The sequence below is a fragment of the Pseudomonas sp. PDM02 genome (assembly GCF_014852285.1).
Lineage (GTDB): Bacteria > Pseudomonadota > Gammaproteobacteria > Pseudomonadales > Pseudomonadaceae > Aquipseudomonas > Aquipseudomonas migulae.
The window spans coordinates 1-170,048 of record NZ_JACVBL010000015.1 but is presented as its reverse complement, the minus strand read 5'-3'; the positions used below and the strand labels follow the sequence as shown (position 1 = coordinate 170,048).

Below are 170,048 nucleotides of genomic sequence, written 5' to 3'. Positions count from 1 at the left end.
CCTCGCTCCGGTCCTGCTCCGTGGGCCCGCCGCCATCGGCCATCCATGGCCGGGGGCGGCTAACCCGGCATCCATGCCGGGTTGCCCACTGCGCAGAACCTGCGCTCGGCCTCTCGAGGGGGCGCTCGGATCAAAAGCGGAAGGCGAGCTAACGCTCGGCCTGATGAGTGGTGAGAAGCAAAAGCAAACGCGATTCCCTGTAGGAGCGAGGCTTGCCCGCGAAAAGCGTCCGGACGGCGCGTTCATTCAGACAGCCCGCGTCATTGTTGACACCTACAGCCCGGGGAACCCATGGGCTATTCTGCTGCCAACCGAAGTATCGATCGAATGACATCAAGGAGCTTTGCATGCGGACTCTCGAACTGGCCGGCATCCAGGTACCCGTCATCGGCCAGGGCACTTGGCGCATGGGTGAAGATTCTGCTCGACACCGCGAGGAAGTCGCCGCGTTGCGCCTGGGCATCGAGTTGGGCATGACCTTGATCGACACCGCGGAAATGTACGGCGAAGGGGGCGCCGAGGAAGTGGTCGGCGAAGCCATTGCCGGCCTGCGCGACAAGGTGTTTCTGGTCAGCAAGGTGTATCCGCACAACGCCAGCCGCAAGGGCATCCCCGAGGCCTGCGAACGCAGCCTGCGGCGGTTGAACACCGATTACATCGATTTATACCTGCTGCACTGGCGCGGCCAGTACCCCCTTGAAGAGACCGTTGAGGCATTCGAACGCCTGCGCGAGGCCGGCAAGATCGGCCGTTGGGGCGTGTCCAATTTCGACGTGGATGACCTGCAAGAACTGGCCTCCCCGGCCTGCGTCACCAATCAAGTGCTCTACAACCTTGAGGAGCGTGGAATAGAATTTGATTTACTGCCGTGGAGCCAACAGCATCGTCAGCCATTGATGGCGTACTGTCCCATCGGCCAGGGCGGGAGTTTGCTGGCTCACCCGACACTCAAGCAGGTGGCCGCCCGTCATGCGGCGACACCGGCCCAGGTAGCCTTGGCATGGATTCTGCGGCAGGATGGAGTCATTGCCATCCCCAAGGCGGTCCGACCTGAGCATGTGCAACTGAATGCGCATGCCGCTCAATTGAAGCTTGTAGCCGGGGATCTGGAGGCGCTGGACCACGCGTTTCACGCGCCACAACGCAAACAGCGACTGGCCATGGTCTGAGCCATCGCGGTTCTGTCAGAGGGCTTCTCATGAGAAGCACCGATCAGCTCGACGTCTTTGATCTGCAACGCTTTCTACGGGCGCAGGACCCGGTATTCGAACGGGTGAAAAACGAGCTCGTTGCGGGCCGCAAGCGCAGTCACTGGATGTGGTTCATCTTTCCGCAATTCATCGGCCTGGGCGGCAGCGAAATGTCGCAACGATATGCCATTCACTCGGGAGAGGAGGCTTCGGCGTACCTCAAGCATGCGCAGCTGGGCCCACGGCTGCGCACCTGCACGCAGTTGGTGCTGGATATTCCGGAACGCTCCATCATCGAAATTTTCGGCCATCCGGACAATCTGAAGTTCCGCTCGTCGATGACCCTGTTCGCGCAGTTCGCCCCGGATGACAGCCTGTTCCAGCAAGCGCTGATGCGGCACTTCCATGGGATTCCGGATGACTGGACGTTATCGCTGCTGGACTCAAAACAGGCCCAACTGCCCCCCAACCAGGGTTGAGAAATCGTCATCCACGAACGGCAGAATCGCATCAGCCACCGGTTGCAGTTGCCGGGTGACGTAATGGTCGTAGTCGATCGGCGCGCTGCGGATCTCCAGCGGCTCGGGCCCGGCGACGGTGATCACGTAGCTGATCCAGCCGCCGTTCTGGTATTGCCGCGGACGGCCCTGTTGATCGTTGTAGTCGTCGGCGATCCGCGCCGCGCGAACATGCGGCGGCACGTTGCGCTCATAGTCATCCAGGGTCCGGCGCAAGCGCTTGCGGTAGATCAGGCGATCATCGAACTCGCCCGCCAGGGTCTTGCGCACATACTCGCGGACATAATCCTGATAGGGCTGGCGATGGAAGATCCGCGTGTACAGCTCTTGCTGGAATTGCCGGGCCAGCAGCGACCAGTCGGTGCGCACGGTTTCCAGCCCCTTGTAGACCATCTCGTCAGTGCCGTCGTCACGCGTGACCAGCCCGGCATAACGCTTCTTGCTGCCCTCCTCGGCACCGCGAATGGTCGGCATCAGAAAGCGCTTGTAGTGAGTTTCGAACTGTAACTCCAATGCGCTCTGCAGCCCGTACTCCTCTTGCACATGCACGCGCCACCATTGATTGACGTGATCCACCAGCGCGTGGCCGATCTGCGCCGCTTCCTGCTGACCGTGGGCGCGGCGCAGCCAGACAAACGTCGAGTCGGTATCGCCATAGATCACTGTGTGCCCCTGGGCTTCGATCAACTGGCGGGTACGCAGCATGATTTCGTGCCCGCGCAACGTGATCGACGAGGCCAGACGCGTATCGAAGAAACGGCAACCGCTGGAACCGAGCACGCCGTAGAAGGCGTTCATGATGATCTTCAGCGCCTGGGACAACGGCGCGTTGTGTTCGCGCTTGGCGGTTTCGCGGCCCTCGGCGACCCGCGCGACAATGGCCGGCAGGCAGTGCCGGGTTCTGGAAAAACGCGCCCCGCGAAAACCGGGCACGGACTCGCTGTCCTCGGGATGCTTGAGCCCTTCGATCAGGCCCACCGGGTCGATGAGGAAGGTGCGGATGATCGATGGATAGAGGCTTTTGTAGTCGAGCACCAGCACCGATTCGTACAGGCCCGGCTGCGAGTCCATGACAAATCCGCCGGGGCTGGCCTGTGCAGGTTTGCTGCCGAGGTTGGGCGCAACGAAACCCTGGCGGTGCATCAGCGGCATGTACAGGTGCGTGAAGGCCGCCACCGAACCACCGCTGCGATCCGCCGGCAAACCGGTCACGCTGGCCCGCTCAAGCAGGAAAGTGAGCAATTGGGTCTTGGCGAAAATCCGCGTGACCAGTTCGCAGTCCTTGAGGTTGTAAGTGGCGAGGGCCGGTTTGTCCTCGGCGAACATGCGGTTGATTTCGTCCATGCGCTGGTACGGCGTGCTGATCGACTTGCCTTCGCCGAGCAGGGTTTGCGCGACGTTTTCCAGGCTGAACGATGGAAAACTCCAGGTCGCCGAACGCAGGGATTCGATGCCGTCGATGATCAATCGCCCGGCGGCCGAGGCGAAGTAATGGTTGCGGCTGCCGTGCTCGCGCCACTGCATTTCCTCACCGCCGCGCCCCAGTTTCAGCGGCACCGCCAGGCGTCGGGCGTGTTCGTGAAGCACGCGCAAATCGAACTGCACGACGTTCCAGCCAATGATTGCGTCAGGGTCGTGCCGGGCGAACCATTCGTTGAGCTTTTTCAGCAGCAGGGTTCGCGACTCACAGTATTCGAGCTGGAAGTCGACGTTGCTGTCGTCGCCGTTGGGCGGGCCGAGCATGTACACCTGACGCTCGCCGCAGCCTTCCAGCGCGATGGAATACAGATCGCCCTGAGCGGTGGTTTCAATGTCCAGGGACACCAGCCTGAGCGTCGGTCGATAGTCGGGATCGGGTTTCATCTGCGCGTCGAGCAGCAGGCCTTCGGCATCGGGTGTGCCACCGAAGATCACCGGCGCGGTGATGAAGCGCTCCATCATGTAGCGTTCCGGGGGGCGTACGTCGGCCTCGAACATCTCGACGCCAGCCTTGCGCAGCGCGGTTTCCAGGCGCATCAGCTGACCGTGTTGCTGGCAATATAGGCCGAGCACCGGGCGATGCTCGAAATCCAGCAGGGCCAGGGGTTTGAGCTCGACGTTTTTTTCGCCGTGCAGCACCTGCTCAGCCTGCTCGCGCTGCTCGGCGGGGATGAACGCCACCGACGGTTGATGCGGCAGGCGAATACGCTGGGGACCGGTGTCGGTCGCCAGCCAGAACTCGACTTCCGTACCGGCCGGGGTATCGCGCCAATGCCGGGTCAGGACGAAGCCCCGCTGTAAATCCACCACTGCAACCTCACATCCGATTCAGGTGGTGATTCTACGCGGCATTGCGGGGGATAACAGCGAACGCCTGGATTGGAATGAACCCTTGTAGGAGCTGGCTTGCCGGCGATAGCGCCCGTTCAAACGATAAATACGTCGCCTGACCCACCGCTATCGCCGGCAAGCCGGCTCCTACAAGGTCGGTGGTGTGTTCGAAAATGTGAGGTTTATCGAAGAAAAACGGCTGAATGACGTTTTTTGCGCGTTATCTGCCGTTTTCTGCCTTGCCCTCGGCGCTCGGGTCTACGATTCTTCAAGAACAACGACAACACCCGAGAAGCCACCATGAAAACCGTCGCCCAACTGCTCAAGTTGAAAGATCAGAAAAATCAGGAAGTGCACCAGATCAAACCCGATCACATGGTGCTCGAAGCACTGATGAAGATGGCCGAGAAGAACGTCGGTGCCTTGCTGGTGGTAGAGAATGACGAAGTGCTGGGCATCATCAGTGAACGTGATTACGCACGCAAACTGGTGCTGCATGGCCGCTCTTCCGTGGGCACGCCGGTCCGCGACATCATGGTGTCGCCCGTCATCACCGTAGACACCCATCAAACCGTCGATACGTGCCTGGGCATCATGTCTGACAGGCGCCTGCGTCACCTGCCGGTGGTGGAGAACGGCAAGTTGATCGGCTTGCTGTCGATCGGCGACCTGGTCAAGGAAGCGATTGCGGAGCAGGCAGAACTGATCCGCCAGCTGGAGCAGTACATTCGCGGCGAGTAATGCGAGCCCTGTAGGAGCGAGGCTTGCCCGCGAAAGCGCCGACTCAGTCAATGAACGTGTCGCCTGACCCAACGCCTTCGCGGGCAAGCCTCGCTCCTACAGGGGATTGCGGTGTTCAGGACGGCCAATGCCGCGCAAAGACCGGTGCCAATGTCGGGTGCCGGTCGATTCGCTCAAGCCAGGCGGAAAAACCGGGCCGGGCACTGCGCAAATGCTCCCGGGTGCCCGCCCACCGCGAGATCACCGCCGCCAATACATCCAGCGCACCGGGCGTCTCATCGCCCAGGTACAACTCGCCCGAGAACTGATCGGCAAACACCTCCCAACTCCAGTGCAACCGTTCGCGTGCGCCGGCCATGAGGTTGTCACGCGAGGGTTTGTCCGCCACGAGCAACCAGCGCTCGGGGTAATCGATGATACCGATTGCCGCATAACAATTGGTGACGATGTACACCAGCCCCCGGATCGCCTGATCGCGCTCGGCGGCGTCTTTCGGCAGCAGTTTCGATTTGGGAAACGTCAACCCGAGATGAATCAAGATCGCCGCACTTTCGGTGAGAACGCTGCCGTCAGGCAGTTGCAGGGTCGGAATCTGCTTCAGCGGGTTGATCTTCTCCAACGCGTGGGCCGCCTCGGTGGATAACTCGACGTCGATGAAGCGGTAAGGAATCTCGCACAGCTCCAACGCAGCTTCGATGGCGGCGGCGCCGGAGTTCTGGTGTCCGTATAGCTGATACATATCGCGCTCCTGGCGAGACGAACAGGTAGTCGGTAGACGAGCGGGCAAAGGTCACGTTCCCTGCCATCTGGCGGATCGATGCAGGTAAGATGCGCGACCCCGGGGCACTCTTCCAATACCCCCGCAGCACACTTCAAGGAAAGAACATGCGCCAACAGGATGGCCAACGCGCCGCACTTTTTCGTACCGTCGGTTTCATTCTGGCCTGCCTGGCGCTAAGTGCCTGCTCGCCAAGCGACCACTCGTCATCGGCCAGTCTAGCCGGTGAACAAGGGCGTGGCGGGGCCATGCTCGCCTATGAACACGAATTGCAGCTGTTGCTGCCCCAGGCGGAAATCGCCCCGCGCTTGCAGGCCACACGTGAGGCGTGCGAAACCGCACGCTTCGGCGCCTGCAACGTCTTGCGCATCGAGCAAGGCGCCGGCCGCGCCGACATCACCCTGCGCATTGCCCCTGCCGGCGTCGAGCCGTTGGTGGCGATGGCCGCCGAGGGTGGCGAACTGGGTCAGCGGATCACCAGTGCCGAAGACCTCGCCGATGCCGTGGACGACACCCGCCGACGCCAGGAACGACTCAAGGCTCAGCAGCAACGCCTGGATGAACTGGCGACCCGCAAAGACATCAGCGTCACCGATCTGATCACCCTGAGCAAAGAGCAGGCCGGGATCGAAAACGATCTGCAAGCCCTGGCGCAGATTGCCGCCGGGCACCAGCGGCGTCTGGACACCAATCGGGTCACGTTGTCGTTCCTGCCGACCGGCGCCAGCAGTCGCTCGTCACACTTGAGCCAGGCGTTCAGCAACTTGCTCGACAACCTGGCCGAAGGCGCCGCCGATGCACTGGAAAAAACCAGTTACGCCCTGCCCTTCCTGATCCTCGCGTTCCCGCTGTTCATGCTGTGGGTCTGGTTGTGGCGCAAGTTTATTCGGCGTCGGACCTGAGCCGGGCGTCAACCGCGCTCCGCCTGCCGACAACTGAACCATCACGCCTACGCACGGGGAGTTACCTGCTCCATCACTGCCGTCGATGTTCACCATCACGTCAATGAAGTTCTCATAAAAATTGTGCGGCGTACCATCAGCTCCATACCAAACAACTACACCCCGGAGCACACCACCATGAAACGCCAACTCTTCCTCAGCATCGCTTTCTCGGTTTTTGCAGTTAACGCTTTTGCCGCTTCGTCCGCTCACCCTGTTGTCGCTGAAGGCGGCTCGGATCGGTTGATTGAAAGCCGTGTGGCTGAGGGTGGTTCGGATCGTTTGATCGAAAATCGTGTGGCCGAAGGTGGTTCCGACCGTCTGATCGAGAACCGCGTCGCTGAAGGTGGTTCCGACCGTCTGATCGAAAACCGTGTCGCCGAAGGTGGTTCCGACCGTCTGATCGAGAACCGCGTCGCCGAAGGTGGTTCCGACCGTCTGATCGAAAACCGCGTCGCTGAAGGTGGTTCCGACCGTCTGATCGAAAACCGCGTCGCCGAAGGTGGTTCCGACCGCCTGATCGAAAACCGCGTTGCCGAAGGTGGTTCCGACCGTCTGATCGAAAGCCGCGCTGTATGAATGAATGGCTTTGCAGCAACACTCGACAAAAAACCCGGCCTTACCCGCCGGGTTTTTTTATGCTTTTTTTTAGACCGGTCACTTCCCCGCCAGCGCCATGCAACGCTGATAACGCTCGTCGACCCGCTTGGCAAACCAAGCCGTGGTGAGCTTTCGGGTGATTTTCGGGCTCTGCAACGCAATCCCCGGCAATACCGCTCGCGGCAATGAACGGCCTTCGGCCTTCTCGACCAATTCGAAAACCCGCTGATACAACGTGCTGTCCTCGAACTCGAGGCTTTTGCCCTTCTCCAGTTGATCCCGAATCGTCGGATTGCGCATGCCCAGTTGCTTGCCGAGGGTGCGCACGGCCAGTTCCGTGGTGCCGGGCATGATCGAGTCGTAGCGCACCAGATCACCGTCCAGCGCAAGAGGAATCCCCGAAGCACGGCTGACCGCGTTCTGAAATGCGGCGTTTCGACTGGCGTACCAACCGGCGTTGAAATCGGCGAAGCGGTACAGCGGCTGCTTGTAGCTCACCGGATAACCGAGCAAGTGGGCGATGCCGAAATACATACCGCCGCGACGGCTGAACACTTCATGCCGAATCGAGCCGTCCACCGGGTACGGATAACCCCGCGCCTGCTGCTCGGCGAAGTCGATGCTGACCTGCATCGGTCCGCCGGTGTGCACCGGATTGAAACCACCGAACAGCGTGCGGCCCATGGGCACCCTGCCGATGAAATCATCGAAGATCGCGCTCAATTCCTTTTCACTGCGCGCAGCATTCAATCGGTCGCTGTAGCTTTTGCCGGTGCTGGAACGTATTTGCAGCGCACCGCTCACCAGCAGGCCGGGGATGTGGGCTTTGGCGGCACGGCGGTCGATTTCCTCTCGAGCGATCTTGCCCAGGCCCGGCACCGGCGGGTCCGATTGAAAGGTCGACTCCTGCTCGGTGACTGCCAGTACGGAACACAGATTTTGCGTAGAGGGATAAATGTTCTGCGCAGCAAACGCCGCGTAGATGTCCGTGGCCCAGCCTTGGCGATCAACGGTTTTCGCCGGCAGCAGGCGCACGATCTCGGCCTTGACCTCTTTGGGTGTGCGGGCCGGGGCTTCCTGGGTGCGCTGAGTCCCGCAACCGGCCAGCACCAACAGCGCCGCGACGCTCGTGATCAATCGATTGGCTTGCATGGCGCTCCATCAGATCCGTTGAACCGGGTTAACCATACGATCAATCGCATGGCGCAAGCTATGACTGTGCCGGCGACACACTGTTCCCGGCACAGACACACTGAACTGTGGGAGCCGGCTTGCTGGCGATGGGAGCACCGAGGTGCATCAAGATGAGCGCGTTATCGTTCATCGCCAGCAAGCCGGCGCCTACAGGGTCTTTTCCGTTGGGCGGGCTGTCTGACGGCCCTCTTCGGCTGGACCATACTTGAGCCAAGACGCCAGGGGAGAACAGGCGCATGAACCGTAGCGACGTATTGATCATCGGCGCCGGCCCCACCGGTCTGGTGCTCGCGCTGTGGCTGAGCAAACTGGGGATCCGCGTGCGGATTATCGACAAGACCTCGGCCCCCGGCACCACTTCACGGGCGTTGGCCGTGCAAGCGCGCACACTGGAACTGTATCGCCAGCTCGACCTCAACGAGGCCGTGATACACAAAGGGCATCGCGTGGCGGCGGCCAACTTCTGGGTCAAGGGCGAACCCGTGGCGCGCTTGCCGTTGGGCCGGATTGGCGAGGGGCTGACGCCGTACGCGTTCCTGGAAATTTTTCCCCAGGACGAACATGAACAATTGCTGATTGAACGCCTGGAAACCTTTGGCATCCGGGTCGAGCGCAACACCGAGCTGGAGAGCTTCGAAGAAACCGGCGATGGCATCACCGCACGGCTGCGCCTGCCCGATGGTCAAGAGGAAACCTGTCAGGCCTGTTACCTCGCCGGTTGCGACGGTGCCCGCTCGCGGGTGCGCAAAACCCTCGACACCGGATTTCCCGGCGGCACCTACCAGCAGATTTTCTACGTGGCCGACGTGCAGGCCAGCGGGCCGGCGCTCAATGGCGAGCTGCACCTGGACCTCGATGAAGCGGATTTTCTCGCGGTGTTTCCCCTCGCCGGCGAAGGTCGCGCGCGGTTGATCGGCACCGTTCGCGACGAGCGTGCCGAGCATGTGGAAACCCTGCGATTCGAAGACGTCAGCACCCGCGCCATCGAACACTTGAAAGTGCAGATCGAGCAGGTGAACTGGTTCTCTACCTACCGTGTGCATCATCGGGTAGCCGATCACTTTCGCAGCGGTCGCGCGTTTCTATTGGGCGACGCGGCCCATGTCCACAGCCCGGCGGGCGGCCAGGGCATGAACACCGGCATCGGCGATGCCATCAACCTCGCCTGGAAACTCGCGGCCGTGTTGAGCGGCGGTGCTGCCCCGCATCTGCTCGACACATATGAAACCGAGCGCATCGCCTTTGCCCGCAAACTGGTCGCCACCACCGACCGGGTGTTCAGTTTTGTCACCGCCGAAGGACGCATGGCGGATTTGCTGCGTACTCGTCTGGCGCCGTTCCTGTTGCCGAAAATGGCTTCGTTCGAGGCCTCCCGGGAATTCCTGTTTCGTACGGTGTCGCAGATCACCCTCAATTATCGTGGAATGCCATTGAGCACCGGCGTCGCCGGGCATGTTCACGGTGGCGACCGCTTGCCGTGGGCGCATGACGGTGAAGGAGATAACTTCGGGCCGCTGAAGTGCCCGAACTGGCAGGTGCATGTGTACGGCGACACCAGCGACGAAATGATTGCCTGGTGCAATGAACATCACTTGCCGTTGCATGTGTTTGACTGGCGGCCGGCGTTTGAAACATCAGGCCTTGGGCGCAACGGGTTTTATTTGTTGCGGCCGGATACCTACGTGGCGGTGGCCGAGTCGTGCTCGGATCCGAAGGTGATCGAACGGTACTTCCGGGATCGCGGGATACGGCCGTATTTCGGCCCTCACTGATTCAACACAGTCCAAATGTGGGAGCGGGCTTGCTCGCGAAGGCGTCGTGACATTCAACATCTATGTTGACTGACACGGCCTCTTCGCGAGCAAGCCCGCTCCCACATTTGGGTTTGTGGTGGGTTTAGATCCCGGCCAGGGCCAGGTCCATCGCGAAGTAGGTGAAGATCAAATCCGCCCCCGCCCGTTTGATCGCGCCGAGACTCTCGCGCACCACGCGGTCCTCATCGATGGCCCCGGCCTGTGCGCCGAACTTGATCATCGCGTACTCGCCGCTCACCTGGTACGCCGACAGCGGCAGGCGCGAAACCTCGCGAATGTCGCGGATGATGTCCAGGTACGCGCCGGCCGGCTTGACCATCAGCGCGTCGGCGCCTTCCTGCTCGTCCATCAACGACTCACGCACCGCTTCGCGGCGGTTCATCGGGTTCATTTGATAGCTTTTGCGGTCGCCCTTGAGTGCGCTGCCGCCGGCTTCGCGGAACGGGCCGTAGAGCGCCGAGGCGAATTTGGTCGAATAGGCCATGATCGCGGTCTGGGTGAAACCGGCGTCATCCAGCGCCCGGCGAATCGCCTGGACCTGCCCGTCCATGGCCGCCGACGGCGCGATCACATCGGCACCGGCACGGGCTGCCGCGACGGCTTGTTTGCCGAGGTTGATCAGGGTCTGGTCGTTGTCGACTTCGTGGTTGTGCAACACGCCGCAGTGACCGTGGTCGGTGTATTCGCAGAAGCAGGTGTCGGACATCACGATCATCTCCGGCACCGCGTCCTTGGCGATGCGCGCCATGCGCGAGACCAGGCCATTGTCGCTCCAGGTGTCGCTGCCGCTGCTGTCCAGATGATGGGACACGCCGAAGGTCATCACCGACTTGATCCCCGCACGGGCATAACGCTCGATCTCGCCGGCCAGTTTCGATTCCGGAATCCGCATCACACCGGGCATGCTTTTGATCGGCACGAAGTCGTCGATTTCTTCCTCGACGAAAATCGGCAGCACCAGATCGTTCAAGCTGAACTCGGTTTCCTGGAACAGGCTGCGCAGGCTCGCATTGCGGCGCAGACGGCGTGGACGTGCTTCGGGGAACTGACTGGACATGGGGTTTCCTGAAAAATCGGGGGACGAGACGAAAGTCGTAAGGGGGCGAAAGCTTATGCCCAGTTCGCCGCCGGGCACAAACCTCAGCGGAGTAAAAACCGTTACCGCTGCAGCAATAATCACCGCATCCACCATAAAACCCCGTGGGAGCGGGCTTGCTCGCGAAGGCGTCGTGTCAGTCGACATGGATGTTGAATGTCACGACGCCTTCGCGAGCAAGCCCGCTCCCACAGGTTTTACAGCGTCATGGTTCCGGAAATACAGGTCACCACGGAACCACCAATCCAGATCTCATCGCCCACCTGATCGACCTGAATGCGCCCGGCCCGCCCCATGGTCAGGCCCTGACTCACCACATAAGACGCCGGCGCCAGCCCTTCGCTGAGCAGCCATTGGGCGATGCCGGCATTCAGGCTGCCGGTGGCGGGATCTTCCGGCATGCCGTCGCCGGAAATGAACGCCCGCACTTCGAACTGTGCGTCATCGCCGTCACGCTCGGGATGCCACGGCGCAATCACGCCGACCGCGAGGCCGAGCATCTGCGAATGGTCCGGTTGCAGGTCCAGCACCTGCTGGCGATCCTCGACCATCACCGCCAGCCAGCCCGCGCCGTTATCGACCCACTGCGCCCGCACGATGGCGCCCGGTTCCAGTCGGAGCCCGCGTCGCACGCGCTCCAGCAGCTCCGCCTGCACCGGCCCGGTCTTGAGCAGTGGCGGTGCGAGAAAGGCCAGTTCCGCGCCTTGCCGGCGCACCCGCACCAGGCCCACGCCGCATTCCTGAATGATCTCCTCGCCCTTGGGCACCCCACCGGCTTCGAGCCAGGCATGGCAGGTGCCCAGGGTCGGGTGACCGGCGAACGGCAATTCGTTCAGGGTGGTGAAAATCCGCACCCGGTAATCGGCCCGAGGGTCCTGCGGGGCGAGGATGAACGTGGTTTCACTGAGATTGGTCCAGGTGGCGAACGCCGCCATGCGCTCATCGCTGAGCTCATCGGCGCCGAACACCACGGCCAACGGATTGCCCTTGAGCGCAACGCGGCTGAAGACATCTACTTGCTTGAAATCGAATGCGTGCATGGCCTGCCTTGGTCTTGGTGGATTCGAAAGGTCTTACTTGGGAATTTCCAGTCCGCGCATCACCGCCGGCCGCGCCAGGAAGCGCTCCAGCACCCGCGTCACGTTCGGGAAATCCTTGATGCCCACCAGATCGCCCGCCTCATAGAAACCGATCAGGTTGCGCACCCACGGGAATGTCGCGATGTCGGCGATGGTGTAGCGCTCGCCCATGATCCAGTCGCGCCCCTGCAAACGTCCATCAAGCACTTTTAACAAACGTTTACTTTCCTCGACATAACGATCCCGAGGGCGTTTGTCTTCGTAGTCCTTTCCGGCGAATTTGTTGAAAAAACCGAGCTGGCCAAACATCGGCCCGATACCACCCATCTGAAACATCAACCACTGGATCGTCTCGTAACGCGCAGCCGATTCCTGGGCCAGCAACTGCCCGCTCTTGTCGGCGAGGTAAATCAGAATCGCCCCGGACTCGAACAACGGCAGCGGCAGGTCGTCCGGCCCGTGGGGGTCGAGGATCGCCGGGATCTTGTTGTTGGGGTTCAGCGACAGAAACTCGGGCGACAGCTGGTCGTTGGTGTCGAAGCCCACGCGATGCGGCTCGTAGGGCAGGCCGATCTCTTCGAGCATGATCGAGACCTTGACGCCGTTGGGGGTCGGCAACGAGTAGAGCTGAATCCACTCAGGGTATTGGGCCGGCCATTTTTGGGTGATAGGGAAAGCAGACAGATCGGTCATCGCATGGATCCACGAAGAGATTGAGAGGCACGATCATAGTGTGAGTGGCCGCAGGCTGCGACGTACGGCGTATCGATATTGATGATTACCAAGATCAATGGATTGCAGTCTTCTCCTGCGACCGCCCCGTGTACTGTGTCCATAAATCCGCAACATCCTGTCGATAACCTCTGCTCCAACCCGTTCATGGTTATCGGTACATTGCTGCGCATGCCGCCGGAATCGAACCAAACGGGCCTCAGTGGACTCTGAGTGTTGCCCTTTCGGAAACGGACCGGATCATCGACATGGAAAACACCCGACGCTGGGAGCGCGTGGTGTAAAGGTTTGTCAGCCTTAACCGAATGCGCTGAAGAAACCCTTATTCCATGATGAACCTTATGAAATTGGTCCAACGCTTCAAACATCGCGCTTATATTGTGCTGCCCTCCCTGTTGGCAATCAGTGCGCTGTTCCTGTCGCTGGAAGTCCGTGAAAGCCGCGCCCAGCCGGCTGACGGCACCCAGACGCTGGTCTTCCTGCGCCACGCGGAAAAACCCGCCGGCGGCCTCGGCCAGCTCAATTGCCAGGGCCTGAACCGCGCCATCGACCTGGCCACCCTGCTCCCGGAAAAATTCGGCAAGGCCAACTACGTGTTTGCAGCCAACCCGACGCGCAATGTCGAGGAAGGCGAGCTGGATAATTCCTACAGCTACATTCGCCCCCTGATGACCATCAGCCCCAGCGCCATCAAGCTCGGCTTGCCGGTGAACATCAACTTCTCGGCCAATGACACCAGTGACCTGGCCGACGAACTGCTGCACGACAAGTACCACAACTCGGTGATCTACACCGCGTGGTCCCACGGCTATCTGCCCGAGCTGATCAACAAGGTCGCCGGCGAAGCGGTCGGCAAGAAACAGAACATCACCGATGACTGGGAGTCCAGCGACTACGACTCGCTGTATGTACTCACCCTGACCTGGCACAACGGCAAGGCCAGCCTGCAGAGCCACAGCTACAAGCAAGGCCTGGATAACGGCCGGGAAACCTGCCCGACATAAGGGCTGGTCGCGCTGTTCGACCCGCGCAGACCTGTAGGAGCCGGCTTGCTGCGGGCGGCGTTCCGACGATGCAGACACCTCGGTCTTCCCGTTGCACCGAGTTGCCTGAATCGCCAGCAAGCCGGCTCCTACAGGTTTGGGTTATGGCAGCAGGATGACTTTGTCGCCACTGCCCTGATTCACTTCGGCATAACGTTCCAGCCCTTCGGCCAGTGGCGATTCGTACAACCCTTGCGGCAACGGCAACAGGTCCTGGTCGAAGAACTGGCCGAACTGATCGAGCATCGCCGCGCACGCCTGCACGCCGTATAGCAACGAGTTGATCCCCACCACCGAGCCGCCCTTGCGATACAGCGCCAGAGCCGGCAATTGCACCTGGCCATCCACCGGCGCGGCGATGATCGCGATGCGACCGAACGCGGCCAGCGCGGGGACGGAAGCCGGCAGCCAGAACCCGGTGGTGTCAAAAATCACGTCGGCACCGCCGGTGTAGACCGCATTCACCTGCGCGCCCAAATCCTCGGGTTTATCCAGCTGCAACGTCTGATACCCCTGGGCCTGCAAGTCCTTGACCTGCTCCGGCCGACGCGCCGCCGCCAGCACCTGGGCGCCACGCACCTTGGCCAGCGCCAGCGCAGCACTGCCGACCGCCCCGCCACCGATCACCAATAACCGCGTTTGTGCGTTCACCAGGCTGCGCTCCAGCGCATCCCACGCCGTGGTGTAGGGCACGCCGAGGCTGGCGGCCTGGGCAAAACTCAGGTGCGTCGGTTTGCGCGCCACGCCGTTGGCCGGCAACTTGACGAATTGCGCATGGGAGCCGTCGGCGAAAAAGCCCAGCTCACGGCCGGTGCCCCACACTTCCTGACCGATCAGCGCCTGCGGGCCTTCGACGACTACACCCGCAAAATCACGCCCGGGAATGCGCGGCAACGTGGTGTAGGGAAAACGCCCCAGCACATTCTTCACATCACTGGGATTGAGGCCGGCGGCCTTGATTTGCACCAGCACTTCATCGGCGCCGGGCACGGGGGTCGGAACCTCGACATAGCGCAGGGCCGAAAGGTCGCCGGTTTTGTCGAACTGCAATGCTTTCATGGGAGTGTCCATCCAACAGGGGAAAGGGAATTCAGGAGATCCAGCCAGTGACCAGTTGCCGCCCCATGGGCCACAACTTTTCACCGGCGAGCATGCCCAGCAGGCCCACCAGCGCGATGGCCGGTGGTGCGGGGGAACGAAAATCCAGCGCGCCGTAAAGCAAACCGACGCCCAGACCGATGACCAGCGAGATGAGGTAGCTCATGGCAGACTCCGTGGGCAATTGAGGGATGCCCAAAGTCTAAAGGCCGGCATCCGCGAGCATCGGCCAAGTGCTTCTGAATTCCGGCCAAACCACTCGCAACAACCTGTAGGAGCCAGCTTGCTGGCGATAGCTGACGCGAGGGCGATGCAAAATTTGAGGATGCTATCGCCAGCAAGCTGGCTCCTACAGGCTCATGCAGAACTGCGAGGGAGCGACACCCAGTTCCCGACGGAACATGTCACTGAAGCTGCTCGGCGAGTAGCCCAGCTCCCGGGCGATCGCACTGACCGGCGCCCCCTGGATCAGCTCCGCGACCGCAGTCGCCAGTTGCACTTGTCGCCGCCACTCGGCGAAGCCCATGCCCAGACCGTCCTTGAACAGCCGCGCCAGGGTGCGCACGCTGGCCCCGGCGTTTTGCGCGTGTTGTTCGAAGGAAACGTCCAGCGATGGCGCGGCCATGACGGCCTGACACAGGTTCATCAGGCGCCGGTCGGAATCATCCGGCAACGGGATTTTCAACAGCGAACGCCTGGCTCGCCGCAGTTCCAGCAGTGCCAGCCCGACCAGCGCCTCGTAATACTCCGGCGCGCCGTCGTCGCCCTGCTCCACCAGCCCGACGATGAGTTCACGCAGCAACCCGCCCACTTCGATGACCTGGACCGTGTCGTCCAGCGTCGCCGCCAATGCCGGACGCAGGTAGATGTTGCGCATCTGCAGGTCCGAGACCACGCGAATGCCGTGAGGCACACCTGGCGGCAACCACACCGCCCGTTGCGGCGGCACCACCAGCGCCTCATGCGGCGTTTCGACCCACATCACGCCGCTCATCGCATACAACAACTGGCCCCAGACATGCTCGTGGGGCTCGATGAACAGCCCGCGCGGATAGGTGCGCGCCAGCGGTTGCACGGGCACATCGGTGTCACTCAGGTCGGGGGGCGCGGCAAGGGCCATGGTCAGCATTCATCGGGGGTTTTCAGAAAATCCATGGTAACCAGCCGCAGGCCTCATCGCCACTGGCCGCAGCCGTCTGACAATCCGAATGAATTTTCCGTACCGCCGACGATCCTTCTATTACCACAGGGAGGAATACGGGCTTTATGAATAACGCAAAACTTTTCGTCATTGAATACACCCTTCATGGCGTCCCAAAATCTTTCATCATTCGCCTGGACAAAATGGACAATGCGCAGGCTTGGCATTGGGCGAGTTGCGACGCCGGCGTGGGCCGGATCCCGCGCTTTGGAAGGGAGAAAGTGCAAAAGACCAGCAAGCCGATGGCGGAAAAATTCGGCGTGGAAAATGTCACTTGGCGACCAGCAAGCTGACGACGCTTTTCTGTAGGAGCAAGCTTGCTCGCGATGAACGATAACGCGGTCAGCCTGAAGAACCTCGGCGCCCGCATCGCCAGCAAGCTTGCTCCTACACAGTCAGTGTTGGGCGCACTTGCAGTCTTTGTGCACGCATTCTTCACCGTGTTCATGGTGTTTGGCGCAGGCTTCGCAACAGTAGTGCTTGCCGTGACGTGCGATCGGATGCTGGCCCAGTTTGCAGTTGCATTTCTTGCAGTCGCATTTGCTTTCGCTATCGATCATGAGTCTGACTCCTGAGGTGGTGGTCGTCGGGGCTACAACCCGTCTCACCAGTGTAGAAGTTGCCACAGACGACGCAGCCCAAACCTGTAGGAGCGAGGCTTGCCCGCGAAGAACGATAACGCGATGTAACTGTTTAGATCGCGGCATCTGCTTCGCGGGCAAGCCTCGCTCCTACAGGAAAGCGAAAGCGGTCAGGCCTGGCGGGTATTGCTGCGATACATGAACACCAGCGCCAACCCGAGCAACACCATCGCCAGTATCCGGCTGCCGGACAGCTCGATCTGCGGGTTGCCCAGCCAGCCGAAGTTATCGATCAGCATCCCCATGCCCAGCTGCCCGACGATCACCGCGACCGTCGCCACCGCCGTCCCCACCCGTGGCACCGCCCCCACCATCACCATCATGTACACCACGCCGAACAGCGCGCCGCTGAGCTGCCACTTCGGCACGTCCAGCAGGCTCATGGCCTGGGCCGGCTCGAAAAACAGGATCAGCAACCCGGTGCTCACCGCCCCCACCACGAACGTCAACAAACTGCTGCGCAGCACGCCGACCGTTTCGCCCAGACGCCCATTGATGGCGGCCTGAACACTCAACACCGCACCGGCAGCCACGACCACCGCCAACAAAATAATCAGATTCATCATTAACCCCGCGCAATCAGAACAAGTGCCGCCACAATCAGCAGCAAGGCCAGCCAACGTTCACCGTTGACCTTTTTACGAGTGGCGCCGAACCAGCCGAAGTGGTCGATCAGCACGCTTTTACCGACCTGCCCGGACAGGATCGCGATCATCGTCATCGCAATGCCGATGTACGGCGTGGCCAGGGTCAGCACCACCACGTAGATCGGCCCGAGAAAACCGCCGATCAACTGCCAGCGCGGCAAGTCGCTGAAGGCCGGTCCCTTTTGCGGGCCGCTGAGCAACAGCAGGAAAAACAGGATCGCCGAGCCGACGCCGAAGATGCTCAACGTCGCCCACAAGTGACCGACCTGAACCCCCAGCGGCCCGAGCAGACCGGCCTCCACGGACAGGCCCATACCGGCCAGGATCACCAAAGGCAGCAGCAAAAGCCGCAACCCGGGTTGTGTTGCCGGTGTGACAGCGATATCGATTGAAGAAGATTGCATAACAGAGACCTACCCATTTTCAAATGAACTACACGGTCGCCTGTAGGAGCGAAGCTCGCTCGCGAAGGCGGCGTGTCAGTCGTCATCTTCGGCGACTGACACGCCGCCTTCGCGAGCAAGCTTCGCTCCTACAAGGTCCGCGTGCAGGAAGTGAGCGCATTATCGGCTGGCACTGCTGTGCGATAAATGGGAGCATCCTGACAACACTTTTGCGCAACTCGCACAGCAGGATTCTTCATGCACGGCCTCAACGAATTGGGTTTCAAGGCACTTCGGCTGTTTGTCGCGGTACTCGACCACGGCAGCTTCTCTGAAGTCGCCCGCCGCGAAGGCCTGGCGCCGTCGTCGATTTCCCGGCAGATCCAGTTGATGGAACAGGCGCTGAGCCAGCAATTGCTTTACCGCCACACCCGCGCGGTCACGCCGACGGAAGCCGGACGCTTGCTCGGCGACCATGCGCGATTGGTGCTGGTGCAGTTGGAGGAAGCCGAACAGGCGTTGCAGGAACAACAAAGCGAGCCGAGCGGACTGGTGCGGATCAACGCGCCGGTGGTGTTTGGCCAGCGGCACCTGACGCCCTGGCTGGGGCAACTGTGCGAGCGCTACCCGAAATTGCAGCTGGATATCCAGCAGACCGACAGCTACGTCGCACCGTTACAGGAAGGTGCCGACCTGCTGTTTCGCATCGGCCCGCTGCACGATTCGAGCATGCAGGCGCGGATTCTGGCGCCGCAACGCTTTCAGGTGGCGGCGAGCCCGGCGTACTTGAAACGCCATGGCACACCGTTGCATCCCGAAGACCTCGCGGCGCATCAATGCCTGGCCTACAAAGGTGTGGCCGGCCAGCAACGCTGGTTTTTCCGCCAGGGTCAGCAGGACTGGAGGCCCTACTCGGTGAAGGGGCCGATCACCGGCAACCACGCCGACACACTCACACAGGCCGCCGAACAAGGCCTGGGCCTGGTGATGTTTCCGTCGTGGCTGATTGGTGAAGCGGTGCGCAACGGCACGCTGGTGCCGGTGCTGGGGGAGTATCAGGTGTCCAACAGCCTTGAGCCGCAACAGATCGCCGTGCTCTGGCCCGGGAGCCGGCGGTTGTCGGTGAAGGTAAGGACGGTGATTGATTTCTATGTCGAATGCTTCGGGACCGTGCCGTATTGGGACAGGCCTTAGGGACGATGCGAAATGTTTACTGTAGGAGCCAGGCTTGCCGGCGAAGGCGTCCTCAAGTACGCCTTCGCCGGCAAGCCTGGCTCCTACAGTAGGTTCGGGGTGTCAGATGCGGAACTGGCCGACCAGAGTGCCGAGGCGCTGGCCAAGATCAGCCAGGCTGCGGGATGTCTGGGCGCCGAGTTGGGTTTCGCCGGCCACGTTGTCCACGGCCACCGCGATCTGATGCACGCTGCGGTTGATCTCTTCGGCCACGGCGGTCTGCTCCTCGGCGGCGCTGGCGATCTGCGCGTTCATCGAGTTGATGGTGCCGATCAGTTGAGCCATGGTGTCCAGCGAAGCACCCGCTTCGTTGGCCTGCATGGACGTACCGTCGCCGGCCTCGCTGGAGCGGCGCATCGCTTCCACCGCCGACTGAGTGCCGGCCTGCAAGCGGTCGATCATGCCCTGGATTTCCTGGGTGCTGATTTGCGTGCGGCTGGCCAGCGCACGGACTTCGTCGGCCACCACCGCAAAACCGCGACCGGCCTCACCGGCACGGGCCGCTTCAATGGCGGCGTTGAGCGCCAACAGGTTGGTCTGCTCGGCAATCGAACGGATCACCCCGAGCACGCTGACAATCGATGACACATCCTTCTGCAGGCTGTCGAGGGACACGCCGCTGCTGCGAATATCGTCGACCAACGCATGGATCTTGACGATGCTGCCGGCCACCACACGCTTGGCCGTCTGACCTTCTTCGTCGGTCTGCTGCGCCGCCACTGCGGCGTTTTGTGCACTTTTCGCCACTTCTTGCGCGGCGGCCGACATTTCGTTGATCGCCGTGGCCACCTGATCGGTCTCGTGACGTTGACGCTCCATCGCCTGATCCGAACGCTGGGCCTGATCGGAGACCTGATTCACCAGCCCGGTCAATTGCGAGGTCATTTCGGTGATCTGGCGCACCAGGCCGTGGATCTTGTCGACAAAACGGTTGAACGAGCCGGCGAGTTGGCCGAGTTCATCCTGGCTGGTGATGGTCAGGCGCCGGGTCAGGTCGCCCTCGCCCGCCGCGATGTCGTCGAGGTTGGCTTTCATCAGGTTCAGCGGACGCAGAATGGTGTTGGCCAGCAGCATGCCGGCGGCGGCAATCAGCAGCAGCACGACGGCGGCGATGCCGATGATGCTCAGCAACACGCCTTCCATCCGGTCTTGAACCTTGGCTTCGACCACGGCCACTTGCGCCTCGATACCGTCGAGGTTGACCGAGGTGCCGACCGCCATGTCCCACTTCGGCAGGTATTCGGTGTAGCCGAGTTTTGGTACCAGCACCTGAGTGTTGCCAGGCAATGGCGAGCTGTATTGCAGGTAGTGAGTGCCGTCTTTGGCGACTTTCACCAGATCGCGGTTGACGTAGACGCCGTTCGGGTCGCGGTTGTCCTTGAAGCTCTGGCCCACGCCTTCGGGGCTGTTGGCCTTGAACAGGCGCACGGTGTTGGAGTCGTAGCCGAAGAAGTAGCCTTCCTTGCCGTAGCTGATGCTCGACAGCAATTTGATCACTTGGGCCCGCGCCGCGTCATCGCCGGGGGCGGCGGCCTCGTAGAGCGGTTTGATCGCGGTCATGGCCACGGCGACGTAACTTTGCAGGGTAGCCTTGGCGTCGCTGAGCAGGCGCTGGCGCGTCTCCTCGACTTCCTTGCGGGCCTGTTCCTGCAGAACGAACAACGTGGTCAGGCTGATGACCAGCGCAAAGAGCAACACCGGGAGGACGGCAAGGGACAGGACTTTAGCCTTCAGGCTCATGCGCATGACGGTTCACTCTTTTGGTTTTATTGGCGTGGTTAAAGGCTTTAACGGCACGCCAACGCAAAACTGTAGGAGTCCGGCTTGCCGGCGATGGCGTATTTGAAATTGCCATCGCCAGCAAGCCGGCTCCTACAGATTGCGCGATCAACGCTGACCCTACCGACACCTCTGACCTGTAGGAGCCGGCTTGCTGGCGATGGCGTTTTCACAGGCACCATCACCGGGCAGGTTGGAATCAGAGAACCATCGCGGCCACCCAGCCGAACGCCAGCAGCGGCAGGTTGTAATGCAGGAAGGTCGGGACCACGGTGTCCCAGATGTGGTGGTGCTGACCGTCGATGTTCAGGCCGGAGGTCGGGCCGAGCGTCGAGTCGGAAGCAGGCGAACCAGCGTCGCCCAGCGCGCCGGCGGTGCCGACGATGCAGACGATGGCAATCGGGCTGAACCCCAGTTGCACGCACAGCGGCACGAAAATCGCCGCCAGAATCGGCACGGTGGAAAACGACGAACCGATGCCCATGGTCACCAGCAGACCGACCAGCAACATCAGCAGCGCACCGATGCCTTTACTGTGGCCGATCCACGACGCCGACGCTTCAACCAGCGTCTGCACCTGACCGGTGGCCTTCATCACTTCGGCAAACCCCGAGGCGGCGATCATGATGAAACCGATCATCGCCATCATCTTCATGCCTTCGGTGAACAGGTCATCGGTGTCGCGCCATTTCACAATGCCCGACACCGAGAAGATCAAAAAGCCTGCCAGTGCACCGATAATCATCGAGTCCAGCAGCAACTGAATAATGAACGCCGCCGCAATCGCCACACCCGCAACCATCAGGCTCAGCGGGTTGTACTGCACCGCGACCTGCTCGACCTGTTCGATCTTTTCCAGGTCGTAGACGCGCTTCTTGCGGTAGCTGATAAAGGCTGCCGCAAGCCCCACCACCATGCCCAGCGCCGGAATGCCCATGGCATGGGTGACGTTGATGCCGCTGATATCGACGCCGCTGCGGGCCACGTTGGCCAGCAGGATTTCATTGAGGAAGATGTTGCCGAAGCCCACTGGCAGGAACATGTACGGGGTGATCAGACCGAAGGTCATGACGCAGGCGATCAACCGCCGATCCAGTTGCAGCTTGGTCAGCACATACAGCAGCGGCGGCACCAGCAACGGAATAAAAGCGATATGTATCGGCAGAATATTCTGTGAAGCGATGGCCACCACCCACAGCAGGCCGATCAGCAGCCACTTCACAGAACCGCCACCGTTGGCGTGCTGGCGGTCAACCATGGCCAGGGCTTTGTCGGCCAGCGCATGGGCCAGGCCGGACTTGGCAATCGCCACCGCGAAGGCGCCGAGCAAGGCGTAAGACAAGGCCACTGTCGCCCCGCCGCCGAGGCCGCTGTTGAAGGCTTTCAAGGTGGCGTCGATGCCCAGGCCACCGGTCAAACCACCCACCAGCGCGCCGATAATCAGCGCGATCACCACGTGCACGCGGGACAGGCTGAGAATCAGCATGATGCCGACCGCGGCAATTACAGCATTAATCATCGTTACCTCAAGGCAAGCGAAATGAGCCCGGCCGGCAGTCTGCGAAGAGCCGCCAGCGGGATAAGGAATGGGTTTTATTAGAGGGCGCGCACTGTGCCGGACCATCACCGCCTTGTCAAAGCCAGCGACCCGAACGCACGAGCGACGCCGCCCCTGTCGGAACCACACCGCGACCTTTCCGAAACGACATCGCCCCCTGTAGGAGCCGGCTTGCTGGCGATGGCGTCCGTCCAGTCAATAACGGATTGGCTGACCCACCGCTATCGCCAGCAAGCCGGCTCCTACAAGGGTTGTGCGGGTGATTCGATTTCCGTCGGACGGCATAAAGAAAGCAGATTTTCAGCCGTTACAGTGCAAAGTCTCAGATATTTATCGAATAAGGACGTCTCCATGTCGCTCAGACAACTTTCCATTCAATGGAAAATCACCCTGCTGGCCGGGCTTTGCCTCGCCGGTATCGTGACCTTGCTGGTAGGTCTTTCGCTGTATCGCATGGAGCACAGTTCCGAGCTGGTGAAAGCCTCGAGCATGGAGATGCTCACTGAAGCCGCCCAGGCCCGGATCGAGTCCCAGGGCGAAAACCAGGCGCTGAACATTCGCCAGCAGTTCATGGATGCCTATCAATATGGCCACGGCTTCTCGCGTCAGGTGTTGTTCCTGCGCGATCAGGCCGAAAAGCGCTTTCTCGATGCCTTCGACCTGCGTGAAGACCTGACCCGCCAGGTCAAGTCTGCGTTGCAAGCCAACCCGGAATTGCTCGGCCTGTCGCTGGTGTTCGAAGCCAATGCGCTGGACGGCAAGGACGAACTATTCGCCGGCCAGGCTGAGCTGGGCAGCAACGACAAGGGCCGTTTCGCGCTGTACTGGTCGCAACCGACCCCCGGCAAGGTGACGTCGATGGCGCTGCCCGAAAGCGACATGGCCGACACCAGCACCGGCCCCAGCGGTGAACCCGCCAACGCCTGGTTCACCTGCCCGCGCACCTCGCTCAAGCCCTGCGTGATCGAACCCTACTTCTATGTGATCGACGGCCAGAACGTGCTGATGACCAGCATCGTGTTCCCGCTGATGGTCAATGGCAAAGTCATCGCCTCGCTGTCGGTGGACATCAACCTCAACAGCCTGCAAGCCGTCAGCCAAGGCGCGAGCAAGAAGCTTTATGACGGCCAGACCAACGTCAGCATCATCAGCCCGGCCGGTTTGCTCGCCGGCTACAGCCCGGACGCCAGCAAACTCGCCCAGCGCCTGGACGCTGTGGATAAAACCAACGGCGCCGAGCTGATCCGCCTGCTCGCCGCCAGCAGCAAAACCGCCAGCCTGCACAGCAACCAGCAGTTGAAAGTGCTGTCGCCGTTCCAGCCGATCCCCGATGGCAAATCGTGGGGCGTGTTGCTCGATGTGCCGGAAAAAGTCCTGGTCGGCCCCGCCGAAACCCTGAAAAAACAACTCGATGAAAGCAATACCGCCGGCACACTGGTCGAACTCGGCCTCGGCGTGCTGGCCGCGTTGATCGGCCTGTTGCTGGTGTGGCTGATGGCGCGCAGCGTGACCAAACCGATCCTCGGCGTGGCGCACATGCTCGAAGACATCGCCAGCGGCGAAGGCGACCTGACCCGGCGCCTGGCCTACGACAAAAAGGATGAACTGGGCCAGTTGGCCGGCTGGTTCAACCGCTTCCTCGACAAGTTGCAACCGATCATCGCCGAGGTGAAACGCTCGGTTCAGGACGCACGCAGCACGGCGGACCAGTCTTCTGCCATCGCCACGCAGACTAGTGCCGGCATGGAACAGCAATACCGTCAGGTCGATCAGGTGGCGACCGCTTCCCACGAAATGAGCGCCACCGCCCAGGACGTTGCCCGCAGCGCGGCACAAGCGGCACAAGCAGCGCGCGATGCCGATCACGCCACCCGCCGTGGCTTGACCGTGATCGACCAGACCACCACCAGCATCGACAACCTCGCCGCCGACATGAGTGCAGCGATGGTGCAGGTCGAAGGCTTGGCGGCCAACAGCGAGAAAATCGGCTCGGTACTGGAAGTGATCCGCGCCATCGCCGAGCAGACCAACCTGCTGGCCCTCAACGCCGCCATCGAAGCGGCCCGTGCCGGTGAGGCCGGACGCGGTTTTGCGGTGGTGGCCGACGAAGTGCGCAACCTGGCGCGGCGTACGCAGGAGTCGGTTGAAGAAACCCGTCTGGTGATCGAGCAGTTGCAGAACGGCACGCAGGATGTGGTGGGGTCGATGAACAACAGCCATCGCCAGGCTCAGGGCAGTGTCGAGCAGGTCAGCCAGGCCGTCACGGCGTTGCGCCAGATCGGCGACGCAGTGACGGTGATCAGCGACATGAACCTGCAGATTGCCTCAGCGGCGGAAGAGCAAAGCGCGGTGGCGGAAGAGATCAACAACAACGTGGCGACGATCCGGGACGTGACCGAATCGCTGTCGGGGCAGGCGAATGAGTCGGCGCGGGTGAGCCAGTCGCTCAACAGCCTGGCGAATCAGCAGCAGAGCCTGATGGATCAATTCCGCGTCTGACTGACAACACACCTCCTGTAGGAGCCGGCTTGCTGGCGATGGCGGCGATACATTCAACACATGTGTTGCCTGACAGAACGCCATCGCCAGCAAGCCGGCTCCTACAGGTTATCGGGGTTTTCAATGTCAGCGTTTGGGCAGTTCGATGACAACCTTCAACCCGCCCCACTCGCTCTCCTCCAGCTGCAACACCCCGCCCCACGTATCGACGATGTCGCGCACAATCCCCAGCCCCAACCCATGCCCTTGCGCCTGTTCATCCAGCCGCGTGCCCCGGCTGAACACCTGAGCGCGCTGGTCCTCGGGAATCCCCGGCCCATCATCTTCCACGCTTAGCTCGAACCCTGCGACCGTCTCGACCACGCTCAACCGCACCTCGGCATCCGCCCACTTGCAGGCGTTGTCCAGCAGGTTGCCCAGCAGTTCCAGCAAGTCTTCGCGATCCCAAGGCAGCTGCAACCCGGCCGGCGCGCGATAGCTCAGTTCAAGGTGTTCGCCGTGGATCATGTTCAACGTGGCTAGCAATCCCGGCAGTTCCGCATCGCAATCAAACAACGCCCCCGGCAGCGCATCGCCGGACAACCGTGCGCGGTTAAGCTCGCGATTGAGTCGTTGCTGAACCTGTGCCAATTGGTCTTTGAGGATCTTGCGCAGCTCGGGATGGGCGTCGAGTTTCTCGCTGGACGCCAGGCTCAACAACACCGCCAGCGGGGTTTTCAAGGCATGTCCAAGGTTGCCCAGCGCATTGCGCGAACGCTTGAGGCTGTCTTCGGTGTGAGCGAGCAAATGGTTGATCTGCGCCACCAGCGGCTCAAGTTCCACCGGCACCTGATCATCCAGTTGCGAACGCTGGCCCTGCTGCAACTGGGCAATCTGCTCACGGGCCTTTTCCAGTGGACGCAAGGCGCGGCGCACGGTGATCCGTTGCAACAGCAAAATCAGCAGCAACCCCGCCAGACCCAGGCCCAGCCCCACTTGCTGCATGCGCTTGAAACTCTCGCGCACCGGCGTGTAATCCTGAGCGACGCTGATGGAGATCGATTGTCCCAAACGGCGATAGTCCGAACGCAAGACCAGCAATTGCTGGCCTTCCGGCCCCAGTTGCAGGTTGCTGTGCAGGCCGGGATGTTCGAGGCGCGGCAATTCCTGATCCCACAACGAACGGGAGCGCCAATGGCTGTCAGCAAAATCGATGCGGAAGTAATGCCCGGAAAACGGCCGTTGATAGGCCGGTGACAGATGGCGTTCATCCAGCTGCAAGCCCTGCGGCCCGCGCACCAGCGCCACCAGCAAACTTTCGCTGTCGTTGCGCAGCCCCGCTTCGAGGTAGCGCTGCAAGCCCACTTCGAACAACCACAGGCTGGTTTGCGCCAGCACCAGACCGACGATCACCATCACGCTGATCAGCCCCAGACTCAAGCGGCGCTGGATCGACCTCACTGCGCTTGCCCGCCGAACAGGTAACCCTGGCCGCGACGGGTTTCGATCACGCTGCGCCCGAGCTTGCGCCGCAGGTGGTTGACGTGAACTTCCAGCACGTTGGAATCGCGCTCGGTCTCACCGTCGTAGAGGTGTTCGGCTAGGTGGCTTTTGGAAAGAATCTGCTCGGGGTGCAGCATGAAATAGCGCAGCAGGCGAAACTCCGCGGCGGTGAGCTGGATGTCGGCACCGTCGCGGGTCACGCATTGCCGGCCTTCATCCAGGTGCAATCCAGCCGACTGCAACGTCGGTTGATTGACCTGGCCGTGGGAACGGCGCAACAACGCCTGAATGCGCAAATGCAGCTCTTCAGGGTGAAAAGGTTTGCTCAGGTAATCGTCGGCGCCGGCCTTGAGGCCTTCGATCCGTTCGGCCCAGGAACCGCGCGCGGTGAGGATCAACACCGGCGTGGCCAGCCCACCGGCGCGCCATTGCGCCAACACGTCGAGCCCCGGCAAACCGGGCAGACCGAGGTCGAGGATGATCAGGTCATACGGTTCGCTGCTGCCCTGATACACCGCATCTCGACCGTCGGCCAGCCAGTCCACGGCGTAGCCCTGGCGGTTGAGGCCGGCCATCAGTTCGTCGGCCAGGGGCACATGGTCTTCCACCAGCAGCAATCGCATCGGTCAATCTTCCTTGTCTTTCAGTAACTCGCCAGTGGCGGCGTCGAGGTCCAGTTCACGGACCACGCCTTCGGTGGTCAGCAGCTCGACTTCATAAATGTAGACGTCGTGTTTCTCTTCGAGCTCGGCTTCCAGCAGTTTTGAGCCTGGATAACGCTCCAGCGCCTGCTTCACCACTTGTTCGAGCGGCAGGATCACGCCCTGCTGGCGCAGGCGCAGGGCTTCGTCCTGATCAAGGTCGCGGGCCATGACGATCGAGCAAAACGCCAGAAGCACCAGCGCCATGCGTGACAATGAACACACCTTCATTACGTATCCTGATGATCCTTGAGAAGTTGCCCGCTGACCGCGTCTAATTCCAGGTCCCACTCAAGGCCTTGCGGGTCGCGCAGCTCCACCTGATAGATGTACTTGCCGTACTCTTCTTCCAGCTCGGTTTCGGTGACCGTCGAGCCTGGGTGTTTGGCCAGTGCCGTGGCGTTGAGCTTCTCGAAAGACACAATGGTACCAGCGTCGCGCAGCCGCAGGGCTTCGTCGGGGCCCAGGTCGCGAGCGTGGGCAATGCTGACGGTCATGGCGACGATGGAGGCGGTGTACAGGGCAGTCAGGGTTTTCATGGGTGTCTCCGTATTTTTTATGTGCTGCGTACGGAAGGCACCTTAGCGATTCGAACTTAATTGAAACTGAATTGCCATCATCAAGAATGGCATCACGCTATCGTCGGCATACGCCAAACCTGTAGGAGCACGGCTTGCCGGCGAAGGCGCCCTTGACATCGCCTTCGCCGGCAAGCCGTGCTCCTACAGATTCCTGGTGCAACATCGAATGCGAGGTATTGCCGCCCCCTGCAGCCACACTGTTTATAATCCGCCCGCTTGCCAGACATCGAGACCGGTATGACCGCCATCCACATCAAGTTCCCTTCCCTGACCCTCAAGGCCGGCCCGCGTGCCTTGGCGCGCATCCGTGAGCACGGCTTGAACGCCGCCGATGTCGGTACGTTGCCGGGTGCTGCCGGCGGGCCGAAGGCGTTGGGGATTCAAGGTCTGGACCTGGCGCTGTTTGGCGAATGGCTGCCCGCCGCGCCGCGTGAACGCTCGCTGATCGGCGCCTCGGTCGGCTCCTGGCGCTTCGCCAGTGCCTGCCTGCCGGACGCCGCCGAAGGCATTCGCCGCCTCGGTCACCTGTACACCGAGCAGAACTTCGCCAAAGGCGTGACCATGGCGCAGATCAGCCAGAGCTCGCAACGCATGCTCAATGACCTGCTCGACGGTCGCGATGCAGCGATTCTGAGCAACGCGAATTACCGGCTGAACATCATGGTGGTCAAAAGTCATGGCCTGCTTGCAGACGATCATCGCGGTCGTCTCGGGCTGGGCCTGTCGTCGGTGATCGCCGACAATCTGCGCGGTCGCGCGCGGCTGTCGCGGCATTTCGAGCGGCTGATCATCCACGACCCGCGCTTGGCACCGCCGGTCAACGCGCTGAACGATTTCCCCTCGCGCTTCGTCGCGCTGAATACCGGCAACCTGCGTCAGGCCCTGCTCGCCTCGGGCTCGATCCCGATGGTCATGGAAGGCGTGCGCGACCTGCCGGGCGCTGGCACCGGGACGTTCCGCGACGGCGGCCTGCTCGACTATCACCTCGACCTGCCCTACAGCGGCAACGACATCGTGCTGTACCCACATTTCACCGACCGGGTGATTCCCGGCTGGTTCGACAAAACCCTGCCGTGGCGCCGTGCCTGCCCAACGCGCTTGCAGGATGTCCTGTTGCTGGCGCCGTCCAAGGAATACCTGGCCCGCCTGCCCTACGGCAAACTGCCGGACCGTAACGACTTCAAGCGTTTCATGGGCGATGCGCCGAGCCGGCAGAAATACTGGCGTGCAACCATGGAAGAAAGTCGCAGACTGGGCGATGAGTTTCTCGAACTGGCCGCCAACGGTCGCCTTGGCGAACGCTTGCTGACCCTTTAGTCAGGACAAACTGTTAAACTCGCCGCCTGCCCACATCGCTGCGGCGATCGCCACCTGACAGAGCTGAAACCACTGTGGAAATCTTCAAAGAATTTACCTTCGAATCCGCCCACCGCCTGCCCCACGTCCCGGAAGGCCACAAGTGCGGCCGCCTGCACGGTCACTCGTTCAAAGTGGCGATTCATTTGAGTGGCGATCTGGACCCGCATACCGGCTGGATTCGCGACTTTTCCGAGATCAAGGCGATCTTCAAGCCGTTGTATGAGCGCCTGGATCACAACTACTTGAATGACATTCCGGGGTTGGAGAATCCGACCAGTGAAGTGTTGGCGAAGTGGATCTGGGTTGAGTTGAAGCCGTTGTTGCCGGAGCTTAGTGCGATTCGGATTCATGAGACTTGTACGAGTGGGTGTATTTATCGCGGGGAGTGAGCAAAAGTTAAAAAACCACTTAAACAAGTGGTTTTTTATCGCATTACCAACACAAATATAATTTTCCGCCATCTATTTACCCGCATGTGTTTTAACATGTTTATTCAGATGATCTTTCCGCAAAAATAGTTTACCGCACACATTGCACTGATTATTCTTTACTTGCGAATGCACAAACTTATGTTTAACAAGATTACTAGCATCCGAAAACTTCCTATCGCAACTAGGCCAATCACATATGTACGGCTGTTCCTTAGTATGCCCTCGCATGTGCCTGATCAAAGAGTAAGAGCGTTTAAACTGTACACCGCATCCATCAACTTCGCATTTAATTGGCTTATCGCCACTATGGGTATGAATGTGACGTGAAGCTTGTGACTTACTCACTATTTTTCCACAAATTGAGCAGGTTACACGCTTGCTTGACTCTGCAAATCGCACTAAATCATCAGAAAAATTATGTGAACTTTCGAACACCACTGAGGAAGCGTTCGATGATGAGCTGGCAGCCATCGACGGATCTCCCGTTGCCATTGGAGCCAACTCTATTTCATCAATACCTACAGATTCGTTTTGACTCACTAATCTCTCGTCAAAGGGCTGTAAACCTTCAAACACGACAGAGTTCATGGACGACTGAGAGTCGTTGGAATCGTTTTCAATCTGGACTGACGACACTTCAGCATCAGGCCGCAGTGTGTCAACAATATGAATCCATGCCGCTCGCCCCGCATCCAGCGCCAAGTCTTCGGGGTCACGTAACTCACCTCCCCGCGCAATAAAATCCTCGGTGCTTTCCTTCATTCGCCCATCCACATCCACATGCCCCACCGGCGAATTCCCCACAAAACAATACAGATTCAACCCATCCACGGCCCCCGCCGGGTCCGGGTTGATCCATCGGCACAGCCACGGCGCAAAGTAACGATAACCGTAGTAATACAACCCGGTCGCATCCCGTTCCTTGCCCGAATAGCGAATGGTTTTGTACGCACCGCTCTGATCGCTATGGTTTTCATAGGCCGTGCCGCCAAACGGGTAAAACTCTTCGCGGCTTTGCACCCTGGCCTGTTCATCCAATTCCAGCGTCCCGGACCTGAGATGGTCGGTCAGGTGGTAACGCAACGAATGGTCGGGCGTATCGGCGCCGTGCAGCCACTTCACTCGATTGCGTCCGGCCTCCAGGTCGAGCACTTCATGCTGCTTGCCGCCCGGACGATGATGGATCTCCAGCCCCGGCAGGTAGCGCACTTCGGCGATCACGGTGCGGGCAGCGGCCAGTGCGGTGCGGACTTTGCGCAGGCGTTTGCCACCGCCGCCATAGAGGTAGCGCTCGGTGTCGTCGTCTTCGTCTTCGTCTTCGCGCACCACCGGTGACACGCAGGACAACTGGTTACGCGCATCCCAGCTCATGGTTTGGCCAGGCTGCAAATATTGCAGGTTGCCGTTGGCGTCGAAATGGCGGGCGAAATCCGGCGAAGTGTCGTCCTTGAGCAGGCTGCGGTTGCTGTTTGGATCAATGGCCCAGCGCCGGGTGAACGGCTGGACCCCGAGGTGGCGCAGTTCGGTCAGGTTGCCACCCGCGTCGTAGTCGTATTCTTCGCAGTAGTTGACCACCGCGTTGGGGTTGGCCGAGGCGCGGTACGCCGTGCCGGGATAACTGGATGAGCGCTCGGCTTCCCATCCGCTGGCGTGGGTTAACTGACCCAACGTGTCGTAGCCGTAGGTGCATTGGCCGTCGATGCGCTGGTTGTTGTGGTAACGGACCGGCAATGCGTGATTGTCGATCTGGAGGATGTTGCCCATCGGGTCGACGCTGTATCGAAGATCTTGCAGTGGAGCGGCGTTCGGCAACCCGGCGCACAAGCGCAGCAGACGCCCGTCATCAAGCGCGTACTGCGCCTCGGTGACCACGCCGTTGCCGGCGGTTTCCCGTTCGACTTTTCCGCCGGGATTATAGCGGATGTCGTGCACCAGACACTGCCCGGGCGCAGCGCTGTTCGCCGGTTGCAACCAGCCGTCCTTGAGCTGCCCGGCCACGGTGTAGCTGAAGTGGCGGCGATGGGCTTTGGCGTCGGTGAGGCTGAGCAAATCGCCCAACGGGTTATAGGCCCAATGGCTTGCTAGCCCGGGATCAGCTTCCAGCAAGCGATCACGTGCGGCGCAGTCCAGCGGCCAGTCCGGCGGATCGAGGGTGGCCAGAAAGTGGCTGATTTCACTTAACGCCAGGCCCCGCAGATCGTACGCCGGCATGTGCCGCGTGCCGGCTAAATCGTCGTGACGAATCACTCGGCAGCATTGATTGGCAGCATCAAAACCGCCCCCGGCACTGCCGTATTCAAAACGCTCCACAACCCGTTCCAGCTCTCTTACGGCAACAGGCCGCAGCGACGAATCGTACTGCGTATCCTGCCGGCCCCCCCGACTGTCCCATCCACTCAAGACCTCATCCGCTTGCCCGACCAACAACACCCGCCAACCGGCATCGACACTGTCAGTCGCCAACACCTTGCCGGTCAGGGAGAAACAATGACTCAATGCAGACGCGGACAACCGCGCATCCCGTTGCTCTATCCCCCTTCCCGCTGCATCGAACACCTGCCGCGTCACCCGCACTTGCGGCGTTTGCCCACTCTGCCCACGCCAGTACGCCACACCACGCACAGCCAGGCCGCGCGGGTCGATGACCGCCAGTGCGGGCGTTCCATGATGCAGGCTGAGGTTGTCCATGGGCTGTGGATATCATCCGCCATCAACAGCCGTCTACTGTCACAAATCACAGGTATTCATCCCGCTGATCCGACAGATCAAAAAAACTGCCGGGACGAGCGGTTTTTTTATGCCTATGCTTTTTCGCTCGCACCCGCCAAGAGGACGTCCCCATGACTGACTGGCCGCTGGCTCAAACCTATCGCTTCAACGGGCATTCCGTCCGTTACGCCGTGCGTGGCGACGGCCCGCCGTTGGTGTTCGTGCATGGCACGCCGTTCTCTTCGTATGTGTGGCACCGGATTGCGCCGCACTTCATCACGTCGCACCGGGTGCATTATTTCGACCTGCTGGGTTACGGGCTGTCCGAGAAGGTCGAGGGCGATGTGTCGCTGGGGGTGCAGAACGAGTTGTTGACCCAACTGCTGGAGCATTGGGGGCTGGATTGCCCGGATGTGGTGGCCCACGATTTCGGCGGCGCGACGGTGCTGCGCGCGCATCTGCTGAACGGCAAGGACTACCGCAGCCTGACGCTGATCGACCCGGTGGCGTTGACGCCGTGGGGCTCGCCGTTCGTGCAGCAGGTGCGTCAGCATGAAGCGGCGTTCAGCGGTGTGCCCGATTACATTCAGCGGGCGATTGTGTCGGCCTATGTTCGCGGGGCGATCAAGCGCGACATACCCGACGATGAACTCGCGCCCTACGTGCAACCGTGGCTGGGCGATCCGGGGCAAGCGGCGTTTTACCGGCAGATCGCGCAGATGGATCAGCGCTATACCCGTGAGGTCGAGGGGTTGTACCCGACGATTCGTTGCCCGGTGCAGATTCTGTGGGGCGAGGATGATCAGTGGATCCCCATCGAGCGTGGCCGCGCACTGCAGCAGATGATTGCGGGGGCGCAGTTTCACCCAATCCCCAATGCCGGGCATCTGGTTCAGGAAGATGCGCCTGAAGCCATCGTTGCCGCACTGCTGCGTTTTCTCCCAGCACATAGATCCCCTTGAAAACACACGGACTCTTGTAGGAGCCGGCTTGCTGCGGGCGGCGTTCCGACGATAGCGGTGTGTCATTCGGCACATATGTTGCGTGTCATACCGCGATCGTCGGAACGCCGCCCGCAGCAAGCCGGCTCCTACAAAAAGCGGTGTTTCTTCAGTTGGTCCCGATCAATGGCGGGCATTTTTCTTTCGCTGGCGTGGTCAAAGTTCGCATCTGACCGATGCTCGATTTCCGTTGCCGCGCTAATGTCTATAACTGACGCGCCAACGCACTACTACAAGATCTCCAAAAGGATTCGCCTGATGCACATCATCAACGCCCGCCTGCGCAACCAAGAAGGCCTGCATGAGTTGCACCTGGAAAACGGCCTGATCAGCAATATTGCCCGTCAGACCGAAGCGCCGACCCTGGGCCCCGATGATCTGGACGCCGGCGGCAACCTGGTGGTGCCGCCCTTCGTCGAACCGCACATCCACCTCGACGCCACGCTCACCGCTGGCGAACCGCGCTGGAACATGAGCGGCACGCTGTTCGAAGGCATCGAATGCTGGGGCGAGCGCAAGGTGACGATCACCGAGGAAGACACCAGGACACGCGCCAGGAAAACCATCCAGGCCCTCGCCGCCCACGGCATCCAGCATGTGCGCACCCATGTCGATGTCACCGACCCGCAGCTGACGGCCCTGAGGGCGATGCTCGAAGTGCGCGAGGAAAGCCGGCACCTGATCGACATGCAAATCGTCGCCTTCCCCCAGGAAGGCATCGAGTCGTACCGCAACGGTCGTGAGCTGATGGAAGAAGCGATCCGCATGGGCGCGGACGTGGTTGGCGGGATTCCGCATTTCGAATACACCCGCGATCAGGGCGTGAGCTCAGTGAAGTTCCTGATGGACCTGGCCGAGCGCACCGGCTGCCTGGTGGACGTGCATTGCGATGAAACCGATGACCCACACTCGCGGTTTCTCGAAGTGCTCGCCGAAGAAGCCCGCAGCCGCGACATGGGCTCGCGGGTCACGGCCAGCCACACCACGGCCATGGGCTCTTACGACAACGCGTACTGCGCCAAACTGTTTCGCCTGCTCGGGCATTCAGGGATCAGTTTTGTCTCCTGCCCCACCGAAAGCATTCACCTGCAAGGGCGCTACGACAACTTTCCGAAACGTCGTGGCGTCACTCGGGTGAATGAGTTGCTCGAAGCGGGGATGAACGTGTGCTTCGGCCAGGACTCGATCGTCGACCCGTGGTATCCGCTGGGTAACGGCAACATTTTGCGGGTGCTCGAAGCGGGTCTGCACATCTGTCACATGCTCGGGTATCGCAACCTGCAAAGCGCGCTGGACCTGGTCACCGACAACAGTGCCAGGGCGATGAACCTGGGGGATCGGTATGGACTGGAGCGCGGGCGGCCGGCGAATTTGCTGATTCTTTCGGCGGACAGTGATTACGAGGTGATCCGCAGTCAGGGCTTGCCGCTGTATTCGGTTCGTGATGGGAAGGTGTTGATGAAGCGGGAGATGCCGGTGGTGGAGTTTTTTGGTGATCAGGGCTGAATTGCGCTGCCAGGACTGACGCCTTCGCGGGCAAGCCTCGCTCCTACAAGATCAACGCCGACCTTGTAGGAGCGAGCGATGCGGCGATCCGACTTGCCCGCGAAGGCAATCTCAAATTCAACCCATCAACCGCGCCGTACCAAACAGGCTGACCCGACTCAATTCCCCGTCTGTTTCCTCCAACAAAATCGGCGCCGTCCCACCGGGCATCACCACCTTCACCTCACCCGCCACCACCCAACCCACCCGCCACGCCGCACACGCTACCGCACTCGCACTGGTACCGGACGACGCCGTCGGCCCTTCCCCACGTTCAAACACCCGAGCAGCAATTCGCCCCGCTGACTCGCGCATCGCCCATTGCAAATTAACCCCCGCCGGGCACGGTCGCCCTGCCCCGGTCGGCATCGCGTAGGCAATGCGCGTCAACCCTTCGGACAATCGCGCTTCGCGCATCTGCTCATTGGCCGGCAATGCCTCGGCATCGTCCACAAGCGTTACGCAATGCGGATTGCCGACCCGCACGAATTGGCTGCAGGACCAGGCGGGATCCAGCGCCGACAACGATTGAACGTGGCTGAGCCCACGGCCGCTGAATGCCACATCGGTCACCCCTTGAGCACTGACCGCCTCGGGCCCGAACGCCGGTTTGCCCAGATCCAGCCAGAAACCCTGCACACCCTCGACCTGCGCACTGTTCACCAATGTTTCACCAGGCGAAGGCGTGTCGGCCTTGTCGTGATGAACCCTGAGCACACACGGCGCGTTTTCCGGAAACAGCCCTTGGTCGCTGAGCGCCTGGGAGAAAATCGTCAGCCCGTTGCCACTGCGCTCGGCCAGGGTGCCGTCGGTGTTGACGATCAACAGATCGAACGGCGGCGACGCTTGAAACGGGCCGACCAGCAGACCGTCGCAGCGATGGTCCTTGCTGCCGGGCGGTTGCGTGCCCGGCGCCCAGGCACAGAACGCCTCGATGGCCGACACTGCCCAGGTCGTGCGGGTTTGCGCCGCCAGACTGGCCTGTTCAGGTAAATCGATCCCTTCGCGGCGCACTGCATCCGGCGCCACTACCGCGTAGATATTGCCTCTAGCATCGTAGAACGGCGTCATGGCGCCTCCCGTGTAAACATCACAGGCGTGCAACATATCGCGAAACCGCGACGGGCTGTGCAAGGATGTCACCCTGCCTGACCGCGAAACCGTCCGGACGCTGATCGAACCTCATGGGTGAGTCACTGTCCCTTGGGGACGCGACGTTTTTTGCCAAGGATCGATATGACCAACCTCAACACGCCCACCACTTTCGTGCCCGGACGCCTGGAACAGATGTCCACGCGCATTGCCTTTTTCATCGCCGGTTTCGGGATTGCCGCGTGGGCGCCGCTGGTGCCTTACGCCAAGGCCCGGGCCGGGCTGGATGAAGGCACCCTCGGCTTGCTGCTGTTGTGCCTGGGGGTGGGCTCGATTCTGGCGATGCCGATGGCAGGGCTGCTGGCCACGCGTTTCGGCTGCCGGCGCGTGCTGACGGGCGGTACGTTGTTGATCTGTGTGGCGCTGCCGCTGTTGGCGACGGTGTCCTCGATCCCGGCGCTGATTGCGGCCTTGTTCATGTTCGGCGCGGGCCTCGGCACGGTGGATTCGACGGTGAACCTGCAAGCGGTGATCGTCGAGCGCGCCAGCGGCAAAACCATGATGTCGGGTTTCCACGGGCTGTTCAGCCTCGGCGGGATTGTCGGGGCAGCGGGCGTCAGTGCCCTGCTCGGCTTCGGGGTTTCTCCGTTGGGGGCGATGCTGGTGGTGATCGTGCTGCTGCTGATCGCACTGTGCAAAGCCGCGCCGCACCTGCTGCCGTATGGCAGCGAAAGTTCCGGGCCGGCCTTTGCCATTCCCCACGGCATCGTGCTGTTTATCGGCGGGATGTGTTTCATCGTGTTCCTTGCCGAGGGCGCGGCACTGGACTGGAGCGCGGTGTTCCTGGCGCAGGAACGCGGGATCGACACGGCCTATGCGGGATTGGGTTATGCGGCGTTTGCGCTGACCATGACGGCCGGGCGCTTGACCGGTGACAAGATCGTCCGGCGCCTAGGCGCGACACGGGTGATCGTGTTCGGTGGGCTGACGGCCGCTACCGGCCTGTTTCTGGCGACGTTTGCACCGAGCTGGGAGATGGCGCTGGTGGGTTATGCACTGCTGGGCGCGGGCTGCTCGAATATCGTGCCGGTGCTGTACACCGCCGTGGGCAAGCAGACGGTCATGCCTGAAAGCATTGCCGTGCCGGCGATTACGACGCTGGGTTACGCGGGGATTCTGGCGGGGCCGGCGGTGATCGGATTCATCGCCCACGGCAGCAGTTTGAGTTTTGCCTTTGGGCTGATGGCGGTGTTGCTGGTGGCGGTTGCCATTGGCGGGAAGGTGTTGAAGGCCTGAAAAGCATCGCGAGCAGGCTCGCTCCCACAGGTGATCATCAGCGAGCACAAATTTTGTGTACGACAAAGATCTAATGTGGGAGCGAGACCGGCTTGCCGGCGATGAGGTCACCCGGGTCTATCAGAACCCGACGCTGGCCTGCACAAAGAACGTGCGCGGTGCGCCGACGTACATGCCCGAGTTGTTGTCGCTGGAGCGGGTGAAGTACTGCTTGTCGAAGATGTTTTTCACCCCGGCGCCGACTTTCAGGTTGGACAGCTGCGCGCCGAAGTCATAACCGCCCCGCACGTTCCAGGTGACGTAACCCGGAATGTCGCCGTACTGACCGTCCGCTGTGCCTTCGGTGATGTAGTTGTTGGTGAAGCTGCCGTTGGAGTTCACGGCAACGCCCGGCGAACGTTGTTTGGACTGGGCAAACGCATCGACGTTGTAGGTCCAGCGGTCGATGTCATAACGCAAGCCGGCAGTCGCGACCTGGCGCGAATAGAACGGCAGGTCACGGCCCTTGAAGCCTGGAATCTCCCCTTCATACACGGCACGTGTGTAGGTGAAACCAGCGTTGGCGCTCAGGCCGTCGAGCCGTGGGTCCAGTGCCGCCATGTCGTAATGCACCGATGCTTCAACGCCCTGGTGCGTGGTTGCGCCGAGGTTGGTCCAGCCCGCATCGTTGCTGATGTACTGCAACTCTTTATCGAAGTCGATGTAGAACAGCGTCACTTCGCCGCCCCACACATCATCGTTGTAGCGCGTGCCGAGCTCGTAGGTCTTGGCTTTTTCCGGCTCCAGACCGTTGGCGGTGCTGTCACCCGTGCCGCCCTGGCCGAGCTGGAAATACTGCAGGCTGCCGAACGAAGTCTCGTAGTTGGCGAACAGTTTCCAGGCATCGGAAATGTGATACATCACGCTCAAGGCCGGCAGCGGCTCGTTGCTTTCGATGCTGCGATTCTTCTCCGTCACACGCTTGCCATCGGCATCGCGTCCGGGACGCTCATGCCAGTCGGTGCTGATGTGCTCGAAACGGATACCGGGTGTAATCGTCCAGTTGCCGACGTCGATCTTGTCGTCGAGGTAAACGGAGTTGGCTTCCGTGCCGCCGGTGCGGTCCTGGTACACATGGCCGTCCGAGGCCTTGGTCACGACGGGCTCGTTGCTCTTGTTCAGCTCCAGGCGGGTCGCCTGTTCGTGCATGCCTTCCTTGAGGTAGCGATAACCGACGCTGACTTCCTGGGTGGTCGGGCCCACGTCGAACACATGGGACACCCGCGGTTCGATGCCGAAGGTGTAATAGGTCCGCGGGAACGAGCCGATAGTCTTCTGGTCGCGGGCGGCGATGTTGCTGCCACGGAAGCTGTCGGAGTAGTACGTCAGCACTTCTGCCTGGGTACGGTCATCGATCTGCCGCGCCCACTTGAACGAGACGTCCTTGCGGCGCCCGCTGAAGTTGTCGTTGTTGCGGTCGGACTGAAACGGATTGGCGTCGTACTGCGCCTGAGTCAGGCCGCCGGGCATGTCGGCGCTGGCGTCGTAGTAATGCAGGTTGAGGCTGAAGTCGTCGACATCGGTCGGCGCCCAGTGGGTCTTGAGCAACACGTCGTCGATGTCGTTGCCATTGTTGCGCTCACGGTAACCGTTGCCGTTCACGCCCGAGTACAACAGCGCCACGCCCATGCCGTTGTCCGCCGTACCGCCGGCAAACGCCGTGTCGATGTGCTTCCAGCCACCGTGCTTGGAAGTTTCCAGGGTGGTGCCGATTTCGGCGGAAGCTTTTTCCGGGATTGCGCGGGTCACGAAGTTGATCACACCGCCAACGTTTTGCGGCCCGTAGCGCACGGAACCGGCACCGCGCACCACGTCGATGCTGTCGAGGTTACCCGAGGAAATCGGAGCCATGGACAGCTGCGGCTGGCCATACGGCGCGAATGCGGCCGGTACGCCGTCGATCAGCACGGTGGAGCGTGGCGACAGACGCGAAGTCAGGCCGCGCACGCCGACGTTCAGGGAGATATCGCTGCCGCCAGTGCCGTTGGCTTCTTGCACTTGCACACCGGGCACACGCTTCAACACGTCGCCGACGTTCATCGCGCCTTGCTCGACCATGGCTTCTCGGCGAATCACCGTGCGGGCACCGGGGTGGTTCTGCACCACGGCGGCATCGGCGTCACCGAGCCAGTCACCAACGACCTTGATGTCAGTCACGCCCAGTTCCAGTGGGCCATTGGCGGCGGAAGTCGGCGATGGAGCCGGCGTCAGGGTCACCGAACCTTCGTCGATCTGATACTCGAGACCGCTGCCCTGCAGCAATTGGCGCAAGGCCTGCTCCGGCGAAAGGTTGCCATCCACCGCCGGGGCCTGTTTGCCGGCGACCAGTTCAGGACTGAAAAAAACCTGCAACGAGGTTTGCTGGCCGAGCTCGCTCAGCGCCTGACCCAAGGGTTGCGCCGGGATGTGAATGGCATCGGCGGCAAAGGCCTGGGGCAGCGCAGCGTTGACCGCCAGCGCAAGGGCCAGCGGCAACCAAAGGGAGTTGTTGTTTTTAGCGGTGGTTTTTTTCACGTCGAACGTAGTCCTGTGGATCGCAAGAGTGTGCGCCTGTTAATGCAAACCAGTTGCAGTTGGACAGGAAGACGATCAACTCGAAAAAAACCTGAATTTATTTTGAAATTATTTCCTGACTGCCGTCATCGAGGGTGCGCACAGCCACCGGCAAGATGGTCGGCAAGGCCTTGAGCAGCGCGTCGGTGTTGTCGGATTTGAACACGCTGGTCAGGCGCAGATTGCCCACTGTGTCGTTGCCGACGGTGAGTGGCTTGTCCCGATAACGCGACACTTCCTCGGCCACTTCGGCCAGGCTGGCGTTGTTGAACACCAGTTTGCCGTTGCGCCAGGCCGTCAATTCCGCAGGGTTGACCGCATAGGCCGAGGCCACTTTGCCCTGGGCATCAATGCGCGTTCCCAGGCCAGCGGTAAGGTTGACGAACTCATTGTCTGCCGCGCCGTGCCCCTGAACCCTGACCGTGCCCTGCTCCACCACGACCCGGGTGTCACGAGCGCCGCGACGCACATCGAAGCGCGTGCCGGTGACCGTGACCTTGCCGCTGCCCGCCTCGACCACAAATGGCCGGTCGCTGTCGTGGGCGACGCTGAACATTGCCTCGCCTTGCGTCAACTCGATGCCGCGCTGACCTTTTTCAAAGCGCACCTGAAGACGGCTGCGGCTGTTCAGGTCGATCACCGAACCGTCCGGCAGCGCCACCTGGCGACGCTCGCCCAACGCTGTCGAATACTCGGCGGTGTATGGCGCCGGTTGATTCAAACCGCTGAACAGGCCCAGTCCCAGCGCCACGGCCACCACACTGGCCGCCACCGCATAACGCACCAGCGGCCGACGTTTGCTGCGCGCCGGCGGGGTTTCGCACAAGGCTTGCAGTCGCGCACGCGGCACCAGGTCGGCGGCTGTCCACAGGCCCTGAAGCAACTGAAATTCGTCGCGGTGCTGAGGGTGCTCGTTCAGCCAGTACTCGAAACGCTGGCGCTCTTCGACGTCAATGGCCGGCTCCTGCAAACGCACAAACCACTGCGCCGCCTCATCGCGAACCGTCGTTTGCCCGCACGCGCAATCACGAGTATCCATCATGGAAGTTCCTGTTTGGCTGGGGAAGAGAGTGCACGGCCGATCATGGTTGCAAACCGTCGAGGCGGTCGCGCAGATGCCGCAGGGTGCGGATCATATACTTTTCCACCATGTTCTTGGACAGTCCCAGGCGTTCGGCGATTTCAGCCTGGGTCAGCCCTTCGATCTTCTGCCAAACAAAAACCTTGCGACAGTTGACCGGCAACTCGGTAAGCGCCCGCTCAATGGAATCAGCCAACTGGATCGCATGCATGAAATGCTCCGGGTCGCCGGACGACGACACACTGTGATCAACCGCCTCCGACTCCATGGCGCCCCGCCGATCCTCACGCCGATAACCATCCACCGCGATGTTGCGCGCAGTCTGGTGCAAATACGCCCGGGGTTGCTGCACCGCCGCCGAATCGGACTCAAGCACCCGCACGAAGGTGTCGTGGGCCAGATCCTCGGCCTGCTGACGATTTCTCAGGCGACGGGTCCAGGTGCCAACCAACTCTTCGTAATGCTCGAAAAAGCCGTGTCTGCGGGGCAACTTGGGGGTCATTGCGGTGTGCTGTGATGACGGGGCGTGAATAGTAATGCTTCCTATTAACCGGAAGCAATGGATTCCAGACAGCCGACTCGCCACCACTCGTCAACGAGAAAAGTTGATTTAGGCACACAGCCAAAGGATTCTGGCAGGCATCCAAAAGAAGCCAGCCACGAGCTGTAGCAAAGTGCAGTCATGCCAGTCACCGGCGTTCGTCCAGGAATTCAGACATGTTCACCTCCTTTGCCTCACTGAAAAGAAAACCCCTCGCCCGCCTCGCGCTGGCCATCAGCCTTGGCACGCTTGGCCTGCCTTACTGGGCGGGCACCGCTCAGGCCCATGGCGGGCACGCCGAGATGGTGCCGCTGCAAGCGGGCCTTGAGGAGTTTGGGGCCACGGTGAAATGGGACGACTACGCCGACCTGTTCGTGATTGCCAAGGACGGCGTTTATCTCAAGGTCAAACCGGGCAGCAAGGTCGCCATGCTCAACGGCAAACGGATGGAGCTGAATGTGCCGGTGGTGTTCAAGGGCAAGACTGCCTTCATGTCCAAGGACTTCATCAATCAGGTGTTCCAGTCCGGCCTGGACAAGACCTTTGTCGTCGAGACGCGCCCTAACCCGCTCAACCCGCTGAGCGCGGATGAGATCAAGACCGCTGTAGAGATCATCAAGCAATCGGAGCACTACAAACCCGGTTTCCGCTTCACGGAAGTATCGGTCAACGAGCCGCCGAAGGATCAGGTGTGGAATTTCGTCTACAGCGGGCAAAACGTCGCCCAACCGCGCCAGGCCAACATCGTGGTGCTCGACGGCAAGCATGTGGTTGAAGGCCTGGTCGATCTCGACAGCAAGACACTCAAATCGTGGAAGCCGATTGAAGGCGCCCACGGCATGGTCCTGCTGGATGACTTCGCGACGGTGCAATCGGCGATTGAAGCGAGCCCCGAGTATGCGCAGGCGCTGACCAAACGCGGTATCAGCGATGTGAAGAAGGTGGTGGCCACACCGTTGACGGTCGGTTACTTCGACGGCAAGGACGGGCTGGCGCAGGACAAGCGTCTGCTGAAAATCGTCAGCTATCTGAATACCGGTGACGGCAACTACTGGGCGCACCCGATCGAGGGGCTGGTGGCGATTGTCGATCTGGAGCAGAAGAAACTGATCAAGATCGAAGACGACGCGGTCATTCCGGTGCCGATGAAATCGACGCCGTACGACGGACGCGGGCGTAAGGGCACGTCGGTCAAGCCGCTGGAAATCATCGAGCCCGAAGGCAAAAACTACACCATCTCCGGCAACAGCATTCACTGGCAGAACTGGGACTTCCACGTTCGCCTCGACTCGCGGGTCGGCCCGATCCTGTCCACCGTCACCTATGACGACAAGGGCAAGAAACGCAAAATCATGTACGAAGGCTCGCTGGGTGGCATGATCGTGCCTTATGGCGATCCGGATGGCGGCTGGTACTTCAAGGCTTATCTCGACTCGGGCGATTACGGCATGGGCACGCTGACCTCGCCGATTGCGCGCGGTAAAGATGCTCCGGAAAACGCCGTGCTGCTGGACGCCACCATTGCCGACTACACCGGCGCCCCGACCTCGATTCCCCGCGCCATGGCGGTGTTCGAGCGCTACGCCGGCCCGGAATACAAACACCAGGAAATGGGCCAGCCCAACCTCAGCACCGAGCGTCGTGAACTGGTGGTGCGCTGGATCAGCACCGTCGGCAACTACGACTACATTTTTGACTGGGTCTTCCAGCAAAACGGCACTATTGGCATCGACGCCGGCGCCACCGGCATCGAAGCGGTCAAGGGCGTGAAATCGAAAACCATGCACGAAGCCACGGCCAAGGAAGACACGCGCTATGGCACGCTGCTGGACCACAACATCGTCGGCACCACGCACCAGCACATCTACAACTTCCGCCTGGACATGGACGTGGACGGTGAGAACAACTCGCTGGTGGAAGTGAACCCGGTGGTTGCCCCGAACGACCGTGGCGGGCCGCGCACCAGCACGATGCAGACCGAAACCAAAGTCGTCGGCACCGAGCAGCAAGCCGCGCAGAAATTCGACCCCTCGACTGTTCGCCTGCTGACCAATACCAGCAAGGAAAACAAAGTCGGCAACCCGGTTTCCTATCAGTTGATTCCGTACGCCGGCGGCACGCACCCGGTGGCCAAGGGTGCCAATTTCGGCAAGGACGAATGGCTCTATCACCGCCTGAGTTTCATGGACAAACAGCTGTGGGTGACGCGCTACAACCCGGAAGAAAAGTACCCGGAAGGCAAGTACCCGAACCGCTCGGACAAGGATGCGGGGCTTGGGCAGTTCACCCACGACAACCAGTCCATCGAAAACAGCGATGACGTGGTCTGGCTGACCACCGGCACCACGCACATCGCCCGTGCGGAGGAATGGCCGATCATGCCGACCGAGTGGGTGCATGTGCTGTTGAAGCCGTGGAATTTCTTCGATGAAACGCCGACGCTGAACCTCAACGTGCCGCAGTAATACGGCACACCCCCTGTAGGAGCCGGCTTGCTGCGGGCGGCGTTCCGACGATAGCGGAGTGTCAGCCGACATAAATGTTTCTGACACACCGCCATCGCCAGCAAGCCGGCTCCTACAGGGGTTAGGCGTTTATTCAGTTGGATCTCAGGCGTGTTTTTTGCGGTACTCGCCAGGCGAAATGCCGAAGCGCGATTTGAACGCGGTGGAGAAGTAGCTCGAATCGGAAAAGCCCCATGAATACCCCAGCACCGACAACTTCTGCTCGGTACGCGTTTGGCGCAGGGACTCCGCGCACAAATCCAGTCGCCGATTCTTGATGTACCGCGCCACCACCAATCCCTTCTTGGCAAACATCCGGTACAAACCACGCGTCGACATTCCCACCTCGCGCGCCAGCCATTCGGGGCAGAGGTCTTCCGAGCGGATGTGCTCATCGATGAAGCCCAGGGTCTTGCGGAAAAGGCGCTCATGCACGTCCGCGCATGCTTCGCTGTGGCTGATGGCCGGGCGCAGCAGGCTGACAATCGCCTCCAGCGTCGCTTCGCTTTCTGCCCGGCTCAGACATTGCTGGTGCGTGGCGTCCAGAATCAAGCGGTGCGAGAGCATCGCGATGGGGGATGTCGCGGCGATCCGGTGACCGCACTGGACCTGATTGAAGCGCAGGGTTTGCTCGACCAGTTGCGACGGCAGAATCAATGACAACTGCCGGGAGTTTTCACTGTAGGTAAAGTCGCTGGGGCGCGAGGCGTCGATCAGCGTGATATCCCCGGCCGACAGCAACACCTTGCTGTCGCCCTGAGCCATGCCGGCGCTGCCATCGAGCTGAAACACCGCAAAGTATTTACCGTCCTCGCCCGCCGCCACTTCGTGAGGCGTGCGGTACAGCCGTGCCTGGCGGGCATCGACAAAACTGAGCTTCAGCGCGCCGTCCTGGTGCTCGCGGATCTGTCCGGCAAACTCATCGCCCAGAGGTTGCGCATTGAAGGCGCCACAGATCTGGTTGATCTGATGAATCCACTGATCGAAGCCATCACGGCGCTGTGCAATTGAAGAAATCATGTCGGGCCTCACGCAGGCTTGTTTTTATTATCTACGCCAATCCTCGGGTTCTCCTGAACAGTGCCGCTCCTACGCAAACAGACGGGTTATTTAAGCCCGCCAAAGCGCCGATAAAAGCTTTCGCCCACGTCCGGCAACGGACCATCGGCGGTTTCCAGTGCAGTGTTCAACCACTCTTCGGCCTTGGCGTAGATCAGCCGGTAAATGTTTCGGCACAACTGGCGGGCGGCGCGTCCTTCCCAATCGCCGGGCAACAACTCGTCCGGCAATTGCGGGTCACGCAGCAGCAGTTTGCGGTACTCGTGAATAAGCAGGACCCGTGCCAGGAAGCAGTCCGAAGGTTGCAGGTTTTCCTGCTCGCGAAGCGCTTGCCAGAGCGGTCGGAACAGTTGGATGAACTCGCTGTAATGGGCCGCCAGTTCCTCGATGTTCCAGCTCTCGCGCACCTGCAAACGCAGGGCCTTGGAGGCAAGCACGTCTTGTGCGGTGGTTTCGAAGACGATGGTGTCTTCCTGGGCACCCAGGTCGAGCAAGGTCGCGTTGACGTCGGCCCGATCACTGCGCGGGCAGGCCAGCACGGCGGGCGAGATCGCACCAAAACCTTGCCACTCCAGTTCTTCGCGCACTTGTTTGCGCTTGTCCTGGGTCAGTTGCGTAAGCATCACCAGGCACCACGAACCGTCCCAGGCCGGAACGGTGGAGCTGTAGACCCGCTTGAAAGCTTTGTCGAAACGCCGACGGCCGGCGCCGGTCAGGCTGTAGTAGCTGCGACGCCCGACTTTTTCGGCGGTCAGCCAGCCTTCCTTGGTCAGGCGAAAAATCGAGGTGCGGATCAGCCGTTCGTTGATGCCGATGGGCTCGAGCAACTGAATCAGGCTGCCCAGCCACACCGTGCCGCCGTGGGGTTCGATGGCATCCCCGTACAGCGTGATGATCAAGGAACTGGCGCGGATCGGCGTCTGCTCCTGGAAGCGGGTAATCAGATGGTTCAAGGGTGTCAGGGACGACATGGGCGTACCGAGCTGAAAAAAGAAAAGGAATATACCGAATGTCCGCCGGTTAAGCGCATTCCCCTGTAGGAGCCGGCTTGCTGGCGATGGCGGTGTGTCAGAAACATTAATGTCGGCTGACACTCCGTCATCGCCAGCAAGCCGGCTCCTACAGGGGATTGCGTGTTCATGAAGAACTGCCCTTGGGCCGCAGGCCGCTGTCGCTGATACGCGGGCGGTCGGGCTCCGGTTCGGTCAGCGGCTCGCAGACTTGCATCTGCTCCAGGCAACGCTTGGCCAGTTGCTGATACTCGCGAGTGCCCGCCTGCTTCCACGACACCTCTTCATCGCTGAGGCTGCGCTTGACGCTGGCCGGCGCGCCCATGATCAGCGACTGCTCGGGGCCTTCGAAACCGGCCTTGACGAAGGCCGCCGCCGAGACGAATGAGCGTGCACCGATGCGCGCATTGTCCATCACCACCGCATTCATCCCCACCAACGCGTCGGCGCCAATCCGGCAGCCGTGCAACACCGCGCCATGGCCGATGTGACCGTTGCGCTCAACCACGGTGTCGCTGTCCGGGAAACCGTGCATCACGCAGGTGTCCTGCAGATTGGCGCCCTCCTCCAGCACGATCCGGCCGAAGTCACCGCGCAGACTCGCCAGCGGACCGACGTAGCAATGGGGACCGATGATCACGTCGCCGATCAGCACGGCGGACGGGTGAACGTAAGCGCTGGGGTCAACCACCGGAGTCAGGCCATCGAGGCTGTAGCAGGTCATGGGGCGTTTCCTTATAGAGCATTCACAAAGCGATGCCGATGCAGACTCATTTTGTATCACATCACTTTTACATTAACAAAGCACAAAAACCGTATCACTTACAAAGCCACTGGCTTGCCGCGTCTATTTAGAGGACAAAACCCCGGCTAAAACCAATAAAACAGGCGCATCCAGCGTTTGAGCAAAGCCATTCGAACCAAAGCCATAAAACCACAAACCCGACGATAGGACACATTAAATCTATTTTTGTATTGCATTTACGTATCACGATATAGGTATACTCCGGCAAAACCGGCCTACGCGCCGATCCAATAATGAGCCGGCATTGCAGCCGAGCGTGCACCGTGAGGGCATCCGCCATGCCTCTAACCCTTGCTGTCGAATTCCACGAACCGGGCGTCCGCCTGATTACCTTGCAGCGTCCGCAAGCGTTGAATGCCCTGACCACCCAATTGCTGGGTGAGCTGGCGGACGAACTGACGGCCGCGCAAGCCGATGCCGAGACCCGCGTCGTGGTCCTGACCGGTAGCCGCAAAGCCTTCGCGGCCGGCGCCGACATCAAGGAAATGGCCGAACGCAATCTGGTCGGCATCCTCGACGACCCGCGCCAGGCGTCGTGGCAAACCATCACCCGCTTCAACAAACCGCTGATCGCCGCCGTCAACGGCTTCGCCCTCGGCGGTGGCTGCGAACTGGCGATGCACGCCGACATCATCATCGCCGGCGAGGACGCACGTTTCGGCCAGCCGGAAATCAACCTCGGGATCATGCCCGGCGCCGGCGGCACTCAACGTTTGCTGCGCGCCGTCGGCAAATCCATGGCCATGCAGATGGTCCTGACCGGCGAGCCGATCGACGCCCGCCAGGCCCAGCGCGCCGGGCTGGTCAGCGAAGTTACCCAACCGGAATTCACCGTCGAGCGTGCGCTGCAGATCGCCCGCAGCGTTGCCACGAAAGCACCGCTGGCGGTGCGCCTGGCCAAGGAAGCGCTGCTCAAGGCGATGGACACCGACCTCGCCAGCGGCCTGCGTTTCGAGCGCCACGCCTTCACCGTGCTGGCCGGCACCCGCGACCGTGACGAAGGCATCGCGGCCTTTCAGCAAAAGCGCACGCCGAACTTCACTGGCCAGTAATCCGGCCATCGATAACGAATTCGAACGACCTCCCAGAGAACGCCAAGACCATGAACTTCGAACACATCCTGTTTTCCATCGAGGCCGGCGTTGCCCTGCTGAGCCTCAATCGCCCAGACCAACTCAACAGCTTCAACACGCAGATGCACGGCGAAGTGAAGGAAGCGCTCAAGCAGGTTCGGCAGAACCCGGACGTGCGCGTACTGCTGCTGACCGGTGAAGGTCGCGGTTTCTGCGCCGGGCAAGACCTCAGCGACCGCAATGTCGCGCCGGGCAGCGCCGTGCCGGATCTGGGCGAGTCCATCGAGAAGTTCTACAACCCGCTGATCCGCCAGTTGCGCGACCTGCCGCTGCCGGTGATCTGCGCGGTCAACGGCGTGGCGGCCGGCGCCGGCGCCAACATTCCACTGGCTTGCGACCTGGTATTGGCAGCGCGTTCGGCGAGCTTTATCCAGGCCTTCTGCAAGATCGGTTTGATCCCGGATTCCGGCGGCACCTGGACCTTGCCGCGCCTGGTTGGCATGGCCCGCGCCAAGGCACTGGCCTTGCTCGGCAATCGCCTGAGCGCCGAGCAAGCCGAGCAATGGGGGCTGATCTACCGCGTGGTGGACGATAGCGAATTGCGCAATGAAGCCCTGACCCTCGCCCGCCATCTGGCCACGCAACCGACGTATGGCCTGGCACTGATCAAGCGCAGCCTCAACGCCAGCCTGAGCAACACCTTCGACGAACAGCTGGAGCTGGAAAAAGACCTGCAACGCCTGGCTGGGCGCAGCGAGGATTACCGTGAAGGCGTCAGCGCCTTCATGGAAAAACGCAGCCCAAGCTTCAAGGGGCGCTGAGTCATGACCGCACTGAACACTAACGCGCGCATCGCGGTGATCGGCGCCGGCGCCATGGGCGCTGGCATTGCCCAGGTCGCGGCGCAGGCCGGTCATCCGGTGTTGCTGCTGGACAATCGCCCCGGCGCTGCGGCCCAGGCCATTGAAGGCATTGATCGACAACTGGGCAAACGGGTCGAGAACGGCAAACTGTCCGCCGAGTCGCGCAGCGCAACGATTGCGCGCCTGCACGCCGTGGAAGCCATCGAAGCGCTGGCCGAGTGCGAGCTGATCATAGAAGCCATCGTCGAAAACCTTGAGGTCAAACGCGCGCTCTTCCGCCAGCTGGAAGGCATCTGTGGTGAGCACTGCATTCTGGCGAGCAACACCTCGTCGCTGTCGATCACCAGCATCGCCGCGCAGCTGAACCATCCGCAACGCTTGCTCGGCTTGCACTTCTTCAACCCGGCGCCGGTCATGGCGCTGGTGGAAATCGTTTCCGGGCTGGCCAGCGATCCGGCGTTGGCCGAGTGCCTGTACGACACCGCCAAAGCCTGGGGCAAAAAACCCGTACACACCCGCTCTATGCCGGGCTTTATCGTCAACCGCGTCGCCCGCCCGTTCTACGCCGAAAGCCTGCGCCTGCTGCAGGAAGGCGCGGCGGATTGCCCGACGCTGGATGCGCTGATGCGCGAGGCCGGTGGTTTTGCGATGGGCGCCTTCGAACTGACCGACCTGATCGGCCATGACGTCAACTATGCCGTGACCTGTTCGGTGTTTGATGCCTATTACGGTGACACACGTTTTCTGCCTTCGCTGATTCAGAAGGAATTGGTCGACGCCGGGCGCCTGGGTCGCAAAAGCGGCCATGGTTTCTACCGTTATGCCGAAGGCTCCGAGCGGCCGCAGCCGACCTCTATCAGCAGCGATCAACCAGTTGAAACCTGCGTCGTGGAAGGTGATCTCGGCATCGCCAACGCGCTGATTGCGCGTCTGCGCGAACATCAGATCAACGTCATTCAGCGCGATGGCCAGGGCCTGTTGAAAGTCGGCGATGCCGTGCTGGCGCTTAGCGACGGGCGCATGGCCTGTCAGCGGGCGAAAGAAGACGGGCTGCGCAATCTGATCCTGCTGGACCTGGCCTTCGACTACGGCAAAGCCAGCCGCATCGCCATCAGTTGCTCGGCAGACATCACCCCTTCGGCATTCGAACACGGCGTCGCACTGCTGCAACGCGCTGGATTCACCGTCAGCCAACTCAGCGACAGCCCGGCGCTCGCGGTGTTGCGCACGGTGGCGATGCTCGCCAACGAAGCCGCCGATGCCGTGCTGCAAGGCGTGGCCTCGGCCGCCGACATCGATCTGGCGATGCGCGCCGGGGTCAATTACCCGCAAGGCCCGTTGGCCTGGGCCGATGCCATTGGCCTCGCGCACATCCTCAACGTGCTGGAAAACCTGCAAACGAGCTACGGCGAACAACGCTATCGACCGTCGCTGCTGTTGCGCCGCCGCGTCGCTGAAGGGAGGACGTTCCATGACTAATCACGAAGCAATGAACCTGGCCAGCAACTGCGCGCAAACGATGTTCAAGCGCGACGCCGCGAGCCAGGCCATGGGCATGCGCCTGCTCTCGGCGGCACCGGGCTGCGCCCGCGTCGGCATGAGCGTGCGCGCCGACATGATTCAGGGCCACGGCACCTGCCACGGCGGCTACCTGTTCGCCCTCGCCGACTCGGCGTTTGCCTTTGCCTGCAACAGCTACAACGAAGCCACCGTGGCCATCGGTTGCAGCATCGACTACATCGCCCCGGCACGCCTGGGCGACACCTTGACCGCCGATTGCACCGAGCAGAGCCGCTCCGGTCGCACCGGCAACTACGACGTGCGGATTGAAAACCAACTGGGCCAGCTGATCGCGCTGTTCCATGGCAAATCCTACAAAGTGCGCGGCGCTGTGCTCGCGCAGGAGACCCCGAATGAATGACGCCTTGATCATCGACGCCGTGCGGACCCCGATCGGCCGCTACGCTGGTGCCTTGAGCAGCGTACGCGCCGACGACCTCGGTGCAGTGCCGTTGCGCGAACTGCTGCGCCGCCACCCGCAGGTCAACTGGAATGCCGTGGATGATGTGATCTATGGTTGCGCCAACCAGGCCGGCGAAGACAACCGCAACGTCGCGCGCATGTCGGCGCTGTTGGCCGGGTTGCCGGTCAGCGTGCCGGGCACCACGCTCAACCGTTTGTGCGGTTCCGGGCTGGATGCCATCGGCACCGCAGCGCGGGCGATTCGTTGCGGCGAAGCCGGGCTGATGCTGGTCGGCGGCGTCGAATCGATGTCCCGCGCGCCGTTGGTCATGGGCAAGGCTGAACAGGCCTTCTCCCGGGATGCGCAGGTCTATGACACCACCATCGGCTGGCGCTTCGTCAATCCGCTGATGAAAAAAACCTACGGCATCGACTCGATGCCGGAAACCGCCGAGAACGTCGCCGAGCAGTTCAACATCTCCCGCGCCGACCAGGACGCTTTCGCCCTGCGCAGCCAGCAACGTGCCGGCGCGGCCCAGGCCAGTGGGCGTCTGGCCAAGGAAATCGTCGCGGTCGAAATCCCGCAGCGCAAAGGCCCGGCCAAAGTCGTCGAGCATGACGAACACCCACGCGGCGACACCACGCTTGAGCAGTTGCAGAAACTCGGCACGCCGTTTCGCGAAGGTGGCAGCGTCACCGCCGGCAATGCCTCCGGGGTCAATGACGGCGCTTGCGCGCTGTTGCTGGCCAGCCCGGCGGTCGCCAAACGCCACGGCCTGAAGGCTCGCGGCCGGGTTGTGGCCATGGCCACTGCCGGCGTCGAGCCGCGCATCATGGGCATCGGCCCGGTGCCAGCGACGCGCAAAGTGCTGGAACTGGCCAACCTGAGCCTCGCCGACATGGACGTGATCGAACTCAATGAAGCCTTCGCCGCGCAAGGCCTGGCGGTGTTGCGAGAACTGGGTTTGAGCGACACCGACCCGCGGGTCAACCCGAATGGCGGCGCCATCGCCCTCGGCCACCCATTGGGCATGAGCGGTGCGCGGCTGGTGACCACCGCCCTGCACGAACTGGAAGAACGTCAGGGCCGCTACGCGTTGTGCACCATGTGCATCGGCGTCGGCCAGGGCATTGCGCTGATCATTGAGCGCTTGTCCGACTAAAGAATCGCGATTCCCGGGGAGCCTAGAGGTATCCTTGGGGCATGCACTCAAAGCCCGGCTGCGGCCGGGCTGAAACACAAAAATAATTCGAGTGAAGTTATGAACATGCCAATTGCCAAAGCCGTGCTTGATCCCGTGCTGGACCCGCTGGAAACCGCCAGCATTGACGAACTCCGTCAGCACCAGCTGGAACGCCTGCGCTGGAGCCTCAACCACGCCTACAAAAACGTGCCGCTGTACCGTCAGCGTTTCGATGCACTGGGCGTGCACCCGGATGACATCAAGTCCCTGGAAGACCTGGCGAAGTTTCCGTTCACCACCAAATCCGACCTGCGCGACAACTACCCCTATGGCATGTTTGCCGTGCCGATGCAGGACGTGGTGCGCCTGCACGCATCCAGCGGCACCACTGGCAAACCGACCGTCGTCGGTTACACGCAGAACGACATCGACACCTGGGCCAACGTGGTCGCGCGCTCGATCCGCGCAGCCGGTGGCCGACGTGGCGACAAAGTGCACATTTCCTATGGCTACGGCCTGTTCACCGGCGGCCTCGGCGCGCACTACGGTGCCGAACGCCTGGGTTGCACGGTGATTCCGATGTCCGGCGGCCAGACTGAAAAGCAAGTGCAACTGATCAAGGATTTCCAGCCGGACATCATCATGGTCACGCCGTCGTACATGCTCAACATAGCCGATGAAATCGAGCGTCAGGGCATCGACCCGCACAAACTGGCCCTGCGCCTGGGCATCTTCGGTGCCGAGCCGTGGACCGGCGAACTGCGCAGCGCCATCGAGAACCGTTTGGGCATCACCGCACTGGACATCTACGGCCTCTCGGAAATCATGGGGCCGGGCGTCGCCATGGAATGCGCCGAAACCAAGGACGGCCCGACGATCTGGGAAGACCACTTCTACCCGGAAATCATCGACCCGGTTACCGGTGAAGTGCTGCCGGACGGGCAGATGGGCGAACTGGTGTTCACGTCCCTGAGCAAGGAAGCCTTGCCGATGATCCGCTACCGCACCCGCGACCTGACGCGCCTGCTACCGGGCACTGCGCGGCCGATGCGGCGGATCGACAAGATCACCGGGCGTAGCGATGACATGTTGATCATTCGCGGGGTTAACGTGTTTCCGACGCAGATCGAGGAGCAGGTGCTGAAAATCAAACAGCTTTCAGAGTGTTATGAGATTCATCTGTATCGCAACGGGAACCTGGACAGCGTGGATGTGCATGTCGAGTTGAAGGCTGAGCACCAGCACTTGAGCGATGAGCAGCAGAGGGCTGTTTGTGGCGAGTTGAGCAAGCACATCAAGACGTATATCGGGATCAGTTCGCGGATTGTTTTGCAGCCTCTGCATTCGATCAAGCGCTCTGAGGGCAAGGCTTGTCACGTGATGGACAAGCGCCCGAAAGCATGACTGCTGCACCCTTTAAGCCCCGCTTTTGCGGGGCTTTTTTTTGGGTGTACGCGCACGAATCCTGTGGGAGCGAGCCTGCTCGCGAAGGCTTTATAGGCAACCCGATTTTCGTGGATGTCCCGCGATCTATTGTAGGAGCCGGCTTGCTGCGGGCGGCGTTCCGACGATGGCGGCCTGACAGCCGACCATTTTCTTTCGGGTGTACATATCCATTCCTGCGGTAACGGCCGCTAATGGTTTCGCCCTTACGGCGAGTCACTTGGAAGAGCCCCAAGTAACCAAGGGCTCTTGCCCCTTTCGTTCGGTGCCTCGCCATGGCTCGGCATGCCCTCGATCCGGTCCTGCTCCGTGGGCCCGCCGCCATCGGCCATCCATGGCCGGGGGCGGCTAACCCGGCATCCATGCCGGGTTGCCCACTGCGCAGAACCTCCACTCGGCCTCTCGAGGGGGCGCTCAGATCAAGAGCTGAAGGCGAGCTAACGCTCGGCCTGATGAGTGGTGAGAAGCAAAAGCGTACGCGATTCCCTGTAGGAGCCGGCTTGCCGGCGAAAAGCGTTTGGACGGCGCGTTCATTCAGACAGCACGCGTAATCGTTGACGCCCATCGCTGCGATGCGGCGACCCGACAAGCCAGCTCCTACAGGGTCATGTGAACCACAACGAACGAGTCAGAGATTACGCGAGAGCGCTCTTGTGACGACGCGTCTGGCAGTGGCGCGCCTGTCCAGCATGTAGATGTGGTTATCCAGCTCAGGCACCAGTCGTGCTTTGCGCTTGTCGTCGAACTTTCCCACTGTCATTAAATAGATCATCGGCAGCACGATCCCTCCCCACCACTGGCCGGACAGCAAAAAGATGAAGGGCCACGGGATCAACAGAACCGCCAAAATCCACCCGTTGGCGCGCATAGTCGGGATCAATTCCTGGTAGAGAAAATCACTCGATTCCAAGTCGAAACTGAGGGAAAGATTGTGATTGCGCAGAAGCACGGGGTACATGTCTTCCTTGTGTGAACTTCCGGCGTAGATCACGTAAACCTCATGACCTTTGCGTAAATGGAAATCTTCAAAAGCATATTCCAGACGGAGCTCATCGCCTCCCTTCGTTCTGATCCATACCACACGACGGCTCGGCGTATTGCTGATCACCACCCCATGCTCGATGTGAAAATGAATCCTGACCTTACCGAAGGTGAAATCCTGCATGCCCACTCCTTGAAATTCCGTCACCGACGACGAGTCGCCCAGTCGGTAAGCGGCGGATGCTACTAAGGCGCCATCAGGCTGTCCAGAAACCGGACTTGCCCCGTACGTCGAAAGCGATACAAAAAAAACATACGACACGATATTTTGTGTTTGATATTAAATTCTGTATCGCTTATAAAGCTCTCCATGCCCTCGATCAGATTCAAGGCGGGAGACCCCCAATGTACGCACAGCTCGTAGAAACCGGCGTTAAGCGCATCAAGGACCTGTCGGAAATGTCCGAACAGGAACGCGCCTTCCAGGAAAAAATCGATTCAGAAATCAAGATTGAAGCGAAAAACTGGATGCCTGATGCCTATCGCCAGACCCTGATCCGGCAGATCTCGCAGCACGCCCACTCGGAAATCGTCGGTATGCTGCCCGAAGGCAACTGGGTCACCCGCGCGCCATCGCTCAAACGCAAACTGCAATTGATGGCCAAGATTCAGGACGAAGCCGGCCACGGCCTGTACCTGTACAGCGCCATGGAAACCCTCGGCGCCGACCGCGACGAAGAAATCGCCAAGCTGCACAGCGGCAAGGCCAAGTACTCGAGCATCTTCAACTACCCGACCCTGAACTGGGCCGACATGGGCGCAGTGGGCTGGCTGGTGGACGGCGCCGCGATCGTCAATCAGGTGGTGTTGCAGCGCACGTCATACGGCCCCTACTCCCGGGCCATGGTGCGCATCTGCAAGGAAGAAAGTTTCCACCAGCGCCAAGGCTACGAAATCCTTCTGACCATGATGCGCCACGGCAATCAGGCGCAAAAAGACATGGTCCAGGACGCGATCAACCGCCTGTGGTGGCCGTCGCTGATGATGTTCGGCCCGAGCGACGAACACTCGCCGAACAGCGCCCAGTCCATGGCCTGGAAAATCAAGCGCCAGAGCAACGACGAACTGCGCCAGCGCTTCATCGACCAGACCATCCCGCAACTCGAATTGCTCGGTTGCACCTGCCCCGATCCGGACCTGAAGTGGAACGCCGAACGCGGCCATTACGACTTCGGTGAAATCCAGTGGAGCGAGTTCTACGAAGTGCTCAAGGGCAACGGCCCGTGCAACCAGGAACGCGTCGCCACCCGCCGCAAAGCCATTGAAGACGGCGCCTGGGTCCGCGAAGCCGCAGTTGCCCACGCCCGCAAAAAACAAAACAAGAACGCCGCCTGATTCGGCCACCTGATCTGGAGACACCGCCATGTCCGAATGGACCCTTTTTGAAGTCTTCGTGCGCAGCAAGCACGGCCTCAACCACAAGCACGTCGGCAGCGTGCATGCCGCCGACACCACCATGGCCATCGAGAACGCGCGTGAGTTGTACACCCGTCGCAGCGAAGGCGTGAGCCTGTGGGTCGTGCCGTCGGCGCTGATCACCGCCTCGTCGCCGGATGAAAAAGACCCGCTGTTCGACCCGTCGGACGACAAGGTTTATCGCCATGCCAGCTTCTACGAGCTGCCGGCCGAAGTCGGGCACATGTGAGGTCGACCATGAACAACCAGACTGATCTGATCGAATACCTGCTGCGCCTCGGCGACAGCGCCCTGATCCAGGGCCAGCGCCTGTGCCAATGGTGCGGCAAGGCACCGGCGCTGGAAGAAGAACTGGCGCTGATGAACGTCGGCCTCGACCTCGTCGGCCAGGCGCGCAACTGGCTGGAATACGCCGCTGAACTGCTGGGCGACGATCGCGATGCCGATCACCTGGCGTTCCGTCGCGATGAGCGCGCCTATCGCAACCTGCTGCTGGTGGAACAACCCAACGGCGATTACGCGGTGACCATCCTCAAGCAGTTCCTGTATGACGCCTGGCACCTGGAAGTGCTTAAAGGTCTGAGCCAGTCCAGCGATGAGCGCATCGCCGGGATCGCTGCCAAAGCCGTAAAGGAAGTCACCTATCACCTGCGCCGCTCCGGCGAGTGGGTCGAGCGTCTGGGCGACGGCACCGAGGAAAGCCACAAGCGCATGCTCGCAGCGATCCCTGAGGTCTGGCGCTTTACCGTGGAACTGATCGCCGCCGATGACAGCGAACAGCGTCTGTGCGAAGCCGGCATCACCCCGGACATCGCCACCGTCGCCGCCGCGTGGCAAGCCAGGGTCAACGAGATTTTCGCCAGCGCCACCCTGCCCGTGCCTGCCGCGCCAAGCTATTTCTACCTGAATGCGCGCAAGGGGCTGCACACCGAACACCTCGGCATCCTGTTGGCGGAGATGCAATTCCTGCCACGAGCGTACCCCGATGCAACCTGGTGAGCTGATCGCCAGCGACCTCGGCGGCCGGCCGGCCCAACCGACCGACCTGGCCGCCGCGTGGGCGACCCTGGCGCAGGTCATGGACCCGGAAGTGCCGGTGGTCAGCGTGGTCGACCTCGGCATCGTGCGCGATCTCGACTGGCAAGCCGGCCACTTGCACGTGGTGGTCACGCCGACCTACTCCGGCTGCCCCGCCACCGAGGTGATTGAAAGCGACATCCGCGATGCGCTGGAGCTTGCCGGCTTCAGGGCACCGCAACTGGAACGCAAATTGACCCCGGCGTGGACCACCGACTGGATCACCGACATCGGCCGCGAACGCCTGCGCGCTTATGGCATCGCACCGCCCGACGGCAGCACCAGCAAACGCAGCCTGCTCGGCGAAAGCCCGGTGATCGTCTGCCCACAATGCGGCAGCGCGCACACCGAAGTGCTCAGCGAGTTCGGTTCCACCGCGTGCAAGGCGTTGTACCGCTGCGTCGATTGCCGCGAGCCGTTCGACTATTTCAAGTGCATCTGAGCGGCGATCGGCCGTCCCAGCTGGAGAACAATAATGAGCAAATTTCACAGCCTGACCATCAAGGACGTGCGCGCCGAAACCCGTGACGCGGTGTCCATCGCCTTCGATATTCCGCAGCACCTGCAAGACAGTTTTCACTTCACCCAGGGCCAGCACCTGGTGATGCGCACGCAGATGGATGGCGAAGAAGTGCGTCGTTCGTATTCGATCTGCACCGGTGTCAATGACGGCGAACTGCGCGTCGCGATCAAGCGTGTGGCCGGCGGGCGTTTCTCCGCATTCGCCAATGAGCAGCTCAAGGCCGGGCACAGCCTGGAAGTGATGCCGCCGGCCGGGCACTTCTGCGTCGAGCTCGACCCACAACGCCACGGTAATTACCTGGCCGTGGCGGCGGGCAGCGGCATCACGCCGATCCTGTCGATCATCAAGACCACCCTGCAAACCGAACCGCACAGCCGCGTCACGCTGCTGTATGGCAACCGTTCAAGTTCCGGCGCGCTGTTCCGTGAACAGCTCGAAGATTTGAAAAACCGCTACTTGCAGCGTCTGAACCTGATCTTCGTGTTCAGTCGCGAGCAGCAGGATGTCGACCTGTACAACGGCCGGATCAACGCCGAGAAATGCGAGCAACTGTTCTCCCGCTGGCTCGATGTCAAAGCCCTCGATGCGGCATTCATCTGTGGCCCGCAGGAGATGACCGAAACCGTGCGCGACAGCCTCAAGACCAAGGGCATGGCACCGGAGCGCATCCATTTCGAACTGTTCGCCGCCGCTGGCAGCCAGCAAAAACGCGAGGCTCGCGAGGCTGCTCGGCAAATTGATGCGGCGGTCAGCCAGATCACCGTCATCAGCGACGGCCGCGCGCTGGCCTTCGACCTGCCGCGCAACAGCCAGAGCATCCTCGATGCCGGCAACGCCCAGGGCGCCGAACTGCCTTACTCGTGCAAGGCCGGCGTGTGCTCGACGTGCAAATGCAAGGTCATCGAAGGCGAAGTGGAGATGGACAGCAACCACGCCCTGGAGGACTACGAAGTGGCCGCCGGTTACGTGCTGTCGTGCCAGGCGTATCCGGTCAGCGACAAAGTCATCCTGGATTTCGACCAGCTCTGATTATCCGGCAAACACGGAACCTGTAGGAGCGAGGCTTGCCCGCGAAGACTGACCATCAGACGACATCAATGTTGAATCTGCCGGCCTCTTCGCGGGCAAGCCTCGCTCCTACAGGGACCGGGGCGCCCCCGAGAACCTGCTTCACCCCACAACAAAAACAACAACAGAGAGCGTGCCATGACACCCACTGACGTAGAACTCATCCGCCAGCACCCCGATTTCATCCAGCTGGTTCGTCGCAAACAAAACCTGTACTGGTCGCTGTCGCTGATCATGCTGGTGATCTATTTCGGCTTCGTGTTGCTGGTGGCGTTCTCCCCCGCCACCCTCGGTCAGTCCTTGAGCGGCGGCGTGACCTCGGTGGGCATGCTGGTCGGTGTGGTGATTGTGGTATTGGCCTTCGCGCTGACCGGTTTCTACGTCTATCGCGCCAACAACGTGATTGATCCGCTCAACGAAAAGCTGAAACAGGAGTGCGCCCGATGAGCCGTCTCCTGGCGTTGTTCCTGTTGCCGCTGGCAGCGGTCACCGACTTCGCGGTCGCCGCCGACGGCGCGTCCCGCCCACTGAACTGGAACGCCATCGGCATGTTCCTGGTGTTCGTGCTGTTCACCCTCGGCGTCACGCGTTGGGCCGCATTGCGTACCCGCTCCGCCAGCGACTTCTACACCGCAGGCGGTGGCATGACTGGCTTCCAGAACGGCCTGGCGATTGCCGGCGACATGATCTCGGCGGCGTCTTTCCTCGGCATCTCGGCGATGATGTTTCTCAATGGCTACGACGGCTTGCTCTACGCCCTGGGCGTGTTGGCGGGCTGGCCGATCATCCTGTTCCTGATCGCTGAGCGCCTGCGCAACCTCGGCAAATATACGTTCGCCGACGTGGTCTCTTATCGCCTGGAACAAACCCCGGTGCGCCTGACCTCGGCGTTCGGCACCCTGACTGTTGCGTTGATGTACCTGGTGGCGCAGATGGTCGGTGCCGGCAAGTTGATCGAGTTGCTGTTCGGCATCGACTACCTCTACGCGGTGATGCTGGTCGGTGTGTTGATGGTGTTCTACGTGACCTTCGGCGGCATGCTCGCCACCACGTGGGTGCAGATCATCAAAGCGGTGATGCTGCTGTTCGGCACCACGTTCATGGCGTTCATGGTGCTCAAGCATTTCGGTTTCAGCACCGAAGCGATGTTCGCCGGCGCCACTGCCGTGCACGCCAAGGGCAGCGCGATCATGGCGCCCGGTGGTTTGCTGTCGAACCCGATCGATGCGATCTCGCTGGGCTTGGGCATGATGTTCGGCACCGCCGGTCTGCCGCATATCCTGATGCGTTTCTTCACCGTCAGCGATGCCAAGGAAGCGCGTAAAAGCGTGTTCTACGCCACCGGTTTCATCGGCTACTTCTACTTGCTGCTGATCATCGTCGGCTTCGGCGCCATCGTCATGGTCGGCACCGATCCTGCGTTCCGCGATGCCAGCGGCGCGATCATCGGCGGCGGCAACATGATCGCCGTGCACCTGGCACAAGCCGTGGGCGGCAACCTCTTCCTCGGCTTCATCTCGGCAGTCGCGTTCGCCACCATTCTGGCGGTGGTCGCAGGCCTGGCGTTGTCCGGCGCCTCGGCGGTGTCCCACGACTTGTATGCCTGCGTGATGCGCAAGGGACAGGCCACCGAGCAGCAGGAAATCCGCGTGTCGCGCATTGCCACGCTGTGCATCGGCGTGCTGGCGATCATCCTCGGCCTGCTGTTCGAATCGCAGAACATTGCGTTCCTTTCCGGCCTGGTGCTGGCCATCGCCGCGTCGGTGAATTTCCCGGTGCTGTTCCTTTCGATGTACTGGAAAGGCCTGACCACTCGCGGCGCGGTCACCGGCAGCCTGACGGGGCTGGTCTCGGCGATTGTCCTGCTGGTGCTGAGCCCGGCGGTGTGGGTCAACGTGTTGCATCACGACAAGGCGCTGTTCCCGTACTCCAACCCGGCGCTGTTTTCCATGAGCCTCGCGTTTTTCAGTGCCTGGCTGTTTTCGGTCACCGACACCTCGCCGCGAGCGGCCCTTGAGCGCGGCCGCTACCTGGCGCAGTTCATCCGTTCGATGACCGGCATCGGTGCCTCCGGCGCCAGCAAGCACTAATCACGACCGACTGATGGCAGGGAATAAAAACAATGAAGCCCGCACGTTCTGCACCTTACGAATCACTGTTTTCGCTGGCCGCCGCATTGAGCCTGCCCATGGTCGCCCCCAGCGCCATGGCCGACTTCATCGACGACAGCAAGGCCCGCATTGAAATGCGCAACCACTACATCAATCGCGATTTCCGCCAGGACAACGCAGCGCAATCCAAAGCTGAAGAATGGGCGCAGGGTTTCACCGCGCGCATCGAGTCCGGGTTCACCGACGGCACTTTAGGCTTCGGTCTCGATGCGTTGGGGGAGCTGGGATTGAAACTCGACTCCAGCCCGGATCGCCGTGGCACCGGGCTGCTGCCCTTCGGTCCGAAAAGCCATGAGCCGGCGGACGAGTTCAGCGAGCTGGGGCTGACCGGCAAGCTGCGGGTATCGAAAAGCGTGTTGAAGCTCGGCACCCTGCAACCCCTGCTGCCGGTGGCGACCTACAACGACACCCGCCTGCTCGGTTCGACCTTCGAAGGCGGCTTGCTGACCAGCCAGGAAATCAGTGGCCTGACGCTGAATACCGGGCGCCTGACCAAGGCCAACCTGCGGGATTCCTCCAGCAACGATGACATCGGTTACGCCGCCGCCAGCAGTGATCACTTCGACTTTGCCGGCGGCAGCTACGCGTTCAGTCCGCAACTGAACCTGAGTTATTACTACGGCAAGCTCGATCAGATTTATCGCCAGCAATTTGTCGGGTTGGTGCATACCCAGCCGCTGGGCAACGGTTTCAATCTGCGCAGCGACTTGCGCTATTTCGACAGCCGGGGCGACGGTGCCGAACGCGCCGGGCGCATCGACAACCGCAACTTCAACAGCATGTTCACCGTGTCCCACGGTGCCCACAAGGTCAGCGCCACGTACCAGCAGTTGTCCGGCGACAGTGCCTTTCCGTTCCTCAACGGCGGCGATCCGTACGTGGTCAACCTGGTGACCTTCAACACCTACACCCGGGCCGACGAGGACTCCTGGCAGTTGCGTTACGACTACGACTTCGCGGCGCAAGGCATTCCCGGCCTGACCTTCATGACCCGCTACACCGACGGTCGCCACGTCAAGGCCGGCACCGTCGACAACGGCCGTGAGCGCGAGCGCGACACCGACATCAGTTACGTCATCCAGAGCGGCGTGTTCAAGGACGTCAGCCTGCGCTGGCGCAACGTGACTTTCCGCTCCGGCAATGGCCTGAACACCGCCCTCGATGAAAACCGGCTGATCGTCGGTTACACCGTGGCGCTTTGGTAATCCCTGAAGGGCGCGGTTACCACCGCGCCAACACCTTTCACAACCTGGAGGAATCGTGATGTCTCACGCCCCTACCCTGCAAAGTTTCATCGCCGGTCGCTGGATCGGCCAACACGGTGCCCAGGTGCTGCGCAGCGCCATCGACGGCCACGAGATCGCACGCACCCACGAGGAACGTCCGGACTTCGCCGAAGCCGTCGAGCACGGTCGTCGCCAAGGCATCAGCGGCTTGATGGCGCTGGACTTCCAGCAACGGGCGCAACGTCTCAAGGCACTGGCCTTGTACCTGAGCGAACGCAAGGAGCAGCTCTACGCGATCTCCCACCACAGCGGCGCCACCCGCGCCGACAGCTGGATCGATATCGAAGGCGGCAACAGCACGCTGTTCACCTACGCCAGCCTCGGCTCGCGGGAACTGCCGTCGGGCAACATCGTCCACGAAGGCCCGGCGATGCAGCTGAGCAAGCTCGGCACCTTCGCCGGCACGCACATTCTGGTGCCGCGCGGTGGTCTTGCAGTGCACATCAATGCGTTCAACTTCCCGATCTGGGGCATGCTGGAAAAATTCGCGCCGAGCTTTCTCGCCGGCATGCCGTGCATCGTCAAACCGGCCAGCGCCACCAGCTACCTGACCGAAGCCGTGGTGCGGCTGATAGACGAATCCGGCTTGCTGCCGGCGGGCAGCCTGCAACTGATCATCGGCAGCACCGGTGACTTGCTCGACCGTCTGCAAGGCCAGGACGTGGTGACGTTCACCGGTTCGGCCGACACCGCAGCCAAGCTGCGGGTCAATCCGAACCTGATCCGCAACTCGGTGCCGTTCAACGCCGAAGCCGACTCGCTGAACTGCGCGATCCTCGCCCCGGACGTGACCCCGGACGACGAAGAGTTCGAGCTGTTCATCAAGGAAGTCGCACGGGAAATGACCACCAAGGCAGGGCAGAAATGCACCGCCATCCGCCGGGCGATTGTGCCGGCCAAACACATCGATGCCGTCGCGACCCGTTTGCGCGATCGCCTGAAGAAAGTCGTGGTCGGCGACCCGTCGGTGGAAGGCGTGCGCATGGGTGCACTGGCCTCTCACGATCAGCAAAAGGACGTCGCCGAGCGTCTGGAAAGCCTGCTGCAAAGCAGCGACCTGCTGTTTGGCGCTCGCGACGGTTTTGAACCGCGTGGCGAAAACGTCGGCCAGGGTGCGTTCTTCGCGCCGACCCTGTTGCAGGCCCGCGACCCGCACGCTGAAGGCGGCGCGCACGACATCGAAGCGTTCGGCCCGGTCAGCACGCTGATGGCCTACGACGACCTCGACGAAGCACTGGCCCTGGCCGCACGCGGCAAAGGCAGCCTGGTGGCGAGTCTGATCACCAAGGATCCACAGATCGCGGCCAAAGCCATTCCTGTCGCGGCAGCCTGGCACGGTCGCTTGCTGGTGCTGGACCGCGAATCCGCCGCCGAATCCACCGGCCACGGCTCGCCCCTGTCACAACTCAAGCATGGCGGGCCGGGTCGTGCCGGTGGCGGTGAAGAGCTCGGTGGTCTGCGCGCGGTAAAACACTACCTGCAACGCGCCGCCGTGCAAGGCTCGCCGACCATGCTCGCCGCCGTCACCGGTGAATACGTGCGCGGCGCCAAGGTCATCGAGACTGAAGTACATCCGTTCCGCCGGTTCTTCCAGGACCTGCAGATCGGCGAGTCGCTGCTGACCCACCGTCGCACTGTGACCGAGGCCGATCTGGTGAACTTCGGTTGCCTGTCCGGCGATCACTTCTACATGCACTTCGACGAGATCGCCGCCAAGGAATCGCAATTCGGCAAACGCATCGCCCACGGTTACTTCGTGCTGTCGGCAGCGGCCGGTCTGTTCGTCTCCCCGGCGCCAGGCCCGGTGCTGGCCAACTACGGCCTGGATACGTTGCGCTTCATTAACCCGGTAGGCATCGGCGACACCATCCAGGCGCGCCTGACCTGCAAACGTAAAATCGATCAGGGCAAAAAGAGCCCGCAGGGCATTCCGCAGGGCGTGGTGGCATGGGACGTGGAAGTCACCAACCAGCTGGGTGAACTGGTCGCCAGTTACGACATCCTCACGCTGGTCGTCAAACGCGAGGATTAACGCAGTCCTGTAGGCGCTGGCTTGCCGGCGATGACGGCCTCAAGATCGATGCAAATCCAAGGGCCTCATCGCCAGCAAGCCGGCTCCTACAAGGGTTTTGCGTGAACGCCAGTTTCAACGTTCACACCGATCCACTGTAGGAGCTGGCTTGCCGGCGATGGCGGCCGCATGATCGATGCAAATCCAAGGGCCTCATCGCCAGCAAGCCGGCTCCTACAAGGGTTTTGCGTGAACGCCAGTTTCAACGTTCACACCGATCCACTGTTGGAGCTGGCTTGCCGGCGATGACGGCCGCATGATCGATGCAAATCCAAGGGCCCCATCGCCAGCAAGCCGGCTCCTACAAGGGCTTTGTGTAAACGCCAGTCTCAATGCTCACACCGATCCACTGTAGGAGCCGGCTTGCTGGCGATGACGGCCGCATGATCGATGCACATCCCAAGGCCCCATCGCTGGCAAGGCGTTTGAGTGAGTTCCTGTCAGGTTGCACACCGGTCAATGACCGAACGTTTGCTTGTGTGTGCCAACAGCATCGCCAACCCACCGCACACCATCAGGGTTTCGCCCAACGCTTGTGCCCAGGCCACCAGCATCAGCCCGCCGCCGATCAACAGGTAATACAACAATCCGAACAGCGCGCCGGCCGTGCCCAGCCGGTCCCCATAACCGGCGAGTGCCGAGCCTAGAATGTTCGGGATGGCCATCCCGAACCCCAGCACCACCAGCAGCATCGGCAATACAAACCCAAGGCTTTCTTCCAACAGCCATACGCCACTGGCCCCCACCCACACCAGCGCCGCCGCCAGTTGAATCAGCTGCGGGCCACTCACGCCTCGACGCAACAACCGCTGGTTGAGCCAGGCACCGAGACCTGAACCCAGTGCGAGGATCACCCCGCTGTAACCGAACCACTGCGCGCTCAAGCCCAGTCGCTGGAACACGAAAGGACCGAGGCTGTAGTAGCTGAACAAGGCAATGTTGAACAGCGCGACCAGCAACGTCGAACGCCAGATATCGCGGTCGCCCAGCATTCGCCACAGCGTCTCGAACAAGGCCGGTGTCGTCACTTGCTGCGGCCGTGTTTCGGGCAAGACGCGCAGGCACCACAGCCAGAGCGCCGCAGACAACAGCAACAGACACGCCACGACACCTCGATACCCGAAACCTTCCACCAGGCTCGCCCCGGTGAACAAGCCAATCGCCGGACTGGCCGCCAGCGCAATGCCCATCAGCGAAAACACGTGCGCCAGTTCCGCGCCCTTGAAGCGGTCGCGCAGCACGGTTTGCGTCACCACCGAACCCACCGCCGCACCGAACGCCGCCAGCGCCTGCGCCATCAACAACGCATCGAACGTGCGAACGTTCAGCGCCAGCAACGATGCGCCGGCGTACAACCCCAGGCCAGCGAGCATCGACGGTCGACGTCCGATGCGGTCGCACATCCGGCCCCACGCCACCACACCAAACGCAAAGGCCAGGAAATACACGGAAAGCATGTGCGCCGCCGCCTGCGGCCCGACCGCGAAGGCCTGGCCGATGTCCGCCAATGCCGGGCTGTAAAGGGTTTGGGCGATCTGCGGGAACATCAGCAAAGCGATGGTCAACGCCAACAATTTTTTGTAACTCATCACGACTTCACTCCCCAGGAAAACTGGCGAGCAGCTTATGAAACCGTGACTGACGTATTATCAAAACCCTGACAACTAATCGATGAAATCGGACAAACCATGGCCTGGCTCGATGCACACGCGCAATTCGACCCCGACAGCTATCCCGCCGCCGTGATCGGTATCGCCGCCACCCTTGGCGATCACGACTCCGGTTTACATCAACATCAACGGGGGCAGTTGCTGTTCACCCGCCAGGGCTGCACACACATTACCCTCGCGCAGCAGCTGTGCCTGCTGCCGCCCTCCCGCGCAGCGTGGATTCCCTGCGGGGTGGCGCACCGCGCGGTGATGCAACAGAGCGTCGATTACCGCTCGATTTACCTGACACCTTCGCTGTGCGCCGAGCTGCCGCAACACGTCTGCGTGATTGAAGTCAGCCCGTTGCTGCGGGCCGTGCTGGAGTCGATTGCCCAAGCGGAATTCGACACCGATTGGCAGCACGGCAAATTCGTTCATTTACTGGGCCTGTGCCTCAGCGAAATCCGTGACGCCGCACAGCAGCCGATGCTGCTGCCATTGCCCTGGGACAAACGCCTGGCGCCGCTGCTTGCAACGCTCGATCAGCTACCGCCCGAACTTCAGGTCCTGCAAGCGCAGATCGGCGCCAGTGGCCGAACCATCGGGCGAATCTTCCAGCGCGAAACCGGCATGAGCTATCAGCAATGGCGCCAACAGTGGCGGTTGATGCGGGCCATCGAACTGCTCACTACCGGCAGAAACATCGGTTACAGCGCCTTCGCACTGGGTTTTGCCAGTGACAGTGCGTTTATTGCCTTCTTCAGGGACATGACCGGCATCACCCCTGGCCACTGGCGAAAATAAGCACCTGACGATCGGCAGCAGAAATTAATTGCGACCAAATATTACATACGTCATATTACGCACGTAATTAAACGCCGATTCCCACAGGTAATCCTCCATGACCAGCATGCCCAGCCTTGAACCCGACGTTGCCGTTGCGGTGAGCACACCCAAGCCTCCCCTGCTCAAGCGCCTGATCCTGCTGACGCTGGCCATTGCCGTTCTGGTATTTGCAGGCCTTTACGCTACCCATTGGTGGACCGCCGGGCGTTTCATCGAAGAAACCGACGACGCCTACATTGGCGGCGACGTGACGGTGATCGGGCCGAAGGTCGCGGGTTACATCGAAGAAGTGCTGGTCAGCGACAACCAGAAAGTGAAGGCCGGCGATGTGTTGATCCGCCTCGATTCCCGTGACTACCGCGCCAACCTGGCCAAGGCCGAAGGCGCGGTCGCCGCGCAAGAAGCCTTGCTGGCCAACCTCGACGCCACTGAACAACTGCAACACGCGGTGATCGGTCAGGCCCGTGCGGGGATCGATGCCACCGGCGCTGAAACCGCCCGGTCACGGGACGACAATGCACGCTACAAACGCCTGGTCGGCAGCAACGCTGTCTCCGTGGAAAGTGCGCAACGGGCCGACGCCACCTTCAAGACCGCCCAGGCGCTGAGCGCACGAGCCCAGGCTGAACTGCTGGCGGCGCAACGCCAATTGAACGTGATCGACACTCAGAAACAGCAAGCACGTGCCGCGCTGATGCAGGCCAAGGCCGAACGAGACCTGGCGCAATTGAACGTCGGCTACACCGAATTGCGCGCACCGATGGATGGCGTGATCGGCAATCGCCGGGCGCGGGTCGGTGCGTATGCACAGGCCGGTTCGCAGCAGTTGTCAGTGGTGCCGGCCAGCGGGCTGTGGGTCGATGCCAACTTCAAGGAAGATCAACTGGCGCACATGACACCGGGCCAACCGGTGATCATTCACGCCGACGTGCTCTCGGGGCAGGTATTCCACGGTCACCTCGACAGCCTCGCGCCAGCCAGCGGTTCGCAGTTCAGCGTGTTGCCACCGGAAAACGCCACCGGCAACTTCACCAAAATCGTGCAGCGAGTGCCGGTGCGGATCGTGCTCGATCCTGCCGACGGCGTGCTCGGGCATCTGCGTCCCGGCCTGTCGGTGACCGCTGAAGTCGACACACGCAAGGAGCCTGAAACGCCTGCCGTGGCCAGCGCGCCATGAACCGCGCCCTCGCCGCCCCCGCGCAGCCGTTCAACGCCGCGAACATGGCGACGGCGACCAAGGTGTTCGCCTTCGCCACCATGTGCATCGGCATGTTCATTGCCCTGCTGGATATCCAGATCGTCTCGGCTTCATTGCGCGATATCGGCGGCGGGTTGTCGGCGGGCACTGACGAAACGGCGTGGGTGCAGACCAGCTACCTGATCGCCGAAATCATCGTGATTCCGCTGTCCGGCTGGCTCTCCCGCGTGTTCTCGACCCGCTGGCTGTTCTGCGCATCCGCGGTGGGTTTCACCCTGGCCAGCCTGCTCTGCGGCGCGGCCTGGAACATTCAGAGCATGATCGCCTTCCGCGCCCTGCAAGGGTTTCTTGGCGGCTCGATGATCCCGCTGGTGTTCACCACGGCGTTCTTTTTCTTCACCGGCAAACAACGGGTGATCGCCGCCGCGACCATCGGCGCAGTGGCGTCTTTGGCACCGACACTGGGGCCGGTGATTGGTGGCTGGATCACCGATGTTTCCTCCTGGCACTGGCTGTTCTACATCAACCTGGTGCCGGGGATTTTCGTCGCGGTGGCGGTGCCGATGCTGGTGAAGATCGATCAGCCGGAACTGTCGCTGCTCAAGGGCGCCGACTATTTGAGCATGGTGTTTTTGGCGCTGTTTCTCGGCTGCCTGGAATACACCCTCGAAGAAGGCCCGCGCTGGAACTGGTTCAGCGACCGCACGATTCTGATCACCGCCTGGATCAGCGGCCTGGCGGGCCTGGCGTTCATCGGCCGGACCTTGCACGTGGCCAACCCGATCGTCGATTTGCGCGCCCTCAAAGACCGCAACTTCGCCCTCGGCTGCTTCTTCTCGTTTGTCACCGGGATCGGCCTGTTTGCCACGATTTACCTGACGCCGCTGTTTCTCGGCCGGGTGCGGGGTTATGGCGCGCTGGACATTGGTCTGGCGGTTTTCTCCACCGGGGTGTTCCAGATCATGGCGATTCCGCTGTACGCCTTTCTGGCCAACCGCATCGATCTGCGCTGGGTCATGATGACCGGCCTTGGGTTGTTCGCTTTGTCGATGTGGGATTTCAGCCCGATCACCCATGACTGGGGAGGCAAGGAGTTGATGCTGCCGCAAGCGCTGCGCGGAATTGCCCAGCAATTGGCGGTGCCACCGGCGGTCACCTTGACCCTCGGCGGTCTGGCGCCGGCGCGACTCAAACACGCTTCCGGGCTATTCAACCTGATGCGAAACCTCGGCGGAGCCATTGGCATCGCGGCCTGTGCGACGATCCTCAATGACCGCACCAACCTGCACTTCACACGATTGGCGGAAAACCTCAACAGCACCAACGAAGCCCTGAATCAATGGCTGTCCCAGGTCGGCAACAACTTCGCCACACTCGGCCAAAGCGGTGACGTGGGCGTCACCGCCAGCCTGCACCAGTTATGGCTGCTGACCTACCGCGAAGCGCAGACGCAAACCTACGGCGATGCGTTTCTGATGATCATGGTCTGCTTCATCATCGCCACGGCGATGGTGCCCTTGATGCGCAAGGTGCAACCACCGGCCGCGCCGTCAGCGGACGCTCACTGATCAGGCCTGAGGCGTTTTACGGAAGCCTACGGCCAGACGATTCCAGCTGTTGATGGTGGAAATCGCCACGGTCAGGTCGACCATTTCCTTGGGGCTGAACTGCGCAGCGACCACTTCGTAATCTTCGTCCGGAGCGTGGGTCAGGCTCAGTTGGGTCAGGGACTCGGTCCAGAGCAACGCAGCACGTTCGCGCTCGGTGAAGAACGGCGCCTCGCGCCAGGCGGTCACGGCAAACAGGCGACGCGGGGTTTCGCCGCCCTTGATTGCATCGGCGGTGTGCATGTCGATGCAGAAGGCGCAGCCGTTGATTTGCGATGCACGCAGCTTGACCAGTTCGATCAGGGTCTTTTCCAGCGGCAGCTTCGAAACGGCGGTTTCCAGGGCGATCATGGCTTTGAGGGCATCAGGGGACGCGGTGTAGAAATCGATACGAGGTTTCATGGCAGGCTCCAGGAGCAAGTGGGGGTGGAGCTAAGTTAGTCCCGCAGGCCGGCTGCTGGAATATCCAATTTCTCAAAAGTCGAGTAGACCGCCGCCGCCCTTGTAGGAGCCGGCTTGCTGGCGATGCGGGCAACTCGGAGCAAATTGATGAGCGAGGTGATGCTATCGCCAGCAAGCCGGCTCCTACAGGGGGGGCGAAAAATAGTCTGTCGGGCTGATTGCCAGCACTCGGTCCTCGCCACTAGAATGCGATCAATTCTTAATTGCATCAGGCCAGGACGCCGGAAAAGAGTATCAGTCCCCCATGTCGTCAGCCGACCAGCCTTTGAACCAGCAAATCCATACCCTCTACAGCGAACACCACGGTTGGCTGCAGGGATGGCTGCAGCGAAAACTCGGCAATCGCTGCGACGCGGCGGACCTGGCCCACGATACGTTCCTGCGTTTGCTGACCCGGCAAGTCGTCAAGCCCTGGGGCAGCGAGCCCCGGGCACTGCTGACGCACATCGCCAAGGGCCTGGTGATTGATCGCTGGCGTCGACAGGACATCGAGCGCGCTTATCTGGAGACCATTGTCCACCTGCCGGCCGCCGAGGTGCCGTCACCGGAAACCCGCCTGCTGATTCTCGAAACCCTGATGCGCATCGAAGCGCTGCTGCGCGAATTGCCGGCCATCACTCGCGAAACCTTTCTGCTGTCACAGATCGAAGGGCTGACCTACAACCAGATCGCCGCACGCCTGAATGTGTCGCTGATCACCGTCAAACGGCACATGCGCACCGCGTTCATTACCTGCCTGAGTGTCGCCTGATGAATTCGTCGATGATCAACCCGCACATTCTCGGCGAAGCCGCCGACTGGCTGGTGCAGTTGCATTCAGGCAGCGCGACGCCGTCCGACCATCACGCCATTGCCCAATGGCGCAATCGCAGTGCCGAGCATGCGCTGGCCTGGCAACGGGCCGAAGCGCTGCTCGGAGAATTTCGCAGCGTGCCGGCCAACCTGGCCATCCAGACCCTGCAGCGAGCGGCACGCAAGGATGGTTTGAGCCGCCGTCAGACCCTCACGCGTATTGGCTTGCTGCTGATGGCCGGCCCCTTGGGCATCGCCTCGCAACACGTGTCCTGGCAACAATGGACCGCCGATCAGCGCACGGCAGTGGGCGAACAGAAAAACCTGCAACTGCCCGATGGCAGTCAGGTGCTGCTCAACACCGAAAGTGCGGTGGACATTGCCTTTACCCCGCGCGAACGCCGAGTGGTGCTGCTGGATGGCGAAGTGTTGATCAGCACCGCCAAGGACCCCGGCGCCCGGCCCTTTATCGTCGAAACCCCGCAAGGCATCGCACGTGCGCTGGGTACACGGTTTTGCGTGCGCATCACTGGCTCGCGAAGCCAGGTGTCGGTGCTCGAAGGGCTGGTGGAAGTCACGCCGCAGTTGCTCCAGCAGAGCACGACCCTCAAGGCCGGTGAGCGTCAGAGCTTCAAGCTCAATCGCCTCGACCCGCTCGAACCTTTCGACACCAGCGCCCTGGCCTGGGACAAGGGCATGTTGCTGGCGAGCAATATGCGCCTGGACGAATTGCTCGGCGAATTGAGCCGCTATCGCCCCGGCGTGTTGCGTTGTCATGCGGATGTCGCGGGGTTGCGGGTGTCGGGGGCATTTTCCCTGCGTGACACCGATGCCAGCCTGCGTCTGCTCAGCGATACGCTGCCGCTGAAAATCAGCAGCCTGACCCGCTACTGGCTGTCGGTCGAGCCCCGGGCCTGAGTGCGCTGAAAAACTATTTCACAGTCCCCTGATACCTTTCCGCGTTTCGTTCGGTGTGTGGATAGACCTCTTCAATTCCACGCGCTCGACAGGAACGCCGAATGACTTCAACACCGCTGCACCGCCCCGCCGATTTCCCGCTCAAGGCCCTGAGCCTGAGCATTGCCCTGGCCTTTACCGCGTTGCTGCCGATCAACAGCCATGCCGCTGATACCGTCAGCGAAAGTGCCAGCCGCAACGTCGATATAGGGCCGGGCTTGCTCAGCCATACCCTGGCGCAATTCGCCGTGGCGGTCGGCGTGCCGTTGTCGTTCGATCCGGCGCAACTGGGCAATCGCCAGAGTCCGGGATTGCAAGGCAACTACAGCGTGCAATCAGGCTTCGCGCAATTGCTTGAGGGCAGCGGTTTCGAGTTGATCAGCACGGGCGGAAACGGTTACACCGTGGCGCCGCGAGTCTCTGCCAACGGTGCACTGGAGTTGGGCGCCACCAGCGTCAGCGCCCTGCGCGACGACAACGCGGACACCTACGGTGGCGGTCAGGTCGCCAAGGTTGCGCAGATCGGCATGCTCGGCAACCAGGCCTTGAAAGACCTGCCCTTCAGCGTCACCAGCTACACCGCCAAAACCATCGCCGACCAGCAAGCGCAGACTGTGGGCGATGTGTTGCTCAACGATGCTTCGGTGCGGCAGTCCGCCGGCTTTGGCAACTTCTCCCAGGTGTTCGTGATCCGCGGTTTGCCGCTGCTGTCCGATGACATTTCCTATAACGGTCTTTACGGCATCCTGCCCCGGCAGATCATCGCCACCGAAGCGCTGGAACGGGTCGAGTTGTTCAAGGGACCGAATGCTTTTGTGAATGGTGTTACGCCCAGCGGCAGCGGGATTGGCGGTGGCGTCAACCTGCAACCCAAGCGCGCCGGCGATGTGCCGACCCGCAGCGTCACCCTCGATTACAGTGACGATGGCCGAGTGGGCGGGCATCTGGACCTGGGCCAGCGCTTTGGTGAAGACAACCGATTCGGCGCGCGGGTCAATCTACTGCAACGCGAAGGCGCCACCGCCGTCGATGACGAAGACCGTCGCTCGTCGCTGATCAGCGTCGGTCTGGACTTCCGGGGTGATCGCCTGCGGGTGTCGACGGACCTGGGCTATCAGAAACAGGTGATCAATCAGGGCCGCTCGGTGATCTATGTCGATTCGACCTTGAGCAAAGCGCCCAAGGTACCGGATGCCAACGCCGGTTACGCACAGAGCTGGAGCTACTCGCAACTGGAAGACACCTTCGGCATGGCCCGCGCCGAGTATGACCTCAGTGACAACTGGACCGCCTATGTGTCCGGCGGCGCCAAACACACGCGGGAGAACGGCGTGTATTCGTCGCTGACCGTCACCGACCTCAACGGTAATGCCCGGGGCGGCATGCTCTACTCGCCTCACGACGAGGACAACAAAAGCCTGATGACCGGCCTCAACGGCCACTTGAACACCGGGCCGATCAGTCACCAATTGAACCTGGGCCTCGCGGGTATCTGGGGCCAGCAACGCTCGGCGTTCGAAACCATAGGAACCGCCACGCGCTACAGCACCAATCTCTACGACGTCACGGACAAACCGCGCCCAAGCCCCACATCGTTTGCCAGCGACATTCACGACCCGCGCATCGTCGGCAAGAACACCCTGCGCAGCGCAGCGGTGTCCGACACCCTTGGCTTCATCGATGATCGCGTCTTGCTCACCCTCGGCGTACGGCGCCAGACGCTGAACGTCGACGGCTGGAACACCACCACCGGCGCACGCACCTCAAGCTACGAAGAGTCGATCAGCACGCCGGTCTATGGCCTGGTGATCAAGCCATGGGAACACGTTTCGTTCTACGCCAACCGCATCGAAGGCCTGGCCAAGGGGCCCACGCCACCGACCAGCGCGATCAACCGCGACGAGACCTTCGCCCCGGTGCGCAGCAAGCAAATCGAAGCCGGCGTACGCCTGGACATGGACACGTATGGCGCGAGCCTGGGCGTGTACCGCATCGAACAACCGTCGAGCTACACCCAGGACGGGATCTTCCGGGTCGATGGCGAGCAGCAAAACAAAGGCGTGGAGTTGAACGTCTATGGCGAGCCGCTTGATGGCCTGCGCCTGCTGAGCGGCGCGACGCTGATGAAGACCGAAATCGAAGGCAGCACCAACGGGGTCAACGATGGCAACCGCGCCGTCGGCGTACCGCGTTTTCAACTCAACGTCGGGGCGGATTGGGACGTGCCGGGAATTGAAGGCGCAGCGCTCAGTGCGCGGATGTTGCGCACCGGCGGGCAATACCTGAACGCCGCCAACACCCAGAGCATTCCGGCGTGGAACCGCTTTGATGTGGGGTCGCGGTATGCCTTCAAGATGGATGAGAAGTACATCACCTTGCGCGCCAATCTGGAGAACGTGGCGAACAAGGCCTATTGGGCCTCGGCGAATGGCGGGTACCTGACGCAGGGGACGCCGCGGACGCTGAAGGTTTCGGCGACGCTGGATTTCTGATTTTTTGTGGTGAGGCCAATATTGCCTTCGCGGGCAAGCCTCGCTCCTACAGGTACAACTCATCCCCCTGTAGGAGCGAGGCTTGCCCGCGAACCGCGCAGCGGCCATCCAACACCAACCGCTAAGCCCGACTGCGCAACCACTGCAAAAACCCCTTCTTCTCCACCACTTTCGGCGTTTCCTGGGTCAACGTCTGTGCCTTGTGCAAACGAAAATCCAGCAACGCCTTCATCGCTTCGCCGATGTCATGCCGCGCATCCAGGCACGGTTTGAGGTAGTCCTTTTCGATCCGGTACAGGCTGCAAGCGGTCTTGGCGCTGAAGTCCGCCGGCAGCGCCGTGTCCGACAGGATCCCGCCCTCGCCGATCACCTCGCCCGGCCCCATGCGCCCGGACTCGAACTTGCCCCCGGCGCGGCTCAACGCCACCGAGACCACGCCGGATTCGATGATAAACAGATGATCGCTGACCTCCCCCGCCGGCAGGATCATTTCCCCGGCGCGGAAGTTTTGCAGGGTCATGTGCTGGCTGAAGGTTTCTTTCTCTTCCTGACGCAAAGTCGAGAAGATCGCCGAGCTTTCCAGCAACGCCCGTGGCCGCGACAGGTTCACCGGTGCATTCGATTCGACGCTGGACAACAGGCTCACGCCGGATGCCTGCAAGTGGCGGAACGCCAGATCGAACAGCAGATTGCGCACCATGCGTTTCTGGTCCATCGAAACCACAAAGCCGCTGATTTCGTACTCCACGCCGGTGGCGCTCGAACCTTTGAGCGCGACACACGGCGCCGGCTTGGCCAGCAGGTATCGGCACCCCTCCATCGCCCGCTCCAGCGCATCGATCACCGTTTGCGGACGTGCGTGCGGGCTCAACTGCAAGCTGATCGACACGCCGAAAATGTCGCTCGGCCGGCTGAAGTTGATGATCTTGGCCTTGGCCGCCAGCGAGTTGGGGATCACCGCCATGCTGCCCTGGGACGTTTGCAGGCGCGTGGCGCGCCAATCGATGTCGGTGACCCGACCTTCGGTGCCGTCGATGGAGATCCAGTCATCCAGTTGATAGGGTTTGGTGGTGTTGAGGACGATCCCCGAGAACACGTCGCTGAGGGTGCTTTGCAACGCCAGGCCGACGATGATCGCCAACGCGCCGGACGTCGCCAGCACGCCTTTGACCGGCAGGTCGAGCACGTACGCCAGGGCCGCGATGATCGCGATCAGGAAAATCACCGCGCCCAGCAAATCCTGGAGCAATCGACCGGTGTGCCCGACCCGTTGCATCATCCCTGCGCCGATCAACACCGTCAGGGTGCGCGCGCCGAACAGCCACCAGCCAATCTGCAAGCCGGTCGCCGCCAGGTGCAACGGCACGTTGTCCGCCCAGGGCGCGGGCTCCAGAGGGTTCAGGCCTTCGTTGAACAACAGGATGCTGAACAACGTGAAAATCAGCAGCCGCACCAACAGTTTCCAGTTGCTGCCACTGGCACTGATCAAGCGCCACAGCCCCAGATCGATGATGATCAGGATCAGGGCACAGACCAGCGGGTGATTGGTAAGCAGTGACAGCATCAAGCAACTCCAGCCATGTACGGATGGGCACAGTGTAGGAGCAAACGCAGGCTTGAGAACAACACAAAAACCTGTAGGAGCCGGCTTGCTGGCGATGGCGGTCTGACAGTCACTCAATTGTTGACTGCTCTACCGCTATCGCCAGCAAGCCGGCTCCTACAGGGGTGATGTGTGTCAGTGATTATTTGCTATTGGTCAGCGTGTTGTAGCTGGTCATCAGGTTGCGGTAGTCCGGGATGTGGTTGGAGAACAGGGTCGCCAGGCCTTCCACGTCGTTGCGCCAGTCGCGATGCAGCTCGCAGGCCAGGCCGAACCAGGTCATCAATTGCGCGCCGGAAGACGACATGCGGTCCCAGGCCGATTGGCGGGTCAGCTCGTTGAACGTGCCGGAAGCGTCCGTCACCACAAACACGTCAAAACCTTCCGCCAGTGCCGACAGCGCCGGGAATGCCACGCACACCTCGGTCACCACGCCAGCGATGATCAGTTGCTTCTTGCCGGTGGCCTTGATCGCCTTGACGAAGTCTTCGTTGTCCCAGGCATTGATCTGGCCAGGACGGGCAATGTAAGGCGCATCCGGAAACAGCGCTTTGAGCTCGGGCACCAGCGGGCCGTTGGGGCCGGTTTCGAAACTGGTGGTGAGGATGGTCGGCAATTTGAAGTACTTGGCCAGGTCGGCCAGGGCCAGCACGTTGTTCTTGAAACGGTCCGGTTCGATGTCCCGCACCAGAGACAGCAGGCCAGCCTGATGATCCACCAACAGAACGGCGGCGTTATCCTTGTCGAGACGTTTGTAAGAAGTAGTCATGGGGTCATCCTCGGTTTTAATCGATGCCGAACAGTTCGGCGTGGGGGTGTTTTGATTGATCATTCAGACGCGGCCAGACAAGCGTAGTCAGTCAAGCCTGGCGCGGTGCAACCATCTATCCGTGTATCAACCGCTCATCCGTCCAAACCGGCCCGATTGAAAATCGGCAAAGGCCTGGTGAATCTCTTGCTCGCTGTTCATCACGAACGGGCCGTGGCCGACGATGGGTTCGTCGATCGGCTCGCCGCTGAGCAGCAACACGACGGCGTCGTTATTGGCTTCCAGGCTGAGCTGGTGGCCATTGCGTTCGAACAACGCCAACTGCCCTTCGCGCACCAGCTCCAGGCCGTTGACCTGAACCGTGCCACGCAGCACCACCAGTGCGGTGTTGCGACCTTCATGCAGATCGAGGGTCAGCAACTTGCCGCCGTTGAGGCGCAGGTCCCAGACATCGACCGGGGTGAATGTCCGTGCCGGGCCGGTGTGGCCGTCGAATTCTCCAGCGATCAGGCGCAGGCTGCCGGCCTCGTCCTTGAGCGGGATGCTCGGAATGTCGCCGTCGAGAATCGTCTGGTAACCGGCGTCGGCCATTTTGTCTTTGGCCGGCAGGTTGACCCACAGCTGGACCATTTCCAGGGTGCCGCCGGTTTTGGCGAAGCCTTCGGAGTGGAACTCTTCGTGGAGAATCCCCGAGGCGGCGGTCATCCATTGCACATCGCCCGGGCCGATCTTGCCGCCGCTGCCGGTGGAGTCGCGGTGCTCCAGTTCGCCCTTGTAAACGATAGTCACGGTTTCGAAACCGCGGTGCGGATGCTGACCAACGCCACGACGCTCGGTGGTCGGGGTGAATTCAGCAGGGCCGGCGTGATCCAGCAGCAAAAACGGGCTGATGTGTTTGCCCAGGTTGTCGTAGGAAAACAGCGTACGAACCGGAAAACCGTCGCCAACCCAATGGGTCCGTGGGCTGGTGTAGATGCCGATGATGTTTTTCATGCTGCCTCCGAAATCTGTGGTTTGACGCGATGGACAAAGCTTAAAACCGAACCCTTTGGTGCGCTAGACTGCAAAAATCAGCCTTAGCGTTCTATATGGAGAACGATGGTGGAAGACCTCAACACCCTCTACTACTTCACCCAAGTGGTGGAACATCAGGGTTTCGCTGCGGCCGGGCGGGCGCTGGACATGCCCAAATCGAAGCTCAGCCGACGCATCGCCGAGCTCGAAGAGCGCCTCGGTGTACGTCTGTTGCACCGCACCAGCCGGCATTGTTCGCTGACCGAAATCGGCCAGGCCTATTACCAGCGCTGCCTGGCCATGCGCGTGGAAGCGGAAAGCGCCGCCGAACTGATCGAACGCAACCGCTCCGAACCCCAGGGCCTGGTGCGCATCAGTTGCCCGACCGCGTTGCTCAACTCCTGGGTCGGGCCGATGCTGACCCGCTACATGCTCAAATACCCGCTGGTGGAGTTGTTCATCGAAAGCACCAACCGCCGGGTCGACCTGATCCACGAGGGTTTCGACATTGCCTTGCGCGTGCGCTTTCCGCCGCTGGAAAACACCGACATGGTGATGAAGGTGCTGGGCAACAGCACCCAATGCCTGGTGGGCAGCCCGGCCTTTGCCAAACGCTTGTCGACGCCCGCCTCCCCGGCCGACCTCAGCGGTTTGCCCAGCGTGCACTGGGGCGCGGCACAGCGTGAATATCAGTGGGAATTGTTCGGTGCGAACGGCGCCAGCGCGCTGATCCGACACGCGCCGCGCATGGTCACCGATGACTTGCTGGCCCTGCGTCACGCGGTGCTCGCAGGGATTGGCGTCGCGCACCTGCCCAGCGTGGTGGTGCGCGATGACATTGCCGCCGGACGCCTCGTCGAACTGGTGCCGGGCTGGGCGCCCAAGTGCGGGATCGTCCATGCGATCTTCCCCTCTCGCCGTGGGTTGCTGCCGTCGGTGCGGACGTTGATTGACTTTCTCGGTGAGGAATTCACCCACAGCGACATCGCCTAGCCCTTTTTTGCCGACACGGACGAACCTGTAGGAGCGAGCTTGCTCGCGAAAAACGTGAGAGCTCCGCGGGGTGTCAGACTGGCTGCGTTACCGTTGACCTCCATCGCGAGCAGGCTCGCTCCTACAGGGCCGATGAGTGGGGGCTGGCGGAGTTTTTATTTCGGACATAATATCAGCGCAGATTACAACCATAATATCTGCGCCCGTCCGAGGACACTGAACATGCAAAGCCCCAACCGAGAAGCCTCCCTCGCCCAATGGATCGTTCAGGAAGACGCCATGCGCGCACGTCTGGCCGGGCCCGGCAGCCTATCGCTGGCCGAGGTCAGCGCGCTGTCGCCGGCCGAGTTCTTCGAGGGCATCGGCAACGGTGAACTGCCCTCGCCGCCGATTGGCACGCTGATGGATTTCATCCCTATCGAATGGTCGGCCGGGCTGTTCATCTTCCAGGGCACGCCGGACGCCCGGCATTACAACCCGCTGGGCAGCGTGCATGGCGGCTATGCGGCGACCTTGCTGGATTCGTGCATGGGCTGCGCGATTCATACGCAGCTGAAAAAGGGCCAGGGGTATACGACGCTGGATCTGCGCATCAGTTATGTCCGCGCGTTGACCGGCGCCAGCGGACCGGTGCGGGCCGAGGGCAAGATTGTGCACCTAGGGCGCTCGACGGCGCTGGCCGAGGGGCGGATTTATGATGTGGATGGGCGGTTGTATGCGACGGGGTCGACGACTTGCATGATTCTTGAGGCTCGCGGATAAGATCCGAAACCGAGTCGCGGCCTTCGCGGGCAAGTCGGATCGCCGCACCGCTCGCTCCTACAGGGGCGTGTGATGTTCTTGTAGGAGCGAGGCTTGCCCGCGAAGGCGTCCGTTGCAACACCGCGAATCCTCTTGCCTTACGATTCATGACTTGCGGTAAACATTGCTTTGCCCATCCAGCCGTTTTTCTCAAGGATGCAGGCACGGATACTCGTGCCCATTCCCACTGCAACCCCTGGAGTCATTGATGTCTATTCCCGCATTCGGTCTTGGTACGTTTCGCTTGCAAGGCCAGGTGGTCATTGATTCGGTGAGCACTGGCCTGGAACTGGGCTACCGCGCCATCGATACCGCGCAAATCTACGAGAACGAAGCCGAGGTCGGCGAGGCCATCGCAGCCAGCGGCATTGCCCGTGAAGAACTGTTCATCACCAGCAAGATCTGGGTCGCCAACTTCGCCAAGGACCGCTTGATCGACAGCCTCAAAGAGAGCCTGCAAAAACTGCAGACCGACTACCTCGACCTGACACTGATCCACTGGCCATCGCCGGAAAACCAGGTGCCGGTCGAAGAATTCATGGGCGCGTTGCTCGAAGCCAAAAAACTCGGATTGACCCGGCAGATCGGCGTCTCCAACTTCACCGTCGACCTGATGAAGCAAGCCATCGCCGCCATCGGTGCCGATCACATCGCCACCAACCAGATCGAACTGCACCCGTACCTGCAAAACCGCAAGGTCGTCGAGTTCGCGCAGAGCCAGGACATCCAGATCACCTCCTACATGACCCTGGCATACGGCGAAGTGCTGAAAGACCCGGTCATCCAGCAGATCGCCGAGCGTCTGCAAGCAACGCCTGCGCAAGTCACCCTGGCCTGGGCCATGCAATCGGGTTACGCGGTGATCCCGTCATCCACCAAGCGCGCCAACCTGGAAAGCAACCTCAAGGCCTGCGCCCTGACCCTGAGCGACGCCGACATGGCACTGATCGCCGGCCTTGAACGCGCCCACCGCCTGACCAGCCCCAAAGGCATCGCGCCGAACTGGGATTAAGCGTCAGCCCCGCGCCAGCTGTTCGTCGAGGCGCCTCATGGTCTTAGCCAGCTGATCGACGGCTTTGTCGATCAGCTCTGGACGGCCATCACCGCAGGCATGCTCGAGGTCCTTGCAGCATTTGACAAGACCGTCCGCCCGCACCATCAGCGCCCCGCCCTTGATGCGGTGCGCCAACGTGCACAGGGCATGCTGTTCACCACGGGCATGAGCCTTGAGCAACTCCTGCCGATCCTTGCGATTGGTCGCGGCCAGGTCGCTCAGCAATTGTTTGATCAGCTCGTCGTCCTTGCCGACGTAGCGCTCCAGACCGCTCAAGTCGATTTCGGCGGTTGAGGGTGTTTCGAGGGGCGGCACCGGTGATCCATCGGCAAATCTGGACGCCAACCAGGCGCCCAGATCCGCCAGGCGGATCGGTTTGAACAGGCAGTCGTCCATCCCCGCTTCCAGGCAACGGGCCTTCTCCTCGGGCTGCGCATTGGCGGTCAATCCCAGAATCAGGATCGGTTGCAATCCCTGAGTCCGCTCTTCATCGCGGATGGCCCCGGCCAACTCATAACCGCTGAGCACCGGCATGTTGCAGTCGGTAATCAGCACATCAAACTCATACTCGCGCCACCGATCCAGACCTTGCTGACCGTCCTCGGCGTCCATCACCCGGTGGCCCAGGTAGCTCAACTGCCGTGAGAGCAGCAATCGATTGGCCGGGTAATCATCGACCACCAGAATGGTCAGCGGCCGGGTCTGCGCCTGTTCCTCTCGGTCAGGTGACTCGCTGGACGGCAACGGTTGCAACGCGGGCAGATCCAGGCAGACATCAATCCGCGTGCCCTTCCCCAACACGCTGGCAAGCTGCAATTGACCGCCCATCATTTCGCACAACGTGCGGCTGATCACCAGCCCCAGACCTGAGCCGTTTCGACCTGTTTGCTGGCTGTTTTGCGCCTGCACAAACGGGCTGAACAGTCGCTGCCTATCGATTTCGCTGATACCGATGCCGGTGTCTTCAATGCGCACCGAGACCGCCAGTTGCCCGACTGCACGGGGCTCGACCCGCAGCGTCAGGCGCACTTCACCTTCTTCGGTGAACTTGATCGCGTTGCTCAGCAGATTGGACAGCACCTGCTTGAAACGCGTGGGGTCGATCAACACGTCGGCGTCGCTGTGCTCGCCCAGGTCGACGCGCCACTCCAGGTTCTTCTGCCGGGCCAGGCCTTCAAATACCCGGCACACCGATTCGACCAGCGTGCGCAGGTTGGCCCGTTCCGGCGTCAGGGACAAATGCCCGGACTCGATGCGGGCGATGTCCAGGATGTCGCCAATCAACGCCAACAACTGTTGCCCGGCATTGGCCGCCACCTCGATTGCCGACCGGTCGGTGACGCCTTCATCCGCTCGCTTCAGCGCCAGTTCGAGCATGCCGAGCAGCGCATTCATCGGCGTGCGGATCTCATGGCTCATGGTCGCCAGAAACGTGGTCTTGGCACGGTTCGCCTCATCCGCCGCGTCCTTGGCGTCCTGCAGTTGTCTGAGCAATTGCTGACGCAGGCGGATCTGCCGGCGCTGCCAGGCGATCCAGGCCAGCGCCAGCAACAGCAAGGCGCCGGCACCGACAAAGGCCTGGAGAATGTCCTGCCGGTGACGCAGCCAGAAGCTCTGTTCAACCATCAGGTCATTGCGCCAATAACCGGTCATTTCATCGATTTCTTCAGGGGAGATACTCAGCAGCGCCTTGTCCAGGATCGAATGCAGCTCAACAGCCTCGCGACCGGTCGCCAGGGTGCTGCGGGCCGGGTCGGTGCCGACGGTGCTGGTCACTTGCAGGCGGTCGCGGTATTGCCGGGAAATCATGATCCGGGCACCGATCAACGAGTTGATGGCGCCGTCCGTCCTGCCCTGGGCGACCATTTCCATCCCGTCCGCGGTCAACGGCGCAGTGACCAGTTCGACCTGCGGGAAATGCTGGCGAATGAATTCACCGGCACTGTTGCCCTGGGTGATGGCCAGTGTTTTTCCGGCCATTTGATCCAGTGTCTTGGGGCTGTCGGATGCGATGCGGGTCACCAGCACATTCGGGCTGGTCAGAAACGGTCGGGTAAATCGCAGTTCTGTTTCACGCTCAATGCTGGGGCTGATCCCGGCGACCACGTCAACATGACCGCTCCTGATCCAATCGAACAATTCGGCCACTGACCGGGTTGGCTGAATGTCGAATTTCAAGCCTGTACGCAAGCTGATTTTCGCCAGCACATCGATGCTGATGCCCCGGTACTTGCCCTCGCTGTCGATAAAGGAAATCGGCATGAGGTTTTGGTTGATCGCCACTCGCACACGTGGATGATTATTGAGCCAGCGTTGCTCGGCGACACTGAAGTGCAAGGCTTGCGTGCCGGCAATGGAAGCCCCGCTGCCGCCCCATCGCCGCAGGATATTCATTCGTTCATTGGTCGGGATCGCCGCCAGCGCCCGGTTGACGATGCGTTGCAACTGGAGGTTGTCGAGGTTCATCGCAAACGCAAAACGCCCGGACTCCATACGGGAGAAATCCGCCAGTTGAACGTTGTTGAGGTAATTTTTGCTGATCAGGTGATTGACGCTGATGGCGTCCCCCAGATAGGCGTCAGACTGACCAAACGCAACGGCGCCCACCGCGCCCAGCGTCGAAGGGAACAGCTGCACATTCGCCTTGGGATAAAAAGCCTGCACTTGCTGCTCGGGCAAATAGTGGTACAGCATCGCCAGCCGTTTACCGGCAAGGTCCGGGTCCAGTGGCAGGGATGAATCGGTGCGCGTGACCAGCACCGGTTGATCATCAGCATAGGCACTGGACATCCGCAGTTGTGGATCCTCGACCTCATAACGGTTGGCCGTTCCCAACAGGTCAGCCGCCCCTTCCTTGATCGCACGCACCGCCTCGTCCCGAGATGCGTAGCGCTGAACATCGATCTCCACGTTCAATAGCTGTTTGAGCAGCCCGGCATAGTCAGCCGTCAGCCCTTCATAGTCGGTGCCGGTGGTGGTGATGTCGAAGGGCGGATAATCCGGCGCCGAGACGGCCAGTACCAGCCGGCCTTTCTGGCGCAGTACACGCGAATCGGCATCCGACAGTTTGACGTCGTAGCCGTCGACGCTGGAGCGTCCGAGCAGGGTCAGTGATTGCGGTTGGGCATAGGCAGTCGATACCCACAAACAGACCGGGAGTACGAGGGATATCAGCCAACGCAATTGCCGAGAGGTACTCACTCAAATCAGACCGTTACGCTGGGCGGTCTCTCTCAAGTGAACCTTGGACTCCACATTGAGTTTTTCCGTCAAACGGGTTTTGTAGGTGCTGATGGTCTTGTGGCTCAGGTTCAAGAGTTTGGCGATTTCCTTGTTGCTTAATCCCTCGGCCAGGTACCGGAATATGGTCAGTTCACGGTCGGAGAGCTTGTCGATCCTCTCCATCTCGCTGAGTTGCATTGTGCTCAACGACACCGAACTCGACGGCAACTTGGCGAAATAGGTGTAACCGGCCATCACCGCCAGCACTGCCTCGTGCAAATGCTTCAAGTCGTTGGCCTTGGAAACATAAGCCCTGGCGCTGGCACGCATGCAGCGGTCCTGATAAAACCTTGGATCTTGCCCGGTGAAAACCAGTACTCGACAACGCTCGTCACTGGCCTGAATGCGGGCCAACACTTCCAGCCCGCCGAGACGGGGCATCATCAGATCCAGCACCACCAGATCGGGTTGATGCTTACGGATCGCTGAAAAGACCTCGTTGCCGTTGGATACCTTATGAATCAGTTTGAATCCCAGCTGTGTAAGCAGCATCGCGACTGCAGTGCACACCACCGGATGATCGTCTGCTATTACCGCTGACTTCATGGCAACTCCCTGTGCAGATACAAGACGATCGGGTAATGAATGCCCATGGGTCAGACCCCGGCTACACGCAGCAGTTGCGCGAAGACTCTTGCACGGAAACACGCGCCCGACTACCTGACAGAAATGACAGTACCGACGAACGGTAGCTGAGGATCAACGGTCGCCATCAGTCGTTGAATGCACGCCAGATCGGGCAATGCAGCATCACTCACCTGAACCTTTTGCTGCCCGCAAGCCGGGGTCGGCGGCCCGTCATAGATCAAGGCGTGGTGAACCTGTGGGTGATCGAGGAAGAAGTCGCGCAGGTCCAGGGCCCCGTCCGCCAGCGCGGCATTGATGACCACCAGGTCGAAAGACACGCCGCCGTACTCGATCAGGGTCAACAGTTCGGCAAGGTTTTGCACGGGGGCCACGCGGTAATAGTCGAGCCGGTTGAACAGGCGCTCGATTCTCATCCGCTGAAAATGCTGCTCGTCGGCAATCAGGATACGTAACGCTTTGTTCGGCAACCGGGGCCCCCAGGAGGGTTTCAGATTCGTGAGGCCGCAAGGCTACGGAAGAGCCAACGAGCTTTCTGTAGGACTATTCCTAAAACCCGAGACATTTATTCCGTTGCCAGAGCGGATTCAACGCTATTCCGTCGTACTCGGACTCCAGAACGCCTGCACCACCAGCGTCGATGTCGAAATCCGCGCCACCAGCGCATCCAGTTCGTCGCCGTCCACGGACGTCGTCGCGAGGGTCGCCTCCACTTCGATTTCATCTGCGCCGAACGCGTGTACATCAACATCGCTCGCCGGGTAATTGCTGCGCTCAAGTTCCGCTTCCAGCAGCGCCAGCACAGCTTTTTGTTGTGAACGGCGGGCGATCACGTAAACGATGTTGGTGACTTCAGCCGAAATCACATCCAGCGGCTGACGGTTGATGTTGTTGACGATCGGCCGCAGCAAGGTATTGGCCGCCAGTACGAACAGCGTGCCGAGCAAGGCCTCCAGGACCAGATCAGCCCCTGCGCAGGCACCGACCGCCGCCGAAGCCCACAGCGTTGCCGCGGTGTTGAGGCCACGCACGTTGCCCTCTTCGCGCATGATCACCCCGGCACCGAGGAAGCCGATGCCGGAAACCACGTAAGCGACCACCCGCACCGCGCCTTCGGCCCCGCCGAGGCGGTTGGCCATGTCGACGAAAATCGCCGCCCCCACCGCGACCAGCACGTTGGTGCGCAGGCCGGCGGTGCGTTGGCGGTATTGGCGCTCGAAGCCGATCAGGCCACCGAGGATGAAGGCCGCGCTGAGGCTGACCAGGGTGTCGACCAGGGAGGTCAGGTTGATGTTGTTGAGTGCTTGCATGAATGTTTTCCTAAATCTTCAGCCTTGTATTCAATTCCTTGTAGGAGCAAGGCTTGCCCGCGAAGAACGATGACGCGGTTTGCTTTGGAAATGAGGCGCGCCCTTCGCGGGCAAGTCGGATCGCCGCACCGCTCGCTCCTACATCTGGCAGCATTACTGCCAGCCAAACCGGCGGATGTAGAAGCCCTTCACCGCCTGGGTGAGCGCCATGTACGCCAGCAGAATCACCGGCAAAAACACAAAGTACAGCGACGGCAGCGCCTGCAATTTGAAGTAGTGCGCCAAGGGTCCCATCGGCAGGAAGATCCCCACGGCCATGATGACTCCGGTCATCACCAGCAGCGGCATGGCGGCGCGGCTTTGCAGGAACGGAATCTTCGGCGTGCGAATCATGTGCACGATCAGCGTCTGGGTCAGCAGCCCGACCACGAACCAGCCCGACTGGAACAGGGTCTGGTGGTCCGGGGTATTGGCGTCGAACACGTACCACATCAAGGCAAACGTCGTGATGTCGAAGATCGAACTGATCGGGCCGAAGAACAGCATGAAGCGCCCGACATCCGCCGGTTGCCAGCGCTGCGGTTGCTTGAGCATTTCTTCGTCGACGTTATCGAACGGGATGGCGATCTGCGAAATGTCATAGAGCAGGTTCTGCACCAGCAGGTGCATCGGCAGCATCGGCAGGAACGGGATGAACGCGCTGGCCACTAGCACCGAGAACACGTTGCCGAAGTTCGAACTCGCGGTCATCTTGATGTACTTGAGCATGTTGGCGAAGGTCCGCCGCCCTTCCAGCACGCCCTCCTCCAGGACCATCAGGCTTTTCTCCAGCAGGATGATGTCCGCCGCTTCCTTGGCGATGTCCACGGCGCTGTCCACCGAAATGCCGATGTCGGCGGTGCGTAGCGCAGGGGCGTCGTTGATGCCATCGCCCATAAACCCGACCACATGACCGTTGCCCTTGAGCAGACGGACGATGCGTTCCTTGTGCGACGGCGTCAGTTTGGCGAAGACGTTGGTGGTCTCCACCGCCCGCGCCAGTTCGGCGTCGGTCATGCGCTCGATGTCGTTGCCCATCAACAGGCCTTGCTGCTCCAGGCCGACTTCGCGGCAGATCTTCGCGGTCACCAGTTCGTTGTCGCCGGTCAGCACTTTCACCGCCACGCCATGCGCGGCCAGCGCTTTCAAGGCCGGGGCGGTGCTTTCCTTCGGTGGATCGAGAAACGCCACGTAGCCAATCAGCGTCAGGGCCTGTTCGTCCGCCAGGCTGTAAGTCTCGCGCCCCTCGATCATTGGCCGCGCGGCAACCGCCACCACCCGCAGCCCCTCGGCATTGAACGAGGCGGTGACCTGACGAATCCGCGCCAGCAGTTCATCGCTCAGTGCTTCATCGCGTTCGCCGTGACGCACCCGAGTGCACACCGCCAACACCTCTTCCACCGCACCTTTGCAGATCAACAGATGCGGTTGACCGCGCTCGGCGACCACCACCGACATGCGCCGCCGGGTGAAGTCGAACGGGATCTCGTCGACTTTGTGAAACGCCGTGCCGACTTTCAGTTCACGGTGGATTTCGACGTGTTCGAGCACCGCCACGTCCAGCAGGTTTTTCAGGCCGGTCTGGTAGTAGCTGTTGAGGTAGGCCATTTCCAGCACGTCGTCGGAGTCGTTGCCCCAGACGTCGACGTTGCGCGCCAGAAAGATTTTGTCCTGAGTCAGGGTGCCGGTCTTGTCCGTGCACAGCACGTCCATGGCGCCGAAGTTCTGGATCGCGTCGAGGCGCTTGACGATGACTTTTTTGCGCGACAGGAACACCGCACCTTTTGCCAGCGTCGAGGTGACGATCATCGGCAGCATTTCCGGGGTCAGGCCCACGGCAATCGACAGTGCGAACAGCAGCGCTTCGGTCCAGTCGCCTTTGGTGAACCCATTGATGAACAGCACCAGCGGCGCCATGACGAACATGAAGCGGATCAGCAACCAGCTGACTTTGTTGACCCCGGTCTGGAACGACGTCGGCGCGCGATCGGTGGCACCGACCCGCTGGGCCAGCGCGCCAAAATAGGTGCTGTTGCCCGTGGTCAGAATCACCGCGATCGCCGTGCCGGACACGACGTTGGTGCCCATGAACAGGATGTTGTCCAGGTCCAGCGGATTGCTGGTGTCGCTGTCCTGCTGGTGGCGGAATTTTTCCACCGGCATCGATTCGCCGGTCATCGCCGCCTGGCTGACGAACAGGTCCTTGGCGCTGAGTACCCGGCAATCGGCGGGAATCATGTCGCCGGCCGAGAGCACGATCAGATCGCCCGGCACCAGCTGTTTGATGGGGACTTCGGTGCGCAGGGCATCGCGACGCATCACCGTGGCGGTGTTGCTGACCATCGCCTTGAGCGCGTCGGCCGCCTGGTTGGATTTGGTTTCCTGCCAGAAGCGCAGCAAGGTCGAGAGCACCACCATCGAGAAAATCACGATGGCGGCTTTCATGTCCTCGGTCAGCCACGAGATGACCGCGAGCAATGTCAGCAACAGGTTGAACGGGTTTTTGTAGCAGTGCCACAAGTGAGTCCACCACGGCAGCGGTTGCTCGTGCTCGACTTCGTTGAGGCCGAATTGCACGCGCAGTGCATCGGCTTCGGCTTCGCTCAGGCCATCGGTGTGGCTGCCAAGGTTGTGCAGCAGTTGGCCGGTGTCGTTGTTGGCGGCGCTCACCAGGGTTTGCGCCAAAGTGGGCGGCACCTCGCGGCTGACCGTGGTGTCGGTGAAGGTTTCCAGCAGCGCCAGGCGACGGAAGTGTCGGGCGATGTGACGGGTGCGCAGGAATCCGGCAAAGAATTCTTTGAGCAGGTTCAGGTTCATGGCAGTTCCCCCAGGGTCAGCCGGGAAACCTTCCAGCAGGCGTGTCGGTGCACCGCGATGACGACAAAAAGTCGAACATCACGCACGGTTCAGCGTCGATGAGAGAACGTCGGGACACGGACCAGGACTGGCCGCGATCGGGATGCCGCTGCTCGCTATCAGGCGAGACAACGGCACAAAAAGTTGCGCGTTATCTTGCCGGGTTGTTGCCGGTTATCGAAACCGGCCGACTACTGTCACTCGAACAAGTACCCACTGTGGGTCTCCGCTATTGATGAAAACGCGCGAAGCTTACGCCCCGATTTCTGGAGAGTAAACGATGCATTGGCAAGTCGTCGGGGAATTGCCGGGATCTTCAGGAAGGGTTCAGGATTGGGCATTCGGGGTGTCTTTGAAGACGCCATCGCCGGCAAGCCGGCTCCTACAGGGGAATGCGATCAACTGTAGGAGCCGGCTTGCCGGCGATGGCGGCGTGACAGACGCCGAATACCTTAACTGGCAGTCGCCAACAACAAATCCACCACCGAACGGCCATGCCCACGGTGCTTGCCATGCTCATACAAAGACCCGGCAATCTCATCCGCGCGAATCGGCAGGATCGACAACAGGGTGTCGCTCAAACCATGGCTCGCCTGGCAGAAGCCCTGCATATAAATGCCGGCCTTGCAGCGCTCGTCGGTGATCAGCTTGTAGTTGCGGTCCACCTCGAAATCGCCCAGATACTGTTCCAGCGGTGCCAACAGCTTGCGGTGCATCTGACGCTCGTAACCGGTGGCCAGTACCACCGCGTCGTAATGCCGAACCGTGACTTCGCCGGTGGCGTTGTTACGCACTGCCAGTTCGATGCCGCGCTCGGTGGCGGTGGCTTTTTCAATAGTGGTCAAGGTACGGAACGCATGACGGGCGATGCCCGAGACTTTCTGGCGATAGAAGATTCCGTAGATGCGTTCGATCAGGTCAATGTCCACCACCGAATAGTTGGTGTTGTGGTACTCGTTGACCAGACGCTCGCGCTCGCTGCTCGCCTGCTGGAACACCAGGTCGGTGAATTCCGGCGAGAACACTTCGTTGACGAACGGGCTGTCGTCCGCCGGCTTCAGCGCCGAGCCGCGCAGGATCATGTCGACCTGCACCGACGGGAAGCTGTCGTTCAAATCGATGAAGGCTTCCGCCGCGCTCTGCCCGCCGCCGATGATCGCGATGCTCATCGGTTGATTGTTCACGCACGGCTGCTTGGCCATCTGCGCCAGGTACTGCGAATGATGGAACACCCGACCGTCATCCTTCAGCGCCTTGAACGCTTCGGGAATGCGCGGCGTACCACCGGCGCTGACCACCACCGAACGAGCGGTGCGCACGTGTTGCTGGCCCTGGGTATCGCGGGAGATCACGCGCAACGCTTCGACCTGCTGGTTGTGCAGCACCGGCTCGATGGTCAGCACTTCTTCGCCGTAACGGCTCTGCTCGGCAAATTGCCCGGCGACCCAGCACAGGTAGTCGTTGTATTCCATGCGGCACGGATAGAAGGTGCCGAGGTTGATGAAATCCACCAGACGACCGTGGTGCTTGAGGTAGTTGACGAAGGAATACGGGCTGGTCGGATTGCGCAGGGTCACCAGGTCCTTGAGGAAGGAAATCTGCAATTCGCTCTGGGTCACCAGGGTGTTGCCGTGCCAGCGATAGTCCGCCTGCTTGTCGAGAAACAGTACATCCAGCTCGCCCTGGCTCGGCCCGCGCTCTTGCAGTGCGATGGCCAGCGCCAGGTTCGAAGGGCCGAAACCGACGCCGATCAGGTCGTGAACGATGGGCGATGCAATTGCCTGTGTCATTTCCAGTGTCCTCTGGATGAACCCCTCAACAGTGGGGCGTAAGCCTAAGTGACCTGACCAGCCTTGAGCAGGACAGCAGGTCGTCTGTTGATAGGGAACGAGGACAATGAAACAAAATTTAATATTGTTTTTTTACCCACCGGAGAAGATCAGTGGGCATCCCACTGGCGCATCCGCACGCGGCAATGCTTCATCGCATTGACGATGTGCTTCTCGACCAGCGCCCGGGAAATCCCCAGGCGTTCGGCGATTTCCGGGTGCGACAGGCCATCGATCTTGCGCAGCAGGAAACTCTCGCGGCACAGCCGTGGCAATTCCGCCAGGGCACGCTGGAGCATTTCCAGGCGCTGGCCGTGGTCGAGGCTGTTGTGCGGGGACGGGGTGAAATAGCGTTCTTCGTTGTCGAGCACTTCCAGCGATTCGACCTGACGCAAGGCATTGCGCCGATGGTCGTCGATCACCAGATTGAGCGCGGTGCGATAAAGGAATGCCCGGGGCTGCTCGATCGGCGTGTCGCTGGAACGCTCCAGAACCCGCACATAAGCGTCATGCACCACATCTTCGGCCACCTGACGGTTGCCCAGCTTGGCGTTGAGGAAACACACCAGCTCGCGATAGTAGTTTTCCAACCATGACTCCCGGCCGCAGGGGTGCGGTTTCTTTCCTTGAGCCACCGCAACGACCGCCGAAATGGGCAGTGGCACGATAGTGGCAGTTCGAGGTGCGTAATTTATAGTAATTCTCATATAGATTTAAAGTATTGCTTCATCTTGCCCGACAAATAGTCTTCGATCTGTTTAATACTCCCTGCTTGCAACCGGCTATTTTATGCACCCGATCCCCTGTAGGAGCCGGCTTGCTGGCGATGGTCGTTAACGATAACGCGTTCTGCCTGAATCAACGCGGCGCACTTTCGTCCATCGCCAGCAAGCCGGCTCCTACAAAGTTTTGTGTTGTGAATACGATCCCCGCCGCTCCCGCAATGTGATTGTGTCGGGTTGTGTCGAGAGCTAAATTCCTCGGCTCTTTCCTCGTATAAAGGACAGCTCCCCGTCTCTGTCGGCTTCCCGACAGCGTTCAACTGTTGCCGGATTTTGTGCGCAGGCTGAGCGACGGGCCGATATCCATTGGCCGGAACCCTGCATGAAACGTCCCCGACACACCCGACGCGCCCTGCTTGTAGCACTTTGTCTGATCCCCGTTATCGCCGTGGCTGCCTGGCAGGTCATCCCGCCCGGCCGAGACAAATTCGCCACCGTACAAGTCAGTCGGGGTGACATCGAAAGCAGCGTCACGGCGCTGGGCACCCTGCAACCTCGACGCTACGTGGACGTCGGTGCACAGGCGTCCGGGCAGATCCAGAAGATCCATGTGGAAGTCGGTGACGTGATCAAGGAAGGCCAGTTGCTGGTGGAGATCGATCCGTCCACGCAACAGGCCAAACTCGACGCCGGGCGTTTTTCCGTGGAAAACCTCAAGGCGCAACTCGAGGAACAACGGGCACAGCACGAGCTGGCCCGGCAAAAGTTCCAGCGCCAGCAGAACCTCAAGGCCGGCGGCGCCACCCGCGAAGAAGACGTGCAAACTGCCCAGGCAGAGCTGCGCGCCACCCAGGCACGCATCGACATGTTCCAGGCGCAGATCCGCCAGGCCCAGGCCAGCCTGCGCAGCGATCAGGCCGAACTCGGTTACACGCGCATTTACGCGCCGATGTCCGGCACCGTGGTCGCACTCGACGCCCGGGTCGGCCAGACCCTCAACGCGCAACAGCAAACTCCGTTGATTCTGCGCATCGCCAAGTTGTCGCCGATGACGGTCTGGGCCGAAGTCTCGGAAGCCGACATCGGCCACGTCAAACCCGGCATGACGGCCTGGTTCACCACCCTCAGCGGTGGCAAGCGGCGTTGGAGCAGCACCGTGCGGCAAATCCTGCCGGTGCCGCCCAAACCGTTGGACCAGACAAGCCAGGGCGGTGGCAGCCCGACCAGTTCGAGCAAAAGCGGCAGCGCTCGCGTGGTGCTGTACACCGTGCTGCTCGACGTCGATAACGCCGACAACGCGCTGATGGCGGAAATGACCACACAAGTGTTCTTCGTGTCCGACCAGGCGAAAGACGTGCTCACCGCACCCATCGCTGCGCTGCAAGGCGGCACGCAACCGAACATCCAGACCGCTCAGGTCGTCGCCAAAAACGGCCGCATCGAGCAACGCGAGGTGCGCACCGGCATCAGCGACCGCCTGCGGGTGCAAATCCTCGACGGCTTGCAGGATGGCGATCACCTGTTGATCGGCCCGGCCGACGGGAGTGGCGGCTAGATGCTGACGCCCCTGATCGACCTGCAGGACATCCGCAAGTCCTACGGCGGCGGCGACGCACCGCAAGTCCACGTGCTGCGCGGCATCGACCTGTCGATCCATGCCGGGGAGTTCGTGGCGATTGTTGGCGCGTCCGGCTCCGGCAAGTCGACGCTGATGAACATCCTCGGCTGCCTCGACCGCCCGACGTCCGGCGAATACCGCTTCGCCGGGGAGAACGTCGCCGGGCTCGACAGCGATGAGCTGGCCTGGCTGCGCCGCGAAGCCTTTGGTTTTGTGTTCCAGGGCTATCACCTGATTCCGTCCGGCTCGGCCCAGGAAAACGTCGAGATGCCGGCGATCTACGCAGGCACCCCGGCCGCCGAACGCCACGCCCGCGCTGCCGCCCTGCTCGACCGCCTCGGCCTCGCCTCACGCACCGGCAACCGCCCGCACCAACTCTCCGGCGGCCAGCAACAACGCGTATCCATCGCTCGCGCCTTGATGAACGGCGGCCACATCATCCTCGCCGACGAACCCACCGGCGCCCTCGACAGCCACAGCGGTGCCGAGGTGATGACGCTGCTGGATGAACTGGCGAGCCAGGGCCACGTGGTGATCCTCATCACCCACGACCGCGAAGTCGCGGCCCGGGCCAAACGCATCATCGAAATCCGCGACGGGCTGATCATCAGCGACAGCGCCCACGACAACCCCGACGTACAAACCTCGGCCAACCCCGGCGCCCTGCAAGCCGTGGATTTGCGCAAGCGCCTGAGCGAAGGCGCGGAGGCCACGGGGGCCTGGAAAGGCGAACTGGTGGACGCCGTACACGCGGCCTGGCGGGTGATGTGGATCAACAAGTTTCGCACCGCGCTGACCCTGCTCGGGATCATCATCGGCGTCGCGTCGGTGGTGGTGATGCTCGCCGTCGGTGAAGGCAGCAAGCGCCAGGTGATGGCGCAGATGGGCGCGTTCGGCTCGAACATCATTTACCTCAGCGGCTCGGCGCCGAACCCGCGAACGCCGTTGGGGATCATCACCCTGGATGACGTCGCAGCCGTCGGTAGCCTGCCGCAAGTGATGCGGATCATGCCGGTCAACGGCCAGGAGGCCGGGGTGCGCTTCGGCAACCTCGACCACTTGAGCTACGTCGGCGGCAACGACACCAACTTCCCGGCGATCTTCAATTGGCCGGTGGTGGAAGGCAGCTATTTCACCCAGGACGATGAACGCAACGCGGCGGCCGTCGCAGTGATCGGGCACAAGGTGCGGAGCAAATTGCTCAAGGACGTGGCCAACCCCATCGGCCAGTACATCCTGATCGAAAACGTGCCCTTCCAGGTGGTCGGCGTGCTCGCGGAAAAAGGTGCCAGCTCCGGTGACAGCGACAGCGACGACCGGATTGCCATCCCCTATTCCGCCGCGAGTGTGCGGCTGTTCGGCACCCACAACCCCGAGTACGTGGCCATCGCCGCGGCCGATGCGCGCAAGGTCAAAGAGACGGAAACCGCCATCGAGCAGTTGATGTTGCGCCTGCACGACGGCAAAAAGGATTTCGAACTGACCAACAACGCAGCGATGATTCAGGCTGAAGCGCGCACGCAAAATACCCTGTCGCTGATGCTCGGCTCGATCGCTGCGATTTCGCTGTTGGTGGGCGGGATTGGCGTGATGAACATCATGCTCATGACTGTGCGCGAGCGCACCCGCGAGATCGGTATCCGCATGGCCACCGGCGCCCGCCAGCGCGACATCCTGCGGCAGTTCCTCACCGAAGCGGTAATGCTCTCGGTGGTCGGCGGCCTCGCCGGCATTGCCCTGGCGCTGATCGTCGGCGGCGTGCTGATTCTCAGCGAAGTGGCCGTCGCGTTCTCTTTGATAGCGGTACTCGGTGCCTTCGGCTGCGCCCTGGTCACCGGTGTTGTCTTCGGCTTCATGCCGGCCCGCAAAGCTGCCCGGCTCGACCCGGTCACGGCCCTTACCAGTGAATGATCGATCTATGAAAGCGCCACTCAGCCTGTTGACCCTCTGCGTGTTGCTCAGCGCGTGCGCCAACCCGGACTCGCGCCCGGACAGTGGCCTGCAACCGCCGCCCTCCTGGCAGTCGGCACACCATGAAAACGCCTTGATGCAGAACGCCCAGTGGTGGACGCACTTTGGCAGCCCGCAGCTCGATCAACTGATTGAACAGGCCCGCGTCGGCAGTTATGACCTGGCGGCGGCACTGGCCCGGGTGCGACAAGCCCAGGCCACCACCGTGATCGCCGGCGGTTCGCTGTTGCCGGAAGTGAAAGCCGCAGGGAACGCCAATCGCCAGAAGCTGATGCGCGGCAACGGCTACAGCCAACTGGACGCCGACGACAGCAACAAGGCAGTGGATTACTTCGACGCCAGCCTCAGTGCCAGTTATGAAATCGATTTCTGGGGCGGCCAGCGCGCCTCCCGCGACAGTGCGCAATTCGGCCTGCGAGCCAGTGAGTTCGATCGCGATACGGTTGAGTTGACGCTGCTCAGTGCGGTTGCCAGCACCTACGCGCAAGCGTTGTCATTGCAGGAACAGCACCGTATTGCGCAGCTCAATCTGGCGAATGCGCAGAAGGTTTTGAACCTGGTACAATCCCGCTTCGACTCAGGCTCTGCCACGGCACTGGAGCTGGCCCAGCAAAAAAGCCTGGTGGCCGCGCAACAACGGCAGTTGCCGCTGGTGCAGCAACAAGCCGAAGAAGCACGGATCACCCTCGCCGCCCTCCTCGGCCGTCCGGTTCAGGAGCTGAAGCTCGACGATCAGCGCTTCGACCAGCTCAGTTGGCCGGTCATCGGTGCGGGCGTGCCCAGCGAGTTGCTCAACCGTCGCCCGGACATCGCTCGCGCCGAAGCGCAGCTGGCAGCCGCACGCGCCGATGTGACCGTGGCCCGGGCGAAAATGCTGCCCACCGTGACATTGAGTGCCCAGATCGGTTCTGGCGCCGACACCTTCAGCGATGTGCTGCGCAGCCCGTTCTACAACCTCACCGCCGGATTGGTCGCGCCGATTTTCAACAACGGTCGCCTGAGCGCCGAACGTGATAAAGCCACGGCGCGCCAGGAAGAACTGCTGGAAACCTACCGTGGCGCGATCATCAACGGTTTTGCCGACGTGGAAAAAGCCCTGACCGGCATTCGCGGACTGGACGCCCAGCGTCAGTGGCAAAGTGAAGAATTGAATCAGGCGCAAACGGCTTTCGACATTGCGCAAAGCCGCTATCAGGCCGGGGCCGAGGATTTGCTGACGGTGCTGGAGACCCAGCGCACGCTGTATGCCGCGCAGGATTTGAATGTGCAGCTGCGGTTGGCGAGGTTGCAGGCGAGTGTTGCGTTGTACAAGGCGCTTGGGGGTGGGTGGCAGGTGTTGTGATTGTATTGATAGCAATGGCCTCTTCGCGGGCAAGTCGAATCGTCGCACCGCTCGCCCCTACAGGTTAAGTGTCATGCCCCAATCATGCAGCACACCTGAATCCTGTAGGAGCGAGCGGTGCGACGATTCGACTTGCCCGCGAAGAACGATAACGCGGTAATCAAACCGGACTCTGTTTAGCCTTCAAATTCCGCGCATACCAAGGCCGTTGCGGCACCTTGCGGAACAGGTCTTCCAACTTTTTCTCATCTTCACCAAAGGTAATCCGCAACGCCAGCTTCATGGTTTCCGGGTCCATTTCCACCGACTTGCCCGCCTGCAACCCCGGCGTGGTGTTGCAGCCGTGGGTGCTCGGACCAAGCCACGGATCGTCGATCTCGACCCAGCGACCGGGCGCAAACCACGGCACACCATTGACCTCCAGCCGACTGACTTCCCCCGGATGAAAGCGCTCGTGCGCACGGAACCAGTCTTCGAGACGGTCATCGATCCAGCCATGGAAATGCCAGAACACCGGGTTCACATGGGAGGAAAACGGGTCGCCAAGAAAGTCGTTTTCCGCCGCGAACCAACGGGCGGAAAAGTCTGCGGTGTCCCGCGCGAACGGCACTGGCTGACCGTTGGACGGATCGCGGGGCACCGACGCCCAGCGCATGTGCAGCCAGTCATGCAGCCCGAGTTCGACCTCGGAACCGAACTGCCCCAAGGTCAATTTCGACAAGTAACGCGGGTCACGGTATCGCGACTCCCAGACCTGAAAATTGCTGTGATAGGTCTCGGCAGTCTTGAGATCGGCGACCCACTGCGAATACTCGTCATCGTCATCGGCGCGCCAGGCCGGCGGCAAAGCGGTGCCGTCGTGGTTGTCGAAGTAACGGGCAAAGGCCTGGCGATCACGCACCAGTTCCGGTTGCGGCAACGGAAACTGCTGCCACGACGGCAAGTCTTGCAGGGAGCGCGCGGTGCCGAGCATGTGCCGGTGCATGAAGAAAAAGTCGATGCCCGAGCCATTGCGGTCCTTGCGCGGCCCGCGTGCATCGCGCTCCTTGTCCCGAAGCCCCGGCTGCCAGCCGATGCCGCGCAAGGCGTTGCGCTTGTCTTCGGACAAGGTGTGCCATTTATCGCGGGAGGCGTGCCAGAGCTGATGGAACAAGCGGTGCTCGGGCGAAATCAGCCACGCCAGCAACGCCGGGCCCAGGCCCGTGCGCTCACGCGCTTCAGGGAACACCTGTTTGACCGCGACGAAACGGTTGTCCTGGGCGGTCAGGGCCAACGGACGATCCAGACGCAGTACACGCCCACTCAAAGTGCCGCTGCCGGCATTGCCGAACGCGGCCCAGACTTCGTCCAGCTTGAAGGTGAATTCGTAGTCCGGCGTCCCGGTCGGGGATCGGGAATCGATCAGGCGCCAGCTCAGCTCTTTGTTATCTACGCCCGCCAGATCGCCGAGGACGCGATAGCGCGGCGGCGGTGCGGCACGCAGCGCTTCGAAAGTATCGAGAAAACCGTTGAGCCCACGGCCCTTGTGACCGACGTCGAGCAGCAGTTGCAAGCCCTCGCGAGGCAAGCCGTCGAGCCCCGCGTCACGCCCCTCGAAGCGAATGTCCCAGACGCCCTGCAAGGTGTTGGCCAAACGCTGACCGGCCACATCCGCGACGTCGAATGACGCTTCGCCGGGGGTAATGGTCGGGTCCGGTTTTGTCAGTTCGCGATGCCCGTAATACGCCGCAGGCAGGGCGGCGCCGGTCAGTGCCAGACCCGCCAGGAACCATCGTCGAGAAATCGTCATTGCCCTACCTGTGTCAGCCATGGAGCAGGCTTTATCCAAGCTAGAACGTTTGTTGCCTCGACAAATTTAAGAGCTTCGCGGGCAAGCCTCGCTCCTACAGAGGCAGCGCAGGACCTGTAGGAGCGAGGCTTGCCCGCGAAGGGGCCCTCAGCCTCACTAAATTTCCCACTCGGCCACTCGTTCTTCCCAGATAGCAAAGGCCCCCGCGCCTGCACCCTCGACGGCGAACCTGACTGAGATGGCAATGACAAAACCTCGTTCGAAAAAGGCTCTTTTCATTGGCCTGCCCCTGGCGCTGGCCATCGCTGGCGCGGCAGGGTTTGCGGCCTGGGATTACTGGCTCAACAACAACCCCGGCTACCCGGTCGCGGTGATGAAACAGGCCGATGAACTGCAAGAACGCATCCTCTCGTTCGACAGCCACATCACCGTGCCCATGGATTTCGGCACCGCCGAAAACGAGGCCGACAAGGACGGCAGCGGCCAGTTCGACCTGGTCAAGACGGCGCGTGGTCGCCTGTCCGGCGCGGCGCTGACCATTTTCGGCTGGCCCGAAATCTGGAACGGCGACAACGCCCCGCACCGCCCGACCGCCGGGTTCATCGACGAAGCCCGTCACGAGCAGGAGACCCGCTACAAAATCATCACCACCCTGGTGCGCGACTTCCCCAATCAGGTGGCCATTGCCTACACCCCGGACGATTTCCGACGCCTGCACGGCGAGGGCAAGTTCGCCGTGTTCATCAGCATGCTCAACGCCTACCCGCTGGGCAACGACGTCAACGCCCTGGATAAGTGGGCCGCGCGCGGAATGCGCATGTTCGGCTTCAGTTACGTGGGCAACAACGCCTGGGCCGATTCGTCCCGGCCGCTGCCGTTTTTCAATGATTCCCGTGATGCGCTGGGCGGCCTGTCAGAGCTGGGCAAACAAGCGGTGCATCGCCTGAACGACCTCGGGGTCATCATCGATGTGTCGCAAATGTCGACCAAAGCGCTGGAACAAGTCAGCCAATTGAGCCGCGCACCGATGGTCGCCTCGCACTCGGCGCCACGGGCGCTGGTGGACATCCCGCGCAACCTCAGCGACAACGAAATGCAGCTGATCAAGAACAGCGGCGGCGTGGTGCAGATCGTCGGCTTCCCGACCTACATCAAGCCGCTGAGCCAGGGCACCCAGTACAAACTCAACGCCCTGCGTGCGCGCTTCGACCTGCAACCGCTGCAAGGCCTGGAGATGGCGCTGATGCCGGGCGACCCGGTGATCACCGTGTGGTCGGAACAGCGTTTCGGCGAATACGCCAGTCAGCTCTACGGCATTGTCGATGAAGAACCCAAGGCCACCCTCAAGGATTACGGCGACGCCATCGACTACGCCGTGAAAAAAATCGGCATCGATCACGTCGGCATCAGCTCCGACTTCAACGACGGTGGCGGCCTGAACGGCTGGAAAGACGTCAGCGAGGCACGCAACGTGACCGCCGAACTGATCAGCCGCGGCTACAGCGAAGCCGATATCGCCAAGCTCTGGGGCGGCAATTTCCTGCGCGTCTGGGATCAGGTGCAGAAGTCCTCCAGACCCGTCGCCAAACACTGACATTCACTTTTGCCAAGCGAACCGAATTCATGACCAACCGTCGTACTTTCCTCAAGCAGGCCGGCATTGTCGCGGCCGCCATTCCCCTGGGTTCAGCGGTCAGCCTGCCGGCGCTGGCCGCCACGCCGGCGCCGCTGCCCAAAGACAAATGGGCGCAGTTTCGCCAGCTGTTCAATCAGAATCCCGATTACCTGCACTTCGCCAACTTCCTGGTGACCTCACACCCGCGTCCCGTGCGCGAAGCCATCGAGATGCACCGCGCCAACCTCGACCGCAACCCCGGCCTCGCGATGGACTGGCATCGCGGCGAAACCGAACGCCGCGAAGAAGACGTGCGCGTGTGGGCCGGCCATTACTTGAAAGCCAAGCCTTCGCAGATCGCCCTGACCGGCAGCACCACCGAAGGCCTGGCGATGATTTACGCCGGCATTCACGTGCGTCCGGATCAGGAAATCCTGACCAGCGAACATGAGCACTACGCCGCCAACAGCGTGTTTGAATTCCGCACGCAAAAGGACGGAACCAAGGTTCGTAAAATCAAATTGTTCGAAGACCCGTACAAGGTTTCGACGAAAGAAATACTGGCCTCGATTGCCCGCAACATTCGCCCCGAGACTCGCGTGCTCGGCATGACCTGGGTGCATTCCGGCAGCGGTGTGAAGCTGCCCATCGGCGAGATCGGCAAACTGGTCGCCGAGAAAAACCGCGACCGCCAGGAAAAGGATCGCATCCTTTATGTGGTCGATGGCGTCCACGGCTTTGGCGTGGAAAACCTCGATTTCCCGGACATGCATTGCGACTACTTCATCGCCGGCACCCACAAATGGATGTTCGGCCCACGGGGCACCGGGATCATCTGCGCGCGCTCCGATGACATGAAGGACCTCACGCCGACCATCCCGACATTCTCCGAAGCGACTACGTTTTCGACCGTGATGACCTACGGCGGCTATCACTCGTTTGAACACCGCTGGGCGCTGACCGAAGCCTTCAAGTTGCATCTGGACCTGGGCAAGGCCGAGGTTCAGGCACGCATCCATGAAATCAACAGCTACCTGAAAAAGCGCTTGCAGGAGCATCCGTCGGTGGAGCTTGTCACGCCGTTGTCACCCGAGTATTCCGCCGGCTTCACGTTCTTCCGGATCAAGAACCGCGACTGCGAAGAAGTCGCCAATTTCCTGATGGACCAGCGCGTGGTCTGCGATGCCGTGGACCGCGATGTCGGCCCGATCATTCGCCTGTCGCCGGGCCTGCTCAACACCGAGGCGCACATCGACCGCGTCATGACGTTGTTGGCCAGCAAGCTCTGAAACACCGATTTCCTTTAGCGAGAATGCATATGAAAAACATCCTGCACAGACTCGGGTTGTCGCTCCCACAACTCGGGGCGCTGACCATCCTGGCATTGCTCGGCACCGCGTTGCCCGGCGCCGCCCAGGCCACCACCGCACCGCTGCCGGGCAAGGTGTTCAAGGATTGCCGCAACTGCCCGGAAATGGTGGTGCTGCCCGCCGGCACTTTCACCATGGGCACGCCGGAAGGTGAAGTCGGCCGCGAACCCGATGAAGGCCCGATGCACGAAGTGACGTTCGACAAGCCGTTTGCCATGAGCCGTTACCAGATCACCGCCGGCGAATGGGACCAGTACCTGAAAGAAACCGGGATCACCATTCCCGACGGCGACACCCGCCCCGGCCGCGAGTGCATCAACAGCAAGCCGCGTTATCCACAGAGCCCGCGTCAGCCGGCGGTGTGCATGAACTTTGCCGAGGTCAGCGCGTATGTCGCGTGGCTGTCGCTCAAGACCGGCCAGCACTACCACATCGTCAGCGAGGCCCAGCGCGAATACGCCGCCCGTGCCGGTTCAACGGGGCCGTTCCCGTTCCCGTTCGATGAGGGCACCGAGTACAGCATCGCCACCCATGCCAATACTTACGGCCCAACCGACGGCTACAGCTACACCTCCCCGGCCGGCAGCTACTCGCCGAACGCCTTCGGCATGTACGACATGCACGGCAACGTCTACGAGTGGATCGCCGACTGCGAACACAGCGATTACGTAGGCGCCCCCACCGACGGCAGCGCCTGGGTCGAACCCAACTGCGAAGCCTTGCAGATTCGCGGCAATGACTGGGGCGAAGCGCCGGTGTTCTCGCGTTCCGGCAACCGCAACAACATCTACCCGCAAACCCGTGGCGACTGGATCGGTTTCCGCGTCGTGCGTGATCTGCCGTCCAAAGGCTGACACCCCTTCCCCCCGGCCGCCACCAGTCGGCGGCCGTCTAAATTAAACACCTGACCACACGTTCTACTGGGTATCTGCCTCAAGACCCAAGGAACCCTCTACTCATGACCCAGCCTACGCGCGGTGCAATTCATGAATTGTTCACCCTCCTGAAACCGTTCCGGCTGGTGGTCAGCCTGTCGATCATTCTGGGCATGGTGGGCGGTCTGAGCGTGACGGTGTTGCTGGCCACGATCAACAATGCCCTGCATTCGGAAAGCGGCCTGACCCAGGGCGTGGTCGCACTGTTCGGCGGCCTTTGCCTGTTGGCGCTGGCGAGTTCGATCTGCTCGGACATCGGCACCAACTATGTCGGCCAGCACATCATCGCCAAGCTGCGCAAAGAGCTGGGGGAAAAGGTGCTGTCGGCGCCCATCGAACAGATCGAACGCTATCGCAGCCACCGCTTGATCCCGGTGCTGACCCATGACGTCGACACCATCAGCGACTTCGCGTTTGCCTTCGCACCGCTGGCCATTTCCCTGACCGTGACCCTGGGCTGCATGGGCTACCTGGCCCTGTTGTCGTGGCCGATGTTCCTGATGATGGTGCTGGCGATTGCCATCGGCACCGGCATCCAGTTCTACGCACAGGGCAAGGGCATCAAGGGCTTCATGGCCGCCCGTGACGCCGAAGACGAATTGCAAAAGCACTACAACGCCATCGCCGGTGGCGCCAAGGAACTGCGCGTTCACCGTCCGCGCCGCCAGCGCATGTTCACCTCGGGCATTCAGGGCACGGCGGATTTCATATGCAACACCCAGGTGCGCTCGATCAATACCTTCGTGATCGCCAAGACGCTGGGGTCGATGCTGTTCTTCGTGGTCATCGGCCTGGCGCTGGCCCTGCAATCGTTCTGGCCCAGCGCCGACAAGTCGGTGATGAGCGGCTTCGTCCTGGTGCTGCTGTACATGAAAGGCCCTATCGAGCATCTGGTCGGCACCTTGCCGGTGGTCAGCCGGGCGCGGATTGCCTTCCGCCGCATCGCCGAACTGTCGAGCCGGTTTTCCTCGCCCGAGCCGCACTTGCTGCTCAACGACACCGGCAAAAAACCGGCCGTGGTCAACAGCCTGCAACTGGACAACGTCAGCTATGCCTTCCCGGCCGCACCGGGCAGCGAAGCGTTCCGCCTGGGGCCGGTGAACCTGACCATCGAACAGGGCGACATCATTTTCATCGTCGGCGAAAACGGCTGCGGCAAGACCACGCTGATCAAGTTGTTGCTGGGGCTTTATGCGCCGCAACAAGGCGCAATCCTGCTCAACGGCGAAGGTGTCGATGCGCAGAACCGTGACGACTACCGCCAACTGTTCACCACGATTTTTGCCGACTACTACCTGTTCGATGACGTGGTGCAGGGCGATCAGCACATTCCCGAAGACGCCAACAAATACCTGCAACGCCTGGAAATCGCGCACAAGGTCAGCGTCAAGGACGGCAGTTTCACCACCACCGACCTGTCCACCGGCCAGCGTAAACGCCTGGCACTGGTCAATGCCTGGCTGGAAGAACGCCCGGTACTGGTGTTTGACGAATGGGCGGCCGACCAGGACCCGACCTTCCGCCGGATCTTCTACACCGAGCTGCTTCCGGACCTGAAGCGCCTGGGCAAAACCATCATCGTCATCTCCCACGACGACCGTTATTTCGACATGGCCGATCAGTTGGTTCGCATGGAATCGGGCCGTGTGGTGACGGAGCGGGCGACCGCCTGAGCAGCGTTGAATCCATATACCTCGACGATTTTCGGAGTTTGTTTTCCGGTTTCGTCGGGGTGATGCGTCTAATAATAATTATCATTAACTAAAAAAATCTGCACACCTTAGGAGCGATTTGAGCAATGCAAAGCCCTACCCTGTCCCGCGCGCCGTTGGCACTGGCCATCGCGCCGCAAAAGAAATTCCGAACAGTCGTACCGGGTGCGTTGCTGACCCTGTTGCTGCTGGGCACCTCTCAGGTCCAGGCCGCGCCGGTGAACGTCAACGTGCCTGCGCAATCGCTGGCCAGCGCGCTGCAGCAACTGGGTCAACAGACCGACCTGCAGATTCTGTACAGCCAGGACATGGTCAACGGCCTCAAGTCCACGGCGGTTTCCGGAAATCTGGAACCGGAACAGGCATTGAATACGTTGCTGCTGGGGAGCGGCATTACGTTTCAACTCACTGGCAACACCGTTTCGCTGATTCCGGTCGCGGGTAACTCCAGTGCGCTGCAACTGGGCGCGACCGCCATTTCCGGCGTGGCGCCGGGGCCTACTACCGAAGGCACGCATTCCTACACCACCGATCAAGTCAGCATCGGCAAGGGCAACATCAAGCTCAAGGACATCCCGCAGTCGGTGTCCGTCGTCACGCGCCAGCGCATGGACGACCAGAACATGAACAGCCTGCAAGACGCGATGCGCCAGGTCACCGGCGTCACCATCAAGACGTACAACTCCGGTTCCAGCCTGAACGACGTCTACATGCGCGGCTTCCTCGTCGACCAGGTGCAGGTTGACGGCGTATCGCAACCGACCGGCCAGGGCGACATGGGCACCAGCTTCGACCTCGCGATGTACGATCGCGTCGAAGTGTTGCGCGGCCCATCCGGCCTGTATCAAGGCGCTGGCGAACCCGGCGGTACGATCAACGTGGTGCGCAAGCGCGCCCTGAACAAATTCGCCCTCGGCGGCGAGCTGGGCGCAGGTTCCTATGACCACTACCGCTCGATGGTGGACGTCACCGGCCCGTTGAACGATCAAGGCACCGTGCGCGGTCGCTTCATCACCGCTTACGAAAACAACAAATCCTACGTCGACTCTGCCCAGAACGAACGCCCGATGGTGTACGGTCGCCTGGAATTCGACCTCGCCCCATCTACCACCCTGTCGGTGGGCGGCGCCTACCAGCAAAACCACTCCACCCCGGCGTTCGGCTTGCCGGCCTTTGCCGACGGCAAGTTGCTGGACGTGCCGCGCTCGACGTTCGTCGATGCCAAGTGGAACACCCTGAACGAGAAAGTCTGGGAGTCCTTTGCCGAGGTCGATCACGCGCTGGACAACGGTGGTCAGTTCAAGACCACCGTCACCTACCGCGACGCAGAAACCCCACAGCGTAACTTCACCTGGGCCGACGGTGCCGTCGATCCGGCTACCGGCGACAGCTCGGCCGTGGCGTACGACTACTACACCCACATCAAAACCATCGGCGTCGACAGCTTCGTCACCACGCCGTTCGAATTCGCTGATCGCAGACACGAGTTCACCGTGGGCGCCGAGTACCAGCACCTCGACAAAGACTTCGAATACGGTGGCGGCGAGTACTTCCCAATCAACGTCTACAACCCGGGCAGTATCGATATTCCCAAGAACGACTACGAGCGCAACAACGGTAACTGGTCAAAATCCGACCAGTACGGCCTCTATACCCGCGCCAAGTTCAACGTCACCGACTGGCTCGACGTGATCGGCGGCAGCCGCGTGACCTGGTACGAAAGTGACGCGAAGAACGCCAACGCCTTCTTCAACAGCTTCGGCGAAGCCCACACCAGCATCAACCGCAAGGTCGTGCCTTACGGCGCCATCATCGCCAAACTGACCCCGGAACTGTCGGCCTACGCCAGCTACACCGGCGTGTTCAAGCCACAAAGCGAGCTCGACAGCGACAACACGCCCATCGGACCGCGTAAAGGCAAGCAATATGAAGTCGGCCTCAAGCGCGAGTTCTACGACGGCCGCCTGAACGCCAGCATCGCGATGTTCCGCATCTACGATGAAAACCGTGCTCAATTCAACGCCGACACCGGTGGAAACGAAGCACAAGGCAAGGCGCGCAGCCAGGGCTGGGAAACCGAGTTGAGCGGTAACCTGACCGATAACTGGAGCATTGTCACCGGCTACGCCTTCACCACCACCAAATTGTTGAAATCTGACGACGCGACCGAAGGCAGCACTTTCAGCACCATCACACCGAAGCACAACTTCAACCTGTGGACCAAATACGAATTCGCCGACGGCCCGCTCAAAGACTTCAGTGTCGGCGGCGGCGTGCGCGTAGTCAGCAAGACCTGGTACCAGCGTGAAGTACGCTTCGAACAAAGCGGCTACGGCATCGCCACCGCGCAGGTGGGCTACAAGTTCAACGAGAACCTGTCGGCGACACTGACCGGTAACAACCTGTTTGATAAAAAGTACTATGATCGCGTGGATGCTTCGTGGGGGACTAACTTCTATGGTGATCCGCGTAATCTGACGTTGACGTTGCGGGCTAATTATTGATTGCTAAGTACGTTACATGCTGAACAAAACCGGGCCGCTTGCGGCCCGGTGTTGTTTTTGGGGAGGACGGAATTCAGTTTGCGCCTCGCGACCATCATTGTGTTTCGCAGCGATTGCCTTCGGGCTACAACATTACTCAGCGGAGGAGCAGGTATTCAGAATAATTCGCTTGTTTGGGAATTACTCATGCGCGATCCGGATAGGCCTCTCCTCCACGCAAACATATAATCTTGTGGTGCGTTATTCAGCAGCCTAATGGGTATGCGGCTGGCTGTCCGCCCCCTACCAAGCTGTGTGCCCATTCGCTTCAGTACCCTGCCTAGTAGAAGTCGTAGTAAAGCACCCACTCCCCCGTACTTTTGCTCTTCCAGAACATCAGGCTCCCGCAATCCACCACGTTCAGGTTGATTTTCGTGTCGGAGGAAATCTGGAACACGAATTCAAAATCATCACCGAGGTCCACGCCGGACTGGCAGAACGAGGGGTAGCCGCCAATCTTGTGTTCGTAGGTGTGAGTCACGAGGTCTGAGTAACTTTCTATCTCGCCCGTCCGCTGAAGGCTGCATATTTCCTCTTCAAGGTCCGCCGGTGCGCCACCGCCATCCCACAGTGGAAAGTCCTCTGCGACCCGTTCGGCCAGCAACGGAAAGGGCTTGAGGTATGAGCCTGCAACCGGCAGCTCTTTGCGGACAAGTACATCGTCAAATCCATACTCCCTGATCAGCCAGTTGTTCCCCATCGGCTCCAGTGCTTCCGGCAAGGGACTGGAAACAAACAAGGTAAGGACGCGAACGCCGTCCAGCACCGGACTGTTAAACGGCAGGCTGGGGAGGTGGAATTGTGCAAAGGGATGCAATTCAGCTCCGGCGTCGTTTCTCGGGACCCCTTCATCCGGGCGGAACAGGAATACGTTTCCAAGCCAGCTTTCGTCATCCCCATGGGTGGGACGAAATCCGCCGGCGACGAATTTTGTGGCGGGTCTGGCCAAGCGTCTTTTGATTTCCTCGATGTTCATACCGGTACATCACTCCATTGCCAACTGCAGGGAGCCACAACGCTATACGGCGAACGTCCGAGCGCCAACCCTAAAAAGATGTCGGAAATTTCCCCGGAATTTTCGCGTTTTACCTCGGGTGTAGGAAGCCGGTGAATGGCGCGGTAGGCGGTCAGTCAGACCGCGTTATCGTTTATCGCCAGCAAGCCGGCTCCTACAGGCGATCCGGACGACACGGTTTGTCTGATTCACCGCGGTGGGGCCATCGCCGGCAAGCCGGCTCCTACAGGGATTGCGTAGGTTGTAGGAGCCGGCTTGCTGCGGGCGGCGTTCCGACGATGCAGGCGACACGGTTTGTCTGGTTCACCGCAGGGGGCCATCGCCAGCAAGCCGGCGCCTACAGGGATTGCGTAGGTTGTAGGAGCCAGCTTGCTGGCGATGCAGGCGACACGGTTTGTCTGGTTCACCGCGGCGGGGCCATCGCCGGCAAGCCGGCTCCTACAGATCACGATTAACCCAGGCTTTCTGTGATCTGCGCCGCCAGTTGCTCCAGCATCGCTGGTACTTCCTGGACCATCTCCCCCATCCGTGCGAAGTCGTGGGTCATGCCGGCCTTTACGTCGAGCACCACGGGTTGTCCGGCGGCACGCAATTTTTCGGCCCAGGCCAGGCCTTCATCCAGCAACGGGTCGTATTCGGCCAGCCACAGCACCGTTGGTGTCAGCCCTTGCAGGGTCTCGGCGAACAACGGGGAAAAGCGCCAGTCGCGGCGATCATCAATGCTGCGTTGATACTGCTGATAGAACCATTCCAGCGTGGTCGCTTCCAGCAGGTAGCCTTCGGCGAAACGTGCAAGCGAGGGGCGTTTTTCCACGGCGTCGATCACCGGGTACAACAGCACTTGCAGCCGTGGCGTGAGCAGCCAGGCCTGTGGGTCCTGGGCGATAGCAATCGACAAGGACGCCACCAGGCTGCCGCCGACGCTATCCCCTGCCAATGCGATACGCGCCGGGTCCAGCCCGAGGGCTCCAGCGCCGGTGGTCGCGAGCCAGCGCGTCACATCCTCGGCATCCTCGTAGGCAACAGGAAAACGGTGCTCCGGGGCCAAGCGATAATCCGCCGACAGCACCGCAAAACCACCCGCCAGCGCCAGTCGGCGGCACAGGGTGTCGTGGGAATCGAGGCTGCCGACCACGTAACCGCCGCCATGGAAATACAGCAGCACCGGGCGCTCCTGCGTGCCCAGCGACGGCCGAGCGTAGAGGCGAGCATTGAGCAGATGGCCGTCGCGGGCCGGAATGCTGACCGCAGTCACGGTTAGCGCGCCCATCGGTGCGGCGTCGAGCAGCTGCGAGGTTTGTTCGAATTGCTGGCGCGCTTCGGTCGGGTCCAGCTCGTGCATGGGCAGGCTTTTGCCGGTGAGGCGGCCGAACTCGGCCAGCTCCAGAAAACCTTCGATGTCCGGGTGCAGTGCCATGGGCGGTGGTCTCCAAAAAATAAAAAAGCTCGCCCTATAAACGAACCGTGAGGGCCGTTCATTAGGGCGAGCTTGTTTTGGCGCGGTAAAACCTTAGTCCTGCGCCACCACCTCGCGACCAAGTGCTGTCACCACGGCACTTAGGCATTCATCCCGTTGCAGGATATCGAAGTGGCTGGCGGCGACGGTTTGCACTTTGCGCAGCCGTGGTTGCTGACGCTCCAGCGTCGCGCGTTCGGCCGTCGGGTTGCCATCGGCCCACCAGCAGCACAGTTCGGCGCGCGGCAGCGGCAAGGTCTCGACCTGCCGCGACAGCGCCTTCAAGCGCGTGCTGACCATGAACGTCTGCGCCAACTCATCGGCCCCCAGCAATGCGTAACCGCTGGCCTGTTCGCCTTCGGTGTCGATCACCGTGCGAATGATCCGCGCGACAGCGTCCTGATCACCCGTGGTTTCGACACTCAACGCCCGGGCAATGACATCGCTGTCCATGCTCAAGGTTGCACCGAGGAACTCGCGAAGGTCATCGCACCACTCATCCACACTGGCGACGGCGTTGGCCTGGGTTGGCACAAAGCTGTCCACCAGGCCGACGAATGCCACACGCTGGCCCTGCTGTTCAAGCAGGTCGCCGACCATCAACGCCAACGCCCCGCCCAACGACCAGCCCAGCAAGTGATACGGGCCTTGCGGTTGCTTGCGACGGATCGCCTCGATGTAGTCCGCAGCCATTTGCTGCAGCGAAGTGTCGTGCCACTGGCGGTCGAGCAGCATGCGGCATTGCACGCCGTACACCGTGCGCTGGCCTTCCAGTCGACGGGCCAGCGGTTCGTAGTCGAACACCGTGCCGAACCCGGCGTGCAGGCAGAACAGCGCTGGCTGATCGTCCACCGGCTGGTTCAACAGCAGCAACGGTTCCGGGCTCTGTTTGAGCGGTTGTTCATCGACACCGGACAACCCGGCGATGGTCGGTTTGGCCATCATGTCGCGCAGTTTCAACTGGAAGTCCGGCTGATTCAGCGCCCGAACCTTCGAGATCACCTTGAGGGTGCGCAGCGAGTCGCCGCCCAACTCGAAGAAGTTGTCGGTGATGCCGACTTTGTCGACGCCCAGCACTTGCTGCCAGATCTCGGCCAGCGCCCACTCCAGCGGCGTGCGCGGGGCCACGTAGTCGCGGCCCTCGAAGGTCGGGTCGGGCAAGGCCTTGCGGTCGAGCTTGCCGTTCGGTGTCAGCGGGAAACGCGGCAACACCACGACCTGCGTCGGCACCATGTAATCCGGCAGGCTTTCACGCAGGGCCGCCTGGCAACGCAGGCCCAGGCCGTCGTCTTCAGCCGCGACCACATAGCCGATCAGTTGCGGCCCCTGCCCGCCGTCACGCACCACCACCAGCGCGTCATTGACCCCGACTTGCTCGCGCAGACGAGCTTCGATTTCGCCCAGTTCGATGCGGAAGCCGCGCACTTTGACCTGATGGTCGATGCGCCCCACGTAATCGAATACGCCATCCTCGCGGCGGCGCACCAGGTCACCAGTGCGGTACAGACGACCACCGTCGCGGCTGAACGGGTCGGCAACAAAACGCTCGGCGGTTTGCCACGGGTGACGGTGGTAGCCGCGCGCAACGCCACGGCCACCGATGTACAGTTCGCCGACCATGCCCACCGGCAACGGATTGAGGTCCATGTCCAGCACATGCAGGCTGCGGGTGCCGACGCGGCGGCCAATCGGCGCATACATCGCCTCGCAGTGACCGTCGGCAGCGATTTTCCACAGCAGCGGCGTGACCACGGTTTCCGTCGGGCCGTAACCGTTCACCAGGTATTGCGGCTTGAGCGTGTGCTTGACCCGTTCGAACGTGGCGTCCGGCACCGCATCGCCACCGAAGCAATAGATGCGCACTGGCGGTGGGTTGCCGCCCTGCAACTCGGCGTGTTCGGCCAGTTGCAGCAAGTACGCCGGCGGGAAGCAGGCGACGCTGATGCGCTGACGATGCAACACCGCCAGGGTCTGTTCGGCGGTCCACAAGGTGTTGTCACGCACCACCAACGTCGAGCCGCTGATCAGCGCGGTGATCCAGCGTTCATGGGCACCGTCGAAGGCGAACGACATGAAATGCAGTTCGCGATTGGCCGGGTCCATTTCATACAACTCGGCAATTGCCTGCACGTGCATGCTCAATGGCCCGTGGGCCACGGCCACGCTTTTCGGTTTGCCGGTCGAGCCCGAGGTGTAAATCAGGTAGGCCAGTTGCTCGGCGTGTACGTTGTTTTGCGGCGCAGTCACCTCGATGTCGAGGTTCAAGCGATCCACGGCGACCATCGGCGTGCCCGGATTGAGTTGCGCCGTGTCACGCAAACGCTCCTGGGTCAGCAGCAAACGCATGTCGCTGTCGGCCATCATGTAGCGCAGGCGTTCCTGCGGGTATTGCGGGTCCAGCGGCACATACGCGGCGCCGCACTTCATCACCGCCAGCAGCGAAACCACCAGTTCCAGCGAGCGCTCCATGAACACGCCGATCACGTCTTCGGCCTGCACGCCCTGCTCCAGCAGGTGCACCGCGAGTGCGTCGGAACGACGGTCCAGCTCGGCATAACTCAGGTGCTCAGCGTCGCGGTCAGCGTAGCTGAGCACCAACGCGGTGTGTTCCGGTTGCAGCCGCGCTCGCTCACGGATCAGCTCGTGCACCGGCCGTTCGTGGTCGTCGGCCAGCGTCGGCAGCTCGCCGTCCAGTTGCCGGCCTTGGTCCAGCGTCAGCAAACCGATCTCGCCCACGGCGCGCCCGGCGTTGTCGCACAGACGCTGCATCAGGCTTTCCATGTGGCTGCGCAGCACTTCGACGGTGGCGAGGTCGAACTGATCGCACTGGTGCATGTACTCGATGCGCAAGCCTTCATCGAGGCTGACCATCAAGTCCATCGCAAAGCTGGTCAGGCCGAAGTCGGAGACATCTTCGAAGCGCAGGGAATCGCCGTTCCACTCGCGCAACGTGCGGTCCACCGGTTGGTTTTCGAAAACGATGATGCTGTCGAACAGCGACTGCCCGCCCTGCCCGGCCCAGCGTTGAATGTCGCTGAGCGGGGTTTGCTGGAAGTCGCGGATATCCAGATTGTAGGCCTGGATCTCGCGCAGCCAGTCACCGACGCTCGCCTCGGTCGGCACGCTGTTGACCACCGGCAAGGTGTTGATGAACAGCCCGAGCATGTTCTCCGAACCGTTGAGGGTTTCCGGTCGGCCCGACACCGTGGCGCCGAACGTCACCGTGCGCTGGCCGGTATAACGCTGCAACAGCAGCAGCCACGCGGCTTGCACCAGGGTGTTGAGCGTGACTTGCTGTTGCTGGGCAAACGCCTGCAAACGTGCGGTCTGCTGCGCATTCAGGTGCGTATAGATTGCGTGATAACCCGCTTGCGGCGCCTTCACCGGCAATGCGCGGGCCAGGTGTGTGGCGCCTTCGAGGGCGTTGAGTTTGTCTTTCCAGAACGCTTCGCTGGCCTCGGCGACTTGCTGGCCGAGCCAGTCGATGTAATCGCGATACGCGGCCACCGGTTCCTGCGCGTCGCCACTGTAATGACGCAGCACTTCACCGATCAGGCGCGACACACTCCAGCCGTCCATGAGGATGTGGTGGTAGGTCCAGATCAGGCGATAACGGTCGTCTTCCAGACGCACCAGCAGCAGGCGCAACAACGGCGCACGGTTCAGCGAGAAGCCACGTTCACGTTCATCGCTGGCCAATTGGCGCACACGCTCGACCTGGTTATCCAGACCGCGCCAGTCCAGCTCGGTCAGCAGCGCCGGAGCGTTGCGCAACACCACTTGCAGCGGCTCCTTGTCGCCCTCCCACAGGAACGCGGTGCGCAGGATCGCGTGACGCTGCGCGGCATCGGCCCAGGCCTCGCGGAAACGCGGACCGTCAACGCCACGCACACCCACTTCGATCTGATTGACGTACAGCCCCGAGTCGCCGTCCTGCACCGAGTGGAACAGCATGCCCTGCTGCATCGGCGACAGTGGATAAACGTCGTCCACCTCGTCTGCCGTCAATGCCAGCGTCTGATATTGCGCTTCGTTCAGTTCGATCTTCAGCGCCGGTGCATCCACTACCGGCGCGGCTTCCTCGGCTTCCACAGCCTGGGCGACGGTCGCCAGTTCGGCGATGGTCGGGTGACTGAACACGTGTTTCGGCGAAATGTTCAGGCCGGCCTTGCGCGCACGGCTGACCGCCTGGATCGACACGATGGAGTCACCGCCCAGCTCGAAGAAGTTGTCCTGAATCCCGACCGGCACTTCGAACAGCGCCTGCCAGACTTCTTGTAGCGCCGCTTCCACGGCATTGCGCGGCGCCACGTATTCACGCACTTGCTGATCGGGTTGTGGCAACGCGCGGCGATCGAGTTTGCCGTTCGGCGTCACCGGCAGTTGCTCCAGCAACATCACATGGCTCGGTTGCATGTGCTCGGGCAGCGCGTTGCGCAGGTGCTGCTTCAGCCCGTCGAGCACCAACGACTGGCCGACCACGTAAGCCACCAGTTGCTTGGACTTGCCGACATCCAGCGCGATCACCACCGCCTCGCGCACCTGTGGATGTTCCAGCAGGCAGGCTTCGATTTCACCCAGTTCGATGCGCAAGCCACGAATCTTCACTTGATGGTCGATGCGGCCGACGTATTCGATCACGCCGTCATCGCGATAACGCGCCAGGTCGCCGGTGCGATAAAGCCGCTCGCCCTGTGCGCCGAACGGGCTGGCAACAAAACGCTCGGCCGTCAGGTCCGGGCGGCGATGGTAACCCCGCGCCAGACCGATGCCGCCCAAGTACAGCTCACCGACGCAGCCCGCCACTTGCGGTTGCAGGCTGTCATCGAGAATGTAGGTCACCAGGTTGGCAATCGGGTAACCGATCGGCACGCTGATCGAGCCGTCATCGACGCACGTCCAGTGGGTCACGTCGATGGCTGCTTCGGTCGGCCCGTACAGGTTGTACAACCCAACGCCGGGCAGCACGCGGAACAGGCTGTTCTGCAAATCCGCCGACAACGCTTCACCGCTGCACATGATCTGCCGCAGGCTGGCGCAACGCTCAAAGCCCTCGCCCTGAACAAATGCCTGCAACATCGACGGCACGAAATGCAGGGTGCTCACCTGATATTGCTCGATCAAACGCACCAGCTGCGCCGGGTCGCGATGGGCGCCCGGTTCGGCCACCGCAAGGCGCGCACCGACCATCAGCGGCCAGAAGAACTCCCACACCGACACGTCAAAACTGAACGGTGTCTTTTGCAGCACGGTGTCGCGACCGTCCAGCGGGTACGCGCCCTGCATCCACTCGATGCGGTTGTACAACGCATCGTGACGGTTGGCCGCGCCCTTCGGTTTACCGGTGGAGCCGGAGGTGTAAATCATGTAGGCCAGCGATTGCAGCTCGACCACGCACGGCAGGTTTTCGTCGCTCAAGCCTTCGACCAGCTGAGCGCTGTCGTCCAGGCAGATCGCCGTGGTCCCGGCCGGAATCGGCAATTGCGCCAGCAGATGATGCTGGGTCAACAACACGTGCACGCCGCTGTCCTCGAACATGTGTTCCAGGCGCTCGCGCGGGTAATCCGGGTCCAGCGGCACGTAGGCGCCACCGGCCTTCATGATCGCGAGCAAACCGATCACCAGTTCCAGCGAACGCTCGGCGGCAATCCCCACCAGCACTTCGGCGCCGACCCCTTGGGCGCGCAGGTAGTGCGCCAGTCGGTTGGCCTGCTGGTTGAGTTGGCGATACGTCAGGCTCTGACCGGCAAACACCAACGCCTGGGCGTCCGGAGTTTTCAGTACCTGGGCTTCGAAGCACAGGTGGACCGGGCGCACGTCGGGCCAGGTCACGGCGGTGTCGTTGAAGCCTTGCACTTGCTGTGCGGTCTGCGCGGCGTCGAGCAGGCTCAGGCGACCCAAGGCTTGTTGCGGCTCACGGACCATGGCATCGAGCAACGCCACCAGACGCTTGCTCAGGCCGTCGATGGCCTCGGCGGTAAACAGCGCGGTGTCGTAATTGAAACGCAGGTCCAGGCACTCGCCCAGCTCGGCGGCGATGGCCAGCGGGAAACTGGTCTGATCGTGATTGCTGATGCCGGAGAACTTCAGCGCACTCGGATTACCGCCCTCCAGCGCCTCGGCGACCGGGTAGTTTTCGAACACCAGCAGCGTGTCGAACAATGCCTCGCCGGAATGCCCGGCCCAACGCTGCACATCCGCCAGCGGCGTGTATTCGACATCGCGCAATTTGAGATTGAGCGCCTGCACCTCGTCCACCCATTGGCTGACCGTGCGCTCGGGATGTGGCGTGGCGATCACCGGCAAGGTGTTGATGAACAGGCCGACTTGCTGCTCTATGCCCTGCAACTCGCTTGGACGCCCCGACACCGTGGCGCCGAACGCGACGGTGCGTTGGCCGGTGTAGCGCTGCAACAGCAACAGCCACGCCGCTTGCAGCAAGGTGTTCGGTGTCACGCGGGCCTGACGGGCAAACCCGCTCAGGCGTTCGCTGGCCGCCCGGTCCAGGCTCAGGTGAACGGTGCAATGACCGTCACCCTGCCCTGCGACCGGTCCCGGCATCGCGCCGGCCAAACGGGTCGGCTCGTTGAACGCCTGCAACTGCTCCAGCCAGAACGCTTCGCACGCAGCGCGATCACGCCCGCCCAGCCACGTCATGTAATCGCGATAACGACCGCCGCTCGCCACCGGCATCACGCCGGAGTAACGCTGCAACACTTCGCCGAACAGCTGCGAGGTGCTCCAGCCGTCCAGCAGAATGTGGTGGTTGGTGAAAATCAGGTGATGGGTGTCGTTTGCGGTCTGTACCAGGGTCAGGCGCAGCAACGGCGCGGCTGTCAGGTCGAAACCGCGCAGGCGATCGTCTTCGGCCAGACGTTCCAGGGCGTGTGCCTGATCCGCTTCATTGCGCCAATCGAGCACGGTCACCGGCAACGTGGCGTTGGCCAGAATCACTTGCAGCGGCTGCGAGCCATGGCTCTCGCTGAAGAACGCGGCGCGCAACACTTCATGGTTTTCCAGCGTCTGCTGCCAGGCACTGCGGAACGCTTCGACGTCGATGCCGTGCACGTCCACGCGCATTTGCGGGATGTAGGCACCGGCATCCGGGGCGAACAGGCTGTGGAACAACATGCCTTCCTGCATCGGCGACAGCGGGAAGATGTTTTCGATCTCACGCGCCGCCAGCGGCAGTGCATCGAGTTGCGCCTGATCGACGCGGACCAGCGGCACGTCACTCGGCGTCAGGCCACCGGCACCGCTCAGGCAGTGTTCGATCAGCTGTTGCAGTTCTCCAGCGTAGGCCTCGGCCAGGCGCTGCACGGTGTGCTCGGCAAACACGTCGCGGCTGAAGGTCCAGCTCAGGCGCAGTTGCCCGGCGTAGACCTGACCGTTAATGCTCAGGCCACGGTCCAGCGCGGCCGAAGCGCCCTGCTCGGCGCCACCGCTTTCACGGGCCGGGCGCCACGGTGCCTGCTCATCGAAGCTGGCATCGAACTGGCCCATGTAGTTGAAGGTGATTTGCGGTTGCGGCAGATCCTCAAGACCGGCCTGCGCCAGATACCGCAGGATGCCGAAACCGATGCCTTTGTCCGGCACGGCGCGCAGCTGTTCCTTGACCGCCTTGATGCTCCCGGCCAAATCGCTGGCCGGGGTCAACTTGACCGGGAAAATCGAGGTAAACCAGCCCACGGTGCGAGTCAGGTCGATGTCGTCGAACAGGTCTTCACGACCATGCCCCTCCAGTTTGACCAGGGTCGAAGGCTGGCCGGTCCAGTCCCCCAGCACCCGCACCAACGCCGTCAGCAACAGGTCGTTGACCTGCGTGCGGTACGCCGCTGGGGCGTCTTGCAGCAGTTGGCGGGTGAAGGTGCTGTCGAGCACGGTTTCCACGCTCACGGCGTGTTGGCTGGCGAGGCTGCCTTGGGGATTATCGGCGGGCAGGTCCACCACCACGTCGTGGTATTGGCGCTGCCAGTAAGCCGCTTGGCTCGCCAGTTCGGGACTTTGCGCATGGGTTTGCAAACGCGCCGCCCACGCTTGATAGGCGCTGGATTTGGCCGGCAGGCGCACAGGTTGAGCCTGACGCGCCTGGTCGTAGGCCGTTTGCAAATCTTCGAGCAACAGACGCCAGGACACGCCGTCCACCGCCAAATGATGCACCACCAGCAGCAAGCGCTGACCGGCCGCGCCCATTTCCACCAGCAAGGCACGCAACAGCGGGCCTTCGTGCAAATTCAGGCTGGCCTGTGCAGCGTTGCAGTGCTCAAGCAATTCATCGGCGTTCGCAGCCTGACGCTGCCACAGCAATTCGGCGCTGTTCCAGTGCTCGGCCTGAGCCTGTTGCCACACGCCATTCACCTGATGCAAACGCAGACGCAACGCGTCGTGATGTTCCAGCAACACGGCCAATGCCTGTTGCAGGCACGCGCTGTCCAGCGGCTCGCGAAGTTCCAGCAGTACCGATTGGTTCCAGTGGTCCCGGGCCTCGATGGCCTGCTCGAAAAACCAGTGCTGGATCGGTGTCAGCAGCACGTCGCCGCGCACCGGCCCCTGATCGATGACCAGACCGGCACTGCGCTGTGCGACCTTCGCCAGACTCTGCACGGTCTGGTGTTGAAACAGGTCACGCGGGGTGATGCGAATGCCGGCCTGACGCGCACGGCTGACCACCTGAATCGAGATGATCGAATCGCCGCCCAGTTCGAAGAAGTTGTCGTCGATCCCCACGCGCTCAAGCTTGAGCACGTCTTGCCAGATCGCCGCCAACTCGGCTTGCAGGTCGTCCACCGGTGCCGTGTAAACCTGTTGCGCCAGGGCAGCATCAGGCTTGGGCAACGCGTTGCGGTCGAGCTTCCCATTGCTGGTCAGCGGCCACTGATCAAGCTTGAGCAAATGCGCCGGCACCATGTAATCCGGCAGACCGGCCTGCAAATGTTCACGCAGCGCCTGACGCAAATCGGCGACGTCCTGGGTGACGGTGAACCAGGCGACCAATTGCTGACTGCCATTGATCTCGGGCGCCAGCACCAGCGCTTGTTCGATGGCCGGGTGACTTTGCAGGCGGTCCTGAATTTCCCCCAGCTCAATGCGGAAGCCACGAATCTTCACTTGATGGTCGATGCGTCCGGCGTACTCGATGCTGCCATCGGCGCAATAACGCGCCAGATCGCCGGTGCGATACAGGCGCGCACCCGCCTCGGCGGCGAACAGGTCCGGGACAAACCGCGTGGCGGTCAGATCGGCGCGCTGGTGATAACCCCGCGCCAGACCGGCACCGCCGACGTACAGCTCGCCGACGCAGCCCTTGGCCACAGGGTTCAGGCGTGGGTCGAGCACGTACCAGCGCAGGTCGGCAATCGGCTCGCCCAGCGGCGAGTTGTTGGCACCGTCGAGGTCGGCGCGGGACAACGGCCGATACGTCACGTGCACCGTGGTTTCGGTGATGCCGTACATGTTGATCAGCAACGGCTGCTGCTCGGCGAACGCGTCGTACCACGGACGCAGGCTCGCGACGTCCAGCGCCTCGCCGCCGAACACCACATAACGCAGGGCCATGCCCTGGGCATTGGCGCAGGCAAACGGCATCAACTGACGGAACGCCGACGGGGTCTGGTTGAGCACCGTGACCTGTTCATCGCACAGCAGGCGAGCGAACTCTTCCGGGGAACGGCTGATGGCGTGCGGCACCACCACCAGCTTGCCGCCGTAGAACAACGCGCCAAAGATTTCCCATACCGAGAAGTCGAAAGCGTAGGAATGGAACAGGCTCCAGACATCGTCCGCGTTGAAACCGAACCAGTGTTCGGTGGCGCTGAACAGACGGGTCAGGTTGCTGTGCGGCAACAAGGTGCCTTTGGGTTTGCCGGTGGAGCCGGAGGTGTAGATGACGTACGCCAGGTTTTCCGGGCGGGTCAGGTTCGGCAGGTTCTCGACGGACGCCTCATTCAGCCAGTCGCTGGCGTGGTCGAGGCAAATCACTTCGATGCCTTCGGACAACGGCAAACGCGGCAGCAGCGCGGAGTCGGTCAGCAGCAAGCGCGTGCCGCTGTCGGCCAGCATGTAGGCCAGACGATCCTGCGGGTATTCCGGGTCCAGCGGCACGTAGGCGCCACCGGCCTTGAGGATCGCCAGCACGCTGACGATCATTTCCAGCGACCGCTCCAGCGCGATACCCACCAACACATCCGGCCCGACGCCGCGTTCGCGCAGACGCTGGGCGATGCGGTTGGCCTGTTGGTTCAGTTGCGCGTAGCTGAGGGTCGCGCCGTCGCAGGTCACCGCGATGTTTTGCGGGTGCGCGGCGGCCTGAGCTTCGATCAGTTGATGCGCGCACAGCGTGTTCGTGGCCTGCGAAGCGGCGCTGCGGTTCCAGTCCAGCAACGTGGCGTGCTGCTCGGTTGCGGCGAGCATGTTCAGGTCGGCCAAGGCGACCGAGCCATCGGCGCAAATCGCCTGCAACAGGTTCAGCCAATGCTGGCCGAGACGCTCGATGGTCGAAGCGTCGAACAATTCGGTGGCATAGACGAACGAGGCGTGGATGCCGTCGTCGCTCTCCACGGTGTCGAGCATCAGCTCAAACTTGGTGGTCTTTTCATCCCAGATCAGCGGCTCGACGCTCAGGCCCGGCAAGTCCCAGCGCTGTTCGCCGCCGGCATCGCGCTGGTGGTTGAACATCACCTGGAACAACGGCGTGTGGCTCAGGCTGCGTTCGACATCGAGCCCATCGACCAACTGTTCAAAAGGCAAATCCTGATGCGCCTGCGCGCCCAGTGCCGCCGTCTTGACCTCGGCCAGCAACTGCAAAAATGGCTGGTCGGCATGGGGTTGGGTACGCAACACCTGGGTGTTGACGAAAAAGCCCAGCAGGTTTTCCACGTCCTGACGGGTACGGTTGGCAATCGGCACGCCGACACGAATGTCCCGTTCGCCGCTGTAGCGATGCAACAGGGTTTGCAACGACGCCATCAGCACCATGAACAGCGTGCAGCCTTCGCGACGGGCGAGATCTTTCAGAGCCGACGCCAGGGCCGCCGGCACGTTCAGCTCGACGCTGGCGCCCTGCTGGCTCGGGATCGCCGGGCGACGACGGTCGGCCGGCAGGTTCAGTGGCGGGTGCTCGCGACCCAATTGTTCACGCCAGTAAGCAAGCTGACGCTCGGCCTCGCCGGCCTCCAGCCACAGGCGCTGCCAACGGGCGAAATCGGCGTACTGAATGCCCAGCGCCGGCAGTTGCGGCGACTGTCCGGCGCTCAGTTGCGCATAGAGCTGGGTGAATTCCTGCAACAGGATCGGCAACGAGCCGCCGTCGGTGACGATGTGGTGGAACGTCAGCACCAGCACATGCTGCTGCGCTTCGAGGCGGATCAACCGGCAGCGCATCAGCGGACCGTGCTGCAAATCGAATGGCTGCTCGGCGTTGAGGCCGACCTGACGATGCAGTTCAGCCTCGTCGGCGGCGTCGGCCTCGACCAGAGGCGCGTCCATCTGCGGGTGGATTTTTTGCAGCACCTGCTGCTCATCGAACACGAAGGTGGTGCGCAGCACTTCATGACGCTGCACCAGCGCAGCTAGGGTTTGCGCCAGCGCGGCGCGGTTGAGCTCACCGCTCAGGCGAAAGGCACCGGTCAGGTTGTACGCAGTCGCCTGTGGCTGCATCTGCCACAAAAACCACAAACGCTGCTGCGCGTACGACGCCGGCAGCGTGTCGACCGCCGGGTCCCTTGGCGGGATCGGCAGCAGCTCAAGGGTCAGGCCTTGCGCGTGCATCTTTTCTTGCAAGGCACGCCGCGCGTCCAGGCTCAAGCCGCAGAAACGCTGGGCCAGGGTCATCATTCTGTCCGGTGCAGCACTCATCGCGTGTGTTCCTCATCCACTTCGTCGAACAACGCTTCCAGCGCGTCTACATCGTTTTCTTTGTGTTCACTGTGCTGACGGAACTGCTCGATTTCCGCCGCCAGACGTTCCAGGGTGTCGCCCTCGAAGAACAGCTTCAGCGGGATCGCCAGGTTCAGTTCTTCCTGAATCCGCGCACGAATCCGCGTTGCCAACAGCGAGTGACCGCCGAGCTCGAAGAAGCTGTCGTGCACGCCGACCCGCTCCACGTGCAGCGCTTCGGCCCAGATCGCCGCCAGGACTTTTTCCAAATCGGTGCGCGGGGCGACGAAGGCACTGCGGCGCACGTCGAGGTCGAGCAAGGCCTGGCGGTTGAGTTTGCCGTTGGGCATCAGCGGGAAGCGTTCCAGCACCTGCAAGCGCGCAGGTTGCATGTGCTCCGGCAGCGCTTCGCTGAGGTGGCTGCGCAATTCGTTGAGGCGGATGTCGGCGGTGTCGGCCGGAGAAATCACGAAGCCCAGCAGTTGCGGACCGGTCGGCGTTTCACGGGCGATGACGGCGGCGTCTTCGATACCGGGGGCGCTGCGCATGGCGGACTCGATCTCGCCCAGTTCGATGCGGAAGCCACGGATTTTCACCTGATGATCGACCCGGCCGAGGTACTCCAGCACACCATCGGCTCGGTAGCGTGCGAGGTCGCCGGTGCGGTACAGGCGTTGACCGGCCTGCTTCGCAAACAGATCGGGAACAAAACGTTCGGCGGTCAGCGTGGCACGCTTGAGGTAGCCTCGGGCAATGCCGGCGCCGCCGACATACAGCTCACCTTCGACGCCCACGGCCACCGGCATCAAGTCCGGGCCCAGCACGTGAATGCGCATCCCCGGAATCGGCTGGCCAATCGGGATAGTATCGTCATCCTGACCGAGCGGCAGTTCCCACGCCGAGCACCAGACCGTGCCTTCGGTCGGGCCGTATTCGTTGACCAGTGCCACTTGCGGCAAGGCCTCGCGATGGCGCGCGACCAAGGCGTTGCTGCACGCTTCGCCGGCCACGATCACGCACGCCAGGGCATGGCTGTCGAGGTGCTCCAGAATCTGTGCGTGGTAAGACGGCAAGGTCAGGTAGTGGGAAACCTCCTCACGCTGGATCAGCGCCGCCAGCAGCGCCGGGTCCTTGTAGCTGTCTTCGTCCGGCAGGCACAGGGTCGCGCCCTGCCCCAACGCCCAGAAAACCCCGGCCACCGAGCTGTCGAAGGAGAACGACGAGAGCATCAGGAACGCGCGTAACGGCTGACGATAGAACGCGCTGCGTGCGAGGGTCGAGGCCACCGCGTTGGCGTGACTGATCATCACACCCTTGGGCTTGCCCGTGGAGCCGGAGGTGTAAATCACGTACGCGAGATTGGCGCTGTCGCCCTGCGGGGCTGGCTGTTCCTGCGATGCGGACCAGACTTCGGCCTGCGGCATCAGCGAAATCACCCGCTCGCCATGCAACGCTTCCGGCAGCGGCTGACAGGCCAGCACCTGACGTGCAGCGGCGTCTTGCAACATGAACGCCAGACGCTCGATCGGGTAGTTCGGATCGAGCGGCAGGTAAGCGGCGCCGGCCTTGAGTGTGCCGAGCAGTGCGATGACAATTTCCAGCGAACGCTGGCCGTAGACCGCGACGATTTCATCCGGCGCCACGCCTTGGGCGCGCAGGGTATTGGCGACCTGGTTGGAGCGTGCATCCAGTTCGGCGTAGCTCAGGCGTTGACCATTGACGCTGACGGCGATGCGCTGCGGATGCAGGCGTGCCTGTTCGGTGAACAGGTCTTGCAGGTAGCGCTGCGGCAGTGCCTGCTCGGCGGCCAGCGGGTTGAAGTCTTCGATCAAACGAGTCAGTTGCACCGCGTTGACCTGAGTGGCCTGGCCCAGGGTCAGCTCGGGCGAGGTCAGCAACTGGCGGCTGAATTCGACAAACTGTTCCAGCCACGCCGCCAGCATCGACTCGGGCACCGCGCCGGCCAGGCACGACAGCTGCAACTGTTCGCCTTGAACCCGCAGGCGCAGGACTTCCGGGTTGGCATCGTCCACTTCAATGTTCACGTCGGCATCGGCCTGATACACCAGGCCATAACGCAGCGGCGTTGCGACTTCAGCGCTCAGTTCGAACTCGTTGAGGCAGTCGAGCCAGGACAGCGATTGCTCGACGTTGCCAGCAAACGAGGCCAGCGCTTGCGCCAGGGTTTCGTGGCTGCGGTGATCAAACGCTACTGGCAAACGGCGGGCGAAACGCCCCAGGGTCGCTTCGGTCTGCTCGTTGCGCCCCGCCACTTCCCAGCCCATCAGCACCTTTTCCTGATTGCCGATGCGCGCCACAAACACGCTCCACAGCAACAACGCCACGCGCTGCGCTTCGACACCCTGAGCGGCGGCCACCCGTTGCACATCGGCCAGCCATGCCCCGTCGTCGAGCGTCGCCTGATGGCGTGCCAGCGTCACTCCAACAGCCTTTTCGAAAGGCAGATGATGGGCCAGTGCGAACTGCTGTTGCAGGTTGCGCCAGAACGCGGCGCCTTGATGGCCGATGTCTTCTTCGCGCAGTTCTTCCTGCCACGCGGTGTAATCCAGGTACTGCAAGTCTTCCTGATTGTCGGCCAGTGTTTCGCCGCGCAACAGGCTCGCCAGCTCCGCCGACAGCACCCGCAGCGATGCTTCATCGAGACTGCTGGCCAGCGCCAGCAAGGTGACGAAATGCTGACCGTCCGTGGTTTCCACTGACGCCACCACCAGCACCCGATCCGACGCCTCAGCCAGGGTTTCGCGGCTGCGACTCAGCGCCTCATCCAGCGAAGACACGCGCCCCAACAACGCGACCGGCAACTCATCGCACAAGCTCTGTACCGGCCATTTCATCCCCGGCAAACGGCGATAGACCGTGCGCAGGGTTTCATGGCGCAGGCCCAGTTCATCCAGTGCCGCACGCAATGCCTGCGCCTCCACAGCCTGGGCGACCGGCACGGTCAGGGCGGCGAACAGCGGCTGTCCGCCCAGTTCCTGAGCGCGCAAATAAAAGGCCTGCTGAGCCGAAGTCTGGAAAACGTCTACCGAAGGTTCGAGGGCGGTGGTGTTCATGTCGAGGGTCCTTATTCCTGATCCAGGTCGGCGCTTTTCTGCGCGATGGCCATGGCCGTGAGGATTTTTCTGTAGCCAGTGAATTCGTTGCGCGCATGCACGCTGAGGATGTTGTCCAGCAGGACCACGTCGCCCTTCTCCCAGGCGAACTCGACCATCACGTCGCGATAGATACCTTGCAGGTGGCGGATCACGTCATCGGGGATGGCCGAGCCGTCGCCGAAGAAGGTGTTTTGCGGCAGGTCCAGCGGGCCGAATTCACGCAGCAGGTTGTCGCGGATGCTGTCCGGCAGGGTCAGCGCGTTGAAGAAAGTGCCGTGGTTGAACCAGATGCGCTCGCCCGTCAGCGGATGACGCACGATGGCCGGGCCGTTTTGCCGGGTGCGCAGGCGATTGCCGGACTTCCACTCGGCCTGAATGCCGATCTTGGCGCAGTAGGCTTCGACTTCGCCGCGATCTTCGCTCTGGAACACGGTCTGCCATGGCAGCCCCATGCCGTCGCCGTAGTTGCGCACGTACATGATGCGTTTACGCTGAAACTCTTCGCGCACGGCCGGGTCGATCCGCGCGAGGATTTCGCGGGTGTCGCCGAACGGGGTTTCGCCGCCGGTGGTCGAGGGCGTGTCGCAGTAGAAGTACAGGTGACGCGGAAACACCGGCGAATAGGAATGCTCGTTGTGCGGGAAGATTTTCTCCGCCGCCGGGTAATCGGTGGAGCTGTAGATTTTGAACTGACCGGTGATCTGGGTCCGTGGCGAGGCGCGGAACAGGTACTCCAGGGCGCCGTCGGAAATCGCCGCCACACAGCGGTTGAATTCGGCGATGTCGGCCACCTGGAAGCCACGGAACAGAATCACCGCGTGATCAAGCAGCTTGCTTTCGATCAGGGCGCGATTCTCCGTCGCCCACTCCACCAGGCTCACACCAGGCACTGCCGGGCGGCACACCAGCGGCATGCTGGCACCGTCGAACATCGGCGCAAAACTCACCAGCCGGGTCGGGTCGGTGGACAGGCTCTTGCGCGCACCGCGGCCGATTTTGGGAATGGACTTGGTGGTTGAAACAGTCATAAACCCCTCCAGAAAATGATGACGGCGGCGCCCGGTTGGCGCCGCCGCAATAAATCAGTCCGCCGCGCCTTGCGTTGCCGGCGTGCCGCGACGACGCTTGATCGCCATGGGCCCGCCCAGCAACGCCTTGCGCTGCTCGTTCAATCGCGCATCGGCACGGCGCTGCACCTCGGTGGCCAGTTCCAGCAGATCGCTGACCGTCAGCTCGTCGGCGCGCAACAACGCTTGCAGTACCGCCTCGATTTGTTCGAACAGGCTTTGCAGCGTGCTCGGCAAGTACTGCCCGGCGGGTGTTTCGAAACTCAGGTGAATGTGTTCGGCCTCGTTGTAGAACGCAGCGACCATGCCGATCTCGGCAGCTTGCCGGCCCGACGGGAAGTCCTCGACCAACAAGCCGTCCATGGACGGCAAGCGACCGACGCCTTCCTGATAGATCAACTTGATGTCGAACAACGGCGAACGCCCGGCCCGACGCGGCAAGCGCAACGCTTCCACCAGTCGCTCGAACGGCAAGTCCTGATGGTCCGAAGCCTCCAGAACCGCACGGCGACAGGCTTGCAACAGTTGCCCGGCAGCCTGGTCGGCATCGACCTCCACTTGCAGCACTAATTGGTTAACGAAGAAGCCGACCATTTGTTCAAGCTCAACTTGATTTCGGTTGGCGATATCGGTGCCGATGCGCACGCGACTGACCTCGGTGCGCTGACGCAACACCAGGGTGAAGCCGGCCAATAGCACCATGAACAGCGACAATCCACGCTGTTTGGCGAAGTCGCGCAGCTGCTGACTCAAGGTCGAATTCAAGGTGAAATGTTGGCTGGCGCCCTCCTGCGCCTGACGCTGATCGCCGTCGCCCGGCAGCTCCAGCACGGCTTGCGGCTGGCCGAGGCGCGCCTGCCAGTAATCGAGCTGACGTTGCAGCTCGCCGCCCTGCTCCAGCCACTGACGCTGCCATTTGGCGAAGTCTGCGTATTGCACGCTGTGCTCCGGCAACTGCGCGACACCACCCCGGTTGAGGGTCGGGTACAGCGTGACGAATTCATTGATCAGAATCCGGAACGACCAGTCATCCGCCGCGATGTGGTGCACCGTCAGCAGCAGCACATGCTCCTGATCCGCAACCTGCAACACCCGCACCCGCAGCAATGGCCCGTTGCGCAGATCGAACGACCGGGCGACTTCTTCACGGGCCAACTGCGCGGCTTCGACGTCCGGGGCCGGCAAGTGCCGTAGATCGCTGAAGGCGAAATCCAGCGGCAGTTCGGCGTGTACCCGCTGCCAGGCCTGGCCGTCTTCCTCATAGAACGTGGTGCGCAACACGGCGTGGCGTTGCACCAGGGTTTCGAAGGTTTGCTGCAACGCCGACAGGTTCAACGCGCCGCGCAACCGCAAGGCGCCGGGCATGTTGTACATCGAGCTGTCGGGCTCAAGGTTCCACAGAAACCACAACCGCTGCTGGGCAAAGGACAACGGCTGGCGTTCGCCGGAGTGGTCCGCCACCAGCACCGGGCGTTCGCAGACATTGGCGGCGTGTCGTAGGCCTTGCACCTGAGCCGCGAAATCCTGCAGACGCGGGTGTTCGAACAGGCTGCGCAAACTGACTGACAACCCCAGACGCTGACGAATCTGCGAAACGATTTGCGTGGCCAGCAACGAATGACCGCCCAATTCGAAGAAGCTGTTTTCGCGATCGACACGGGCAACCTGCAACACCTGCTGCCAGATCTGCGCCAGCTCGATTTCCAGCTCACCTTGCGGTGCGGTGCCGGCCACGGCTTCCCAGACTTCGGGTGCCGGCAGCGCCGCACGGTCAAGTTTGCCGTTGCGGTTGAGCGGCAATGCGCTCATCACCACCAGTTGTGCCGGGAGCATGTAGTCCGGCAGACGCTCGCCCAACGCCTGGCGCACGGTTTCAGTGAGTTGACGGGAATCGGCGTTCGGCAACACCGGCACGACATAACCGATCAGTTGCTTGCCACCGACACTTTCGTGCACCAGCACTGCGGCTTCGCTGATCATCGGCAAGCCTTGCAGGTGCGCTTCCAGTTCACCGAGTTCAACGCGGAAACCGCGAATTTTCACCTGATGATCGATGCGTCCCAGGTACTCCAGCGCGCCGTCCTCGCGATACCGCGCCAGGTCGCCGCTGCGGTACAAGCGTGCACCCGGCGTGGTGGAAAACGGATCGGCGATAAAGCGTTCGGCACTCAAACCCGGACGCTGGTGATAGTGCTGGGCAATGCCGGCATCACCGCCGATGCACAACTCGCCCACGCAACCGGTTGGCAGCAGATGGCCCTCGGTGTCCAGCACGTACAACGCCCGACCGGGCAAGGCGCGGCCAATCGGCACGCCGATCAGGTTTTGCGTATCGGCCAAGGTGCACAGGTGGGTGCTGGAAACCACCGTGGCTTCGGTCGGCCCGTAGGTGTTGAGCAGACGTACGTCGCCGAGACCGGCGGCATGCCAGAGCTTCAAGCCTTCCAGCGACATGGCTTCGCCACCGACATGAACCTGCCGCAACCGACCTTTGTCGCGCTGAGGCTGCGCGGCCCATTCCTGGGCAAGCAAATACCAATAGGCCGCTGGCAAGTCCGCCAGGGTCACGCCCTGTTCGATGATCTGTCGGTACAAGGTGTCGGTGTCCCACAGCTCATCGCCGCGCAACACCAGCGCCGCGCCCACGCACAGTGGCGGGTAGCACTGCTCGACAAAGCCGTCGAAGCTGAACGTGGCGAATTGCAGCACGCGGTCGTCGGCGCTGAGTTGCGAATAGTCCGCCGCAATCACGCAAAACTCGCGCAGCGCGGCGTGGGCCAGGCACACGCCTTTCGGCCGCCCGGTGGAACCGGAGGTGTAAATCAGGTACGCGAGGTCTTCGGCACAAGCGAGGTTGACCGGGTTGGCCGTGGAATAGCCGGCCAGCGACGCCGTCGTCAGCGCCAGGCGCGGCAAGCCTTCGGGCAGCGCGACATCGGTCAGCAGCTCCGGTTGCGCCAGCAGCAGGTCCATGCCGCTGTCTTCGATCATGTAGGCCAGGCGTTCGGCCGGGTAGTCCGGGTCCAGCGGCACGTAACCGGCACCGGACTTGAGGATGGCCATGAGGCTGACGATCATCTGCGCATTGCGCCGCACCGACAGGCCGACCCGTTGTCCCGGCGCCACACCGTGTTCGCGCAGGCGATGGGCGAGCTGGTTGGCCTGGGCGTTGAGCTGTGCATAAGTCAGTCGCTCGTCGCCGACGATCACGGCCCACGCATCGGGCGTGCGGGCCGCTTGCTGCTCGAAACGCTGATGCGCCAACAGCGGACTGTCCAGCAGCGGCGCGGCGGGACGCGATCCCAGCAGTACCTGTGCTTTTTGCTTCGCATCCAACAGACTGACGGCGCCCAGCACTTGCTGCGGCTGCGCAACAAACTGCTCCAGCACATGCAGCAGGTTCGCACTCAAACGCTCGATCTGCGCAGCGCTGAACAAGGCCCGGTCGAAACTGAATTCCAGACGCAGGCTGGCGCCGACTTCGATGCCGAGGGTCAGCGGGTAGCTGGTGATTTCGTGATTGCGCAATGCGCCGAAGGTCAGTCCCGCCGGTGCACCTTGCTTCAGCGCTTCGGCCACCGGGAAGTTTTCGAACACCAGCAAGCTGTCGAACAGCGCGTTGCCCTGCTGCCCGGCCCAGCCCTGAATGTCGTAGAGCGGCACATGCTCGAACTCACGCAGGCTCAGGTTCAGCGCTTGCAACTCATTGAGCCATTGGCTGACCGGTTGCGCGGACGACGGCGTGGCAATGATCGGCAAGGTGTTGATGAACAGGCCCAACTGTTGCTCGATGCCCGGCAACGGTGCGGATCGCCCGGCAATCGTCGCGCCAAACGCCACGCACGATTGACCGGTATAGCGCTGCAACAGCAGACCCCACGCGCCCTGCAACAAGGTGTTGAGGGTGATTTTCTGCTGCCGGGCAAACTCTGCCAGACGCTGCATCGCGGCGCTTTCGAGCGTCAGGTGATGCTCGCCCATGCCGCGCCCTTCGACCGGCGTCGGCAAGGCGTGCGCCAGCAAGGTTGGGGTTTCGAGCGCGGCCAGCGCCTGCTTCCAGAACTGTTCACCCCCCGCCGGTGGCTGCTGCTGAATCCAGCCCAGGTAGTCGCGGTATTGCCCCAAAGGTTTGGCCAGTGCCTGCCCGGCGTAATGCTGAATTACCTCGCCGAGCAACTGCGCGTTGCTCCAGCCGTCCATGAGGATGTGATGACTGGTGTAGATCAGGTGCCAGGCGTCGCTGCTCTGGCGCACCAGCATCAGGCGGAACAGCGGCGCGGCACTGAGTTCGAAACCACGGCTGCGCTCCTCGGCGGCCAGTGCATCGAGGTCGATATCGGCCGCTTCGATCACCTGCAATTGCAGGTCGATCTGGCGATGAATCACCTGATGCGCAGCTTCCAGGCCCAACCAGTGGAAGCTGCTGCGCAGAATGTCGTGACGGTTGATCGCCGCCTGCCACGCCCGACCGAAGGCCGCCAGTTCCAGCCCCTGGATATCCAGGCGCAGTTGGTTGATGTAGGCCTCGGCCTGCGGCTCATACAAGGTGTGGAACAGCATGCCCTGCTGCATCGGCGTCAACGGATAAATGTCTTCGATGGCCGGGGCGGCGACGGGCAAGGCGTCCAGCTGCGCCTGATTGATCCGTGCCAACGGGAAGTCTGACGGCGTGACCTGCCCCGCTGGCGTGGCGCAGCAGTGTTCGATCAGCGCAGTGAGTTCTTCGGTGTAGGCGTCGGCCAGTTTTTGAACGGTGCCGTCGGCGAACATGTCGCGACTGAACCCCCATTGCAGCGAGAGCTGACCGCCATAGACCTGGCTTTCCAGCGTCAGCCAGTTGGCCAGCGGTGCATCGTCACCCTGGGCCTGACCGCCGCTTTCCGCTGCGGGTACAAACAGTGCGTCTTCATCGAACTGGCGGTCGAACTGGCCGAGGTAGTTGAAGGTGATCCGTGGCGCCGGTAACCCTTGCAACGCTTCACGCTGGGCCGGTTCGCCGAGGTAACGCAGCAGGCCATATCCCAGGCCTTTGTCGGGGATGGCGCGCAGTTGTTCCTTGATCGCCTTGATCGTGTTTGCCGTTTGCGCGTGAGGTTGCAGGCGTACCGGGAACAGGCTGGTGAACCAGCCCACGGTGCGCGTCAGGTCGAGGTCGTCGAACAGATCTTCACGGCCATGGCCTTCGAGCTGGATCAGCGTCGAGTTGTGCCCGGTCCAGCGGCAGATCACCCGGGCCAGCGCGGTCAGCAGGAGGTCGTTGACCTGAGTGCGATAGGCCGCCGGCGCCGTTTGCAACAACTGCCGCGTCAACCCGGCGTCGAGCTTCGATTCGATTTTTTGGCCATGGCGATGCTGCAAGCTGCCCAGCGGATTTTCACACGGCAGGTCGCAGGCATCGGTGTGTTGTGCCTGCCAGTAAGGCAGTTGTTGATACAGCGTGTGGGCATGCGCTTGCAGGTGTCTGGCCCAGTGTTGATAAGCGCTGGTTTTGTCCGGCAACGTCGCGGCGCTGCCACCCGCCAATTGCGCATAGGCCTGCTGGAGGTCTTCGAGCAGCACCCGCCAGGACACACCGTCCACCGCCAGATGGTGGACCGCCAGCAGCAGGCGTTGCGAGCCATCGTCGAGACTGACCAGCATCGCGCGCAGCAACGGCCCTTCGGCCAGATCGAGGCTGCGTTGCGCTTCGTCGCACAGGGCCGTCAACGCCTCGGTCGACGCCGCGTGACGCTGCCACAATCCGGCCGTTTCGACCTGTGGTCCATGAGACTGCTGCCAGCCATCGACACTCGCGGTAAACCGCAGGCGCAAGGCATCGTGATGGTTGATTACCGTCACCAGCGCGGCTTCCAGTGCTTGCGGGCTCAGCGCTTCGCGCGGCGTCAACAGCAAGGACTGGTTCCAGTGTTGCGGTTGCGCGATGGCCTGTTCGAAGAAGTAGTGTTGCGCCGGGGTCAGCAGCACTTCGCCGCTGACCGGTCCTTGGTCGATGGCACTGCGGCTGTCGAATGCCGCCACCAGCGCCAGGCTGCGCACGGTCTGGTACTGAAACAGGTCGCGCGGGCTGAGACGGATGCCGGCCTGACGGGCGCGGCTGACCACTTGAATGGAGATGATCGAGTCACCGCCCAGTTCGAAGAAGTTGTCTTCGAGGCCCACACGTTCCAGGCCCAGGACGTCCTGCCAGATCTGCGCCAATGCCATCTGCATCGCATCTTGCGGCGCGACGAACGCCTGTTGCGGCGCCGCGTCCGGTTGCGGCAGGGCCTTGCGGTCCAGTTTGCCGTTGGCGGTAACTGGCAACGCATCCAGCGGCATCAGGTAAGTGGGCACCATGTATTCCGGCAGGCTATTGAGCAGCCAGCCCTTGAGGGTTTCCGGCCACTGCGCCTCGGCGTTTTCCAGCACCAGGTACGCCACCAGATGTTTGCCGCCCTGCACCAGGACCACCGCCTCGCGCACCAGCGGATGCTGCATCAAGCGGGTTTCGATTTCCCCCAGCTCGATACGCAGGCCGCGCAGTTTCACTTGATGGTCGAGGCGACCGAGGTACTCGATCACCCCGTCGGCACGCTGGCGCACGCGGTCGCCGGTGCGGTACAGGCGCGCGCCGTCATGGAACGGGCACGGCACAAATCGCTCGGCCGTCAGCCCCGGACGCCGATGATAACTGCGCGCCAGGCCGGCGCCGCCCAAGTACAACTCCCCCGCCACGCCCGCCGGCACCGGCAGCAACTGCGCGTCCAGAACGTGGGTGCGCAGGTTGGCAATCGGCCGGCCGATGGGCACGCTGTCGGCCCCCTCGTCAACGCACGTCCAGTGGGTCACGTCGATGGCCGCTTCGGTCGGACCGTACAGATTGAACAATCCGGCGCCCGGCAGCTTGGCGAACACTTGAAGCTGGGCATCCAGCGGCAGGGCTTCACCGCTGCACGCGATGCGCTTGAGGCTGGTGCAGGCTTCAACGCCCGGCTCGTGGATAAACGCCTGAAGCATCGACGGCACGAAGTGCAAGGTGCTGATGCCGAACTCGCCGATGAGGCCGATCAACCGCGCCGGTTCGCGGTGCGCACCTGGCGGCGCCACCACCAGACGGGCACCGGTCATCAGCGGCCAGAAAAATTCCCAGACCGACACGTCGAAGCTGAACGGGGTTTTCTGCAACACCGAGTCGCTGCCGTCCAGCCCGTACGCCTGTTGCATCCAGCACAAACGGTTGACCAGCGCCGCATGGCTGTTGCCGGCGCCCTTGGGTTTGCCGGTGGAACCGGAGGTGTAAATCACATAGGCCAGGTTCAGCGGATTCACCGACACCTGCGGGCAATTTTCGCTGTAACCGGCCAGCCAGTCCTCGTTCTGATCCAGTGCGATGACCTTGATGCCCCCGGTCGGCAGCGTTCCAGCCAGGGCGCTCTGGGTCAGCAATACAGCAACCGCACTGTCTTCGATCATGTAGGCCAGGCGTTCCGCCGGGTATTCCGGATCGAGCGGCACGTAAGCGCCGCCGGCCTTGAGAATCGCCAACAGGCCAATGACCATTTCCAGCGAACGCTCGACGGCAATCCCCACCAGCACATCGGGACCGACACCCTGCTCGCGCAGGTAATGCGCCAACTGATTGGTGCGCGCATTGAGCTGTGCATAAGTCAGCTGACGGTCGCCAAACACCAGCGCCGGCGCCTCGGGTGTGCGCAGGGCCTGAGCGTGGATCAGTTCATGAATGCATTGCTCGACGGGATAGGTTTCGGCGGTGCGGTTCCAGTCATGCACCAGCACCTGTTGTTCATCCGCCGCCAGCATCGGCAGCTCGCCGACCCGCTGATGTGTGTCGATCACCATCGCCTGCAACAGCCGCGTCCAGTGCTGCGCCATGCGCGTGATGGTCGGTGCGTCGAACAGGTCGCTGGCGTAGGTCAGCGCGGCGTGCAGCTTGCCGCCCTTTTCATAGGTGTCGAGGGTCAGGTCGAACTGCGTGGTGCGCCCTTCCCACTCGATCGCGCCCAGCACCAGGCCGGACGCGGTGCTGATGCTGGACATGTCCGCGACCTGCGGCTGGTGGTTGTACATCACCTGGAACAGCGGCGTGTGGCTGAGGCTGCGCTCCAGTTTCAGCGCTTCGACCAGACGCTCGAACGGCAAATCCTGATGGGCCTGGGCACCGAGCGCGGCCTCCTTGATGGCGCGCAGCAGATCGTCAACGCGGGTGTGGCCATCGAGCTGGGTGCGCAGCACCTGGGTGTTGACGAAGAAGCCGATCAGGCCTTCGATTTCCGCTCGATTGCGGTTGGCAATCGGCACGCCGACACGGATGTCGGTCTGTCCGGTGTAGCGATGCAGCAACGCGTTGAACGCCCCGAGCAACAGCATGAACAGGGTGATGTTGTGTTTCTGCGCGGTGGCGCGCAGTTGCTCGGCCAGTTGCGTGTCGACGGCGAATTCATAACGGGTGCCGCGATAGCTCGGCATCGCCGGGCGCGAGTGGTCAGTCGGCAACTCCAGCACCGGGTGCTCATCGCCGAGTTGCGCTTGCCAGTAATCGAGTTGGCGCGCCTGCTCGCCCGCCTCCAGCCAGCGGCGTTGCCACAAGGCGTAGTCGCTGTACTGGATCGGCAGCGGCGCGAGTTGCGGTTGTGCACCGGCCTCGAAGGCGTCGTAGCAGCGGATGAATTCGTCGATCAGCACGTTCATCGACCAGCCGTCGGAAACGATGTGGTGCAGGGTCAGCAGCAGGACGTGTTCCTGCTCGGCGAGTTTGAGCAAGGTCACCCGCAGCAGCGGGCCGATGGACAAATCGAAGGGCAGCACCGACTGCTGTTCGGCCGCTTGGGCGACGGCACGTTCGCGCTCCGTTTCCGGCAAGGCGCTGAAGTCCACGTGTTTGATGATCAGCGGCGCGCTGGCCGGTACTTGCAGCAAGGTGTCGTCGGCCTGGCGCTGGAACACCGTGCGCAGGGTTTCGTGACGCTCCACGAGGCTGACGAAGGCTTGTTCCAGCGCCGACAGGCTCAACGCACCGGTCAAACGCACCGCGCCCGGCAGGTTGTAGGCGCCACTTTGCGCGTCCAGTTGCCACAGAAACCACATGCGTTGCTGGGCATACGACAGCGCCTGGCGATCCTCGGCCTCGACGCCGGCAGGAATGGGGAACCGGGCGAAATCAATGCCTTCCTTTTGCAAGGCCGCAAGGAACATCTGGCGCTTTTCCAGGGGCAACCCGATAAACCGGCGAGCAAGTTTCAAGGAGTCATCAGCATTCATTTCTAAGCATCCGGATCAGTGGCGGGAAGCACAAAGGCACGTCGTCCCTATAAAACGAATGCAGACCGGAAAAATTAGCGAATGAGAATAAGTGTCAGCGGGGAGGTGGATCGAGGTCTGTGGACCGCCAAAAATCATTGTGGGAGCGAGCCTGCTCGCGATTGCTGTCCATCATTCAACATTGATGTTGAATGAACCACCGCAATCGCGAGCAGGCTCGCTCCCACAGGGGGATAGGTGATCTTGAGATTGTATTAGGCAGTCGCGGCCATGGCGTGCCGGCGATGGTGGACGTCGAGCTGGTCCTTGATCACGCGCAGCACCTTGGCTTCGTGCTCATGGATGAAGAAGTGACCGCCGGCCAGCATGTCCACGGAAAAGCTGCCGTGGGTTTCCTTGCTCCAGCCGATCAGCTGTTCGGTGGTTGCGCGATCCTCTTTGCCGCCGAGCACGTGCACCGGGCATTTCAGCAACGGACGCTGGATCGGCTCGAAACGGCCACACAGCAGGAAATCCGCGCGCAGGATCGGCAGTGTCAGGTTCATCAGCTCTTCATTGGCCAGCACTTCTTCGCTGGTGCCATTGAGGGTGCGCAGTTGCTCGATCAGCTCGGCATCGGTTTTCGGATCGGCGAAACCCTGATCGTAATCAGCCCGCATCGTCGGTGCAGCGGTGCCCGAGGCGAACAGCGCCACCGGTTCCGGGCAACCCAGCGAGCGCAAGGCATGGGCCATTTCACAGGCCAGCAACGCACCGAGACTGTGGCCGAACAGCGCGTACGGCGCCTTGAGCGTGGCTTTCTGTTCCTGGGCGAGTTGCAGCGCCAGGCGCCGCATGTCGGTGTGCAACGGTTCGCCGAACCGCGCGCCACGGCCCGGCAGTTCCACCGGCTGCAGCTTGAGCCACTCCGGCAGTTTGCGCCGCCAGCGGCTGTAAACCATGGCGCTCGCGCCTGAATAGGGCAGGCACAGCAATGTCAGCTGGGTCACCGGGCTTACCTCGAAAAGTTGTCTGTAAAGAGAACGGATGAGGTCTGCAGGGAATTAGTCGACGGTGATGACGCCTTCGCGGGCAAGCCTCGCTCCTACAGGACGCACTGAAGCCTGTAGGAGCGAGCGGGCGGCGATCCGACTTGCCCGCGAAGAAGACAGCGAGAAGTCACTGAATGAATACTTACCTAAGGTGGCGATAGGTTGGGACTGCGGAACCAAGCACCACCGCCCCCGCCGCAATCGCCACCCAAAACCCGCTGCGCGCGCCAAACGCATCCACCAGCCAACCCGAGCTGGCCGCGCCAATCGCCACGCCAATGCTCATCCCCGTCACCAGCCAGGTCAGGCCTTCGGTGAGTTTGGCCGGCGGCACGATGCGTTCCACCAACGCCATGGCGACAATCAGCGTCGGCGCAAAAGACAGACCCGCGACGAACACGGCCAGCGCCAACCCGACAATATTGGTCGCCAGCAGCAACGGCAACGTAGTCACCGCCGTCGCCACCCCGCCGTACAGAAACAGTCGCGGCAGCGGCACTTTCGAGCGCAACGCGCCGAACGCCAAACCGGCCAGGCATGAACCGATGGCATACACCGACAACACAATGCTCGCCGCCGCCGGTTGCCCTTGATGCTGGGCGAAGGCCACGCTGACCACATCCACCACGCCGACAATGGTGCCCATGGCGACCATCAACAGCATCAGCAGCTGAATCTCGCTGGAACGAATGATCGAGCCCTGATGGTGTTCTTCATGGGGATGTATCGCCGGTTCGGTGTCCCGTTGCAGGACGAACGCCGTGACGCCAATCGCCAGCATCAGCAGTGCCGCCAATGGCCCTGCTTCGGGGAACACCACCACGCACAAGCCCACCGACAGCGGCGGCCCGACAATAAAACAGACTTCGTCGAGCACCGACTCCAGGGCGTACGCGGTTTGCAGTTGCGGCTGGCCGCGATAGACCTCGGTCCAGCGCGCCCGCACCATCGCCGACATGCTCGGCATGCAACCGGCCAGCGCGGCGAACACAAACAGCGTCCATTGCGGCGCCTGCAAACGCGTGCACAACAACACCAGCAACAACGCGCCGCCACCGATCAGTGCCGACACCGGCAAGATCCGACGCTGCCCGAAACGGTCCACCAGCCGCGAAACCTGCGGCGCGCAAAACGCCGTGGCCAAGGCAAATGTCGCCGCCACCGCACCGGCCAATCCGTAGCCGCCTTGCAGCTGCGAGAGCATGGTGATCAGGCCGATGCCGGTCATGGAAATCGGCATGCGCGCGATCATCCCGGCCAGCACAAAGGCTCGGCTGCCCGGGGCTTTGAACAGTTCGCGGTAGGGGTTGGCCATGGCTCGGCTCTCGACAAGGGCCTGCAAGTTGCCATATGGCCGCTTAAGGTGGAAGCGGCGAAATGTTGGTTGAATGTGAAGGCCCTATCGCCAGCAAGCCGGCTTCTACAGTTGATCGCGTTTCTTCTGGAAGGACTCGGTCCACTGTAGGAGCCGGCTTGCTGGCGATGAACGTTAACTCGGTCCGCCTGCTAAAACACTAAGGCTCTGTGGCCCACACACCTACAAGCACTAAACAAAACCGCACCGCCCCCGAAAAATCGTTTGTTGCCGATCATTACATCCCCACCTAACATCCCTCCTCAACGGGTACAGCGGAGCTGTCCAACAAAACCCGAATTCAAGGAACCTGAATGAGCCAGCGCATCTACCGCAGCATCGACACCCCACTCCGATCCGGCCTGAACCGCGATGAACTGTGGGAAGGCCCCGACAAAGGCCTGATCAAATGCTGGGAAATCGGCCGCCAACGCGCCGCCCGTTTTCCCGAAATGGCCCAACAATGCCTGGCCGGTGAACTGCCGGTGCTGGGCTGGAAAGGTGGCGTCAGCCGCAGCCTGAAGAAACTCGAAAAGTACGGATCCCTCAAGTACCTCGCCCAGTGGCAAGGTTTGCGCGGGGAAGACCTGGACGTTGACCTGGCTGAAGAGCGGGCGTTGACCTGCTCGCGAACCGGGATGGTGGTGACGTTTACGCCGGATCGGGCGAAGTACTTCAATCAGGTCATGGAAACGGAAGTCTGATCTGCCTCGGAACTCACTGAAAACCGCTCGCGATACGCTTGCGGCGTCACGCCCATGGCGCGCAGGAAACTGCGCCGCAACGTCTCTTCGCTGCCAAACCCGCACTGCACCGCGACCCGTTTGATCGGCACGCCGGTATCGCTGAGTAACCGCCGCGCCGTCTCGACCCGAATCAGTTCGATGGCCCGTGCAGGCGTCTGGCCGGTGTCGGCGCGGTAGTGACGGACGAAGCTGCGTTCGCTCATGCCAGCCTGCAAGGCGAGGGTCGGAACGCCCAGGTCCATGGTGAGGTTTTCGCTGATCCAGGCGTGAAGATCGTCGAAACGGTTGCCTTCCTTTTGCAACGACAGGGTCACGCTGAACTGTGATTGACCGCCCGGACGCTTCAAAAACACCACCAATTGCTGCGCCACTTCCAGCGCCATGGTGCGACCGAGGTCCTCTTCGACCATGGCCAGCGCGAGGTCGATACCGGCAGTGACCCCGGCCGAGGTCCAGACCGGGCCGTCATTGATAAAGATGGGATTGGGTTCGACACGCAAGCGCGGGTGTTTTTGCGCCAACTGCTCGCAACGGGTCCAGTGAGTGACCACCCGCCGGCCATCGAGCCAACCGCTGGCCGCCAGCAAAAACGCCCCGGTGCACACCGATGACACCCGCCGACACCCCGCCGCATGCTCACGCACCCAAGCCACCAGCGCCTCATCCTCCGCCGCCGCATAAACGCCCCAACCGCCGGCAATGATCAGGGTGTCGCTGCCCTGCCCGGGCAACGGCTCGGCCACCAGCGCCAAGCCCGCCGACGACATCACCGCCCCGCCGCCGCTGGCAATCACCGTCGGCGCGTAAGGCGGCGGCCAGCCTTTCTGGCGGGCAATGTCATTGGCCGAGGCGAACACCTGCAGCGGCCCGGTGACGTCGAGCAGTTGCACGTTGGTGAAGGCGAGCACATGAATAGACTTGGGCATACTTGGCGTAATTCGTGGGGTAATTGGCGTATACGCCAAATCCTACGAGCCTACAGTGAAGCCGTCCACCCACTTCACGAGAAAAACACCATGACGTTGCAGATCGGTTTTCTGTTGTTCCCGCAGGTTCAGCAACTGGACCTGACCGGCCCTTACGACGTGCTCGCCTCGCTGCCGGACGTGAAGGTGCATTTGATCTGGAAAGACCTGATGCCGGTCACCGCGAGCACCGGCCTGGTGCTCAAGCCCACCACCACTTTCGATGATTGCCCGGCGCTGGATGTGATCTGCGTACCCGGCGGCAGCGGTGTCGGGCCATTGATGGAGGATGAGCAGACGTTGGCGTTCATCAAGGCGCAGGCGGCCAATGCGCGGTATGTCACTTCGGTGTGCACCGGCGCGCTGGTACTCGGCGCGGCAGGTTTGCTCAAGGGTAAGCGCGCCACGACTCACTGGGCGTATCACGAGTTGCTTGGACCGTTGGGTGCAATCCCGGTGAAGGATCGGGTGGTGCGCGATGGCAATCTGCTGACCGGTGGCGGGATCACCGCCGGGATCGACTTTGCCCTGACCCTGGCGGCTGAATTGTTTGATAAGGACACGGCGCAATTGGTGCAGTTGCAGCTGGAGTACGCGCCGGCGCCGCCGTTTGAATCTGGCAGCCCGGAATCAGCGCCTCAGAGTGTTTTGGCAGAGGCTCATCGGCGTACGGCGCCATCGTTGCAGCAGCGGACGCTGATCACTGAACGGGCCGCGGCAAATCTCGGCTTGTAGGTAATCAATGTGGGTTCAGGTTCGCTCATACTCTGTGTACGACGGGGATGAATTGTAGGAGCCGGCTTGCTGGCGATGGCGGTGGGTCAGTCAACAGATTTATCGCCTGAACGCACGCCATCGCCAGCAAGCCGGCTCCTACAGTAGATGTCCGTAATGGCTGAATCACTTTTCTACGGGCGAAAAAAAACCCGCCAGAGGCGGGTTTTTCCCAAGACCATTGTCGACTCCCTGTCGGTAGCGAATCCTTGCTGATGGTCGATCATCCGTGATCCTGAAGCGCTTCCTGTGCTTCAGTTGATGTGGCTAGATTACGCATCGGATCCAATGTGCAATAGACGACATAGCTACCATCGCGTGTAAGACATTCGCTATACCAGCCCTTCCGAAAACCCTTAGACGCCTCAGGTATCGAGCGCTCAAGCCGCGAGTTTCGCGGCCTGCAGCGGAGCTACGACGGGCAACGCCTGCGCCATGGTGATCATTCTTCCTGTCTCACCCGGGCTTTGGTGGTTTCAGCCAAAAACTGTTCAATGTTGTTCATCTGTTCCTCCCAGCCCCTGCTGTCCATGCGGAAAGCCTTTTCTCGGCGTGTCTGGGGGATGTGATCGAAACCGGACTCGGAGACCTTGAGCAACGTACCTTCAGGGTGGTCCTCCAGTTCGAACTTCACCAGCGTGGTGGGTTCCTGGGAATAGTCGACATCCGCGCGCACCGCGTAGGGGTGCCAGCGAAACGAAAACACTCGCTCCGGCTCGACCCGCTCCACCAGCACATTCCACAAAACGTGCTCATAACCGGGGTACGTGACCTGCCCCTGAGTCCACTCGCCGGCGACAAAACGCTTGCCTTCCAATGCCACGCCAAACCATTGCCCGAACGCTTCGGCATGGGCCAGCACACGCCAGACCTGCGAGCGCGGGGCTTTAAGCAGGATCTTCCTTTCGATGCGATCTGATGCTGGGTTCATAAGTCACCTCCTGTACTGAACAGTAGGCCTGTGTGACCACAAGTCCAACCCTAAAGTTGTACCAATCGGGCCTCTCAATCAACCTGCCTGAAATATTCGGCCGCACATCCGGGCCAAAGTTCGGCGCTGAGAACAAGAGTCATCGGGCGGGAGCTGCTACCGTTTGCAGGGACGACATTGACCGGACAAGGAAGATTCATGCAGCCCTCACTCACGGAACGTTATCGCGGCGCCCTGCTGGGCCTGGCCTGCGGTGATGCCGTCGGCACCACGGTCGAGTTTCAGCCACGCGGCTCGTTCAGGCCCCTGACCGACATGGTGGGCGGCGGCCCTTTCAACCTGAAACCCGGGCAATGGACCGATGACACCTCAATGGCGTTGTGCCTGGCCGAAAGCCTGCTGAGCAAAAACGGCTTCGATGCCGCCGACCAGATGGGGCGCTACCTCAATTGGTGGCAACAGGGTTACATGAGTTCGACCGGGGAATGCTTCGACATCGGCATGACGGTGAGCGAGGCTTTGGCCCGGTATCAGCAAACCGGCGAACCCTTCGCGGGCTCAACCGATCCCTATACGGCAGGGAACGGTTCGTTGATGCGGCTGGTGCCGGTGGTTTTGTACTATTTTCCCGACCGTAACCGGATCAGCGAGTTCTCCGCTCACAGTTCCCGTACGACACACGCCGTGCCTGAAGCCGTTGAGTGCTGCCAGTTGTTCGCCGAGCTGACAAGTAACGCGTTACAGGGCGCGGCCAAAGCGGATTTACTCCGCTTGCCGGCCACGACCTTCCTGGAGCCAAAAGTCGCCGCCATCGCCCGCGGCGATTACTTCGACAAACCTGAAAGCGCTATCCGTGGCAGCGGTTATTGCGTGGCCTCCCTCGAAGCCGCGCTGTGGTGTTTTCATCGCACCGACAGCTTCGAAGCCGCCATCCTGACGGCCGCCAACCTGGGCGATGACGCCGATACCACCGCCGCCATCGTTGGTCAGTTGGCCGGCGCTTTCTACGGTGTCCAGGCCATTCCCGAACGTTGGCTGGCGAAGTTGTACCTACGCGAAGACATCGAGGCTTGCGCGGATCAATTGCTCAAGGCTTCAGGCGCTGACACCGCAAGTGAATGAGGCTTCGCTACACTGCACCTCTTCTTTTCCTGTCACAGCGAGTTTCCCATGAACCCACGCGTGCTCCTGGCGCTGACGCCGTTGCTGTTCACCACCGTTGCCCATGCCGTCGATTGCGACAACGCCACCGACCAGGCCACGATGAATCAATGCGCGGCGCAGCAGAACAAGGCCGCGGACAAGGAGTTGAATGCGCTTTACCAGCAGATCACCGCGCGCTTGAAGGACAGCCCCGAGAGCAAGAAGCAGTTGATTGGCGCGCAACGGGCGTGGATCGGGTTCCGGGATGCCGAGTGCAGGTTTTCGGCGTCCGGGGTTGAGGGCGGGAGTGTTTATCCGTTGATTTACAGCAATTGCATCACCGACCTGACCAAGGCTCGGGTGGAGGCTTTCAAAACTTACTTGAAGTGCCAGGAGGGGGATTTGAGTTGCCCGGTGCCGGGGCAGTAAGTTCTCTAGCGTTTTCCATGGCCTCTTCGCGGGCAAGCCTCGCTCCTACAGGTTTCGGTGATTCCTTGTAGGAGCGAGGCTTGCCCGCGAAGACGTCCTTTCAAACGCCGCGATTACCGGACGAAAATCTGCGCCGTGGTAATCGCCATATCCCCACCCGGCAACTTGATGCTGCCCACCTGTTTCAGGCTGTCGGCATCAAAAATCGCCACATCGTTAAACGTCCCCGCCAGGTAGATCTTGCTGCCGTCCTTGTTGAAGGAAATGCAGTAGTAGGAATGATCCAGCGTCGCCGCCTGGAGCATTTTCTTTTCCTTGATGTCGTACTTCGCCAGGCGATTGAGCACGCCGAACATCAGGTTCGGGTCCTTCGGCGAGCGCATGCCGCTGAAGTAGATTTCCGTCAGCGGGCCGAAGTCGGTGGTTTCGGTCTTGCCGGTTTTCAGGTCGATGCTGAACAGCCCGTACAGGTACTCGGCGGTCAACGGATCCTGCTTCTTGTCCTTGAACTTTGCCGCGGTGTAGAGCAGCGAGAAGTCATGGCGATAGGTCTGCTGGTTCCACACGTAGAGCACGTCCGGTGCGCTGTAGTTCGCCCGTTTCCAGTGACGACTGGGGATCAGTACGTCGAATTTTCCGGTTTTCACATCGACCTTGTAGACGTCCGCCCCGGCCACATACAGCGTGCCGTCGTCGCCACTCTGCATGATGGTCAGCTGCCGTGGCGCCGGGAAGCTGCGCACGGGTTTGGCATCCATGCCGGCGTCGGTGGCGTAGACATCCAGTCGTGGCTGCTGAACTTCATAGCGGTCATTGAGCATCAACGTCGGGTTGGCAACGGTGAACAGCTCCTTGCCGTCATGACTGAGGGTGAAGGCGAACATCGACTTCGCTTTCTCCCCCGGCTTTTGGGTGATGCTGGCGTGGAACACCTGTTTGCAGCTGTCCAGCTCGACGCCATAGACATCCGCGTAGTGATTGTTCAGCACGTAAGCGGTCTTGCGGTCCGGCGACAACTGGACGGTGCCCGGACCAAAGGCATCGGGCATCTTGCAGGTCTTGAACAGCGTGTCCGTGGCCAGGTCGATCACGTGCAGGTTGTTCGGGTAATTGGTGGTCAACATGTACTCGTGACCGTCTTGCAGAGCAGTGTTTTCATCGGCCAGAACAGTGAGCGAACAGGTGCTCAGGACGGCAAACGCGGCCAGGCCGCAGGCTTTGATGCTAGGCATGCTGGAATCCTTCTTGTCTGTCCGATCACTTGTCTTTAGGGAAGACAGTGCCAAGGTTGCGCCAGTCGTCGTTGGACGCCTGGGCATCCTTGTTCCAGTCCGGGTAGGTGCTCATCATGTCCGGCACCTGGGCTGGCCACCAGCAAGGGTCGGAGCAGCCATAAAGGTCGGCTTCCATCGGCTGGCACAGCGACGACACACCGCCAAACGCATCGATTTCCCAGCCCGGGTCTGTGGTCGAGGCGCAGCCCGCGACAGAGCTCATCGCCACCACTTCTTCGATGCGGTTCTCGGCCGCGGCTTCATCGAGTTTCAACGCTTTGTTATTGATTGCCTTGAGATGTTTCATATCAGTGAGCCTTGCGCGGAGTGATGTAGCTGCTGATAAACGCAGGGTTGTTGGCCATGATCCGGGTGTAGACCTCGATGCCGAAGTCGACCCAGTCACGCATCAGTTCGCAGTAGTGATAGGTCGGGTGGGTCGGGTCGCCGTAACGGGCGTAACTCTCGTGGTAGCAGCCACCGGAGCAGAGGTTGCGGATCTGGCAGTCTTCGCAGCCGGTGTTGGTACGGTCGAGGCGTTGGGACAGGAAGTCGTTCAACTCCACCTGTTTCACCCCGCTGTGCACGTTGCCGAAGGTCGGCAAGGACGAGCCGGTAAAACGGTGGCACAGGTTCAGTTCACCCTTGTGATCCACCGCCAGCATCTTCAGGCCCGCGCCACACGGCAGGGCTTTTTTGTGGCCTTCGTGGATGTCGGTGATCAACTGGTGAAGGTTGGAGAAGCCGATGTTGCGGTGCTCCAGCGCCGCTTCCAGATAACGCCGACCGAGCGCCTTCATGTTGGCGAACACCTGCACCAGTTCATCACTGGTGAGGTTGAAGCTGCTGATGTCGCCGGAAGTCACCGGAGCAAAGCCGACTTCGGCAAACCCCAGCTCGTTGAACAAGTGATCCCAGATGGTTTCGACGTCGGTAACGCCGGTGGTCAACGTCACTCGCGCGCCAACCGGACGGCTGTTGTAGCGCGACAGCAGCATCTCGGCCTTGCGCCGCACCACGTCGTACGTGCCCTGCCCGCCCACGGTGATGCGGTTGCGGTCGTGTACGGTTTTCGGCCCGTCGATACTGACGGAGAGCCCGAAACGGTGGGCGTTGAGGTAGTCCACGGTTTCTTCGGTGAGCAGCGTGGCGTTGGTGGTCATCACGAACTCGACGAACTTGCCGGCCTCGCGGAAACGCTTCTCGCAGTAATCGACCATGTACTCGATCAGCTTGCGATTGCTCAGGGGTTCGCCGCCGAAGAACACCACGGTGAAACGCTCTTCATCCGGGGATTCGCGCAGCAGCATTTCCACTGAAGCGATGGCCGTTTCAACGTCCATTTTCTTGCCCGCCGACGGCTTGTCGAGGTCTTCCTTGTAGCAGTAGGTGCAGCTCAGGTTGCAGCCGGTGTTGACGTTGAGCACCACGGTATTGATCGCGGTGCGCTCGACCCGTTTGGTGCCGATGTCCGGGGTCAGCGGCGAGCCGTCGCTGACCAGTTCCAGCGAGATCAGTTCGCGCAGGGTCTCGGTGATTTCTTCGCCGTTGAAACGTGCGGCCAGGCGCTGGATCAGGTCGTCCGACGAACAGCCTGGACCGCGCAAGGTGTCGATGATGGTGCCCGTCAGCTCATCGCTGGCGAACAGCGAACTGCTGGGAATGTGGAACAGCATGCGGTCGGCGTCGACGTGCACTTCGTGCAGATTCCGCTCGACCAGATTCAAAATAGCGCCCATTGCAACCTCCTGTGCAGACCTCCTTCACGAGGCCTGCGGTCATTCCAAAAAGTGTCTGAAACGGTTAACGGTCAGCCAACTCATGGAATGGGTGGATTGTTCCAGCGTTGCACGGTGACGATCATGTGGCCCTCGCCGGTCAGGGATTTCCCTGCGTCGTCGACGGCGGCGATCACCTTGAGGTTGCCGGCATTGTTGGTGGACATTTTGCGTTGCGGGTTCGGCCCGGCATCGCCCGGTGTGAACACGCCGCTGTCAGCCTGCATGGTGCCGGCGAACTTGACGTCTTCGTCTTCCTTGGCGCGGTCGTCGAAGGCTTCGACTTTCCATTGCGCCGGGAACACGCCGATGCGATACGGTTTGCCGTCAGCGCCCTTGCCCCAGGCTTCGGCGTCAAAACGGCCCTGGACTTTCGGCGTCGAACCACCGCCCTCGCCGATCCGCGCCACCGAGAACTCGGGCACGACTTTGACTTCGGCGATTTTGCTGTAGACCGACAGGGTCGGGCCTTTCAGCGTGCCGACGGTGACGTTGCGCAGCCCCGGTTGGGCATTGGCGGCTGCCTTGAGCTTGACGCGCATACGCTGCGGACTTTGCTCCAGCACTTCGACCACTTCCACGCCTTTGCCGAAGTTCGGCTTACCGCTGAGACCGCTGCCGACCAGGGTCACTTCTGACACGCTGCCGGCCTTGAGGTAACCCGGCTGCACCGCGAGCAAACGACTGCTGCCTTGCTTGGCCGCGACGAAGTCCAGACCCCGTTCATCGTGCTCGGCCTCGAACATCCGGCCTTGCATCGCATTGCCTTGGGCGGCGAACACCTGGCGCATGGTCACGCCGTCGATGGTCACGTTGCCGCGCCATTCGTAGCCGGTGTAGAGAATCGCGCTGCCATCGCCATTGAACGGCGTACCGTCGGCGTATTGGCCTTTGACGCTGACCTTGAAGGTGTCGTCGCCAGCGGCGGTCACGCTCATCACCCCGGCCAGTTCACCTTTGCCCGGCAAGTGGCCGCTGAAGCTCCAGTCACCGGCAAACGCTTCGGCTTTGGGTGCTGCGCTCAGCCATTTTTTCCAGGCCGGGTTGTCCAGCGGATAACGCTTGGCCAACAGCGGCACCATGTCTTTGCGGGCAATGTCGAACCAGTCGCGGTCACGGGCCAACGCCTGGTATTCGAGGGACGGCCATTGACCGAGGTGGAAGTTCACCAGGCGCTCCCATTCCTGGGCCGGACGCCGTTGCAAGGCGACCCGCGCACCGGAGTGGCAGCGACCGCACATCTGGCTGGTCTGGTCGTCGAACTTCTCGACGGTATTGAGTCGACGCTCCAGCGCGTAACGCACGCCGTCCGTCTCGCTCGGCGCCAGGCCCTGGGTGTCGGCCAGGTATTTGACCAGGGTACGGCGGTCGTCATCGCTGATCTGCAAACCGTGCATGGTCTGCATCCGGGCGATGCTCATCAGCCAGCCTTCCGGGGTCTTGCGCTGGTGGCTGATGCGGCTCAGGGTGTTTTCGGCTTCAGGGGTGTGACAGCCCTGACAGGTTTCCTTGAGGATGGTCTGGGCGTCGCGGGCTGCCAGGCTGTCAGGCGAATGCAGCGCCACACACGCGGCCACGGCCAGCAGACTGACGCTCAGGCCTGATCGGAGTTTTCTCTTCATCAACGTCGAACCTCGCACGGTGCTTTCTTATTTTTGTGGCTTATCGTTTTTATGGTTTCTGCCGCCGGCGGCGCACCGCAGACGGAGGCAAGAGAAACGTCTGCGATGAGCAATACACGGAGCGTGCCAGCTTGCCGATTACCTTTTTTATCAAGCGTTTGCGTGAAGTTGAATGCGATTGGCCATGCTTGATCGAGAGCGCGTGCGTCTAATATCGCGACAGTTGTTGCAGTCTGAGACAAGCATAGATGCCTTAACCGGGACAGCTCATCGCCCGACGATTGACGACAGTCCCGTGCGAGGGCGAAATGGTTGTTCACCAATTGCCGTTCAGGGGATAACGAAATGGCAAACATCACTGTCCTGGCGGGGGACTTTCTGCAGGGTGACGGAGAGTACAGAGACGGCGTTTTCACCTTGAGAACGTCGCTTCACCCGTGGCCCGGCATCACCCTGCCACTCTCCTCGTTCAAAAGCGTGGAAGTCGCCAACGAAGAGTCGATCAACAACATCAAGGACGCCATCGGCTTTGGCGTCGCCGGCGCCATGCTGCTGGGGCCCATCGGCGCGATTGCCGGTTTCATGCTGGCCGGAAAAGAAACCGAAGTGACCTTTCTGGCAACGCTGAAAGACGACAAAAAGCTGCTGGCCGCCGTCGATAGCAACACGTTCGACGAGATTTCCCGGAAAATAGCAGCCTGATTGCCTGACGCGAGCCGCACCGGCCTTCAACGGTGCGGCTTGTCGCCGGTTCAGATGGAATAGGTGGGATGAATGCTCTTGTGCGCCTCGATTTCCTGGCGCATGTCCGCCACCAGCGTGGCGATGGCATGGGGACTGTCCAGTGTCCACACCGGAACGTGGGTGGCGATCAGGTCCACTTTGCCCGTCATGCAGTCACAGACCCGGATCGTCATGGACTGGTCCGCTTCCATGTTGCAGGTGCAGACGGCGGGTAGAAAACTGTGTTCGATGATGCTTTGAATTTCCAGGGTTGAAAGGAACATCGCAACCTCCCTTACGCCAGATGTATAGCAGGGGAAATGCTCCGTCATTTCACCACCGAGCCTGAAAATTCTATTCCCCAAAAGTGGGGGGCTCAAGGGCGCAACCCGGTTGCTCGTCGTCTCGACGGGTGGTCATCGGTGTTCAAGTTATCGCGCTTTGTGTCGATAACCTGCCTACACCAAACGTTAAGGGAATGACGACATGGCAATTTCTTTAAATGCTGCCTTGATCCAGCCATCGGCCGCTCAGCTCAGCCAGTCCAGCCAACCACTGACCGCGAAAACGCTGAGTGAAGACCTGCAGAAAACAGCGGTCAACATCAATCCGGCAGCGATTTACCATCCAGGCGATGAAACCCCGGCACCCAGCCCGGCCATGGAATCGATCGAGACCTGGATCGGCCGATCCCAGTCACCTGACTTCCCGCAGGTTGCCGAGCGGCACAAAAATGCCCATCAATCGCTGAAATACTCCTTCGAAGAGTTCCAGTCAGCGTTGGCCCACGCCTATCCGGATCTCGCCGACAAAAAATTTGGCTTCACCATTCAGGCGGATGGAAGCCTCAAAGCCCTCAACAGTTCAGGCCAGCTCAGTTCTTCCGATATGAACCGGCTGAACAATCTGCTGAATGCTTCCAGTTCGCTGAAATCGGCAGCGAGCAGTTACCGCGACGCCTCCATCGACCTGGTGGCCGCTGACTCCGTATGGGGTGGCAGCTACGTGGGCGGGTACAACCTGAACAAGGAAAACTTCGCCAACACCATCGATCTGGGCGCCCTGTTCTTGAAGAAAGGCTCGGTGCCAAACGCTGAAACCCTGAACGGCTTCTTCTCTTCCCAGTTGTGGAGTAAAGGCGAGCGGATGACGCGGGAGACGGAAACGGTGATGTTGGCCGAGCGCAATAAGATCGACGTGACGGCCTGATTCCGACAACAGGCGCGGAGTGCCCGAATCAGCTCAGGCCACATCGTTGGCCTGAGCTGAAAAACCCGTCTCTTGAATCTCAGCCGCCGTCGCGATTTGCGACAACATAGCGGAACCCGACGGCCCCGAATTTCATCCCACGCCCGCCGCCAAAGGGCTATCCGGCCCTTCCGGACAGTTGGCACAGCCATTGCGAAAGCCTCGTTCTCACGAACAACAAGAGGCCTCGCCATGACGCTCCCCTACCTGCTTCCCGCCACCTCGGCGTTCATCCAGCGCGCCCCGCGCATGCTTATCGGCGGCGACTGGGTCGAGGCTGCCGACGGCCAGACCATGCCACTGCACAACCCGGCCACCGGCGAAGTGCTGTGCGTGGTGCCGCGGGCCACGCCCGAAGACGTTGACCGTGCGGTGCTCGCGGCGCGTCAGGCGTTCGATGATTCCGCCTGGACCCGCACCCGCCCCCGCGAGCGACAGAATTTGCTGTGGAAACTCGCCGACCTGATGGAACGCGACGCCGAACTGCTGGCGCAGCTGGAATGCCTGAACAACGGCAAGAGCGCGGCAGTGGCTCAGGTGATGGACGTGCAGCTGTCCATCGACTTCCTGCGCTACATGGCCGGTTGGGCGACCAAGATCGAAGGCTCCAGCGTGGAAGTGTCGTTGCCGCTGATGCCAAACGATCAGTTCCACAGTTTCATTCGTCGCGAAGCGGTGGGCGTGGTCGGCGCCATCGTCGCCTGGAACTTCCCGCTGCTGCTGGCCTGCTGGAAACTCGGCCCGGCACTGGCCACCGGTTGCACCGTGGTGCTCAAGCCCGCCGACGAAACCCCGCTGACCGCCTTGAAACTCGCTGAACTGGTGCTGGAAGCCGGTTACCCCGAGGGCGTGTTCAACGTGGTCACCGGCACCGGCATCACCGCCGGTTCGGCGCTGACCCACAACCCGCTGGTGGACAAGCTGACCTTCACCGGCTCCACCGCCGTCGGCAAGCAGATCGGCAAGATCGCCATGGATTCCATGACCCGCGTCACCCTGGAACTGGGCGGTAAATCGCCGACCATCGTCATGGCCGACGCCGACCTGAAGACCGCTGCCGCAGGCGCTGCCAGCGCGATTTTCTTCAACCAGGGCCAGGTCTGCTGTGCCGGTTCGCGGCTGTATGTGCAGCGCAAGCATTTCGACAATGTGGTGGCGGACGTCGCCGACATTGCCAACGCCATGAAGCTCGGCAACGGGCTGGACCCGAGTGTCGAGATGGGGCCGCTGATCTCGGCGCGCCAGCAGGAACGGGTTTACGGGTACATCGAAAAAGGTCGGGAAAGCGGTGCGACGATTGCCTGCGGCGGTGAGCAATTCGGGCCGGGATTCTTCGTCAAACCGACAGTGATCGTGGATGTCGACCAGAAGCACTCGCTGGTGCAGGAAGAGATCTTCGGGCCGGTGCTGGTGGCGATTCCATTTGATGATGAAGCCGACGCGTTGCGCATGGCCAACGACAGTCCCTACGGGCTTGGCGCGAGCATCTGGTCGAATGATCTGGCGGCGGTGCACCGGATGATTCCGCGGATCAAGTCGGGCTCGGTGTGGGTCAATTGCCACAGCGCCCTGGACCCGGCGCTGCCGTTTGGCGGGTACAAGATGTCGGGGGTCGGGCGGGAGATGGGGTATGCGGCGATCGAGCATTACACCGAGTTGAAGTCGGTGTTGATCAAGCTTTGATCTTTATCGTCCTTTAGGCCGTCTTCGCGGGCAAGCCTCGCTCCTACAAGGGCACGAAAACCTGTAGGAGCGAGGCTTGCCCGCGAAGAGGCCAGACCAATCGCTACAAATATCAGGGCTTGAACCCCTGCCCCAACAACCAACTGCGAACCATCCTGCCTTGCTCCATCGTCAACCCGGCTAAAGCTTGTTCCGCCGGCTCAGTGCGCAACCGCCGCACCAACGGCGCCAACTCAACCCCCTGCACATGCCAGATCCCCAATGGCTGATCCGCTGTGATCACCACCTCGGCCTCATCCACAAACCCATCCTTCAACACCGGCGCCCGCTCGATCCGCAGCGCGGCAAAATCCGCCTCGGCATGCGCCACCTCGGCATCCGGCCACTGCCGCCGCGCCTGCCAGAATGGTTGATCCAGCCAACGCTGCTCATCGGCATAAAAGTCCCGCCCGATCCGCGCAAAACGCAAAAACAACTGCTCCACCCGTTGCTGATGAAAACGCTGGGCCAGCGCCGCCCGCTCAGGTTTTCGCAACAACGTGTTGATCACCGTCGGCGCCTGCAACGCCGAGGACAAGGACTGAAAGATGCCATTGCCCGACAGCGGGTCCACCGCCATCGCCGCATCGCCGACCCGAATCCAGTTTTCGCCGCACACCTGCGGGCTCAGAATCGCGGTGCTGCTGCGGGCGTGCAGCTGTAGATCGACCTCATGTTCGGCACCAAAAAACTCACGCGCCAACGAGGAACCCTGGCGCTGCTGGCGACAATAATCGAGCAACTGCGCCTTGCCCGGCAGCTCGGCGCTGGCGACGTCCACCGTCCATTGCCAATAACACTGACCGTCCGCCCGCCGCGCCATCCACGCCCAGCCGTCCGCCAGGCTTTCCACGGCACTGGCGGTGTTGCCCGGCGCGCCTTGCCAGCGATTGAGCAGGCTGACCGTCTCCGGCCCGCGCAGTCCCTTGCCGAGTGCCGGGGCCTGGCGTCCGCGCGCCTCCACCAGAAAATCGGCAACCCGCGCTTCGCGCCCTTCGATCTCGACCCGATGTCCCTCCGCCGAGGTCTGAACGCTCAGCACCCGACCTTCAATGAGCTCAACGCCCGCCAGGCGCAGGTCCTCGCGCAGTCCTCGATCAAAGCTCGGACGGTCCAGCAGGAATTCGATGTTTTGCGCATGCTGCTGACCGTTCCACGACACCTGCCGCTGCGACGGCAAGGCCGCATCCGCCAGCGCCTGATGCAGACCGGCACCGCGCAAGGCCTCCAGCACCCGCAGCGAAACGCCTTCCAGCGCGGCGAACCGGCGCCACTCGCTGACCAGCGTCACGGGGTAACCGAGCCGCCGCAAGCCCAAGGCAACCGCCGCCCCCGCCGGCCCCGCGCCCAGAATCAGGATCATGCTCCGAAGCGCCGTTCAGGACCGCGATAACGGGCATTCTTGCGCAGCCAGTCGATGATCTGTTCGTTGCTCGCCTCGGGCTGTGAAACCAGGAAACCGGCAATGTGCCCGCTCAACGCCGCACAGCCCAGACTGGCGCCGGACTGCCCCGGATACGTCCCGTGCACGCACGCCGCGAAATCCGCCTGAGCGCTGTTGAGCCAAGACCATTCCTGTTCGGCGCAACGTGCATCGCCGGTCACCCGCAGCACCTGTGGATAATTCGCCGGGAACACGCCCTCGCCCTGCGCCGGGCTCGACGCACACAGCAGAATGCCTTGCGCTACTGCTGCCGCGCAGGCTTCGCGCAATAGGCTGCGGTCCTGGCGCAAACCGAGGCTCAGATTGATCAGCCGTACGTCCTGCGCCACCAGCCAGTCAATTGCCGTGGCGATCTGCAGGGCGCTGGTGACGCCGCGCTGGTCGAACACCTGAGCCACGCAGAACACCGCGGAAGGAGCCCGATGACTGATGGCTTCGATCACCGCGCTGCCGTGGCCGAGCGGGTCGTCGCGCAAGTCACTTTCGGCCAGGCCGTCCGCCAGCAACGAGAACCGTCGTCCGGCGATCACCTGCACCCGCTGCGCCGCCGAATGGCCGCTGTCCACCACACCGATTCGCAGTTCAGACTTCATGCTGCACCGTTTTCGACGTGAGCACGCCGTCGAGCAATTCGAAGCGCAGGTCGGCATCGGCCAACGTTGAGGGACGATGACTGATGAGGATGCGCGTGCGTCCGGCAAACAGTCGGTCGATGGCCTCGATCACTTCGCGCTCGGTGGCTTCATCCACCGCCGAAGTGGCTTCGTCGAGCACCAGAATCAGCGGGTCCTGCAACAGTGCCCGGGCGATGGCGATGCGCTGTTTCTGCCCGCCGGACAACTGCTGACCGCGTTCGCCCAGCGGACTGTCGAGACCTTCGGGCAATGAGGCGATCAGGCTGTCGAGTTGCGCCAGCCGCGCCACGTCGGCGATTGCTTCACGGCTGGCGTCGGGCACCGCGTAGGCCAGGTTATCGGCAAGGCTGCCACGAAACAGCACGATGTCCTGACTGACCACGGCAATCCGACGGCGCAACTGGAACAGGTCCAGTTCCCGCAGGTCGACTTCGCCGAGCAGCACCCGCCCGGACTGTGGATCGTGATGCCGTTGCAGCAAATCGATCAGCGTCGATTTGCCGACGCCGGAGCCGCCGCTCAGGGCGACTTTCAAACCGTAGGGAATCCGCGCTTCGATGCCGCGCAAGGTGCTCGGCCGACCGGGATGGCTGAAGTGCACGTCGTCGAAACGCAGTTCGCCGGAGGTCGGCATTGGCTGGGGTGCAACGGGGCTCAGCACGGTCGGTTCTTCACCGCGCAATTCCATGACCCGCCCCAGACTGACCGTCATCCGCTGAATCGCCACGTAGAGCCCAAGCAGGCTTTGAACCGGTCCGACCGCCATCCCCAGGTAGGTGGAAAATGCGATCAGCGCGCCCAGTTGCCACGTCCCTTGCACCACCCAATAACCGCCAATCAAAAACGCACAGGCACGGGACAGCGAGGTCAGCGTACCCGGCACCGCCTGGGTGAAAAATTCGGTGACTTGCAGACGCAGCAATTGACTCATGTAGCCCTGCCCCAACGCCTCCAGACGCCGCGACTCACGCTGCTGCTGACCGGCCGACTGAATGAATTTCATCACCGGCAGGGTCTCGACCATGAACGACGACATGTCCGCCGAACGCTCGCGCAACTGGCGCACATCGCGCTCGACCTTGCGCCGCATCCAGCGCAGCCAGAGCATATCGAGGGGAATCAGCACCAACGCCAGCAGCGACAACTTCCACGACAACGTCAGCAACATCGCCACGGCGACCACCAGGCCGATCACGCTCGACACTGCCGAGAACAGCGAATCCACGGCGAAGCGCTGGATCTCGGCGACGTCGCCATCGAGGCGCGACATCAGGTCGCCGATGCGCCGCTGCCCGTAGAAGCTCGGCGACAGGGTTTGCAAATGCCGATAAAGGTCGTCGCGCAGCGAGAACAGAATCCGCCCGGACAGCCGCGTGTGCAGGTAACGATTGATCCCCGAGAGCGCCGTGCCGAGCAGCCCGGCGACAATCATCAACCCGGCGATCAGCACCAGCATGGGGAAGTTGCGGGCCAGCAAGCCATCGTCGATCAGCAGCTTGGTCAGCCAGGGTTGCACCAGCACCAGCGACGAAGCGCAGACCGACAGACCGAGCAGTCCGGCAATCGCCAGACGATGCGGGCGCACAAAGCTGTAGAGCCAGCGCAACGCCGCTTGCAGGGCTTCGGGATTCTGGCTGTCGATCAGCCGAACGATCAGGCGCTGCATCACGAACGCAACTGTTTGAGCTTGCGGTACAAGGTTGCGCGGCTGATGCCCAAGGCATCGGCCGCGGCCGAGACGTTGCCCTGATGGCTGTCCAGGGACTGGCGAATCAGCTCCAGTTCGTTTTCGCGAATGCTCCCGGACGCAGGCCGCTCGCTGGCGTTCAGTTCGTCGAGCATGCTGTCGGGCAAGTGATCGAGGGTGAGAACGGTGTCCCCCGGTTCGCGCATGGCCAGCGCGGTGCGCAAGACCATTTCCAGTTGGCGGATGTTGCCCGGCCAGTGGTAACCCGCGAGCAAGCGGTTCAAGTCGTCATGCAGGAGCATGGCCGGTGCATCTAGCCTGGCCAGCAGACGACCGACCAGCGCGTTGAAATCGTCGCGTTCGCGCAGGGCCGGCAACATCACGCTGATGCCGTTGACCCGATAGAACAGGTCTTCACGGAAGTGTTTTTCTTCGACCAGGCGTTTGAGGTCGCGGTGGGTCGCGCAGATCAGGGCGACGTCGATGTCCTGTTCTTCACCGGCGCCCAAAGGCGCGACTTTACGGTCCTGCAATACGCGCAGCAGACGCGCCTGCAAGGCCAGCGGCATGTCGCCGATTTCGTCGAGAAACAACGTACCGCCATGGGCCTGTTGCAGACGCCCGACCATGCCGCCGCGACGGGAGCCGGTGAACGCGCCTTCGCGGTAACCGAACAGTTCCGACTCGATCAAGCCTTCGGGAATCGCCGCGCAGTTCACCGCGACAAAGGGCTTGTCGCAGCGGCTGCCAGCCATGTGCAAGGCGCGCGCGATCATTTCCTTGCCGGTGCCGGTTTCGCCGAGCAGCAACACCGGCAACTCGTTGGCCAGCCCCTGACGGGCCATGCGCAAGGCGCGGGCATAACGGACGTTGCTGCCGGCCAGGGCGTCGAGATCCGGTTGAGGTTTGGCGGTTTTCGCCGGGCTGCGCGGCGGCGTGCTGACGTTGATCGAGCGCTGCGGCGCGCGTAGGGTTTTGTAGAAGAACTCACCTGTGGCGGTCTGCAAACTGCCGACGCCGCCCTGGTGCAAACGCGACAACAGTTGCAAGCCGTCGACACCGAGAAACTCTTCGCAACGGCGACCGACCAGCGCCGAGCGCTCGGCATGGAGCAACTGACACGCCTGGGCGCTGACCGCAAGAATTTGCCCACCAAGGCTCACCGCCAGCAAGCCCTGCCAAGGGGATTCGAGGTACTGCCGACGGCTGTGGAATGCCAGCACGATCTGGTCGGGGAAACTGGCGTTGAACACCCGGCTTTCAATCTGGCTGACCGCCATGGCCAACAGCGCGGTGCTGTCGTGAACGCGGCCGAGCGGGCCTTCGCGGGTCAGGTCGAGGACGCCGAGGATGTCGCCTTGCGGGCAATAAATCGGCACTGAGGTGCAGGAGAAATCGGTCAGGCGATCGAGGTAATGCTCGCCGCAATCGATCATCGTCGGTCGGGCTTCCACCAGCGCGGTGCCCAGCGCGTTGGTGCCGCGAGCGGCTTCGCTCCAGCAGGCACCGAGGGTGATGTCTTGCAGGCCGCTGCCCTTGAGGCGATCGGCACGGCCTTCGACCGCGAGGATGGTGGCGTCGGAGTTGGCGAGGATAATCAGGCCTTCCTTGCCCTGGCGGTCGGCCAGGTAATCGATCGCCGGCAATGCCGCGTCGATCAGCAGGCGATTGTTCGCCAGCAGCACGTCGAGGCTCGCGCTCGATTCCAGCGCCAGTTCATGTTTGCTGTTGAAATGCACGCCATGGCTGAGGCTGCGTCGCCACGATGCATCGATTTCCGCCCGCAACACGCCATCGGGGACTTCACCCTCAAGATGGAGTTTTTCCCGGGCCAGCCGGGCTTCACGATGCAGCTTGGGGGAAGTTGTTTTTATTAGCGTCATCAAGCGCTCCGGATCGGTCCGCCCTGCGCTCTTTTAAGTTCAGCGCCCTGCCGCAATCTTTACGTTAACGTCAGGGCGATGGCAAGTGTGTTTCATCCGTTGTACCGCGTTATCGTTCTTCGCGGGCAAGTCGGGTCGCCGCACCGCTCGCTCCTACAGGTTCAGCGTCGTCCACAAACAGGCGGGTCAACTCAGGCACTGTAGGAGCGAGCGGTGCGGCGACCCGACTTGCCCGCGAAGGCGATCATCCAGGCACCCCACAACTCAGAACTGCCACACCTCGGGCCCGACAAAAAACGCCCGTGCATTGTCCTCAAGACTCTCCAGGTGATACCCACCCTCCTGCACAATCAGGCACGGCAACCCAAGGCTGCGAATCCGCTCACCCAGCCGCGCAAACCCTTCCCGCGTCACCGCCACTTTGCTCTGCGGGTCCAGCTCGAAAATGTCGAAACCCAGGGACAGCACCAACACCTCGGCAGCGAAATCCTTCACCGCCGCCAGCGCCACCTCCAGTTGCCCAAGGAAGTCCGCCTCACTCGAACCATGGGCCATCGGCAAATTCAGGTTGTACCCCTCGCCCGCGCCGACACCGCGCTCATCCGCAAACCCGGCAACCCCCGGATAGAAGTTGGTCGGATCGCCATGCACCGAGACATACAGCACGTCATCGCGGTCGTAGAAAATCTCCTGAATCCCCTGACCGTGGTGCATGTCGGTGTCGAGCACCGCGACGCGTTCAAACCCGCCGCGCAACACCTGCGCCGCCACCGCCGCGTTGTTCACATAACAAAAGCCACCGGCCGCTTCGGCCCGGGCGTGATGCCCCGGTGGACGGCACAACGCGTAAGCCGCCGGCTCGCCATCAAGCAACGCCTGCGCGCCGGCCACTGCGCTTTGCGCCGACCAATAGGCCGAACGCCAGGTCTGTTCACCCACCGGGCAACTGCCATCCGCCAGATAACGTGCGGCCTGAGCCAGGATTCCGCGCAGAGCGTTTGGCTCACGGACGAAGATGTTCGACATCACTTCGTCGCCCCAATCTTCCGGGACTTCCTTCCAGCGCTGATGCGCTTCCTGGAGAAACGCCAGGTACGGCGCACCGTGCACCGCCAGCAGCGGATCAAGTCCGGCATCCACCGGCTGCTCGACTTTGAAACCCAGCGAGCGAGACGCCTGCACCAGTCGCTGCGCACGCTCCGGCACTTCCTGCGGCGTGCGCATCTGTCCGCGGGAGTAATAGCTGCGTGGATGGTGAAGCAATTGTTCGGGATGGAAAAAACTGCGCATGGGCCTGATTCCTGTCAGTTAACGTAATTCTCGAATCCGAGTGCACCCTCCTGTAGGAGCGAGGCTTGCCCGCGAAGGCGGTGTGTCAGTCAAACGTCGATGTTGTGCTGACGCCTTCGCGGGCAAGCCTCGCTCCTACAGGGGTCGGGTTTATTCAGCTCTGCCGGCGCGGGACAGCACGGCGTTGAGCAGCACGTCGGTGCCTTGCCGCACGTCTTCCGGCAGCACGTCTTCGGCTTCGTTATGACTCAGGCCGCCGACGCACGGGATGAACACCATCGCCGTCGGGCAGAATCGCGCCAGGTGAATCGCGTCATGCCCGGCACCGCTGACAATCGATTGCTGAGCGTAGTCCAGGGCATCCACAGCGTGCTGCACCGCCGCCACGCAGTCTGCGTCGAACGGTGTCGCCGGGCTGATCCAGTGCGGGGTGATCGTCAGGTTGAGGCCGCGACCGTCAGCAATCGCCTGCAGCCGCGCGCGCACTTGCTGCTCCATCGCGTCGATGGCGTCGTCGCGGTGATGACGCAGGTCGACGGTAAAATTCACCAACCCCGGAATGGTGTTGCGCGACGACTTGTTGATGCTCAACTCACCAACGGTGGTCAGGCCCTCCGGGGCGAAATCGGTGGCCAGACTTTCAATCGCCTGAATCATCCGCGCCACGCCGTACAGCGCATCCTTGCGCAGGGGCATCGGTGTGGTGCCGGCGTGAGCCGCCATGCCTTCGACCCGCACGTCGAGCCAGCGAATCGCCTGGCCGCCGCTGACCACGCCGATGCTCTTGGCATTGTCTTCAAGGATCGGGCCTTGTTCGATGTGGGCTTCAAAATACGCATCCACCGCGCCGCCCAACGGACGCTCGCCGGCATAACCGGTACGCTTCAGCTCATCACCGACGCTGATGCCATCGGCATCCCGCACCGCCAGCGCCGCGTCCAATTGCATGATGCCGGTGAACACCGCCGAGCCGAACATCGCCGGCGTGAAGCGCGCGCCTTCTTCGTTGGTCCACACCGCCACTTCCAGCGGCTTGCGGGTCTGGATACCGAGGTCGTTGAGGCAGCGCACCACTTCGAGGCCGGCGAGCACGCCGTACACGCCGTCGAAGCGTCCGCCTTCAGGCTGAGTGTCGAGATGGCTGCCCATCATCACCGGCGCAGCGTCCGGGTCAGTGCCGGCGCGGCGGGCGAACAGGTTGCCGATGGCGTCCACGCTCAGGGTCATGCCGGCTTCGCGGCACCAGTGGGCAAACAGTTCGCGACCGGCCTTGTCTTCATCGCTCAAGGCCAGTCGGCAACTGCCGCCACGGGCGGTGGCGCCGATTTCGGCCATCGCCATCAGACTCGCCCACAGGCGTTCGCCATTAATCTTCAACATGAGGTTCTCCAAAAATATTCGAAACAACGATCCCCTGTAGGAGCCGGCTTGCTGGCGATGGCGTGCGTTCAGGCGATAAACATGTCGACTGACACACCGCAATCGCCAGCAAGCCGGCTCCTACAAGTTCAAATGGTGGCTAACTCAACGCGTTCAGCGCTGGCATGGCGACGGGCGAGGGAAAGCACGCAGACCAGCGAAGTCGCAGCAATCAGGCTGTAGAACAGCGCCATCGGCCACCATTGACCGGCGAATTTATGCGCCAGCAGCGTGCCGATCAGTGGCGTCAAACCACCGGCCACGGCGCCGCAGATCTGATACGCCAGCGAAATCGCCGTGTAGCGCACGCGGGTCTCGAACATGCCGCTGACGTACCCGGCGATCACCGCGTAGAACGACGCCATGCACACCACCGCCAGCGCGATGCCAAGGATGATCAGCGGTGCCTGGCCCGAGCTGACCAGCACGAACATCGGGTACGGCGAAGCCATTGCCAACAACGACACCAGGCACAGGAAACGCGTGGCGCCGATTTTTTCCGCGAGCCACGCCGCCAGCGGCTGGATGCAGAACTGAATGATCGCCACCACAAACAGGCACTCGAGGATCAGCGAGCGCGGCAACTGCAGTTGCTGGGTGGTGTAGGCGATCATGAAGGTGTTGGTGAAATACACCCCGGCAATCCCCAGGGTGTTGGCGCCGATGCACAGCAACAGCGGACGCCACGCGGTGCGCAGGACCTCCATGACCGGCGCCTGCTCTTTACGCGTGCTCTTGGCGGCGAGTTCACGACTGGCGAGGAATTCCGGTGACTCGTTCACGCCCAGTCGAATCGCCAGCCCCACCAGCAGCAGCAACGAACTGGCGAGGAACGGCAAGCGCCAGCCCCAGCTCATCAGGTCTTCTTCCGGCAAACGGGTGACTGCGCTGAATGCCAGCAGCGACAGGATCAAACCGGCCGGGCTGCCAAGTTGCGCAAAGGACGCGAAGAAATTGCGCCGACCTTTCGGCGCATGCTCGCCGGCCATCAAGACCGCCCCGCCCCACTCGCCACCCACGGCAATGCCCTGGACGATGCGCAGCAGAATCAGCAGTACCGGCGCTGCGGCGCCGATCTGTGCATAAGTCGGCAGCAAACCGATGCAGACCGTGACCACGCCCATCATCAGCAAGGTGATGATCAGCGATTTCTTGCGCCCGATGCGGTCACCGATGTGGCCGAAGATGATCCCGCCCAACGGCCGCGCGAAGAAGCCCACGGCGAATGTGCCGAACGCGGCCATGGTGCTGAACAGTTTGTCGTCGGAGGGGAAGAACAGCGCACCGAACACCAGCGCGGCGGCGGTGGCGTAAATGTAAAAATCGTACCACTCGATCATGGTGCCGATGAAGGCTGCGGCTGCCGCACGGCGTGGCTGGGAAGAAGCTGGGGGCTTCATGGTTCGGACTCCATTGATTGTTTTTTTGGCAGGAGAAAAGCAGTAAATCCAAGGCACTCTGACGGTGCCTGTCTGGGAGTGATTTATCGTCCCGGGGCTATGATTAGTCAATTTTCTATTTATTATGCGAAGTATTACGACAGCTTATAATCGAGAGCCACATGGCCGAACGCGATGTGCAACGCCTGCTCAATGACCGACTGGACTGGAACCTGCTGCGCACCTTTCGGGTGATCGGCCAGGAGCTGAGCATCAGCCGCGCCGCCGCCCGCCTGCACCTGACGCAACCTGCCGTGAGCCAGGCATTGAAGCGTCTGGAAGAACAACTCGGTCGCCAACTGATCGCCCGTCGCGGGCCACGTTTTGCCCTGACCGAAGTCGGCGAGCAGATCTTCGCACTGGCCGGGGAAATCTATGGGCAGATGTCCCAGGTCAGCAGCGTGCTGGAGCAACCGGCCGACGAAGTGATCGGCAAGGTGCGCCTGTTGATCATCAGCCGGATCTACTCGGAACGTTTCGATGACTTCCTCGCGGACTTCCATCGGCAGCACCCGCGGGTCGATCTGGAGGTGGACGTGATGCGCAGCTCCGACATCGTCAGTGCGCTTCAGGAAAAAACCGCGACGCTGGGGCTGAGCCTCAATCGCCGTCCGCAACCGCGCCTGGAGCAACGGTTGTTCCTGCGTCAGCGCTATGCGTTTTTCTGCGGCAAGCATCATGCGATGTTCGGCCAGCAGAACGTCGATCAAGGGGATTTGCAGCGGGAGAATTTCGTCAGTTTTACCAGCGACCAGATCGGCGGCATGCTCTCGCCGCTGACGATTTTTCGCGATCAGCAGGGCTTCAGCGGACGCATCGTGGCGTCGTCACCGAGCCTGGAAGAAGTGCGGCGACTGGTGATCGCCGGGTTCGGTATCGGCTGTTTGCCCGAGCACGTGGTGGCGGCGGACGTCGACGCCGGATTGCTCTGGCGCCTGCCGCCCCACGAAGGGATTGCCGACGTGGACATTCATTTGCTGTGGAACCGCGAGCAGCGCATGAGCCGGGCCGAGACGATGTTCATCGAGAGCCTGCAACGCTGCCTTACGGCTTAGACGCGCAACACCTGCGCGACCGGTTCACCGGCGCGCAAACGTTCGAGCAAGCGCGGTTCGGCATGATCGGACGCCAGTGCCTGATCGATGACACCGGCCGCGGTGTGCCAATCAAGAAACAGCACGCCGTTGTCGTCCGCCAGCACCAGATCACCCGGCTGCACGGTGACGCCTGCGCAGTGAATCGGCTGGTTGATCTGGCTGTCGCCGCGACCGTGCAGCTTGGTGGTCAGCAGGCTGGTGCCGCGAGCGAAGACCGGCAATCCGCTCTCACGCAACTCCAGCAAATCAGTCACGGCCCCGTCGACCACGATGCCCGCCGCCCCGGCACAACTCGCAGCACAACTGGTCACCGCGCCGACCGGTGCGTGTTGCCAATCGCCGCCGGTGTCGATCACCAACACGTCGCCCGGCTTTATCAGCGCCAACGCCCGGTTGACGGCAATGGCATCGGCACCCACCAATTTCAGGGTTAGCGCACGGCCCACCAGTTTCACATTGGGCACCATCGCCCGCAGTTGCGAGTCGGCAAAACCCGCCTCCAGAAAATGGCCAAGGGTCGGAAAGCTCACCGCTTTGAACTGCTCGATCAACTGTGACTCATCCATTCTGCGGCTCCCTGGCAATCACCTCGGCCACACAGTCGATTTCCAGCGACACGCCCCACAGCGCCACGCACACCGTGGTTCGCGCCGGCGGCGCATGGCCGAGAAACTCGCGATACACCGCATTGAACGGCTCCAGTTGCGCCGGATCGGTGAGGTACGCGTTGACCTTGATCACGTGGCTGAAACCCGAGCCGGCTTCAATCAGGATCGCCTCGAGATTGCGCAAGGTTTGCCGCACTTGCTCAGTGAAATCGGCGGGCTGCTCATCGAGTGTGCTTTGGGCCGGAATCTGCCCGGCGGTGAACACCAGATGGCCGCTGACCACCGCTTGAGAGTAAGGCCCGACCGGGCCGATGAAGCCCGGAGCGGATTGAATTCTGCGCATGCTGTTGAGCTCCATGAATCAGGCCGCAGCCGATTTGAAAGGTTTGCGAACGGGTTGATCGGCGGCCGGACCCGCCGCCGGGATTTCGCTGATGTCGCGTTTGAACGTCTCGGTCAGCAGCAACAGCGCCAGCAAGGAAATCAGCGCCGCGCCGATCATGTACCAGGCCACCGACGAGCCTTTGCCGGTCGCTGCGAGCAACGCAGTGGTGACGATGGGCGTTGCGGCGCTGCCGAGCAGGCCGGACAGCATGTAGCTGATCGACAGTCCCGAATAACGCACGCGGGTGCCGAACAACTCCGCCAGGAAGGTCGCGATAGGCCCGTAGTTGGCGGCGAATGCGGTCATCAACAGCAAGTAGCCGAAGATCACCAGCGACAGCTCCTTGGTGTCCATCAGCCAGAACATCGGGAACGCGACCAACGCCTCGGCAACGATGCCGGCAACAATGATCGGCTTGCGGCCGAAACGGTCCGACAACGCGCCGAACACCGGCAGCATGACGATGCACCAGGCGCAGGACAGCAGCACCACGCCCAGCATCACGCTGCGACTGAAACCGAGATTCTGCGTGCCGTACGTCAGGCCGAACGCGACGATGATGTTGAACGACGCGCCGGTCGACATCGTCGCAATACCGCCGAGCACCACTTGCTTCCAATACTTGCGGAAGACTTCGGCCAGCGGCATTTTCACCTGCACTTCCGCTTCCTTGACCTTGTTGAAGGCCGGCGTTTCGGCGATGTTCAGGCGGATGTACAAACCGACGGCAATCAGCAAGACGCTGGCCAGAAACGGAATGCGCCAGCCCCAGGCCAACAGGTCTTCAGGCGACAGCCACGCGGCGATCACCAGGAACGCCAGGTTGGCAATCATGGTCCCGGCCGGGACGCCGATCTGCACCCAGGAACCGTACAGGCCGCGCTTGTTGGCCGGCGCATGTTCCACCGCCATCAACACCGCCCCGCCCCACTCACCGCCCAGCGCCAGGCCTTGAATGACCCTCAGCAATAACAACAGGATCGGCGCCCATATCCCGATGGCCGCGTAATTGGGTAACAAGCCGATCGCGAACGTGGCGGCGCCCATGGTCAACAGCGAAATCAACAACATTGACTTGCGACCCAAGCGATCACCGAAGTGCCCGAACAACGCCGCACCGACAATCCGCGCCAGATACGCCGAAGCGAAGGTGCCGAATGCCAGCAATGTGCCGATCAGCGGCACGAAGTCCGGGAAGAACACCTTGTTGAATACCAGCGCCGACGCGGTGGCAAACACAAACAGGTCGTACCATTCCACCGTGGTGCCGATGACACTGGCCACGGCAACTTTTTTCATGCTGATTGCAACTTCCGGCGGGGCACCGGACTTTTCTGCGGACGATAGATCGCTCATCACTGACTCCAGGAATTCTTCAGAACTCGTTTATTTAATTGTTTTGACTGGCAGTAAATCGTTTGAGAGTGAGGGATTGTTGTTATGTATCGCCCAACTGAGTGGGCGAGTTTTTATATTCAGTAACCCAGTAATCGGTCCGCGTTATTCAATAAAGGTTCGCCGGCATTTAAACGGCGAAAGTTCTCCGCAACTTGTTCGGCAATGCAGTCGTGGGAGGCTGCCGATGCCATGTGCGGTGTGATCGTCACACCAGGCATTGCCCAGAGACGGTGATCAACCGGCAGTGGTTCTTGCTCGAAAACATCCAGCAGCGCGCCGCGCAGTTTTCCTCGTTTCAGGGCGTGTTCGAGGTCGTCGATATTGAGATGACCGCCCCGGCCGCAATTCACCAGCGCAGCGCCATTGGCCAATTGTTCGAAGGTTGAATGACCAAGAATGCCGCGGGTTTCGCTGGTCAGCGGCAACAAGTTGATCAGCAACTCCACACCCTCCAGAAACGGTTTCAGGTTTGCCGCACCGGCGAAGGTCTGCACGCCGTTTATCGTCTTGTCACTGCGCGCCCAGCCACGAACGTCATAACCGGAAGCGGCCAGATCCTGAGCGATGGCGCTGCCCAGCGATCCCAGCCCCATCACACCCACTTTGAATTGCCCCGCCGCCCGTTGCAGCGGCCGCTCCCAGCGCTGCTCCTGTTGCTGCAACAGCACTTGATCGAAACCACGGTGATAGTGAATCACCGCCCAGCGTACGTATTCGGTCATGCCCTGACGGTGGCCGGGATCGACCACCCGGCACACGGGCAGATCCGGGCACGACGGGTCGTGATCGAGGTGATCGATGCCGGCCGCCACCGAGTGAATCACCTGAAGGTTCGGTAACGCGGCGAGGCTGCCCGGCAAAGGGAACCAGCACGCGGCGATCTGCGCATTTTTGGCCAGCGGATCATCCGCCAGCACGGTGGTGAGCTGCGGCGCGCTGCGGGCGAACGCGGCTTGCAGTTGCTTGAGCAGCAAGGTGTCGCGGGAAAGTAAAACCACGGTGCTCATGACAGATAGGACTCACGCTGGGATTCGATCAGGGTCAGTGCGGCCTCCCAGGCCAGGTCGATGATGTTGTCCTGCTCATCGCGGTCAAACTGCTCGGCGGTGTGTGCACACACTTCCGGCGACGGGTAATGCAACGCTGAACCGCCGGCCAGCGCCGCCACCTGCGCCTGACAGGCCCGCTCCAGAAAGTGGATCTCCTGGAACGCCTGAGCCACGCCGGAGCCGCCGACCAGCAAACCGTGATTGCGCAGGATCATTGCCCGGTGCGGCCCCAGATCAGCAATCAACCGCTCGCGCTCATCCAGCGACAACGCGATGCCTTCATAGGTGTGATACGCCAATTTGCCGTAGAACTTCAGCGCGTGCTGACTGATCGGCAGCAAGCCCTGTTTCTGCGCCGCAACGGCCATGCCGGCGGCGGTGTGGGTATGGATCACGCAATTCAGGTCCGGACGGGCCATGTGGATCGCCGAATGAATGACGAACCCTGCGGCGTTGACCCGATGACCTTCGTAATGCGGATCGACGACGCGCCCTTCCTGATCGATGCGCACCAGATCCGAAGCGCGCATGCGGTCAAAAATCACCCCATAGCGGTTGATCAGAAAGTGATGCTCAGGCCCTGGAATCCGCAGGGTGATGTGGGTGTCGATCAAATCGGTCATGCGAAAGTGCGCGACCAGCCGATACAGCGCAGCCAGTTCGCAACGGGCCTTCCATTCAACCGGGCCGATGTGTTCAGGTTTACTCACGAATACACCTCTTTAGCAGCGTGGGTGACGACCGGGTTGGCGCGCAGGCGGGCCAGCCCGCAAACACCGATCAGGGACAGGGCCGAGAGCAAGGTGAAGAACACCGCCAACGGCAGCCATTGTCCGGAAAACTTGCTCGCCAGCAGCGTGCCGATCAGCGGCGTGGTGCCGCCAGCCAATGCACAACTCAACTGGTAAGCGATGGAAATGCCCGAGTAGCGCAGGTGCACCGGGAACGCCTGGGTCATGTAACCGGCGATCACCGCGTACAGCGCCGAAAGGATCACTACCGCGAGGGCGATGCCGAGGGTCATCAACAGAATGTTTTGCGTGCCCACCAGCAAGAACATCGGGTACGGCGTGACCATGCACAGCAGCGCAACGAGCTTGAGAAAACGACCTTCGCCGATGCGCTCGGCGAGCAGTGCGCTGAGCGGTTGCGAGAGCAACTGAATGACGGTCACCAGGAACAGGCAATCGAGAATCGTCGAGCGTGCGATGCCTTGATACTGGGTGACGTAGGTGATCATGAAAGTGTTGGTGAAGAAGAATCCGGCCGAGCCGATGGTCACTGCGGCGGCAGCGAACAGGATCTGCCGCCAGCACGTGCGAATCACGTCTTTCACCGGGTATTTGGCGGTCTCGTTGTTGTCCCGCGCCTTGGCGAATTCCGGCGACTCATGAACGCCGGAGCGGATCATCAGGCCGACCATCATCAGCACACCACTGGCGAGGAACGGCAGACGCCAGCCCCAAGCGAGGAAGTCTTCGGGTTCGAGTGATGTCACCAGGCGAAAAGCAATCAACGCCAACAACAAACCGGCCGGGCTGCCGAGTTGGGCGAATGATGCGTAGAAGGTTTTGCGCTTGGCTGGCGCGTGTTCGCTGGCCATCAACACGGCCCCGCCCCACTCGCCTCCGACGGAAATGCCCTGGATCAAACGCAGCACGATCAAGCCGATCGGTGCCCAGATACCGGCGCTGGCGTAACTCGGTAACAGGCCGATGCCGGCAGTTGCCACGCCCATCAGCGCCATCGTCACCAGCAACATTTTCTTGCGGCCCAGACGATCGCCCAGATGTCCGAAAACCATGCCGGCCATGGGACGGGCGATGAAGCCGACGGCGAAACTGCCAAAAGCTGCCAGGGTACTCATCACCGGGTCGCTGCTGGGAAAGAACACTTGCCCGAGCACCAACGCCGCCGCGGTGGCGTAAATGTAAAAGTCGTAGAACTCGATGGTCGTGCCAATGAAGGCAGCGGCCGCCGCTCGACGCGGCTGTGCGGTGGTGTGCATGCAAGGACCCTGTGTATTTATAGTTTTGGGCAGGTACTGAAGGCTGTTTACGGTTGCGCTCTGTGGCGCTTGTGGGCTTTATCGCTTCCATGCCAGGATTAGTCAATTTTCATATTCTTATCTTTACTATTAGCGCTGCTACTACATGGGATTGTCATGACTTCCACTAACCCCTGGGTGGGCCGACGTTTTCTGAATGATCGTCTCGACTGGAACCTGCTGCGCACCTACCTTGTGATCGGCCAGGAAGGCAGCATGAGCCGTGCCGCAGCGCGGTTGCACATCACGCAGTCAGCCGTCAGCCAGGCGTTGAAACGGCTGGAAGAACAACTGGAATGCGTGTTGATTGCCCGTAGCGGGAGACGGTTTGACCTGACGGAAACCGGGGAAGAAGTCCTGCGCATTGCGACGGATATCTACGGCGATATTTCGCGATTGGGCACTGTGGTGGAGAGTCGTCACGATGACGTGGTGGGCAAGATCCGCATCCTCACCGTCAGCGGTGTTCAGGCGCGGCATTACGACGAGTTCCTCGCCGATTTCCATGAAACCCACCCGAAAATCGAGCTGGAAGTCGAAGTGATGGGCAGCTCGAACATCATCAGTTCGTTGCTGCAAAAGACCGCGACCATTGGCGTCGGCCTGTGTCGTTTACCGCAGCCGCGGCTGGAACAGCGGGTGCTGTTCCGAGAGCGTTATGCGTATTTTTGCGGGCAGCGTCATCGGCTGTTCGGACAAGAGAATCTGACGCTGGAACAGCTCGCCGCAGAAAACTTCGTCAGTTTCACCAGCGACCAGCTCGGCGGAAATCTTTCGCCGCTGACGCTGTTTCGCGACCAGCAGGGTTTTACCGGCAAGATCGTTGCTTCATCGACGAGCTTCGAAGAGATTTACCGATTGATTTGCGCAGGTTACGGGATTGGCTGCCTACCGACGCATTTGGTGAAAAGGGATGTCGAGCAAGGGTTGCTGTGGCGGTTGCCGCCGGAGGATGGGGTGGTGGATTTTGATATTCAGCTGCTGTGGAATCGTGAGCAGAAGATGAGTCAGGCGGAAACCGTGTTCCTCGAAAGCTTCCAGCACATGCTCAGCATTCGTGAGCCTGTGCTGTGAAGCCTTGATCGGTTAAACGTGAGGATCGCCAGGCGGTTTGCTCGGCGTGGCGTATTGCGGCTTCAGATGACCGTCCTGATCGAGTAACCAGGCGTCCATGATCTGTCGCACCACAGGCCCGGCGACGCGACCGCCGGCCTCGCCGTTTTCGATCATCACCGAGATGACAATCTTCGGGTGCTCGGCTGGCGCGAAGCCGACAAACAAGGCGTTGTCGCGGTTCCGCTCCAGGGTTTTCGCCCGGTTGTAGCGCTCACCCTGTTTGATCGCGACCACTTGCGCGGTACCACTTTTCCCGGCGATGCGATATTGGGCACCTTGGGCCGCCGCTCGGGCGATCCCGCGAGCGTCGTGCATCACCATTTGCATGCCGTGGTTGACCTGCTCCCAGTCACGCGGGTCTTTCAACAGGATGTTTGGCATCGGATGCTCATCCACTGGCGTCACACCGTCCACGGTCTTGGCCAGGTGCGGACGGTTCCAGACACCTTTATTGGCGATCAGCGCGGTGGCTTGAGCGAGCTGCAGCGGCGTGACCTGCATGTAACCCTGGCCGATACCGAGGATCACCGTTTCGCCGGGGAACCACGCCTGACGGCGCGTGGCACGCTTCCAGGCCTGAGACGGCATCAAGCCGGCAGACTCTTCGAACATATCCAGCGAGACCTTCTCGCCAAGCCCGAACATCGCCATGTAGTCGTGCAGGCGATCGATGCCCAGCTTGTGCGCCAGGTCGTAGAAGTAGGTGTCGTTGGAGCGCATGATCGCTGCGTCCATGTCCACCCAACCGTCGCCGCTGTGGTTCCAGTTACGGTACTTGTGATCGAAGTCCGGGAGCTGGTAATAACCCGGGTCGAAGACGCGGGTTTGTGGGGTCACGACACCCGCATCCAGGCCGGCAATCGCCACTTCAGGCTTGATGGTCGAACCGGGCGCATAAAGACCGCGCAGTACGCGGTTGAACAGCGGCCGGTCGATGGAGTCATGCAGTGCCGCGTACTCCTTGAAGCTGATCCCGGTCACGAACAGGTTCGGGTCAAAGCTTGGCTTGCTGACCATGGCCAGTACTTCACCGGTCGATGGATCGAGCGCGACCACTGAACCACGACGATCACCCAAGGCTTCTTCGGCGGCTTCCTGAAGTTTGACGTCGAGGCTCAGGACGATGTTTTTACCAGGCACCGGATCGGTGTGTTTGAGCACTCGCAGCACACGCCCCTGGGCGTTGGTTTCGACTTCTTCGTAACCGACGTGGCCGTGCAATTCTGATTCATAAAACTTTTCAATCCCGGTCTTGCCGATGGATTGGGTGCCTCGGTACTCGACAGTGTCCAGGGCCTTGGATTCTTTCTCGTTGATTCGACCGACGTAGCCGATGGAATGGGCGAAGTGCGCGCCCATCGGGTAATGGCGAACGAACTGCGGCTCTACGTCGATTCCGGGCAGGCGGAATTCGTTGACGGCGAGTACGGCGATTTGCTCTTCACTGAGTTCGTAAAACAGCGTGACAGGCACAAAGGGGTGACGCGCCTGCTTCATCGCCTTGTCGAACAACGTCCGGTCTTCAGCGGGCAGGTGCAGGAGATTGACCACCTCGTCCAGCTCTTCTTTGACGTCAGCGGCGCGTTCGCGGGTGATGGTCAGGTTGAAACTGGGGCGGTTGTCGGCGAGGACCACCCCATTGCGGTCATAGATCAATCCGCGCGTGGGAGTGATCGGCAATACGTGGACGCGATTGTTTTCGGAGATGGTCGAGTGATAGTCAAACTCGACGACTTGCAGCACGTACAGGCGCACCACCAGTGCGCAGGTGATAGCGACAACGAACAAGGCGCAAGCCATCAGTCTTTTGTTGACCAGGCGCGTCTCTTTTTCGTGGTCCTTGATCGGTATCGGTTGGGGCATTTCTGCGGCTGCTCTTTAACTAAAAAGGGGCGCCGATCCGTAGGCTTGAAATCAGTCCGTTAAAAAAACGAGCTGCACCATACCAAAAACCGTGCGGTCACTTTAGTGCGATTTCCTCTAACGGTTGTCCTTGAGGGCCAAAACGATGGTTGGTTTTTTCTGACTCGTGCGATTTGTTCAAAATTGATATTCCGATTCATGCATTTTTCTTGCAGATAGGCCTGTGGATACTGGGTGCATGTCATTCCCTTTTTGGAGTCATTTCATGCACCCACGATTTACGCGATTACTCGGTTCGAACGGTTTTTCCATTGGGCTGGAGCTGCCACTGGATAACGATTGGTCCAGCGACGGCCAGCGACGAAGGATTGCCGAGGATCGCCCTTTCGGTGTTCCGGATCTGAAGCAACATGCAGCGATGGCGAGGCTGGCGGACAAGGCTGGGTTCCGTGCTCTGTGGGTCCGCGATGTACCGGTTTACGACCCGAATTTCGGCGATGCCGCACAGGTTTTCGAAACCTTTTCCTACCTTGGATACCTGGCCGGAATCACCGACAACATCATGTTGGGTACGGCGGCGGTTGTACTTCCATTGCGTCAGCCTTGGCTCACCTTGAAGTCAGCAAACAGTGTTGATGAGTTGAGCGATGGGCGTTTACTGCTTGGCGTGGCCAGTGGTGACCGGCCTATGGAATATCCGCTGTTTGGGGTCGACTACGATCAGAGGGGAGAGATTTTTCGCAACACGGTGGAGTTGTTGCGCGACCAGGGTGAAGGCCGTCTGCCTGAAGGTGCGCACTTGCTTCCGCAGCGAGATGAAGCGGCTCCATTGTTGGTGGCAGGTCTTGGCCAGCAATCACCCGCATGGATTGGTGAGCACATGGATGGCTGGCTCGCCTACCCGGGTACGCCAGATGAGCATCGGCGTCGGGTCGGGTTGTGGCGCGAGGTGGGTGGGGATAAGCCTTACATCAGCTTCGTCCACCTTGATCTGGCAGCCAATCCTCACGCTCCGATGCGACGTGTGCGTTTCGGCGGCATTTGCGGGCGGTTGGCGCTGATTGATGAGCTTCAGGCATTACGTGAAGCCGGGGTACAACATGTTGGCCTGCATGTGCGTCGTAGCGAACGCCCGGTTGCCGAGGTTATTGAAGAGATTGCTGAATACGTTCTGCCAAAGTTCCACTGACAATGCAGTGCCTTCAAGGGCCGCCAATGTGGCTGCCCTTTTTTTCGCCACTTTCCTGCGGGCAAAACAAAACCCCAACTGCTTTCGCAATTGGGGTTTCGGAATTTAATCTTGACGATGACCTACTCTCACATGGGGAAACCCCACACTACCATCGGCGATGCATCGTTTCACTG

Annotated in this window: 127 protein-coding genes and 1 pseudogene; 59 read left to right on the top strand and 69 right to left on the bottom strand. The window is 61.6% G+C overall.

Features of this window, described 5'->3' with window-relative positions:
- Nucleotides 1-347 precede the first annotated feature (347 nt).
- On the top strand, nucleotides 348-1,169 hold the full coding sequence (locus tag IB245_RS24270) for an aldo/keto reductase (protein WP_192228928.1): 822 nt from the start codon (nucleotides 348-350) through the stop codon (nucleotides 1,167-1,169).
- A gap of 29 nt (nucleotides 1,170-1,198) precedes the next feature.
- Nucleotides 1,199-1,669 (top strand): DUF1810 domain-containing protein, encoded by a 471-nt coding sequence (locus tag IB245_RS24265; protein ID WP_008034513.1) that lies wholly within the window; start codon nucleotides 1,199-1,201, stop codon nucleotides 1,667-1,669.
- Here the strand turns inward: IB245_RS24265 and IB245_RS24260 are convergent.
- Nucleotides 1,634-3,994: a DNA polymerase II gene (locus IB245_RS24260; protein WP_192228927.1), complete on the bottom strand. Its 2,361-nt coding sequence runs from the start codon at nucleotides 3,992-3,994 to the stop codon at nucleotides 1,634-1,636. The genes IB245_RS24265 and IB245_RS24260 overlap by 36 nt on opposite strands.
- Nucleotides 3,995-4,318: 324 nt before the next feature.
- On the opposite strand from IB245_RS24260, the gene IB245_RS24255 reads away from it, so the two are divergent.
- Nucleotides 4,319-4,759 (top strand): CBS domain-containing protein, encoded by a 441-nt coding sequence (locus IB245_RS24255; protein ID WP_007944798.1) that lies wholly within the window; start codon nucleotides 4,319-4,321, stop codon nucleotides 4,757-4,759.
- 115 nt (nucleotides 4,760-4,874) lie between these two features.
- On the opposite strand, the gene IB245_RS24250 is transcribed toward IB245_RS24255, so the two are convergent.
- Complete coding sequence (locus IB245_RS24250) at nucleotides 4,875-5,498, bottom strand: glutathione S-transferase (RefSeq protein WP_008034499.1); 624 nt, start codon at nucleotides 5,496-5,498, stop codon at nucleotides 4,875-4,877.
- Between the two features lie 146 nt (nucleotides 5,499-5,644).
- On the opposite strand from IB245_RS24250, the gene IB245_RS24245 reads away from it, so the two are divergent.
- Complete coding sequence (locus IB245_RS24245) at nucleotides 5,645-6,439, top strand: DUF4349 domain-containing protein (protein WP_192228926.1); 795 nt, start codon at nucleotides 5,645-5,647, stop codon at nucleotides 6,437-6,439.
- A 177-nt stretch (nucleotides 6,440-6,616) separates the two neighbouring features.
- On the top strand, nucleotides 6,617-7,057 hold the full coding sequence (locus IB245_RS24240) for a phage infection protein (protein ID WP_145316151.1): 441 nt from the start codon (nucleotides 6,617-6,619) through the stop codon (nucleotides 7,055-7,057).
- Between the two features lie 78 nt (nucleotides 7,058-7,135).
- Here IB245_RS24240 and IB245_RS24235 read toward each other — a convergent pair whose 3' ends face one another.
- Nucleotides 7,136-8,230, bottom strand: a complete 1,095-nt coding sequence (locus IB245_RS24235; protein ID WP_192228925.1) for a DUF1615 domain-containing protein — start codon at nucleotides 8,228-8,230, stop codon at nucleotides 7,136-7,138.
- A gap of 278 nt (nucleotides 8,231-8,508) precedes the next feature.
- On the opposite strand from IB245_RS24235, the gene IB245_RS24230 reads away from it, so the two are divergent.
- On the top strand, nucleotides 8,509-10,044 hold the full coding sequence (locus IB245_RS24230) for an FAD-dependent oxidoreductase (protein WP_192228924.1): 1,536 nt from the start codon (nucleotides 8,509-8,511) through the stop codon (nucleotides 10,042-10,044).
- A gap of 124 nt (nucleotides 10,045-10,168) precedes the next feature.
- Here IB245_RS24230 and hemB read toward each other — a convergent pair whose 3' ends face one another.
- The 3 genes from hemB to IB245_RS24215 all read right to left on the bottom strand — a co-directional run bounded on the left by hemB (nucleotide 10,169) and on the right by IB245_RS24215 (nucleotide 12,954).
- Nucleotides 10,169-11,143 carry a porphobilinogen synthase gene (gene hemB, locus IB245_RS24225; protein WP_008035185.1) on the bottom strand — a complete coding sequence of 325 codons (975 nt, stop codon included), beginning with the start codon at nucleotides 11,141-11,143 and terminating at the stop codon, nucleotides 10,169-10,171.
- A gap of 236 nt (nucleotides 11,144-11,379) precedes the next feature.
- Nucleotides 11,380-12,222, bottom strand: a complete 843-nt coding sequence (locus tag IB245_RS24220; RefSeq protein WP_192228923.1) for a PhzF family phenazine biosynthesis protein — start codon at nucleotides 12,220-12,222, stop codon at nucleotides 11,380-11,382.
- 33 nt (nucleotides 12,223-12,255) lie between these two features.
- Nucleotides 12,256-12,954 (bottom strand): glutathione binding-like protein, encoded by a 699-nt coding sequence (locus IB245_RS24215; RefSeq protein ID WP_008035182.1) that lies wholly within the window; start codon nucleotides 12,952-12,954, stop codon nucleotides 12,256-12,258.
- Nucleotides 12,955-13,322: 368 nt separating this feature from the next.
- On the opposite strand from IB245_RS24215, the gene IB245_RS24210 reads away from it, so the two are divergent.
- The gene (locus IB245_RS24210) at nucleotides 13,323-13,997 is read left to right on the top strand and encodes a hypothetical protein (protein WP_008045195.1); all 675 of its coding nucleotides are present in this window, start codon (nucleotides 13,323-13,325) and stop codon (nucleotides 13,995-13,997) included.
- A 141-nt stretch (nucleotides 13,998-14,138) separates the two neighbouring features.
- Here IB245_RS24210 and IB245_RS24205 read toward each other — a convergent pair whose 3' ends face one another.
- The 3 genes from IB245_RS24205 to IB245_RS24195 all read right to left on the bottom strand — a co-directional run bounded on the left by IB245_RS24205 (nucleotide 14,139) and on the right by IB245_RS24195 (nucleotide 16,254).
- Nucleotides 14,139-15,095 (bottom strand): quinone oxidoreductase family protein, encoded by a 957-nt coding sequence (locus IB245_RS24205; protein ID WP_192228922.1) that lies wholly within the window; start codon nucleotides 15,093-15,095, stop codon nucleotides 14,139-14,141.
- A gap of 31 nt (nucleotides 15,096-15,126) precedes the next feature.
- Complete coding sequence (locus IB245_RS24200) at nucleotides 15,127-15,300, bottom strand: DUF1427 family protein (protein ID WP_008035179.1); 174 nt, start codon at nucleotides 15,298-15,300, stop codon at nucleotides 15,127-15,129.
- Between the two features lie 183 nt (nucleotides 15,301-15,483).
- Nucleotides 15,484-16,254: an AraC family transcriptional regulator gene (locus IB245_RS24195; protein WP_192228921.1), complete on the bottom strand. Its 771-nt coding sequence runs from the start codon at nucleotides 16,252-16,254 to the stop codon at nucleotides 15,484-15,486.
- A 146-nt stretch (nucleotides 16,255-16,400) separates the two neighbouring features.
- Here IB245_RS24195 and IB245_RS24190 point away from each other — a divergent pair, with 146 nt between their 5' ends.
- Nucleotides 16,401-16,628: a DUF6555 family protein gene (locus IB245_RS24190; protein ID WP_008035177.1), complete on the top strand. Its 228-nt coding sequence runs from the start codon at nucleotides 16,401-16,403 to the stop codon at nucleotides 16,626-16,628.
- 102 nt (nucleotides 16,629-16,730) lie between these two features.
- On the opposite strand, the gene IB245_RS24185 is transcribed toward IB245_RS24190, so the two are convergent.
- The 3 genes from IB245_RS24185 to IB245_RS24175 all read right to left on the bottom strand — a co-directional run bounded on the left by IB245_RS24185 (nucleotide 16,731) and on the right by IB245_RS24175 (nucleotide 18,027).
- Nucleotides 16,731-16,895 (bottom strand): metallothionein, encoded by a 165-nt coding sequence (locus tag IB245_RS24185; protein ID WP_192228929.1) that lies wholly within the window; start codon nucleotides 16,893-16,895, stop codon nucleotides 16,731-16,733.
- Nucleotides 16,896-17,086: 191 nt separating this feature from the next.
- Complete coding sequence (locus tag IB245_RS24180; RefSeq protein WP_008035175.1) at nucleotides 17,087-17,542, bottom strand: DMT family transporter; 456 nt, start codon at nucleotides 17,540-17,542, stop codon at nucleotides 17,087-17,089.
- Nucleotides 17,542-18,027 carry a DMT family transporter gene (locus IB245_RS24175; RefSeq protein ID WP_008045188.1) on the bottom strand — a complete coding sequence of 162 codons (486 nt, stop codon included), beginning with the start codon at nucleotides 18,025-18,027 and terminating at the stop codon, nucleotides 17,542-17,544. The genes IB245_RS24180 and IB245_RS24175 overlap by 1 nt, the downstream gene beginning before the upstream one ends.
- Nucleotides 18,028-18,264: 237 nt before the next feature.
- Here IB245_RS24175 and IB245_RS24170 point away from each other — a divergent pair, with 237 nt between their 5' ends.
- Complete coding sequence (locus tag IB245_RS24170; RefSeq protein WP_192228920.1) at nucleotides 18,265-19,200, top strand: LysR family transcriptional regulator; 936 nt, start codon at nucleotides 18,265-18,267, stop codon at nucleotides 19,198-19,200.
- Nucleotides 19,201-19,302: 102 nt separating this feature from the next.
- Here IB245_RS24170 and IB245_RS24165 read toward each other — a convergent pair whose 3' ends face one another.
- The gene (locus IB245_RS24165; RefSeq protein WP_008035170.1) at nucleotides 19,303-20,985 is read right to left on the bottom strand and encodes a methyl-accepting chemotaxis protein; all 1,683 of its coding nucleotides are present in this window, start codon (nucleotides 20,983-20,985) and stop codon (nucleotides 19,303-19,305) included.
- A gap of 232 nt (nucleotides 20,986-21,217) precedes the next feature.
- Nucleotides 21,218-22,534 carry a Na+/H+ antiporter family protein gene (locus IB245_RS24160; RefSeq protein ID WP_162130708.1) on the bottom strand — a complete coding sequence of 439 codons (1,317 nt, stop codon included), beginning with the start codon at nucleotides 22,532-22,534 and terminating at the stop codon, nucleotides 21,218-21,220.
- Between the two features lie 222 nt (nucleotides 22,535-22,756).
- Between IB245_RS24160 and IB245_RS29430 the strand changes: the two are divergent.
- A pseudogene (locus IB245_RS29430) lies at nucleotides 22,757-24,217 on the top strand (HAMP domain-containing protein); the annotation flags it as partial.
- A 102-nt stretch (nucleotides 24,218-24,319) separates the two neighbouring features.
- Nucleotides 24,320-25,075 (top strand): methyl-accepting chemotaxis protein, encoded by a 756-nt coding sequence (locus tag IB245_RS29425; RefSeq protein WP_404943259.1) that lies wholly within the window; start codon nucleotides 24,320-24,322, stop codon nucleotides 25,073-25,075.
- A gap of 126 nt (nucleotides 25,076-25,201) precedes the next feature.
- Here the strand turns inward: IB245_RS29425 and IB245_RS24150 are convergent, their stop codons facing one another.
- Genes IB245_RS24150 through IB245_RS24135 form a run of 4 tightly spaced genes read right to left on the bottom strand, consistent with a single transcriptional unit; the run spans nucleotide 25,202 to nucleotide 27,797 of the window.
- Complete coding sequence (locus IB245_RS24150) at nucleotides 25,202-26,515, bottom strand: sensor histidine kinase (protein ID WP_192228918.1); 1,314 nt, start codon at nucleotides 26,513-26,515, stop codon at nucleotides 25,202-25,204.
- On the bottom strand, nucleotides 26,512-27,180 hold the full coding sequence (locus IB245_RS24145; protein WP_008025306.1) for a response regulator transcription factor: 669 nt from the start codon (nucleotides 27,178-27,180) through the stop codon (nucleotides 26,512-26,514). The genes IB245_RS24150 and IB245_RS24145 overlap by 4 nt, the downstream gene beginning before the upstream one ends.
- Before the next feature lie 3 nt (nucleotides 27,181-27,183).
- Nucleotides 27,184-27,489 (bottom strand): PepSY domain-containing protein, encoded by a 306-nt coding sequence (locus IB245_RS24140; protein WP_008025305.1) that lies wholly within the window; start codon nucleotides 27,487-27,489, stop codon nucleotides 27,184-27,186.
- On the bottom strand, nucleotides 27,489-27,797 hold the full coding sequence (locus IB245_RS24135) for a PepSY domain-containing protein (RefSeq protein WP_192228917.1): 309 nt from the start codon (nucleotides 27,795-27,797) through the stop codon (nucleotides 27,489-27,491). Before IB245_RS24135 ends, IB245_RS24140 begins: the two co-directional genes overlap by 1 nt.
- Nucleotides 27,798-28,076: 279 nt before the next feature.
- Between IB245_RS24135 and IB245_RS24130 the strand changes: the two genes are divergently transcribed.
- Both IB245_RS24130 and queD read left to right on the top strand, forming a co-directional pair.
- A complete protein-coding gene (locus IB245_RS24130) occupies nucleotides 28,077-29,156 on the top strand; it encodes a patatin-like phospholipase family protein (RefSeq protein WP_192228916.1) in 1,080 nt (359 codons plus the stop codon).
- Nucleotides 29,157-29,230: 74 nt separating this feature from the next.
- Nucleotides 29,231-29,587, top strand: a complete 357-nt coding sequence (gene queD / locus IB245_RS24125) for a 6-carboxytetrahydropterin synthase QueD (protein WP_008025299.1) — start codon at nucleotides 29,231-29,233, stop codon at nucleotides 29,585-29,587.
- 72 nt (nucleotides 29,588-29,659) lie between these two features.
- Here the strand turns inward: queD and IB245_RS24120 are convergent, their stop codons facing one another.
- Nucleotides 29,660-32,317, bottom strand: coding sequence for an RHS repeat-associated core domain-containing protein (locus IB245_RS24120; protein WP_192228915.1), 2,658 nt, complete (start codon nucleotides 32,315-32,317; stop codon nucleotides 29,660-29,662).
- 152 nt (nucleotides 32,318-32,469) lie between these two features.
- On the opposite strand from IB245_RS24120, the gene IB245_RS24115 reads away from it, so the two are divergent.
- Nucleotides 32,470-33,300 (top strand): alpha/beta fold hydrolase, encoded by an 831-nt coding sequence (locus IB245_RS24115; RefSeq protein WP_192228914.1) that lies wholly within the window; start codon nucleotides 32,470-32,472, stop codon nucleotides 33,298-33,300.
- A 297-nt stretch (nucleotides 33,301-33,597) separates the two neighbouring features.
- On the top strand, nucleotides 33,598-34,845 hold the full coding sequence (codA, locus tag IB245_RS24110) for a cytosine deaminase (protein ID WP_192228913.1): 1,248 nt from the start codon (nucleotides 33,598-33,600) through the stop codon (nucleotides 34,843-34,845).
- A 117-nt stretch (nucleotides 34,846-34,962) separates the two neighbouring features.
- On the opposite strand, the gene IB245_RS24105 is transcribed toward codA, so the two are convergent.
- A complete protein-coding gene (locus IB245_RS24105) occupies nucleotides 34,963-35,955 on the bottom strand; it encodes a diaminopimelate epimerase (protein ID WP_192228912.1) in 993 nt (330 codons plus the stop codon).
- 165 nt (nucleotides 35,956-36,120) lie between these two features.
- Here IB245_RS24105 and IB245_RS24100 point away from each other — a divergent pair, with 165 nt between their 5' ends.
- A complete protein-coding gene (locus IB245_RS24100) occupies nucleotides 36,121-37,272 on the top strand; it encodes an MFS transporter (protein WP_192228911.1) in 1,152 nt (383 codons plus the stop codon).
- Between the two features lie 120 nt (nucleotides 37,273-37,392).
- Here the strand turns inward: IB245_RS24100 and IB245_RS24095 are convergent, their stop codons facing one another.
- The 3 genes from IB245_RS24095 to IB245_RS24085 form a co-directional block, all read right to left on the bottom strand.
- Nucleotides 37,393-39,825 (bottom strand): TonB-dependent siderophore receptor, encoded by a 2,433-nt coding sequence (locus IB245_RS24095; protein WP_192228910.1) that lies wholly within the window; start codon nucleotides 39,823-39,825, stop codon nucleotides 37,393-37,395.
- A 97-nt stretch (nucleotides 39,826-39,922) separates the two neighbouring features.
- Nucleotides 39,923-40,906 (bottom strand): FecR family protein, encoded by a 984-nt coding sequence (locus tag IB245_RS24090; protein ID WP_192228909.1) that lies wholly within the window; start codon nucleotides 40,904-40,906, stop codon nucleotides 39,923-39,925.
- 40 nt (nucleotides 40,907-40,946) lie between these two features.
- On the bottom strand, nucleotides 40,947-41,447 hold the full coding sequence (locus IB245_RS24085; RefSeq protein WP_008025288.1) for a sigma-70 family RNA polymerase sigma factor: 501 nt from the start codon (nucleotides 41,445-41,447) through the stop codon (nucleotides 40,947-40,949).
- 215 nt (nucleotides 41,448-41,662) lie between these two features.
- Here IB245_RS24085 and tynA point away from each other — a divergent pair, with 215 nt between their 5' ends.
- Nucleotides 41,663-43,951, top strand: coding sequence for a primary-amine oxidase (gene tynA, locus IB245_RS24080; RefSeq protein WP_192228908.1), 2,289 nt, complete (start codon nucleotides 41,663-41,665; stop codon nucleotides 43,949-43,951).
- Nucleotides 43,952-44,095: 144 nt separating this feature from the next.
- On the opposite strand, the gene feaR is transcribed toward tynA, so the two are convergent.
- The 3 genes from feaR to paaY form a co-directional block, all read right to left on the bottom strand.
- Nucleotides 44,096-45,010 (bottom strand): transcriptional regulator FeaR, encoded by a 915-nt coding sequence (feaR, locus tag IB245_RS24075; RefSeq protein WP_192228907.1) that lies wholly within the window; start codon nucleotides 45,008-45,010, stop codon nucleotides 44,096-44,098.
- An 86-nt stretch (nucleotides 45,011-45,096) separates the two neighbouring features.
- Nucleotides 45,097-46,020, bottom strand: coding sequence for a phenylacetic acid degradation operon negative regulatory protein PaaX (gene paaX, locus IB245_RS24070; RefSeq protein ID WP_008025283.1), 924 nt, complete (start codon nucleotides 46,018-46,020; stop codon nucleotides 45,097-45,099).
- 166 nt (nucleotides 46,021-46,186) lie between these two features.
- Complete coding sequence (gene paaY / locus IB245_RS24065) at nucleotides 46,187-46,783, bottom strand: phenylacetic acid degradation protein PaaY (protein ID WP_192228906.1); 597 nt, start codon at nucleotides 46,781-46,783, stop codon at nucleotides 46,187-46,189.
- Between the two features lie 359 nt (nucleotides 46,784-47,142).
- Here paaY and paaF point away from each other — a divergent pair, with 359 nt between their 5' ends.
- The 6 genes from paaF (at nucleotide 47,143) to paaK (ending at nucleotide 53,350) form a co-directional block, all read left to right on the top strand.
- The gene (gene paaF / locus IB245_RS24060) at nucleotides 47,143-47,916 is read left to right on the top strand and encodes a 2,3-dehydroadipyl-CoA hydratase PaaF (RefSeq protein ID WP_192228905.1); all 774 of its coding nucleotides are present in this window, start codon (nucleotides 47,143-47,145) and stop codon (nucleotides 47,914-47,916) included.
- Nucleotides 47,917-47,966: 50 nt separating this feature from the next.
- Nucleotides 47,967-48,758: a 2-(1,2-epoxy-1,2-dihydrophenyl)acetyl-CoA isomerase PaaG gene (paaG, locus tag IB245_RS24055; protein WP_192228904.1), complete on the top strand. Its 792-nt coding sequence runs from the start codon at nucleotides 47,967-47,969 to the stop codon at nucleotides 48,756-48,758.
- A 3-nt stretch (nucleotides 48,759-48,761) separates the two neighbouring features.
- The gene (gene paaH / locus IB245_RS24050) at nucleotides 48,762-50,279 is read left to right on the top strand and encodes a 3-hydroxyacyl-CoA dehydrogenase PaaH (protein WP_192228903.1); all 1,518 of its coding nucleotides are present in this window, start codon (nucleotides 48,762-48,764) and stop codon (nucleotides 50,277-50,279) included.
- Nucleotides 50,272-50,721: a hydroxyphenylacetyl-CoA thioesterase PaaI gene (gene paaI / locus IB245_RS24045; RefSeq protein ID WP_008025274.1), complete on the top strand. Its 450-nt coding sequence runs from the start codon at nucleotides 50,272-50,274 to the stop codon at nucleotides 50,719-50,721. The genes paaH and paaI overlap by 8 nt, the downstream gene beginning before the upstream one ends.
- Complete coding sequence (pcaF, locus tag IB245_RS24040; protein WP_192228902.1) at nucleotides 50,714-51,925, top strand: 3-oxoadipyl-CoA thiolase; 1,212 nt, start codon at nucleotides 50,714-50,716, stop codon at nucleotides 51,923-51,925. The genes paaI and pcaF overlap by 8 nt, the downstream gene beginning before the upstream one ends.
- A 99-nt stretch (nucleotides 51,926-52,024) precedes the next feature.
- Nucleotides 52,025-53,350 carry a phenylacetate--CoA ligase PaaK gene (gene paaK, locus IB245_RS24035; protein WP_008025272.1) on the top strand — a complete coding sequence of 442 codons (1,326 nt, stop codon included), beginning with the start codon at nucleotides 52,025-52,027 and terminating at the stop codon, nucleotides 53,348-53,350.
- Between the two features lie 667 nt (nucleotides 53,351-54,017).
- Here paaK and IB245_RS24030 read toward each other — a convergent pair.
- Nucleotides 54,018-54,554 carry a hypothetical protein gene (locus IB245_RS24030; protein ID WP_192228901.1) on the bottom strand — a complete coding sequence of 179 codons (537 nt, stop codon included), beginning with the start codon at nucleotides 54,552-54,554 and terminating at the stop codon, nucleotides 54,018-54,020.
- A 221-nt stretch (nucleotides 54,555-54,775) separates the two neighbouring features.
- Between IB245_RS24030 and paaA the strand changes: the two genes are divergently transcribed.
- The 9 genes from paaA (at nucleotide 54,776) to paaZ (ending at nucleotide 64,003) form a co-directional block, all read left to right on the top strand.
- Entirely contained in the window at nucleotides 54,776-55,765 is a 990-nt protein-coding gene (gene paaA, locus IB245_RS24025; RefSeq protein WP_008032385.1) for a 1,2-phenylacetyl-CoA epoxidase subunit PaaA, read from the top strand.
- A 28-nt stretch (nucleotides 55,766-55,793) separates the two neighbouring features.
- Nucleotides 55,794-56,075, top strand: coding sequence for a 1,2-phenylacetyl-CoA epoxidase subunit PaaB (gene paaB / locus IB245_RS24020; protein WP_007943393.1), 282 nt, complete (start codon nucleotides 55,794-55,796; stop codon nucleotides 56,073-56,075).
- Nucleotides 56,076-56,083: 8 nt separating this feature from the next.
- Entirely contained in the window at nucleotides 56,084-56,845 is a 762-nt protein-coding gene (gene paaC, locus IB245_RS24015; RefSeq protein ID WP_192228900.1) for a 1,2-phenylacetyl-CoA epoxidase subunit PaaC, read from the top strand.
- The gene (gene paaD, locus IB245_RS24010) at nucleotides 56,832-57,365 is read left to right on the top strand and encodes a 1,2-phenylacetyl-CoA epoxidase subunit PaaD (protein ID WP_192228899.1); all 534 of its coding nucleotides are present in this window, start codon (nucleotides 56,832-56,834) and stop codon (nucleotides 57,363-57,365) included. The genes paaC and paaD overlap by 14 nt, the downstream gene beginning before the upstream one ends.
- A 33-nt stretch (nucleotides 57,366-57,398) precedes the next feature.
- Nucleotides 57,399-58,475 (top strand): 1,2-phenylacetyl-CoA epoxidase subunit PaaE, encoded by a 1,077-nt coding sequence (gene paaE, locus IB245_RS24005; RefSeq protein ID WP_192228898.1) that lies wholly within the window; start codon nucleotides 57,399-57,401, stop codon nucleotides 58,473-58,475.
- Nucleotides 58,476-58,652: 177 nt separating this feature from the next.
- Entirely contained in the window at nucleotides 58,653-58,961 is a 309-nt protein-coding gene (locus tag IB245_RS24000; protein ID WP_008032377.1) for a DUF485 domain-containing protein, read from the top strand.
- Nucleotides 58,958-60,604, top strand: a complete 1,647-nt coding sequence (locus IB245_RS23995; protein WP_008032374.1) for a cation acetate symporter — start codon at nucleotides 58,958-58,960, stop codon at nucleotides 60,602-60,604. The genes IB245_RS24000 and IB245_RS23995 overlap by 4 nt, the downstream gene beginning before the upstream one ends.
- Nucleotides 60,605-60,636: 32 nt before the next feature.
- Nucleotides 60,637-61,890 (top strand): OprD family porin, encoded by a 1,254-nt coding sequence (locus IB245_RS23990; RefSeq protein WP_192228897.1) that lies wholly within the window; start codon nucleotides 60,637-60,639, stop codon nucleotides 61,888-61,890.
- Between the two features lie 58 nt (nucleotides 61,891-61,948).
- Nucleotides 61,949-64,003, top strand: coding sequence for a phenylacetic acid degradation bifunctional protein PaaZ (paaZ, locus tag IB245_RS23985; RefSeq protein ID WP_192228896.1), 2,055 nt, complete (start codon nucleotides 61,949-61,951; stop codon nucleotides 64,001-64,003).
- Nucleotides 64,004-64,482: 479 nt separating this feature from the next.
- On the opposite strand, the gene IB245_RS23980 is transcribed toward paaZ, so the two are convergent.
- Nucleotides 64,483-65,631 carry an MFS transporter gene (locus IB245_RS23980; RefSeq protein WP_192228895.1) on the bottom strand — a complete coding sequence of 383 codons (1,149 nt, stop codon included), beginning with the start codon at nucleotides 65,629-65,631 and terminating at the stop codon, nucleotides 64,483-64,485.
- Nucleotides 65,632-65,730: 99 nt separating this feature from the next.
- On the opposite strand from IB245_RS23980, the gene IB245_RS23975 reads away from it, so the two are divergent.
- The 3 genes from IB245_RS23975 (at nucleotide 65,731) to IB245_RS23965 (ending at nucleotide 69,303) form a co-directional block, all read left to right on the top strand.
- Complete coding sequence (locus IB245_RS23975) at nucleotides 65,731-66,495, top strand: AraC family transcriptional regulator (RefSeq protein WP_192228894.1); 765 nt, start codon at nucleotides 65,731-65,733, stop codon at nucleotides 66,493-66,495.
- 97 nt (nucleotides 66,496-66,592) lie between these two features.
- The gene (locus IB245_RS23970) at nucleotides 66,593-67,714 is read left to right on the top strand and encodes an HlyD family secretion protein (RefSeq protein ID WP_192228893.1); all 1,122 of its coding nucleotides are present in this window, start codon (nucleotides 66,593-66,595) and stop codon (nucleotides 67,712-67,714) included.
- Nucleotides 67,711-69,303 carry a DHA2 family efflux MFS transporter permease subunit gene (locus IB245_RS23965; RefSeq protein WP_192228892.1) on the top strand — a complete coding sequence of 531 codons (1,593 nt, stop codon included), beginning with the start codon at nucleotides 67,711-67,713 and terminating at the stop codon, nucleotides 69,301-69,303. Before IB245_RS23970 ends, IB245_RS23965 begins: the two co-directional genes overlap by 4 nt.
- On the opposite strand, the gene IB245_RS23960 is transcribed toward IB245_RS23965, so the two are convergent.
- Complete coding sequence (locus IB245_RS23960) at nucleotides 69,304-69,744, bottom strand: carboxymuconolactone decarboxylase family protein (protein WP_008040019.1); 441 nt, start codon at nucleotides 69,742-69,744, stop codon at nucleotides 69,304-69,306.
- A gap of 304 nt (nucleotides 69,745-70,048) precedes the next feature.
- Between IB245_RS23960 and IB245_RS23955 the strand changes: the two genes are divergently transcribed.
- The 3 genes from IB245_RS23955 (at nucleotide 70,049) to IB245_RS23945 (ending at nucleotide 74,045) form a co-directional block, all read left to right on the top strand.
- Nucleotides 70,049-70,555, top strand: a complete 507-nt coding sequence (locus IB245_RS23955) for a sigma-70 family RNA polymerase sigma factor (protein ID WP_192228891.1) — start codon at nucleotides 70,049-70,051, stop codon at nucleotides 70,553-70,555.
- Entirely contained in the window at nucleotides 70,555-71,514 is a 960-nt protein-coding gene (locus tag IB245_RS23950; protein WP_192228890.1) for a FecR domain-containing protein, read from the top strand. Before IB245_RS23955 ends, IB245_RS23950 begins: the two co-directional genes overlap by 1 nt.
- Before the next feature lie 101 nt (nucleotides 71,515-71,615).
- Nucleotides 71,616-74,045 (top strand): TonB-dependent receptor, encoded by a 2,430-nt coding sequence (locus IB245_RS23945; RefSeq protein ID WP_192228889.1) that lies wholly within the window; start codon nucleotides 71,616-71,618, stop codon nucleotides 74,043-74,045.
- 121 nt (nucleotides 74,046-74,166) lie between these two features.
- Here IB245_RS23945 and IB245_RS23940 read toward each other — a convergent pair whose 3' ends face one another.
- The 3 genes from IB245_RS23940 to IB245_RS23930 all read right to left on the bottom strand — a co-directional run bounded on the left by IB245_RS23940 (nucleotide 74,167) and on the right by IB245_RS23930 (nucleotide 77,410).
- Entirely contained in the window at nucleotides 74,167-75,609 is a 1,443-nt protein-coding gene (locus IB245_RS23940; RefSeq protein ID WP_192228888.1) for a mechanosensitive ion channel domain-containing protein, read from the bottom strand.
- A 181-nt stretch (nucleotides 75,610-75,790) separates the two neighbouring features.
- Complete coding sequence (gene ycaC, locus IB245_RS23935; RefSeq protein ID WP_008032356.1) at nucleotides 75,791-76,417, bottom strand: isochorismate family cysteine hydrolase YcaC; 627 nt, start codon at nucleotides 76,415-76,417, stop codon at nucleotides 75,791-75,793.
- 126 nt (nucleotides 76,418-76,543) lie between these two features.
- Entirely contained in the window at nucleotides 76,544-77,410 is an 867-nt protein-coding gene (locus IB245_RS23930; RefSeq protein ID WP_192228887.1) for a pirin family protein, read from the bottom strand.
- Between the two features lie 105 nt (nucleotides 77,411-77,515).
- On the opposite strand from IB245_RS23930, the gene IB245_RS23925 reads away from it, so the two are divergent.
- From IB245_RS23925 to dkgB, 3 genes are all read left to right on the top strand, one after another.
- The gene (locus tag IB245_RS23925; protein WP_192228886.1) at nucleotides 77,516-78,424 is read left to right on the top strand and encodes a LysR substrate-binding domain-containing protein; all 909 of its coding nucleotides are present in this window, start codon (nucleotides 77,516-77,518) and stop codon (nucleotides 78,422-78,424) included.
- Nucleotides 78,425-78,646: 222 nt separating this feature from the next.
- Entirely contained in the window at nucleotides 78,647-79,186 is a 540-nt protein-coding gene (locus IB245_RS23920; protein WP_192228885.1) for a PaaI family thioesterase, read from the top strand.
- Between the two features lie 247 nt (nucleotides 79,187-79,433).
- Complete coding sequence (gene dkgB, locus IB245_RS23915) at nucleotides 79,434-80,237, top strand: 2,5-didehydrogluconate reductase DkgB (RefSeq protein ID WP_192228884.1); 804 nt, start codon at nucleotides 79,434-79,436, stop codon at nucleotides 80,235-80,237.
- A 3-nt stretch (nucleotides 80,238-80,240) separates the two neighbouring features.
- Here the strand turns inward: dkgB and IB245_RS23910 are convergent, their stop codons facing one another.
- The 7 genes from IB245_RS23910 to IB245_RS23880 form a co-directional block, all read right to left on the bottom strand.
- On the bottom strand, nucleotides 80,241-83,480 hold the full coding sequence (locus tag IB245_RS23910) for a transporter substrate-binding domain-containing protein (RefSeq protein WP_192228883.1): 3,240 nt from the start codon (nucleotides 83,478-83,480) through the stop codon (nucleotides 80,241-80,243).
- Entirely contained in the window at nucleotides 83,481-84,107 is a 627-nt protein-coding gene (locus IB245_RS23905) for a response regulator transcription factor (RefSeq protein ID WP_008039990.1), read from the bottom strand.
- A gap of 110 nt (nucleotides 84,108-84,217) precedes the next feature.
- The gene (locus IB245_RS23900; protein ID WP_192228882.1) at nucleotides 84,218-84,616 is read right to left on the bottom strand and encodes a chemotaxis protein CheY; all 399 of its coding nucleotides are present in this window, start codon (nucleotides 84,614-84,616) and stop codon (nucleotides 84,218-84,220) included.
- A gap of 123 nt (nucleotides 84,617-84,739) precedes the next feature.
- Complete coding sequence (locus IB245_RS23895; RefSeq protein ID WP_008032341.1) at nucleotides 84,740-85,456, bottom strand: MgtC/SapB family protein; 717 nt, start codon at nucleotides 85,454-85,456, stop codon at nucleotides 84,740-84,742.
- Nucleotides 85,457-85,609: 153 nt separating this feature from the next.
- Nucleotides 85,610-88,312 carry a magnesium-translocating P-type ATPase gene (mgtA, locus tag IB245_RS23890; RefSeq protein WP_192228881.1) on the bottom strand — a complete coding sequence of 901 codons (2,703 nt, stop codon included), beginning with the start codon at nucleotides 88,310-88,312 and terminating at the stop codon, nucleotides 85,610-85,612.
- Nucleotides 88,313-88,803: 491 nt separating this feature from the next.
- Nucleotides 88,804-90,141: a lysine N(6)-hydroxylase/L-ornithine N(5)-oxygenase family protein gene (locus IB245_RS23885; RefSeq protein ID WP_008032337.1), complete on the bottom strand. Its 1,338-nt coding sequence runs from the start codon at nucleotides 90,139-90,141 to the stop codon at nucleotides 88,804-88,806.
- 149 nt (nucleotides 90,142-90,290) lie between these two features.
- Complete coding sequence (locus tag IB245_RS23880) at nucleotides 90,291-90,770, bottom strand: sigma-70 family RNA polymerase sigma factor (RefSeq protein ID WP_008032335.1); 480 nt, start codon at nucleotides 90,768-90,770, stop codon at nucleotides 90,291-90,293.
- Nucleotides 90,771-91,284: 514 nt separating this feature from the next.
- Here IB245_RS23880 and IB245_RS23875 point away from each other — a divergent pair.
- From IB245_RS23875 to IB245_RS23865, 3 genes are read left to right on the top strand one after another with little or no spacing between them, the layout of a single operon-like run.
- Nucleotides 91,285-92,457 carry an efflux RND transporter periplasmic adaptor subunit gene (locus IB245_RS23875; protein ID WP_008032333.1) on the top strand — a complete coding sequence of 391 codons (1,173 nt, stop codon included), beginning with the start codon at nucleotides 91,285-91,287 and terminating at the stop codon, nucleotides 92,455-92,457.
- Nucleotides 92,458-94,431, top strand: a complete 1,974-nt coding sequence (locus tag IB245_RS23870) for a MacB family efflux pump subunit (protein WP_192228880.1) — start codon at nucleotides 92,458-92,460, stop codon at nucleotides 94,429-94,431.
- Between the two features lie 7 nt (nucleotides 94,432-94,438).
- Nucleotides 94,439-95,833, top strand: a complete 1,395-nt coding sequence (locus IB245_RS23865; RefSeq protein WP_192228879.1) for an efflux transporter outer membrane subunit — start codon at nucleotides 94,439-94,441, stop codon at nucleotides 95,831-95,833.
- Nucleotides 95,834-95,993: 160 nt separating this feature from the next.
- Here IB245_RS23865 and IB245_RS23860 read toward each other — a convergent pair whose 3' ends face one another.
- Nucleotides 95,994-97,622, bottom strand: a complete 1,629-nt coding sequence (locus IB245_RS23860; protein ID WP_192228878.1) for a PvdJ/PvdD/PvdP-like protein — start codon at nucleotides 97,620-97,622, stop codon at nucleotides 95,994-95,996.
- A 244-nt stretch (nucleotides 97,623-97,866) separates the two neighbouring features.
- Between IB245_RS23860 and pvdM the strand changes: the two genes are divergently transcribed.
- From pvdM to IB245_RS23835, 5 genes are all read left to right on the top strand, one after another.
- Nucleotides 97,867-99,216, top strand: a complete 1,350-nt coding sequence (gene pvdM, locus IB245_RS23855; protein WP_192228877.1) for a pyoverdine-tailoring dipeptidase-like protein PvdM — start codon at nucleotides 97,867-97,869, stop codon at nucleotides 99,214-99,216.
- A 29-nt stretch (nucleotides 99,217-99,245) separates the two neighbouring features.
- Nucleotides 99,246-100,526 carry an aminotransferase class V-fold PLP-dependent enzyme gene (locus IB245_RS23850; RefSeq protein ID WP_192228876.1) on the top strand — a complete coding sequence of 427 codons (1,281 nt, stop codon included), beginning with the start codon at nucleotides 99,246-99,248 and terminating at the stop codon, nucleotides 100,524-100,526.
- Nucleotides 100,527-100,555: 29 nt separating this feature from the next.
- Nucleotides 100,556-101,461 (top strand): formylglycine-generating enzyme family protein, encoded by a 906-nt coding sequence (locus IB245_RS23845; protein ID WP_192228875.1) that lies wholly within the window; start codon nucleotides 100,556-100,558, stop codon nucleotides 101,459-101,461.
- Between the two features lie 104 nt (nucleotides 101,462-101,565).
- Nucleotides 101,566-103,215 (top strand): cyclic peptide export ABC transporter, encoded by a 1,650-nt coding sequence (locus IB245_RS23840; RefSeq protein WP_192228874.1) that lies wholly within the window; start codon nucleotides 101,566-101,568, stop codon nucleotides 103,213-103,215.
- A gap of 125 nt (nucleotides 103,216-103,340) precedes the next feature.
- The gene (locus tag IB245_RS23835; RefSeq protein WP_192228873.1) at nucleotides 103,341-105,758 is read left to right on the top strand and encodes a TonB-dependent siderophore receptor; all 2,418 of its coding nucleotides are present in this window, start codon (nucleotides 103,341-103,343) and stop codon (nucleotides 105,756-105,758) included.
- Nucleotides 105,759-106,077: 319 nt separating this feature from the next.
- Here the strand turns inward: IB245_RS23835 and IB245_RS23830 are convergent, their stop codons facing one another.
- The 8 genes from IB245_RS23830 to IB245_RS23795 all read right to left on the bottom strand — a co-directional run bounded on the left by IB245_RS23830 (nucleotide 106,078) and on the right by IB245_RS23795 (nucleotide 135,929).
- Nucleotides 106,078-106,773, bottom strand: a complete 696-nt coding sequence (locus tag IB245_RS23830; protein ID WP_192228872.1) for a DUF1963 domain-containing protein — start codon at nucleotides 106,771-106,773, stop codon at nucleotides 106,078-106,080.
- A 490-nt stretch (nucleotides 106,774-107,263) separates the two neighbouring features.
- A complete protein-coding gene (locus IB245_RS23825; RefSeq protein WP_192228871.1) occupies nucleotides 107,264-108,229 on the bottom strand; it encodes an alpha/beta hydrolase in 966 nt (321 codons plus the stop codon).
- A 93-nt stretch (nucleotides 108,230-108,322) separates the two neighbouring features.
- Nucleotides 108,323-120,121: an amino acid adenylation domain-containing protein gene (locus IB245_RS23820; RefSeq protein ID WP_192228870.1), complete on the bottom strand. Its 11,799-nt coding sequence runs from the start codon at nucleotides 120,119-120,121 to the stop codon at nucleotides 108,323-108,325.
- Nucleotides 120,118-123,216, bottom strand: a complete 3,099-nt coding sequence (locus IB245_RS23815; RefSeq protein WP_192228869.1) for a non-ribosomal peptide synthetase — start codon at nucleotides 123,214-123,216, stop codon at nucleotides 120,118-120,120. The genes IB245_RS23820 and IB245_RS23815 overlap by 4 nt, the downstream gene beginning before the upstream one ends.
- A gap of 11 nt (nucleotides 123,217-123,227) precedes the next feature.
- The gene (locus IB245_RS23810) at nucleotides 123,228-124,286 is read right to left on the bottom strand and encodes a TauD/TfdA family dioxygenase (protein WP_008032309.1); all 1,059 of its coding nucleotides are present in this window, start codon (nucleotides 124,284-124,286) and stop codon (nucleotides 123,228-123,230) included.
- A 54-nt stretch (nucleotides 124,287-124,340) separates the two neighbouring features.
- Complete coding sequence (locus tag IB245_RS23805; protein ID WP_192228868.1) at nucleotides 124,341-133,583, bottom strand: non-ribosomal peptide synthetase; 9,243 nt, start codon at nucleotides 133,581-133,583, stop codon at nucleotides 124,341-124,343.
- Between the two features lie 254 nt (nucleotides 133,584-133,837).
- A complete protein-coding gene (locus IB245_RS23800) occupies nucleotides 133,838-134,572 on the bottom strand; it encodes a thioesterase II family protein (RefSeq protein ID WP_192228867.1) in 735 nt (244 codons plus the stop codon).
- Between the two features lie 184 nt (nucleotides 134,573-134,756).
- Nucleotides 134,757-135,929 carry an MFS transporter gene (locus IB245_RS23795; protein ID WP_008039951.1) on the bottom strand — a complete coding sequence of 391 codons (1,173 nt, stop codon included), beginning with the start codon at nucleotides 135,927-135,929 and terminating at the stop codon, nucleotides 134,757-134,759.
- A 353-nt stretch (nucleotides 135,930-136,282) separates the two neighbouring features.
- Here IB245_RS23795 and IB245_RS23790 point away from each other — a divergent pair, with 353 nt between their 5' ends.
- The gene (locus IB245_RS23790; protein WP_008027948.1) at nucleotides 136,283-136,672 is read left to right on the top strand and encodes a hypothetical protein; all 390 of its coding nucleotides are present in this window, start codon (nucleotides 136,283-136,285) and stop codon (nucleotides 136,670-136,672) included.
- Here the strand turns inward: IB245_RS23790 and IB245_RS23785 are convergent.
- Nucleotides 136,648-137,640: a GlxA family transcriptional regulator gene (locus tag IB245_RS23785; protein ID WP_192228866.1), complete on the bottom strand. Its 993-nt coding sequence runs from the start codon at nucleotides 137,638-137,640 to the stop codon at nucleotides 136,648-136,650. The two genes, IB245_RS23790 and IB245_RS23785, sit on opposite strands and share 25 nt — an antisense overlap.
- A gap of 90 nt (nucleotides 137,641-137,730) precedes the next feature.
- Here IB245_RS23785 and inhA point away from each other — a divergent pair, with 90 nt between their 5' ends.
- Complete coding sequence (gene inhA, locus IB245_RS23780) at nucleotides 137,731-138,414, top strand: isonitrile hydratase (protein ID WP_008027950.1); 684 nt, start codon at nucleotides 137,731-137,733, stop codon at nucleotides 138,412-138,414.
- Between the two features lie 481 nt (nucleotides 138,415-138,895).
- Here the strand turns inward: inhA and IB245_RS23775 are convergent, their stop codons facing one another.
- The gene (locus tag IB245_RS23775) at nucleotides 138,896-139,384 is read right to left on the bottom strand and encodes an SRPBCC family protein (protein WP_192228865.1); all 489 of its coding nucleotides are present in this window, start codon (nucleotides 139,382-139,384) and stop codon (nucleotides 138,896-138,898) included.
- 198 nt (nucleotides 139,385-139,582) lie between these two features.
- Between IB245_RS23775 and IB245_RS23770 the strand changes: the two genes are divergently transcribed.
- A complete protein-coding gene (locus IB245_RS23770) occupies nucleotides 139,583-140,506 on the top strand; it encodes an ADP-ribosylglycohydrolase family protein (RefSeq protein WP_192228864.1) in 924 nt (307 codons plus the stop codon).
- A 48-nt stretch (nucleotides 140,507-140,554) separates the two neighbouring features.
- The gene (locus IB245_RS23765) at nucleotides 140,555-140,956 is read left to right on the top strand and encodes a lysozyme inhibitor LprI family protein (protein ID WP_192228863.1); all 402 of its coding nucleotides are present in this window, start codon (nucleotides 140,555-140,557) and stop codon (nucleotides 140,954-140,956) included.
- Between the two features lie 113 nt (nucleotides 140,957-141,069).
- Here the strand turns inward: IB245_RS23765 and peaD are convergent, their stop codons facing one another.
- The 4 genes from peaD to peaA all read right to left on the bottom strand — a co-directional run bounded on the left by peaD (nucleotide 141,070) and on the right by peaA (nucleotide 145,630).
- The gene (gene peaD, locus IB245_RS23760; protein WP_008039931.1) at nucleotides 141,070-142,188 is read right to left on the bottom strand and encodes a quinohemoprotein amine dehydrogenase subunit beta; all 1,119 of its coding nucleotides are present in this window, start codon (nucleotides 142,186-142,188) and stop codon (nucleotides 141,070-141,072) included.
- A gap of 25 nt (nucleotides 142,189-142,213) precedes the next feature.
- A complete protein-coding gene (gene qhpC, locus IB245_RS23755; RefSeq protein ID WP_192228862.1) occupies nucleotides 142,214-142,537 on the bottom strand; it encodes a quinohemoprotein amine dehydrogenase subunit gamma in 324 nt (107 codons plus the stop codon).
- Nucleotide 142,538: 1 nt separating this feature from the next.
- Nucleotides 142,539-143,969 (bottom strand): quinohemoprotein amine dehydrogenase maturation protein, encoded by a 1,431-nt coding sequence (peaB, locus tag IB245_RS23750; RefSeq protein WP_008027964.1) that lies wholly within the window; start codon nucleotides 143,967-143,969, stop codon nucleotides 142,539-142,541.
- Nucleotides 143,970-144,049: 80 nt separating this feature from the next.
- Nucleotides 144,050-145,630, bottom strand: coding sequence for a quinohemoprotein amine dehydrogenase subunit alpha (gene peaA / locus IB245_RS23745; RefSeq protein ID WP_192228861.1), 1,581 nt, complete (start codon nucleotides 145,628-145,630; stop codon nucleotides 144,050-144,052).
- Nucleotides 145,631-145,975: 345 nt separating this feature from the next.
- Here peaA and IB245_RS23740 point away from each other — a divergent pair, with 345 nt between their 5' ends.
- Nucleotides 145,976-146,332 (top strand): hypothetical protein, encoded by a 357-nt coding sequence (locus IB245_RS23740; RefSeq protein ID WP_008039921.1) that lies wholly within the window; start codon nucleotides 145,976-145,978, stop codon nucleotides 146,330-146,332.
- A gap of 50 nt (nucleotides 146,333-146,382) precedes the next feature.
- Here IB245_RS23740 and IB245_RS23735 read toward each other — a convergent pair whose 3' ends face one another.
- Complete coding sequence (locus IB245_RS23735; RefSeq protein ID WP_008027970.1) at nucleotides 146,383-146,637, bottom strand: DUF1652 domain-containing protein; 255 nt, start codon at nucleotides 146,635-146,637, stop codon at nucleotides 146,383-146,385.
- Nucleotides 146,638-146,839: 202 nt separating this feature from the next.
- On the opposite strand from IB245_RS23735, the gene IB245_RS23730 reads away from it, so the two are divergent.
- Complete coding sequence (locus tag IB245_RS23730; RefSeq protein WP_192228860.1) at nucleotides 146,840-147,562, top strand: hypothetical protein; 723 nt, start codon at nucleotides 146,840-146,842, stop codon at nucleotides 147,560-147,562.
- Nucleotides 147,563-147,793: 231 nt separating this feature from the next.
- Nucleotides 147,794-149,284, top strand: coding sequence for an aldehyde dehydrogenase family protein (locus IB245_RS23725; protein ID WP_192228859.1), 1,491 nt, complete (start codon nucleotides 147,794-147,796; stop codon nucleotides 149,282-149,284).
- Between the two features lie 112 nt (nucleotides 149,285-149,396).
- Here IB245_RS23725 and IB245_RS23720 read toward each other — a convergent pair whose 3' ends face one another.
- From IB245_RS23720 to IB245_RS23690, 7 genes are all read right to left on the bottom strand, one after another.
- On the bottom strand, nucleotides 149,397-150,686 hold the full coding sequence (locus IB245_RS23720; protein ID WP_192228858.1) for a tryptophan 7-halogenase: 1,290 nt from the start codon (nucleotides 150,684-150,686) through the stop codon (nucleotides 149,397-149,399).
- Entirely contained in the window at nucleotides 150,683-151,360 is a 678-nt protein-coding gene (locus tag IB245_RS23715) for a S8 family serine peptidase (protein WP_008027979.1), read from the bottom strand. The genes IB245_RS23720 and IB245_RS23715 overlap by 4 nt, the downstream gene beginning before the upstream one ends.
- Entirely contained in the window at nucleotides 151,350-153,068 is a 1,719-nt protein-coding gene (locus tag IB245_RS23710) for an ABC transporter ATP-binding protein (protein WP_192228857.1), read from the bottom strand. The genes IB245_RS23715 and IB245_RS23710 overlap by 11 nt, the downstream gene beginning before the upstream one ends.
- A complete protein-coding gene (locus IB245_RS23705; RefSeq protein WP_192228856.1) occupies nucleotides 153,068-154,972 on the bottom strand; it encodes a sigma-54-dependent Fis family transcriptional regulator in 1,905 nt (634 codons plus the stop codon). Before IB245_RS23705 ends, IB245_RS23710 begins: the two co-directional genes overlap by 1 nt.
- A 264-nt stretch (nucleotides 154,973-155,236) precedes the next feature.
- On the bottom strand, nucleotides 155,237-156,262 hold the full coding sequence (locus tag IB245_RS23700) for a histone deacetylase family protein (RefSeq protein ID WP_192228855.1): 1,026 nt from the start codon (nucleotides 156,260-156,262) through the stop codon (nucleotides 155,237-155,239).
- Between the two features lie 150 nt (nucleotides 156,263-156,412).
- Nucleotides 156,413-157,642, bottom strand: coding sequence for a Zn-dependent hydrolase (locus IB245_RS23695; RefSeq protein WP_192228854.1), 1,230 nt, complete (start codon nucleotides 157,640-157,642; stop codon nucleotides 156,413-156,415).
- Between the two features lie 128 nt (nucleotides 157,643-157,770).
- Complete coding sequence (locus IB245_RS23690; RefSeq protein ID WP_192228853.1) at nucleotides 157,771-159,081, bottom strand: MFS transporter; 1,311 nt, start codon at nucleotides 159,079-159,081, stop codon at nucleotides 157,771-157,773.
- Nucleotides 159,082-159,242: 161 nt separating this feature from the next.
- Here IB245_RS23690 and IB245_RS23685 point away from each other — a divergent pair, with 161 nt between their 5' ends.
- Nucleotides 159,243-160,175 (top strand): LysR family transcriptional regulator, encoded by a 933-nt coding sequence (locus IB245_RS23685; protein ID WP_192228852.1) that lies wholly within the window; start codon nucleotides 159,243-159,245, stop codon nucleotides 160,173-160,175.
- Here the strand turns inward: IB245_RS23685 and IB245_RS23680 are convergent.
- From IB245_RS23680 to IB245_RS23655, 6 genes are all read right to left on the bottom strand, one after another.
- Nucleotides 160,172-160,783: an RraA family protein gene (locus IB245_RS23680; protein WP_192228851.1), complete on the bottom strand. Its 612-nt coding sequence runs from the start codon at nucleotides 160,781-160,783 to the stop codon at nucleotides 160,172-160,174. The genes IB245_RS23685 and IB245_RS23680 overlap by 4 nt on opposite strands.
- Nucleotides 160,776-161,168 (bottom strand): RidA family protein, encoded by a 393-nt coding sequence (locus tag IB245_RS23675; RefSeq protein ID WP_008045069.1) that lies wholly within the window; start codon nucleotides 161,166-161,168, stop codon nucleotides 160,776-160,778. The genes IB245_RS23680 and IB245_RS23675 overlap by 8 nt, the downstream gene beginning before the upstream one ends.
- Nucleotides 161,169-161,186: 18 nt before the next feature.
- Nucleotides 161,187-162,566, bottom strand: a complete 1,380-nt coding sequence (locus tag IB245_RS23670) for an MFS transporter (RefSeq protein WP_008028000.1) — start codon at nucleotides 162,564-162,566, stop codon at nucleotides 161,187-161,189.
- Between the two features lie 119 nt (nucleotides 162,567-162,685).
- Nucleotides 162,686-163,615 (bottom strand): 2-hydroxyacid dehydrogenase, encoded by a 930-nt coding sequence (locus IB245_RS23665; RefSeq protein WP_192228850.1) that lies wholly within the window; start codon nucleotides 163,613-163,615, stop codon nucleotides 162,686-162,688.
- Nucleotides 163,612-164,367: a class II aldolase/adducin family protein gene (locus IB245_RS23660; protein ID WP_008045063.1), complete on the bottom strand. Its 756-nt coding sequence runs from the start codon at nucleotides 164,365-164,367 to the stop codon at nucleotides 163,612-163,614. Before IB245_RS23660 ends, IB245_RS23665 begins: the two co-directional genes overlap by 4 nt.
- Nucleotides 164,364-165,665, bottom strand: a complete 1,302-nt coding sequence (locus tag IB245_RS23655; RefSeq protein WP_008028008.1) for an MFS transporter — start codon at nucleotides 165,663-165,665, stop codon at nucleotides 164,364-164,366. The genes IB245_RS23660 and IB245_RS23655 overlap by 4 nt, the downstream gene beginning before the upstream one ends.
- A gap of 156 nt (nucleotides 165,666-165,821) precedes the next feature.
- On the opposite strand from IB245_RS23655, the gene IB245_RS23650 reads away from it, so the two are divergent.
- Nucleotides 165,822-166,778, top strand: a complete 957-nt coding sequence (locus IB245_RS23650) for a LysR family transcriptional regulator (RefSeq protein WP_008028009.1) — start codon at nucleotides 165,822-165,824, stop codon at nucleotides 166,776-166,778.
- A 12-nt stretch (nucleotides 166,779-166,790) separates the two neighbouring features.
- Here the strand turns inward: IB245_RS23650 and mrdA are convergent, their stop codons facing one another.
- Nucleotides 166,791-168,683: a penicillin-binding protein 2 gene (gene mrdA, locus IB245_RS23645; RefSeq protein ID WP_192228849.1), complete on the bottom strand. Its 1,893-nt coding sequence runs from the start codon at nucleotides 168,681-168,683 to the stop codon at nucleotides 166,791-166,793.
- 265 nt (nucleotides 168,684-168,948) lie between these two features.
- Between mrdA and IB245_RS23640 the strand changes: the two genes are divergently transcribed.
- Entirely contained in the window at nucleotides 168,949-169,872 is a 924-nt protein-coding gene (locus tag IB245_RS23640; RefSeq protein ID WP_192228848.1) for a TIGR03571 family LLM class oxidoreductase, read from the top strand.
- Nucleotides 169,873-170,048: the final 176 nt, after the last annotated feature.

Coding starts and splice junctions, on each gene's coding strand:
- IB245_RS24270 (WP_192228928.1), top strand. CDS start 348: ATGCGGACTCTCGAACTGGCCGGCATCCAGGTACCCGTCATCGGCCAG.
- IB245_RS24265 (WP_008034513.1), top strand. CDS start 1,199: ATGAGAAGCACCGATCAGCTCGACGTCTTTGATCTGCAACGCTTTCTA.
- IB245_RS24255 (WP_007944798.1), top strand. CDS start 4,319: ATGAAAACCGTCGCCCAACTGCTCAAGTTGAAAGATCAGAAAAATCAG.
- IB245_RS24250 (WP_008034499.1), bottom strand. CDS start 5,498: ATGTATCAGCTATACGGACACCAGAACTCCGGCGCCGCCGCCATCGAA.
- IB245_RS24245 (WP_192228926.1), top strand. CDS start 5,645: ATGCGCCAACAGGATGGCCAACGCGCCGCACTTTTTCGTACCGTCGGT.
- IB245_RS24240 (WP_145316151.1), top strand. CDS start 6,617: ATGAAACGCCAACTCTTCCTCAGCATCGCTTTCTCGGTTTTTGCAGTT.
- IB245_RS24235 (WP_192228925.1), bottom strand. CDS start 8,230: ATGCAAGCCAATCGATTGATCACGAGCGTCGCGGCGCTGTTGGTGCTG.
- IB245_RS24230 (WP_192228924.1), top strand. CDS start 8,509: ATGAACCGTAGCGACGTATTGATCATCGGCGCCGGCCCCACCGGTCTG.
- hemB (WP_008035185.1), bottom strand. CDS start 11,143: ATGTCCAGTCAGTTCCCCGAAGCACGTCCACGCCGTCTGCGCCGCAAT.
- IB245_RS24220 (WP_192228923.1), bottom strand. CDS start 12,222: ATGCACGCATTCGATTTCAAGCAAGTAGATGTCTTCAGCCGCGTTGCG.
- IB245_RS24215 (WP_008035182.1), bottom strand. CDS start 12,954: ATGACCGATCTGTCTGCTTTCCCTATCACCCAAAAATGGCCGGCCCAA.
- IB245_RS24210 (WP_008045195.1), top strand. CDS start 13,323: ATGATGAACCTTATGAAATTGGTCCAACGCTTCAAACATCGCGCTTAT.
- IB245_RS24205 (WP_192228922.1), bottom strand. CDS start 15,095: ATGAAAGCATTGCAGTTCGACAAAACCGGCGACCTTTCGGCCCTGCGC.
- IB245_RS24200 (WP_008035179.1), bottom strand. CDS start 15,300: ATGAGCTACCTCATCTCGCTGGTCATCGGTCTGGGCGTCGGTTTGCTT.
- IB245_RS24195 (WP_192228921.1), bottom strand. CDS start 16,254: ATGGCCCTTGCCGCGCCCCCCGACCTGAGTGACACCGATGTGCCCGTG.
- IB245_RS24190 (WP_008035177.1), top strand. CDS start 16,401: ATGAATAACGCAAAACTTTTCGTCATTGAATACACCCTTCATGGCGTC.
- IB245_RS24185 (WP_192228929.1), bottom strand. CDS start 16,895: ATGATCGATAGCGAAAGCAAATGCGACTGCAAGAAATGCAACTGCAAA.
- IB245_RS24180 (WP_008035175.1), bottom strand. CDS start 17,542: ATGATGAATCTGATTATTTTGTTGGCGGTGGTCGTGGCTGCCGGTGCG.
- IB245_RS24175 (WP_008045188.1), bottom strand. CDS start 18,027: ATGCAATCTTCTTCAATCGATATCGCTGTCACACCGGCAACACAACCC.
- IB245_RS24170 (WP_192228920.1), top strand. CDS start 18,265: ATGCACGGCCTCAACGAATTGGGTTTCAAGGCACTTCGGCTGTTTGTC.
- IB245_RS24165 (WP_008035170.1), bottom strand. CDS start 20,985: ATGCGCATGAGCCTGAAGGCTAAAGTCCTGTCCCTTGCCGTCCTCCCG.
- IB245_RS29425 (WP_404943259.1), top strand. CDS start 24,320: ATGGAACAGCAATACCGTCAGGTCGATCAGGTGGCGACCGCTTCCCAC.
- IB245_RS24145 (WP_008025306.1), bottom strand. CDS start 27,180: ATGCGATTGCTGCTGGTGGAAGACCATGTGCCCCTGGCCGACGAACTG.
- IB245_RS24140 (WP_008025305.1), bottom strand. CDS start 27,489: ATGAAGGTGTGTTCATTGTCACGCATGGCGCTGGTGCTTCTGGCGTTT.
- IB245_RS24135 (WP_192228917.1), bottom strand. CDS start 27,797: ATGAAAACCCTGACTGCCCTGTACACCGCCTCCATCGTCGCCATGACC.
- IB245_RS24130 (WP_192228916.1), top strand. CDS start 28,077: ATGACCGCCATCCACATCAAGTTCCCTTCCCTGACCCTCAAGGCCGGC.
- IB245_RS24120 (WP_192228915.1), bottom strand. CDS start 32,317: ATGGACAACCTCAGCCTGCATCATGGAACGCCCGCACTGGCGGTCATC.
- IB245_RS24115 (WP_192228914.1), top strand. CDS start 32,470: ATGACTGACTGGCCGCTGGCTCAAACCTATCGCTTCAACGGGCATTCC.
- codA (WP_192228913.1), top strand. CDS start 33,598: ATGCACATCATCAACGCCCGCCTGCGCAACCAAGAAGGCCTGCATGAG.
- IB245_RS24105 (WP_192228912.1), bottom strand. CDS start 35,955: ATGACGCCGTTCTACGATGCTAGAGGCAATATCTACGCGGTAGTGGCG.
- IB245_RS24100 (WP_192228911.1), top strand. CDS start 36,121: ATGACCAACCTCAACACGCCCACCACTTTCGTGCCCGGACGCCTGGAA.
- IB245_RS24090 (WP_192228909.1), bottom strand. CDS start 40,906: ATGATGGATACTCGTGATTGCGCGTGCGGGCAAACGACGGTTCGCGAT.
- IB245_RS24085 (WP_008025288.1), bottom strand. CDS start 41,447: ATGACCCCCAAGTTGCCCCGCAGACACGGCTTTTTCGAGCATTACGAA.
- tynA (WP_192228908.1), top strand. CDS start 41,663: ATGTTCACCTCCTTTGCCTCACTGAAAAGAAAACCCCTCGCCCGCCTC.
- feaR (WP_192228907.1), bottom strand. CDS start 45,010: ATGATTTCTTCAATTGCACAGCGCCGTGATGGCTTCGATCAGTGGATT.
- paaX (WP_008025283.1), bottom strand. CDS start 46,020: ATGTCGTCCCTGACACCCTTGAACCATCTGATTACCCGCTTCCAGGAG.
- paaY (WP_192228906.1), bottom strand. CDS start 46,783: ATGACCTGCTACAGCCTCGATGGCCTGACTCCGGTGGTTGACCCCAGC.
- paaF (WP_192228905.1), top strand. CDS start 47,143: ATGCCTCTAACCCTTGCTGTCGAATTCCACGAACCGGGCGTCCGCCTG.
- paaG (WP_192228904.1), top strand. CDS start 47,967: ATGAACTTCGAACACATCCTGTTTTCCATCGAGGCCGGCGTTGCCCTG.
- paaH (WP_192228903.1), top strand. CDS start 48,762: ATGACCGCACTGAACACTAACGCGCGCATCGCGGTGATCGGCGCCGGC.
- paaI (WP_008025274.1), top strand. CDS start 50,272: ATGACTAATCACGAAGCAATGAACCTGGCCAGCAACTGCGCGCAAACG.
- pcaF (WP_192228902.1), top strand. CDS start 50,714: ATGAATGACGCCTTGATCATCGACGCCGTGCGGACCCCGATCGGCCGC.
- paaK (WP_008025272.1), top strand. CDS start 52,025: ATGAACATGCCAATTGCCAAAGCCGTGCTTGATCCCGTGCTGGACCCG.
- IB245_RS24030 (WP_192228901.1), bottom strand. CDS start 54,554: ATGCAGGATTTCACCTTCGGTAAGGTCAGGATTCATTTTCACATCGAG.
- paaA (WP_008032385.1), top strand. CDS start 54,776: ATGTACGCACAGCTCGTAGAAACCGGCGTTAAGCGCATCAAGGACCTG.
- paaB (WP_007943393.1), top strand. CDS start 55,794: ATGTCCGAATGGACCCTTTTTGAAGTCTTCGTGCGCAGCAAGCACGGC.
- paaC (WP_192228900.1), top strand. CDS start 56,084: ATGAACAACCAGACTGATCTGATCGAATACCTGCTGCGCCTCGGCGAC.
- paaD (WP_192228899.1), top strand. CDS start 56,832: ATGCAACCTGGTGAGCTGATCGCCAGCGACCTCGGCGGCCGGCCGGCC.
- paaE (WP_192228898.1), top strand. CDS start 57,399: ATGAGCAAATTTCACAGCCTGACCATCAAGGACGTGCGCGCCGAAACC.
- IB245_RS24000 (WP_008032377.1), top strand. CDS start 58,653: ATGACACCCACTGACGTAGAACTCATCCGCCAGCACCCCGATTTCATC.
- IB245_RS23995 (WP_008032374.1), top strand. CDS start 58,958: ATGAGCCGTCTCCTGGCGTTGTTCCTGTTGCCGCTGGCAGCGGTCACC.
- IB245_RS23990 (WP_192228897.1), top strand. CDS start 60,637: ATGAAGCCCGCACGTTCTGCACCTTACGAATCACTGTTTTCGCTGGCC.
- paaZ (WP_192228896.1), top strand. CDS start 61,949: ATGTCTCACGCCCCTACCCTGCAAAGTTTCATCGCCGGTCGCTGGATC.
- IB245_RS23980 (WP_192228895.1), bottom strand. CDS start 65,631: ATGAGTTACAAAAAATTGTTGGCGTTGACCATCGCTTTGCTGATGTTC.
- IB245_RS23975 (WP_192228894.1), top strand. CDS start 65,731: ATGGCCTGGCTCGATGCACACGCGCAATTCGACCCCGACAGCTATCCC.
- IB245_RS23970 (WP_192228893.1), top strand. CDS start 66,593: ATGACCAGCATGCCCAGCCTTGAACCCGACGTTGCCGTTGCGGTGAGC.
- IB245_RS23965 (WP_192228892.1), top strand. CDS start 67,711: ATGAACCGCGCCCTCGCCGCCCCCGCGCAGCCGTTCAACGCCGCGAAC.
- IB245_RS23960 (WP_008040019.1), bottom strand. CDS start 69,744: ATGAAACCTCGTATCGATTTCTACACCGCGTCCCCTGATGCCCTCAAA.
- IB245_RS23955 (WP_192228891.1), top strand. CDS start 70,049: ATGTCGTCAGCCGACCAGCCTTTGAACCAGCAAATCCATACCCTCTAC.
- IB245_RS23950 (WP_192228890.1), top strand. CDS start 70,555: ATGAATTCGTCGATGATCAACCCGCACATTCTCGGCGAAGCCGCCGAC.
- IB245_RS23945 (WP_192228889.1), top strand. CDS start 71,616: ATGACTTCAACACCGCTGCACCGCCCCGCCGATTTCCCGCTCAAGGCC.
- IB245_RS23940 (WP_192228888.1), bottom strand. CDS start 75,609: ATGCTGTCACTGCTTACCAATCACCCGCTGGTCTGTGCCCTGATCCTG.
- ycaC (WP_008032356.1), bottom strand. CDS start 76,417: ATGACTACTTCTTACAAACGTCTCGACAAGGATAACGCCGCCGTTCTG.
- IB245_RS23930 (WP_192228887.1), bottom strand. CDS start 77,410: ATGAAAAACATCATCGGCATCTACACCAGCCCACGGACCCATTGGGTT.
- IB245_RS23925 (WP_192228886.1), top strand. CDS start 77,516: ATGGTGGAAGACCTCAACACCCTCTACTACTTCACCCAAGTGGTGGAA.
- IB245_RS23920 (WP_192228885.1), top strand. CDS start 78,647: ATGCAAAGCCCCAACCGAGAAGCCTCCCTCGCCCAATGGATCGTTCAG.
- dkgB (WP_192228884.1), top strand. CDS start 79,434: ATGTCTATTCCCGCATTCGGTCTTGGTACGTTTCGCTTGCAAGGCCAG.
- IB245_RS23905 (WP_008039990.1), bottom strand. CDS start 84,107: ATGAAGTCAGCGGTAATAGCAGACGATCATCCGGTGGTGTGCACTGCA.
- IB245_RS23895 (WP_008032341.1), bottom strand. CDS start 85,456: ATGCAAGCACTCAACAACATCAACCTGACCTCCCTGGTCGACACCCTG.
- mgtA (WP_192228881.1), bottom strand. CDS start 88,312: ATGAACCTGAACCTGCTCAAAGAATTCTTTGCCGGATTCCTGCGCACC.
- IB245_RS23885 (WP_008032337.1), bottom strand. CDS start 90,141: ATGACACAGGCAATTGCATCGCCCATCGTTCACGACCTGATCGGCGTC.
- IB245_RS23875 (WP_008032333.1), top strand. CDS start 91,285: ATGAAACGTCCCCGACACACCCGACGCGCCCTGCTTGTAGCACTTTGT.
- IB245_RS23870 (WP_192228880.1), top strand. CDS start 92,458: ATGCTGACGCCCCTGATCGACCTGCAGGACATCCGCAAGTCCTACGGC.
- IB245_RS23865 (WP_192228879.1), top strand. CDS start 94,439: ATGAAAGCGCCACTCAGCCTGTTGACCCTCTGCGTGTTGCTCAGCGCG.
- IB245_RS23860 (WP_192228878.1), bottom strand. CDS start 97,622: ATGACGATTTCTCGACGATGGTTCCTGGCGGGTCTGGCACTGACCGGC.
- pvdM (WP_192228877.1), top strand. CDS start 97,867: ATGACAAAACCTCGTTCGAAAAAGGCTCTTTTCATTGGCCTGCCCCTG.
- IB245_RS23850 (WP_192228876.1), top strand. CDS start 99,246: ATGACCAACCGTCGTACTTTCCTCAAGCAGGCCGGCATTGTCGCGGCC.
- IB245_RS23845 (WP_192228875.1), top strand. CDS start 100,556: ATGAAAAACATCCTGCACAGACTCGGGTTGTCGCTCCCACAACTCGGG.
- IB245_RS23840 (WP_192228874.1), top strand. CDS start 101,566: ATGACCCAGCCTACGCGCGGTGCAATTCATGAATTGTTCACCCTCCTG.
- IB245_RS23835 (WP_192228873.1), top strand. CDS start 103,341: ATGCAAAGCCCTACCCTGTCCCGCGCGCCGTTGGCACTGGCCATCGCG.
- IB245_RS23830 (WP_192228872.1), bottom strand. CDS start 106,773: ATGAACATCGAGGAAATCAAAAGACGCTTGGCCAGACCCGCCACAAAA.
- IB245_RS23825 (WP_192228871.1), bottom strand. CDS start 108,229: ATGGCACTGCACCCGGACATCGAAGGTTTTCTGGAGCTGGCCGAGTTC.
- IB245_RS23820 (WP_192228870.1), bottom strand. CDS start 120,121: ATGAGTGCTGCACCGGACAGAATGATGACCCTGGCCCAGCGTTTCTGC.
- IB245_RS23815 (WP_192228869.1), bottom strand. CDS start 123,216: ATGAACACCACCGCCCTCGAACCTTCGGTAGACGTTTTCCAGACTTCG.
- IB245_RS23810 (WP_008032309.1), bottom strand. CDS start 124,286: ATGACTGTTTCAACCACCAAGTCCATTCCCAAAATCGGCCGCGGTGCG.
- IB245_RS23805 (WP_192228868.1), bottom strand. CDS start 133,583: ATGAATGCTGATGACTCCTTGAAACTTGCTCGCCGGTTTATCGGGTTG.
- IB245_RS23795 (WP_008039951.1), bottom strand. CDS start 135,929: ATGGCCAACCCCTACCGCGAACTGTTCAAAGCCCCGGGCAGCCGAGCC.
- IB245_RS23790 (WP_008027948.1), top strand. CDS start 136,283: ATGAGCCAGCGCATCTACCGCAGCATCGACACCCCACTCCGATCCGGC.
- IB245_RS23785 (WP_192228866.1), bottom strand. CDS start 137,640: ATGCCCAAGTCTATTCATGTGCTCGCCTTCACCAACGTGCAACTGCTC.
- inhA (WP_008027950.1), top strand. CDS start 137,731: ATGACGTTGCAGATCGGTTTTCTGTTGTTCCCGCAGGTTCAGCAACTG.
- IB245_RS23775 (WP_192228865.1), bottom strand. CDS start 139,384: ATGAACCCAGCATCAGATCGCATCGAAAGGAAGATCCTGCTTAAAGCC.
- IB245_RS23770 (WP_192228864.1), top strand. CDS start 139,583: ATGCAGCCCTCACTCACGGAACGTTATCGCGGCGCCCTGCTGGGCCTG.
- IB245_RS23765 (WP_192228863.1), top strand. CDS start 140,555: ATGAACCCACGCGTGCTCCTGGCGCTGACGCCGTTGCTGTTCACCACC.
- peaD (WP_008039931.1), bottom strand. CDS start 142,188: ATGCCTAGCATCAAAGCCTGCGGCCTGGCCGCGTTTGCCGTCCTGAGC.
- qhpC (WP_192228862.1), bottom strand. CDS start 142,537: ATGAAACATCTCAAGGCAATCAATAACAAAGCGTTGAAACTCGATGAA.
- peaB (WP_008027964.1), bottom strand. CDS start 143,969: ATGGGCGCTATTTTGAATCTGGTCGAGCGGAATCTGCACGAAGTGCAC.
- peaA (WP_192228861.1), bottom strand. CDS start 145,630: ATGAAGAGAAAACTCCGATCAGGCCTGAGCGTCAGTCTGCTGGCCGTG.
- IB245_RS23740 (WP_008039921.1), top strand. CDS start 145,976: ATGGCAAACATCACTGTCCTGGCGGGGGACTTTCTGCAGGGTGACGGA.
- IB245_RS23735 (WP_008027970.1), bottom strand. CDS start 146,637: ATGTTCCTTTCAACCCTGGAAATTCAAAGCATCATCGAACACAGTTTT.
- IB245_RS23730 (WP_192228860.1), top strand. CDS start 146,840: ATGGCAATTTCTTTAAATGCTGCCTTGATCCAGCCATCGGCCGCTCAG.
- IB245_RS23725 (WP_192228859.1), top strand. CDS start 147,794: ATGACGCTCCCCTACCTGCTTCCCGCCACCTCGGCGTTCATCCAGCGC.
- IB245_RS23720 (WP_192228858.1), bottom strand. CDS start 150,686: ATGATCCTGATTCTGGGCGCGGGGCCGGCGGGGGCGGCGGTTGCCTTG.
- IB245_RS23715 (WP_008027979.1), bottom strand. CDS start 151,360: ATGAAGTCTGAACTGCGAATCGGTGTGGTGGACAGCGGCCATTCGGCG.
- IB245_RS23710 (WP_192228857.1), bottom strand. CDS start 153,068: ATGCAGCGCCTGATCGTTCGGCTGATCGACAGCCAGAATCCCGAAGCC.
- IB245_RS23705 (WP_192228856.1), bottom strand. CDS start 154,972: ATGACGCTAATAAAAACAACTTCCCCCAAGCTGCATCGTGAAGCCCGG.
- IB245_RS23700 (WP_192228855.1), bottom strand. CDS start 156,262: ATGCGCAGTTTTTTCCATCCCGAACAATTGCTTCACCATCCACGCAGC.
- IB245_RS23695 (WP_192228854.1), bottom strand. CDS start 157,642: ATGTTGAAGATTAATGGCGAACGCCTGTGGGCGAGTCTGATGGCGATG.
- IB245_RS23690 (WP_192228853.1), bottom strand. CDS start 159,081: ATGAAGCCCCCAGCTTCTTCCCAGCCACGCCGTGCGGCAGCCGCAGCC.
- IB245_RS23685 (WP_192228852.1), top strand. CDS start 159,243: ATGGCCGAACGCGATGTGCAACGCCTGCTCAATGACCGACTGGACTGG.
- IB245_RS23680 (WP_192228851.1), bottom strand. CDS start 160,783: ATGGATGAGTCACAGTTGATCGAGCAGTTCAAAGCGGTGAGCTTTCCG.
- IB245_RS23675 (WP_008045069.1), bottom strand. CDS start 161,168: ATGCGCAGAATTCAATCCGCTCCGGGCTTCATCGGCCCGGTCGGGCCT.
- IB245_RS23670 (WP_008028000.1), bottom strand. CDS start 162,566: ATGAGCGATCTATCGTCCGCAGAAAAGTCCGGTGCCCCGCCGGAAGTT.
- IB245_RS23665 (WP_192228850.1), bottom strand. CDS start 163,615: ATGAGCACCGTGGTTTTACTTTCCCGCGACACCTTGCTGCTCAAGCAA.
- IB245_RS23655 (WP_008028008.1), bottom strand. CDS start 165,665: ATGCACACCACCGCACAGCCGCGTCGAGCGGCGGCCGCTGCCTTCATT.
- IB245_RS23650 (WP_008028009.1), top strand. CDS start 165,822: ATGACTTCCACTAACCCCTGGGTGGGCCGACGTTTTCTGAATGATCGT.
- mrdA (WP_192228849.1), bottom strand. CDS start 168,683: ATGCCCCAACCGATACCGATCAAGGACCACGAAAAAGAGACGCGCCTG.
- IB245_RS23640 (WP_192228848.1), top strand. CDS start 168,949: ATGCACCCACGATTTACGCGATTACTCGGTTCGAACGGTTTTTCCATT.